This window comes from Plantibacter sp. MPB07, assembly GCF_046619465.1.
GTDB lineage: Bacteria > Actinomycetota > Actinomycetes > Actinomycetales > Microbacteriaceae > Plantibacter > Plantibacter auratus.
Map to the genome: position 1 here is coordinate 849,829 of NZ_CP177043.1, position 230,686 is coordinate 1,080,514.

The following is a 230,686-nucleotide window of genomic DNA, read 5'->3' on the forward strand; positions in this document are numbered from 1 at the left end:
GTCCCGGTATCGATGCAGGGGGCCTGGAGCCTGCATCCCGTCGACGGTGGCGCGTCCTCCTGCTGCGACGACCACGACGGCTGCGCGGGTGCTCACCGTTCCATCGGCGTCACTGCCGGACACGAGGACGCCGTCCTCGGCCGGCGTCAACCGCGTACAGCTCGTCCCCGTCCGGAGCGATCCCGGCGCGACGGCTTCGAGTCGAGCACGGAGGATCCGTTCGGTCCGCCATTGCTCGAGCGCGGCGACGTAGGGGTGCGGGACGGGCCGATCACGGAACACGACCGCCCCGAGGCGTCGTCCGGCGTTCCAGGCTTCGCCCTGGTCGATCCGGACCGCGTCGCGGCGGATCTCGTCGAGGACACCGAGATGCTCGAACAGGTCGAGCGACGGCGGGTGGATCCCGATCGCCCGGGTGCCGGAGGGGGAGCCCGGCCGTCGCTCCCAGACGGTCACGTCGACGCCGGCCTGAGCGAGCAGGATCGCCGACACGAGGCCGACCGGTCCGCCACCGATGACGAGCACCTCGGTCATCGTGGGCCGTCCGCTGCCGACGAGACGGTCTGCGAGAGCAGGAGTCGCATGGGGAAGCTGCGCTCGACGGTCCAGTCGTCGGGCACGACGCGCTGCAGCTCCTCCTGGCGATAGCTGCGACGGATCGAGCGGAGCCCGTCGACGTGCAGGAAGGAACGCCTTCGTCCTGCACGGGTGGCGAGCCCATAGACCGCGTACGCGAGTCGGTTGCGCTCGAGGTCGCTGTGCAGGACGAGTCGTCTGGCGATCCGTGAACTGTCGGCGAGCAGGCTCGACAGGCCCGCGGGATCGAGGTGGTGGAGCACGTGGTTGGACAGGACGATGTCGGCCTCCTCGCCAGCGGCGACGAGGTCACTGCTGTGCGCCGGACGGAAGTCGACGGGGCCATCCGGGTACCGGCGACGGGCGAAGGCCACGGACCGCTCGTCGGGATCGATCCCGACCACCTGCACGGGGAGGTGGTCGGCGTGCGCCCAGTCGGCGATGGCCACGGCGACATCGCCACCACCGAAGCCGATGTCGAGGATCGTCGTGGTCCGGGACGGGTGGAGGAGTGGACGGATGCGCGACCGGTACAGACCACGCCAGCCCGAGACGAGCCGGTTCACCGTCGCGAACCTGGCGTAGGTGGCGTCCAGCAGCGCGGGATCGCAGTCGGGATCGTCCATCAGTTCGAGGAGATCCGTCGCACGGCGGCCGAGGTCGGGCAGCATCAGGCTCGGCCGGCCCGGAGCCGGAGCAGCGCGCTCTCGATCGTCAGTCCCGGACCGAAGGCGAGGGCGCACACTCGTTCATCGGCATCGGTCGGCGCGCCGTCGAGCAGGCGCTGGAGGATGAAGAGCACGGTCGCGCTCGACATGTTGCCGTACTCGCGGAGCACCGTGCGCGACGGAGCCAGCAGTTCGTCGTCGAGCCCGAATCCGCGCTGGACCCGGTCGAGGATGCTCCGGCCACCGGGATGGATCGCCCACCGGTCGATCGATGAGACCGGGGCGTCGTCGGCTGCGGCGAGGAGCGGGCGGAGGGCGATCTCGAGGTGCTCGCCGATCAGCTTGGGCACCGCGCCGCTCAGGACCATCTCGAACCCGTGATCGCCGATCGTCCAGGCCATCTCCGTCTCGCCGTCCGGCACGAGCGCGGTCGACCAGCCGTCGAACTCGAGCGCGGGCGCGGAGGATCCGGTGTCCCGACCGGTCACGACGGCGGCCGCAGCACCGTCGGCGAACACCGAGGAACCGAGGATCACGTCGGGGTCGTCGGAGGAACGGAGGTGGATGGAGCAGAGCTCGATGCAGACCACGAGGACGACGGCGTCGGGGTCGGCTGTACAGAACGCCTCTGCGGCGCGAAGGGCGGGGAACGCGGCGAAACACCCCTGAAACCCCAGGTGGTAGCGCTCCGTGCCCGGGTCCAGCCCGAGGTCGCGCACGAGGAGGTATTCCGGGCCGGGCGCGAAGAACCCGGTGCAGGACGCGGTCACGACGTGGGTGACGTCCGCCGCCGACAGGCCGGGGGCGGCGTCCAGTGCCCGCCGTGCGGCCTCGAGGAGCAGCGGGGGAGCGTGCTCGATGTAGGCGTCGTTCCGCACGCCGGTGGGCGGGGAGAGCACCTGCCGCTGCGCCGCGTCGTAGAAGGCGGCCGTGGTCGTCTCGACCTCATGGTCGAAGGCGTCGATGACGGTGTGCCTGGTGTCGATCGCGGACGCGTCGAAGGCGGCGCCGATGAGACGCTGGGCGAGCCGGGTCCGCCCGGGTTGGTCGCGGAACACATCCCTGATCTCGTCTTGATGGAGGATGGTCTGAGGAACGGCCACGCCGATCGCCCTCACGGAGACGGTCATGCTCCAGTGTACCGCCGTGGCCCGGGTGTCACCCTAAGCTGAGGCGGTGTTCTCCATGGTCCGTCGTCTGTTCGCGTCCTCGCATCCCGGGCCGACCGTCGCGGTGACCGTTCTCGCGGTCGTGCTCGGATCGGCCGTCGGCCTGCCACCCCTCCGGACGGCCCTGCTCGGCGTGGTGGTGTTCGTCGGGCAACTCTCGATCGGCTGGTCCAACGACTGGCTCGACGCCAGGCGGGATCGTCGCTCGGGACGACAGGACAAGCCGGTCGCGCGCGGCGACCTCAGCGTCTCGGCAGTCCGGGCGGCGGCGCTGCTGGCCGGTGCGGCGAGCATTCCGCTCTCGGCGTCACTCGGCTGGGCGTCGGCGGCCTCGCACCTGCTGTTCCTCGTCTGCGGATGGGCCTACAACCTGGGTCTCAAGGCGACGGCCTGGTCGGTCGTCCCGTTCATCGTGGGGTTCGGCGCACTGCCCGCCGTGGTCACCTTCGCTGCCGTCCCGCCGATCGTGCCGGCCGCGTGGACGCTCGCCGTCGGTGGTCTGTTCGGTGTGGCGATCCACTTCACGAACGCCCTGCCCGATCTCGAGGACGACCTGCGGACCGGCGTCCGTGGTCTGCCGCACCGTCTCGGCGCGCGGACCGCCGGTCGGACGGCCTTCGTCGCCCTCGGCGTCTCAGGCGTGGTCGCCGTCCTCGGACAGAGCGGGATCTTCGTCGGCAGGCCGACCGCACCGCCGATCGTCGGGGTGCTGGGCGCCGTCGGTGTCCTCGCGCTCGTCGTATGGGGGCTCGTGCTCGTCGGAACCCGAGCGCCGGACCGTCTGCTGTTCCGGCTCATCATCGGGGCCGCCCTGCTCGTCACCGTGGTGCTGGCGGTGGCCGGGACGAATCTCGGTGCGGCCGAGGCCGGTTGAGACGGGGCGTCAGTACCAGTTGGTCGCTTCCGAGTGCGCCCACGCGCCGCAGGGGGAGCCGTACCGGCTGTCGATGTAGTTCAGGCCCCAGTTGATCTGCGTCGCCGCATTGGTGCGCCAGTCGTCGCCGGAGCTGGCCATCTTGCTCCCGGGCAGGGACTGCGGGATGCCGTAGGCGCCGCTGGACTCGTTGTAGGCGTTGACGCGCCAGCTCGACTCCCGGGTCCAGAGCTGCAGCAGGCACTGGAATTCTCCGCTGCCCCAGCCGTAGGCGCCGATCGCGGACTGCGCGTACGCCTTCGCGCCGGCCGGGTCGGCTGCGAGGTCCGGCGGCGGGGCGCTCGTGGATCCCTCGCCACCGGACGCCTCGTTGCGTCGCTGCTCTTCTGCGGCGATCGCCTCCTGGCTCTGCGCGTAGGCCTGTTCGACCGCCGCGGTGGTGTTCTTGAGGACGGCGAGCTGCTGGTACAACCGGTCGCGGTTGGCCTGCTGCTCGGCGACCGCCGCATCGGCGGCGTCGCTCGCGGACTGCGCCGTCTCGTAGCTGGCGTCCGCCGCCTCCGAGAGTCGCTGACGTTCGGTCTCGGCCGCAGTCGCCTGCTCGGCGAGCGCGGTCGCCGTGTTGCTCGCGGCGGTCGCGGACGCGAGGTCTTGAGCCGAGGTCTCGCTCAGCTTGCTGATCGCGCTGAGCTTGGAGAGGAGGTCGTCGTCGGCCGCGCCGGAGAGGACGAGGGAGAGCGTCGGGTCGACACCGCCGGTGCGGGTCATCTGGGCGATGACCGCTCCGGCCTGACGCTTGCTCGATGCCGCTGCCGAAGCTGCTGCGGTCGCCTGCGCACTGATCGTGTCGGCGACGGCGGCCTGCGCGTCGAACGCCGCCTTGGCCTCACCTGCCGCCGCCCCCTGGCGGACGGCTTCGTCGCCGAGCCGGGCGGATTCGTCGCGCAGTCCGTCGAGAAGGGACACGATCCGGTCGGCTTCGGCCTGCGCGGTCGATTCGTTCGCCTTGGCCGCCTGGACGTCGTCCCAGCTCGGGTAGTCGGCGGTCCGGAACGAGGTGGGGGTCACGGCGGCCGCCGGGCTTGCGACCGACACCGCGATGACGAGCGCGGCGCCGAGGGCGGCGGCTCGCGAGACACCCCTCGAGCGGGGCGAGAGGGCTGTCAGCGGCTTGCGCATGCGTCCATCCTGGCGGTCACCCACGCAAGTGTAGCCGCCGATGTCACATTCGTCACTCCTGCCACACCGGGAGCGACGCCCAGCCTGCGTGGAAGATCCGAGCCTAGAGTGGGCCGGTGCAGCTGGGACGACGAGGGTTTCTCGCAATCGGCGCCTCGATGGCGGCGGGTGCCGTCCTCGGCCTGTCCGGGTGCACGGGGCCCGGATCCCCGAAGCCGTCGAGCCGCCCCACCAGCACGACTCCGGCTGTCGCCGACCAGCGTGCGGCCGCCGAACTCGCCGCGATGACCCTCGAGCAGCGGATCGCATCCATGTTGATGCTCCATGCCCCGGGCACCGACCCGGGCACGCTCCGGGCGTTCGTCGAGCGGTATCAGCCGGGCGGGTTCATCATCATGGGCGACAACGTGCCGGGTCTCGCGGGGCTGCCCGCGGTGACGAGCGCCCTCAGCCCCGACCCGACCATGCCGCTGCTCATCGGCATCGACCAGGAGGGCGGCGATGTCCGGCGCATCGACGAGGACGTCTTCGCCGCTGCCGACACCCTGAAGTCGCAACCGGCCGCTGCGAGCGAGGAGGCGTTCCGCCAACGCGCTGTGATGCTCGCCGGTGCCGGCTGCACCGTGAACTTCGGCATCGTCGCGGACGAGACCGCCGATCCGAGCTCCTTCATCTACGACCGTGCCCTCGGGACGACGCCGGACGCCTCGGCGGAGCGGGTTGCCGCGGCCGTCCGTGGTGAGCGGGGTGCGGTGCTCAGCACGCTGAAGCACTTCCCCGGCCATGGCCAGGCGCCGGGAGACTCGCACTCGACGGTCCCGACGACCGCCATCGGTGCCGCGGACTGGGCTGCGACCGACGCCCTGCCGTTCGTCGCCGGTATCGACGCCGGGGCTGAGGTCGTGATGTTCGGCCATCTGGTCTACTCGGCGGTCGACGCCGTACCGGCGACGCTGTCGGCGGCCTGGCACGAGCGCCTCCGGAACGACCTCGGCTTCACCGGTGTCACGATCACTGACGACATGCTCATGCTGCAGCACACGGGTCTGCCGGACTACCAGAACCCCTCGGAGAACGCGATCCGCGCCGTGGCCGCCGGCAACACGATGCTGCTCTACGTCCTCGGGGCGGAGCCGTCGTCGACCGGTGTCGATCCGGCCGTGCTCGTCGCCGACATCGCCGCCGCGGTCAGGTCCGGGAGGATTCCGGAGTCGACGGTCGCCGATGCGGCGCACCGACTGCTGCGCGTCCGGCTCGGCCTGCCGTCGCTCCGGCCGATGTCGCGCTGATGTCGGTGAGGAGAATTTCTCGGGGATGCGGGAATAGCTCCCAGGTCCGTGCGTTTGAATAGAACGTGGCGCGAGCGCGCCGCACATCGACGCAAGGAGTACCGCATGACCGACACCCTGACGATTCCCGGCTACAAGGTTGGCACCTGGGAGGTCGACGCCACGCACAGCGAGGTCGGCTTCAGCATCCGCCACATCATGGTCTCGAAGGTCAAGGGCAAGTTCGAGCGCTTCAACGCGACGTTCGTCACGCCGGAGAACCCCCTCGAGACGAAGATCACCGCGTCCGCCGAGGTCGCATCGATCAACACGAACCAGGCCGACCGCGACGGTCACCTCCGCACCGGCGACTTCTTCGACGCCGAGACCTACCCGACCATCGACTTCGTCTCGACCGGCGCGCGCGCCAAGGGCGACGACTTCCTGGTGGACGGCGACCTCACGATCAAGGGCGTGACCAAGCCCGTCACCTTCACCGTCGAGTTCGGCGGCTTCGCGACCGACCCCTACGGCAACTACAAGTTCGGCGCCACGGCGACCACCAAGATCAACCGCGAGGACTTCGGCCTCACCTACAACGCGGCGCTCGAGACCGGCGGCGTGCTGCTCGGCAACGACGTCACGATCACCATCGAACTGCAGGCCGCGCACCAGGCGTAGCCCCAGGACGTCGAAGGGCCGGTGGAGCATCGCTCCACCGGCCCTTCGTGTATCCGGCCGACTCAGGTCGGCTCGCCGACGATCTCGTCGCGCACGCGACGGAGGTCCTCCATGAGTGATCCGATGAGGATCCAGTGCTGGGGGTGCGGGCGGGCGATCACGAGGGGAGCGGTCAGCGCCGGGATCTCCGCGGTCTCGGTCGGCGGCTCGTCGGACGCGGCACGACCGTTCACCAGCAGCCTGAGATCGTGGGCCGCCCGCGTCAGCTCGACGGCGATGTCCGCCACCGTCGGCTCCTCATGCAGGGTCGGGTCGTCGTGATCGTGCACCGAGCGCGCCATGCCCAGCGTCCTCGTGACGACCGGCTCCAGTCGACGCAGCAGCAGGCGCTGACGGTCGAGCTCGTCACGGTGCCTCGATCGACGAGGGTTGAGCAGCAGGCTGTCATCGCCTTCCTTCACCGCGGCGATCGCCCGGTCTCGCAGGGGCTTCAACGCCCGGGCCTCCTGGAGCAGCGCCACGAGCTCCGCGTCCGAGTTCGCACGCGTGAGTGAGGTGGCGAGATGGTCCAGGGTGTCGGCGCACGCGAGCGCGAGGGTGGTCACCGCCTCCTTCGCGGGAGCGAGGAGGACCGGTGCGACGAGGACGACGTTGACGAGGAGTCCGATGCCTGCGCCGAGCACGGTCTCGACGATCCGCGCGACCGCGTAGTCCGGGGTCGCAGCGCCGATCGACAGCACCAGCATCGCGCTGATCGGGATCTGGTTGGCGGATCCGGGCCCGAGGCGGAGGACCCACCCGAGCAGGATGGAGATGACGATGGCCAGGAGCACGATCCAGGCGGAGTGTCCGAAGACGATCCCGATGGCCGTCGCGAGGATGACGCCCGTGATGACCCCGAGGCTGCGCTCGAGCGCCTTCCCGAACGACTGGTTGACGCTCGGCTGCACCACGAGGATCGCCGCGATGGCGGCGAAGACCGGGAGCTGGCCCGGGATGATCGTGATCGCGACGATCCAGGACGCGACGGCGGCCAGCGCCGTCTTCAGCACCTGGAGCAGGGGCAGCCGCGATCTGATGCGCAGGACGGGGACGACGGACATCGGTGCCGTCAGAGCTTGTCGTGGAGCTGGTCGAGCAGTTCTGCGCCGTTCCCCGCGTAGACCCAGGGGGCGCCCTCGTGCTGCGCACCGACCTTCGAGCGCCCACCGGCGAGGACCGCCTCACCGGGGGAGAGCTGACGGATCGCCACGGCGGCGACGCGGTCGGGGTGGCGTTCCTCGAAGCTCCGGTAGAGGGCTTCGTCGTGCTGTCCGTCGTCGCCGACGAGCAGCCACCGCAGACGCGGGAAGTCCTCGGCGAACCGGTCGAGGTTGTTGCGCTTGTGCTCGCGACCGCTGCGGAAGAAGCGGTCGTGCGTCGGACCCCAGTCGGTGAGGAGGAGGGCGCCGGCGGGGTAGAGGTTGCGCGAGAGGAACCGGGTCAGCGTCGGGGCGACGTTCCAGGCGCCGGTGGAGAGGTAGATGATCGGGGACCCCGGGTGTTCGCGGGCCGTGCGCTCGAGGAAGACCGCCATGCCGGGCACCGGTGTCCTGGCGTGCTCGTCGAGGACGAAGGTGTTCCAGGCCGCGACGAGTGGGCGGGGGAGCGCCGTCACCATCACCGTGTCGTCGATGTCGGACACGATGCCGAACTCGATGTCGTCGGCGACGATGAAGACCGGCGCTTCGACCGGGTCGCTGCCCTCCGAACTCAGGCGGAGGGTGTGCCAGCCGGGGGTGAGTGACACCTGGACCACCGCGTCGACCACTCCGCCTCGGTCGCCCGTGACCGTGTGACGCTGTCCGTCGACCTCCACCTCGACCGTCGGGTCGGCGATGCTCAGCGCGAAGAAGCTCTTCCAGCCGCGAACCTTCTGCTGCGGTTGGACGGTGGTCTTGCCCGGTTCAGCCAGGACGACCCTGGCCAGGACACGGATCCAGGACGTCGATCCGTAGCCGGTGAAGGGGATGACCGCCGCCTCGCGTCCGTGCCGCCTCGCACGACGCTGGCGGCGCAACTGGACGGCGTCCTCCATCCGTGCGGCGAAGTGCCGGATCTGCTCGGCGGCGTCGGAGGAGGCCGTTGGACGATCGTCGGATGCCTTCACGCGTTCAGTCTGTCATGCCGGTGCGTCCGGCCCGCCGTCTCGCGGCGATGACGGTCGTCTGCTACTGGGGCGTCGAGCCGTCGTCGGGTGGTGTCGCGTCCTCCTGGGCCAGCATGTGTCGCTCCTCGCTCCGCTGGAGGAGTCGCTTCACGACGAGGACCACGACGGCGAAGACGACGATGATGCCGACGAAGACGTAGCCCGCCCAATGGAGGCGGTCCGACAGCTCGCGATAGCTGCCCGCGGCCAGTGCGCCGACGGAGACGTAGGCCGAGGACCAGATGACGCAGGCAGGCAGCGTCCAGGAGATGAAGCGTCGGTAGCTCATCGTGCTCATCCCGACCGTGAGGGGGATGAGTGAGTGCAGGACCGGGAGGAATCGCGAGATGAAGACGGCGATGCCGCCCCGCCGGTCGAGATAGCGCTCAGCACGGGCCCAGTGCCGCTCGCCGATGCGGCGGCCGAGTCTGCTGGCACGGATGCGCGGGCCGAACCAGCGGCCGAGCGCGAACCCGACGGACTCGCCGATGAGCGCTCCGGTGATGACGACGAGGATCATCGAGATCCACTGGACGGGTCCGACGACGGCGGTGCTGGCGACGATGACGACCGTGTCGCCCGGGACGACGAGGCCGACGAGGACCGAGGTCTCGAGCATGATGCCGACGCCGGCGAGGATCGTGCGCGTCACGGGGTCGACGCTCTGCACCAGGTCGAGGAGCCAGCCGAGCACGTCGTTCACGGATCGAAGCCTAGTGCGGCAGGTGTGGGACGGGCTCCGAAACCCCTGTTAGGACACCCTTGGATGTGTGGTCTGACCACAGGCGCGAATTCGGGTACGATTGGTGTCGACGACATGGATCGAAGCCACGGGGATGACCACCCCGATCGGGCCGCACCTGCGCCGCCTTCCCTGGATGCCGCGAAAAATGGAGTGTTCATCGTGAACGACCTACTCGACCCGCTACTGCTGTCCCGCTGGCAGTTCGGCCTCACCACCGTCTACCACTTCATCTTCGTGCCGCTGACCATCGGCATGGCCGTGACGGTCGCCGGGTTCCAGACCGCGTGGGTCCGGACCGGCAAGCTGCACTACCTGCAGCTCACGCGGTTCTTCGGGAAGATCTTCCTCATCAACTTCGCCATGGGCGTCGTGACGGGCATCGTCCAGGAGTTCCAGTTCGGCATGAACTGGTCCACCTACTCCAGGTTCGTCGGCGACGTCTTCGGCGCGCCGCTGGCACTCGAGGGCCTGCTCGCGTTCTTCCTCGAGGCGACGTTCATCGGACTCTGGATCTTCGGCTGGGACAAGCTGTCACCGAAGCTGCACCTCGCCACCATCTGGATCGTGGCACTCGGCACCGTGCTGTCGGCCTACTTCATCATCGCGGCGAACGCCTTCATGCAGAACCCGGTCGCCTTCCGGATCAACGAGGAGCGAGGCCGCGCCGAGCTCACGAACATCTGGGAGCTGCTGACCAACAAGGTCGCCCTGGCCGCCTTCCCGCACACGATCTTCGCGTGCTTCATGGTCTCCGCAGCCGTCATCATCACCGCTGCGGCCTGGCACCTCGCCCGGGGCCAGCACGTCGAGGCGATGCGCCCGGCGCTCAAGGTCGGTGCGTGGAGCATGCTCCTCGCGGGTGGTGCCACGATGCTCGCCGGCGACCAGCTCAGCCTCGCCATGGTCGAGACCCAGCCGATGAAGATGGCGGCTGCGGAGGCGATGTACAACACGGCGAGCGGTGCCGACGCCTCGTTCTCGATCTTCACCCTCGGCACACCCGACGGTGTCCACGAGCTCTTCTCGATCCGCATCCCGTACCTCCTGTCGTTCCTCTCGACCCACACCTTCGACGGCACGGTGGAGGGCATCAACGACCTGCAGGCGCAGTACACCCAGCTCTACGGTCCGGGCGACTACTCGCCCGTCATCTGGGTCACCTACTGGGCGTTCCGCTGGATGATCGGCCTCGGCCTCGCCTCGATGCTCGTCGCGGCAGCCGGTCTCTGGTTCACCCGCAAGGGCCGCGAGCCGAAGCGCTGGATGTGGCGCGTCGCGGTCTGGGCGGTCCCGATGCCGTTCCTCGCCATGACCATGGGCTGGGTCTTCACCGAGATGGGCCGCCAGCCGTGGATCGTCTTCAGCCTGTTGAAGACGGAGGACGCGGTCTCGCCGAACACCACCGGCCTCGACGTCCTGATCTCGTTGATCGCCTTCACCGTCGTCTACGGATCGCTGCTCGTCGTCGAGTTCGGTCTCCTGAAGAAGACGATCAAGGCCGGGCCCGACCCGATCGAGCTGTCCGAACCCGACGAGGACGGCGTGCAGAAGCCCGCCGCCCCCGCGACCACGGTCTACTAGGAGCACATCATGGACCTCACGATTCTCTGGTTCTGGATCATCGCCGCACTGTTCGTCGGCTACTTCGTCCTCGACGGCTTCGACTTCGGCGTCGGCATGACGATCCCCTTCCTCGGGAAGGACGAGACCGACCGCCGGATGCTCATCAACACCATCGGGCCGGTCTGGGACCTCAACGAGACCTGGCTGATCGTCGCCGGTGCGAGCCTCTTCGCCGCCTTCCCCGAGTGGTACGCGACCCTGTTCAGCGGCTTCTACCTCCCGCTGTTGTTCATCCTCCTCGCGCTCATCATCAGAGGGGTGTCGTTCGAGTACCGGCACCAGCGGCCGGAAGCCTCCTGGAAACGGCGCTTCGACCTCATGATCATCGTGGGCTCGGCCCTGCCGGCCTTCCTCTGGGGCGTCGCCTTCGCGAACATCGTCCAAGGTGTCCCGCTCGATGCCGACCACAACTTCACCGGCACGCTCTTCACCCTGCTCAACCCGTACGGCATCCTCGGCGGTCTCACGACGCTCGTGCTCTTCTTCGCCCACGGAGCCGTGTTCGCCTCGCTGAAGACCGAGGGCGACATCCGCGAGCGCGCCCGCCGCCTCGCGAGCCGCGCCGGGCTCGTCGCCATCCTGCTCGCCGCGTCGTTCCTCGGGTGGACCGTCCTGGCGCACTTCTCGCTCCCGGTGTTGATCCTCGCGGCCATCGCAGCGGTCTCGCTCATCAGCGCCTGGTTCGCGAACAGCCGTGGGCTGGAAGGCCGTGCGTTCGCGCTCATGGCCGTGACCGTCGCGGCGGCCGTGCTCACCCTGTTCACCGCGCTCTTCCCAGCGGTGATGCCGGCGAGCAACGACCCGGCGAACAGCCTGACGATCGCGAACGCCTCCTCGACGGAGTACACCCTCACGGTGATGTCGTGGACCGCCCTGATCTTCCTGCCGCTGATCCTCGCCTACCAGGGATGGACGTACTGGGTGTTCCGCAAGCGCATCACGCGGAAGCACATCGAAGCCGCCGCGCACTAACCTGTCATCGTGCGCCCCCTCGATCCGCGACTGCTCCGCTATGCCCGCGGAGCCCGGTCGGTCCTCGGACTCGGCGCGGTCATCGCGCTCGTCCAGACCGCCTGCACGCTCGGGTTCGCCTGGTTCGTGGCCCAGCTCGTGTCCCGGTCGATCGCGGGGGATCCGGTCGAGGAGCTCCTGCCGTCGCTCTGGCTGCTGATCGGCATCGTGGTGCTGCGTGCCGGGACCGTCCTGGCATCCGACTCGGTGAACGCCCGTGGCTCCGCGATCGTCCGCAGTCAGTTGCGGCGGGCCCTCGCGGGCGCGTTCGAGACGCTCGGGCCGGGTTGGGTCTCGCGTCGGAGCTCCGCGGCACTGACGACCGTGGCGGGCCGCGGGCTCGACGCCCTGGACGCGTACTTCGGTCGCTATGTCCCGCAGCTCATCCTCACGGCGATCGCCATGCCGATCATCGCTGCGGTGATCTTCATCCAGGACCCGCTCAGCGGCATCACGGTCATCGTGACACTCCCGCTGATCCCCGTCTTCATGATCCTCATCGGATTCGCGACCCAGGCGGTGCAGCGGCGCCAGTGGGAGACCCTGGCCCATCTGTCGCGCGGGTTCCTCGAGCTCGTCGCGGGCATGGCGACCCTCAAGCTGTTCGGTCGGCAGCACCGGCAGGTGCAGCGGGTCCGAACCGTCACCGAGGAGTACCGCGTCGAGACCATGAAGGTCCTGCGGTTCTCGTTCGTGAGCGGCTTCGCCCTCGAACTGCTGTCGAGTCTCGCCGTCGCCGTGGTCGCGGTCGGCATCGGCCTCCGGCTCCTCGACGGCTCGCTCCTCCTCGGAACGGGGCTCTTCGTCCTGATCCTGGCCCCGGAGGCCTTCCTGCCACTGCGGAACGTCGGCGCGAACTACCACGCTGCCGCGGAGGGGGTCACCGCCGCCGACGAGGTCTTCGAGATCCTCGATGAGGCGAAGGCCGTCCGCGAATCCCCGTCCGTTCCTGATCAGCTCGGCGCACCGGCGACAGCAGGCGACTCCGTTCGCCGGACGTCTGGCCTGGTGCTCGACGGTCTCGGGGTGCAATACGACGAGCTGCGGGTGTTGGACGACCTCGACGCGACGTTCCCGGCCGGCGTGGTGACGGCTGTCGTCGGCGCCAGCGGAGCCGGGAAGACGAGCATGGCGTCGGCGATCCTCGGATTCGTGGACGCCACCGGATCGATCCTGCACGACGGAGGACGCATGTCGCCCACGCCTGGTGGACGACGCTGGCTGTCGTGGGCGCCGCAGCGTCCGGTCCTCATCGCGGGGACGGTCGGCAGCAACGTCGCGCTGGGCGATGACGCACCCGACGAGGTGCTCATCGTCGAGGCGTTGTCAGCACTCGGGCTGTCCGCGCTGCCACTCGGACACCCCATCGGCGCAGTCGGCGACGGCGTGAGCGGTGGACAGGCGCAACGGATCGCGATCGCGAGAGCCCTGTACCGGCTGCGGCGCACCCCGGCGGATGCCGGAACGCCGGTGCTGCTGCTCGACGAACCGAGCTCGGCGCTCGACGCCGCGTCCGAGGCTCTCGTCATCGACGCCGCGCGCGACGCCGCTCGGGCCGGGGCGGCCGTCATCGTCATCACCCATCGACCGTCGATCGTCGAACACGCGGATGCCGTGCTCGAGATCCGCCAGCGGTCGGAACGCGTCCAGGACGACGAGGTGATGCTCCATGGATGAGCGCGTCCGACAGATCATCCGACTGGCGCAGCCGCCGGCGCGCCGCTTCGTCCCTGGACTCTTGGCCGGCATCCTCTCCGCGGGGGCCGCCGTCGCCCTCCTCGCTTCGAGCGCGTTCCTCATCACGAAGGCCGCCGAGCAGCCCTCGATCGTCGAGCTGGGTGTCGCCGTCGTCGGGGTGCGCGCGTTCGCGCTGGCCCGGGCGTCCTTCCGGTACCTCGAACGCCTGCTGAGCCACGATGCTGCATTCCGTCAATTGGCGCAGCTGCGCGCCGGCATGATCGAACGCGTCATCCCGGTGGCTCCCGACGGACTGCAGCTGACCGGCCGGGGCGACCTCCTCACCCGCCTGGTGACCGATGTGGACGAGCTGCAGAACGTGCCGTTGCGGGTCGTCCAACCACTGGTGGTCTCGGGTGTCGTCGCCGGAGCCTCCGTCATCCTCACGACCGTGCTGCTCCCGGCCGCCGGGATCGCGCTCGCGGTCTGCCTCGTCGCGGCGTTCCTCGTCTCGTGGTTGCTCGTGAGTCGGCTGGCGGCGCGCGCCGAACGCGAACTCGCGCCGCTGCGCGGTGCGCTGTCAGAAGCCCTGCTCGAACTCGTGACCGGGCTCGACGTGCTGACCGCTTACGGCGCGGTCGGCGCCGCACGGGCACGGATCGAACATGCCGACGCGGCACTCACACGTGCGATGGTGCGGCGGGCCGCGGGCGCCGGGGTTGCCGGCGCCGTCCTCTCCCTGGCTTCCGGGGCGTCCGTCGTCGCGGCGCTGTGGGCAGGCATGCCGGCGCTGGGAACGATCGGCGGCCCCGCGCTCACCGTGATCGTCCTCGTCCCGCTCGCCGTGTTCGAGGTCTGCGCGATGGTGCCCCTCGCGTTCGGGGCTTGGCGGGAGGCGGTCGCGAGCGCCGAGCGCGTGGCGGACGCGGTCCCGAGCGATCGACCCGACGAGATCCCGGACGAGGACACCGGCAGCATCCTCACGCCGACCTTCGACGGCGTCATGCTCGAGGCGGAGCACCTCAGCGCGCGGTGGCCCGGGAGTACGACGGCGGCGCTCGCACCGATCAGCTTCCGGCTGTCGGCCGGCGACCGGCTGCTCGTCGAAGGCGACAGCGGAGCCGGAAAGACCACCCTGGCGCACGCCCTCGTCCGCTTCCTCGAGTACGAGGGTGGGTACCGCGTCGGCGGCGTCGAGGCACGCGACCTCCGCCCGGACACGCTGCGCGAGTCGGTCGGGCTCGTCGAGCAGCGTCCGTTCCTCTTCGACGCCGACATCCGCCAGAACCTCCTCTTCGCCAGGGACACGGCCGACGACGCTGAACTCGAGGCCGTGCTGGAGCGGGTCGGGCTCTCGTCCTGGCTCGCCGAACGCGGCGGACTCGACCGCCCGGTGGGGGAGCACGGCGCGCTCGTCTCCGGAGGGCAGGCGCAACGCATCGCCCTCGCCCGTGCGCTCCTCCGCGAGTTCCCCGTGCTCGTGCTCGACGAGCCGACCGCCAACGTCGATCCCGAGCGCGCGACCGCCCTGCTCGAGGACCTGCTCGGTGTCGCGGGATCCGAGGGTCGTGCGGTCATCGTGATCTCCCACACGCCGGTCCCCGACAGCCTCGTGACCGGTCGCCTCCGGATCATCGCGCCGCCGATCGCGGCCGTCGGCTGATGCGATCCACCGGAGCACGCCGGCAGGTCGTCCTCCCTGCCTGGTCCGAGCCCGAGGACGTCTACCGACGCGTGTTCGCTGACGAACCCTGGGCGGCCTGGTTGGATTCGGGCCAGGGCTCCCGGACCGGCGTCAGTCTCATCGGACGCGGGACCGAACGCCTCGTCGCGGACGTCCGGCTCGGCACGGTGGAGCGCGTCACCCCGGTGTCCGCCACGGTCGACCGGACGACGATCCTCGACGCCCTCCGTACCGTGCGTGCGGAGGGCGACCCGGGCGATTGGGTCGGGTGGTTCGGCTACGAGTCGGGGGCAGGGCTCGTCGGGGTTCCGTCGCACGCGGCGGCCTCCCCGGACGCGCTCTTCCTGCGCCTCGACGACCAGGTGCGGTTCGACCATGCGGCGCGGACGGTGACGATCTCGTCGGACGATCCCGACTGGATCGCGACGACCGTCGAGCGATTGAGTAGGGCGACCGAGCCTCCTCCCGTGGCCGAGGCGGCCGGCGGGTTCTGCGCGCCCCGTCACAGCGATGCCGCATACGTGCGGCTCGTCGAGCGGTGCCAGGAGCACATCACCCGTGGGGACGCCTACCAGCTGTGCCTGACGAACCACCTGCGCGTCGACGGGATCCACGTCCCGTTCGCGACCTATCTGCGGCTGCGCAGGACGAGCCCCACGCACCACGGCGGCTTCCTCCGGTTCGGTTCGATCAGTGTCGCGAGCGCGTCACCGGAGCAGTTCCTCGAGGTCTGGGCCGACGGCCGCGTCCGGACGAAGCCGATCAAGGGGACCCGGCCGAGAGGTGCCGATCCCGAGGAGGACGCCCGCCAGCGCGCCGATCTGCTGGCGAGTCCCAAGGAGCGCGCGGAGAACCTCATGATCGTCGATCTGATGCGGAACGACCTCTCCAGAGTCTGCGAGCTGGGTTCCGTGGCGGTCACGGCTCTCCATCACGTCGAGAGCTACCCGCAGGTGCACCAACTCGTCAGCACCGTCGAAGGACGGTTGCGCGCAGGGCTGGGCGCGCTCGACGTCGTCGAGGTCGCATTCCCGGCCGGATCGATGACCGGGGCCCCGAAACGTCGGGCGATGGAACTGCTGTACGACCTCGAAGCGGGCCCGCGCGGGGTGTACGCCGGCGCCTTCGGCCTGCTGTCCGCGGACGGATCGATGGACCTCGCCATGGTCATCCGCTCGATCGTGATCGATCCGCACGGTGCGTCGATCGGCACGGGTGGTGGCATCACGGCGCTGTCCGACGCCCGGGAGGAGCTCGAGGAGACGTGGACCAAGGCGGCGGCCCCGCTGGCGGCACTCGGCGTCGGACGTCCGCCTGCCGAATCCCGGTAGGCTTGACCGTTGGACGGAGCGCCGTCGTGCGCTCCAGCCCGTCCATCCTGCGGCCGAGCGCCGTGCGAGCAACCCACGGGATTCCACCCCCAGCACCTGCAGTGATTGAGAGTGACGTGTCAGACGAGCGCAACACCGACGACCGCCGAGACGGCGAGCGGTACGACTTCCAGGCGATCCAGGAGAAGTGGCTTCCCGTCTGGGACGAGCTGAAGCCCTTCGCAGCAGGCGACCCTGCCGACAAACGTCCGCGCAAGTACGTGCTCGACATGTTCCCGTACCCCTCGGGCGACCTGCACATGGGTCACGCCGAGGCGTTCGGCTTCGGCGACATCGTCGCGCGGTACTGGCGTCACCAGGGCTTCAACGTCCTGCACCCGATCGGCTGGGACTCGTTCGGTCTCCCCGCCGAGAACGCCGCCATCCAGCGCGGCGTCGACCCGCGCGAGTGGACCTACGCGAACATCGCGCAGCAGAAGGCCAGCTTCCGCCAGTACGGCCCCTCGTTCGACTGGGACCGCGAGCTCCACACGAGCGACCCCGAGTACTACCGGTGGAACCAGTGGCTGTTCCTCCAGCTGTTCGAGAAGGGCCTCGCGTACCGCAAGGCGAGCCCCGTCAACTGGTGCCCGAACGACCAGACCGTGCTCGCGAACGAGCAGGTCGTCGACGGACACTGCGAGCGCTGCGGCGCCGAGGTGACGAAGAAGAAGCTCACCCAGTGGTACTTCCGCATCACCGACTACGCCGACCGCCTGATCGACGACCTCAACCAGCTCGAGGGCACCTGGCCGGCCAAGGTCCTCAGCATGCAGCGGAACTGGATCGGTCGATCCAACGGTGCGGACGTCTCGTTCTCCATCGAGGGTCGTGCCGAGCCGGTCTCCGTGTACACGACCCGCCCCGACACGCTGTACGGCGTGACGTTCATGGTCGTGGCGCCCGACTCGGAGCTCGCAGCCGAGCTCGTCGCCGACACCTCCGACGAGGTCAAGGGGCGCTTCCAGGCCTACCTCGACAGCGTCAAGGGTGAGAGCGAGATCGCGCGGCTCGCGACCGACCGCCAGAAGACCGGCGTCTTCCTCGAGCGCTACGCGATCAACCCGCTGAGTGGCGAGCGCCTGCCGATCTGGGCGGCCGACTACGTCCTGGCCGACTACGGTCACGGGGCGATCATGGCGGTCCCTGCGCACGACCAGCGCGACCTCGACTTCGCGCGGGCGTTCGACCTGCCCGTGCGCGTCGTGGTGGACACCACCCAGCCCGTCACCGGTGCCATCCCGATCATCGTCGACGGTGAGCTGCCGGAGGACCTCCCGTCGATCGATCCCGCCAAGACGGGTGTCGCGCTGACTGGCGACGGTCGCCTGACGAACTCCGGCCCCTTCGACGGCCTGAGCAAGGCGAACGCGATCCCGAAGGTCACGGCTGCACTCGCGTCGAGCGGCCTCGGCGCGAAGACGAAGAACTACCGCCTCCGCGACTGGCTCATCTCTCGACAGCGCTACTGGGGCACGCCGATCCCGATCATCCACTGCGACGCCTGTGGCGAGGTGCCGGTCCCCGAGGACCAGCTCCCCGTGCGGCTTCCGGATGCCGCGGGTCTCGACCTGCGTCCGAAGGGCATGAGCCCGCTCGCGGCGGCTGAGGACTGGATCAACGTGGACTGCCCGTCGTGCGGGAAGCCTGCGAAGCGCGACTCCGACACGATGGACACCTTCGTCGACAGCTCGTGGTACTTCCTCCGGTTCCTGAACCCGACCTCCGACGAGATCGCGTTCGACCCGAAGGAGGCCGACAAGTGGGCCCCGGTCGACCAGTACGTCGGCGGTGTCGAGCACGCGATCCTGCACCTGCTCTACTCGCGGTTCATCACGAAGGTCCTGTTCGACCTCGGCAAGGTCGGCTTCACCGAGCCCTTCAGCGCGCTCCTCAACCAGGGCATGGTCATCCTCGACGGTTCGAAGATGAGCAAGAGCAAGGGCAACCTGGTGGAGTTCGCCCAGGAGCTGCGATCGTACGGCGCCGATGCCCTGCGCGTCACGATGGCGTTCGCCGGTCCTCCGGAGGACGACATCGACTGGGCGGACGTCTCGCCGGCCGGTTCGGCCAAGTTCCTGGCTCGCGCCTGGCGGGTCGCGCACGACGTCACCAGCTCGCCCGACGTCGCCTGGAAGGACGGCGACGAGAAGCTGCGGAAGGTCACGCATCATTTCCTCGCGGAGGCTCCCGGGCTCATCGAGGCGGGCAAGTTCAACGTCGTCGTGGCACGGCTCATGGAGCTCGTCAACGCGACGCGGAAGGCGATCGACGCCGGGCCCGGCGCTGGCGACCCCGCCGTGCGCGAGTCCGCCGAGGTGACGGCCATGGCGCTCGACCTCTTCGCACCGTTCACCGCCGAGGACATGTGGGCCAAGCTCGGCTACCAGCCGTCGATCTCGCTGGTGCCGTGGCGGAAGGCCGACCGGTCGCTGCTGGTCGAGGACCAGGTGACCGCGGTGGTCCAGGTCGACGGCAAGGTCCGCGACCGGCTCGAGGTGTCGCCGAAGATCTCCGGCGAGGAGCTCGAGCAGCTCGCACGCGCGAGTGCGGCGGTGCAGCGTTCCGTGGGTGATCGCGAGATCGTCAACGTCGTGGTGCGTGCCCCGCGCGTGGTGAGCATCGCCACGAAGGGTTGATGCGGTTCGGGGCGGGCCCGGTGGCCTGCCCCGAACGCGCTCGTCGCGCTCGGGCACGACCATCGAGTCGGACCCGTGTCCCATCCGATGGCAGGCTGTTCTCAGAACGGGTCCCGAGCGGCTGCCTGTGCTTCCTCGGTAGCATGACCGGGTGCCCGCTCTCGCCCCATCAGTACGAACGCTCCGCGTCTTCCAGATCCTGTGGGTGATCGGCTTCCTGATCGGCACGACCACGCACACCGCGGATCTGATCCTCGGCGGGTTGGACGTCTACGGCGGCTTCCCGCCCGGCGTCCGGCTGTTCTGGGTGACGCTCACGGTCTTGGACCCCATCACCGCTGTGCTGATCATCCTTCGACGGCGCGCCGGCATCGTGCTCGGAATCACGGTGATCGTCGCCGACATCGCCGTGAACTGGACCGTCTTCGTTCTGCTCGGCGGACTCTCGTGGTTCGGCGTCATCAATCAGAGCCTGTTCGCGGTGCTCATCCTCGCCACGGCTCGCCCCCTGTGGATCTGGTTCGGGCGATCTTCGACACGAGAGCGGGCCGACGCGGGCAGAGCGGTCTGACCGCCCTCGGTCGGAAGACGACCGGTCGACGCCGAGGCGGTCGGCGAGCTGGCTGAATCCTGCATCTCAGGCGAACGCGCTCCACAGGGGTGGTCGCGGTGCGTTCGGTGCCCGCGGCGGCGGTGAGCGTGTGGTTCGGGGCGTCCGGGCTCGTAGCGTTCGAGGATGACCATCGAACCGGAACCCATGTCCCACCCGGTGCCGTCCAGTCGTTCGGCCACACGCCGCCTGCTGCGTGAGCTACCGCGCCCAGAGTTCCGTGCCGGGGCGGTCGTCGTGCTGGTGATCGTGGCCCTCGTCGTCGCCATCCTCGTCTCGTTGTTCACCTCAGGCGGGGCGGTCAGGACGATCGGTGGGGCGGAGCTGTCGGCGGATGCGAGCCCCGTTCCCGGCGCGACTCCCGGAGCGACCGCGCCCGCCGGCTCGGCGACGGGGGAGCTGTTCATCCATGTCCTCGGAGCGGTCGCGGCCCCTGGTGTCTACCGGCTGCCGGACGGATCACGTGCGTTCGATGCGGTGGCGTCCGCCGGCGGCCTCCTACCGGAAGCGGACACCGGTGCCGTGAACCTCGCACGGTTCGTGAACGACGGCGAGCAACTGTACGTCCCAGTGGTCGGCGAGGTGCCACCTGGCGGAGGCGCGAACGGGTCGGCTGCCGGGAGTCCCTCCGGCTCGCAGCTCGTCAACGTGAACACGGCATCCGCGGCCGAACTCACCGCACTCCCGCGGATCGGAGAGGCCCTGGCCGCACGCATCGTCGCCTGGCGGGAGGTGAACGGACCGTTCGCCACCCTCGACGACCTGAGCGCGGTCGAAGGCATCGGCGCGAAGACCCTCGAGGGGCTTCGCGCGGCGGCGACGGTGTGACCGCAGACGCGGCCACCGGACCGACATCCGGGCGAGGTGAGAGCGCGATGCGGTTCCCGCGCCTGCTCATCCCGGCGGCGGTCTCCTGGGTCGGTGCGGCCGTCTGCAGCGCGGCTCCAACGCTGGCCTGGGGTGGGGTACTGGTCGCTTTCCTCGTCGCCTCCGCCTGCCTCGGGTGCAGCACGGTCGTCCGGCGTCGCCGTGCGGAGTATCGCCCGGGGGAGCGTCGGACAGCGTCTGTCGTCATCACGACACTCCTGCTGTGCGCGTGCGCCGCGGCGCTGTTCGGCATGGTCGCGGCCTCGATCGCCGCACGCGCGCCCGACCGGCAGCCGGAGGCGCTGCAAGCGCTCGGAAACGCTGCAGTGGATGCCGAGGTCGTGGTGACCGGCGACGCCGTGCCCACCGGTTCGGTCACGACGGGATCCGGCATCCGCTTCGCGGCCGACCTCGTGACGGCCAGTGGAGACCAAAGGATCCTGGAGCGCCTCTCGGTGCCGGTCCTCGTCTTCGCGCCGGTGCCGGCGGATCGGGCGCCGAGGATCGGCGAGCGCTGGCGCGTCGACGGCTCGCTCCGATGGAACGCGCCGGGTGATGCGCGGGCAGCGCTGCTCTTCGCACGGGAGGAACCCGAGCTGCTGGGGGAGCCGCCGGCGATCCTCGACTGGTCGGCGTCGCTCCGTTCCGGCCTCGTCGGGCTCGCGTCCACCTTGCCCGGCCCGGGTGGGGAACTGCTGCCCGGCCTCGCGATCGGCGATGTGAGTCAGGTGAGTGACGCGGTCACGGAGTCGATGCAGCGCAGTTCACTCTCGCATCTGACGGCCGTGTCCGGAGCGAACTGTGCGGTCATCGTGTGGCTCGTCAGCACCGCGGTCGCGGCACTCGGCGGCGGGCGGAAGCTCAGGATATCGTGTGCCCTGCTGTGCCTCGTCGCCTTCGTGGTCCTCGTGACGCCCCAACCGAGCGTGCAGCGGGCGGCTCTCATGGCTGCCTTCGTCCTGGTGATGGGCGGCTTCGGGCGGCCGATCAGGGGCCTCGCCGCGCTGTCGTTGGCGGTGGTCGTCCTCCTCGTCGCCGACCCTTGGCTGGCCGGGCAGTACGGGTTCGGGCTCTCGGTGCTCGCCACCAGTGGTCTGCTGCTCCTGAGCGGACCCCTCACGGACCTGCTGGGCAGGTGGCTGCCGCGAGGGATCGCGGCCCTCATCGCGATCCCGGCAGCCGCCCAGCTCGCCTGCCAGCCGATGCTCGTCCTCCTCGACCCCGTGATCCAGCTCGGCGGTGTCCCCGCGAACCTGCTCGCGGGCCCGGCCGCAGCGCCCGCGACCATGCTCGGGCTGCTCGCCTGCCTGCTGGTCCCGTTCGCACCACCACTCGCATGGCTCGTCGCGTGGCTCGGGTGGGTGCCGGCGACCTGGATCGCAGCGGTGGCCCGGTGGTTCGAGGGCGTCCCTGCTGCGCGGGTGCCGTGGCCGGAGGGGCCGCTGGGCGTCGTGCTCGTCACCGTGCCGACCGTCTTGATCGCCACGCTCCTGCTGTTCCGTCGGGACCTGCCCCCGAGGTGGTCGAGGACGATCGGGGTGGCGGTTGTCGTGGCGCTCGTGGCACTGTGCGGTCGGGCGGTCGGGGACGGACTCGGGCCGGCCCTGCACCGGCCGGGCGACTGGATCGTGGCCGCCTGCGACGTCGGTCAGGGAGACGCGGTCCTCCTGCGACAGGGCGGCGCCACCGCCCTGGTCGACGTCGGGCCCGACCCCGGACCGCTCCGCGCGTGCTTGGACGAACTCGGGGTGTCCCGCATCGAACTGCTCGTCCTCACCCATTACGACCTCGACCACGTCGGAGGCCTCGACGCGGTCGTCGGCAGGGTCGACGAGGTGCTGCTCGGGCCGGTCGACGACCCGGAGGACGAGCGCATCGCACGAGTGCTCCGAGCGGCCGGTGCGGAGGTGCGACAGGCCGGCGCCGGGGACCAGGGGGTGCTGGGGGTCCCGGAGAGCGCGGCGCCGTGGCGCGTCCTGTGGCCGGACCCCGCGGCAGGTGGCGTCGAACCGGGGAACGACGCGAGCGTGGTGGTCCGGTTCGACCTCCTCGCCGCATCGGTGCTGCTGCTCGGCGACCTCGGTGAGGAAGCGCAGGACCGGCTGCTCGGACGACACGCGCTCGGGGACGCGGTCGACATCGTCAAGGTGTCGCATCACGGTTCCGCCGATCAGAGTGACCGCTTGGCGCGCCGGGTGGGCGCGACGGTTGCGCTCGTCTCCGTCGGGGCCGACAACGGCTACGGGCATCCGACGCGTTCAGCGCTCGAGCTGTACGAGGCCTCCGGCGCCGAGGTCCTCCGCACGGACGAGTCGGGCATCATCGTCCTCGGCCCGGGCGACGACGGCGGGTTCCGCGTGTGGTCGGAACGTGGCGGGTGAGCTGCCGTCCCCGACCCGTCTGGCGTCGGCGGTCGCCGGTAGACTCGGACGGTCGAGAGGAGCCGCTGTGGCTGCACCACGTTCCGCCGGTCGCGGCAAGGCCAAGACGGCGGCCAAAGCCTCGGCGGCGATCCCGCAGCTCGGCTGGTCGGAGATCCGCCCGGCGCCGATCGTGTTGGTGTCCGGCACGGAGTCCTTCCTGGCCGACCGGGCGATCCGCCGGCTGCGCGACTTCCTCGTCTCCGAAGACCCCTCGCTCGAGGTCAACGACGTCGCCGCCGACAGCTACGCCCCGGGCGAGCTGCTCACGGTCGCGAGCCCGTCGCTCTTCGGCGAGCCCCGGCTCGTCCGCGTCAGCCAGGTCGAGAAGTGTTCCGATCAGTTCCTCACCGAAGCCATCCGGTATCTCGAAGCACCGCCGGAGGGCGCCTACCTCGTGCTGCGGCACAACGGAGGCGTGCGCGGCAAGAAGCTGCTCGACGCCATCCGCTCAGGCACCGGTGGCGGTGTCGAGATCGTCTGCACCGAACTCAAGCGGGACAGCGACAAGGCCGACTTCGCCGCGGCGGAGTTCAAGACGGCGGGTCGTCGCATCACGCCCCAGGCGCTCCGTGCACTCGTCGGCGCCTTCTCCGACGACCTCGCCGAGCTCGCAGCCGCGTGCAGTCAGCTCATGGCCGACGCGTCCGAGGAGATCACCGAGCAGACGGTCAACAAGTACTACGGCGGTCGACTCGAGACGAGCGCGTTCGACGTCGCCGACGCCGCGATCGCCGGACGACACGGGGAAGCGCTGCTCGCCCTGCGGCAGGCGCTCGACTCGGGTGCCGACCCCGTGCCGATCGTCGCCGCGTTCGCCATGAAGATCCGCACGATGGCCAAGGTGTCGTCGGCACGCGGCGGGTCCGGGCAGATCGCGCAGCAGTTCGGCCTCGCACCGTGGCAGGTCGACCGCGCCCGTCGGGACCTGTCCGGTTGGACGGACGCCGGCATCGGCCGCGTGGTGCAGATGCTCGCAGAGACCGACGCCGGCGTGAAGGGCGCGAGCCGCGACCCGGTGTTCGCACTCGAGCGGCTCGTCGGCGTCATCGCGGCACGCGGGGTCGATCTGTCGGAGCGGTAGCCCGTCGAGCTGGCCGTGGCGGCGGGCGGGATGCCCTTCGACAAGCTCAGGGACCCGTGTGCGCTCAGGGACCAGTGTGCGCTCAGGGAACGGAATGCCCCGGGAACGCGAAAGGCCCCGCACGTTCCGAGGAACGCCGGGGCCTTGCAGCTGGTGTCGCTTAGAGCGCGTTGACCTGCTTGGCGATGGCCGACTTGCGGTTCGCTGCCTGGTTCTCGTGGATGACGCCCTTGCTCACGGCCTTGTCGAGCTTCTTCGAGGCGAGCTTGAGTGCGGACTCAGCCTGAGCCTTATCGCCGGCGACGACGGCCTCACGGGTTGCGCGGATGGCGGTCTTCAGCTGGCTCTTGACGGCCTTGTTGCGCTCGTTGGCCTTCTTGTTGGTGCCGATGCGCTTGATCTGCGACTTGATGTTTGCCACGTTGGGTCAACTTTCGGTTCGAGGAAATGATGTTCGGTGCCGTCGGACGGAAGAGGGCGTCTTCGAGCGAGTTCTCGTGTGGTCTCAACTCACACGCAAGCCAACAGGCAACATTACCAGTCGGGCTGAGTTCTGGCAATCCAGGGTACCGCAGCACGGGTGCTCCCCGCCGTGGGACAATGAGGGTTGCCCGATTCCACCCCTGACCCCGAGGAACGCGTGAGCCCCCAAGCAGTGAAGGCCCTCGAGCCGGCATCGACCGACCCGGCGTTCATCCGGAACTTCTGCATCATCGCCCACATCGACCACGGCAAGTCGACTCTGGCGGACCGCATGCTGCAGATCACCGGCGTCGTCTCGGACCGCGACATGCGGGCGCAGTACCTCGACCGCATGGACATCGAGCGCGAGCGCGGCATCACCATCAAGAGCCAGGCCGTGCGCATGCCGTGGTCGCTCAACGGTGAGACCTTCGCGCTCAACATGATCGACACACCCGGCCACGTCGACTTCACCTACGAGGTCTCGCGGTCGCTCGCCGCCTGCGAGGGCGCGATCCTCCTCGTCGACGCGGCACAGGGTATCGAGGCGCAGACACTCGCGAACCTCTACCTCGCCCTCGAGAACGACCTCGAGATCATCCCGGTGCTCAACAAGATCGACCTCCCGGCGGCCGACCCCGACAAGTACGCGAAGGAGCTCGCGAGCCTCATCGGCGGCAAGCCCGAAGACGTCCTGCGGGTGTCCGGCAAGACCGGTATGGGTGTCGAGGAACTCCTCGACCGCGTCGTCGGCCGCATCCCGAACCCGGTGGGCGACCCGGACGCACCCACGCGTGCCATGATCTTCGACTCCGTCTACGACACCTACCGTGGCGTCGTCACCTACGTCCGCATGATCGACGGCCAGCTGAGTCCGCGCGAGCGCATCCAGATGATGTCGACGCGCGCGGTGCACGACCTCCTCGAGATCGGCGTCAGCTCGCCGGAGCCGACGCCCACGAAGGGCCTCGGCGTCGGTGAGGTCGGCTACCTCATCACGGGCGTGAAGGACGTCCGGCAGTCGAAGGTCGGCGACACCGTCACGACCGCGGTGAAGCCGGCGACCGACGCCCTCCCGGGTTACACCGACCCGAAGCCGATGGTCTTCTCCGGTCTGTACCCGATCGACGGCAGCGACTACCCGATCCTCCGCGACGCGCTCGACAAGCTGAAGCTCTCCGACGCCTCGCTCAACTACGAGCCGGAGACCTCCGTCGCCCTCGGATTCGGCTTCCGCGTCGGCTTCCTCGGCCTGCTCCACCTCGAGATCGTGACCGAGCGGTTGCAGCGTGAGTTCGACCTCGACCTCATCGCCACCGCGCCGTCGGTCACCTACGAGGTGAAGACGGAGGACAAGCAGGTCGTCACCGTCACGAACCCCAGCGAGTTCCCCTCCGGCAAGATCCTCGAGGTGTCGGAGCCGATGGTCAAGGTGGGCATCCTCGCCCCCAAGGACTACGTGGGCACCATCATGGAGCTCTGCCAGAGCCGCCGAGGTGCGCTGCTCGGCATGGAGTACCTCGGCGAGGACCGCGTCGAGCTGCGGTACACGATGCCGCTCGGTGAGATCGTCTTCGACTTCTTCGACCACCTGAAGAGCCGCACGCAGGGGTACGCGTCGCTGGACTACGAGCCCTCCGGTCAGCAGGCCGCCGATCTCGTGAAGGTCGACATCCTGCTGCAGGGCGACCAGGTCGACGCGTTCAGCGCCATCGTCCACCGCGAGAAGGCGTACGCCTACGGCGTGCTCATGACCGAGCGCCTGAAGAAGCTCATCCCGCGCCAGCAGTTCGAGGTGCCGATCCAGGCCGCCATCGGTGCGCGGATCATCGCCCGCGAGTCGGTCCGTGCCATGCGCAAGGACGTCCTGGCCAAGTGCTACGGCGGTGACATCACCCGCAAGCGCAAGCTCCTCGAGAAGCAGAAGGAGGGCAAGAAGCGGATGAAGATGGTCGGCAAGGTCGAGGTGCCTCAGGAAGCGTTCATCGCAGCGCTCTCCGGGGACGTGGAGACGAAGGACAAGAAGTGAACGCACGACGCAGTTCGTTCGAGGACGAGGCGGTCGACTACGCGGCCGTCGGTGCCACCCAGCGCACCGACCTCATGCAGTACCCGCCGGAGGGCTACGTGCCGTCGGAGGACGAGTTCCGCCTCGGGAGCGGTGAGGAGCGGTTCGCCCTCGCGAGCAGCGCCCTCCTCACCTGGGGACTGCACCGCTCGAGCGGCGCGGAGATCTCCGAGGTGCACCCCGGCACGGGCGTGCAGTACGGCGGCATCGCCTTCGCCGAGGACGGTACGCCGCTGGAACCCATCGAGACGCACGAGGAGCAGCGCTTCGCCGAGGACGGCACGCCGTTCATCACGCCGGGCACGACGGTCGTCTTCGCCGGCACCGTCGGCGGGGAACCGCTCGTCGGGCCGCATCGCGTCATCTCCGTCACCGAGGAGCCGGGTCACGTGAGCCTGGCGATCGGCACGATGGAAGGCGATCCGGAGAGCGGCGAGCAGTCCTTCACGATCGAACAGCGCGAGGACGACTCCGTCTGGATCGTCGTGCGCTCGTTCTTCCGCCCGACGAAGGGTGCAGCGAAGCTCGTCGGCTCCAAGCGTCGCCGCAAGACCATGAACGACGCCTACCTCCGCGCACTCCTGCCGTCGCGCGGCGTCTGAGCGACGGACCGTGCCGAGCGCCCTCCCACTCGCCGATCCGGCGCCGTCCGACGGACTCCTCCCGGAGACGGCGGCCGTCGGTGCCCACGAGCGTAACTTCGGGATCTACCTTCACGTGCCGTTCTGCCGGGTCAGATGCGGTTACTGCGATTTCAACACCTACACGGCGACCGAGCTCCGCGGCGCGAAGCAGTCGGACTACGCCGACGAGGCGGTCGCGGAACTCCGCTTCGGCAAGTCCGTCCTGGCGTCATCGACCGTCCCCGACCGTCCGGTCTCGACCGTGTTCTTCGGAGGCGGGACGCCGACCCTCCTCCCCGCTGACGACCTGGTCCGGATGCTCCGTGGCGTGACGGACAACTTCGACCTCGCGCCCGGCGCTGAAGTGACGACCGAGGCCAACCCCGACTCCGTCGACGCCACCTACCTCCGCACGCTCGCCGAAGCCGGATTCACCCGGGTGTCCTTCGGGATGCAGTCCGCCGTGCCGAGCGTGCTCGCCACCCTCGAGCGCACGCACGATCCGGCTCGGGTGCCGCTCGTCGTGCAGTGGGCTCGCGAGGCCGGCCTCGGCGTCAGCCTGGACCTCATCTACGGGACGCCGGGGGAGACCCTGGCAGACTGGCGCGTCTCACTCGAGACGGCGATCGCCTGCGCACCGGACCACGTGTCGGCTTATTCGCTCATCGTCGAACCCGGAACGAAACTCGCGCGCCAGATCCGCTCGGGCGTGGTGGGGACCCCCGACGAAGACCTGCAGGCCGACATGTACGAGCTTGCCGACGATCTCCTCACCGAGGCCGGCTACGGCTGGTACGAGGTCAGCAACTGGGCGACGGACGACACGCACCGCTCCCGGCACAACCTCTCCTACTGGACCGGCGAGGACTGGTGGGGTGTCGGCCCGGGCTCGCACAGTCACGTCGGCGGGGTGCGCTGGTGGAACGTCAAGCACCCGGCGGCGTACGCCCAGCGGATCGCGGCGGGGGAGTCGCCGGCCGCCGGCCGGGAGACCCTGGACGACGAGACGCGGGAACTCGAACGCATCCTGCTGCTCACCCGCACGCGGGACGGCATCCCGATCCGGACGCTCGCCCCCGAGGCTCGCACGGCCGTCGCCGGGCTCATCGCCGAGGAACTGGTCGACGCACGGCAGGCCCTGCTCGGACGGCTGGAGCTCACGCGCCGCGGACGGCTCCTCGCCGACGCGGTCGTCCGCCGTCTGGTCGGCGACTGACCCTGCCCGAGGCGCAGAACAGCCCCGCCCGGCGGACCGGACGGGGCTGTTCTCGTGCGACTCGACGGATCAGGCCTTGATGAACTGGATCGTGAGCGGGTAGCTGTACAGCTCGCCCTTGTTCGCCTTGATCGCGGCGATGATGCTGAACACGATCACCACGACGTAGACGGCGATGATGATGAACAGACCCACGACGACGATCGTCAGGATCGAGCCGACCACGAGCGCGATCAGCATCGTCAGCTGGAAGTTCAGCGCGGTGAGCGTGTGCGCCTTGATGAACGGGCCGCGGTCCTTGAGGACCAGGTAGCCGATCAGCGGCGGGATGAATCCGAAGAAGATCCCACCGATGTGGATGAGCGTCGACCAGAGCTTCTCGTCCGACGGGCTCATGGGCTGAGCGGCGGCGTACGGCTGCTGGTACTGCGGGGCGCCTGCGGGCGGCGGCGGGTAGGAGCCGGCAGCGGGCGGCGGCGGCGCGTAGCCACCGGCGGGCGGGGGCGGGTAGGCGCCTGCGGGCGGCTGCTGCGGAGCTGCGGGAGGGGGCGTTGCGCCGTCTCCTGCAGGCGGAACCGACCCGCCCTTCGCTGGGTCGACGGGCGGCTGAGCGTTCGGATCGGACATCTTCGCACCTTTCACGGAGAGTGATATTCAATTGGTCCAGCTGAGCGTATCGCACCAGGTGTTGCTCATCAGGGACCCACGCCTGCGGCCAACGGTATTCCCGCGGCGCGGGGCCGCGCAAGGGACGGCCGCGCGGAGGCCACGATATGATTGGCAGTCAGGGTCTTCGAGTGCTGATGGTCGGCGCTCCGAGGTGGATGACGGGAGGAGATCGAGATGGTGTCGGATCGCGGTCTCGAAGTGCTCCGCGTCATCGTGCAGGACTACGTCGCCTCGCGCGAGCCCGTCGGTTCCAAGACGATCGTCGACCGCCACTCCTTCGGGGTCTCCGCAGCCACCATCCGCAACGACATGGCGCAGCTCGAGGACGAAGAGCTCATCGCAGCTCCCCACACCTCTTCCGGCCGGGTGCCCACCGACAAGGGTTACCGGATGTTCGTCGACCACCTGGCCGATCGCCGTCCGCTGAACAACGCCCAACGGACGGCGATCGAGACCTTCCTCGGCGCGTCCGGCGACCTCGACGAGGTCCTGCACCGCACGGTGCGGCTGCTCTCGCAGCTGACGAACCAGGTCGCGCTCGTCCAGTACCCGATGTTCTCCCGGGCACGCGTCCGGCATCTCGAGTTGGTGAGCGTCACCCCGAACCGTGTGCTCGCGGTCATCATCCTCGACAACGGCCGCGTCGAGCAGCGGCTCATCGAGACGGAGAGCCCGGTCGACGACGACCTCATCTCGCGGCTCCGCTCGCTGTGCAACGAGGCGGTCGCGGGCCGTCCACTCCTCGACGCCCACGACGCGATCGGCGACGTCCCAGCCGACATCGCCGACCTCGATCGCGCGGCGGCCGTCCGCATCGTCGACGCGGTGCGCGAGCAGCTGTCGGCGCAGCGCCAGGACCGCCTCGTCATGGCCGGTGCCGCCAACCTCGCCCGCACCGAGGACGACTTCCCCGGCAGCATCTATCCGGTCCTGGACGCCATCGAGCAGCAGGTCGTGCTGCTCCGGCTCTTCGGTGAGATGGAGTCCGAACGCGACAGCGTGGTCGCCAGCATCGGGCGGGAGAACGCGTCGTTCGGCCTCGAGACCACGAGTGTCCTCGCCGGGAACTACCGTTCCTCTGGTGGCGAAATCGCCCGGCTCGGCGTCCTCGGCCCCACGAGAATGGACTACGCGAGCAACATGGCTGCGGTCCGCGCCGTCGCCAGGTACCTCTCGCGCATCCTCGACGCCGAGTGACGCATCCTCGTCGCGTCCCCCAACACCTTCCGCACCTCGAACGAAAGGCCCTCAGTGGCTGACTACCCCGACCACTACGCAGCACTCGGTGTCGCCAAGGAGGCGACGCCCGAAGAGATCAAGAAGGCGTACCGCCGCCTCGCACGCGAACTGCACCCCGACGTGAACCCGGGTTCCGACGCCTCGGAACGGTTCAAGGAGGTCACGCACGCCTACGACGTGCTGAGCGACCCCAAGCAGCGCCAGCAGTACGACCTCGGTCCGCAGGCTGGTGGGTTCGGTGGCGGCGACGCCGGGTTCGGCGGCTTCGGCGACATCTTCGACACCTTCTTCGGCGGTGGCGGCCAGCAGCGCGGACCCAAGTCCCGTCGCGCACGCGGGGAGGACGCCCTGTTGCGCGTCGAGCTCGACCTCGACGAGGTCATCTTCGGCACCCACCGCGACCTCGAGGTCGACACCGCCGTGCTCTGCAGCACCTGCAACGGCTCCTGTTGCCAGCCCGGCACCTCACCGGTGACCTGCGACATCTGTCACGGCACCGGCTCCATCCAGCGGGCCGTCCGCTCGCTGCTCGGCAACGTCATGACGTCGGCGCCCTGCGGCACCTGCCGCGGCTACGGCACGATCATCGCGACCCCGTGCGTCACCTGCCAGGGTCAGGGTCGGCTCCGTGCCCGCCGCACCGTCTCGGTCGACATCCCGGCCGGCGTCGACACCGGTCTGCGTCTGCAGATGCCGGGGAGCGGCGAGGTCGGCCCGGCCGGCGGCCCGAACGGCGACCTCTACCTCGAGATGAAGGTCAAGCACCACGACGTCTTCAGCCGCGACGGCGACGACCTGTTGTGCACGCTCGAAGTCCCGATGACCGACGCCATCCTCGGCCGCCAGGTCACCGTCCACGCGCTCGACGGCGACGTCGAGGTCGAGCTGCGGCCGGGCGTGCAGAGCTCTGAGGTCATCACGGTCAAGGACCGCGGTGTCACCCGTCTCCGCGGGAACAGCCGGGGCGACCTCAAGATCGGCGTCCAGGTCGTCACGCCGACGAAGCTCGACCACCGCGAACGCGAGCTGATCAAGAGCTTCGCCTCAGGACGACGCCAGGGTGCTCCGGCGCTCGCGCAGTTCCAGCAGGGCCTGTTCGCGAAGATCCGCGACCGCTTCCACGGCGTCGGTTGAAATGAGTTCGCTGTACCTCCGTGAGGATCTCGAATCGACCGGTGTCGGCGACTCGGTGACCCTCCGCGGGCCCGAGGCGAAGCACGCCGTCGCCGTGAGTCGGCTGCGGGTCGGCGAGACGACGTCGATCGGCAACGGCCGGGGCCTGATCGCGACCGGACCGGTCGCGCGCAGCGAGCCGGGGGAGTTGGAGATCCGCGTCGAATCGGTCGTGGTGCATCCGGAGAACCGTCCCGGGCTCGTCCTCGTGCAGGCGCTGGCCAAGGGTGATCGCGACGAACTCGCCATCCAGGCGGCGACCGAGCTGGGTGTCGACCGGATCGTCCCGTGGGGCGCCGAGCGCAGCATCTCGAGATGGCAGGGCGACAAAGCGGTCAAGGGCCGTGCGCGCTGGCAGCTCATCGTGCGGGAGGCGTCGAAGCAGTCGATCCGCGCACGGGTCCCCGAGGTGGCCGAGGTCGTCGACACCCGCGGACTCGCGTCGATCGTCGCCGGCCGGACCGTCCTCGTGCTCGAACCCAGCGCGGCACTCGCTCTCTCGGAGCTCGACCCGTCGGCCCTGCTCGCCGAGGAGCTCGTGCTCGTCGTCGGTCCGGAGGGCGGCATCTCGCCGGCGGAGCGCGAACGGCTCGAAGCGGCCGGCGCCATCGAGGTCCGGATTGGCTCGGGCGTCCTGCGCACCTCGACGGCAGGACCGGCGGCGATCGCCGCGCTCAACGTGCTGCTCGGTCGGTGGTGACGATCCACCAGCCCGCGCATGAGGCCGCCACGAACCTTAGACTGGTGGACATGAGTGAAGCACCGTCGGTATTCAGCCGCATCGTGTCGGGGGAGATCCCGACGACCCTCCTCGCCGAGACCGATCGGGTGATCGCGTTCGCCGACATCGCACCGCAGGCGCCCGTGCACCTCCTCGTCGTCCCGAAGACCGCGGAGTACCGCGACGTCGTGGAGTTGGCCGCTGGCGACCCCTCCTTGCTCGCTGAGATGGTCGAGGTGGCGTCGTCGCTTGCGAAGGAGCACACGGGTGGCGAGTTCCGACTCGTCTTCAACACCGGCGAGTCCGCCGGGCAGACGGTCTTCCACGTGCACGCGCATGTCCTCGGCGGTTCCCTGCAGGAGGGCACCCTTGGCGGAGCCTGAGTCCTCGAACCCCGACCGCTCCGTCGCTGCGCGGACGGAGGAGGTCGAGCACGTCCTCCTGGTGGACGGGCTCGCCATGGTCCGTCTCCTCGGCCCACAGGATCGCCTCCTGACGACCGTCGAGCGCGAACACCCCGGTGTCTCGGTGCACGTGCGCGGCAATGAGATCACCATCACCGGCCCGGCGCCGCAGGCCGACGCCGCCAGACGACTCGTAGAGGAACTCATCACCATGGTCCGAGAAGGACACGATCTGGGGCCGGCGGAGGTCAGCACCTCCGCCCGTATGCTCGGGCAGGACGGCTCAGCCTCCCCGTCGGAGGTGCTCGGGCAGGTCATCCTCACCTCGCGTGGCAAGACGATCAAAGCGAAGACCGTCGGGCAGCGGGCGTACGTCGACGCGATCGACGAGAACACGATCGTGTTCGGTATCGGCCCGGCCGGTACCGGCAAGACCTACCTCGCGATGGCGAAGGCTGTGCAGGCTCTGCAGCGCAAGGAGGTCAACCGGATCATCCTGACGCGCCCGGCCGTCGAGGCCGGCGAGCGACTCGGGTACCTCCCGGGCACGCTGACGGACAAGATCGATCCGTACCTGCGTCCGCTCTACGACGCGCTCAACGAGATGATGGACCCCGAGATCGTCCCGAAGCTGCTCGCGGCCGGCACGATCGAGGTCGCACCGCTCGCCTACATGCGTGGCCGGACCCTCAACGACTCGTTCATCGTCCTCGACGAGGCGCAGAACACCACGCCCGAGCAGATGAAGATGTTCCTCACCCGGCTCGGGTTCGGGTCCAAGATCGTCGTGACCGGCGACGTCACGCAGATCGACCTGCCGACCGGTGCGTCCGGCTTGCGGCTCGTCACCCGCGTGCTCAAGGACGTCGACGACATCCACTTCGCCCACCTCACGAGCGAGGACGTCGTCCGCCACACCCTCGTCGGTCGGATCGTCGACGCCTACGGGGAGTACGACGCCGTCCGACGGGCGCAGCGGTTCGAGCGCGAGCAGGCCGCCGAGTTCGCCAACCGTGCCGAGCGTCGCGGCGCAGCCAGAGACCACCAGCCGAAGCGAGGACGCTCATGACCATCGAGATCAACAACGAGTCCGGCGTCGCCGTCGACGAATCGCGCATCCTCGCCCTGGCGTCGTTCGCGCTCGACGCGATGCACGTGAGCCCTGATGCCGAGCTCGCCATCGTCCTGGTCGACGAGGGCGCCATGGAGCAGTTGCACGTCCAGTGGATGGACGAGCCGGGACCGACCGACGTCCTGAGCTTCCCCATGGACGAGCTCCGTCCCGGCACCGAGGAGAACCCGACGCCGCCCGGGCTGCTCGGCGACATCGTGCTCTGCCCGCAGGTCGCCGAGACGCAGGCGGCCGCCGCGAAGCACTCGACGATGGACGAACTCCAGCTCCTCACCTGCCACGGTGTGCTCCACCTGCTCGGGTACGACCACGCGGAGCCCGATGAGGAGAAGGAGATGTTCGGCATCCAGCGGGACATCCTCCTCGCCTTCGCGCTCCAGGAGAGACGACGCAGCAGCTGATGTCCCTCGTCGCCGTCTTCGTCATCGTCGCGTTCCTGCTCGTCGCGTTCGCGGGTCTGATGGCCGCAGCCGACGCCGCGATCGGCGTCCAGTCGGGTGCGGACATCCTCGACCTCGCAGAGGGCGCGCGCTCGGGATCCGCGCTCCGCGCCATCGCAGCCGATCCGGGTGCGCACGTCAACGCGATCAACTTCATCCGGATCCTGGCCGAGACCACGGCCGCCGTCCTCGTCACCCTCGCGCTGGCCTCGTCGATCGACGAGTTGTGGCTCGTCCTCGTCCTCGCGGTCGTCATCATGACCGGCACCTCGTTCGTGCTCGTCGGTGCGAGCCCGCGAGGCGTCGGACGGACCCACGCGAGTGGAGTGCTGCGCTTCAGTGCCCCCGCCATCCGTGCCGCACGCGTGGTCCTCGGCCCGGTCGCGAACGTCCTCGTCTCCCTGGGCAACCGGGTGACCCCGGGGCTGCCCCGTTCGGTCTCCTTCACCTCGGAGGAGCAACTGCTGAGCATGGTCGACGAGGCGGCCGCGCACTCGGTCCTCGAAGAGGACGACCGCGAGCTCATCCACTCGATCTTCGAGTTCAATGAGACGCTCGTCCGCGAGGTGATGATCCCGCGCACCGACCTCGTGAGCCTGCAGCGCGATCTCAGCGTCCGCGAGGCGCTCGAGGTGTTCCTGGAGACGGGGATCTCGAGGGCGCCCGTCAGCGACGGCGACATCGACGACCTGGTCGGCATCCTGTACCTGAAGGACCTGGTGCGAGCGATGTTCGGTGGCGACGGCGTCACCGAGGTGGGCTCGATCGAGCCGCTCCTGCGGCCGGCGAGCTTCGTCCCCGAGTCCAAGAAGGCCGATTCGCTCCTGCAGCAGATGCAGAAGGAGTCCAACCACATCGCGATGGTCGTCGACGAATACGGCGGCATCTCGGGTCTCGTCACCCTCGAGGACCTCATCGAGGAACTCGTCGGCGACATCTCCGACGAGTACGACACCGACACCCCCGAGATCACCGACCTGCACGACGGACGGTTCCGGGTCGACGCCCGCCTGCCGGTCGACGAGCTGGGGGAGTTGTTCGGCCTCGAACTCGACGACGACGACGTCGACTCCGTCGGCGGCCTCCTGGCGAAGGCCCTCGGTCGGCTGCCCGTCGTCGGATCGACGGTGTCGACCAACGGCCTCGAACTCACCGCCGAGCGCGTCGAGGGGCGGCGGGGACGCATCCTCACCGTCATCGCCCAGCGCGACGACCAGCTGCAGGACGCCCAGCAGGCGTCCAACGACCACCGGGAGCACCCATGAACGACACCACCCCTCCGTCCGACTTCCGAGCGGGGTTCGTGTCCTTCGTCGGGCGTCCGAACGTCGGCAAGTCCACGCTGACCAACGCCCTCGTCGGTGAGAAGGTCGCGATCACGAGCTCGAAGCCGCAGACCACGCGTCGCGCGATCCGCGGAGTCGTGCATCGCGACCACGGCCAACTCATCGTCGTCGACACCCCCGGCATCCACCGGCCGCGCACCCTGCTCGGCCAGCGGCTGAACGATCTCGTGCAGTCAACCCTCTCCGACGTCGACGTGATCGGGTTCTGCATCCCCGCCAACGAGAAGCTCGGGCCCGGCGACCGCTTCATCAACGAGTCGCTCGACGGCTTCCCGCGCGCCAAGAAGGTGGCGATCGTCACGAAGACCGACACCGCCAGCCGGACGACGATCGCCGAGCAGCTGCTCGCGATCTCGGAGCTCCGGGACTGGGACGCCGTCATCCCACTGTCCGCGGTGACCGACGACCAGCTCGACATCCTCGTCACCGAGGTGACGAAGCTCATGCCGCTCTCGGAACGCCTCTACCCGGCCGAGGCCACCACGGACGAGACGGTCGTCGACCGCGTGTCGGAGCTCATCCGTGAAGCCGCACTCGAGGGCGTGCAGGACGAGCTGCCCCACTCGCTCGCCGTGACCATCGATGACATGATCCCGCGCGAGGGGACCGACCTGCTCGACATCTACGCGAACGTGTTCGTGGAGCGCGACAGCCAGAAGGCGATCATCATCGGGAAGGGCGGCTCCAGGCTCCGCGACGTCGGGGCCCGGGCCCGCGCCGGGATCGAGCCACTCGTCGGATCGAGGGTCTTCCTCTCCATCCGCGTCAAGGTCGCGAAGGATTGGCAGCGCGACCCGAAACTGCTCGGTCGCCTGGGATTCTGACCCGGATCCGGTCGACCGTCGGCGCCGTGGGCCCGCGCGGATCCGGGCGGGTGGTCTCCGTTACCTGAACGTGACTTGCATGTCTGCTTTGGGCCCGCTGTGGAACCCGTCATCTGGCCGACAGGCTCGCGAGCGCGCGGACATACTGGTCCTCTGGGTCGCGCGAAGGAGTCCGTGTGTTCGACTGGTTGCTGGCCATCAGGCTGGATCGTCCGGAGCTCCTCGTCTGGGTCGGCGGTGCCGCCGTCCTCCTGGCGATCATCCTGTTGACCGGGCGCCGAACGGTTCGCGGCTGGCTGACGATGCTGCTCGTGGCGAGCGGTGGGGCGCTCCTCGCCTATGCCACGGCCTGGTTGCTCGGTGACGTGCTCGACGTCTTCGGGATCGAACTGACGCCGGTCACCCGTGCGTGGGCGGCGGTCGGGTTCGCCGGTGCCGCCCTCGCGATCGCGGCGATCGTGCGGACCCGGGCGTGGCGGGTCGTCGTGGCGAGCCTCGCCATCCCCGCCTTCCTGCTCATCGGGGCGATCGGCGTGAACCAGGACTTCGGTGAGTTCGCGACGGTGCGGGCGGCGTTGGGGATCAGCCCCTACCAGTCGTTCTCGGCCCTGCCTGCAGCCCGGGGGACGACCACGTCGTGGCAGCGACCCGCCGACCTGCCGAGCGGCGGGCGGGTCGAACACGTGGACATCCCGGCGACGACCTCCGGGTTCGCCCACCGGGACGCGCTCGTCTACCTGCCACCGGCCGCCCTGACCGCACACCCGCCGGCACTGCCGGTCATCGAAGCGTTCAGCGGTCAGCCGGGAGAGCCTGCAGACCTGTTCGCGTCGGCTGGGATCGCCGGGATCCTCGACCGCTTCGCCGCCTCGCATGCGGGTCTCGCTCCGATCGTGGTCGTGCCTGATCAGCTCGGCGCTCCGGACCACAACCCGATGTGCGTCGACGGGCCGCTCGGCAACTCGGCGACGTACCTCACGGTCGACGTCCCCGCGTGGATCTCGGCGCACCTCCCGGTGTCCGCATCGCGGACGGACTGGTTCATCGCCGGGTTCTCGCAGGGCGGGACCTGTTCCATCCAGCTCGGCGCCGCGCACCCCGAACGCTACGGCGGCATCCTCGACATCTCGGGGGAGGTCGTCCCGTCCATCGGACCGACGACGATCGCACAGGGCTTCGGCGGGTCGGCGACGGCGTACGAGGCCGCGGCCCCCTCCGCGATCCTCGCCGCGCACACCCCGTACGCGGACACCGTCGGCGTCTTCGGCTACGGCAGCGACGACAGCCGCTACGGTCCCGGCGTCCGGCGGGTCGCCGCGATGGCTTCGGCAGCCGGCATGCGGACGACGACCTTCGTCTCCGATGGGACGGCGCACGACTGGCACACCGTCCACACGGTGTTCGAGCGTGCGCTCCCCGTGATCGCCGCACGATTCGGGCTCGCCTGATGCGCGCGGGGAGGGCGACGCCGTTCGGTCGACTCGTGACCGGCGTGCTCCGGTCGGTGCCGATGAGCATCGGGATCACGGCGCTGGTGCTCGTGGTCAGTGCGTTCGTCTGGCGCACACCGCCGGCGGCGACCCCCGGCTGGCGGACGGCGATCCGTGAGGTGGCCGGCGTGGGGTACGAGCAGGTCGTGGTCGACGGGCACTGGTGGGCACTCCTGACCGGCGCCCTGGGAACCGACGGGGTGCTCGGGCTCCTCGCCTTCCTGCTGATCGGCGTCCCCGCACTGGTGCTCGCCGAGCGACGGTTCGGCGCAGCCAAGACGCTCCTGGCTGTGCTGGTGACCGCTGTCGCCGGGAACGCGCTCGCCATCGGGCTCCAACTCCTCGGCACGCTCGGCGGCGAGTTCTGGAGCGGCGAGGTCGCCCGCATCGTGGCATTCGACCCCGTGGCCGGCGCGCTCGGCGCCCTCGCCGCGTCGAGTGCGTTCCACGGGCCGCTCTGGCGTCGACGGATCCGCGCGTTCGTCGTCGTCGGTGCCCTGATCGTGCTGCTGTACTCGGGCCTTCCGCAGGATCTCGCACGACTGTTCGCAGCGCTGGTCGGCGTCCTGCTCGGGATCGTGCTCGCCGGGGTCACCCCGTCGGTGCGACGCGTGCGGAGCTCGCACCACGAGACCCGGGTGCTCCTGGCGTCCGTCGTCGCGATGATGGGCGTCGGACCGCTCATCACCTTCCTGTCCGGCCGGCACCTCGGTCCGCTCGCGCCGCTCGTGCTCCTGCTCGAACAGAACATCCCGGACGCCGGACGGGTCATCGGGCAATGCCGGACGGTCGGCGTGTCAGCACAGTGCCTGCGCGACCTCACGCTGGTGCGCGTCGACGGCTTCGGAGCGGTGCTCCTGTCGGTGGTCCCCATGATCGCCCTGCTCTTCGCAGCGTGGGGCCTGCTCCGCGGCAGACGGTTCGCGGTCTGGTTCGCCACGGCGATCATGGTGTCCTTCGCCGTCCTGAGTGCGCTGTCGCTCGGGGCGGGGGTGCGACTCCACCCGGCGGGACACCCCTCGTCGTTGCTCGGGACGGGGCACGGCGCGCAGCAGCGGTCCGTCGAGATCGCGATCGCGCTGTGGGCGGCGATCCTGCTCCCGCTCGTCGTGGCGGCGCTCCTGGTCGTGCTCCGTCGTGGGTTCCCCGTGCGGGCCACCCGGCGCAGTGCCTGGGGGTACCTCGCCCTGGTCGGCGCGTCTTGGGTCGTGCTCGCCGCGCTTTTCGTGGTCGTCGCCCTGCTGCAACCCGGAGGATTTTCGCCGAGGCCCGACGTGTGGGAGGTCCTCCGCGCGGCGCCGGAGCGTTTCGTCCCGGCCGCGTACCTGCGGAACGTACTCCCGGGCTTCGTGCCGGTCGCCCCGCTCACCGGCGTGGTGTTCCACGCCGTCGGACCCGTCTGGTGGAGCATCATCCTGCTCGGCGCCGTCTGGCCGCTGAGCCGGGTCGCGAACGCCATCGCGCCGGCAGACGAGCGCCGCCTGCGCGAGCTCCTGGCCGAGGGCAGCGACTCCATCGGGCACATGGCCACCTGGCCGGGCAACCTCACCTGGTTCGACCCGGAGCGCAGCGCCGGCATCGCCTACCGGATCGTCGCCGGGGTCGCGGTCACGGCGGGCGGCTTCTTCGGGAGGGACCGGCACGAGCAGGGGGTCCTCGAGCGGTTCATCGAGCACTGCGAGGACTCGGGCCTGACGGTGGCGTTGTACAGCGTGGACGAGGAGACCGCAGGAGCGCTCCACCGGATCGGTTGGCGCACCGTCCAGGTCGCCGAGGAGACGGTCCTGCACCCGCAGGGCTGGAGCATGGTCGGCAAGCGCTGGCAGGATATCAGATCCTCCGTCAACCGGGCCGACCGTGCGGGGATCACCGCCGTCTGGTCCACCTACGGGGCACTCGGCGTCGGGCTGGCGGCGCAGATCGCCGAGATCTCCGAGGAGTGGGTCGCCGAACGGAAGCTGCCCGAGATGGGGTTCACCCTCGGCGGCATCGACGAGCTCGTCGACGAGGAGGTCCGGCTCCTGCTCGCGGTCGACGAGCAAGGACGGCTGCACGGCGTCACGAGCTGGCTCCCGGTGCGGCGTGATGGTGAGCTGGTCGGTTGGACCCTCGACTTCATGCGACGTCGGACGGACGGTATGAACGGCGTCATGGAGTTCCTCATCGCCGAGGCCGCCGCACGGTTCAAGGAGGACGGCATCGAGGAGATGAGCCTCTCAGGGGCACCACTCGCGCGCTCGAAGAGCACCGAGCAGCCGGAGACGGACGGGATCGACCGGGTCCTGACCTACCTCGGGAACGTGCTCGAACCTGTCTACGGGTTCCGCTCGCTCCTCGCCTTCAAGGGGAAGTTCCAGCCGGAGGAGCGTCCGCTCGTCCTCGGCTACGCGGACCCGCTGACCCTGCCGGCGATCGGCATCGCGGTCGGGCGCGCGTACCTCCCGGACGTGTCCGTGCGAGACCTCGCCTCGTTGGTCACCTGATCGGCCGCGCGGGGGAGTGCTATGCTGACGACGTGTTCTCCGGTCTGCTCCTCCTTAGCTGCCGCGACGAGTCCTAGTTCCAGGCCTCCCTCGTCGCGGAGTTCGTCATTGGCTCACCCCCAATCCCACGAGGAGATCCCAGGATCATGAAGAACACCCAGACCCCATCAGGCATGCCGGTCCACCGCTACCGCGCCTACCAGGACCAGTTCGACGTCTCGCTGCCCGATCGCACGTGGCCTGACCGTCGGGTCACCGAGGCCCCGCGCTGGTGCGCCGTCGACCTCCGCGACGGCAACCAGGCCCTCATCGACCCGATGAGCCCGGAGCGCAAGCGCATCATGTTCGACCTGCTCGTGAAGATGGGCTACAAGGAGATCGAGGTCGGGTTCCCGAGCGCGAGCCAGACCGACTTCGACTTCGTCCGCAGCCTCATCGACGAGGGTGCGATCCCCGAGGACGTCACCATCCAGGTGCTGACCCAGGCACGCGACCACCTCATCGAACGCACCTACGAGTCGCTGCGCGGCGCGAAGCAGGCGATCGTGCACCTGTACAACTCGACGAGCATCCTCCAGCGCGACGTCGTGTTCCGCAGCGACAAGCAGGGCATCATCGACCTCGCCCTCCACGGCGCCCGGAAGTGTCGCGAGATGGAGTCGACCGTCCCCGGGACGCAGATCTACTACGAGTACTCGCCGGAGAGCTACACCGGTACCGAGCTCGAGTTCGCCGTCGACATCTGCAACCAGGTGGTCGAGGTTCTCGAGGCGACGCCCGACCGCAAGGTCATCATCAACCTGCCGTCGACGGTCGAGATGGCCTCGCCGAACGTCTACGCGGACTCGATCGAGTGGATGAGCCGCAACCTGGCCAACCGCGAGAACATCATCATCTCGCTGCACCCGCACAACGACCGCGGGACCGCTATCGCGGCAGCCGAGCTCGGCTACCTGGCCGGCGCCGACCGGATCGAGGGGTGCCTCTTCGGGAACGGTGAGCGGACCGGCAACGTCGACCTCGTCGCGCTCGGCATCAACATGTTCACGCAGGGTGTCGACCCGCAGATCGACTTCAGTGACATCGACGAGGTCAAGCGGACGGCCGAGCACTGCAACCAGCTGCCGGTGCACGAGCGGAGCCCGTGGGCGGGCGACCTCGTCTTCACGGCCTTCAGCGGTTCGCACCAGGACGCGATCAAGAAGGGCTTCGAGGCGATGTCCGTCGACGCCGTCTCCCAGGGCAAGGACGTCGCCGACCTCGAATGGGCCGTGCCGTACCTGCCGGTCGATCCGCAGGACCTGGGGCGCAGCTACGAGGCGGTCATCCGCGTGAACTCGCAGTCGGGCAAGGGCGGCGTCGCGTACCTGCTCAAGACCGACCACGCGATCGACCTGCCGCGTCGCCTGCAGATCGAGTTCTCCGGCGTCGTCCAGGCGAAGACCGACGCCGAGGGCGGCGAGGTGACGAGCGGTCAGATCTGGTCGATCTTCCAGGACGAGTACCTTCCGGCCGCAGTCGCGGACGCCAAGTGGGGTCGGTTCGAACTCCAGTCCACGAAGACGTCGAGCGACCTCGCCGGCACCGTCGTCCTCGAGGTCGCCCTTCGCGACGGCGAGCAGGTCGAGGAGCGCACTTCGACGGGTAACGGCCCGATCGCGGCCTTCCTCAACCTGCTCTCCGGGCGCGGCATCGAGGTCACGCTGTACGACTACGTCGAGCACACGCTGAGCGCCGGCGGTGACGCCGAGGCGGCCGCCTACGTCGAGCTCCAGGTGAACGACCAGCGCCTCTGGGGCGTCGGCATCGACGGCGACATCGCGACCGCCTCGCTCAAGGCCGTCGTCTCGGCGGTCAACCGCGCCGTACGCACGCAGGTCGAGGCCCGGGAACTGGCCTCCATCTGACGATCCCGCTGCGCCGGGTCGGCCTTCGGGTCGACCCGGCGCAGCGCTGTCCTCCGGCGTACACCCGGAGGATGATCTTCCCGCGCGAGGACGGGGTGACCGGCCGCCAGGTCGTACGGTTGGGGGATGCTCCGCTCGCTCCGACCCAGCCAGTTGGCTCTCGACATCGCTCTGCCCTCGGTGTTGTTCCTCGCCACCTTCGTGCTGTACGCCGGGCGACAGCCGATGTACGTCATCGTGCTGCTCGGCATGTGCGGCGCGCTCGCCCTCCGTCGCGTCGCCCCGGCCGTCTCCCTCGCCGTCGCCTGGGTCACAGCGCTGGCGCAGATGCTGCTCCTCCTGGCACCCGATCCCGCGAACTTCGCGATCCCGGTCGTGCTCTACGCTGCGGCGAGTTACGGCGGACGGGTGCTGCGCTGGGTCTCCTTCGCCTCTGCGTTCGTCGGAGCCGCGCTCATCGCGTTCTACGTGATCGTCGTCCCGAGTTGGACCACGGGCACCGGCAGCGACATCAGTACCTTCGGCCTGGCGAACGACATGACACCGGTCGCGCAGGTGACCGTCGGGCTGTTCATGTTCCTCGCGTTCGCCGCCTTCTTCGGCCTCGCTTGGACCGGAGGTGTCCTGATGCGCACCTGGCGGCTCGCCCGCGAGAGCCGACAGGCGCAGCTCCTGGCCGAGCGCGACGTCGCCGTCGAGCAGGAGCGCAACCGGATCGCGCGCGACATGCACGACGTGGTCGCGCACTCCCTCGCCGTCGTCATCGCGCAGGCCGACGGTGCCCGATATGCGCTGGCCGCGGACCCGGACTCGGCCGACCAGGCGTTGCGGACGATCTCGAGCATCTCCCGCGAGGCCCTCGCCGATGTCCGGGTGCTGCTCGCGCAATTACGGTTCCAACAGACCGAGGGCCCGCAGCCGGTCATGGCCGACCTCGATCGGCTCTACGAGCAGCTGCGAGGAGCCGGGTTGGACGTGGTGGTCCAGCGCCACGGCCAGGAACGACCGGTCGCGACCGGTTCGCAGCTGGCCGTGTACCGGATCATCCAGGAGGCGCTCACGAACGCGCTCCGACACGGCGACCATCGTGGGCCGATCGACGTCCATCTCGACTGGACCGGACCCGAGCTGCAGCTCTGGGTCGTCAACCGGGCGAAGGTCGAACCACCGAAGGCCGGCACTGGGCACGGACTCGCCGGGATGAACGAGCGCGCTACGCTGGCAGGCGGCAGGTTCGGGACGACCCTGGTGGACGGTCTCTTCACCGTCTACGCATCGATCCCGTACGCGACGGTGGGAGTGACGAGATGACCGATCCGAGTGACGCGACGGCAGCGGGGGCGATCACGATCGCGCTGGTCGACGACCAGGCGCTGTTCCGAGGCGGGATCCGCATGCTCATCGGTTCGCAGCCGGACCTCCGCGTCGTCGGCGAGGCCTCCGACGGGCGTCAAGCGGTCGAGCTGGCCGCACGGACACGTCCGCAGGTCATCCTCATGGACGTCCGGATGCCGGTCATGGACGGGATCGAGGCGACGAAGACGATCCTGGCGGAGGCGGACGCGCGCGGGGGCGAGCGGCCTCGGATCGTCGTGCTGACCACCTTCGACCTCGACGAGGCGGCCGCGACGGCCATCCGAGCCGGGGCGAGCGGGTTCCTGCTCAAGGACGCGGAGCCCGAGTTCCTGCTCGCAGCGATCCGCACGGTCCATGCAGGGAACGCGGTCATCGCCGCGTCGGCCACCCGCGAGCTGTTCGAGCACTTCCAGCAGGCTCCGGCAGCTCCGGCCGCACCGCAGCGCTATGCCGAGCTCACGGCGCGAGAGCGCGAGATCTTCCTTCTCGCGGCGCGCGGGCTGAGCAACTCCGAGATCGCCGCCGCCGAGTTCCTCAGCGAGGCGACCGTGAAGACGCACATCAGCCGGATCTTCGCCAAGCTCGAGGTGCGCGACCGGGTCCAGCTCGTCGTGTTCGCCTTCGAGCACGGCTTGGTCTGACCGCGGTCCAGCACGCACCCGCGGAGTGATCGAGGATCATCCCCGGGATGTACCCGGGTCGCTCGTGCGCCCGACGCGCACCCGGCACCGCACTCCGTAGCTTCGGAGTATGACCACTTCAGCACAGCCGTCCGTCGTCGCCAGCGTCCACGGACTCCGGAAGAGCTACGGACCCGCCGACAACCAGGTCGTCGCCCTCGACGGCGTCGACCTCGAGATCGAGCGGGGCCGGTTCACCGCCATCATGGGCCCGAGCGGCTCGGGCAAGTCGACGCTCATGCACATCATGGCCGGCCTCGACCAGGCCACCGCAGGGCGGGTGCGCCTCGGTGACCAGGACATCACGGACCTCGACGACGGGCAGCTCACGATCCTCCGTCGGCGTCGTGTCGGCTTCGTGTTCCAGGCCTTCAACCTGGTCCCGACGCTCGACGTCGCGGCCAACATCCGGCTGCCCTTCGAACTCGACGCCCGCCGTCCGACCGGTGAGGAGCAGAGCTGGATCGACGTGCTCGTGAGCACGCTCGGACTCGCCTCCCGACTCGGGCACCGCCCGCACGAACTCTCGGGCGGACAGCAGCAGCGCGTCGCGATCGCGCGTGCCCTCGCGACGCGACCCGAGCTCCTCTTCGCGGACGAACCGACCGGCAACCTCGACTCCCGCACCGGGCGGAGCGTCCTGGCCCTACTGGCGGCGGCCAGCACCGAGTACGGGCAGAGCATCGCGATGGTGACGCACGACCCGATCGCCGCGAGCTACGCGGACCGGATCGTGTTCCTCGCGGATGGGCGGGTGGTCGAGGACCGTCCCCGATCGACCGCCGAGCAGATCTCAGCGCTCATGCTCGGCATGGAGCGTGCGGCATGAGCCGGGCGGATCTCGGGCCCCGGGCCCGCGAGCATCGCGCGAGCCTCCTCGTCGCGACGCTCAGCGCCTCGTTCGGCGTCCTGTTGCTCATGGTCACGAGTGTGCTCTCCACCTTCATCCTGGCCGACGACGTCACGGGGTCCAGCGGCACCGTGGTCATCATGCTCATCCTCGCGGCCGCCGTGTTCGTCTCGTTGGCGGTGTACGTCGGTGCAATCGTCACGGCGAACACGTTCGCAACGATCGTCGCCGGGCGGACGAGGACGATCGCGCTGCTCCGCCTGATCGGTTCGACGGCGCGATCGCAGCGTCGCGCCGTCGCGAAGGAGGGTGTCGTCGTCGGCCTGCTCGGCGGGGGAGCAGGGTTGCTCGTCGGACTCCTCGCGACCTTCGCGCTCGTGCGGATCGGGGTCGCGACCGGTGTGCTGCCCGAGCTGCCGTACGCGATCGTCGAACCGGCCGTGCTCCTGCCGGTCGTCGCGGTCGTCCTGACCACCTGGCTCGCGTCCTGGATCGGCGCGCGTCGCGTCCTGACGGTCACTCCGATGCAGGCGATCGGAGGATCGCAGGAGTTGAGCCGGGAGGAGGCCACCGCGCGGCCCGCCCGGAACGCTGTTGCGATCGGTCTCTTCGTGGTCGGTGTCCTGCTCCTGCTCGCCGGTGTCGGCGTCGGGCTCGTGTCGCCGCTCGGCGTGCTCATCGGCATCCTCGGCGGGATCGTCTCCTTCTCCGGCCTCGTGCTCGGTGCGCACCTCGTGATGCCGCCGGCGCTGCGGCTGGTCGGCCGGCTGTTCGGCACCTCCGCGACGGCTCGACTCGCCGCCGAGAACGCCGTCCGCTACCCGGAGCGCAGTTCTCGCACGACGATCGGACTGGTGATCGGCGTGACCCTCGTGACGATGTTCGCGGTCGCCGCGGCCAACTTCCAGGAGTTCGTGCTGAACGCACAGGCTGCGAATCCGGAGGTCTACGAGGGCACGCAGGCCGTGGTCGCGACGACCGTCGGCGTCTTCTCCGCCCTCATCGGGCTGAGCGCGCTCATCGCTGCGGTCGGGATGGTCAACAACCTCTCGCTCAGCGTCCTGCAACGCACCCGCGAACTCGGACTGCTCCGCGCACTCGGATTCTCGGCGGCGCAGATCCGTCGCATGATCGTGATCGAGGCGGCGCAGCTCACCATCGCGGCCGTCGTCGTCGGCCTCGTCCTCGGGACGTTCTACGGCTGGGCCGGTGCCCAGTCGATGCTCGGCGCGATCAACGGTTCGCCCGGGCTCATCTTCCCGGTCATCCCGTGGGCCATCGTCGCCGTGATCGTCGTGCTCGCCGCACTCCTCACGGCTGCGGCCTCGGTGGCACCGTCCCGTCGGGCGACCCGGATCGCGCCCGTCGCGGCACTCGCGGTCGACTGAGACGACTCAGCCGCGGGTCGAGCGGCGCCAGATCCGCCATCCGCCGATCTGGCGCTGCTCCGGCAACGTCCACCCGAACCGGACCGCCAGGAGGCGGATCACCGCGGTCGAGGAGACGCCGACGATGGCCGCGATCCCGAGCGGCGCACCGAAGGTCACGGCGAGGACGAGGAGGGCGGTCCCGACCGCGGCCGCCACGGCGTAGAGCGACCCGACGTGCATGAGGGCGACGGGGACACCCAGCATGACGTCGCGGAGGACCGATCCACCGACGGCTGAGACGGTGCCGACGAAGATCGCCGGGATCACCGGCAGGCCGACCGCCAGGGCCTTGGTGGAGCCGATCGCTCCGAACATGCCGATCGTCAGGGCGTCGAGACCGATGATGACCGGCCCGAGCCTCGTGATGGTGCGCAGGAGGAACATCCCGAGCAGGGCGGCTCCCGAGGCGACTGGGAGGTACCAGTTGTTCTGGAGGGACGCCGGCACCTGTCCGAGGAGGATGTCGCGGATGAGACCGCCACCGAGTCCGACGACGACGCCGATGATGGCGACGCCGAGCCAGTCGAGTTGACGATCCTGGAATCTGGCCGCGAACATCGCGCCCTGGACGGCGCCGATCGCGACCGCCGAGAGGTCGACCCACAGCGGAACGACGAAGAGGACCTCGTTCACGGCTTCATCTCTCCAGGCGCTCCTTCGATCCCCGACGGCGGTTCCCGGGTCACGTTGTCGGTGCGAGGCGGGATAATCGATGCGTGCCGGTATATCGAGACGAAGTGGTGGTGTTGCGGACCCACAAGCTCGGCGAGGCCGATCGCATCGTCACCATGCTCTCACGCAGCAGGGGCAAGATCCGGGCGGTCGCGAAGGGTGTCCGTCGCACGGGCTCGAAGTTCGGGTCCCGGCTCGAGCCGTTCATGGTCGCCGACGTCCAGTTCTACGAGGGCCGCAGCCTCGACACCATCACCCAGGCCGAGTCGCTCGGCTCGTACGGCGCCGAGATCAGCTCCGACTACGGGAGCTACACGGCCGCGAGCGCGATGGTCGAGGCGGCCGATCGGCTGACGGAGTCCGAGGGCTCCCTCCAGCAGTACCTGCTGCTCGTCGGCGCCCTGCGGTCGCTCTCGAAGCATGAGCACGGTCCGCGGCTCACCCTCGACTCCTACCTGCTCCGGGCGTTCTCGCTCGCCGGTTGGGCACCGAGCTTCGGCGCCTGCTCGAGGTGCGGCACGGAGGGTGAGTACTCGCACGTGGTCGTACAGCTCGGCGGGGTCGTGTGCGACGACTGCGCGCCCTCGGGGAGCCCTCGGCTCGACGCCGACACCCTCTCGCTCCTCGGAGCACTGCTCTCCGGCGACTGGGAGTACGCGGAGGCCGCCGCCGAGCAGACGGCCTCACGGGCGAGCGGATTCACCGCCGCCTATGCGCAATGGCATCTGGAGCGCGGCCTGCGGTCGCTCGCGCACCTCGAACAGGATCGGAGCCGCGGGTGACCCCGAAGCCCTACACCCACCGCGACGCGGTGCCGTTCAAACCGATCGACTGGACAGGGGAGGTCCCGCCCGAGTTCGCGAAGGGTGAGGTGCCGTCGCACGTCGCGATCGTCATGGACGGCAACGGCCGGTGGGCGAACCGGCGCGGACTCACGCGTGTCGAAGGGCACAAGGCGGGCGAGGCCGCACTCCTCGACGTCGTGGCCGGTGCCCTGCAACTCGGGATCAAGCACCTGTCGGTGTACGCGTTCTCGACGGAGAACTGGAAGCGCTCACCCGATGAGGTCCGCTTCCTCATGGGGTTCAACCGCGAGGTGCTCCATCGACGCCGCGACCAACTGAACGAGTGGGGCGTGCGCGTGCGCTGGTCGGGGCGTCGGCCGCGGTTGTGGACCTCGGTCATCAAGGAGCTCCAGACGGCAGAGGAGCTGACGCGCGACAACGACCGCCTGACGCTCACCATGTGCGTCAACTACGGCGGTCGCAACGAGATCGTCGACGCGGTGCGCAGCATCGCCGACGACGTCGCCGCCGGCCGCATCAAGCCGTCGGCCGTCTCGGAGCGTCTCGTCCAGAGCCGGCTCTACCTGCCCGACCTCCCGGACGTCGACCTCTTCGTCCGGAGCTCCGGAGAGCAGCGCACCAGCAACTTCCAGCTGTGGCAGTCGGCCTACGCGGAGATGGTCTTCCTCGACACCCTCTGGCCCGACTTCGGGCGGCGTCAGCTCTGGGAGGCCGTCGAACGGTACGCCGGACGCGACCGTCGTTTCGGCGGGGCGCGCGACGTGCCAGACGCCCCGGCGCCCTCGGGGGAATGACCGACGGGTGTCGGTGGTTGGCCCTGAAATGAGTGAACCCATCAAGATCGACATCTGGTCCGACATCGCCTGCCCGTGGTGCTACATCGGCAAGCGCAAGTTCGAGCGGGGTGCGGCGGAGTTCGCGCAGCTCGGCGACGGACGCGAGGTCGAGGTCGAGTACCACTCCTTCGAGCTGGCACCCGACACCCCGGTCGACTTCGACGGCACCGAGATCGACTTCCTCGTGAAGCACAAGGGCATGCCGGCCGATCAGGTGCAGCAGATGCTCGATCGGGTGACGGGGATCGCCTCGGACGCCGGTCTCGAGTACGACTTCGGCATCCTCCAGCACACGAACACGGTGAAGGCGCACGAACTGCTGCACTTCGCCAAGGCGGAGGGGAAGCAGCTCGAGATGACCGAGCGCCTCCTGCGGGCCTACTTCACCGAGGGCCGCCATGTCGGGCGCATCGAGGACCTCGCCGACCTCGCCGTCGAGGTGGGGCTCGACCGGTCCGCCGTGGTCTCGGCGCTGGAATCCGGCCAGTACACGCAGGCGGTCCGCGAGGACCAGGCGACGGCACAGGGGTACGGCATCCAGGGCGTCCCGTTCTTCGTCATCGACGGCGCCTACGGGGTGTCCGGGGCGCAGGAGGCGGCCGCGTTCACGCAGGTCCTCGAGCAGGTCTGGACGGAACGCGCGAGCACCGAGCCGGTGCAGGCGTGAGCACGGAGACGACGTCCCCTGAGCGCAGCGTCGATGATCAGCAGCCCGCGACGGTCCGGCCGGCGCTCCGACTCCTCGGGGGCGACGCCGTCGTCTGCGAGGGCGACAGTTGCCTCGTGCTCCCGCCGGAAACGGCTCAGGACTGAGGGTCCTCCGGCTCGGTGAGGTCCGCGGTGACGGCGCCGATGGCGGTGAGGTACTCCGCCGCGTCGACGAAGGCGCTCCACCCGTGCTCGCCGGCGCCGATCGAGATGCGCCCTCCGCGCTCGAGGATGCGCTCGTCCGCGTAGACGGGGAGTGGGGCGCTCGCACCGAGGACGGTGATGGTGCCGCGCTCGTAGCCGGTCGCCTGGAACGCGGTCGCCGCGTCCGGCATCGCGAGCTTGTTCACCCCGAGCAGCGTGCGGAACGGCGGCCAGGAGATCTTGCGGCCGCCCGGCACGAGGGCGAAGAGGTAGTCGCCGCTGCGACGCTTCACGACGATCGTCTTGACGATGTCCGCGGGCTCGATGCCGAGCAGCTCCGCCGCCTCGTGGAGACTGCGCGCGGGCGGTCGCTCGACCAGCTCCACGTCGAGACCGAGTGCGGCGGCCGCTGCTCGGACGCGCTCGCGGCCGGACGGCTGGAGGTCGGCGGGCGGGACGGCGTCTGACATGTGGTCCTCACTGGGCGCGGGAGCGCCGATCATCTGGGAGAATCGAGGGTGATGTCTCTTCCTACCACGCTCTCGCAGCGCCCGAGCCTCGCGATCGGGCCCATCGTGCTCGACTCGCCGGTCGTGCTCGCTCCCATGGCCGGGATCACCAACACGGCGTTCCGTCGACTGTGCCGCGAATACGGTGCCGGACTGTACGTCAGCGAGATGATCACCTCCCGCGCGCTCGTCGAACGCACGCCGGAGACCATGCGGCTCATCCAGCACCACGAGAGCGAGACGCTCCGCTCCATCCAGCTCTACGGCGTCGACCCGAAGACGGTCGCCGAGGCCGTCACCATGCTCGTCGCCGAGGATCGCGCCGACCACATCGACCTCAACTTCGGCTGCCCGGTGCCCAAGGTCACCCGCAAGGGCGGGGGAGCGGCGCTGCCCTGGAAGACCGGGCTCTTCCGCGACATCGTCGAGGGCGCGGTCCGTGCCGCCGGCGACGTCCCGCTCACGATCAAGATGCGCAAGGGCATCGACTCCGACCACCTCACCTACCTCGAGGCCGGCCGGATCGCCGAGGGCGCCGGCGTGGCGTCGATCGCGCTGCACGCCAGGACCGCTGCCGAGTTCTACTCCGGTCACGCGGACTGGTCGGCGATCACGAAGCTCAAGGAGACGGTCACCTCGGTGCCGGTCCTCGGGAACGGCGACATCTGGTCGGGCGAGGACGCCCTCCGGATGGTCGACGAGACGGGCTGCGACGGCGTCGTCGTGGGCCGCGGTTGCCTCGGTCGCCCTTGGCTCTTCGGCGACCTCAGCTCGGCGTTCGCCGGCGAGGGCGGCAAGGCGGAGCCGTCCCTGGGCGACGTCGCGGCCGCGTTCCGGCGTCACGCCGAGCTCCTGGCCGAGTTCTTCGAGAGCGAGGAGCGCGGCTGCCGCGACATCCGGAAGCACGTCGCCTGGTACTTCAAGGGGTACCCCGTCGGCGGCGACCTCCGCGCGAGCCTTGCGACCGTGGAGTCGCTCGACCAGCTCGACGAGCTGCTCGCGACCCTCGACTGGACGGCCCCCTACCCGGGTGCCGCAGCGGAAGGGCAGCGCGGGCGCGCCGGTACGCCGAAACGACCGGCACTGCCGTACGGCTGGCTCGACTCGCAGTCGCTGGGTGCCGACGAGCAGACCGAGATCGCGGGAGCGGAACTGGACCACAGTGGCGGATAGCATCATCGAGCAGGGGAGCGTCTCCATGGACCGGGACGGCTACACCCTGCACGACGAAGAACGCTGGATGCCCGAGCACCACTCGACGCGACGCTCCGACTTCGCGCGCGATCGTGCACGGCTGTTGCACTCCAGCGCCCTGCGGCGACTCGCCGCCAAGACCCAGGTGCTCAGCCCGACGAGCGGCGTCGACTTCGCCCGGAACCGACTGACGCACTCCCTCGAGGTGGCGCAGGTCGGTCGCGAGCTGGCTGCCAGCCTGGACCTCGCTCCGGACGTCGTCGACACGGCGTGCCTCGCGCACGACCTCGGTCATCCGCCGTTCGGTCACAACGGCGAACGAGCGCTCAACGACTGGTCCGCCGCGATCGGCGGGTTCGAGGGCAACGCCCAGACCCTGCGGATCCTCACGCGCCTCGAATCCAAGGTCTTCGGCCCCGACGGCGAGCCGTACGGTCTGAACCTCACCCGCGCGAGCCTCGACGCCAGCTGCAAGTACCCGTGGCCGGCGGCGCAGTCGGTGCCGGATCCCGGTGGCCGGGCCAAGTTCGGGTTCTTCGACGAGGACTCTGCGGCCTTCCGCTGGTTGCGAGCCGGCGCTCCCGAGCGCGTCCGCTGCGTCGAGGCGCAGGTCATGGACCTCGCGGACGACATCGCCTACTCCGTGCACGACTTCGAGGACGCCGTCGTCGGGGAGTACATCGACCCGGCGTTCCTGAATGCGCGCGCAGGACACGACCGCCTCATCGACACCGCGCTGTCCTGGGCAGGCGACGACTTCACCCACGACGACCTCGCCGCCGCCTTCGACCGGCTGCAGTCCTCGCACACCTGGATCACCGCCTGGGACGGCTCCCGGCGCGACCTCGGTCGCCTCAAGAACTTCACGAGCCAGATGATCGGTCGGTTCGCCGGTGCGGCGACCGCGGCGACCCGGGAGGCCTTCCCTCAGGACAGCCTCGTGCGTTTCGGGGCTGACGTCGTGGTGCCCCACGGCATCCAGGCCGAGATCGCGCTTCTCAAGGGGATCGTGGCCGCGTTCGTCATGTACAGCGACTCCCGCCAGCCGCTGTACGTCCGGCAGCGGGAGATCCTCATCGAACTGTCGGACGCGGTGTTCGCGCTCGGCGAGTCGGCCCTCGACGTCGGCTTCGCGGCGGACTGGCGGGCAGCCGGGTCCGATGCGGAACGCCGTCGCGTCGTCGTCGACCAGATCGCGAGCCTGACCGATCAGAGCGCCCTCTCCTGGCACGAACGGCACGTCGGCGCCTGATGCTCCTCCACACGGGAGCGGGCCTCCGACTGCGCTGCGCGGAGGCCCTCAGGGATGGACGATGGACGCACGAGACTAGGATCGAAGCATGGCCGGACGGATTCGACAGAGCGATGTTGAAGAGGTCAAGGCACGCACCAACATCGGCGACGTCGTCGGCGACTACGTCTCGCTGAAGTCCGCCGGCGTCGGCTCCCTGAAGGGCTTGTGCCCCTTCCACGACGAGCGCAGCCCGAGCTTCCACGTGCGCCCCACGGTCGGGCTGTACCACTGTTTCGGCTGTGGCGAGAGCGGCGACGTCTACAGCTTCCTGCAGAAGATGGACCACGTGACGTTCGCGGAGTCGGTGGAACGTCTCGCGCAGCGCATCGGGTACCCGCTCAGCTACGAGGAGGGTGGCGGCAAGGTCGATCACGGCAACCGGGCTCGCCTCTTCGCCGCCAACCAGGCTGCCGCCGAGTACTTCCAGCAGCAGCTCCACGACGGCGACGCCGACCTCGGGCGGCGGTTCCTCGGCGAACGCGGCTTCGACGCCGCCGCTGCCGACCACTTCGGGATCGGGTTCGCGCCCGCCGGCTGGGACCACCTCATGAAGGCGCTGCGGTCTCGCGGATTCTCCGACGAGGAGATGCTCGCGGCCGGGCTCGTGTCGAGCGGCGACCGCGGGGTCTACGACCGGTTCCGCGGACGCCTCATCTGGCCCATCCGCGACACGACCGGGCAGGTGCTCGGTTTCGGCGCCCGGCGCCTCCGCGACGACGACAAGGGGCCGAAGTACCTCAACACCCCCGAGACGGCGATCTACCACAAGGCACAGGTCCTCTATGGACTCGACCTCGCCAAACGCGACATCTCGCGCGGCAAGCGCGTCGTCGTCGTCGAGGGGTACACCGACGTCATGGCCTGCCATCTGGCGGGGGAGACCACCGCGGTGGCGACCTGCGGGACCTCGTTCGGGGTCGATCACATCAAGATGATCCGCCGCGTCATGGGCGACGACTCCGCCACCGGCGAGGTCATCTTCACGTTCGACCCTGATGAGGCCGGGCAGAAGGCCGCGACGCGTGCGTTCGGCGAGGAGAAGCGCTTCTCGGCCCAGACGTACGTCGCCGTGTCCTCTGACGGCCTCGACCCCTGCGACCTCCGCCTCAACCGCGGCGACGGCGCCATCCGGAAACTCGTCGACGGCCGCGAGCCGATGTTCGAGTTCATCATCCGGCGGACGCTGGCGGGCTTCGATCTCGAGACGGTCGAGGGCCGCGTCGGCGCACTCCGCGCGGCCGCGCCGGTCGTCGCCGAGATCCGCGACCCCTCGCTCCGTCCCGGGTACACCCGGGTGCTCGCGAAGCAGCTCGGCATGGAACTCGACGAGGTGGCCCGCGCAGTGCGGGCCGCTGGCGGTGCCGCCGCAGGAGGCTCGCAGAACGCCGCACGAGACGCCCGCCAGCAGGGCCCCGGCGCACCCGCTGCCGAGCCGCCGCGCGAGCGGCAGGCCTCGCTCAACGACCTGCCCAAGGATCCGTCGACGCGCCTCGAGCAAGACGCCCTCCGTGCGATCCTGCAGCTGCCCCAGCACCTCGAACGCCCCATGTTGGAGCGCGCGGTCCAGAGCTCGGTCGCCAACAGCTCCCTCGCCGTGGTGCGCGACGCCATGAGTGTGAGCTTGGACCACCTCGGGACGAACGCCTGGCTCGAGACCGTCATCGCGCAGGTCCCACCCGGCTTCGACGGACTCGTCCGCGAGCTCGGAGTCTCCCCACTGCCCGAGACGAACGAGGAGAAGCTGCCGAGCTACGTCCGAGACATCGCGCGGGCGCTGATCGACCGCGACCTCCTCGGTCGTAAGGCGGCGTTGCTCGGGTCGTTGCGTCGCACCGACCCCCGCGACGAGTCCCACCGGGAGATCACCCGGCAGCTCGCGGACGTCGAGGCGGAACGGCGTGCGCTCCGCGCCGAGGCCTGACGCGGTCGGCCTCCTCCGAGCGTGGCACGTGGCCCCGCCGGGATCGCCGGATACACTCGATGGCGATCCGGTGGCTCCCCGTGCACCGGAAGGAGAGGTCTCATGAAGCACCCAGAGCAGGACGGACCGGCGGTCCGGGCGAGTGATCTGAGCGTCGACTACGCCGCGCACGGCGTGAGTCCGAGCAATCGAGCGCTGGACGGCATCAGCTTCGAGCTGCCCGTCGGTGGCTCGCTCGGGGTCATCGGCAGCTCGGGCTCGGGGAAGAGCACGCTCCTGCGGGTGTTGTCCGGACGCCACCTGACCGGAGCGGACTCCCGTCCGTTCGTGTCCGGCGGCGACGCGAGCACGCTCGGTCGCTCCATGCGCAAGGTGGGTCGCAAAGAACTCACGAAACTCACGTTCGAGGTGTCGCTGCTCGAGCAGGAGGCCGGTGCGCACCTGAAGCCCGAACTCACCGTCACGGAGCTCATCTCGGAACCCGTCCTCGCTCGCGACAAGAAGTTCAGCGAGCAGGCGCTCGGCGTCCGGGTCGCCACACTGCTGGACGCCGTGCAGATGCCCCTCTCCAGCCTCGACAAGTACCCCTATGAACTGAGCGGCGGTCAGCGACAGCGCATCGCCATCGCGCGCGCCCTCGTCCTCGGCCCGAAGGTGTTCATCGCCGACGAACCGACGGCCGGCATCGACATCACGGTCCGGCACACGGTGACCGAGTTGCTCGACGGGTTCCGACGCGACGGCGGCACGGTCATCGTCGTGACACACGACCTCGCGATGCTCCGCGAGGTGACCGACGACGTCCTGGCGCTCCACCAGTCACGGGTCGTGGGCTACGGCCCGATCGACGCGATGCTCGCCGATCCGCCGCACGAGTTCCTCGCGGCGCTCGCTCAGTCGGGCGGCACCGAGACCCAGTACGAGACGCCCGAGGCCGTCGGCATCGATTGATCGCGTGTCGATTTGGAGTCTGCGAATCCTTTGCTACAGTAGATACGCGCTGCAACGCAGAGGCCGGATTCGTCCGGCCGGTCGAAGCACGTATTCCTCGATAGCTCAATTGGCAGAGCAATCGACTGTTAATCGATAGGTTGTTGGTTCGAGTCCAACTCGAGGAGCTGCACAGAATCCCTCGGTCCATATGGACCGGGGGATTCGTCGTTTGAGGCCGGTTTCACGAAACCGGCAGGGACGCCGTAGACTGGACCACGAGGCCCGAAGACTCCACTCTTCGGGCCTCGTTGCATGTCCGGACACCCTGCGCCTGTCGAGGTGGTTCAGCCCTCGAGGTCGTCGCGACCCGGGAGCCAGGAGATCCCGGGCACGCCCCAGCCCGCCTTGCGGATCGCCTTCGCCGCTCGGCGCGAGTGCGGCAGTTCGAGGCGGTCCACGTAGAGCACGCCGTTGAGGTGGTCGAACTCGTGCTGCAGGATGCGTGCGCGCCAGCCGACGACCCGCAGCTCGACCGGGGCGCCCTCGAGGTCGGTCCCGATGAGCATGGCCGCTTCCGCTCGACGGAGCGGGTGCCGCTCGCCTGGGACGGAGAGGCAGCCCTCCGACTCATCCTCCTCGTCGAGCTCGCCCACCGGCGGGGGACTGATCCACAGCACCGGGTTGATCGCGACGCCGCGCCATGGCTGGCCGTCGTCGTCCTCGTAGCTGTAGACGAAGAGGCGGAGCGGCACGCCGACCTGCGGAGCCGCGAGCCCGACGCCGGGAGCCAGATCCATGGTCTCGTACATGTCGGCGACGAGTCGTCGGAGGTCGTCGTCCACGGTGGCGACCGGCCGGGCGACGGAGTGGAGCACCGGGTCACCGGTCACGTGGATCTCGAGAATTGCCATTGCTCGAGCCTATCCGCTGGGCTCGGCCTGGCGCGCAGGGATCGACGGGGCGGCGGGGTAGCCTCGACGGGTGATCCCCTCCGCCATCGACATCGCCGACCTCGCGGACGACTTCACCCGCAACCCCTCGCAGCTGCTCGGCATCCCGTTCGCACTCCTCGGCGCCGTCTTCCTCTCGCTCGGCGCGCAGCTGCAGCACCGGGGTGTGGCGAAGGTCGAGTCGTCGAGCGGCACCGACGCGACCTCGGGGCTCAACGTCGCCCAGCTGCTGGCCTTGCTCAGTCGGCCCTCCTGGGTGACCGGAACCGTCATGCTCGGGCTCGCGATCGTGCTCCAGCTCGGCAGCCTGTCCCTCGCACCGATCACCCTCGTCCAGCCGTTGGGCGCGGTCGCGCTCGTCATCACGGCGGTGGTGAACAGCAGGATCAGCGGCGTCCGGTTGAACCGTCGATCGGTCGTCGCGATCGTCGCCTGCGTCGGCGGCGTCGGCCTGTTCGTGACGATCGCCGCGGTCTTCACGGGCGAGCACCGGATCACCGAGGCCGAACTCGTCACGATCCTGGTGATGCTCGGTGTCGTGCTCGTCGTGTTCGGGCTCGGCTTCATGGTGTTCCGGTCACGCTTCACGGCCATCTTCTACATCGTCGGGACCGGGGTGCTCTACGGCTTCGTCGCGACGCTCGCCAAGGTCATCATCGGACGGCTGCAGCAGGGCGAGTTCGACTGGCTCACGGTCCTCTGCGGGCTCGGCCTCGCCGCCGCGAGTGCGCTCGGCGGCTACTTCGTGCAGACCGCCTACTCCTCGGGGCCTCCCGACCTGGTCATCGCGGGCCTCACCGTCATCGATCCGATGATCGCGGTCGGCATCGGCATCATCGTGCTCGGGGAGGCGAGCAACGCCCCGTTCTGGGCGGGCTTCGGCTTCGTCGTGGCCGGCGCGATCGCCGTGTGGGGTGTCTTCCAGCTCGCCCGCCATCACCCGCAGGTGAGCCAGACGCCGGCGGCCGCGGCAGCCGCGAAGGCCCTCGCGACCGGCGACGCGCCCGCCTGAGCCCTGGAGCCCGAACGGGCTGCAGGTATGCTTGAGCATGGCGTTCCGCGCCGCATCAGGGTCGTGAGCGACCGCCCGCACCCCCTCACATCACTGGCCAAGCACAGAGGAATCACCGATACCTTGACTTCTCCCGACGACCAGCACCTCGCGAAGGCGTCCAACACGACGCCGAGCGCCGACACCCACAAGCCGCTGCGGGTGGTCATCGGCGCCGACACCTTCTCGCCCGACGTGAACGGCGCCGCACGCTTCGCCGAACGCCTCGCGGCCGGACTCGTCCGCCGAGGCCACGACGTCCACATCGTGGCGCCCGCGGGCTCGCGTAAGTTCGGCACGTGGAAGGAGACCCACGAGGGTCAGACGATGACGGCGCACCGCCTCTTCAGTCTCCGGTGGTACCCGCACGACTGGCTGCGCTTCGCGATGCCGTGGTCGATGCGACGGAACGCCCGGAAGATCCTCGACCGCGTGAAGCCCGACGTCGTGCACCTGCAGTCGCACATCGTGGTGGGCCGTGGTCTCTCGATCGAGGCCGAGCGACGCGGCATCCGCATGGTGGCGACGAACCACATCATGCCCGACAACATCCTCGACTTCACCGTCATCCCCAAGCGCACCCAGGAGTGGCTCGTCCGGACGCAGTGGGCTGCCGCCCGTCGCGTCTTCGATCGTGCCTTCGCCGTGACGACCCCGACGCGCAAGGCCGCCGACTTCCTGGAGCAGTTCACGGGCCTGACCGGTGTGCACGCGATCTCCTGCGGGATCGAGGCCGGACAGTACACGCCGTCGTTCGAACCGCGGAAGCGCAACACCATCCTCTTCGTGGGTCGCATCACGAGCGAGAAGCAGATCGACGTGCTCCTGCGCGCGCTCACGAAACTCCCGAAGGAACTCGACGCCCACGTCGACGTCATCGGTGGCGGCGACCAGGCGAAGAACCTCGAGCAGCTGACCCAGCAGCTCGGCATCGGCGACCGCGTCCGATTCCTCGGCAAGGTGTCCGACGATGAGGTGAAGCAGGCCTACACGAACGCCACCGTCTTCGCGATGCCGTCCATCGCGGAGCTGCAGAGCATCGCGACGATGGAGGCCATGGCCTCCGGTCTCCCGGTGGTCGCGGCCGACGCCATGGCCCTGCCCCACCTCGTGCACGATCAGGTCAACGGGTATCTGTTCGAGCCGGGCAACGTCGATGCCCTGGCAGAGCGGCTCGCGACGGTACTCAGCGCCTCGCCCGAGGAGTACCGCCGGATGCAGGACGCCTCGTTGGAGCTCGTCTCCGCACACGACATCGAGCGCACGCTCGACACCTTCGAAGCGCTCTACCGCGGCGAGCAGGTCGTCGACCCGACGACCGAGCGTCACACGGCGACCGCAGACCGCCAGGAATCCCGCGACTGACTCCCGCCCGGCGGGCCACTCGGTACACTGGGTTCCGCACGGGGCGGTAGCCAAGCTGGTGAAGGCATTCGGCTCATAACCGAACGATGCGTGGGTTCAAGTCCCACCCGCCCTACCGATATCCGGTCATGAGCCTTGGTTCCGGTCCCTGAGCATGTTGAAGGGCGCCCTTCGACAAGCTCAGGGACCGGGATGGGGCGGCTCAGGGGCCGGGACGGGGCGGCTCAGGGGCCGGGATGCCGTGGCTCAGGGGCCCGTCAGTCCGCGAGGACGAGAGCGGCGGCACCGATGAGCGGGCCGTCGGCGTCGAGGCCGGCCGGGACCACGCGCAGCTCACGGGCGTAGGCGTGCAGCGCAGCCGCGGTCGCAGCCTTCTGGACGAGGTCGAGGTAGTCGGGGGAGACCCGCGAGAAGCCGCCTCCGATCGCGACGCGTTCCAGGTCGAGCAGGGTCGTGATGCTGCAGAGGGCTTCGCCGACGGCCTCGGCGGAACGTCGGACGGCGCGGATCGCGATCTCCGTTCCAGCTGCGTAGTCGGCCCCGAGCTGTTCGCCCGTCGTGCCGGTCCATCCCTGGGCGCGCGCCCAGGCGACCGTCGCGGTGCCTGACGCGATGCCCTCCAAGGTCCAGGGTGTGCCGACGGCATCCGGTTCGCGTCGGCGGAGTTGCATCTGTCCGAGGTGGCCGGCGTTGCCCGAGGTGCCCGGGACGAGTCGGGATCCGAGAATGATCCCGCCACCGATCCCGGTTGAGACGACGATGCCCATGCTGTTCTCGGTTCCGCGGAGTGCGCCCTGCCAGTGCTCGGCCAGGGCGATGCAGGTGCCGTCGAGTCGGAGTTCCACCGGACCGGACGTGAAGCGCCGGAGCTCAGCCACGACGGGGAAGTCGGCGAGTCGGGGGAGGTTGATCGGCGAGACGGTGCCGTCGGCCCTGCCGATGGGGCCCGCCGAACCGATTCCGACACCGGACACCGGCCCGCCATGGGCCGCGACGCTCTGTTCGGCGGTCTGGAGGATCGACGCCACGAGCTCCTCGCGGGTGGCCGCGGCGCCCGTCGGACCGCGGAACCGGGTGCCGGGCAGGATCCGCCCCTCGGCGTCGACGACGGCCGCTTCGACCTTCGTGCCGCCGATGTCGATCGCGAGGGCCTCGTGCATCACCGCTCCATCCTCGAGGGCCGTCAGTCCGAGCCGGCTCCCGATCCAGCGTACTGGGAACGACACGGTTGTCATTCCTCCAGGTCATGGGGCATAATGCTCGTATCGGCGCGAGTCGAACAACTGCATACACGGAGGTCCGGTCAGCCGGACACCGACATGGATCACACTGCATGGGTCGTTGGGGAAGACGCACCCGGACGCAGTGGAGGAATCATGTCGACACCGATGACGAAGGGTGTGCTGTTCGTACACTCGTCGCCTCGCGCGCTCTGCCCGCACCTCGAATGGGCGGCAGGTCGCGCCCTTGGTCGTGCCATCAGTTTCGACTGGGAAGACCAGCCGATCCTCCGTGGTGCGCAGCGCGCCGAGGTCTTCTGGGAAGGCCCGCACGGCACCGGAGCCGCACTCGCCTCAGCCCTGCGCGGCTGGGAGCACCTCCGCTACGAGGTGAGTGAAGACCCGGCCCAGGGTGTCGACGGTGCCCGGTGGATGCACACGCCCGACCTCGGGATCTTCTACGCACAGACCGACAGCATCGGCAACGTCGTCGTCCCGGAGGATCGCATCCGGTACGCCATGGAGGTCGGTGCCGGGAACGCCGCCGAACTCCAGCGCGAACTCCGCGTCGCGCTCGGACAGCCGTGGGACGACGAACTCGAGCCGTTCCGTCACGCTGGCGACGGGTCCTCCGTCATCTGGCTGCACAACGTGGGCTGATCCGGCCCCGCCGGCGCGGCGGCACCGCGCACGCGAGACAACTTCACAGACGACAGGGTGCCCACGTGGCGTGGACCGTGCGAGGTCGGTGACACTCCCGGCAGACACGAGGTGACGAAACGGCGGCACCCTGGTCAGTAGACGACGACGGGTCGTGGTGCATGCACCACGACCCGTCGTCGTCTCCGTCGCGAAGGGCTCAGTAGCTCCGGAACGCGACGACCGCGTTGTGGCCGCCGAACCCGAACGAGTTGCTGATGGCGAGCAGGTCACCGGACCCGAGCTCACGCGGCGTCGTGACGACATCGAGCGGGATCTCCGGGTCCTGGTTGTCGAGGTTGATGGTCGGCGGGATGACCCGGTGGTGCAGGGCGAGCGCTGTGTAGGCCGCCTCGATGGCACCCGCGCCGCCGAGGAGGTGACCGGTCGACGCCTTCGTCGCCGTCACGGCGATGTCGTCGAGGTGGGCACCGAAGACCCGACGCAGCGCGTTGTACTCCGCGATGTCGCCCACGGGCGTGCTTGTGGCGTGTGCGTTGACGTGCACGACGTCGTCGAGCGACGCGCCACCGTTCTCGACGGCCGCACGCATGGCGCGGGCCGCAGCTGAACCCTCGGGGTCGGGAGCCGTGATGTGGTACGCGTCGCTCGTCACCGCACCACCGAGGAGCTCGGCGTAGATACGGGCGCCACGGGCCTTGGCGTGCTCCTCGGTCTCGACGATGAGCGCTGCCGCGCCCTCTCCGAGGACGAATCCGTCGCGGTCGACGTCGTAGGGACGCGAGGCGATGGCGGGGTCGTCGTTGCGCTTGGACAACGCCTGCATCGCCGCGAAGGACGCGAGCGGGAGTGGGTGGATGGCGGCTTCGGAGCCACCGGCCACGACGATGTCGGCGAGGCCGGCCTGGAGGTGGTCGTAGGCGTTGGCGAGCGATTCGGTGCTCGACGCACAAGCGGAGACGACGGTGCGCTCTCCGCCTCGGGCGCCGAGGTCCATGCCGATCGCCGCTGCCGGGCCGTTCGGCATGAGCATCGGGACGGTCATGGGGAGGACGCGGCGGGGGCCCTTCTCGCGCAGGGTGTCCCAGGCGTCGAGGAGCGTCCACACGCCGCCGATGCCGGTGGCCCAGTCGACGAGGAGTCGCTCCGGGTCGACCTCGGGGGCGCCGGCGTCCTGCCAGGCCTCGCGCGCGGCGATCAGGGCGAACTGGCTCGACGGGTCGAGGCGCTTGACCTCACGACGGTCGAGGATGTCCGCGGTGGGGACGGCGGCCTGCGCGGCGAAGCGTACGGGCAGCTCGAGCTCTTCGGCCCATGGCTGCTCGAGACGGCTCGCACCGCTCTTGCCGGCGAGGAGGTTGTCCCAGGAGTCGGTGGCGTTGCCGCCGAGGGGAGTGGTGGCACCGATGCCGGTGATGACGATGCGTTTGGTGGTCATTCAGTCAAACCTTCTGTGGAGACGACGAGGGGGTCCGAGCCCTGCGGCGGTCGAGCCCGTGTCCGGACGGACGAGCCGCCTCGAACGCTGAAGGGCCGGTCGGCCAACTGCCGGCCGACCCTTCAGCACTGCGCTGGGACTAGCCCTGAGCCTTGACGATGAAGTCGACGGCGTCGCCGACGGTCTTCAGGTTCTTGACTTCTTCGTCCGGGATCTTCACGTCGAACTTCTCCTCCGCGTTGACGACGATGGTCATCATGGAGATCGAGTCGATGTCGAGGTCGTCGGTGAACGACTTGTCCAGCTCGACGGTGTCGGTCGCGATGCCGGTCTCGTCGTTGATCAGCTCGGCCAGGCCGGCGAGGACTTCTTCGGTGGACAGTGCCATTGTTCTACTCCTTGGGTGAGGTTTGACCGTAGTCGAGTGTAGTCGCGTCGGGCGTCCTGCTACGGCAGGACGACGACCTGAGCGCCGAAGACCAGTCCGGCACCGAACCCGATCTGCAGGGCGAGGCCGCCGCTGAGCTCGGGGTGCCCCTGGAGGAGCCGGTGGGTGGCGAGCGGGATGGATGCCGCCGAGGTGTTGCCGGTGGTCTCGATGTCGCGCGCGATGACGACGGTCTCCGGCAGCTTGAGCTGCTTGGCGAACTCGTCGACGATGCGCATGTTGGCCTGGTGCGGGATGAAGGCAGCGAGGTCGGAGGCTTCGACGCCCGCTTCCTCCAGGGCCTGCTTGGCGACCTTGGCCATCTCCCAGACCGCCCACCGGAAGACCGTCTGGCCCTCTTGGCGCAGGGTCGGCCAGGCGGCCGTGCCGTCGCGGAACTCGGTGAGCGTGCCGCTCATGCCGACGGCGTCGGCCTTCGAGCCGTCGGATCCCCACACGGTGGGGGAGATGCCGGGGAAGTCGCTCGGACCGACGACGGCCGCGCCTGCACCGTCGCCGAGGAGGAATGAGATCGACCGGTCGGTCGGATCGACGATGTCGGACAGCTTCTCGGCGCCGATGACGAGTGCGTAGTGGGCCGCGCCCGATCGGATGAGGGCATCGGCCTGGGCGATCGCGTAGGCGTATCCGGCACATGCGGCGTTGAGGTCGTAGGCGGCAGCGGGGTTCGCTCCGACGCGGTCGGCCACGACGGCCGCCATCGACGGGGACTGCTGGACGTTGCTGATCGTCGCGATGAGGACGAGGTCGACCTGTTCGGGCGAGATGCCCGCGGCCGCGATGGCCTCGGCGCCGGCTTCGGCTGCGAGGTCGACGGCGCTGACGTCGGCCGACGCCCGCGTGCGGGTGACGATTCCGGTGCGCTGCTGGATCCACTCGTCGGACGAGTTGATCGGACCGACGAGGTCGTCGTTCGGGACGCTGAGGTCTCCGCGAGCTGCGCCGAGGCCGAGGATGCGGGTGAACTCGGGACCGCGCGACTGCTTGAGGGTGGGGGTGGTCATTGACTGGTTCTCCGTCTGCGCTACTGCTGGGCGATGAGGTCGAGGGCTGCCGGCAGGTCGTCGGGGGTCTTGATGGCGACCGTCGGCACGCCCTTCAGGCCGCGACGTGCGAGTCCGGTGAGCGCCCCGGCGGGGGCGAGCTCGATGAGTCCGGTGATCCCTGCGGCGCTGAACGCGTCCATGCACAGGTCCCAGCGTACCGGGGAGGCGACCTGACCGATGAGGAGGTCGAAGAACGCCGTACCCGAGGTGACCTCGGTGCCGTCGTGGTTCGTCCAGATGCGGAGCGTCGGGTCCAGGGGCTCGACCGTGCGGCTCGCCCCGGCCAGCCAGTCGCGGGCCGACTGCATGTAGCTCGTGTGGAAGGCGCCTGCGACCTGCAACGGGATCACCCGCGTGCCCTTGAGCGGCTCGTCGGCGAGGCGGGCGAGGGCGTCATGCGCACCGGCGACGACGATCTGGCCGCCGCCGTTGTAGTTGGCGGGCTCCAGCCCGAAGGAACGGACGTGCGCGACGACGGCGTCCTGGTCGCCACCGAGGACGGCGCTCATGCCCGTCGGGGTGGTGGCTGCGGCTTCGGCCATTGCCACGGCGCGTTCGCTCACGAAGCTCATCGCGTCGCTGTCCGAGAGGATGCCGGCGCCGTATGCCGCGGTGATCTCGCCGACAGAGTGTCCGGCGATACCGCCGAACGGCGCGGCGTCGGCGGGGAGGGCCTTCCGCAGGGCGTCCAAGGCGACGATGCCGGCCGCGACGATGAGCGGCTGGGCCACCGCGGTGTCGCGGATGGTGTCGGCGTCGGAGACGGTGCCGTGCTTGACGAGGTCGAGTCCGGCTTCGTCGGAGAAGCGCGCGAGCGCGTCCTTCGCGGAGGCGTCCTGCAACCAGGGGTCGAGGAAGCCGGGGGTTTGGGAGCCCTGTCCAGGGCAGGCGATGACGATCACCGCTCTAGTCTGCCAACCGGAGGACGCCCAGCAGTGGAGCAACACCACGAACCTTTGGAAAATGTGTTGTGTGGAGTCCACAAAACCGACCGGTCGGACGGCCCTGCGAGCGTCAGGAGGTCAGCCGACGTCGGGACGGCTCGGGCTCAGCGATGGCACCGAGGATGAGGGCCGCCTGCAGGATGAGCGACTCGCGGGCACCGGTCGCGTCCCAGCCGATGACCTCGGAGACCCGCTTGAGGCGGTACCGGACCGTGTTGGGGTGCACGAAGAGCTCGCGCGCGGTCGCTTCGAGCGAGCGGCCGTTGTCGAGGTAGCACCAGAGCGTCGTCACGAGCTCGCCGGAGTAGTCCTTGAGCGGGCGGTAGACCCGCTCGATGAGCGTGGTCTTCGCCAGGTTGTCGCCGGCGAGGGCGCGTTCCGGAAGGAGGTCGTCCGCGGCGACCGGTCGTGGCGCGTGTCGCCAGGACTTCGCCACGGCGAAGCCGGCCAGTGCGGCCTTCGCGCTGCGCGACGCCTCGATGAGGGAGGGCACGGCGTGACCGAGTACCAGGTGTCCCGGCCCGAAGCCGTGCTCGAGCTTGGCGGCGATGTCGAGGAAGGTGAGTTGCGAGCTGGTGCGGGAGTCCGCGGCGGCCTGTTCGGCCTCGTCGACGGGCTCACCGTCTCCGGGCTCGGTGCTGGGTAGCTCGGCGCGCCCCAGGACGAGCACGAGCCGGTTGCCCTGGACGCCGATGAGCACGTCGGCGTCGAGGTGTCGGGCGGTCCGGCGGAGCATATCGACATCGAGCACCCGTGGGGTCGTCCCGACCAGGACGCAGGCCTCACCGTGCCCGTGCCACCCGAGGGCGGCGATCCGGCTGGGGAGCTCGTCGTCGGCCTCGCCACTGAGGATCGAGTCGACGACGAGGGCCTCGAGGCGGGCGTCCCAGAGGCCGCGCGCTTCGGCCGCGCGAGCGTACACGTCGGCCGAGGCGAACGCGATGTCGCGTGAGTAGAGGAGGATCGCCTCGCGGAGGTCGACGCTTCCGGACGCGACGCGTTCCTCGACGACCTCGACCGTGACCTTGATGAGTTGCAGCGTCTGCTGCAGGCTGACGGAACGGAGCAGCTCGCGAGGAGCCGCCCCGAACACGTCGGCGGCGATCCACGGCGTCGACCGGGGATCGTCGAACCACGAGATGAACGAACTGATGCCCGCCTGGGCCACCAGGCCGACCGCTGAGCGGCGGCCTGGTGGCATCTCGGCGTACCAGGGAAGGGTGTCCTCGAGGCGTTTGAGCGTCGCGGTCGCGAGCTCACCCGAGATCCGGCGGAGCCAGTCGAGTGTCTCGGCCTTCGTCTTCGTCTTCGTCACCGTGGTAGCGATGGAATCAGCTCTCGCCACCCGCGTTACCGGTGTTGCCGGCGTTCACGTCGTGGAGGCGGTAGCGGTCGATCGCCTGCTGCGGGAGGCTCGCATCGACCTCACCCCGAGCAGCGAGCTGCTGGAGGGTGCGGACGACGAGCGACGGGCCGTCGATCTTGAAGAAGCGACGGGCAGCGGCGCGCGTGTCGGAGAAGCCGAAGTCGTCGGCGCCCAGCGTCGCGAAGTCGCCAGGCACGAACTGACGGATCTGGTCCGGCACGGCGTGCATGTGGTCGGTCACGGCGACGAACGGACCTGCGGCACCGCTCAGCTTCTCCGTGACGTAGGGCACACGACGCTCCTCCTGCGGGTGCAGGAAGTTGTGCTGGTCGGCGGCGAGCCCATCGCGACGGAGCTCGGTCCAGCTCGTGACGCTCCAGACGTCTGCGGAGACGCCCCAGTCGTCGGCGAGCAGCTGCTGCGCTTCGATCGCCCACGGGACCGCGACACCGGAGGCCATCAGCTGAGCCTTCGGGCCCTGCTTGTCGCTCGTGCTGATGCGGTGGATACCGCGCACGATGCCGTCGACGTCCACGCCCTCGGGCTCGACGGGCATGACCATCGGCTCGTTGTACACCGTGAGGTAGTACATGACGTTCGGGTCCTCGTGCTCGCCGCCGTACATGCGCTGGATACCGCTGCGCACGATGTGCGCGATCTCATAGCCGTAGGCCGGGTCGTAGCTGACGACCGCCGGGTTCGACGACGAGAGCAGCAGCGAGTGGCCGTCGGCGTGCTGGAGGCCCTCACCCGTGAGCGTCGTGCGGCCGGCGGTCGCGCCGATCATGAAGCCACGGGTCATCTGGTCGCCGGCAGCCCAGATGGCGTCGGCGGTGCGCTGGAAGCCGAACATCGAGTAGAAGACGTAGACCGGGATGAGCGGCTCGCCCTGCACCGAGTACGAGGTTCCGATCGCGGAGAAGGCCGCGACGGCGCCCGCCTCGTTGATGCCCACGTGCACGATCTGACCCTGCGGGCTCTCCTTGTAGGCGAGCAGCAGTTCGCGGTCCACCGAGGTGTAGTGCTGACCGTTCGGGTTGTAGATCTTCGCGCTCGGGAAGAACGCGTCCATACCGAAGGTGCGTGCCTCGTCGGGGATGATCGGGACGATCCGGTTGCCGAAGTCCTTGGCGCGGAGGAGGTCCTTCAGCAGTCGGACGAACGCCATGGTGGTGGCGATCTCCTGCGTTCCGGAGCCCTTCTTCGCTGCCGCGTACGCGGAGTCGTCGGGCAGGTTCAGCTGCGTGTACTTGCTGCGACGCTCGGGGACATAGCCGCCGAGTGCGCGGCGGCGCTCGTGCAGGTACTGGATCGCCTCGTCGTCCTCGCCCGGGTGGTAGTAGGGCGGGAGGTAGGGGTTCTCTTCGAGCTGCGAGTCGGTGATCGGGATGCGCATCGTGTCCCTGAAGGTCTTCAGGTTGTCGAGCGTCATCTTCTTCATCTGGTGGGTCGCGTTGCGGCCCTCGAAGCTCGGGCCGAGGCCGTAGCCCTTGATCGTGTGCGCGAGGATGACCGTCGGCTGACCCTTGTGCTCACTGGCCGCCTTGAACGCCGCGTAGACCTTGCGGTAGTCGTGGCCGCCGCGCTTGAGGTTCCAGACCTCGTCGTCGGTGTAGCCCTCGACGAGCTTCAGGGCGCGCTCGTCGCGGCCGAAGAAGTTCTCGCGGACGTAGGCGCCGTCTTCCGTCTTGTACGTCTGGAAGTCGCCGTCGGGCGTGACGTTCATGAGGTTGAGGAGCGCGCCGTCGGTGTCGCGGTTGAGGAGGTCGTCCCACTCGCGGCCCCAGATGACCTTGATGACGTTCCAGCCGGCACCGCGGAAGAAGCTCTCGAGCTCCTGGATGATCTTGCCGTTGCCGCGGACGGGGCCGTCGAGGCGCTGCAGGTTGCAGTTGATCACGAAGTTGAGGTTGTCGAGGCCCTCGTTCGCGGCGACCTGGAGCTGACCGCGGCTCTCGACCTCGTCCATCTCGCCGTCGCCGAGGAACGCCCAGACCTGCTGGTCGCTGGCGTCCTTGATGCCACGGTTCGTGACGTACTTGGCGAGGTGCGCCTGGTAGATCGCGTTGATCGGGCCGAGACCCATCGACACCGTCGGGAACTGCCAGAAGTCCGGCATGAGGCGCGGGTGCGGGTACGAGGAGAGCCCGTGCGGCGCGTGCGACTTCTCCTGGCGGAAGCCGTCGAGCTGGTCGGTGCTGAGGCGGCCCTCGAGGAATGCGCGGGCGTAGGTGCCGGGGGAGGCGTGGCCCTGGATGTAGATCTGGTCGCCACCGCCCGGGGCGTCCTGGCCGCGGAAGAAGTGGTTGAAGCCGACCTCGTAGAGCGCGGCCGACGACGCGTAGGTGGAGATGTGTCCGCCGACACCGATGCCGGGGCGCTGCGCGCGGTGCACGGTCATGGCCGCGTTCCAGCGGATCCAGGCGCGGTAGCGGCGTTCGATGTCCTCGTCCCCCGGGAAGTCGGGCTCGTTCTCCGAGGCGATGGTGTTGATGTAGTCGGTGGTCGGCACCATCGGCACGCCGAGGTGCAGCTCCTTCGAGCGCTTCAGGAGGCTCAGCATGATGTCGCGGCCGCGGCCGCGGCCACGTTCGTCGACGAGGGCGTCGAGGGACTCATTCCACTCGGACGTCTCCTCAGGATCGGCGTCTACGTGGTTGGACGAGTATGGATCCTGGTCGTGAACAGTCACCGTCGACCTTTCTCTCGTGGCAGATCGTGCCTGGGTTGTGATGGTGAACTCCATGCGTCCTGATGGGTATGGACGCGGGCGCCACCTTTCACCCTATCCGGTCACCCCAGGGAACGGTGACCGAGCGGCGCACCCCTCCGGGTTTGTGCAGCTGCGGTGCGGGGTTAGGATGTGTGACCGGATCGGACCCGTCCACCGCTCGGGCGATCCGGAGCAGGCGAACCCGCCTGAAAGGACCCTCATGGCACTCGAGAACGACACCCTGGCACCCGACTTCGAACTGGCGAACCAGTTCGGTGAACTCGTCAGGTTGAGTCAGTTCCGCGGCAGTTCGGCTGTCGCCCTCGTCTTCTTCCCGTTGGCGTTCTCCGGCACCTGCACGGGGGAGCTGTGCGAGTTGCGCGACAACCTCAGCCTGTTCACGGACGACCAGGTCGCGCTCGTCGGCATCTCCGTCGACTCGAAGCACACGCTGCGCGCGTGGGCGGAGCAGGAGCAGTACGGCTTCCAGCTGCTCGCCGACTTCTGGCCGCACGGCCAGGTCGCCAAGGAGTACGGGGTGTTCCTGCAGGAGAAGGGGTTCGCGAACCGTGCGACCTTCCTCATCGACCAGCAGGGCATCATCCGTGAGAGCTTCATCACGGCACCGGGCGAAGCCCGCTCGCTCGCGGCCTACCGCGCCGCGCTCGAAGAGCTGCGTCAGCCGGCCTGAGTCCGGGCTCGCTCTGGTCGATCCGGATCGCCGGGCGTCTCAGCCGGTGATCGTGACCTCGGGTGCGCGCTCGTAGCGGATGAACCGGTAGGGGACACCCGTGCGGGATTCCGACCAGCCGTGCGCCGGATCGATCGTGACCGGCACCCACTCCTCGCCGATGGTCGGTGCGAAGGTGTCGCCCGCGACGTCGAGGTCGAGTTCGGTCACCTCGAGCCGGTCGGCAAGCGCGAGCGCTTCGGTGAAGAGACCCGCGCCGCCGGTGACCCAGGCCTGGCCGTTGCCGACGAGCTGTGCCGCTTCGAATGCATCCTCCAGGGAGTGCGCGACGATCGCGCCGTCGGCGGACCACGCGTGATCGCGGGTGACGACGATGTTCGGGCGTCCTGGGAGCGGACGGAACCGCGGGGGGAGTGAATCCCAGGTTCGGCGACCCATGATCACCGCGTCCGACCCGGTGAGCGCCTTGAAATGCGCGAGGTCTTCGGGGACGTGCCAGGGCATGTCGCCGTCTGCGCCGATGACGCCGTCGTGGGCCTGGGCCCAGATGAGTGCCAGGCTCATACGGCGACGGCCGCGCGGATGGCGGGGTGGTGCTGGTAGTCGACGATCTCGAGGTCGTCGTACTCCACGTCGAAGATGCTGTCGCGCTTCGTATTGATGCGCAGCTTCGGGTAGGGGAACGGTGCGCGCGTGAGCTGCTCCGTCACCTGCTCGACGTGGTTGTCGTAGATGTGGCAGTCGCCGCCCGTCCACACGAAGTCGCCGACCTCGAGGCCGACCTGCTCGGCGACGAGGTGGGTGAGGAGCGCGTAACTGGCGATGTTGAACGGAACGCCGAGGAAGAGGTCTGCGCTGCGCTGGTAGAGCTGGCAGGAGAGCTTGCCGTCGGCGACGTAGAACTGGAAGAAGGCGTGGCACGGGGCGAGCGCCATGTTGGGGATGTCGGCGACGTTCCAGGCGGAGACGATGATGCGGCGCGAGTTCGGATCGGTGCGCAGCTGGTCGATGACCTGCGAGATCTGGTCGATGTGCGAGCCGTCGGGGGTCGGCCAGGACCGCCACTGCACGCCGTACACGGGACCGAGTTCGCCCTGGTCGTCGGCCCATTCGTCCCAGATGGAGACGCCGTGCTCCTGCAGCCAGCGGACGTTGCCGTCGCCGCGGAGGAACCAGAGGAGTTCGTAGGCGATGGACTTCCAGTGCACCCGCTTGGTGGTGATGAGCGGGAAGCCCTCGGAGAGGTCGAAACGGAGCTGGCGGCCGAACACACTGCGCGTGCCGGTTCCGGTGCGGTCGCCTTTGGTGGCGCCATGCTCGAGCGTGTCGCGCAGGAGGTCTTCGTACGGGGTGGGGATCGTCGTATCCATCCCCTCGATCGTACGGCCAGCGACCGTCACCGCGCCCGACCGATCGTCCGGTGTCGCGACGGATGCGCGCGGACCAGGGTTGTGGAGCGTTCCGGCTCCGACGGGGACTCCGGCTAGACTCGACGAGTCGCATCGGATGGTTCCATCCGATCGCGGGCCTTTAGCTCAGCTGGTAGAGCGCCACGTTTACACCGTGGATGTCGTCGGTTCGATCCCGGCAGGGCCCACCGAAGGAAGCTCCCCGAGATCATGCGCATCTCGGGTCACCTTTCGGCCGATTCGGATGTCGCCTTCCCGTCAGAACCCGCCGGCGGCACGGACGGTGTAGTGCTCGGTGAGTGCGGTGACTTCTTCTGGGGTGAGGTCGATGTCGACGGCTGCCGCGGCGTCATCGAGGTGGCGGGGCTTGGTCGCTCCGATGATGGGGGCTGCGACGACGGGGTTGCTGAGCACCCACGCCATCGCGATCTGCGCCATGGGGACACCGCGGCTCTCCGCGACGCGTTGCACGGCGTCGATCACGGGGCGGTCCCGTTCGGAGTCAGCGAAGAAGCTGTTACCGACCGGGTCGTCGGAGGAGCGCTGCGTCTGCTCGCCGGCAGGGCGGGCGACGCGGCCCTTGGCGAGGGGGCTGTAGGGGATGCTGCCGACGCCTTGGTCTGCGAGCAAACCGAACATGTCGCGCTCTTCCTCTCGGTAGAGGAGCGAGTACTGGTCCTGCATGGACACGAACCGGGTCCAGCCGTGCAGGTCCGCAGCATGCTGCATCGTCGCGAATTGCCACGCCCACATCGCTGACGCGCCGAGGTAGCGCGCCTTGCCGGCCTTGACGACGTCGTGGAGGGCCTCCATCGTCTCTTCGATCGGGGTCTCGGGGTCGAAGCGATGGATCTGGTACAGGTCCACGTAGTCGGTGCCGAGGCGGGTCAGGGACGCGTCGATCTGCTGCATGATCGCCTTCCGCGACAGCCCGGCGACCTGCAGGCCGGGGCCGGTGCCGGGGGTGTCGGAGAAGTGGGCCTTGGTGGCGAGGACGATCTCGTCGCGGTTCGTGAACTGCCGGAGCGCTTCGCCGACGATACGTTCGGAATCGCCGTAGGAGTAGACGTTCGCGGTGTCCCAGAACGTGATGCCGAGGTCGAGTGCCTGCCGGAAGTACGGCAGGGCATCGTCCTTCGGGAGGGACCATGGCAGGTGGCCGCTGGCGGGGTCACCGAAGCTCATACAGCCGAGCGCGATGCGGCTGACTTTCAGGCCTGAGTTGCCGAGACGGGTGTGTTTCATGAGGTGTCCTCTCATCGGAGACGGTTGTGCGTGGGTGCCCGGGATGGGTGCTTGCGATGTCCAGCGGCCGAGCGTGGGTCAGGCCTCCGGGATCTCGCGGCCGAAGGCCCCGAGGGTGACCGCTTCGGGCTCGGGGCCGCCGCGGACGCCGGTCTCGAGGGCGTCGATCTGCGCGAGCTCGTCGTCGGTGAGGGCGAAGTCGAACACGTCGAGGTTCTCCGCGATGCGCTCGGGCTTGGTGGACTTCGGGATGACCTGGCGGCCCTGCTGGATGTGCCAGCGGAGCATCACCTGAGCGGCCGACTTGCCGTACCGCTCACCGATGCCGAGGATGACGGGTTCGTCGAAGCTCCGTCGCGCAGCGTCGCGGTAGGACGTGATGCCGCCGATCGGTGACCACGCCTGGGTGAGGATGCCGTGCTCAGTACCGAACGCCTGGACCTCGCGCTGCTGGAAGTACGGGTGGACCTCGATCTGGTTGACCGCGGGCACGACGCTCGTCGCGTCGAGGAGGCGGGTCAGGTGATCGACCATGAAGTTGCTCACGCCGATCGCCCGGACCTTGCCGTCGGCGAGGAGCTGTTCGAGGGCCCGGTACGCACCGATGGTCTGCTCGAACTCGCTCGGGAGAGCCTGGTGGAGGATGAGCAGGTCGAGCTGTTCGACACCCAACTTGCCGGCGCTCTTGGTGAAGGAGTGCAACGTCTCGTCGTAGCCGTAGTCGCTGATCCAGATCTTCGTCTCGATGAAGACCTCGGAACGGTCGAGGCCGGATGAGGCGATCGCGTCACCGACCCCGCGCTCGTTCGCGTAGGCGGCCGCGGTGTCGATGTGGCGGTAGCCGGCTTGCAGGGCGGCGGTGACCGCGGCGGTGGTCTCATCCGGCGGGGTCTGGAAGACGCCGAGCCCGAGAGCGGGGATGACGACGCCGTTGTTCAGAGTGAAAGTGTCCATACGTCGACGCTACGAGCACGGCCCAGCGGGGTGGGAGTTAAGGACGGTACCTCCCACGAGCGATCGCGGCGACGTACCGTTACAGGGTGGACATCACAGCGCAGGTGCAGCAGTTCCTGACCAGTCGACGTGCGAAACTCACGCCGCACGACGCTGGGCTCCCGGACCTGGGCGGCCAGCGGCGCGTCGCGGGGCTTCGCCGCGAGGAGGTCGCGATGCTCTCCGGTGTCAGCGTCGACTACTACGTCCGGCTCGAACGCGGCAACCTCGCCGGCGTCTCCGAGAGCGTCCTCGAAGCGCTGTCACGCGCCCTGCAACTCGACGAGGCCGAGCACGCCCACCTGCTCGATCTTGCTCACGCCGCGAACGCCTCCCCGGTCGCACGCCGACGAACACCCGCGAACCGGGTCCGCCCGACGATCCAACGACTCCTCGACAGCATGGGTGCCCCCGCCGTCATCAGGAACGGACGATCCGACATGCTCGCCACCAACACGCTCGGACGGGCACTGTACGCACCGATGTTCATCGACCCGGCAGGGACGCCGAACTCCGCGCGGTTCACGTTCCTCGACCCTCGCTCGAAGGACTTCTACCCCGACTGGGACCGCCTTGCTTCCGACCTCGTCGCCTCACTTCGCGGTCAAGCCGGCCGACGGCCCTATGACAAACGGCTCACCGATCTGATCGGCGAACTGTCCACCCGGAGCGAAGACTTCCGGGTCCGCTGGGCCGCGCACGACGTCCACGCCCACCGCGCCGGTAAGAAACGCATCCACCACCCCGTCATCGGCGGCATCGAACTCACCTTCGAAGCCATGGACCTCACCGCCGACGATGGCCTCTCACTCGTCGCTTACGGCGCGGAACCGGACTCATCCTCGGAACAGGCGCTCGCACTGCTCGCGAGCTGGGCGGCCACCCAAACGAACTCCAGACGTACTGATGCGAGGACAACCTGACGACATGCGTGGACGGATCCGGGTCGCTGGCACGGACCGGGCCCGACCGGGCTCAGCGCACGCTGACGAAGATCGGATTCGTGTACAGCCAGGTGTCGGCCCATGGGTCGGCAGGGGAGACCGGGTACGGCTGGGGTGCACGTGAGTCGACCTCGGCGCCGAGCGGACCGACCCCGTGCACCTGGCCATCGCTGCCGCGAAGGCGGACGTAGCCGTCCTCAGTGGCCGGCTCGAGGGGCATCACGACACGGAACGGGGAGTCGCTGCGGTCGGCGACGTCGAGCATCTCGACGACTCGGGTGCCTGGTGCGCGCTGTTCGTCACGGTCGGCGACGAGCCCGGTGACGCGCCCGCGGATCAGGTCGAGGTGCGCGAGTCTCGGCGTCGTGCCCCGCGAGGTCGGCGTCGTCGTGGGCGTGACATCGACCACGAGCTCGAGGGCTGTGCCGCTTTCGACGGTGAGGGTCCCACCCAAGGTGACGCCGGTCTCCGGCTGGTCGGTGGCACGGAGCACGACGGAGAGCCCGGCGACGAGGTGCCCGTGGTCGACCCAGACACGGCCGGCCCGGATCGCGTCGAGCAGGGAGACGGACGACCGGTCGACGGCCCCGACGTGCGTCCGACTGAACTCGCCCGGCCAGAAGTCGGCGCCGTTCTGGGGTGTGTCCGTGGCGATCGGGTCCGGCCGACGGCCGGCGCGGTTGAAGTTCGCGAGCGTCGCCCCGGACTCCCAGCCCGGCCCGGTCGGGAAGTCGCCGACGCGGGTCGCGTCGGACTCCTTGAGGTGCAGATCGCTGTTCGTGGTGATCCACCAGCGCCGTCCCTCGCTCAGGAGCGAGTCCCACACGCCGCCGACGACGGCCGTCGTCCAGTCGAACCCGCCGTGCGTCAGATAGGCCTCCGCGGGGTAGCCGGGGAAGGAGAACTCGCTGGGGGTGTTCTCGTACTCGCCACGCCGTGAGCGTTCGGTCGCGTTCGCTGCGATCGCTCCGGCCTGGGCGCCGGGAGCGCCCTCCATGCCGACGAACACCTCGGGGTCGGCGTCCTGCCAGGCACGGAGCTCGCCGGGCGAGTCGATGCCGAGGCGGGTCGGGTGGTTCGCCAGGACGATCACGTCGTCGATGACGCCTGCACGCTTCTGGGCGCCGAGCCAGGCGATCCCGTCGGTCGCGTGCACGAGCCACTCGGCGGCGTCTTCGGTGCCGGGGCGCGGTTTCTCCCATCCGTTGAGCTTGCCGTCGTGGTCGAGCTCGAAGCGGCGCAACACGAGGGTCGTCTGGGGCCCGGGCGCGATCAGCACGGTCGCGTGCTCGGCTCCCGGGATGTACCACTCGAGGCCCTGGAGCACGAGCATGTCGGGGCGAGCCGCCCGCGCGGTGTCGATCTCGCGTGCCGCGTTGAACACCCCGCCGACATTGGCATGTCCCTTGTTGCTGTGCTCGGTGAAGGCGATCGCGTCGACCGCGAAACGTTGCGCCTGATCGAGGATCGTCGTCATCGGGTACTTGGCGTCGTGCGAGTAGACCGAGTGCACGTGGTGGTCGAACACCAGCCAGGAGAGCGCATCCGGGTCGACGACTGCCGACGCCGACGGCAGCGGCGCGGCCTGGGCAGAAGCCGCGCTCCCGAGCCCCTGGGCGGTCGCTCCCACTGCGACCGTCGCAGCGACGGAAACCCCCAGGAAGGACCGGCGGGAGAGGCCGGGCCGGGCCGATGCGCCCCGCTTCACCTCGGGCACGGAGGATGAGCCACCGGTTGGCGCGGGCTGCTCGGGGCGGGGATCGAAGGGCATGGCATCACTTTCATCGGACGGACGCGCCGATCGTAGGCAGCGGAGGTGAACCTCGGCCCAACGGCCGGTGCCACGAGTGACGCCCCGCGTTCACGACCCATTCACCTGCGTGGGCGATAGTCCTGGCGTCACCGGGTATCCCCGTCCCGGAGGCCCACCGCACCCACCAAAGGTCCCGATGTCTTCCACCGTTCGCGTCATCCACCGTTCTCCGCTCCGTGCCGCAGGGCGCACCCTGCTCGTCACGGCAGCGCTCAGCGCCAGCGCGGTGCTCTGCCTCACCGGCGCTGGTGCTGCCGTCGCCGCCTCGGCGCCGGCACCGCTCACGCTGCGCGACACCGCCGGCGCCGCGGTCACGTCAGGTGACGCGCGCGCCGTCCCGTCGTTCGGCTCCGCGGTGCTCGCCGCGGGCTGCCCAGCCGATGCGGACGACGCCGCCCGACTCTCCGTGACGGCGGGAGGGGTCACCGTCGTCACGTCTCCGACCGTCACGGTGGCCGCCGGGCAGCCGGTCGAGGTGCCGATGGCCATCTCGTTCCAGGAGGTCGTGGACGGTGGCGTCGAACAGGGAGATGCGACCCTCGCGCTCGAGTGCCTCGTTCTCGAGTCAGGCATCCCGTCATCGGTGGTCACGGCGGCGACCCTGCCCGTCACGTTCGCCGCGGGAACCTGGTCCGTTCCCGGCGCTCAAGTTGAGCCGGTCCCTCCGACGGCCACGCCGACCGCTGGCCCGCCCTCGGGAGGTCCTGGAGCAGGGGCGATCGCGTCGCCGAGCCCGTCGGCCGCAGCACGACCCTCCGCTGACGGAGACCTGGCGCTGACGGGCTGGCAGCTCGGCGGGGCCGGCGTCGTCGCCGCCGGCCTGCTCGCGGGCGGAGCCGCCCTGCTCTTGCGCAGGCGTCTCCGGTAACCCATCGGCCCGGAGGCTGCGAGGGGGCGACCGCGGTCAGGTCCCGCTCGGTGTCTCCTCATCCGCTGCCAGGTTCTTCTGGACGGCGAACTGCGTCCGGTGCAACTCTTCGTACCGCCCGCCGGAAGCCAGCAGCTCGTCGTGCGTGCCCCGCTCCACGATCGAGCCGTCCTCGACCACGAGGATCAGATCCGCGCTGCGGATGGTTGAGAGCCGGTGCGCGATGACCATCGCCGTCCGGCCTTCGAGGGCCTCGCTGAGCGCCGCCTGCACCGCCGCCTCCGAGGTCGAGTCCAGTGCCGCTGTCGCCTCATCGAGGATGACGACGCGCGGCTGGGCGAGGAGCAGCCGCGCGATGGTCATCCGTTGGCGCTCACCACCGGAGAGTCGGTAGCCACGCTCGCCCACCATGGTGTCCAGCTGGTCCGGCAGGGACCGGATGAGCGGTTCGAGCCGCGCGCGGCGGACGGCGTCCCACACCTCGTCCTCGGACGCCTCCGGACGTGCGAGACGCAGATTGGAGCGGATGGTCTCGTGGAACAGGTGACCGTCCTGCGTCACCATGCCCAGGGTGTGCCGCATGGAGGCGAAGGCGACATCGCGAACGTCCGTCCCCGCGAGACGCACGGCGCCCTCGTCGACGTCATACAGCCGCGACAGCAGCTGCGCGATCGTGGACTTACCCGCTCCCGACGAGCCGACGAGGGCGACGGTCTGCCCCGGCTCGATCCGGAAGGAGACGCCGTGCAGCACCTCCTCGCCGCCGCGGGTGTCTAACGTCGAGACCTCTTCCAGAGAGGCCAGGGACACCTTGTCCGCCGACGGGTAGGCGAAGTGGACGTCGTCGAACTCGACGGACACCGGACCATCGGCGACGGTGACGGCGTCGGGCTTCTCCAGGATGAGCGGTTCCAGGTCGAGCACCTCGAACACGCGCTCGAAGCTGACCACCGCGCTCATGATCTCCACCCGGGCGTTCGCGAGGCCGGTCAGCGGTGCGTAGAGGCGGGTGAGCAGGAGCGCCAGGGTGACCACCTCACCGGTGTCCAGTTGCCCGGCGAGTGCGAGGATGCCGCCGAGGCCGTACACGAGGGCGAGGGCGAGGGCGGAGACGAGCATCAGCGCGGTGAAGAAGACGAACTGCAGCATCGCCGTCCGGACGCCGATGTCGCGGACGCGGGCGGCACGGACGCGGAACTCCTCAGCCTCCTGATCCGGTCGACCGAACAGCTTGACGAGCGTGGCACCGGGCGCTGAGAACCGTTCGGTCATCTGCGTGCTCATGGCCGAGTTGTGGTCGGCGGCTTCGCGACGCAGCGCGGCGAGACGGCTACCCATGCGGCGCGCGGGTACCAGGAAGATGGGGAGCATCACCACGGCGAGGACCGTCACGAGCCATGACGTGCTGAGCATGACGATCAGCGTGAGGATCAGGGCCACGAGGTTCGTGATCACGCCGGACAGCGTGCCGCTGAAGGCCTGCTGCGCGCCGATCACGTCGTTGTTGAGGCGGCTCACGAGCGCGCCCGTCCTGGTGCGGGTGAAGAACGCGATCGGCATCTGCTGCACGTGGTTGAAGACGGCGGTGCGGAGGTCCAGGATCACGCCTTCGCCGATTCGCGCCGAATACCAGCGCGTCACGAGCGACACGGCGGCGTCCGCCACGGCCACGAGGGCGATGACGACGGCGAGCCGGACGATCGTGGCCACCTCGCCCCGGGCGACGATGACATCGACCACCTGGCCGGCGAGCACCGGCGTCGCGACCGCGAGGAACGCTCCCGCGACGGAGAGGGCGATGAAGACCAGCAACTTGGACCGGTAGGGCACCGCGAACGTCATGATGCGCCGCACGGACTCACGGGAGATGCCGTGCTTCCCGTCCTTGGCGGTCGAGATCTTGTACAGCGAGCTCCAGGCCGCGCTCTCCATGCTCATTGCGACTCCTCACGCCCCGCTGCGCATGAGCACGTCCCCGACCCCGGTCACGACCCGGGTGGCGACGCGAACGCAGACCTGCGAGAGCGTATCAGCCTCGCCGTTCCCGACCTGAACGCTCTGGCGTCGTCAGCGTTCGGCGCGCAGGGCCGTCCACATCACGACGAAGGCGGCGGCGATGCCGAGCACGCTTCCGGCGAGCCCGACGATCATGGCGGGATGGCCGGTGTCGGCGAGGCCGATCGAGCAGGCGACCACACCGACGCCGGACGCCATCAGCGCGACGAAGCTGAAGGCGGCGAGGATGAAGCGCTTCGTGGTCCGGGTGGGATCGGGGGCGGGAGGGAGCGACATCGTGTCTCGTTTCCGCCGTCGCGTGGGCTGCGTCGGCTCTTCGGCATCAGGCTAGAGGGCCGCCGATCGATGCGGTGAGGGGGTATCCCCGGTCCTCACGACAGAACGGTCACGAGCGTCTCCGGATCTCGTGGACGAGGAGCCAGACGAGGTAACCGCCACCCACGATCACGGTGACGACCCCCACCGGCAGCGACGTCGGCAGCAGGTGCTGCGCGACGACGTCGGATGCCAGTAGCACGAGCGCCCCGAGCAGAGCAGACGGCACCAGTGCGATGCCGGCGGTGCGGGTGATCCGCTGCGCGATCTGCGGGGCGGCGAGGGCGACGAAGGCGATGGGTCCGGCCGCGCCCGTGACGACAGCCGTGAGCGCGACGGCGCACGCCACGAGACCGAGCCGCGAACGTTCGACCCGCGAGCCCAGCGCCTTCGCCGCGTCGTCGCCGAGCTCGAGCTGGCGGAGCGAACCACCGAGCGGACCGAGGGCGATGATGATGGTCAGGATCACGACTGCGGCCGGAAGCAACTGCGCCCAACCGACGCTGTTCAGCGAGCCGGCACCCCAAACGGTGGCGAGCATCGCGACTTCGAGCTTCGCCCGCAGTACGAGGTAGGAGCTGAGCGCCTCGAGCATGGCCGAAACACCGATGCCCACGACGATGAGACGGAAGCCCTGGACGCCTCGACGGTAGCTGAGGAGGTAGACCAGCGCTGTGGCGATCAGCCCGCCACCGATGGCGCCGCCCGCGACGGCTGCCGACCCGGCGCCCGCGCCGATCACGATGATCACGATGAGACCGCCCGCGTACGATCCCGCAGTGAGCCCGATGATGTCGGGGCTCGCGAGGGGGTTCCGGGTGAGGGACTGGAAGATCGCACCGGAGAGCCCGAGGGCTCCTCCGAACAGGAGGGCGGCGAGGACCCGTGGGAGGCGCCATTCGAGCACCACCGTCTGCACCAGGGTGCTCGGTCCGCCGAGGAACGCCGACGCCACCTCGTCGACCGACAGCGGCAGATCGCCGAGACACAGCGCGAGCAACGCCAGGGCCAAGAGGACCACGCAGAACACCCCGCACACGACGATCGTGCGCAGCCGGACACGGAGGGAGAGCGAGCGCCGCCGACACACGACCGCGCGCGGTCCCGTCTCGACCCCGGTCACAGTGCGCTCGCCTTCGCGCGCCGCACAAGGTGGATCAGCACGGGCGCACCGATGAACGCGGTGACGATCCCGACCGGGACGTCACTCGGCCAGAGGATCACGCGACCGATCACGTCGGAGGTGAGCAGCACGGCCGGCGCGATCAGGATCGAGTACGCCACGATCCACCGCTGGTCGGGGCCGACGATCCAGCGCGCGATGTGGGGCACCATGAGGCCCACGAAGCCGACCGGTCCGGCGATCGCGGTCGCCGCACCCGCCAGCAGGGTGATCGCCACGACGGCGAGCACGCGCGTGCGCAAGAGGCGCATGCCGAGTGAGGAGGCGAGATCCTCGCCCAGCGCCAGGGCGTTCAGCGACCTCGCACTGAACAGCGCGATGACGACGCCCGCGAGGACGAAGGGGAGTGCGGGCAGGATGACGTCGAAGCCGCGTTCAACGAAGGACCCGGCGTTCCAGCCGCGGAGCTGCCTGAAGGTGACCGGATCGAGGAGCATCATCGCGGTCGTGATGCCGCTGAGCACAGCGGCAAGGGCGACGCCGGCGAGGGTCAGCCGGACAGGATCCGCGCCACCACGTCCCGCCGAGCCGATCAGGTAGACCAGGGCGGTCACGATCAGGGCTCCCAGGAACGCGAACGGGAGGTACTGCACAGGTGTGCGAGCGCCGAGCAGGACACCGATCGCGACGAAGAGCGCCGCGCCCGCGTCGACGCCGAGGATGCCCGGATCGCCGAGGGGATTGCGGGTGAGGCCCTGGATGAGAGCGCCCGAGACGCCGAGCCCCACACCGACGACGAGTCCGGCCACGGTGCGGGGGATCCGCAGATCGAGGACGACCAGATCGGTGACGGAGTCATCGGGCCTCGTGAGTGCCTGCCAGACGTCCGTCGGGCCCACGGGGTGAGACCCCACGAGGACGCTGAGCAGGATCGCGGTCGCGAGTGCCGCGACCGCGATCCCGAGCCCCAGCGAACGGCGCCCGCGAGGGGTGCGGGAGGTCACCGACGGGTCAGCCGTCGACGCTCTGTGGAGCTGTGCCGGCGACGGCGTCCACCAGGCGCGGCACCAACTGCTCGAGGACGTACTTCTGGCTGAGTGGGGTGAGGAAGTAGATCGCGCCAGCGAGCTCGCCGTCGGTGAAGACCGCGTGCCCGCCGGTCACGGCGTCGAGGCTCGAGGTGGTGCCGAATCCCAGCACCTCCTGGACGGCATCCGCTGACTCCGTGGCGAAGACGATCACGTCAGCATCGATGACGCCGACGTTCTCCGCGGCGATCTGCGCCTGTCCGCCCTCGCTCGGGACGTACTGCTGCAACCCGGGCGTGATCGTGAACCCGAGATCCGTCAGGAAGTCGGTGTTGAGGCCGTCGGGGTAGACCCACAGGTTGCCGTCCCACGGCCCACCCTGCGAGAAGGTCGCCGTGAGGCCCGCGAACTCCGGGTGCGCTGCTGCGGCCGCCGCGTAGGCCTCGTCGACGCCGGTGATGAGCGCCTCGCCTTCCGCCGACCGACCCACGGCTTGGGCGACCATCCTGGTCTGGTCCCGCCAGTCCGCGAAGTAGAGCCCCGCGCCCTCCTCATTGGTCACGGTCGGGGCGATCTCCGCGAGCTTCCCGTAGTTCTCCTCGGTCATGCCGGCGTTCGTCCCGATGATCAGGTCCGGCCGCAGTGACGCGATCTTCTCGTACTCGAACCCGTCGGTCGTGGTGAGGACGGTCGGCTCGGCATCGCCCAGGAGGTCCGTCGCCCACGGCCACACCGCATACGGCTGCTCGCCGTACCATTCCGTCGTCGCGATCGGTGTGACACCCAGTTCGAGGAGGATGTCCTGCTCGGTCAGGCCGACCACGACGATCCGCTGCGGTTCCGACGGGATGATCGTCTCGCCGTACTCGTGCTCGATCGTCACCGGGAACGAGTCGCTCGGCTCGGTCGTGTAGTTCGGGTTCTCGGCGGTCGTCGAGGCGGCGCTCGAGCAGGCGGAGAGTGCGACTCCGACGAGGGCGAGCGCGCTCATCGCGGCAAGGAGGCGAGCGGCCCTCGCGCTCGGGGCGCGGTGGTGCTTCGGAACGATCATGGGGTCCTTCATCGGTTCGGCTGGCGGGATGACGACAGTCAGGTTAGCCTTGCCTAATCGCTTCGCGCTATCGCGCTGAGTGGACAGGACTTGTCGAATGGAGACAGCTGGATGTCTGGTCGCGATCACTCGGACGGCGGAATCGAGCTTGTCGGCCCGCTGGATGACGGCGAGAGGACATCGGGGGAATTCCGGCTTTCTCGCTCGCGGGTCGACGCGACGACACGGTTCGACGAGCACTCCCACCGCGAAGACCAACTCGCGTGGATGAGCTCCGGCTCGATGGAGGTGTCGGTCCTCGGCGATCGACGGCGAATGCGGCGAGAGCACCTCGCCTGGATCCCCGCGGGGATGGTGCACGAGATGAGCTTCAGCGAACCCGGAGAGCTCATCAGCGTCTACGCCGACCCGGAACTGCGCCCACAAGGCGGCCGTTGGAACGGTGCACGGACCGTCCGGGTCGACGACCTCTCGGGAGCGCTGCTGGCGCATCTGCTCGACGCCGACCCGACCGGGCGCCGTCGATGGCGGTGCTGGACGCTCCTGGTCGACCTGCTCTCGGCTGCGGCTCGCGACGATGAGGCGTTGGCCATGCCCCGTGAACCGCGTGCGCGTGCCATCGCGTCGGCCCTGATGGCGGACCCCGCCGACCCGCGCGGACTCGACGATTGGGCGTCGGCGGCGGGCGTCAGCTCGAAGACGATCGGACGGGCGTTCGTGGACGGCACGGGATGCACCTTCCGCGAGTGGCGGGTCCGCGTGCGCCTGCATGCTGCCGCGGGCATGCTCGGACGGGGTGCCGCCGTGCAGGACGTCGCACCCGCGGTCGGCTACGAGTCGGTGAGCAGCTTCATCGGGGCGTTCCGGACCCGGTTCTCCGTGACCCCCGCCGTCTACGCCGCGAGGAGCCGCTCGGCGGAGGTCAACTGATGCGATGACGGATGCGGATTCAGGCGACCTGGGGAGAGCGACCGTCTCCGTTGGTCTGGCCGACGCCTCGGCTTCCGCTCTAGGGTGGCCGTATGGCCCACCCGCACGCACGGCGGGCGACCACTCGGACACGTCTCGTCCTCCGGGTGATCGCCGGTGTCGTCGCCGCCGCGGCCGCGATCGTGTTCCTGCTGGCGATCTGGATGGTGGTGTCGAGCCGGTTCGGCTGGGACGACCGCGACCTCCACGGGTACAGCCTGCTCTTCGGCACCCCGATCGCACTCTTCGCCGGTCTGGTCGTGGCGGTCTCGCTGCCGCTGGCTGTGCCGCCGGAGCACCGGAGCCGTACGCGGGCCGTGACCCTGGGAGTGCTTGCGGCGACCGTCGTGCTGCTCGTCATCGCGGTCGTCACCGCCTGATTCCGCCCAGCGCGACCCCTCCCGACGGAGTCTCAGCGTTCAACCGGCTCCGGGGGTGGGCCGTCGGCGTCGCGTTGGGTCGGTGCGTGTGTGGTCACGGGTGGTCCTTTCGTGAGGCCTGGTCGTGGTCGTTGATGCGTGCGAGGCGGGCGTTGTAGTCGGTGAGTTCTGCGTCCCCGTCGCGTTCTGCTCGGCGGTCGTAGCGTTTCGCGGCACGTTCGTCACTCCGCACCCACTGGGAGACGACGATCAGGGCGACGAGGACGGCCGGGATCTCGCCGACACTCCACGCGATGCCGCCGCCGACCGCCTGATCGGCGAGGAGGGCGGCGGTGTCCGTGTAGCCGAGGGCGGTCCACCACCCTTCGGCGAGCACGGTGGCGCTGGACATGATCGCGAGTCCGAAGAAGGCGTGGAAGGCGAGAGTCGCGAGCAGCATGATGATCCGGAACGGGTAGGCCGGGCGGTTCGGGCCCGGGTCGATGCCGATGAGGACCCAGAAGAACAGGTACCCGGTGGCGAGGAAGTGCACCGTCATCAGGATGTGACCCTGGTGGGCGAGCATCGCCCATTCGAACCAACCGGTGTAGTAGAACACCACCAGACTCCCGGCGAAGAGCACTCCTGCGACGGCCGGTTTCGACAGCAGCCGCAGGTACCGCGAGTGCACGACGGCGAGGATCCACTCCCGGAGGCCTCGGCCCCCGTCGGTGCGACTGGGCAGGGTTCGCAGTGCGAGGAGGATCGGGCCGCCCAGGACGAGCAGCGGCGGCACGATCATCATGAGCGCCATGTGCTGCAGCATGTGCGTGCTGAAGTGGATCTGCCCGTACACGGCGAGGCCACCGCTGGTCGCGTACAACAGCGCCGCGCACCCGGCCAGCCAGGCGATCAGGCGGACCACGGGCCAGGCGTCGCCGCGGCGCCGGAGCGTACGGAACGCCCACAGGTACCAGGCCGCACCGACCACGGCGAGGCCGGCCCACATCCAGTCGACGTGCCACTCGGTGAACATCCGCAGTGGCGTCACCTCCGGCGGGTAGGCGAACCCGAGGAGCCGACGGCGGACGTCGTCGGCGACCGGCTCCTGCGACACCGGCGGTTGGCTGCGCGACAACGCGACCGAGACGCCCATCGTGACCGCCATGACGACGACCTCGACGACCGCAAGCCGGATGAACGTCGACCGCTTCCCGGGTTCGGCCTGCAGCCGGGGGATGAGCCGGAGCCGATGCCACACGCCGGCGAGTCCGAGCAGCACCAGCGCGACGGTCTTCGCGACCAGGAGCAGCCCATACGGGGTGAGGAGGTCCATCGGGCCCGCGAGGCGGAGCGAGGCGTTCACGACGCCCGAGAAGGCCACCGCACCGAACGCCCAACCGGCGAGCACCGAGTAGCGTGCGACGACCGCGCCGATCTGATCACCGATCTTCCGACGGAGCAGGATTACGGCCACGAGACCGCCGACCCAGGCGGTGACGCCGATGAGGTGGATCGCGAGCGAGTTGACCGCGTTGCCGTGCTCGTCGGAGCCTGCAGCATGACCAGACAGGGACAGCGGAAGCAGTGCGAAGACAGCGATCGCGTTCGCGGCGGCGATCCACGCCAGACGGCGGGCGAGGATCACGATGCAGAACACCACCAGCACGCACGCGAGCGAGCACACCAGGGTCTGCCCGAGTTCCAACTGCGTCGCGTAGAACACGAAGGTCTTCGCGAACGTCGGCGAGGACACCGGCACACCGATGGAGTTCGCCGCGGTGAACACCAGCACTGCGATTCCCGCCGCGAGCCAGATGGAGGCCGCCCAGGCGGCCCAGCGGATCGCCTTCGACTGCGAGAACGAGACGACCCCCGGGAGGATCCGCTGCCCTGGCAGCAGGAAGGTCGCCGCGATGAGCAGGCCGATCGTGACCGACGCGGCGGCATCGTGGATGACCCTCGCGACCGGCAAACCGCGAGTGACGATCACCCCCGGATCCGACAGCAGCGTGCCGGTCGTGAACGCACCGGTGAATTGCAGCGCGGAGAGCGCCACGACGACCGCCACCGGCCACGCGGCCAGCATGACGGCTTCAGGTGCACGGATCGGCACGAGGACGGGCGACTGGCCTCGCCGACCGCTCGGATCGGCTTCGGGCGCATTCGACGGAATGGTTGTTTCTGCCATAGGAGGTGGCTCCTTCCCCGCGGGCTCGAGTGGACGAACGCAGCGGCACAGCTCACCCGGTGAGCCCGCGATCGCACCCGGACGGGCGCCGGGGCAGGACCGAGCGGCGGAAATGGTGGCACTCCGCCGGCGCACGGCGCATCGGGATGACGCTGGTTCGAGCGTCGTCGTCGAGGAAGCGTCCTACGCGCACGCAGCGGTGACCGTCGACCGAGCGTGCAGCTCGGCGAGGTCGTGCCGTGATCTCAGAGGAAGGACAGCGCCGGAGGCCCGCGCAAGGCGGTCGTCTCCGGATACACGCCGAGTGGGCGCATGATCGGCACGTCACGCTGCGGTAGCACCCGGGCGGGCAGCACCGGCGAGGCCAGGGCTGCGAGGACCGCGGGCACCAGTCGTGCGAGGACGAACTCCGTGATGGCTCCGGCCGTCGACAGCAGCGTCTCGGCTCGGTGGAGCGCGGCGACGGTCACGAGGCCGGCGACGAGGTGGGCGAACCACATGCCGGCACCGCCGTGCCCGTCGTGCATCATCGGCATCGACGACGTGTCGAGGATCACCGGTGATCCGTGGGAGAGGTGTCCGCTCGGCGTCGCCATCGAGGTGGTGCCCTGGGCGGTGCCGAGGACGAAGAGCGTGTGGAACAGGACCTGACTCACCGCGACGGAGACGGACAGACGGACGATCGACAGCCGTCTGCCTGCGAGCAGGACGCAGACGACGGTCGAGAACACGAGTGGCACGACGAGGCCGAGTGCTCCGGGCATGGTGCCGCCGCCGGCGACGTGCGAGAGGAGTGCGACGAAGGTCGAGAACGCCGCGGCGACCACACCACGAAGGGTGCGGGTCGAGCGGGCGGACGACATGTGCCCATTCTTGCAGACCGTCATCACCGTCATGAGGCCGCGCCGTGCCGCCAGGCGAGCAGCGCCGCCCCGATGGAGCGCGGTGCTGACGCGCATGCCCGGCGCTGATGGCAGACCGCCGCTTCCCGGCGCAACCCCGATGCGGCAGGACCATGCCAAGTTCGGCGACGGTATACCGTCGAGGCATGAGCCGCACCCTGGAACCGGGCACGACCGCTGCGCCCGCCGGGTCGCCGGCGGAGGCACGCCGCAGGCACTACGCGGAGTTCTACGGCCTCGCACCGTTGCCGACGGAGTTCGGGGTGGTGCTCGGCAACTGCCAGGCTGAATCCCTGCGCACCGTCATGGATGCACCGGACCGCCGGTTCGTGCGCGTGCCTGCCGTGCATGAGATGACCCCCGAGGACGCGGAGCGGCTGCACGAAGTGGTGCGCGTCGCGCACACCGTGGTGTCGCAACCCGTTCGGAACGATTACCACGATCTGCCGCTCGGCACGCGTCAGGTGGCAGCCTCCACGCGCGGCCGCGTGCTCACGGTGACGCCGGTGCGCTTCGGGGGCTTGCATCCGTTCCAGGCCGCCGTCCGAGTCCCCGGCGTCGAGGAGAACCCGCCGATCGTGGCGTACCACGACGTCCGGACGCTCGCGGCCGCCGCAGGCCTCCCCGTCGCGTCTGCGCTCCAGCCGGACGCCGTGCGCGCGATCGGCCGCGCCTCCGTCGAGGAACTGCGGCGACGCGAGGCCGCGACCGACGTGCCGGTCTCCGACCTCTTCGACTCGGTCACCGCCGACCACGCGCGCACCGTCAACCACCCGGGGAACGCGATCTGGCTGCCGCTCGGCGCCCGCATCCTCGAGACCCTGGGGGCCCCTGGTGGCGTCACCGACCCCGGACGCCCTTTGCTCAACGCGGTGCGCGCCCCCATCGCACCAGAGGTCGTCGACGCCTGGTCATTGACGGACGAGCCCCGCGACCGCTGGATCCTCGAGGGCGTCGAGGTCGACGACGCCGAGGTGCGCGCCGCCCACACCGATTGGTATGCGTCCCACCCCGAGTTCGTCGTCGCTGCCGTCGACCGGCTCGCGGCCCTACTCTCCCTGTGGCGCAACGCGTGACCGCGAGTGTGCGGCCGTGGGTCGTCGGCAACCGGTGGGACACGCTCGACGACGTCCATCCTGATCCGCTGCCACGCGTCTCCGTCATCGTCGCGCACTACGACCAGCCCGGTGAGCTGCTCCGGACCCTGCACGCCCTCGCCGCGCAGGACTACCCGCGTCACCTCCTGGAGGTGATCGTCGCCGACGACGGATCCCCGGGTGACGTGTCGGTGCCGGAGAACGTGATCCTCGTCCGGCAGGAGGACCAGGGGTTCCGGCTTGCCGCCGTCCGCAACCTGGGCGTGCGGGCGAGCAGTGGCGAGGTGTTGTGCTTCCTCGATGCCGACACGGTCCCCGAGCCGGGGTACGTGCGCGCGCTCACGCGGCTGCCCGCCCTGCTGCCCGAGGCGGTCACGGTGGGGCGGCGTCGCCACGCCGATTTCGCCGGGGTCGCCCCGGATACACAGGTCGTCGAGGCGGCCGCCGGCCGTGAGCTCGCCGAACCGGCGTGGCTCGCCGAGGAGTACGCGCGCAGTCGGGATCTACGCGACGCGGACGACCGCTCCTATCGATTCATGATCGGCGCGGTCATCGCATGCTCGCGGAGCCTGTTCGACGAGGTCGGCGGATTCGACGAGTCCTTCACCTCCTACGGCGGTGAGGACTGGGAGTGGGCGCACCGCATGTGGCAGGCGGGAGCGGTCTTTGCCCATGTCTCGACCGCGGTGGCCTGGCACGACGGCCCCGAGTGGGCCGAGCGCGACGGCTCAGGCATGCAACGCGCGAACGCCCAGACCATGCGGCTCCTGTCGTCGATCCCTGTGTCGGGGTCCGCGCCGCGGGCGCTGTGGTCGGACGCGGTCGATCTCGTCGTGCGGCTGCGGGGCGCCCACACGGCGGCCGCTCGGTTCGTCGCGGCGGACTCGCTGTTCACCGCCTTCCCGCGGGCTCGGTTCGTCCTCGACGGCGGGGGAGCGGAGGAGCTCGGGGGAGACCCGCGCGTCCTCGGCGAAGCAGCCGGAGTCGACGCTCGAGTGACGTGGGAGCTCGACGGCCCGATCGTGATCCTCGACCCGACGTGGATCGTCGATCTCGTCGACCGCCTCGGCACCGGAGACGTGGGCGCCGTCGAGCTCGTCGACACGGACGGCGCCTCGCTCGGCCGCTTACGATCCCGGCGAGCCGCGCGGCGTGAGGAACGCTGGGGCAGTCCCGATGCCTTCGAGACGCAGCAGCTCGTCGCCGACGGCGTCCACCAGCTCCGGCCTGATCCCCGGGTGGCGGCCTGGGTCGGCGGCTGGGGCGGACCCTCGTCGTTCTGCTGACCTGATCCGCGACGACGCGGTCCACGCACGGATCACGCGGCCCGAACGCCGCGGCCCTCCATCGGACGTCTGCACCACCGGACGCGCTGAGTGCAACCCCACCGGTTCCGGCCTGTGTCTCGTTTAGCGTGGTCGTCATGTCTCCGCGCGACCAGTACGACCTGACCAACCCCGTGACCCAGTATGACCGGGTCGAGCCCCCGCTGCAGCACCAGCCGGAGCCGGGCGTGCAGGCCAGGATGACCCCCGTTCCCGACCTCGGTGAAGCGAGCTACCGGGGCAGCGGACGCCTGACCGGTCGGAAGGCGCTCATCACGGGTGGCGACTCCGGTATTGGTGCGGCCACGGCGATCGCGTTCGCCCGCGAAGGCGCGGACGTGGTCATCGCCCACCTCCCAGGTGAGGAGGAGGACGCCGAGCATGTGCTGTCGCTCATCGCCGACGCAGGGCGCCGAGGCAAGGCGATCGTCGCCGACATCTCGCACGCCGACCAGTGCCGTCGGCTCGTCGCGGAGGCCGCGGACTTCCTCGGAGGCCTGGACGTCCTCGTCAACAACGCGGGCAAGCAGATCGCGGTCGACCGGGTGGAAGACCTCAGCGACGAGCAGTTCGAGGAGACCTTCCGGACGAACGTGTTCGCGAACTTCTGGATCACCAAGGCGGCGCTCGAGCACCTGGGCGAGGGCGCGAGCATCGTGAACACGGCGTCGCTCGAGGCGTACAAGCCGTCACCCGACCGGCTCGACTACGCGGCGACGAAGGCCGCGATCAACAACCTCTCGAAGGGGCTCGCGCTGCAGCTCGCCTCGCGCGGGATCCGCGTGAACGTGGTTGCTCCCGGCCCCGTGTGGACAGCGTTGCAGGTCTCCGACGGCGTCTCCGACGAGCAGATGCAGGCCTTCGACGACGAGAACACGTACCAGCGTGCCGGACAGCCGGCTGAGCTCGCGCCGGCGTACGTCTACCTCGCCTCAGCGGAGTCCGGTTACGTCTCCGGGGCGACGCTGAACGTCAACGGCGGCATGGTCACCCCGTGACCGCGGCTGCGTGCACGGTCTTCTTCCTCCCAGGGCTCGGGCTCGACGCCGCCGCGGTCGCACCCGTGGCTCGCGAACTCGACGCTCGGTTCCGGGTGATCGCCGTCGAGCTGCCCGGCCAAGGTGACACGGCCGACGCGCCGGACGGCTCCGTCGAGTCGCAGGTCGACGCTGCCCTCGCCGTGATCGCGGAGCAGGCCGACGGCGGACCCTGGATGCTGTGCGCCCACAGCATGGGCGGCAAGGTCGCCGCCGGGATCGCCGCCCGGGTCCGCGACGGCGACGTCCCCGTGTTCGGGCTCCTCGGCGTCGTGCTCCTGGCACCGTCACCGCCCACGCCCGAGCCGATGCCTGACGCCAAGCGCCACCAGATGCTCAGCTGGATCGAGGACGGGCCCATCGCCGAGCCGGACGCGCAGACCTTCGTCGACGACAACGTGGGTGCATCCCTTCCGGCCGAGCTACAGGCCGCCGCCGTGGCGTCCGTGCAGGCCATGTCGCCCGTCGCGTGGCGCCGCTGGCTCGAGCAGGGCAGCGAGGAGGACATCGCGTCCTCCGTCGGCAAGCTCGACCTCCCGTGCATCGTGCTCGCCGGAGATCAGGACGAGGCGCTCGGAGCCGCAGTGCAGCCCGAGCTGCTCTCGGACGTCTACCCCCGTGCACGATTCGTGTCGCTCGCAGGAGCCGGACATCTGCTCTCGTACGAGCGTCCGGTCACGGTCGCGCGCGCGCTCACCGAGTTCTGGGACGAGATCGTCGCACACAGCGCCATCGTCCCAGCCGAGTGGGGGCTCGTCATCGCGTCCCTGCGGACCACGCCGCGGGTGCGCAGCGCGCTGGCACGACGCGCCTTGCCGGACGACCCCCGGTATCGGCCCCGCGTGCTGAGCGCAGAACAGCTGGACCTGCTCCGCGCTATCGCCGATCGCCTGGTTCCGCAACCGGCGGGTGGGCGGATCGACCTCGCCGCCAGGGTCGACGCCGACCTCGCAGCCGGTGGTGGCGACGGATGGCGGCCGGTCGGAGGGCTCACGGACGACGAGGCCTACCGCGCCGGGTTGGATGACCTCCGAACCGCTTGGACGGACTCGGCCGATGACCAGGATGCGTTGATCAGCGCCGTGATCGAGGGCCAGGGCGTTCCAGGGGGCGCCATCGACGCGGACGATCTGCGGCGCTGGTTCGAGGACTTGCGCGTGGACGTCACGCGGGAGTGGCTCATCCACCCCGCATCGTTGGCCCGGGTCGGGTACGACGGGTTCGCGACCGGCGCAGAAGACGTCGACTTCGCCGGTTACCGCGAGCTCGGTGCCGACACCCGAGATGGCTGGGAGCCCTCCGACCTCGGCGCCGCGCCCGCCCCCACAGCCGCACAGCAGCAGGAGGACGCAGCGTGAACCTGGACGCGATGAAGACCTACGACCTCGACGACAGCGTCGACGTCGTGGTGGTCGGTACCGGTGCGGGTGGCGCACCACTGCTCGCGCGACTCGCTGAGGCGGGGCTGCGCGTGGTCGCGCTCGAGGCCGGGCCGAATCACGACCCCGCGGAGTCCACGCCGGACGAGGTCGACGCGACGACGATCAACTGGATGTCCAGCCGGTTCAGCGGCGGGGACGCTCCGACGGCGTTCGGTCCGAACAACAGCGGCTTCGGCGTCGGCGGTGGCACCGTCCACTGGGGCGCGTTCACGCCCCGACCGGACGCCCGTGACCTGCGTCTGCGCAGCGAGACCGGCCTCGGCCGTGACTGGCCCGTCGATCATGCGGAGTTCACCCGCTACGTCGAAGAGGTCGAGGCGACCATCGGTGTCTCCGGGCCGACGCCGTATCCGTGGGACCCGGCGCGCACGTACCTGTACGCGCCGCCGAAGCGCAACGCCCCGGCGGACCTCATGGCGAAGGGCGCTGAGTCGCTCGGCATCCGAGCGACCGACGCACCCGCCGCGATCATCACCCGCGACCGCGATCAGCCGCACCACGGCCTGCGACGCGCCACGACCAACGTCGGCTCGATCCACCAGGGCGAGCGCCACGGTGCGAAGGCGACGACCGCCATCACGTACCTGCCTGCTGCGGTCGCGGCGGGAGCGGAGATCAGGCCGGAGGCCGTCGTGCACACCATCGAGCGTGATGCCCGCGGCCGGGTGACGGGCGTCGTCTACCGCCAGGACGGCGTCGACAAGCGGCAGCGCTGCGAGGTGCTCGTGTTGGCCGGCGGCGGAGTGGAGACCCCTCGGCTCCTGCTGCACAACGACCTCGCGAACGCCAGCGGTCAGGTCGGCCGGAACTTCCTCGCCCATGGTGCGGTGCAGGTGTGGGGACGGTTCGACGAGCAGATCCGCGGCTACCGCGGCTACCCGTCGGCGCTCATCACCGAGGACTTCGTCCGCCCTGACGGTGCTGACTTCGCCGGAGGGTATCTGCTCCAGAGCCTCGGCGTCATGCCGTTCAACTATGCGACCACCCTCGTGCGCGGCGGCGGTCTCTGGGGTACTGAGCTCGTCGACGAGCTCGACGCGTCACGGTACAACGCCGGCATCGGGATGAACGCCGAGTGTCTGCCCGCCGACGGCAATCGGCTCGAGCTCTCGTCGGAGGAGGACGAGTGGGGTCTGCCGCGTGCGACCATCTCGTTCTCGCCCGGCGACAACGAGCGGGCCATCGACCGCCACGCCATCCGCACGATGACGGACATCCTCACGGCGGCCGGTGCGCGGAGTACCAGGGTGCTGGCGCGCACGGCACACACGCTCGGCACGTGCCGGATGAGCGACGATCCGAGTGACGGCGTGGTCGACGGAGAGGGTCGATCGCACGACATCGACAACCTGTGGATCTGCGACAACTCCACGTTCCCGAGCGCGCTCTCCGCGAACCCGGGCCTCGCGCAGATGGCGTTGTCGCTGCGCACGGCCGACCGGATGCTCGCGGCACGGTAGCCGCCACAGCACGGCTCGGCGAGGAGCCGGACCGTGCTGTGGCGCCGTGACGCACGGCAGCAGTGGGCCGAGGCGCTTCGCACCTTCATCGATGCGCAGTGAGATGAGGCCGTGCGGACGGTTCTGGGCGGCCGTGTCGCCTTCCCCTGGCCCGCGGTCGGCGTAAGGTCGGCTTATGCACCCCGAGCGAACCCGCCAGCCGGCCGGGCGGCGAGCACCATCAAGGCCGCCGGCCGCGTCATCCACGGCGGCAGCCTGGAACGCTTTCCTGCTTCGAGCCGAGGCGAGAGCGTGGATCAGTGCCTCGGAACAAGGACGACGACAGCCCGAAGTCTCCGACGTCGCACTGGAGGTCCTGCTCCGGGAGTACGAGCGACCTGCGCGCTTGCTCCTCGGGCTCGCCGCCGCCGTGACGTTCGTCGTTTCCGCCACCCTCTCCGTGGCGACCGTGACGGTCTTGAATTCGTACTCGGCGGAGGCAGGGGCTGGCAGCCTGGGCATCGTGGTTTTCATCGGAGTGGTCATCGTGATCCCGAGCGCCATCATGTTGCTCCTGTTGCAGGTCTCCGGGTACCGGATGACCCGTTCCATCGCGGCGTGGTCCGGTACGACACCACAGACCGCCGGCAAGCCGGAGGCCCCCACCAACGTGGCGGACACCGTCGACCGTCGGGAGGCGGTGGCGTCGCGCGCGCTCTTCCTGACGGTCTCGGCGGTCGGGATCGCCGGCACGGTCGGTGAAGCTTTCTGGCTGTCCTCCGCCGAAAGCGGGTCGTTCGTGCTGCCGCTCCTCGTCGCTGCGGTCTTGCAGCTGATCATCTGGCTCGCGGTCTGCTCCGGGGTCGTCCGCGTGCTGCGGTCGTCGCGGGTCTGACGGGCGCGGCGGTCGACCGCGTCGCGGTGCTCAACTGAGACGGTCGGAACCGAGCCCGGGGCGAACCTACTGCTCGTGCACGATCCGAACGCGCGTGACCGAGAAACCGGCTCGTTCGAACGCGCCGCGCATCGGGGTGTTCGCGGCATCCGTGGTGCCGACGATCCGGTCCTGTCCCGACCCGTGGTGCACGTGGACCATCTCCGCCAAGAGGTCGTGCACGTAACCGTGTCCGCGATGCTCGGGGAGCACGCCCAGGTAACTGATGCTCGCGTCGTACGCCGTCCTCGTCGGGATGATAAACCCGGCGGTCGTCCCGTCGAGGAGCTCAGCGACCCGCCAGGCGTCGCGTTCGCCGGGGAGTGATCGGTAGAACGCCAGGTCGTCGTCCGCGAGCGCCTCGAGCCCTTCGCGCGCGACCATGTCCTGCGTGTGCGCATCGAGGGTGCCGGTCGCGACCAGGGCGAACAGCTCGTGGAACGCGTCGTCCGGGGCGGCGACGAAACGGAGGCGCTGCGATCGTCCCGGCACGGGATCGGAGCTGGACCTCGCGAAACTGACCCGCTCGGTCGTGCGCGAGAACCCGCCCGCGCGTGCAGCCTCATGGCGCCACCGCACCGCCTCCACACTCGCAGCGTCATCTGCCCACGCAGGGGAGACGTCGACATTGAACTCCAGTGCGGCACCTGCGCCGAAGGCGTCCAGTCCAGCGCGGATGAGCGCAGCGCCGACACGTTCGGGCTCCGCGACTTCGACCGTGGTGGTGACGCAGTCGAGTGTGGCGGGCCGGTTCGCGTCCGCCTGGCCCCACCAGAGTGCTCGTGCCACCGGGCGACCGTCCTGCTCGGCGATCCACGACCATTCCGGCCGATAGTTCCCACTCGCGAGTTCGGCGGTCAGCCGCTCCGGGTCGATCCAGGCGACCGGTTCGTCGCAGCTCCACGCTTGCAGGAGGGGGACGTCGTCCAGGCTGGCTCGGCGGATGGTGAAGTCGTCGCGGGTGTCAGTCATCGGTTCCAGCTTGGACAGGCGCGACTCGTTTGTCCAGGCCGGGCAGGAACACCTGGGCTACGCCGCCGAGACGGGAGGCGGACGCGCGGTGTTCGTGTGGGCGTTCACCTGAGCTGTGCGGCCGCGTCGCGGAGACACGCGATGAACGCGTCGTGGACCGGGCTCTCGTCCGTCCGTTCCTGACGAGCGGCCAGCAGGCGTGTCGTCGGCGACCCGGCGAGCGGCACGACGACGATCGACGGCGGCACCAGCTGCCGCACCGACTCGGGCAGGATCGTCGTACCGACGCCGGCCGCGACGAACCCGAGGGCGGTCTCCTGATGGACGACCTCCTCGACCACCTGGGTCCGACTCGACGTGCCGAGGACCTCCGCGACGCGGTCCACGAACCCCGGCATGAGCGCCCGCGGGTAGGAGATCATCGGGACCTCCATGAGCTCGTGCGCGGTGACCTCGGGTCGGCCCGCCAGCGGATGACCGACCGGGAGGCACGCCACGAGACGCTCCTCGAAGACGACCTCGGTCGTGAGCGCGGGGGAGCTGTCGGACGGCGTCTGTGGGACCTCGTCACGGACGATCCCGACGTCGAGCGTGCCGTCGCGGAGCCGGTCGAACTGCTCTCCTGAGGTCAACGGCACCAGACGCAGCGTCACCCCGGGGCGGCTCGCCCGGAACAGCTGCACGACACCTGGGAGGACCGTGTAGTTGGCCGAACTCACGAACCCCGCGGTGAGCTCCCCGGCGAGACCGTCGACGAAGTCGCGCATCTCACCCCGGACCGTGTCGAGCTCCTCGACGATGTGTCGTGCCCGCGCCTGGAGATGTCGTCCAGCGGGGGTCAGCGCCACCCGCCTCGTCGAACGGTCGAACAGCGCGGTGCCGACCTCCTGCTCCAGTCGTGCAACCTGGACGCTCAGCGGTGGCTGCGACATGTGCAGCCGTCGGGCGGCGCGACCGAAATGGAGCTCCTCGGCGACGGCGAGGAAGTAGCGCAGTTGGCGGAGCTCCATCCCATCGACGATACGACCCTCGTATTACCGCGCTGTTTCGTCCAGATTGCGAGCGGAACGCTCTCAATCGAGGTTCGAATCGGTATTTGACCAGGACGATCGCGACCGTGTTCGCTGAGGACCACACACCCCGACCTGGAGGACCACCCGTGACTGCAGACGCTTCCCCGAACACCCGGATCGACATGCTCTACCTGAGCGAACCGGAGGTCATCGCCGCCGGCATGAAGGACATGGCCCACTGCATGGAGGTCATGGAAGAGGTGTTGGTGCTCGTCGCGAAGGGTGACTACCGGATGGCCGGCCCGACCGCCAACTCGCACGGAGCACCGATCGGGTTCCCCGCCACCTCACCGTTCCCCGGCATGCCGCTGGACGCCGCCGACCGTCGGTTCATGGCGATGCCCGCCTACCTCGGCGGGCGCTTCGACACCGCCGGTGTCAAGTGGTACGGGTCGAACGTCGACAACCGCGAGCGAGGCCTCCCGCGCTCCATCCACCTCATCGTGCTCAACGACAAGGACACCGGCGCGCCCTACGCGATCATGTCCGGCAACCTCGAGAGCGCCTACCGCACCGCTGCCGTGCCGGGAGCCGCCGCGAAGCTCCTGGCACCGGTGGACGCGAAGTCGCTCGGCATCATCGGGCCCGGCGCCATGAACAAGAGCGCCCTGCACGCCATGACCACCGCCCGCCCCTCGCTCGACACCATCCGCATCCACGGGCGCCGACGGTCGACGTCCGAGGCGTTCGCCGACTACGTCCGCGAGCTCTACCCGCAGTTCACGACGATCGAGATCGCCGAGACGGTCGAGGCCGCCGTGCGTGACTCGGACATCGTCTCCGAAGCCGTCACCGGCCTGGTCGGCTCGGAGAACTACCCGTTCATCGACGGCGACTGGATCAAGCCGGGCGCCTTCCTGAGCCTGCCCGCGAACCTGCGCATGGACAAGGAGTACACGCTCTCCGGCAAGGCGCGCCTCATCGCGGACGCGAAGAAGATCTACGAGGCGTGGGCCGAGGAGTACCCGGCGCCGTCGCACGAGACCGCGTTCGGCATGATCGGCCTCTACTGGCAGGACCTCATCGGGACCGGCGAGCTCGACGAGTCCCGGGTGGTGAACATCGGAGACGTCTTCGACGGGAACGCCGTCGGTCGCGAGTTCCCCGAGCAGCCGGTGCTCTTCAGCGTCGGTGGTATGGGCGTCGAGGACGTCGCGTGGGCGAAGACGATCTACGAGAACGCCGTCGAGCAGGGGATCGGCACGACGCTCAACCTCTGGGACGCCCCCGACCTGGCCTGAACGCCGACCGGCATCGAGCACCGACACCTGTTCCACCCGAACCCGACGCTGTGGCCGCCCGGCCGCTGTGCACCTCGAACGATGGAGTGATTTGTGGACGCTGGAAACGTCGCCTGGATCCTGACGAGCTCGGCGCTCGTCGCCCTCATGATCCCGGCCCTGGCCCTGTTCTACGGCGGGATGGTCTCGTCCCGCCGCATCCTCAACATGATGATCATGTGCTTCGGCGGGGCCAGCCTCGTCGCGCTGCTCTGGGTGGCCTTCGGGTACTCGCTCGTCTTCGGTGACTCCGTCGGCGGGCTCGGACTCATCGGGAACCCGTTCGAGTTCGCGGGGCTCGACCAGGCACTCGTCGACGACCCCGATGCCGGCATCCCGCTTGCGCTCTTCGCGGCGTTCCAACTGCTGTTCGCGGGGGTGACGACGGCACTCGTCGCGGGTGCCGCCGCCGGTCGCATGAAGTACGGCGCGTGGTTGTTGTTCGCCGGGCTCTGGGCGACGTTCGTGTACTTCCCGATCGCGCACTGGGTGTTCGCCTTCTCGAACGACACGGCGACCGGTGGATGGATCGCGAACACCCTCGGTGCCGTCGACTTCGCCGGCGGGACGGCCGTGCACATGAACGCCGGCATCGCGGCGCTCGCACTGGCCCTGGTGCTCGGCAAGAGCAAGGACTGGGGCGGTAAGCTCCGCCCGCACAACCGCCCGCTCGTCCTCGTCGGCGCCGGGTTGCTCTGGATCGGTTGGTACGGCTTCAACGCCGGCTCGGCGCTGGCAGCCGGCAATGCGGCGAGCGTCGTGTTCCTCAACACCACCGTCGCCGCCTGTGCCGGCCTCATCGGCTGGTCCATCGTGGACCGGCTGCGCCACGGGGCGGTCACGAGCCTCGGCAGCGCATCGGGGATCATCGCCGCCCTCGTGGCGATCACCCCCGCCTGCGGCGCCGTCTCGCCCATCGGTGCGATCGTCATCGGGGCCATCGCGGGCGTCGTCTGCTGCCTCGCCATCGAGTGGAAGTTCCGGCTCGGGTTCGATGACTCCCTCGACGTCGTCGGTGTCCACCTCGTCGGAGGCATCATCGGGACGCTCCTCATCGGGGTGTTCGCGACGGATGCGGCTCCGAACGGACGCTCCGGTCTGCTCTACGGCGGCGGATTCGAACTCCTCGGCGTGCAGACGATCGCGACCGTCGCGGTCCTCGCCTATTCGTTCATCGTCACCTGGGTGATCGCGAAGGTGATCCAGATCACCATCGGTCTGCGGATCCCCGAGGAGCACGAGGTCGCCGGCATCGACGAGCACGCCCACGCCGAGCGCGCCTATGAGGACGAAGACCAGGAAGCACGCGCATGACGAGTGTCATCGTCGTGGGAGCCGGGCTCGCCGGTGCTGCGGCGGCCTGGCGTCTGGCCCAGGCCGGGCACGACGTCACCGTCCTCGAGCGGAGCCGCCCGGCCAACGAGTGGGGATCGTCCCACGGATCGGCCCGGATCTTCCGCTACGCCTACCCGGAGGCGTCCTACACCCGTCTCGTCCTCGCGGCGGCGTCCGGGTGGGACGAGCTCGGCCTGGAACACGGGCGTCCGCTGATCACGCAGACGGGTGCGCTCGATTTCGGTGCGACCCGTCGCCCGGAGCACCTCGCGTCGGTGCTGGCCGAGCACGGCATCGATCACGAGCTGCTTTCCCGGGACGAAGCCAGAGCCCGCTGGGACATCGGCTTCGACACGCCCACCCTGTGGCATCCGGGAGCCGGCGTGATCGACGCGGAACAGGCGGTGATGGCGATGCTCGAATCCGCCGTCCGCGCCGGGGCCACGGTCCTGAACGATCAGCCGGTCGAGCGGGTCGAGCGGACTGCCACCGGGTACCGGGTGCTCGGATCTCGGGGCAGGGCGTTCGATGCGGAGCAGGTGGTCGTCGCAGCCGGCGGCTGGCTTCCGGACCTCCTCGGCGACCTCGCGCTGCCGGGCGGGTTCCTCGACGCGTTCCCGGCCCTCGAGGTCAGTCAGGAGCAGGCGTACCACTTCCCGTATCGGGACCGGATCGGCGTCGATGCGGAAGACCCGGCACGATCCGGAGCCGTGTGGCCCACCTTCATCCACAAGTCCGAGCGGATGCAGGTCTACGGGCTCCCCGGAGGGCGCGACGCCGACTGGCGTGGTCAGAAGGTCGCCGAGTACAACGGGGGCAGGCGCATCCCGTCGGCCGCCGATCATGACGGCGTCGTCGAGGACGCCAACCGCCGACGGGTCGTCGCCTACGTCCGCGAGTTCCTCCCGAGCCTCGTTCCGGAACCGTATGCCGAGACGACCTGCCTGTTCACGAACACCCCGACGGAGGACTTCGTCATCGACCGTGTCGACGGGATCACGGTCCTGGCGCCCTGCTCCGGCCACGGTGCCAAGTTCGCCCCGCTCATCGGCGAATACGCCCTCGCGCTGATCGAGGGCCGAGACGCTGTGCCGGCGATGTTCCGTCCGAGCCTGGCAGCCGTCCGGTGACCCGCGACACCGTTGTCTCCCTCCTGGACGAGATCGCGGGCATCGGTCGGGATCAGCGTCGGGGAGGCTACTCGAGGCCCGTCTACTCCACCGCCGAACTCGAGCTGCGGGAGTGGTTCGTCGGTCAGGCCGAGCGCCGTGGCCTCGACGTGGACATCGACGGCAACGGGGTCATCCGCGCCTGGTGGCATGTGCCGTCACGTTCGACGACGGATGTGGTGGTCACCGGGAGCCATCTCGACTCGGTACCGGGCGGTGGCGCCTACGACGGACCACTCGGGGTCGCATCGGCGCTGATCGCGATCGACGTCCTGCGGACACGTGGCGTCGAGCCGACCAAGCCGATCGTCGTCGCCGTCTTCCCGGAGGAGGAAGGCTCGCGCTTCGGCGTCGCGTGCCTCGGCTCGCGTCTCCTCACCGGTGCGATCAGTCCGGAGCGGGCGCTGGCCCTGCGCGACGTGGAGGGCGACACGTTCGCCGAAGTCCTCGCCCGCAATGGTGTCGATCCGCGGGGTGTTGGTCCAGATCCTGGCGGGCTCGGAGCGATCGACGCGTTCGTCGAGCTCCACGTCGAGCAGGGGCGGGCGCTGGTCGACCTCGATCGCCCGGTCGCGATCGGCTCGAGCATCCTGGGGCATGGACGGTGGCGGGTGTCGATCCGCGGCGAAGGGAACCATGCGGGGACGACGCTCATGCAGGATCGACGGGACCCGCTCGTCGCGGCTGCGCGGATGATCACCGAGATCCGCACGATCGGACGGGCCACGCCGGACGCTCGGGCGACCGTCGGCCGGGTGCTCCCGTTGCCGGGAGGCACGAACGTGATCGCGTCGAGCGTGGACTTCTGGATCGACGTCCGTCATCCCGACGACGTCGTGACCGCCGCGATCGTGGCAGGGATCACCGAACGCTTGTCGCTCGTCGCAGCGGAGGAGGGATGCGAGGCCGCGATCACCGAGGAGTCGTTCAGCGCCACGACCGACTTCGACCCGTTCCTCCGCGGGCGCCTCGAACGGATGCTGCCGGAGGCGCCCGTGCTCGGTACCGGCGCGGGGCACGACGCCGGAGTGCTCGCGTCGCACGTGCCGACCGCGATGCTCTTCGTCCGGAACCCGACCGGCGTCTCCCATTCGCCGGAAGAGCACGCCGAGGACGCCGACGCCGAGGCCGGTGCCGTGGCACTCGCGGATGTCCTGGAGGGACTGGCGGTCGGCGTCGGCACCACCTGAGCAGGAGCCACCGGCCTCGACGGATCCGGCCGATGTCAGCCGACCGTGTGAGACTCGACCTCGTGCACGAGAACGGATCCACGACCATCGACGCGGTGTGCTGGGACTGGAACGGCACGCTCCTCGACGACGTCGAGGTGGCGCTTGCCGCGATGAACACCGTTCTCCGGCAGCGCGGTCTTGCCGAGATATCCGACCAGGAGGCGTATCGGGCGGTGTTCGGCTTCCCCATCCGGGCCTTCTACGCCCGGCTCGGTGTCGATGCAGCCGACTTCCTCACGGCGGCCGACGAGTACCTCGCGCTGTTCGCGGCCGGTGTGGGATCGGCGTCGCTCCAACCGCAGGCCCGCGCGACCCTTGCGGCGATCGACGTGCTCGGCGTCGAGCAGGTCCTCATCTCGGCGACCCCGGAGGTCACCCTCGAGCGTCAGCTGGCTCCCCACTCGCTGCACGGTCATTTCGCACACGTCCACGGCATCACCGATGTCTATGCGGCGTCGAAGGAGCATGTCGTGACCGCGTGGTTGGAGGACTCGGGCCATGATCCCCGGCGCGTGTTGATGGTCGGCGACACCAATCATGACGAGGAGATCGCCGAAGCGCTCCAGGTGCGGTTCCTGCGATTCGACGGTGGTCACCAGGACGCGCCTTCGCATCGACGTCACCCGGTCATCAGCAGCCTCGGCGAGATCGTCGGCAGTCTCACCCCGTCGCCGGAGGCACTGCGCGACCTCCGCCGACGATGAAGCAGGCAGGCCCCGTCGACGACAACGCGCCGTCCGAATGACAGTCGCAGACCGCGAGCTCGGAGGCCCATCATGGCCTCAGTGGTGGAGTCCGTGGACGACGGCGTGCCCCTTGCCGCGGCCGATCAGCCAACGGTTGACCGGTGTGGTGACGATGAAGGCCAGGGCGAGAGCGGCGACCAGGGAGCCCCAGAAGAGGCCGCTGGTGAGGCCGGCTTCCATCGCTCCGGGGATGGCGAGCATCGCGGTGTTGTCGATGATCTCCATGACCGCGATCGACACCGTGTCCGCCGCCAGGGCGACACCGAGGGCGGCGCGCCAGGACAGTCCCGCGCGGCGCACGCCGCGCATCGTGAGCGCGTAGCCGAAGACGAAGGCCAGTGCGATCGAGAGCACCACGGTCCCGAGATTGTGCAGTCCGAGGCCGGTGCCGATCACCATGCCCAGCACTTCGCCGATGGCACATCCGGTGAGGCAGTGGAGGGTGGCGGTGGCGGCCATCCGCCAGGAGGTCGCATTGTCGGCTGCTGGGCCGTGGTGGTGGTGGTGGTGGTGGTGGGTCTGGTCGCTCATGAGCACTCCTCCGGTTCGTCCAAGAGGTCGAACAATACCCCTATAGGGTATATTCCGGAGTGCTGGTCGGCTCACACGGGCATCGACGCCGACTCAGGACGCGAGCGCCTCGTCGACCACGGCGAAGACCTCGGGATCCCAGGTGAGCGCGCGCTCCCACGGGAGGTCGAAGGCGTCGGCGAAGAAGATGCTGTGGACGTCGTCCTCGAAGGCGTGGCGGACCACGCGGGGGAGCACGTCGACCGGGACGTCATCGGCTCGGGCGCTTCTCAGGGCCACCAAGCCGTCGTGTGGCCACAGCTGTCGCGGCTCGGCTGCCGTGTGGAAGTGACCCGCCCCGACTGCGGTGACGGCGACGCCATCGAGGAAGCCGGCCTGTGTCGTGTTCCACTCGCGCAGGAACCGGCGTGAGACCTCGTCGGCAGCGCCCTGAGAGTTCTCGGCGGCATAGCCGCTCGACCGCTCGAGGATCGTCGCGGTCCCCTCGTCGCCGTGGGCGTCGTGGACCGAGATCTCGCCGGTGAGCACGTCGCCGAGGAGCGATCCCTCCCATGGGGTGCCGAGGGTGACGAGCCGGCCGATCGATGGGCCGGAGCCGCGCAGTTCGCGGATCGCGGCACGAGAGAAGAGACCGCCCATGGAGTGTGCGACGAGGTCGACGCTCGCGAAGCCGTGTTCGTCGGACAACCACCGCAGGAACGCGGCCAGGCTCGTCCCGCCTGCGTCGATCCCACCGACGGCGTTGACGGTCACCTCGGCGGGCAGCACGATCGGGACGTCGGCGAACCCCTGCCAACCCGTGTCCTCGTGCACCTCCCCGGCACCGATGCGTGCCGGTGCGGTGAAGACCGGGATATCCCGCCCGAGCAGGTGCGCTCTCAGTGCGGTGAGGGTGTTCCCGGCGGCCAGGCCGGAGCCTGCGGCATGGTCCGGACCCGTGAACGGGGTCACGGCGGCACCCCCTGACACGAGGACGATCGCATCGGCCATGGTGCTCCTTCCGGCTGGCTACGACGTCAGCGTACTGGTCGGGCGAGGTCGATCCGCAGTGCGTTGCGACGCACGTCGTCGATCGCGGTCGCGACCGCGCCCTGCGCCACCATGTCGGCACCGAGTTCCGACGCGACGAGCAAGGGAGGTTCCGCGCTCATGTAGCCGGGGATGCGCTCCGACGCGACCTCGAGCAGCTGCGACATCGACGGAGCGATCCCGCCGGCGAACACGATGCGCTCGACGTCGAGCAACCCGCCCAGGATGGCGCTCATCCGCGCGATGCGATCACCCATCCGGCGCACCAGGTCGAGCGCGACCGTGTCGCCCTGGTCCGCCGCAGCGAGGACCGACTGCGCATCCACCTGCGCGACCGGTATGCGGCTGAGCGGGCTGCTCTCCGGGAGCCCGCCGCTCTCGCGGTACTCGCGACCCCAGTCGCGCAGGAGCGCGGCGATGCCTCGCGACGAACCGACGCCGTCGACGAGGTCGAGGAGGTGCAGCTCGCCCGCCCGGCCGCGACCGCGGACGAGACGACCGTCGACGACGTATCCGGCTCCGAGCCGCTCACCGGTGACCACCGTGATGTAGGAGTCGACACCGACGCCGGCGCCGATCGCGCCCTCGGCGACGGCGGCGAGGTTCGCGTCGTTGTCGGTGACGACCGCGCAGCCGTGGTCGCGGATGCGCTCACCGAGCCGAGGGTTCATCCGATCCCAGAAAACGTTGCCCTCGGGTGATCGCCCGAGCGCGTCGATGGGGGCCGGGACGCCGAGCACGATGCAGAGCGGCGGCTTCGGTCCGCACTGTCGCAGGACCTCGTCGATCGCCGCGTCGACGGCGTCGACCCGCGCCTCAGCGGTGGCCGCCGGATCGACGGTGTGGTGCGACCTCGCGAGTTCCCGACCGCGCAGGTCTGCAGCGATGGCGGTGATGGAGTGGGCTCCGGCGTCGACACCGACGACGATCCCGGCGTCGATGCGCAGCTCGTAGCGTCGGGCGGGGCGACCTTTCCGATAGGCGGCACCAGCCTGACGTGCGTCATCGAGCTCCGTCAGCCAACCCAGTCCGATGAGTTCGTCGGAGAGCGTGATCGCCGTCGATCGTGACAACCCGGTGGCGGTGATGACGTCGGCCGCGGTGAACGCGGACGTCGCCCAGGCGTGATCGAGGACGGCGGTGATGCTGGAGGAGCGCGGCTCCGATGCCCGCTCCGTCGTCGTCGCTTCCATGACCGACAACGATATCCACGATCCGAGGGCCCGCGTGGACACCGTGCCGCGGAGGCACTGCACCGTGCGCAGAACCGTGAACGATCACGGTGTCCTACCCGTGGATGTCGTGATGGAACCGGTGCTTGACCAGACGTCGAACGGATGGCAGAGTTTCCGTCATCAGTTGATTTACTCTCTGTATTTAGTCAGCGGATCCACCGAGGGTTCCGCGGAAGGACAATGATGTCGAACCCACTGAAACGCGCGATACGCGCCACGGCCGGAGTGGCGGGTGCGGCGCTCCTGGCCAGTGTCCTCGTCGGTTGCTCGAGTGATGGCCGGGAGACCATCCACTTCACGTTCAGCAAGCGCGAGGCGTTCACGTTCATGAACCAGGCCGTCGCGGACTACAACGCCTCGCAGCAGCAGTACGAGGTCGTCATGGACACCTCGGGGCCTGATCCGCTCGCGGCGAGCTTCGTCCGTGGCAACCCGCCGGACCTCATGCTCTCGAACTACAACCACGAGGTGTCGCGTTTCGTCGAACGGTGCGCGCTCTCCGACCTGTCCGACACGACAGCGGCGGCGTCCATCCGCGACGACCTCCAGCCGTTGCTCGACCAGTACGGCGTGTGCGAGGGACGCACGAGTGCGTTGCCCTACTCGGTGATGGCCGCTTCGGTCATCTACAACAAGACGATCTTCGCCGAGTACGGCCTCGAGGTGCCGACGACGTGGACTGAACTGATCGCCGTCTCCGACACGCTGAAGGCGGCCGGCGTGGCGCCGTTCTACGCGACGTTCGCCGATGCCTGGACCGCCAACCAGGGCTGGTTCGACTACTCGGTCGGTGGCGCCGTCGACATCCCGGACTTCTACGACCGGCTCGCGGAGGAAGGCACCGAGGTGGGACCGGATGCTCCGGTCTCCTTCGAGAAGGACTTCCTGGAGCCCGTCGAGAAGATGCAGCTGCTCGCCAAGGAGTACACGCAGGCCGATGCGCCGAGTCGCACCTACGACGCCGGCAACGTCGCCTTCGCCGAGGGCAAGGGCGCCATGTACCTGCAGGGCCCGTGGGCGTTCAGCCAGATCGCACTCACCGCACCTGATCTCGACCTCGGGACGTTCCCGCTGCCGATGACCGAAGACCCGAAGGACCTCAAGGTCCGGGTGAACCTCGACCTCGTCACCATCATCCCCGAGGAGGCGAAGAACCCCGAGGGTGCCCGCGACTTCCTCGAGTACCTCTTCCAGCCGGAGGTCATCCAGGCCTACAACGAATCGCAGCTCGGGTTCGTCCCGACCGACGACGGCAAGGCTCCCGACGACTCGCGCGTCGCGGGCATGATCCCGTACTACGACGCCGGCGCGTTCTACCAGGGCCCGGGCGTGCTCAACCCGCGCGCCATCCCGACCGAGAACTACGCGCAGTCGCTGGTCCTCGGCACCGACGCGGCGTCGATGCTCCGCACCATGGACGCGGACTGGGCACGACTCGCGTTCCGACAGCCGCCCGTCACGAGCAAGGAGGGTTCCGAATGAGCGCCACCACATCGATCGTGACCGGGGGCAACCCGAAGGTCCGACGCAGCACCAAACGGGTCGAACCGATCTACTACTTCTTCCTGTTCCCAGCCGTCATCCTGTTCACACTCGCGATCACGCTCCCCGGCGTCGTCGGCATCTTCTTCAGCTTCACCGACTCCATCGGGATCGGCGACTGGGAGTTCATCGGCTTCACGAACTACATCGCCGCGTTCAGCGACCCGGCCATCCTCACGAGCTTCCTCTTCACCTTCGGGTTCTCGCTCGTGACGGTCATCGCGGTGAACGTCATCGCGTTCCTGCTCGCGGTCGGCCTGACCGCGAAGATCCGCTTCAAGATGGGGCTCCGCGGGATCTTCGTCATCCCGATGGTCATCTCGGGCATCATCATCGCCTACGTGTTCCAGTTCCTCTTCATGAACTCGGTGCCGGCCGCCGGCTCGGCGCTCGGGATCCCGTTCCTCGAGACGAGCATCCTCTCCAACCCGGACCTGGCCTGGCTCGGCATCGTGATCGTGACGGCCTGGCAGTCGATCCCCGGCACGCTGCTCATCTACATCGCTGGTCTCCTCGCGGTCCCCGGCGACGTCTACGAGGCAGCGTCGCTCGACGGCGCGAACAAGCGCCAGCAGCTGCTGCGGATCACCCTGCCGCTGGTGATGGGATACGTCGTGATCAACGTGATCCTCGGCTTCAAGAACTACCTGAACGCTTACGACATCATCGTCGGCCTGACCAACGGTGGCCCGGGAACCTCCACGCGGAGCATCTCGATGACGATCATCCGCGGGTTCCAGACCGGTGACTACGCCTATCAGATGGCCACGGCCACCCTGTTCTTCATCATCACGATCATCATCGCCCTCGTGCAACTCTCGGCGACGCGCGGAAGGAACGCACTCTGATGGCCACGCCAACCGTGCTCAGCACCCAGTCCATCACCACGGCGAACGCCACCCCGAAGCAGCGGACCAGGGGAGAGCGGGTGAGCTGGTCGACGACGATCATCCTGCTGCTCTGCGCCGTGACCGTCCTCCTGCCGCTCTACGTGACGATCTCGATGGCGTTCAAGACCGACACCCAGTCGGTCGACGGCAACGCCTTCTCGCTCCCGGCACCGTTCAGCATCGACGGCTTCGTCCAGGCGTGGACGCTCACGAAGTTCCCGGTCGGCTTCGCGATGTCGCTCCTCGTCACCGCAGGGACCGTGGTCGCGACCATCATCCTCGCCTCCTTCGCTGCGTACGCCATCGTGCGCAACTGGGATCGCCGACTGTTCCGCTTCTCGTTCTTCTACCTGCTCGCCGCGATGTTCATCCCGTTCCCGGTCGTCGCCCTGCCGCAGATCCAGCTGACCGGTCGTGTCGGACTCGACAACCCGTTCGGGGTGATCATCCTCGCCACGATGTTCCAGCTGAGCTTCAGCGTGCTGCTGTTCACGGCGTTCCTGCGATCGATCCCGATCGAACTCGAGGAGAGCGCACGCATCGACGGTGCGAGCACCTGGCAGACGTTCTGGAGACTGATCTTCCCGCTCCTGGCTCCCATGAGCGCCACGGTCGGCATCTTCGCGTTCCTCTACGCCTGGAACGACTTCATGATGCCGTCGCTGATCATCTCGGACGCGGGACTCCAGACCCTCCCGGTGCGGCAGAACCTCTTCCAGACCCAGTTCAGCAGCAACTACAACGTCGCCTTCGCCTCGTACCTGATGGCGATGGCCCCCGCGATCATCGCCTACCTCTTCGCGCAGCGTTGGGTGATGTCGGGCGTCACCCAGGGTGCCGTCAAGGGGTGACCGGCCAGGCCGGGCGACCGACACCATCCCCTCCATCACCACCTGAGCATTCGAGGACCACACGTTCATGACCGAGGCACTACTCGTCGACACCGACACCGACTCGACCGACTCCCAGCAGACGGCCGCCGCCAGCTGGTGGCGTCAGGCCGCCGTGTACCAGATCTACCCGCGGAGCTTCGCCGACGCGGACGGGGACGGTCTCGGCGACCTGCCGGGCATCCGCTCCCGGGTCGACTATCTCGCCGAGCTCGGGATCGACGCGATCTGGCTCAGTCCGTTCTACCCCTCGGCGCTGGCAGACGGCGGGTACGACGTCGCGGACTACCGCGACGTCGACCCGCGGCTCGGCACGTTGGAGGACTTCGATGAATTGATCGCCGCCCTGCACGAGCGCGGGATCCGGGTCATCGTGGACATCGTGCCGAACCACACCTCGGATCTGCACGAGTGGTTCCAGGAGGCGCTCGCCGCCGGCCGCGGGTCGGCGGCTCGCGACCGGTACGTCTTCCGCGAGGGGAAGGGCGCATCGGGGGAGGAACCGCCCACCGATTGGGAGTCGGTCTTCGGTGGCCCCGCCTGGGAGCGGGTCGAGGACGGCCAGTGGTACTTCCACAACTTCGCCACCGAACAGCCGGACCTCAACTGGGACCACCCCGAGGTCCGCGCCGACTTCCTGAAGACGTTGCGGTTCTGGTCGGATCGGGGCGTGGACGGCTTCCGGATCGACGTCGCGCACATGCTCACGAAGGACCTCACCGAACCGCTGCCGAGTCGCGCTGAATTGGAGCGGATGCCGCAGGACGGCACCCACCCGCTGCTCGACCGCGACGACGTGCACGAGGTCTACGCCGAGTGGCGGCGGGTGTTCGAGGAGTACGACCCGCCGCGCACCGCGGTCGCCGAAGCGTGGGTGAGTTCACCTGAGCGCCGGGCGAAGTACGCATCGGCCGAGGGACTCGGCCAGGCCTTCAACTTCGATCTGCTCGAGGCGGACTTCGATGCCGCCGAGTTCCGCACGGTCATCACCGACAACCTGGCACAGGCGGCGGAGACGGGGTCGTCGACGACGTGGGTGCTGTCCAACCACGATGTGACCCGTCACGCCACGCGGTACGGACTTTCACCCCTGGCCGGGCGCCCGGTGAAGCAGGGCACCGAGTGGGTCGCGGCGGGTGGACCTGAGGCCGACATCGATCGCGACCAGGGGCTCAGACGCGCGCGAGCGGCGACGCTCCTGCTCCTCGGACTTCCCGGCAGCACCTACCTCTACCAGGGGGAGGAGCTCGGCCTGCAGGAGGTCGCCGCGATCACGGCGGAGCAGCGTCAGGACCCCGCGTTCTTCCGCGGCGGCGAGTACGACGGGCTGGGCCGCGACGGTTGCCGCGTGCCGTTGCCGTGGTCGGCGGACGGACCGGCCTTCGGCTTCGGAGGTGCGGTCGCGCACCTGCCGCAACCAGCCTGGTTCGCCGAGTACGCGGTCGACGTGGAGGCAGCGGATCCGACCTCGACGCTCTCGCTCTACCGCGAGGCACTCCGGCTGCGACGACTGCTGCAGACCGAGGAGCGCCTCGAGTGGATCGAAACGGGGAGGCCCGACGTCGTCCGATTCGTGCGGCCGAATGGTTGGCAGGTCGTGACGAACTTCGGCACCGCGCCGTTCCCACTCCCCGCGGAGGCCGGACCGGTCGTGCTCGGCGCGCTCGTGGACGGGGAGATTGCCGGAGCGTCGACGGTGTGGATCGCCTCGCCGAGCCTGCTCGAGTGATCGTCGAGCGCTGATCGGGGCGGAATCGACCTGGCCCCGATCAGCCGACCATTGTCGCGAAGCGATCCGTGTCAACGAACGGTGCCGGTGAGGGACTCGTGCAAGGCGTCGATGATCGCCGTGGCGCGCACGTCGCCGACGCCCTCCATCTGATTCGTCAAGAATGCGAACCCAATGTCCTGGCGTGGATCGGCGAACGCGACCTGTCCGCCGGCACCGTCGTGCCCGAAGCTGCTCGACGACAGGTAGTGGCGGGCCTCGCTGTCGAGCTGGAACCCCATACCCCAGGCCGGCCACGGCCCGGGAACCTCCCAGACGGGCGGACCGGACGATTGCACGGTGGTGGCCGCGGCGATGGTGGGCACGTCGAGCAACCGGACGCCGTCGGTCTCGCGGAACGAGGCCGACCAGATTGCGGCCAGGGCCCGGGCGCTGGCGATCCCTCCGGCGCCGGGAATCTCCGCCGCCTGGACCTCGGGTCGGTTGAACCCGGCCTCCGGGCCGACGAGTTCGGGCGGCAGAGCACCGCCGAGCGTCATCGCCTGCTCCGACCAATCGACGACGCCCGGTGCCCGGGCCGCCGCCTGGACCCGCGTCAGCTCCGCGAGCGAGTCGCCGACGAGCATGGTGGCGACTCTCCCGTGTTCGGAGGGGGGCAGACCGATCCACGCGTCAGCGCCGAGCGGACGCGCGACCAGGTCCTGGAACGACGCTCCGACGCTCATCCCCGTCACTCGGCGGACGACCTCACCGATCAGCCAACCGTGGGTGATCGCGTGGTAGGCGTATCCGGCTCCCGGCTCCCAGAGCGGCGCCTGCGCCGCGAGTCGCCCGGTGACCGTGTCCCATTCGAGCAGCTCGCTGGGGGTGAGCGGGATGCGTGGTGCGGAGAGCCCTGCCCGATGCGCGAGCAGCTCCCGCACGCGCACCGCCGACTTGCCCGCAGCCGCGAACTCCGGCCAGTACTCGACAACCGGTGCATCGTAGGAGAGCCGTCCCTCCTGCACGAGCCGCGCCGCCAACAGCGACATCAGACCCTTCGTACAGGAGAAGACCACGCTCAGTGTGTCATCACGCCACGGGATGGAGGCCGCGGCATCGGTGGTCCCGGCCCAGAGGTCGACGACGGACACGCCACGGTGACGGACGGCGAGCGCGGCACCCATCGTCGGCTGGCCGTCGAAGGCACGCTCGAACGAGGCGGCGACCGACTCGAAGCCGGGGGAGACCAGGCCGTGCACCGTGACCGTCATGAGCCCACCTCGTCCATGGTCGCACGTCGAGGCTTCGGGGGTTCCGGTCGTGGTGGGAGGAGATCCTCGACCGGCAGCGGGTCGCTGATCGTCCCGACGAACCGACCGTCGTCGTCCTGGTTGACGAACGCGAGCAGCACCTGCCTACCTGATCGGTCCGTGATGATGCGCCCGCTGTAGAGCCGTTCGTCGAGGATGAGCCTCGCGTCCTCGGGGAAGAACGGTCCCGCAGGGCCCGCCGCGGGAGCGATCCACACCCCTCCCGTCTCTCCGGACACCTTGCGCGAGCCGGCGAGCATCGACGTGTCGCAGGAGAACAGGACGGACCAGCCCTCCGCCGTCTCGATCGGTTGCAGGACTTCCAGATGCTCGAACCCGGCACCGGGCTCACTCAACGGGGGAGCGGAACGCCACGAGCTGAGGTCATGGGAGACCGCGTGTCCGACGACGCCGCGGTCCGAGTCCGGACCGCGATTCGCCCGGGCGGTCACGAGCATGTGCCAGCCGTCACCGGCCGGATCGGCGAACACCCACGGGTCGCGCCACGCCTCCTCCGGCCAGCTGCCGTCACCGAGTCGTTCGTACCACGGGCCGTCGGCAGCCAGGACGGGGCCGTCCTGCTTCGACCAGGTGTGCAGGTCGCTCGACGTCGCGACGCCCACCGTCTCGATGTTCGCGTGGCTCTCCGCGTCGAGGAACCGCGAGCCCGTGTAGAAGAGGTACCAGCGGTCGCTCGGCCCCAGCACGACGCTGCCGGTCCAGGTCGCCGTCCCATCGAAGGCGGACGGCTCGCCCGGCGACAGGACCGGTCCGAGATCGGTCCACGTCCGCAGGTCCTCCGAGGTCGCGTGTCCGATCCGGGCGTTGCGGTGCCGTCGCTGGGGGTCGCCGAGCGATTTCGGCGCGTGCAGGTAGAAGAGGTGGAAGGTGTCGCCGTCGTCGGCGAACCAGAAGTCCCACACCCAGTGGTCGTCGAGTTCGAAGGTCATGTACGGAGCCGATCGTGGAAGGAGTGGGTTGATTCAGGGCGCTGGTGCGGAGCCGTCAAGGGGTCAGCCCTTGACGGCGCCCTGCAGCAACGCGGTGATGAATTGGCGCTGGAAGACGACGAACACGAGGATCGTCGGGACGACGATGAGTAGCGCGCCCGCGTTCAGCAGCGGGATGCTGTTGCTGTACTGCCCCTGGAAGAACGTGAGAGCGCCGGCGACCGTCCGGTTGAGCGGGTCGGACACGAGCACCACCGGCAGGAGGAACTGGTTCCAGGTCCACAGGAACAGGAGGATGGCGAGTGCCGACAGCGCCGGGCGGGCGAGCGGCAGTTGAATGCGCACGAATTCCTGCCAGGTCGTCGCCCCGTCGACCCGAGCCGCTTCCGAGAGCTCGGAAGGGATCCGCACGAAGTGTGCTCGCATCCAGACCACGCTGAACGGCATGAACAGGCCGATGAGCGGCAGGATGATCGCCCACTGCGTGTTCAGCAGTCCGAGCGATTGGATCTCGTAGTACAGCGGGATGATGAGCGACTCGAACGGGATCGTGAGTCCGACGATGAGGAAGACGAACACGAAGCCTCCACCTCGAATCCGCAGGTTGCCGAGCGCGTACCCTGCCAGAGTCGCGAACAGCAGACTCACCGGTACGACGCCGAGGACGATCAGTGCGCTGGAGCCCATCAGCTGCCACACGTGGCCGGTCTCGAACGCGAGGACGAAGTTGCCCCACTGCGGGTCGGTGGGCCAGGTCAGCCCCGTCGGGTTCACCTCTGCAGGCTGCAGGGCCGCCGAGATCATGTTGAGGAGGGGCAGGACGGTGAGGACGAGGACGACGACCAGGATGGCACGGCCGAGGATGACTTCGGTCTTCGAGGTGATCATCGATCGCTCACTTTCGCCAGACGCTGCAGGGGGAGGACGCAGGCGAGGACGAGCACCATGAGGACGATGCCGAACGCCGAGGCGAGGCCGACGTCGCTCTGGGTGAACCCGATGCGGTAGATGGAGATGCCGGGCACGAGGGTCGAACGGCCGGGGCCCCCGAGGGTGGTGGTGTAGATGATGTCGAAGCTGCTGAGTGCGGCGATGACCGTGATCGTCACGAGTACGGAGATCTCCTGACGCAGTCCCGGCACGGTGATGGTGGTGAACTCGCGCAGCCAGCCGGCGCCGTCCAAACGGATCGCCTCGTACAGGGACGAGTCGATCTTGCCGATACCGGTGAGGAACAGGACGGTGCAGAGGCCCGTGAGCACCCACGAGCCGATGAGTCCGACCGCGGGCAGCGCCGTCTGGAAGTCACCGAGCCACGGACGCGCCAGACCGCCGAGTCCGACGGCGCCGAGGATCTGGTTCACGGCTCCCGTCTGCGCGTACATCCAGGACCAGGCGATACCGGCTGCCGCGAGCGGGATGATCTGCGGGAGGAAGAGGATCGTCTGTGACACCGTGGAGAACGGGCCGGGACGCATGGACCGCATCAGGTTGGCGAGAACGAGCCCAGCGGACACCGGGATCGCGGTGAAGAAGACGATGAGGACGAACGCGTTGCCGATGGACCCGAGCAGGTCGGGGTCGGTGAACACCCGCAGGTAGTTCGCGAACCCGACCCATTCGGACGGACCGACGCCGTTCCATCGGTAGAAGGAGTACTGCACGCCCGTCAACAGCGGATAGACGACGAACCCGATGTAGGCGAGCAGGGCGGGGATGGTGAAGAGCCACCCGATGAGGACCGCCCGCCGGGCCGCGGTACGTCCGCGGGCCCGACGGGGTGCAATCGTGCCGGTCATGCCGGCAGCCCACGTCGGAGGTCGGCGTGCGTGAGCCGCACGCAGAGGATCGGTCGATTGCGGGTCATGGTGGTCAGCCGGCCAGTTCCTTGGTGTAGAAGTCCTGGACGGCGTCCACGAAGTCCTGGCCGGTGATCTTGCTCGTGACGAGCAGCTGGGACTCGGGGATGATGGCGCCCGCGTAGATACCGGCGGTCGCGTTCGACATGAAGTCGACCTGACCGTTCTCGGCGCCGATCTGCGCGGACATCTTCAGGGCGTCCTCGAGGAGGGAACCGGCCGGCACGGTGGGCAGCGCCTGGCTGGGGTCGCCTCCAGGAGCGGCTCCGGTGACGTCCACGACGATCTGGCGGGCTGACTCGTCCGTGTGGATCCAGTTGAGGAAGTACACGATCTCGTTGAGGTGCTTGGACTTCGCCGCGACCGAGAAGGAGTTGGCGGCACCCATGGCCACGTGATCGCCGCCCGCCTTCACCGGCGGGACGAGGAAGAAGTCGACGTCGTCACCCATCTTCGCCTGCGTGTCCGCTGCGGCCCAGTTGCCGTTGAAGGTGAAGAGTCCCTCGCCGCCTTGGAACCGACTCACGAACGACGCGTAGTCGATCGCGTTGATGTCGCTCGGGAAGTATCCCGCGTCGGCCCAGCTCCGGATGAGCTCAGCGCCTTGGACGTTGCCCTTCGTGTCGTACGTGGCACCGGGCTTGTTGAAGATCCAGTCCGACATCTCAGCCTTGTCGCCGTACTGGTTCATGGCCGCCTGGATGACGAAGTTGACGACGCCGTCCTTGTCTCCCGCCATGATCGGCAGGACCCCGGCCGCCTTCGCGGTGGCGAAGTCGCCCTCGAGTTCGCCGAGCGTCGCGGGCGGCGCGTCGATTCCGAGTTGCTTGGCCAGCTTCAGGTTCATGTAGATGCCCGTCACGCTGTAGCCGAGGCCGAGCTGGTACAGCGATCCCTTGCCGCGGATGCCGTCGGCGTCGACCCGCAGCGGCGCGAGTTGCGACTCGGACCAGGCGTCCCAGCCGTAGGCCTCGGAGTACGGGTCGAGATTGGCGAGCAGGCCGTCTTTCACCGTGTCGCCGATGGTCGGGAGCCTGATGAGGTCGGGCGGGGTGTCGCTCGCGAGGAGTTTCGGCGCGTTCGCCGTGAGGTTCGCGAAGGTGTCGCGGTTGATCTTGAAGGTGATGTTCGGGTGTTGCTTCGTGAACTCGTCGGCCAGCTTCTCGGTGACCGGGAAGCCGGTCTCGTCGGCGATGGTGAGCTCGACTTTGTCCTTGGTCAGCGTGGTGCTGACGTCGACCGATGACGAGGCAGCGGGCGCCGAGCCGCCCGGAGCGCAGCCGGTGAGGGCGAGCGCGGAGGCCGCGGCGAGCGAGGTGAGGGCGACCGCTGAGCGGACGACTCCCCGACGGGAGGGACGGGTGAACATGAGGAGACTCCTTTGTCGAAGGTGCAGTGCTGTGACGTGCGCCGAGCGCGTCGACCCGACCCGGCCGCGCGCCTGAGGGGGACGAGCGGGCAACCGGACCGGCCTACCTAAATCCATGTAGTTCGGCACTAAAAGGTTTTAGATAGGAGTAATGTTCTGCGGAGGCCCGAGGTTTGTCAAGTGTGATCTGATGGACGGGTCGGAGACCGCAACCGAGGGGAGTAGCGATGGCTCGAAACAGGGTGACGCTGGCGGATGTCGCGCGAGAGGCGGGGCTGTCGATCACCGCGGCCTCGATGATCCTCAACGGTCGTCCGGAGACCGGGCTGTCGAAGGAGTCCCATGATCGTGTCTTCGCCGCCGCCGAGGCACTCAACTACCGGCCGAACGTGGCCGCCCGCGGACTCCGGACGGACAAGACCCGCACGATCGGGTTCATCTCCGACGAGATCGCCACCACACGGTACGCCGGTGGACTGATCAAGGGCGCTCTCGAGGCCGCCGAGGAGGCTCGCCACGTCATCCTCCTCCTCGAGACAGGCGGCGATCCCAGACGGGAGGCCGAGGCGATCGGCGCGGTCCTCGATCGACAGGTCGACGGCATCATCTTCGCGACCATGCGTTCGCGCGAGTTCTTCGTTCCCGAGCTTCCGACCTCAACCTCGGTCGTCATGCTGAATGCGACGAATTCGCATCACCCCGTCTCCGTCCTCCCGGATGAGTTCGCCGGCGGACGCGCAGCGATCGAACTGCTCCTCGACCACGGTCACTCGGCGGGCATCGCGCTCATCGGGCAGAACGACGAGGTGGAGCGGGACCGCTTCCGTTCGGCGACGGTGGAGGCCCGGGTGGCCGGTATCCGCGGGGCGATGCGGGAGCGCGGCCTGACCTTCGTGGCGGAGGAGTCCATCCCGGTCTGGGAGCCCGAGCACGGCTATCGCGCGGTGCACGAACTCTTTGCTCGGCGGGACGATGTCCGGGCCCTGCTCTGCCTCAACGACCGTCTCGCCTTCGGTGCTTATCAAGCGTTGGCCGAACTCGGTCTGTCCGTGCCCGGAGACGTCTCCGTCGTCGGGTTCGACAACGACGAGGTCGCCTCCTATCTGCGCCCGGAGCTCTCGACCATCGCGCTGCCCCACGAGGAGATGGGCCGTCGTGCGGTCAAACTCCTGCTCGAGGGCGCATCGGGCGAGCCGGTGCTCGTCCCGATGCCGGTGGTGTCGCGCTCGTCCGTCGAACCACCACGCGGCTGAACGGACTCGAACCGGAGGACGGCCCTCCGGCGGCGGGCCCCACCGCGGTCAGAGGCCGAGGCGGTCGAGCTGCTCCTCGAACCGGATCTGCACATCCTCCGGCTCAGCGTCCTCCACGGCGCTCCAGATCGCGTCGAGCTCCTGTTGGACGGACGCCGGGAGGGCGGCGAACTTCTCGTCCCACGCGGTGATCGGCGTCCAGTACCCGACCACCTTGAAGCGGGTGGCGGGTAGCCCGAGCTCCTTGCGCAGATACTTGCGCACGTCGCGGAGGGCCACCGTCTCACCCGCCACCCAGATGTAGCCCTGATCGAGCGGGAGGCGCTCGTCCACGACACTCCGGACGAGTCGGCCCAGCGCACTCGGGCCGTGTCCGTTGCCGCCCACCACCCAGGTGACCGTCACGTCGTCGTTCGTTTCGACCGCGATCCGATCCCGCTCGCTCGGCACCTCGAGCACCACGCGGGTCCGCAGTCCGGGCGGACTCTGTGCGACGATGCGCGTGACTGCGGGAAGACCGGTGAGGTCAGCGACGAGGACCTGCCAACCGATGTCGGCGGGCGGCGCGTACAGGCCGGTGGGCGAGTTCAGGCCGAGCACGTGCCCGGGCCGGGCGCGAACCGCCCACGGCCCCGCGACACCGGCCTCGTGCACGACGAAGTCGATGTCGATCTCGACGGGGTCCTGCCGCACGGCGCTGATCGTGTAGGTCCGCATCGGTGCCTGTGGTGAGCCCTCCGGCGTCTCCCACCAGTCACCTGACGGTACCGGGAGCGAGACGTCCGTCGGGTCGGCACCGTGGGGAAAGAAGACGCGGACGTACTCATCACCTGTGCCGGTGCTGACGAAGTCCTCGACGCCCGGACCGCCGAGGGTGATGCGGATCAGGTTCGGACTCAGGGGTGTCGCTGCGGTCACGATGCCGCGGTGGATCTTCATGGCGTCTCGGCCTCTCGGGTCGGTTCGGTGGGCTGGGTCGGATGCGGGCTGTGCGCGAGCCAGGACTCGCGGTAGGGGCCGGGGGAGGCGAGGAGGTCCGCGTGCGTGCCGTCCTGGACGATCCGACCGTCCGCGAAGACCGCGATCCGGTCGGCGGTGGCGGCCTGCTCCAACCGGTGCGCGATGAGCAGTGCGGTGCGGTCCGTCCGGAGGACGGCGATCGCCGCTTCGACGGCGTCGCGATGGTGCAAGCCGACGTCGGCCGTCGCCTCATCGAGGATCACGATCGCCGGGTCCGCGAGGAACGCTCGAGCGACCGCGAGTTGCTGGATCCGCCCCTCGTCGAGCGGCACGGGCGACGGCCTCGACCCGGTCGGGTCCGCCGCCGGGTCGTCTTGCAACGCGGTGACTGCCCACTCGGCCCCGACGGCACGGAGCGCCGAGACCATTTCGTCCCGGCTGGCGTGCGGAGCCCCCAGTCGGAGGTTGTCGGCGATCGAGCCGCGGAAGTGGTGGAGCTCCTGCGACAGGTAGTACGGGGTGTGGCCGACGAGCACCCGCCCGGACGTCGGCGGATGGTGTCCGGCGACGACCCGCGCCAGGGTGCTCTTGCCCGAGCCGGACGTGCCGACGAGCGCTGTGGTCGTACCGGGCGGTACGTCGATGGTGACCTCCGCGATCCCACGGTCCGTGGTCGGATACCGGAACGTCAGGTCGCGCACTCGGATCGCCGGCGGTGCGGTGACACCGTCTGCGGCACCGCCGACGGGTGAGGGCGACTCCGGCATCGCGGACGACGCTGCTGCGAGGTCGATGACCCCGACGAGCCGAGCCAGCCCGACCGTGGCCCGCTGGATGTCGTCGAGCCCGAAGATGAGCCGGCCGACCGGATCGAACAGCCGGTGGAACAGGAGCGCGGCGGTGGTCACGAGCCCGACGGTGATCGTTCCCTGCAGGTTCAGGAGGAAGCCGGTCGCCAGGATCGCGGACAGTCCGATGAGCTCACCCGAGTTGATCCATCGGAACAAGCGGTTCGCGACCCGCACGCCCTCGATCTGCGCGTCGATGGAGGCGGCCGCGTGTTCCCGGACACGTTCGAGCGCGTGGTCCGTGCCCACGAACGCTGCGAGGGTCTCCGCGCCGTCGACCACGTCCAGCACGGCCTGACTGCGCGACGCTTCGCGAATCCGGACCGTGCGGAACACCACTCGGGATCGCCGGAGGAACGCACGGGTCCCTAGGACGTAGCACGGCACCGAGGCGAGACCGGCGAGCGCGAGCCACGGGTCGACGGCTGCCAGGGCGACGGCCGACACCCCGATCGCGAACCCGGCGGAGAGCAGTGTCGGGGCGACGTTTCCGCCGGCCTCCGCGACCGCGTCGACGTCGCCGGTGACCCGGGACAGGAGATCGGCACGCTCGCCGTCGTCGACGGTGCTCACCGGGAGCCGCATGGCCGAGGCGAACACATCCTCGCGCAGTTCGGCGAGCAGGTCCTGCACCAGCCCCGTGAGCACCCGAGTCGCCCACAGCGTCACCGCGACGGCCCCGACAGCGCCGACGGCGGCTGCGGCCACCCAGCCTGAGATGACGCTCAGCCCGGCATCGGAAGCGACGGCGTCCACGATCCGCCCGAGACACGCGGGCATCACGACACCCAGTGCGGCGGCTGCGAGGAAGAGGACCACCACGGCGGCGGTCCGTCCGCGGTGTCGTCGGAGGAGGGCACCGACGACGGTTCGGACGCGGGAGCCGTTGGCGACGGGGAGCATCTCGGCGGTGGTGGGCTCCGTGGCGGGATCAGTCATGGCGGGTCTCCGAACCGGGAGTGAGCTCGACGACCCTGTCGCAGGCGTTCAACAGGACCGGCGAGGTGGTGATGACGACGACGGTGCCGTCGTGCGCCGCGAGTGCTCGGGCGATGCGGGTCTCCGTGAGGACGTCGACGGCCGACGTCGGTTCGTCGAGGACGAGCACGTCCGCACCGGCATGGAGCGCCCTGGCGATGCCGACGCGCTGGCGCTGCCCGCCGGAGAGCCGTCTGCCCGCCTCACCGACCGGTGACGACCAGCCGCCGAGCTGCACGACCGCGTCGTCGAGCGCCGCCATGCCGACGAACACCGCATCCGGGTCGCCGGTCACGTCATGACCGCGGACCGCCTCCGCCAGGGTGCCGCTCATGATGCGCTGGCCGTGCGGTGGCGCGACCACACGACGGCGGTACGCCACCGGGTCGAGGTCCAGCTGGTCGACGAGTCTGCCGTCGACGGCGAGCGAGACGCTGCCGCGCTCGGCGGGGGTCCGCATGCCGAGCAGACGGGAGAGGGCGCGCGCCGTGTCGCTGTCGGGCGGCCGGACGCCGAGCAGTTCACCAGCACGGACGTCCACCGGTCGGTCCTGGTGTTCGGGGCGGAAGGACAGCACGACGTCGGTCGCAGGGCCGGAGTCGGACAGCTCGTCCGGCCGACCGCCCACTTCGAGCAGGTCGTCGGCGTCGACGACCGCGGCCAAGCGCTTGGCGGAGGCGAGCTTGTGGATCCAGTTGGACGGGAATGATCCCGCCTGTGCGAGGTATCCGCTGATGAACTGCGCGAGGCCGAGCACCGTCACGAGCTCGCCGATGCTGATCCGCCCCTCCGCGGCGAACCACGCGGACAGGCCGACGAGTGCGGCCATGACGAACGCCGCCAGCGTGCCGCTCACGGCGTCGAAGAGGGCGAGGGACCGTCCGGCGGCCGTCGCTGCGCGTCGTGAGACGTCACTGGCGGCGTCATACCGGCGCACGGCCTCAGCACGCCCGCCGATGCCCACGAGCACTCGGAACCCGCTCATGAAGTCGGCGGCCACCGCTCCTGCCTCGGTCGCCGCCCGTTGCTCGGCGAAGCCGCGGCGTTCCAACGGGCGTGACACGACGCGCATGACGAGCATCATCCCGATGGTCGACACGAACACCACGATCGTCGCCACCGGCGAGATCACCGACATCGCCAGCGCGGCTCCGATGATGGCCGCGATGGTCGCCGACTGCTGCGCGACCGACCAGGCGACCCCGGCCACCCGGTAGGTGTCGGACGTGACGACCGTCAGAGCCTCACCCGCCGAAAGGTTCTGTCGTGAGAGCTGCGGCCGAAGCATCCGGGAGAGTGTGAGGTGCCGGAGCGCCTGTTCGCCGTGCCCGTAGATCGACACCATGAGGCGCGACGCCGACTGGTAGCTCACCGTCAGGACGAGGAAGGTTCCGACCAGGACACCGATCCAGACCCCGAGGGCGACCGGATCGGACGGCACCACCGCGCGGTCGATGGTCGCCCCGATGATGACGGGGATCGCCGCCTCCGACAGGGCGTGCACGATGAGGAGGCTGGTCGCGGCGACGAGCATGGCGCCGCGACCGTCCGCTCCCAGCGCGATGCCGAAGAGGCGCCGCGGCGTACTCGTCGTCGTCCCGCTCACCGGCTCCGCCGTCCGAGCGGGAGCACCAGCGGGGTACCGGAGACGGGGTCGGTGATCACCTGGCACGGCAGGTCGTACACGGCCTCCACGAGGTCGGCGGTGATGATCTCCTGCGGATCGCCCTGGGCGACGATCGCGCCGTCGCGCATCGCGACGAGATGGGTCGCATAGCGGGCGGCGTGGTTGAGGTCGTGGAGGACCGCGACGAGGGTCGTGCCGCTGCGGTGCAGATCCGTGAACAGCTCCATCAGCTCGATCTGGTGCGCGATGTCGAGGAAGGTCGTCGGCTCGTCGAGCAGCAGGTGCTTCGTCTGCTGGGCGAGTGCCATCGCGACCCAGACGCGTTGCCGTTGACCGCCCGAGAGCTCGTCGACCAGCCGGCGGGACAGCTCCGTGACCCCGGTCGCGGCCATCGCCTCCGAGACAGCCGCTTCGTCGGCGCTGCTCCACGTCCGCATCGCGCTCTGATGCGGGAACCGCCCACGCCCGACGAGGTCGGCGACGGTGATGCCGTCGGGGGCGATGGCGGATTGGGGGAGGAGCCCGAGTCGGCGAGCGGTGTCCTTCGGCTTCGACGCGCGGATGTCCGCCCCGTCGAGGAGGACGGCACCGGCGGTCGGGCGCAGGAGCCGTGCGAGTCCGCGGAGCAGGGTCGACTTGCCGCAGGCGTTCGGTCCGATGATGATCGTGAACGAGTCGTCCGGCACCTCGAGCGACAGCTCGGAGACGATCGGAGCATCGCCGTAGCCCAGGGTGAGGTCGCGGGCGAGGAGCGACGTGGTCATGGGAGTTCCTTTCACGTGCGGCGCACGAACTGGGCGGCCAGCAGGCAGGTCAGATAGATGCCACCGACCGAGAGCGTCACCACGCCGACCGGGACCGCGAGCAGCTGGGCGACGGCGTCGGAGACGACGACCAGGGCGGCTCCGGTGAGCATCACCGGCGCGAGGCCCATCGGGGTGTTCGAGCGGGTGAGCCGTTGAGCGATCTGCGGGGCGGCCAAGGCGATGAACGAGATCGGGCCGGCGGCGGCGGTGACGAGCGCCACGAGGGCCACACCGACGACCATGGCGATCAGCCGGGTGCGTCCAGGGCGCACTCCGAGGGCCGTGGCGGCGTCGTCGCCCATCTCGAGCACGGGCAGCGAGCGTCGGAGTGGCCGCGCCAGCAGGGCGAACACGACGAAGGCCGTGGCGGCGGGGAGTACCTGGTCGAAGCCGAGCGAGGCGAGGGATCCGGCACCCCAGGTGGCCGCCATCATCGCCTGCTCGACGCTGACGGAGATGAGGATCCAGGAGGTGAGGGAGCCGAGCCCTGCCGAGACGCCGATGCCGACGATGATCAGCCGGAAGGACGACATGGTGTGGCGGTTCGCGAGGACGGCGACGAGCAGGGCGGTCAGCAGGCCGCCGACGAGTGCCCCGGCGGCTTTGAACAGGTAGGTGTTGAGCCCGAGGACGAGCATCGTCAGCGTGACACCGAACTGCGCGCCGACACCGAACCCGATGATGTCCGGTGAGCCGAGCGGGTTGCGGGTGAGCGACTGGAAGATGCCCCCGGCGAGCGCGAGCGCCGCTCCGCAGAGCACCGCGAACAGCACCCGCGGCAGTCGCCACTCGGTCACGACCTGGCGGACGTCCGGGTCGGACGCGGGGTCGACGATCGCCCGGATGACCGCGTCGAAGCCGATCTGGTACGCACCGATCGTCATCGCGAACAGCCCTGCTCCGATGATCACCACGACGAGTCCGAGGCACACGAGGACGGACCGCACGGGTACGAGCGTCGCGATGTGCGCGGTCTCCACGCGGATCAGCCGTCGTCCGTGGTCGATGACGCTCACAGTCCGCTCACCCGCTTCCGACGCACCAGCATGATCAGGATGGGAGCGCCGAGGAGCGCCGTGACGATCCCCACCCGAAGCTCTCCGGACGGCAACACGATCCGGCCGAGGACGTCTGCGAGCAGCAGGAACGCGGGGCCGATCACCATCGAGTACGTCAGCACCCAGCGCTGGTCGGGGCCCGTGAACCACCGCACGACATGGGGGATCATGAGTCCCACGAAGGCGATGGGACCGGCGGCTGCGACGCCCGTACCCGCCAGGAGGGTGACGGCCACGACGACCCACACCCGGGTGCTGCGCACTCGCACCCCGAGCGCCTGTGCGAGCTCGTCTCCCAGGGTCAGGGCGTTCAGCGACCGGGCGCAGAGCAGACCGATCACGAGGCCCGCGACGATCAGCGGAGCAGCCCACGTGAGCTGGTCGAGGGTGCGGCCTCCGATGGATCCCACGCTCCAGAAGCGCATGACCTGGAGGGTGCCTTCGTCCCGCAGCACGATCGCGGTGGTGAAACCGGTGCAGGCGGCACCGAGGGCGACCCCCGCGAGGGTCAGTTTCATCGGGGTCGCACCCGAGGCCCCGACGGATCCGAGCGCGTAGACGATCACCGTGAGGATGAACGCACCCGCCAGGGCGAACGGGACGTAGGTGCCGGGAGTCGTCAGTCCCAGGACACCGACCGCGAAGGTCACGGCGAACGACGCGCCGGCGTTCACCCCGAGGATGCCCGGGTCGGCGAGCGGGTTGCGGGTGAAGGCCTGGATGAGCCCGCCGCAGACGGCGAGCGCCGCACCGACCAGGATGCCGAGCAGCGTCCGTGGGACGCGCAGCTCCATGACCATGAGGTGCAGGGGGTTCGCGTCGTCGTAGGCGGCGAGCGCACGGACGACGGTCAGGGGATCGATGGCCCGATTGCCGATGGCGAGTGAGGCGACGGCTGCGGCGATCAGCACCACCGTGGCGACGAGGAGCCCGACGGCGAGGGTCCCGGTGCGGTGGGGCGAGACGTCTGCTCGTCCGGCCCCACCGGGCATCGGGACGTCCGCCGCCCCGCCCGCACCAGGCGCTGCTGACGGGGCGGCGGTCCGGGAGATCTCCGACGTCACTTGCCGTCGATGGTCGGCTCGCCCTGCAGTGCCGCTGCGAGGTCGTCGACGTAGCCGGGCAGGACGTACTGCAGGGACAGGACGGTCGGCGCGCTGATCGCCGAGGCCTTGGCGGCGTCGGCGTAGATCACGTAGGACCCGGCGGCGATCGGCGACCAGCGCGACACCACGGCGTTCTCGACCGTGTACGTCCCTTCCTCGGCACTTCCGCCCCATGCGGCGAACAGGTCGGCGTCCACGTCGTAGAGCTGTTCGAGGCTGACGCCGGTGTACCAGTTGTCGCCCTCGGCGCTCGCGAGGAAGCTGTCCATCGCCGAGGTCGAGGTGAAGCCGAGCGCTTCGGTGATGCGGACCCGCGGGTCGTACTCGAGGTAGACGCCGAGGTCCGTCCCGCCCTCGTTCAGGGTGAGGCCCCAGACGAAGCTCTTGTCGTCGAACTCGGGGTGTGCGTCGGCGAGGGAGGTGATGAGGTCCTCGGTCTCGCCGATGAGCTCCTCGGCCTTGGCCTCCTCCGACATCGCCTTCCCGACGGTGCGGGTCATGCCCTCCCAGGTGCCCGGGTTCCAGGGTCCCTCGATGTAGGGGACGGTCGGGGCGATCTCGGTGAGCCGCTCGTATTCGATGTCGGTGACACCGGAGTAGAGGCTCAGGATCAGGTCGGGCTTCAGGGACTTGATCGCCTCGTAGTTCGGGCCGTCGTCCGTGAAGGGGATGATCTCGGGCATCTCGCCGTACGCCTCGGAGACGTAGCCCTCGAACCAGGGCTGGTAGCCGCTCTCACCGGCACCCCAGACCTCTTCGATGCCGACGGGGTTGGTGCCGAGGGCGGCGACGATGTCGGGCGTCATCCACCCGAGAGCCACGATCCGTTCCGGCTTCTCCGGGATGACGGTCTCACCGTGGGCGTGTTCGATGACGACGCCGTCGGTCGATGCCGTCGTCGATCCGGTGTCGCCGGTGGCGGCCGAACATCCGGCGAGGGCGAGAGCGGTGGCGATGACGGCGGCGAGGAGGGTGGATCCTCGGCGGACGTTCGGGCGCGCGAAAGCGTGCGGCATGGGGCTCCTTTGAAGAGGGGGGAGTGGATCACCGCTGGCGATCCAGAAGTTAGGTAAGCATGTCCTAACAGAACGATCGTAGGGCGCTTCCGCGCGCGACAGCGTCGAGGAACCGACGAGTTCTGTCGCGGATCCGACACGGTGGTGCGTGCCCGGGTGGATCAGCGCCAGTAGAGCTGGTGGGCGGGGTCCGCCTGCACCCGTGCCACGTACTCCCGAGGGGTCATGCCGAACCGGGCTCTGAAGCTCGCGGAGAAGGCGCTCGAGGACGCGTACCCGCACCGGTGCGCGGCTGCCCCGATCGGCATGCCGTCGATGATCAGCCGCGCCGCCAGCGTCATCCGGACGCCCGTCCGCCACCGGGCGAAACTCATCCCGGTGTCGTGCTGGAAGATCCGCAGCACGGTGCGCTCGTGGAGGCCGTGCACGTCGAACAGCTCGCGCGCGCCCCGGAGGTCACCCGGATCGGCGAGGATCGCACGGACGAGCGGACGGACACGATCGTCGGACGGCATCGGGATCTCGCCCCAGCCGTCCGCCGTCTCCGGCGCGGGCTGCTGCAGCATCTCGATGAGGACCGCCTGCGCACGGACCCGGAGGTCGGTCGGCATGTCGTTGATCCCGAGGTGGAGCAACATCTCCTGCACCGCACGCGGGACCAGGACCTGGGTGACGGTCTCGACGGGCGCGATCAGCGAGGTGGCGGGGAGGTAGGTGTAGCACCCGGTGGAGTCGCGCTCGTGGTGCGCGGTGTGCGGCGTGTGTGCTGGGATCCAGACGCCCTGACCCGGTGCGAGGCGCCACATCGCGTTCGGGAGATGCACCCACACGGTGCCGCGGTAGCACCAGGCGAGCATGGCGTCCGGATGACGGTGCGGTGGCGAGAGCGGGCGACTCCCGGTGTCCTCGTCGGTGACGACACCGGTGCCCATCAGATACGGTTCGGCGACCGACGAAGGATGCTCGGGGCTCGCGTCCCAGTCGACCTGGCTGTACGGGCTCAACGAGCGCTCGTGCCGGCGTCGCCGATCAGCGGGAGGCCGTCGTCATCGAAGCGGACGCCTTTCGCGGCCAGCCGGCGTTCCGCCTCGTGGTGGACGACGCCGCGCTTGCGCGGAACAGCTTCGAGGAGGCGGATCAGGAGGTCGTCCGTCGCGTTCGGGTGCAGCGCGATCTCGATGCGCGCACCCCAGAAGCGGTCCTCGAGGAAGAGCTCCAACGCCGCTGGGTCAGCTGCCGGGTTGTGCGCCGCTGCGGCGCGGATGGCCTGATTGGGGTCGTTCGCCAGGACGGAGAACTCCTCGAACGTGCTCGCCGATCGCGCGAGCTCGTAGCGTCGTTCCTCGTCCGCGATCTGCTCCGGCGTCTTGCGTCTGGCCACGGTGGTCCCTTCATCCCGTCGCCGTCAACCTACCTGGCTCGCCTGATGTTCGACAACGACGGCTTGCCGCGCCGCCCGGGCACTGACGGGCGCGTCACGCCAGGGCGGCGAGCGCTTCGTCGAGGCGTTCGGCGGCTTCGCCGTCGGCGCTGTTGTCGAACAGGATGTGGTGGGCTCCGCGCCATCGGCACTCGGCCGCCTGCGCGGTCGCCCAGAACTCGTCCCAGTTCGCCAGTTTCCAGGTGTCCCGCTCATAGCCTCTGGCGTGCACGCGATCCTTGACGCGGGTGCCGTCGACGGTCACGTGCACGACGACGATGTCGACCTCCCGCGGCCACGAGTGCTCGCTCGCCGCCTCCTCGAGGAACCCACTCTGCGGGAAGTACCGCACGAACGGTGCGTCGAGGACGACCGACATGCCGAGTCTGAGGTTGTCTCCGGCGAGCCGGAGGAGGGTCCGGTACTCGAGGTCCATCACGACCCGCTGGTAGTACTCGTTGTTGTCCCGTTCGTGCTTGTCGGTGCCGGCGGCCTCGAGGAGGGTCTCGGTGAAGAAGGTCGCCACCGAATCCTTGTCGAGGTAGGCCGCCGACACCCGCCCGGCGATGAGCGTGCTCACCGTCGACTTCCCTGACCCCGCGGGGCCGATGACGAAATAGAGTTTCGGACTCATCGGGTCACGCTACGCCGTCACGGCCGCGGCCGGACGTTCCTTGACGAACAGTCCGTACGACAGCGCGCCGACCAGGAGGAGCACGCCGCCGATGAGGAAGACGAGGGTGTAGTTGCCGTCCGTCGCCGTGAGGATCGCCCCGGTGACGACGGGTGCGACGGCCGCCCCCATGAACCCACCGAAGTTCTGGATCGCGCCGAGCGAGGCGACCTGGTTGGACGGGGCGATGTCCGAGGCCAGGGTCCACAGGCAGCCGATGGGGACCTGCGACGCGAAGTACCCGACGGACAGCAGAGCGACGGCGAGGGCGGTGTTGTCCACGTAGGCGACGGGGAGCACGCTCGCGGCGGCGAGCAGCGCGCCGCCGACGATCGGGATCTTCCGGGCGCGGACGGTACCGACGCCCCGCTGCACCAGACGGCTCGAGAGCCATCCGCCGAAGACGACGCCGACGATGCCGCAGAGGAACGGGAGCGAAGCCAACCATCCACTGTCGGCGAGGCTGAAGCCGCGGGCGGTCTGGAGGTAGCTGGGGAGCCAGGTGAGGTAGACCCACACGGTGTAGAAGATGCCGAAGGCTCCGAGCACCATGAACCAGGTGTTGCGGTGCTTGAACAGCTGGCCCCAGGCGACCTGCTCCACCGTGGCGACCACGCGGGCCTCGGCCTCGGCGCCCTTGATCATCGACTGTTCCTTGAGCGTCGGATCGCGGTAGATGCGGAGCCAGACGAGCGCGATGACGATGCCGAACGCACCGACGATGATGAACATGCCTCGCCAGCTCATGGTGAGCAGGAGGAAGGTGAGGAGCGGCGGGGCGATCGCGTTGGCGATCTGCGAGCCCGTGTTCACGAGGGACACCGGGAGCGCGCGCTCCGACTTGTTGAACCAGCGCTCATTGACCTTCAGTGCGGACGTGAAGAACGGCGACTCGGCGATGCCGAGGGCGACGCGGGCCGCGTACAGGAAGCCGAACGAGTTCGCGGCGGCGGTCACCATCGAGACGAGCGACCACGCACCGGCGGCGAACGCGAACATCTTCTTCGGACCGAACTTGTCGACGAGGAAGCCCGCCGGCAGGTTCGCGATCGCATAGGGCCAGGAGAACGCCGACAGCAGCAGCCCCATCTGGAGGGCATTGAGTCCGAACTCCTGAGCGATCGTCGTGTTCGCCACGCTCAGCGTGGATCGATCGAGGTAGTTCACGACCCCGCCGAGCACGAGGAACCCGACCAGGAACCATCGGATCCGGACGCTCTTCTTCTCGGCTTTGGTGAGGACCGGTGCCTCGCTGTCGATCTGGCTCATGCCATGCACTCCTTCGTGTGGTGGTGGGTACTGCGTCGCGCTGGGCGCGAGGAACGGGTGTCAGGCCCGAGCGGCGGCGATCGCCGCGAGGAACTCCTCAGCTGCGCGGGTGACCTTGCCGTAGTCGCCGTCGGCGCGTGCTGCCTTCGTGACCGCGCTGCCGACGCCCACGGCGACGGCCCCGGCGGCGAACCAGGTCCCGACGTTCTCGGGTGTGGCTCCGCCCGCGGGGAGGATCGGTGCCTGCGCCAATGGCGCCCGGACCGTCTTGAGGTACTCGGGTCCGGCGATCTCGGTGGGGAACAGCTTGACGATGTCGGCGCCGGCGGACATCGTGTCGACGATCTCGGTCGGTGTGAACGCCCCGCTGATCGAGACGGCCTGGTAGCGCGCTGCGGTGCGGATCATGCCTTCGTCGAGGTTGGGACTCACGAGGATCCGGGCACCGGCCTGGATGCAGGCGAACGCGGCCTCGGCGTCGAGGACGGTCCCGGCACCGACGGCGACTCCCTGATCGGCGTACTCCTCGGAGAGGGTGCGGATGGCGCCCAGGGCGTCTGGGACGGACAGCGTGATCTCGAGGGCGCGGAAGCCGCCCGCGATCGCCGCCCGCGCGACCTGGATCGCCTCGTCGGTGCTGTCGAGGCGCAGGATGAGGATCGCGCCGGTCTCGTGGATCGTGCGGAGGACGTCGTATTTGGTAAGCATCGCGGATCACATTACCCCATGGATTCACACAGATTCACATATCGTCTCAAAATCACGACGATCGATCTCTGCGGACCGATAGGCTCGCGGCATGAGTTCCTCCTCGCCCCTGATCCCGGAGCAACGCCACCAGGAGATCCTCCGCCTGTTGCGGAGCGCGGGCGTGTTGAGCATCCGACACATCGTCGAGCTCCTCGGTGTCTCCCACATGACGGTGCGTCGCGACATCGCCGCATTGGAGGAGGGCGGTCAGGTCGTCTCGGTGCAGGGCGGCGTCAGATTGAGCGAACGGAGCGGATCGGAACCACCCCGGGAGCGGGCGTCGAGAGCGGGGCTCGAACTGCCGCGGAAGCGTGCGATCGCCGAACTCGCCGCCGACCTGGTCGAGGACGACATGGTCCTGTTCCTCGACGCCGGCACCACGTGCGAGGCCGTCGTCCCGTTCCTCGCCGACCGACGGAACCTCACCGTCGTCACCAACGACTTCCTGGTGGTCACGACACTCCTCGACCACCCGGGGATCGAGACCATCCATACCGGGGGCGTCGTCGACGTCTCCAGCGGATCGTCCAGCGGGGCCCTCGCCGCGGCGACCCTGGGCGCCGTCAACCTCGATGTCGTCTTCCTCAGCACGGGGACCTGGGATCTCGCACACGGTGTCACGACGCCGGTGTCCGACAAGGTGGTGCTGAAGCAGGCGGCGATGGCTGCCGGGTCGAGCTGCGTGCTGCTCGCCGACAGCACGAAGTTCGGGACATTCGAGCGCTTCAATGTGACACCACTCGACGGGCTCGACGCGGTGGTCTCCGACACCGATCTGCCCGAGGACGTCGCCGAGTCGCTCACCGACATCGGGCTCGACCTGCGCCTCGCCGCCGTCTGACGTCACGATCGTCGTGCCACCGACTCCGCTGCGTAGGGGAGGACGGCCCGTCGTCCGCGGGTAGGCTCGTCAGTCGGATGCGACGCGTCCGACCACCGATCCGAAGGGCACACGATGACCACGCAGGAACTGACCATCTCGAACTTCGAGGACACCGTGTCGGCCGAAGGCATCGTCCTGGTCGACTTCTGGGCCGAGTGGTGCGGCCCGTGCAAGGCTTTCGGCCCCGTCTTCGAGCAGTCGAGCGAGCAGCACCAGGACGTCGTGTTCACCAAGGTCGACACTGAGGCGAACCAGGAACTCGCGAGCGGGATGCGGATCACGTCGATCCCCACGCTCATGGCGTTCCGCGACGGCGTGCTCGTCTTCTCGCAGGCCGGCGCCCTCCCCGCGCCGGCACTCGAGGACCTCATCTCGCAGGTGCGCGGTCTCGACATGTCCGAGGTGCACGCCGCCATCGCAGCGGCGAAGGCCGAGGCACAGGCCGAGTAGCCGACGTCCGGAGGAGGCGGTCAGTCCTCCGGATCGCCGGGCGGACGCGCGAACCCAAGCCGATGGACACCGGGCTCGTCGAGCCTGATCCGCCGCCGCCCGGCCGGCGCGCCGTCCTCCAACCGGGTCGGCAGTGCGCCGCCAGGGCCCGCGATGGCGATCATCGAGCCGTCATCCGGCAGCTCGACGAGCAGGCCGCCGGCCGTGAGACGCAGGGTCGCCGCGACGGGGCGATGACGGCTCCACTCGACATCCACGACGTGTCCACCCCGGACCCGGAACCCCCGGAAGCTGCCGGCCGACCACTCGGCCGGGAGGGTCGGCAGCAGCGACAGGACACCGCCGTGCCCCTGGACGAGCAGCTCGACGACACCGGCCGTCCCACCCAGGTTGCCGTCGACCTGGAACACGTCGTCGAGGTCGCCCATCGGGTGCAGGTCGAGCAGCGAGGCCGATGACAGCGGACCGAGCAGCGTGTCGAGCGCCTCGGACGCGAGCCCCGGATCACGGAGTCGTGCGGCCAGGCAGAGGACCCAGGCCATGCTCCACCCGGTTCCGCCACCGCCGTTCGCGAGTCTCCGTCGCAGTGCGCGTCGGGCTGCCTCGAATTGCTCGGGCGTGGCCGATTCGGTGATCCGGGTCCCCGGGTACAGGCCGTACAGGTGGGAGAGGTGTCGGTGGCCGGGCTCGGTCGGCTCCCGCTCCTCGGCCCACTCCAGGAGTGTTCCGTCGCGGCCGACCTGCGGCAGTCGGAGGGTGGCCACGGTGTCGCGTGCTCGAGCCAGGAGCCCGACGTCCGCGATGCCGTCGCCGACCCGCTCCGCGAGGGCGAGGTACTCGCGGAGGCACTCGTGCGCCAGCTCCTGGTCCATCGCCACGCCGGCCGTCACTGCCGCCGTGTGATCCGTGTCGACCACGAACCGGTTCTCCGGTGAGGTCGACGGACTCACGACCAGCGATCCGGCGGCATCCGTGACGACCATTCCCAGGACGAACGAGACCACCGGCTCGACGGCCTGCAGGACGGCGACGCGTGCGGCGTGATCAGCACCGCCGTCGTCCAGACGGCGGTGGAGGTGCGCGACGAGCCAGGGGAGCGCGCTCGGCCAGTTCGCCCAGTGCGCGTCGAGCGGCACGGCGTCCGTGTGCCTCCAGAGGTCGCTGTTGTGGTGGGCTGCCGCCCCGTCGAGGCCGTAGGACTCGCCGGCGGTGCGCTGCCCGGCGTCCACCAGTTCGCCGATGAACCGGGTGAGTGGCTCGACCAGGTCACCCAGGCCGGTGCTCTCCGCCGGCCAGTAGTTCATCTGGAGGTTGATGTTGGTGGTGAAGTTCGCGCTCCAGGGTGGCCTGACCCGATCGTTCCAGACCCCCTGGAGGTTCGCCGGTTCGGTCCCCGGTCGGGAGCTGCCGATGAGGAGCGCCCGTCCGAGGTCGAAGTAGCGCTCCGCGAGGTCGGCCGACGCGGACGCCGATGCCGAGAGGTCCAGGTCGACGCGGTCGAAGAGCGACCGATGGTCGGCGACGTGCCGATCGAGCAGCGCTTCGCCGGATCGCTGCAACGCACGCGAGACCGTCCCCTGGGTGTGCTCCAGCAGCGTCGGCGGGTCACCCAGCGGCCGATCTCGCCACCCGCGGTGCCCGGAACGTGCACCGGCGACGAGGCGGAACCCGCCCGGGATCGGCTGCACCGCGATCGACAGCGCCCAGGCCATGCCTGCGTCGACGAGACCGTCGGCATCCGGGACGTCGGTCGGGTACCGGATGGCCTCGTCATCGTCACCACCGAGATACGAGGGTCGCACGCTCGCCGGCGCACGGCCGGTCGCCGACCACCACCGGGTGTCGCCGACCGTGCGCTCCTCCGTCGTCGATGGGTGCGGCGTCGCGAACCCGACCCTCGGTTCACGGACACCGTCACCCAGCAGCTCGACGACCAGCACGTCGTCCACCGCCGACACGAACGCGTGGAGTGCGACCGCCTCGCCACCGCTCGCGGACGTCGTCTCGACGACGCCGCGCGCGAGATCGGAGGTCCGAGTCGAGCGCGAACCGCCGTCGGGCGACGCGTAATCGATCGTGAGGCGGCCGAGCGGCTGGAAGGACTCGGTGAACGTGCTCCCGCGCAGTGCAGCCGCGCGGGCATCGGCCGCCATGGAATCGCCGTCGGCGATCGCCCGGCGCACGGACTCCAGCGGATTGGGAAGCGAGCAGCCCGCCAGCCCGCCGCCCGGGCGTCGCGGACCTCCCGACCACAACGTGTCCAGGGAGAGGTCCATGCTCTCCCGTCCGGGCACGCCGTCGAGCGCCGCGCCCAACGTCCCGTTGCCGATGAGGAACCGATCGACGAACCGGGTGGCCGGTCCGTCGAGCTCGATTCGATGACGCTCGACGCGCTGCTGTCGGTCATCCATCAGCGGTCGAGCCGGAGCAGCACGGCACCGTGCGCGGGCAGGGCCGTGTCGACGGCACCGTCGACGACCGGCAACGGCCGACCACCCCACAGCTCGGTGACGGACGATCGATCGGCGCAACCGAGATCGGCCAGGTGGACCCGCAGCTCGGTGTCCGCATCGCCGAGCCAGAAGACCGCGCGCCACCGGGTCTCGCCGAGCTCGGCCGCCCAGACGACGAGGTCGCCGTCGCGGATGATCTCCCGGCTCCCGTCGCTGCCGAGCAGTGCGAGCACGTCCGGGTTGGTCAGGAGCGCGAGCGTGTCCGCCGGAGTGTCCGGGAGGTGGCCGCCGAAGAAAAGCGGCGACCGGCCGATGCACCAGAGGGTCATGAGCGTCCGTTGTTCGGCCAGAGTGAGGCGGCTCAGCCGGTCCGAACCGACGTGGGCCCGGATGCCGATCCGCCCGAGCGGGAGCATGTCCGCATCGGCCCACGCCCCCGGACGCTGGAGGGGCGCCCAGCGGGCCAGACGCTGGAACTGTTCGCGTACCGCCGACCAGTCGTCCCAGAGGTCGTCCGAGATCCGCCACAGCTGCGCCGTCGATCGAAGGGTGTCGAGGTGCTCGGTCGAAAGTCGCTTCCCCGGGGACAGGCTGAGCACCATCGGTCGACCGGTCGCGTCGATCGCGCGCGAGATGGCCTCGATCTCGGCGGTCTGGATCGGTGGGTAGAGCACGTCGTCGAGCTTGACGAGGTCGACACCCCACTCGGCGAGCTGCGCCATGACCGAGTCGTAGTAGGCCTGGGCGCCGGGGGCGGTCAGGTCGACGCCGACGTTGTCGGGATTCCACGGGCAGACGTTCGTCGGATCCGCGATCTCCCCGCAATGGGCGGTCGAGCCGAGGATCGGCAGCTCGAGGTCGACAGCCCGCCGCGGCACGCCTCGCATGAGGTGCACCCCGAAACGGAGCCCGAGCGCGTGCACGCGGTCGGCGAGCGCGCGGAAGCCGCCCGACGCCGCAGACGGGAACCGGTTCGGCGCGGGTTGCGGTCGGCCCCAGGCGTCGAGCGTCGGCTGGGAGATGCGCTCGTAGTCGCCGACGCCGGGCGCCGGTTCGTACCACTGGATGTCGACGACCACCGTGTCCCACCCGACGGGCAGCAGGTGCTCGGCCAGGAACGCGGCGTTGGCAAGTACCTCGGCCTCCGTGACGGACCCTCCGAAGCAGTCCCAGCTGTTCCAGCCCATCGGCGGGCGGTCCGCCCGCGCCCGACGTGCTGCACGCACCTCGGTGACCGCGATCTCCACCACCTCGCTCATGGAGCGACGACCTGAGCCGTGATCGTGGCGAACGAGTGCGGTGGGAGCGTGACGCGAAGACCCGTCGGTGTGACGTCGAGACCCGTGAGCGGTCGCGGTGACACGGCGTCGGTCTCACCGGGACGGTTGTGGGCGTCGGGCCGCGCAGCGGTGAGCAGCCGGCCGTGCGGCTCGACCACGGACCCGCCACGGACGTCGACCTCGATGACGAGTGGCGCGTCGAGGTCGACGTTCGTCAGCGAGCAATGGAGGACGCCGTCCTTGACGCTCGCCGAGGCGGAGACGGTCGGGATGCCGCCCGCGTGTGCGGCGTCGGCGTCGCGGACCGGCCCGACCACGTGCGTCGGGAGGGACGTGGCGTCCTGGTGCGGGCTGTTCATCTCGAAGACGTGGAAGGTGGGCGTCCGGACCATCTCGCCGCCGTCGGGATCGGTCAGGAGCATCGCCTGCAGGACGTTGACCGTCTGCGCGATGTTGGCCATGCGCAGCCGGCCCGCGAAGCGGTGGAACACGTCGAAGTGCCAGGCGGCGACCATGGCGTCGCGGATGGTGTTCTGCTGGAACAGATGCCCGGGGTGCGTGCCCGGCTCGACGTCCCACCAGGTGCCCCACTCGTCGAGCACCATGCCGAACCGTTCCTCCGGGTCGTACACGTCCATGACGGCGGCGTGCGACGACAGCAGCTGCTCGACGCCCTGTGCTGCGGCGATCGTGCTCCAGTACTCCGCGGCGTCGAACCCGGTCGCGCTGCCCTTCGCCTTCCAGCTGCCGCCGATCGTGTAGTAGTGCACCGAGACGGCTTCCCAGGGGGTCGCCGAGAACGGATGGGTGGCCACGTCGGCGACGACCTCCATCAGCGTCTTGGTCCAGGCCACGTCGAACCCGTCGGCGCCGGCGGCGACCCGGTAGAGCGGGACCTTCCCGCCGCTCTCGCAGAACGTGCCGAACTGGCGTGCCAGGTCCGCGTACGTGCCGGCGCGCAGGTTGCCACCGCACCCCCAGGGCTCGTTTCCCAGCCCCCAGAACGGGACGTCCCAGGGCTCCTCCCGGCCGTTCGCGCGACGCAACTCGGCCATCGGGGTCTCCCCGGCACCGGTCAGGTACTCGATCCAGTCGGCCATCTCCTGCACGGTGCCCGAACCGAGGTTGCCCGAGACGTAGGCGTCGGCACCGAGGAGCTCGCACAGCTCCATGAACTCGTGGGTGCCGAACGCGTTGGTCTCGCTCGTCCCGCCCCATTGCGTGTTGACGAGCTTCGGGCGGTCCTCGCGAGGTCCGATGCCGCTCGTCCAGTGATAGCGGTCCGCGAAGCATCCGCCCGGCCAGCGGAGGTTCGGGATGCGCAGTTCGCGGAGCGCCTCCACGACGTCGAGCCGGATGCCGCCGACGTTCGGGACGGGCGAGTCCTCGCCCACCCAGAAACCGTCGTAGATGCCGCGCCCGAGGTGTTCCGCGAAGTGGCCGTAGACGTGTCGGCTGATCGTGGGTCCTGGCCGGTCGAGGTCGACGGTGACGGTCGCAGTGGAGTCCATGGGTGATGTGGTCCTGTTCTGTGCAGCGGGTCGTGGGTCAGACGGCGGTCACGAGGATCGTGATCGCGCGGTCGGGCTGGAAGGTGGGGAGGTCGAGGCCGATCACGGCGAGCTGGCCACCGCTCAGCACGGGCGCCGCCGCGAGCGTGGCCGGGTCGGCGTCGAGTGGCGGCGCATCCCGGAGCCACTGGGGGATCACCCAGCGCGGACCGAGGGAGTCGTCCTGCGCGACGGCGAGGCGGTAGTGACCGTCCGGGCGGAGTCCGGGAAGGCGGACCCGACGACGGGAGTCGGCCGACCGCGGGGGAGTCACGAGGGTGTACAGCGCGGTGGTGCCGTCCTCCGCGACGACCCCGCGCAGGGTCGGAGCGTCGTCGTCCCACTCGCCGTCGCCGACGACGCGGCCGGTGGCGATGAGTCCGCGATGACGCGTGAACACGGTGATCCATCTGGCGAGGGTCGTCCGATCCGTACCGTCGAGCTCGCGCAGATCCCACTCCACACCGAAATGCCCGAGGAGGGCGACCGCGCACCGGGTGTGGAGCGTGTGCGTGCGTCCGGTCGTGGCTGATCTGGCCGAGGCCACGTGCGACCCGAGCATCTCGGGCGGGACGAGGAGCCCCGTCCACCGGAGCATCCGGGCCCGCTCGATCGGGTCGTGGTTGTCGGAGGTGTGGACGCGATCGGACCGCTCGAGGATGCCGAGGTCGACGCGGCCTCCGCCCGACGCGCAGCTCTCGATCTCGAGGTGCGGGTGCCGCGATCGCAGCTCGTCGAGCAGCCGGTAGAGGGCTTCGGTCTGGTCGTGCACGGCCGCCCGCCCGGTCGACGGATGGCCGGCATCGACGAGGTCGCGGTTGTGGTCCCACTTCAGGTACGCGATCCCCAGCTCGACGACCAGCGTGTCGATGGCCTGCAGGATGTGGTCGAAGGCCGCCGGATTGCCGAGATCGAGCACCTGCTGGTGCCGGACGGGCGACGGGAGCTCGTCCCTCGCCCGCAGGATCCAGTCCGGGTGCTCGCGTGCGAGGTCGGAGTCCTCGTTGATCATCTCCGGTTCGAACCACAGCCCGAACTCCATGCCGAGTGATCGCACCCGGTCGGCGAGCGGCGCGAGACCGTCCGGCCAACGCTCGGGGTCCGGTGTCCAGTCGCCAAGGCCGCGGGTGTCGTCGTGACGTCCGCGGAACCATCCGTCGTCGAGCACGTAGCGCTCGACGCCGATGGCCGCGGCCCGGGTCGCCAACTCGGAGAGGACGTCGAGGTCGTGATCGAACAGGACCGCCTCCCAGACGTTCAGGGTGACGGGGCGCGGACGCTGAGCCGCCCGCGAGGTCGAGCGCAGCCAACGGTGGTACCGCGACGAGGCGGCATCGAGGCCGACGCCGTAGGCCCCGTACACCCATGGAGTCCGGTGGTCCTTACCAGGGCCGAGTCGGACCTCGCCGGGCAGGAGCAGCTCGCCGCCACGGAACGCGAGGTGTCCGTCGGTGCGTTCGACGCCGATCGTGTGGTTGCCGCTCCAACCGACGTGGCACAGCCAGACGTCACCGGTCCGACTGTCGAACCCCGGTGTTCCGATCGCGGTGACCCCGGTGGCGTCGAGACCGGGGCGACCGTGCCGCGACTCGCGGAGGTGTGTCCCGGTCGTGACCGGAAGCCGCTGCGGCAGCTTCTCGTTGCCCCACCGACCGGCGAAGTCGAGGATCTCCCGAGCCGACGTCGGGATCGGGAGGGCCGGCACGACACCCTCGACCTCCAGGAGGTCGTCGCCCCGGTTCGTGACCGTCACGCGCGTGCGCAGCAGGCCAGTCGGTGTCAGTTCGATCGCCACGAGGAGAACGATGCCGGTCTGGTCGTCGACCGCGGTCACCTCGACCAGCGCGGCGCCGCACTGCCGCACCTCGCCGGCCGGGAGGGCCGCTCCGTCGACCTCGACCGAGGCCACGTCGAAGCGCGACGACCAGGCCGTCCCGGCGCGATGCGCCCGGAGGCCGGGGAGACCCGACCAACCCGACGCGTGCTCGGGCAACAGGCTCGGCTCGTACGGCGCGTCAGATCCGTCGACGAGGTCGCCGCGCACGGTGGCTGTGGACGCGGCAAGCCACTCGAGGTCGTCGGCATCGACGGCGGCTCCCCAGTGCGCGATCGTCGGGAGGCGGGTCCCGTGCTGGACGAGCACGACGGAGACGCCGTCGCACTGCAGATGGACGACGCGGTGTTCGGGCGTCGCTGAGAGGTCGGACATGGTTCCTCCGATGCGGTCGGTGAGGCGGGTGTGACGGCCGGTGGGCCGAAGGTCAGGCGGAGTCCCGGACGACGAGCGTGGTGTCGAGCCAGCGCGGTGCGGTCGTCCGGCCGGCGATGAGCTCCATGACGAGTTCCGCGGCGACCCTGCCCATCTGCTCCAACGGCTGACGGACCGAGGTCAGCGGTGGCTCCGCGGTTGCCGCGACGACCGTGTCGTCGAATCCGACGAGCGCGATGTCGTCCGGGACCGTCCGGCCACTGGCCTCGAGGACGCGCATCGCGCCGACCGCCATGAGGTCGGAGCCCGCGAAGACGGCGTCGAGGTCCGGGTACCGGGAGAGCAACCGTGCCATGGCCGACGACCCGCTCGGCATGGTGAAGTCGCCTCGGGCGACCGCACGGGTGTCGAGGCCGCGTTCGGTGAGGACGTCCCGCCAGCCTCGGACACGGTCGCTGGACGCGGCCATGTCGGCGGGGCCCGAGATGACGCCGATCCGCGTGCGGCCGAGCGCGATCAGGTGTTCCGCCGCGAGCCGACCGCCGGCGTAGTTGTCGGAGTCGACGAAGGTGACGTCCTCCGTGTGCTCACCCATCGGGCGGCCGACGAAGACGATCGGGAGGTCCACCGAGGCGAGCGCCTGGGTGATGGTGCTGATCTCGTGCTGCAGGATCACCACCGCCCCGTCCACGTAGTGCGCCGCCAGGTAGGCGACGAGCGCGTCGAGTTGGCGCGGGTCGGCGAGGAAGAGCGCGGGCTGCTGGGCTGCCGACAGGAGCGCGGCGGTGGCGCCCTTGAGCGGTGCCGCGACGAACGATCCGGAGAACGGTTCGAGCTCGCCCGCCGCGAGGACGATCGCGACGGCGCCCGTCCTGCCTCCGGCGAGCGACCGGGCTGCGACGTTCGTGCGGTAGGCCAGTCTCGCGGCCGCTTCGCGCACCGCGACGACCATCGAGGCGTCGACCGTCGAGGCACCGGCGAGGACCCGCGAGGCGGTCGCTCGGGAGACGCCGGCCTCTCGGGCGACGTCGACCAGGGTCGGTTTGCGCATCCTCGCTCCTTTGCGATCGTCCACCTGCCGGTGGTCTGGCAACGAGCATCGCAGAATCCGAGAGAGCGGTCTCCGAGTTGCGCAATATTGCCCTGGTGCCCTGGAACCCCGCTGCATATGGTGATCACCACGCCCGAACGGTCCGGATGCTCCCCGATCCAGTCGACATCGGCGCGAGCCGGAGAGCGATCTCCGGCCGGTGACCGCAACGTAGCGCGACACCGCGGAACACGATCCCGCATAGGAGGGGGATTTCCAGTGAAATTCCGTCTTGCAGCAGCAGCAACCGTCGCCGTCATGGTCGGCGCCCTGGTCACCGGTTGTTCCGGGTCCGGCGGCGGCGATGACAAGACCTTCCAGTTCTGGTCCTTCACGGGCATCAACCAGAAGGCCGATGTCGAGAAGTACAAGGAAGCGCACCCCGACATCACCGTCAAGCTCACCGAGGTCGGCAGCACGCAGGAGACCGCCCAGGCGCTCACCGCGGCGTTGGCCGGCGGCAAGGTCCCCGACCTGGTGCTCATCCAGGGGGACGACATGCCCAACTTCGTCGCGAACCCCGACAACTTCGTCGACCTGAGCACGATGGGTGCCGACGACATCTCCGGGGACTACCTGCCGTGGGTCTGGGACCAGGCCGTGGCCCAGAACGACGCCGTCATCGGGGTACCGACCGACGTGGGCGGGATGTCGATGGCGTACCGCGCCGACCTCTTCGAGGCCGCCGGCCTGCCGTCCGACCCGGACGAGGTCGCGGCGCTCTGGCCCACCTGGGACGACTTCATCTCCGTCGGCCAGCAGTACGTCGCCGCCACGGGGAAGCCGTTCCTCGACAACGCCGGCACCTCGGTCTTCTTCCAGACTGTGAACCAGGTCGACGAGAAGTACTACACGCCCGAGGGCGAGCTCGTGTACGACACGAATCCGCAGGTGAAGGAGGCGTTCGACATCTCGATCAAGGCGATCGAGGCCGGCATCACCGCGAACGTCCCCGCATTTTCCACCGGCTGGAGCACGGGCAAGACCAACGGCGCCTTCGCCGCGATGGCAGCTCCGTCCTGGATGCTGAAGAGCATCAAGACGGACGCGCCCGACACCTCCGGCCAGTGGCGCGTGACGACGGTGCCCAAGGTCGCCGGCAACTGGGGCGGCAGCTACCTCGCCATCCCGAAGCGCGCGGCGAACCCGGAGGCGGCCTGGGCCTACATCAAGGAGATGCAGTCACCCGAGTCGCAGCTGCAGAACTTCACCGACACCGGCGCCCTGCCCAGCACGGTCTCCGCGTACGAGTCCACCGCGATCGCCGACTACACCGACCCGTTCTTCGGCGACTCGAAGATCGGTGCCGTGCTCGGCAAGTCCTTGCAGGAGTTCAAGCCGTTCTTCAACGGTCCGGAGACGGCGACGATCGGTTCGGCGATGATCAACACCGTGACGGACGTCGAAGCCGGCAACACCCCACCGGACAAGGCCTGGGACGTCGCGATGAAGGCCGTGAAGGACGCCCTCGGCGGCTGACCCGACGGCCCCGTCCACCCGTCCGCTCCGACCCGGGGCGTTCCGGCCGAGCAACACGCCGGAACGCCCCTGAAGGATCATCGTGACCACACACATCGCCCCACCTCGGCTGCTGCCGAAGCAGTCGCCACCCGGTATCGGGACGCGGATCCGCAACACCCTGCCGGAACGCTTCGCCCCCTACGTCTACATCGCCCCGTTCTTCCTGATCTTCGCCGTCTTCGGCCTGATCCCGCTCCTGTTCACCTTCGTGGTGTCCCTCTTCGACTGGAACCCGATCGGTCAGCAGACCTTCATCGGCTTCGACAACTTCACCAGGCTCGCGGCCGACCCGCGGTTCTGGAACGCGATGCTCAACACCTTCGCGATCTTCATCATCTCCACGGTGCCGCAGCTGGTCATCGCCCTGGGCCTCGCCCACCTGCTGAACCACGTCCGCCTGCGCTTCGCCACCGGCTTCCGGATGGCGATGCTCGTGCCGTACATCACCTCGGTCGCCGCGACCACGATCGTGTTCGCCCAGCTGTTCGACCGTGACTACGGGCTCTTCAACTACCTCATCAGTTTCTTCGGCGGTGATCACGTCGACTTCCTCAACGACAAGGTCGGCTCGTGGTTCCTCGTCGCGCTCATGGTCGTCTGGCGGTGGACGGGCTACACGACGCTGCTGTACCTGGCGGCGTTGCAGGCCATCCCTCGTGACGTGTACGAGGCGGCCGCCGTCGACGGCGCCGGCGGCTGGAAGCAGTTCGTCTACATCACCATCCCGTCGTTGCGTCCCATCATCGTGTTCACGATCGTCACCTCGACGATCGGCGGGCTCCAGGTGTTCACCGAACCACTGCTGGTGAACCCGGCCACCGGCCTCACCTGTGGTGCGGCACGACAGTGCCAGACGCTCACGCTGTTCCTCTACGAGCAGGGCTTCGGCCAGTTCGAGTTCGGATACGGCTCGGCGATCGGCGTCGCGCTGTTCGTGATCGTCGTACTCGTCGCCCTGCTGAACTTCTTCCTGTCCACCCGCACCCGAGGAGGACGCTGATGTCCGAGACGCTCAACTCCACCCAGCTGATGGCGAGCGCGACCTCGGCCGGCCGGAAACGGAACGGCGGCCGGATCGGCCGCATCCCCTGGTACACCTACGTCCTCCTCGTATGCGCCGTCGTCGTGAGCATGTTCCCGCTGTACTTCATGTTCGTCGTCGCGACCACGGACTCGGCGACGGCGACCACCCTGCCACCGCGGCTGTACCCGGGCGACAACCTGTTCCACCTCGTTGGGCTCGTGCTCGAGACCGTGCCGTTCATCCAATCGATGATCAACAGCCTCATCGTCGCGCTGTCGATCGGCGTCGGATCGGCCCTGCTCTGCGCCCTGGCCGGGTTCGCCTTCGCGAAACTGGAGTTCCGCGGCCGCAACGCGCTGTTCATCCTCGTGGTCCTCACCATGACCGTGCCGACGCAGCTGAGCGTGATCCCGCAGTACCTGATCATCTCCGCGCTCGACTGGGTGGACACCCTGCAGGCACTCATCGTCCCCGGCCTCGCGAGCGCGTTCGGCATCTTCTGGATGCGTCAGCACATCTCGAGTTCCGTGAGCGACGAGCTGCTCCAGGCGGCGAGACTCGATGGTGCCAACACCTGGCAGATCTTCTGGCGGATCGTCTTCCCGGTCATCAGACCGGCGGCGTTCGTCCTGGGACTGCTCGGCTTCGTCGGATCGTGGAACGACTTCCTCTGGCCGTTCATCGTCCTGAAGTCGCCCGAGATGTACACGGTCCAGATCGCGATCAAGGCCCTGCAGTCGCAGCGGTCGATCGACCTCGGCCTGGCGATGGCCGGGTCGTTCCTGGCCACCATCCCGCTGCTCATCGCGTTCATCTTCGTCGGCAAGCGCATGGTGACGGGGATCATGGACGGAGCGTTCAAGGGATGACCCTGCAACACGACGGCGTCACGCCGACCACGTCAGGCATCGTCCGCGGCGTCTGGAACGACCGACGGGCGTCACCCGTCGAGCGGGCGCGAGCACTCCTCGATGAGATGACCCTCGAGGAGAAGGTCGGTCAGCTCGGTTCGGTCTGGTTCACCGAAACGGCGGGCGACTTCGCGCCGAGCGTGGACGGCTCCGACGATCCGGCTGCCCCGACATCGGCGCCCACCGGCGACTTCACGGGTGGCCTCGGGCAGTTGACGCGCATCTTCGGGACCGAACCGGTGACGGTGGCCGAGGGTGTCGATCGCCTGCGGGAACGGCAACGGCAGGTCGTGGCCGGCAACCGGTTCGGCATCCCCGCGATCGCACACGAGGAGTGTCTGACAGGGTTCGCCGCGTACGGTGCGACCGCCTTCCCGACGCCGCTCGCCTGGGCCGCCTCGTTCGACGAGGAGCTCGTGGAGCGGATGGCTGAGGTGATCGGAGACGACCTCCGTTCGGTCGGTGTCCATCAGGGACTCGCGCCGGTCCTCGACGTCGTCCGGGACTACCGCTGGGGCCGGGTCGAGGAGACGCTGGGAGAGGACCCCTACCTCGTCGGCCAGCTCGGCGCCGCGTACGTGCGTGGTCTCGAGCGGTCCGGGGTCGTGGCGACGCTCAAGCACTTCGCCGGCTACGCCGCCTCCCGAGGCGCGAAGAACCACGCCCCGGTGAGCATGGGGCGCCGCGAGCTCGCCGATGTCGTGCTTCCGCCGTTCGAGACGGCGATCCGGCTCGGGGGAGCGCGAAGCGTGATGAACGCCTACACCGATCTCGACGGCGTCCCCGCGGGCGCCAGTGTCGAGTTGCTCACCGGCATCCTGCGCGACGACTGGGGTTTCGACGGCACCGTCGTCGCCGACTACTGGGCGATCCCGTTCCTGGCGACCATGCACCATGTCGCGAGCGACGCGGCGGAAGCCGGCGCGCTCGCCCTCACCGCCGGGATCGACGTCGAGCTCCCGGAGACCGCCGGCTACGGCGTCGGCCTCGTCGGGCTCGTCCAGGAGGGGGCGCTCGACGAGCGGCTGGTCGACCGGGCCGTGCTCCGGCACCTGCGGCAGAAGATCGAGCTCGGCCTGCTCGACGGGGGCCCGCTCGTGCCGGAGCACGCCGCATCGACCGATCTCGACGGCCCCCGAAACCGCGCCATCGCGACGCGTCTGGCCGAGGAGTCGGTCGTCCTCCTCCGGAACCGCGCCGTCCTCCCACTCCAGACCCCCGCGCGCATCGCCGTGATCGGGCCGGCGGCCGACCAGTTCCGCAGTCTCGTGGGCTGCTACGCGTTCCCCAACCACGTGCTGTCGAAGCACCCCGGGCACGATCTCGGCATCACCATCCCGACGATCCTGGACGCGGTGCGTACCGAGTTCCCGGCGGCGGACATCGTCGTCGAACCGGGATGCAGCATCACCGAGACCGGTCGGGAGGGCGTTCCGGCCGCCGTCGAGGCCGCCCGTTCAGCCGACGTCGTCGTGCTGGCCGTGGGCGACATCGCGGGCCTGTTCGGCGATGGTACTTCGGGAGAAGGCTGCGACGCCGAGGACCTGCGCCTCCCCGGGGGCCAGCACGACCTCGTGCTCGCCGTCCTCGCGACCGGGACGCCCGTCGTCCTGACCGTACTGTCCGGGCGACCCTATGCGCTGGGGGACTACGACCGGGCCGACGCACTGGTCCAGGCGTTCTTCCCCGGGCAGGAGGGCGCGGCGGCCGTCGCGGGGCTGCTGTCCGGCCGCGTGCAGCCGAGCGGACGGCTCCCGGTGCAGATCCCTCGTTCAGCGGCCATGCCGGGCACCTACCTGCAGCCGCCGCTCGGTCTGGCGTCCCGCGGGATCAGCGTGCTCGACCCCACGCCGCTCTTCCCGTTCGGTCACGGCCTCACCGCCGGGGACGTCCGCTACCGATCGCTCACGAGTGCAGCGGAGCTCGCCGTCGACGGTGAGGTCCTCGTCGACGTCACCGTCGAGAACATGGGCGTCGAGGACGCCGTCGAGGTGATCCAGCTCTACGGTGCGGATCCGGTCGCCTCCGTCGTGCGTCCCTCGGTCGAACTGCTCGCATTCGCACGCCTCACGGTCGCTGCCGGGACGTCGGCCACGGTGCGTTTCTCGGTGTCGGCCGATCGCTTGTCCTTCACCGGAGTCGACGGCCGTCGGGTGATCGAACCGGGGACGTACGTCCTGTCCGCCGGGCCGTCGGCACTCGAGCGTCCGCTCACCCACACGATCGAGGTGACCGGCAGCAGGCGGGAGCTGGTCGGGCCGCGCGAGCTCCGCGTGGACTGGCGGCGTGTCGACGCGGTCGCGAGGAAGGCCTGACCATGCCGTTCGTCCCGATCTCCCAGGTCACCCTCACGGGTGGGCCCCTGTTCCAGGCGCAGGAGGCCGACCGCGCCTACCTGCGAGCCCTCGAACCCGATCGCCTGCTCGCCCCGTTTCTCCGTGAGGCGGGCCTGGAGCCCCGGGCGGCGTCCTACGACGACTGGGAGGTGCGCGGACTCGACGGCCACACCGCCGGGCACTACCTCTCGGCCTGCTCCCTGATGGTCGCCTCCACCGGGGACGACGTCCTGCGCTCCCGACTGGAGTACGCGGTCGCCGAACTGGCCCGAGCACAGGATCATCTGGGGACCGGATACGTCGGTGGTGTCCCTCGGAGTGCCGAACTCTGGGCCGAGGTCGCAGCGGGGATCACCGAGTCGACCTTCCGCGCCGGCCGATGGGTGCCCTGGTACAACCTGCACAAGCTGTACGCCGGTCTCATCGATGCGGCCCGCCTGACCGGGAATCAGGTGGCACGCGACGTCGTCCTGCGCCTCGCCACGTGGTGGGAGGAGCTCGCCGCCGGGATCGACGACGAGCACTTCCAGCTCATGCTCGAGACCGAGATCGGCGGGATGAACGAGGCGTACGTCGACCTCTTCGACCTCACGGGCGATCCCCGCCATCTCGCGATGGCAGCCCGCTTCACGTCGACCGCCCTCAGCGGACCGCTGTCGCGTCGTTCCGACGAACTGACCGGCCTGCACGCCAACACCCGCATCCCGCAGTTCGTCGGGTTCGCCGCCCTCGCCGCTCGGAGTGCTGATCCGGCCCTCGCCCGCGCGGCCCGGTTCGCCTGGGAGACGATCCTGACCCGGCGCACGGTCGCGATCGGCGGCAACAGTGTCCGCGAGCACTTCCACGCCATCGACGACTTCACCCCGATGACCGAAGACCGCGAGGGCCCGGAGACCTGCAACAGCTACAACCTGATCAAGCTGGGCCGACGGCTCAGTGCCGACGGGTCCGACCCGGCGATCACCGACGCGCTCGAACGGATCCTCTTCAACCACCTCCTGTCATCGCAGCACCCCGAGCACGGCGGGCTCGTCTACTTCACCTCGATGCGACCCGACCACTACCGCGTCTACTCCTCGCCGGAGCACAGTTTCTGGTGCTGCGTCGGGACCGGTCTGGAGAGCCACGCGAAACATGGTGAGTCGCTGTACCGGTTCGACGACGACGCGGTGTCGGTCGAACTCTTCGCGCCCTCGGTCGTGCGGATCCCGGAACTCGGTCTCGAGCTGGAGCAACGGACGGCCTTCCCGTCCGACGGCGTGGTCGGACTCACCCTCGGGCTCACCGGTCCGCGGCGGTTCCGTCTCCGCGTCCGGGTTCCCGGGTGGAGTGATCCGACACCCGAGGTCTTCCTCAACGGCGCTCCGGTGACCGCCGGACTCGAACGCGGCCACTTCGTCGTGGATCGTGAGTGGAGCGACGGCGACACCGTGTCGTTCGAGCTCCGCATGAGCGGTCGTGCGGAACCGTACCCGGACGGCTCGGACTGGACGTCGCTCCTCTGGGGTCCGTCCGTCCTGGCCGCCCGTGGCGAGTCGCTGCCGACCGACGTGGTGCTGGCCGGCCGCGCCCACGCCCCGCACACCGCCGTCGGCCCGCTCACCCCGCTCGCCTCGGCACCGATCGTCCCGCGGTCGGCTGTGCCCTACCGGGACGCCGACGGGCGACTCCGGATCGACTCCGACCGAGGACCGATCCCGTTGGAACCGTTCGCAGGTCTGCACGACGCGCGGTACACCGTCACGTTCCCCGTGGCGTCGACGGCGGACGAGGACGCCGTCGCTCGGCGCCGCACCGCCTTGGTCGAACGGGACCGACGCGCCGCGAGCATCGACGGACGGACGGTCGACCGGGTCGCGCTGGGCGAGCAGCAGCCGGAGGCGGATCACGCGTTCGAGGGGGTGGCCAGCGCCAGCGGCGCGGTGGGTGGTGTCCGCTGGCGGAGCACGGCCAAGCGTCTGTCCGTGACGCTCGTTGACCCGCATCTCCTCGGCCGGGTCGTCAGAGTGACCTGGTTGCACGACCCGGCGGGCCACGGTCTCACCCTGGAGATCGACGGCACGCCGGTCGCTCCGCAGGAGGGCGGGCGAGACGACGACCTGGAGTGGGCGGAGTACCCGCTGACGCCCACCAGCGCCGGGTGGGGTGTCCGGCGGTTCGCGCTCGTCGCGGAGCCGGATCGCGAGACCCCGCGGTGCACCGAGCTCCGAGTGCTGACCGCCGAGGGAGTCTGACCACCGGGGTGGGCACGCGCAGCACCCCGGGATGCGGGACCATGGAGCCATGACGACGACGCCGGAGCGGGACGACCTCAGCGTGACGCTCGCGGACGTCGCCGCGAGATCCGGGTGCTCGGTGTCGCTCGTCTCCCGGGTGCTCGCCGGGAAGCGCCATGCATCCCCGGACACCCGGGACCGCATCCTCGCTGCAGCGCACGACCTCGGCTACGACCGGGCCGCGCAACGTCGAGGTCGGCCTCGCTCGGTGCCGCGTCTGCTCGACCTGGCGATGAGTCAGTGGGACGATCCCTGGGCGAACACGGTCGTGACGAGTGTGCGGCGGGCGGCCGCTGCGGCGAACTACGATCTGGTGCTCACCCCGGAGAGCGAGTCGATGGTCGACGACTGGCCCAGTCGGGCACGTGCGCGGGGATCGGCCGGTGTCGTCGTGTGCCTCATCCGTCCCAACGTCTCCCAGCTCGACATCCTCGCCTCGGCCAACATCCCCGTCGCGCTCCTCGATCCGCGTGCGGAGCCGGCGCGGAGTCTGCCGAGCGTCGGGTCCACCGACTGGCAGGGCGGCTTCGACGCGGGTCGGCATCTCGCCCGGCGGGGGACGCGTCGGTTCCTCATCATCACCGGCCGACCGAAGTACCGGTTCGGCCGTGCGAGGGAGGCCGGTTTCCGAGCGGCGGTCGAACGGCACGCCGACGGGGCGACGGTCGAGGAGATCTCGTCGCCCTGGTCCTCGGAGAGTGCGTTCGTCTCCGTGCGCAAGCTGCTCAGGCAGGGCGGGCTCCCGATCGGCGTCTTCAGCTGCAACGACGAGATGGCCTACGGCGTCTACCGCGCCGCTGAAGAGCTACAGCTCCGCATCCCCGACGACATCCGGGTCGTCGGCTTCGACGATCTCCCGCAGTCCAGGTTGATGCCGCCGCCGATGACGACCGTGCGACAGCCGATGCGCGCGATGGCTGCGCGTGCGGTCCAGCTCGTCCTCGAGGCGGAGCCCGGGACGGACCCGGGGGACCGCGCGGAGTTCCCGACCGAACTCATCGTCCGCGCCTCGAGCTGACGCGGACGCGGACGCGGGAGAATGGTCGCCATGACGGGATCAGCGGACACCGACGAGGTGTCGACGGAGCACTCGAGCGTGTCGACGTGGATGCAGGCGCTCGGCACGGCGACCGGGAACCCCGGCGGCGGGGCCGCATCCGGACTCATGCTGGCGATCGCCGCCGGCCTCACCGCGATGGTCGCCGGCTACACCCGAGCCACGCATGCCACCGAGGACGCGAGCGGGCAGGACGAGAACGGGTCCGAGGCCGAGGCCGAAGCGACGATCGCCGCACTCCGCACTCGCGCCGAGGCGCGCTCCGAGCTGGCGCTGCGTCTGGCCGACGAGGACGCCCACGCTTCGCGGGCGTTCGGCAGTGCCTTCCGTCTACCGGCCGGCGTCGAACGGGACGAGGCGATCCGTGGTGCGTCCATCGAGGCGGCCGCGGCCTCGGCACGCCTGGGCGAGCATGCCGTCGACGCGATCGACGATCTCGCCTGGCTCACCGAGCACGGCAACCCGGCGCTGATCGCCGACGTGGCGGTGGCGATCGGTGCACTCCGCGCCGCGATCACGGGAGCGCGGACCAACGTCAGCTTCGATCTCGGTTCGGTCCGCAGCGCACACGGCTCTCTCGAGGAGGTCCGCGCCGACGAGCCGCGCCTGTGGGAACTGGTCCCCGTGTTCGACCGCGCCCTCGAGCGGATCGACCGGCTCGCGGCGTCGATCGACTCCGAGGCCGCTCCCACCGACGCGGCGTCGTAGCCGGTGGTCAGCGCCCGCCGGGGCGCGCAGCCGGGCCGCTCGGAACCCGGACGATCAGGGCGTGGTGCAGGTTCCTCAGCGAGACCGAGATCACCGAACCGTGCGAGTCGCCGTCCAGTTGGATCTCCTGCGGCTCCTCGAGTCGGAGGTGCATCGTCCGCGCCTGTGCGTAGCTGATCGCGCGTGCCTTCGGCGAGAATCGTCCGACCAGCCGGCCGAACCGCGTGCGGTGCAGCATCCGGTTGAACGTCAGGCGGTAGCCGATGTTCCCCCAACCCGGACCCTTGCCAGGGCGCAACATGACGGCATCGAGCAGGCCGTCGTCCACGACGGCCTCGGGGAGCAGCAGGACCCCACCGGTGAGCGTGCCGGAGTTCCCGACGATGATCGTGTGCGCTCGGGCAGCCGCCTCCGGACGGTCGTCGAGTCGATAGTGCAGGTCGAACTGCCGGTTGCCGATGATGCTCTGCGCGATCGGGTCGGAGTAGGCGAGCCAGCCGATCCGTCGCTTCAGTCGTTCGTTGGTGTGGCCGGCCATGTGCGCATCGAGGCCGATGCCGGCCATGACGAGGAAGACCTCGTCCCGGTTCGTGCCGTCGCTGCGCCCGAGACTGACCTGACCGACGTCGACCACCTGGTCACGCCCTGAGCAGGCGATGTCGACCGACCGTTTGAAGTCGCCCAACGGCAGGCCGAGCGCCCGGGCGAAGAGGTTTCCCGTTCCGGCCGGGACCAGCCCGAGGGGGATGCCGGTGGAGGCGATCGCCTCGGCGGCGACCCGCAGCGTCCCGTCGCCTCCCGCGACCAGGATGACCGAGGGTGCCGAGGCGATCGCGGCCGCGGACGCACCCCGGCCGTCGTCCTTGGCGCTCGTCTCGTGCCAGGTGGACGGTGCCAGTCCATGCGTCGACTCCGCGGCTGCGACGACCGAGCGGAGGACCGTGATGTCGACCTTGGAGGGATTGACGACGACGGCTGCGCGTCGACGTCCGCGTTCAGCTGGTGCATCGTTCACAGCGTCAAGGATAGGAGGCACCGGCTCGGAACCAGCGGTGGACGCGAGCCGTGCCGCGGGTTCGTGAGACGCTTGCCCCATGGACCTCGAGGTGTCGCCCGGACTGACGATCCCAGCAGCCGAGCTGCAGTGGCGTTTCTCCCGGTCGTCCGGCCCGGGCGGACAGCACGTGAACACCTCCGACAGCCGTGTCCAATTGACGTGGAGTGTGGCCGAATCGGCCGTCCTCACCGACGAGCAGCGCGACCGACTGCTCGAGCGGCTCGGCGCCCGGCTGGTCGGGGGAGCCATCACCGTGACGGTCTCCCGCGAGCGATCGCAGCTCCGGAACCGCGAACTCGCACTCGAAAGGCTGGCGACACGCATCAGGTCGGCCCTCGCGCCGCCGGCGCCGACGCGCCGACCCACGCGTCCGACCCGCGGGTCGGCGCGACGCCACCTCGCGGCGAAACAGCAGCGGAGCGCCACCAAACAGCAACGACGACGTCCCTCCGACGACTAGCGGGTCACACCGTCGCCTCCCGCAAGGGCGTGCGCCGGACGGTCCGGTCCATTAGCGTTCCCGGAGAGCGCACCCGTCGACGCCGTCGTCGTGCGCGAACGGAGGAACACCATGCGCATCGTCGTCATCGGCGGGACCGGCCACATCGGCACCTTCCTCGTCCCGCGACTCGTCCGGGCCGGCCACGAGGTCGTGAGCGTGAGCCGCGGCGATCGTTCGCCGTACACGGACGCGCCCGAGTGGGACCAGGTCGAGCGGATCCGGGCCGATCGGGAGGCCGAGGACCGGGACGGTGTCTTCGCGCGACGCATCGCGGACCTCGGCCCGGACGTCGTCATCGATCTGGTCTGCTTCACGGTCGCCTCGGCGACGGCGCTCGTCGAGGGACTGCGCGGCAACACGGGTCAGCTGCTCCACTGCGGATCGATCTGGCGCTACGGTCCCAGCGCGTCCGTCCCCATCGTCGAGGGCTCCGGGACGGCGCCGTTCGGCGACTACGGCGTCCAGAAGGACCAGATCGCTCGGCTGCTCCAGCAGGAGACCGCCGACGGAGGACTGGTGACGACCTCCCTGCATCCCGGACACATCGTCGGACCCGGGTGGGCGCCCATCAACCCGTTGGGCAACCTCGACCCCGGGGTCTGGCGGACCCTCGCACACGGTTCACCGCTGCGCATCCCCGGACTCGGTGCCGAGCTGCTGCACCACGTGCACGCCGACGACGTCGCGCAGGCCTTCGAGCTCGCCGTCGCGAACCGGGACCGTGTCGCCGGCGAGGACCTCAACGTGACCTCGGCCGCCGCGGTGACCGTCCGCGGCTACGCCGACGTCGTCGCCGGCTGGTTCGGACGCTCGGCCGAGCTCGAGTCGGTGACCTGGGAGCGCTTCCGAGCAGAGACACCGACGGAGCACGCCGACACCACCTGGGAGCACCTGGTGCGGAGCCACTGCGCGTCGATCGACAAGGCACGGTCGCTGCTCGGATACGAGCCCGCCTACACCTCGACGGAGGCGGTCCTCGAGTCCGTCCGTTCGCTCGTCGCCCGCGGGGAGTTGGACCTGCCAGAACCACGAGCAGCCCTGAACACGAGCCGCTGACGACGCGATCCTTCAGGGGGCCTGCAACGAGCTCCGGAGTCCGTGCGGTGCGTCGACCTTCGGACGCTGAAGGATCCCGCGGCGTCGGAGGATCGGCACGAGTTCGTCGAGCATGCGGTGCACGGTCACCGGATGGAGGTCGCCCGAGAAGATGAACCCGTCGTTGTCCGCCTCGCTGCCGGCGCGTTCGATGTGGTCGGCCACCTCCGCTGCCGTGCCGACGACACCGCTGCCGTCGGTGATCCGCCCGAGGCGTGCCTTGGGCACGAGCAGCTCCCGGAGCGTCGCCGCTGCGAAGGACTCGTGTGGTCCGCGCAACGCGTCGAGACTGCCGCGCGACACGTGGTCGCCGAAGACGGCCGGGTCCACCGGTCGGTCGAGGTCGAGCGCCGTGAGGTCCGTCTCGAGGTCGCTCGACCACGCGAGCGCGACGGAGCGCAGCGTCTCGTCGTCCGGCTGTTCCGAGGCGGCGACGAGACGGTCGGCCTCGGCACTGCTCGACACGATGACGGGCTTGAACACGAACAGGATCGCGGGAGGGGTGTCCCGACCGACGGCAGCCGACGCGTCGAGGACCCGCCTCCGGTACGCACGGAGGCTTGCGATGTCGAGCGGTGCGAGGGCCAGCTGGACGTCCGACTGTCGCCCGGTGAAGGCGAGCCCTCGCGGCGAGGAGCCTGGCGACACGATGACGGGCTCGCCACCGGAGTCATCGTCGAAGGGGAGGGCGTTGAGCGGCCCGTCGAAGTCGTAGTGTGCGCCGCGATGCTCGACGCGGTCGAGGTGGCGGCCGTCGGCGAAGCGTCCGGAGGCGGTGTCGCCCACGTACGCGCCGGGTCGCCAGCTCCGCCAGAGCGCGCGCACGCCGTCGAGCCACTCCTCCGCCCGCTCGTAGGCGACGTCGTGCGGCACGACCGGCTCACCGAAGTGACGGCTGCTGCCGACGTCGGTGACCACGTTCACTCCGAACCGTCCGCGACTGAGGTGCTGCAGGGTCGCGAACTGCCGTGCCGCCTGGTACGGGGGCAGTTGCAACGGGTTCACGGTCGGGATGATGCCGATGCGCTCCGTCACCGCGAAGAGGAACGGGGCGAGGCTCAGCGGGTCGTGCTTCGGCCCGCCGTAGGCGCCGCGGATGCGGAGGTCGAGCGTCTCAGGGTTCCCCAGCGAGAGGGCGTCCTCGATGATCAGGAGGTCCAGGCCCGCCTGCTCGAGCTCGCGCGCGGCCTGCTGGTAGAGGGCGGGTTCCTGCCAGCGGTAGTCCCAGTCGAGGTACGGATGCCCCCAACCATGCGGACCGAACCCACGTGACAGGAACCAGCCGAAGCGTTGCCGGGCGCTCATGCGGCGACCGCCACATCCGCCGTGACGCTCGCGCCGGTGCCCGTCGACGGTTCCCGGACGGGGAGCGCGTCGAACGCCGAGGCGAGGTCAGCGATGAGGTCGGCGACGTCTTCGATGCCGACGGAGATCCGCACGAGTCCTTGGCCGATGCCGCTCGCCGCGAGCTGCTCGGCCGAACGCTGGGCGTGCGTGGTCGAGGCCGGGTGGAGGATCAGTGACCGGACGTCGCCGAGGTTCGTCATCCGCGTGAACAGGCCGACGTGGTCGATGACCATCCGCGCTGCGTCCCGTCCGCCGTGCAGGGTGAACGAGAACACCGATCCCTGTCCATCCGGCAGATACCGGTCCGCCAGGCCTCGGAACGGACTGTCGCTGAGTCCCGAGTAGTCGACCGAGGCCACTTCCGTCCGTCCCGCCAGCCACGTCGCGAGGGCGAGGGCGTTCTCGCTCTGCCGTTGGACGCGGAGTGACAGCGTCTCGATGCCCTGTGCGATGAGGAACGCGTTGAACGGCGAGGGCGTCGGGCCGAGACGCAGTGCGATCGATGCCCGTGCGTAGGCGGCCAGCGCTGCACGCCCGCCCGCCTCGACGTGGCTGAGCCCGCCGAGTGCGGCGAGCGGCGAGGTGAGGTGTCGGTAGCGGTCTGCGCGAGCGGTCCAGTCGAACGTGCCGCCGTCGACGACGACCCCGCCCAGCACGGTGCCGTGGCCCGCCAGGAACTTGCTGGCCGAGTGGACGACTATGTCGGCGCCGTGCTCGATGGGACGCAGGAGGTAGGGCGTGGCGAAGGTGTTGTCGACGACGAGCGGGACCCCGTGCGCATGGGCCAGGTCGGCGACGAGACGGAGGTCCGTGAGGTCGTTGCGGGGGTTCGGAATGGACTCGACGAAGATCGCGCGTGTCTCGGGTCGGATGGCACGCGCCCAGGCGTCGGTGTCGAGCGGATCGGCGACCTCGCTCGTGGTGATCCCCAGCCGACCGAAGTTCTCCGTGAAGAGGCTGCGCGAGCCCTCGTACAGACTCGACGCGGTGAGCAGGTGGTCGCCGGCCTCGAGCAGGGAGAGCAGGGCGACGCCGACAGCCGCCTGGCCGGAGCCGAGGAGCAGCGCGTCCACACCACCCTCCAGTGCCGCGAGGCGGCGCTCGACGGCGTCGATCGTCGGATTGCCGACCCGGCTGTAGCTGTATCCACCAGGGTCCGGACCGAACCGCCGCTCCGCCTCGTCGAAGTCCGTGAACACGAACCCGGCACTCGCGTAGATCGGCAGCGCCCGGGGTTGGAGCGGCGCATCGGGTGCGCCACCGGCGTGCAGCTGTCGGGTGCTGAAGCCCCCTCGGTCCCGCTCGTGCATCGCCTCGTCCTCTCCGTCAGTTCGGCCGTCGTCGACGCCCCGGCGTCGGTGACAGGCACTCTACGGTCGGCACCGGGGCGGGCGCAGGTGACGACGACATGCGCGGACACAATCGGCCGGCGACGCAGCCGTCGGGGGAGGCCCCGTACCCTGGAGAGGCGTCGGCCGCGGACACGGTGACCGGCGCCGACGGATCGGACGAGGGGGAACCGTGAAAGCACTCATCGCATCGGGGAGTGGTCGGTATGCGGATCCGTGGCACCCGTACGCGCGCACGAGCCCGCTCATCGCGGAGGTCCTGGAGACGGCCGGCTTCGCGGTCGAGATCGACGAGGACGTCGATCGTGCGATGACGAGACTCGAGGGCGTGGAGGTCCTGGTGGTCAACGCCGGCGACCCGTGGCGGTCCGAGGACCAGGGCCGAACGCCTGCCGCCGCGATCGACGGCTTCGCGGAGGCGCTCGGTCGAGGTGTCGGTGTGCTCGCGATGCACGCGGCGCTCGCCTCGCTCCGCGACTACCCGGACTGGGCGCCGACGATCGGGGCGCTCTGGCTGCCGGGTGTGTCCTGGCATCCGCCGATGGGCCCGACCGTCGTCCGCGGCCTGGCGTCCCCAGCAGGCGGACCGCTCGGCGACATCCCGGTGGACGACGAACAGTACCTGCGGCTGCAACCGGTCGGTCGGAGCACCACCGTCGCCGAGCACGACGTCGACGGCGAGCGGTTTCCCGCGGTGTGGGTCCGCGAGGTGGGGACCTCCCGCGTCGCCGTCGACGCACTCGGACACGACGAGCGTTCCTACGCCTCAGCGGAGCACCGTGCCCTGCTCGCAGCGCTGGCACGGTGGGCGGCCCGGGCACCGTCTGCGTGATCCGTCACGGATCCTCGACCGGCCTCGTCTGTGTCGCGACCCCCGTCGGCGCAAGCCCCCGTCGAACGGGAGTCGGGCGTCCTGAGCGGGTCTATGCTCCTGTTCGGGGCTGCGAGCGACCATGATCGCCGGCCGCGGCCCGCATCAGGAATCGGAACCTCGAGAAAGCCGCACCACGTGTCACAGGACCTCATGTCACCTGAGAACAACGTCCAGCGCATCATGCGCACCGGAACCGTCTGGTTCGGCGTCGCGGTCGGGAGCACCGCGATCGTCCTCGGGCTCCTCCTCAGCTCTGGCTGGCGGCCGGCCGTCCTCGCCGAGGGACTCCGCGTGGTGTGGTGGTGCTGCTCGGTCATCGTGGGTCTGAGCATCGGCCTGCTGGGCTGGTCCGGGTGTCCGATCCTCGAGGTGGACGTCCCGACGGCGTCGCGGAACAAGTCGCTGACCATGCAGCTCGGAACGATGCTGTTCATCCTCGGAAGCCTCGGCGCCATGTTCACCGTGCTGGCCGGGTCGCCGAGCTGACACCCGCGGCGCGGGCACGTCCGGCTCCGGCGGCGTCGTAGAGTCGATGCATGGCCCGATCCTCAGCACCGCTCCGCAGACTCGGCTTCCTCACGATGGGCCTGTTCGACCCCGAGGAGCCGGCGGCCGGGCACGAGGCGACCCTGCAGCTCATCGAACTCGGTGAACGCCTGGGGTTCGACAGTGCCTGGCTGCGGCACCGGCACCTGCAGTTCGGCATCTCCTCACCGGTCGCCGTCCTCGCCGCCGCGACGCAGCGCACGAAGCGCATCGCACTCGGCACCGCGGTCACACCGCTCGGCGCGGAGAACCCCTTCCGGCTCGCGGAGGATCTGGGCACGGTCGACGTCCTCTCGGGAGGCAGACTGCTTCCCGGCTTCAGCACCGGGGAGCCGATGCGGTTCGACGCGTTCAAGTACGCGATGTATCCGTCGACGCTCGACCAGGAGGACCTCGGCTACGACCGCGTCCTCCGCCTCCGCTCCTTCATCCGCGGTGACGTCGTCAGTGACAGCGCCGGTCGTGAGGGCCAGGAGGACTACTCCTCTCGGGTCGAGCCGCATGCCGCCGGTCTGGCGGAGCGGCTCTGGTATGGAGCCGGCAGCCTGCGGTCGGCCGGTTGGGCCGGCGAGCACTCCTTCAACCTGCTCACGAGCAGCGTCATCGCCGCCGAGGACGGCACGACGGACTTCGCGGCGAACCAGGCAGCCCAGGTGCGTCGGTTCCGAGAACTCCACCCGGCGGGTGAGCGGGCCCGCGTGTCACAGGGGCTCGTGGTCATCCCGACGGACTCCGCGACCGCGTCCCAATGCGCCCGGTACCACGAGTACGTCGAGTCGAGACGGCACCGTGTCGGCGTCGCCCATGGGCCGCGGCGGATGCTCTTCGCGGAGGACCTCGTCGGCAGCAGTGCGGAGATCGCGGAGCGGCTGCACGAGCACGCCGGGTTCCAGGAGGTCGACGAGGTCGCCTTCGCCCTCCCGTTCACGCTCGAACCGGACGACTACACGCAGCTGCTCACCGACATCGCCGGCGCACTCGGGCCCGCCCTCGGCTGGCGACCGGCCGCGGACGGGGAGTCCCGTCCGGCCTGAGCGGACCGGTCGGAGACGGCTTCCGGTCGCGCGTACAGTGCAGGTATGACGCAGCACGGGTTCAGACGGTACGTGGCCATCGGCGACAGCTTCAGTGAGGGCTACGGGGATCTCCGGGAGGACGGCACCCTTCGGGGGTGGGCCGACTTCGTGGCCCTCGGCCTCGCCCGGGCGTCCACGGAGACCGTCAGCTACGCGAACCTCGCCATCCGCGGGCGGAAGCTCCTGCCGATCCTCGACGAACAACTCGACCGAGCGATCGCGATGGGTCCGGACCTCGTCAGCTTCAACGGCGGCGGCAACGACATCATGCGCCCGCGGGTGTCGATCGACGGCGTCGCCGACCGCTTGGACGGTGCGGTCGATCGTCTGCGTGCCGGGGGAGCCCACGTGCTGCTGTTGAGCGGGGCGAACCCTTCCGCTCACATCCCGATGGGTTCGCTCCTCGCCCGCCGCGGCGAGCAGCTGGCTCAGACCGTGCGGGTGCGGTACCCGCGCGAGGGGGTCACCTTTGTCGACAACTGGGCCGATCGGACGCTCGCCGACCTCCGGTACTGGTCCGTGGACCGCCTGCATCTCAACGCCCTCGGCCATGCCCGGGTGGCGAGCAACGTGCTGACGGCGCTCGACGTGCCGGTCCCGGACGAGTGGGGGATCGACGACGTCGCTGCGGCGCCGCCCGGTCCGCGTCAACGTCGCACCGCGGCCTACTACCGCGAGCACGTGCTGCCCTGGATCGGGCGCCGCCTGACCGGACGTTCCTCCGGTGACGGCCGCGAACCGAAGATCGCCCAGTTGCAGCCGGTCGACACCCGCGGCTGACCGGCACCGGTCAGCCGCGGATCGTCAGCCGACGCGGACGAGCGTCCGCTGCCAGCCGGAGGATCCGTTGGGAGCGATCGGCGCCTGCTCCTCGATCTGGAGGTTCCCGGCCTTGTCGGTCGCACGGACGGCGACGTAGTGCGTACCGGCGGTCGCCTCCCAGTCCATCCACCACTGCACCCAGGTGTCGTCGTTGATGGCGGTCGTGAGGTTGACGCTCTGCCAGTCGCCGTTGTCGATGCTGACCTCGACCTTGGCGATCCCGACCGTCTGCGCCCAGGCGACACCCGCGATCTTCGCCGGTCCGGCCGGCAGCTGCTTGTCGATCCGGGGCGTGGCGATCCGCGAGGAGAGTTTGATCGGCGCCTTCGCGTCGTAGCCGCGCGGGGTCCAGTAGGCCTCGTCCTTGTCGAAGGTCGTGACCGTCAGCTTCGTCAGCCACTTGGTCGCCGACACGTAGCCGTAGAGGCCCGGGACGACCATGCGAACGGGGAAGCCGTGCTCGAGCGGCAGGGGCTCGCCGTTCATCGCCACGGCGAGGATCGCGTCGAGGTTCGGGTCGGTGAGCGACTCGATCGGCGTGCTCGCCGTGAAGCCGTCGACGCTCGTGGACAGGACCATGTCGGCCTTCGAGTCGGGCATCGCCCGCTTGAGGACGTCGCGCACCGGGATACCGAGCCATTTCGCGTTGCCCAGGAGGTTGCCGCCCACCTCGTTCGAGACGCAGGTCATCGTGATGACGTATTCGTCGAGACCCATGGCGAGGAGCTCCTCGAAGGTGATCTGCACCTGCTCGCCGACCATGCCGTCGATCGTGAGCGTCCAGGTGGCCGGGTCGACCGTCGGCACGGTCAGCGCGGTGTCGACGCGGTAGAACTTGTCGTTCGGCGTGAAGAGCGGGCTGAGGCCGTCGACGTCCGCCTCGGCTCCGTCGGGGATCGTGACGGTCGACTTCGGCGCCGGGAGCTTGAGGGCGTCGCGGACGGCAGTGATCGACGAGGTGGTGACGTTCACGAGGCGTGCGCCCACGCCGACGACGACGGCACCGGCCGCCGCGATGCCGGCCACGCGGAAGAAGCCTCGGCGGTCGAACGCCGCGCGCTCGTCGTCCGAGCCGTTCGCGGCCCGCTTCGGCAGGCGACGACTCAGGAGGACGAGGATCACGACACCGGCCGCCAGACCGAGGATCACGGGGACGACGGCGAGCGGGGTGGCACCGGCACGGGTGACGGTCGTCGCACCGGCGAAGACGCCGGCCGCGATGAGGACCACGACACCGAGCGGTGGACGGATCTGCTGCAGGACCCCGGCGATCGCCGCGGCGATAACGACGGCGACCCCGAGGCTCACGAGGAGGAAGACCTTGTCGTTGCCACCGAAGGTCTCGATAGCGAACTCCTTCGCCCACCGCGGGACGATGTCGATGACGAACGATCCGACGGTGAGGAGAGGACTGCTGCCTCGGGCGAACAACAGCGCCGCCAGCTCGGCGATCGCGAGGAACACCGCTGCTGCGACGATGCCGGACAGTGCTGCTGCGAACCAGACGAGGCGTCGTCCGCTCCGTGTGGTGCCGGTCTGGTGCTTCGATGGCATGTGCTTCTCCCTGATCGTGGCTCGACAGGAGTTCGGAGCACTGCCCGGATCAGACGGGTCGGATCCGCAGTCCGCCAGCCGTCTCGGCGTTCAGGCCGTCGAGACGGCCAGCCGCAGTCCCGTCTCGGACGCCAGCCGGAGGGCCTCGGCGAACTCCTGCTCGCTCAGTTCGAGCTGCGCTGCGAGCGCCGGGTCACGGTCGGCGAGGGTCAGACTCGTCGTGATGACGTGGACGTCCATGCCGAGCGCTCCGCCGAACAGCGTCCGCAGCGCCGGCACCTCGTGATCCCAGCCCTCGGTCGGGCTGCCCGTGTCGTAGGCGATCCCGCGGCTGGTGGCGATGACGACCGGCCGGCCGGTGAGCGCTCCCGTGTCCGCGGAGGTGACACCAGGCACGTGGATGTGGTCGATCCACGCCTTGAGCGACGATGGGATCGAGAAGTTGTAGAGCGGCGCGCCGATCACGACGATGTCGGCGCCGAGCAGCTCGTCGAGCAGGACGCGCTGGAGCGTCTCGGCCTCGGCGGGCGGGTTCGTACCGGGGCGGCGGTCGGCCGGCGCCCAGTGGAGACTCGCGTCGGCGAGGTGGGGGAGCGGATCCAGGTGCAGGTCGCGACGGACGACGATGCCGGTGGGGTCGGCGGTCGACCAGGCGTCCACGACGGCCTGCGAGAGCCGGCGGGACCGGGAGGTGTCGAGATCGGCGGAGGAGTCGAGGTGTAGGAGGGTCGGCATGCGGCAACGCTAGCAAGCCGGGTCCCGTCCGCTTCCTTGCGGCGCGCACCGGAGGCGGTTACCGTCGCAGGATGGTCGACGCCCCAGCCCCCACCACGTCCGCCCGCCAGGACGCACAGGTCCTCGACGAGGCCGACCCGCTCGCGGAACACCGCGCGGCGTTCGTCCCGGCCGAGGGCGTCGTCGCCTACCTCGACGGGAACTCCCTGGGGCGGCCCTTGCGGGCCACGGCGGAGCGGCTGCAGTCGTTCATCGCGGGGGAGTGGGGGACGCGGCTCATCCGGTCGTGGGACGACCGCTGGTTCGAGCTGCCGCTGACGCTCGGCGACCGCCTGGGATCGGTCGTGCTCGGTGCAGCACCCGGCCAGACGGTCGTCGCCGATTCGACGACCGTGCTGCTGTACAAGCTGATCCGCGCGGCGGTCGACGCGACGAGTTCCGCCGGAGGGGCCGCTGGGCGCGACGAGCTCGTGATCGATGCGGGGAACTTCCCGACGGACCGCTTCGTGATCGAGGGGATCGCCGCTGAACGCGGTCTGCGCGTCCGTTGGATCGACGCCGACCCGGTCCACGGTGTCGCCGCGCACCAGCTGCGCGAGGTGGTCCACGAGCAGACCGCACTCGTCGTGCTCAGCCAGGTCGACTACCGGTCCGGAGCCCTGCTCGACGTCGAGGAGCTGACCGCGATCGCCCATCAGGCGGGAGCACTCGTCCTCTGGGACCTGTGCCACTCCGCCGGTGCGGTCCCGATCGAGCTCGACGAGTGGGGCGTGGACCTCGCGGTGGGCTGCTCCTACAAGTACCTCGGCGGCGGGCCCGGTGCCCCTGCGTTCGCCTACGTCGCGGCGCGCCATCAGGACCGGCTCCTCCAGCCCATCCAGGGGTGGATGGGCTGCGCCGACGTCTTCGCCATGGCCGAGGCCTATCAGCCGGCCGTCGGGATGCGCCGGTTCCTCAGCGGGACACCACCGATCGTGGGCATGCTGCCGCTCGAGGACTCGCTGACCCTCATCGAGTCCGCCGGGGTCGCCGCTATCCGGGCGAAGTCCGTGGCGCTCACCGCGTTCGCGATCTCCTGGGCCGACGAGCACCTCGCAGGCTCCGGCGTCAGGGTGATGACCCCTCGTGACCCGGCGCGTCGCGGTGGCCATGTGACGCTCGGTCACCCGTCGTTCCGCGAGATCACCCCGCTGCTCTGGGATCAGGGCGTGATCCCCGACTTCCGGCACCCGGACGGTCTCCGCGTCGGGGTCGCACCCCTGAGCTCCGGCTTCGCCGAGCTCGAACTCGGGCTGATCCGGATCGCCGAGGCCGTCCACCGGTGGACGGCCTCACGCGGCTCCACCCCGCCTGGCGGACGTCCGTCGTAGGCTTGGCGGCATGCCCGCTGCCTCTGGAACCCAGTACCGTCTCCACCGCGCCGGTCCGCAGGGCGAGGTCCGAGCGACGGTCACCGAACTCGCCGCCGGACTGCGCGAACTGACGGTCGGCGGACGCACCCTCGTGCAGTCCTTCGGTGAGGACGTCGTCGCCCCGATGGGGTGCGGGATGGTGCTCGTGCCGTGGCCCAACCGCGTCCGGGATGCCCGGTGGACGCTCGACGGTGAACCGCAGCAGCTCGACGTCACCGAGGCGGCGACCGGGAACGCCTCCCATGGTCTCCTGCGCAACACGGGATACCGGGCGGGGGATCACACCGATCACGCGGTGACCCTGCTCGCCTCGGTGTTCCCGCAGCACGGCTACCCGTTCCGCCTGGACACCTCGGTCGCCTACACGTTGGACGATGACGGCCTGCGGGTGACCCACACCATCGTGAACCGGTCGACTCGCCCCGCGCCGGTCGCCGTCGGCGCTCACCCCTACCTGGCGCTCGGCGACGTGCCGACCTCCGACCTCACCGTGACGGTGGCCGCCGACACCTGGTTCGAGACGGACGAGCAGCGCATCCCGGTCGCCTCACATCCCGTCGACGGGACCCCGTACGACCTGCGCTCGGGTGCTCGAGTGGGGGACCTCTCGATCGACGTCGGCCTGGGCTCGGTCCGGCAGGTCGACGGTGCCGTCCGACACCGGCTCACCTCACCGGACGGCGACACCGTCGAACTCTGGGCGGACGACGACTTCCGATTCGTCCAGGTCTACACGCCGAAGAACTTTCCGGCGGCAGACGGACCGACGCAGGCCATCGCCATCGAGCCCATGACGGTTCCCGCCGATGCGCTGAACAGCGGGACCGGACTCCGGTGGTTGGACCCCGACGAGCGGTGGTCGCTGTCCTGGGGGATCCGGCTCACACGGGTGTGACCGGCACGCCGTTCGGCGGACGGTCGACCGTCCCACGGGCGGAGGAGGATCAGCTCAGAGGATGACGCCACGGGGGCGATGATCGCCCCGGCGTCCGATGCGCCGCCCCCGGGTGTCGACGGACACTGGTGGCATGACCACGCACCTGGACACCAGCCCGAATCTCTTCACCCTGTCCACGCCCCGGGTCGCGCAGACCGAGCGGCTTCAGGTGGCGCGGTCGACGGCTCGACCCCGCGGACGGTTCGGGGCCTTCGTGGGCGTCCTCCTGGGGAACATCGTCCTCTGGAGCACGCTCTTCATCACGATCGGCATCGTGCTCGCGCTGCAACTCGGCATCGTCGGCGTCATCGCCGCGTCGATGTTGCGCTGAGCGCGATCCCCGCGTCAGGTCCCTGAGCCGGCGAGACCCGTACCGGATTCGTCTGCTGCGTCCTCGGCGGGCGCGTCGTCATCCAGCGCCTCGTCCTCGACCACGGCGTCCGGGAGCCCCGGCAGCATGGCTGCCGCGCCCTCGTCACGGATGCCTTCGACAGCCCCGAAATCAGACATGATGCTTCCTCTCGATCGTCGTGCCCGCCAGCGTAACCGGCGGACACGACGATCGACAGCCCTTGCGGACGGGAGCTTCGTCAGTCGACGATCGACACCGTCACGTCGATGTTGCCGCGTGTGGCGTTCGAGTAGGGGCACACCTGGTGCGCCTGGTCGGCCAGCTGCTGGGCTTCATCGTGCGTCACGTTCGGCACGTAGACGTCGAGCTCGACGGCCAGGCCGAAACCGCCCTCACCGTTCGATCCGATGCCGACGCTCGCCGACACCTCGGCGTCCTTCGTGTCGAGCTTCGCGGTGCGCCCGACGGCGTGGAGGGCGCTGAGGAAGCACGCGGCGAAGCCGGCGGCGAACAACTGCTCGGGGTTGGTGCCCTCGCCGCTGCCGCCGAGTTCCTTCGGGGGACGGGTGTCGAAGTCGAGGAGGTCGTCCTCACTGCGGACGTGTCCGTCTCGTCCGCCTCCGGTGGCATGGGCAACTGCTGTGTACGCGATATCCATTGCTCCATCCTTGCACCGTCGTGCGTGCCCGGTGCACCTTCTCCGGGACCTCTCGGCAGTCGTTCAGTGCAGCGTGGATCGGGCCGCGTCGACCACCGCCGTCGTGACGAGCTCGAGCAGCCGGGAGTGGAGTCGCCACTGCTGCCAGAACAGCGGGACGTCGACGCCGCCCGTGTCGTCGAGCACGACGAGCTCGCCCCGGCGCAGCGGCGCGTCGGACTGCGCGTCCGGGAGCATGCCCCAGCCGAGACCGAGGCCGACGGCGGTCGCGAAGTCCGCCGAGGCCGGAACATGGTGTCGCGGCGGGTCGGCGGGGTCGACACCACGTCGTCGGAGGTAGGCGTCCTGGAGATCGTCCTTCCGGTCGAACACGACGACGGGCGCTGCGGTGAGTGCCTGAGCGGTCGCACCGTCCTCGAACCAGCGCGCCGCGAACGCGGGTGACGCCATCGGTCGGTATCGCATCCGGCCGAGAGGCCGCACCGTACAGCCCTGGACCGGCTCGGCGTTCGACGTGACCGCGGCCATGACGCTGCCCGCACGGAGGAGGTCGGTCGAATGGTCCTGGTCCTCGCGAGCGAGGTCGAAGACGATCGACTCCCTTGCTGCGACGTCCGCCAGCACGGGCAACAGCCAGGTGGCGAGGGAGTCGGCGTTCACGACGATCGGGATCACCGCCGGGGTGGCCGGCGTGAGCGCGTCGTCGGCGTGCAACTCGAGCGCCGCGTCGTGACCGAGCAGGTGCACCGCGCGACCGAGGCGGAGCACGATCTCACCTGACGCCGTGATGGTGATCGGTTTGGTCCGGAGCAGGAGGACCCGTCCGACGCTCTGCTCGAGGGCCTTGATGCGTTGGCTGATCGCCGACGGCGTGACCATCAGTTCTCGGGCGGCCGACTCGAAGGTGCCATGATCGACGGCGGCGACGAAGGCCCGCAGTTGCTCGAAGTGGAAATCCATCATAAGACCATCTTACGATTCATCAGAATATTGAACTGGATTCATCATGCTGCGCCTCTTACGGTCGGAGCATGACCTCTGCACTGCAGGCCGCGATCGCGGGCCTCGGCCTCGGCCTCTCACTCATCGTGGCCATCGGCGCCCAGAACGCCTTCGTCCTCCGGCAGGGCATCCGGCGCGAGCACGTCCTGCCGGTCGTCCTCGTGTGCGCACTCTCCGACGCGGTACTCATCATCGCCGGTGTCAGCGGCATCGGCTTCGTCGTGGAGCGGTTCCCCGTGGTCCTCGTCGTCCTCCGTTGGGCCGGCGCGGCCTTCCTACTCGGCTACGGTCTGCTGGCCGCACGCCGTGCGCTCGCCCCGTCCGGTCTCGCCGCCGACCGCGGTGGCAACGGCCTCTCACTCAGGGCGGCGGTGCTCACCGTGGTCGGCCTCACCTGGCTGAACCCCCACGTGTACCTCGACACCGTCCTCCTCCTCGGCTCGATCGCGAACACGCACGGGGAGGTGGGGCGGTGGTGGTTCGCCGCCGGCGCGGTCCTCGGGAGCATCCTGTGGTTCACCGCTCTGGGGTACGGCGCTCGGTTGCTCCGCGGGGTCTTCGCGAAGCCCGTGGCCTGGCGCATCCTCGACGTCGCGATCGCGGCCGTCATGATCGCCCTCGCGATCATGCTCGTCCTGCGCCCCTGAGCGTGCTCGAGGGGGCCTGGTTAGGATTGCCGGGTGATGAGAACCCTGCGTGAGGTCAACACGGTCGTCGAGCGCCTCTGGCCACTGTCCGGAGCCGAGGACTGGGACACCCCGGGGCTCCTCGTCGGCGACCCGGACCAGCCGGTCGGGCATGTGGTCCTCGCGGTCGACGCGGTCGGCGTGACCGTCGACGAGGTGCTCGAGCGCCCCGACGGCCTGCTGCTGGTCCATCACCCGCTGCTGATGCGCGGTGTCACGACCGTGGCGGGTGACCGCTACAAGGGGTCGCTCATCACGCGCCTGATCCGTGGCGGCGCCGGACTCATCGCCGCACACACCAACGCCGACGTCGTCGTCGACGGGACCTCGGACGTCCTCGCGCAGCGGCTCGGCCTGCACGACCCGGCTCCGATCGTCCCTGCCGCCGACGGCCTGACCGGGCTGGGTCGGGTCGGCGACCTCCCGGAGGAGACGACGCTCGGCGCGATCGCACGTGCCCTCGCCGAGATCCTGCCGGCGACCGCCACCGGGGTCCGTGCCTCCGGCGACTACGACCAGGCCGTCCGGAGGATCGCGCTCTGCGGGGGAGCCGGGGACTCGCTCCTGTCCCACCCCGCGGTCCGCGCGGCCGACGTGTACATCACAGCCGACCTCCGCCATCACCCGGCATCCGAGGCCCGGGAACAGGCGCTCCTCGGCGGCGGGCCGGCGCTCGTCGACGTCTCCCACTGGGCGAGCGAGTGGCTGTGGCTGGAGGGGGCCGCCGACGCGCTCCGACGAGAGCTCCCGGGACTCGACGTCCGGGTCAGCGAGCTGCGTACCGACCCGTGGGACTTTGTCGTCACCCAGTAGTCGGCGCGGCCGGTAGGGTGATGAGTCGAGAGTTTGGAACAGACGTGAAAGCCAGCCCAGCAGACCAGAAGACGTTGCTCACCCTGCAGAGCATCGACACCGGCGTGCAGCGCACCGCCCACCGCGCGGCGAACCTCCCCGAGGCCGCGCGCATCGCGCAGCTCCAGGCCGAGATCGAGACCGTCCGCCTCCGTCGTCTGGAGCGGGTCGGCGTCCGCGACGACGCACAGACCGAGCTCGGGCGCATCGAGTCCGACGTCGCCGTCGTCGCGGCCCGCATGAAGCGCGACGCCGACCGTCTCCAGTCGTCGACCTCCGTCAAGGACGTCGAAGCGCTGCAGAGCGAGATCGCCTCGTTGCAGAACCGGCAGAACAACCTCGAGGAGATCCAGCTGAACGTCATGGAGCGGGTGGAGGCCGCGGAGGACGCCGTCGCCCAGGTCGACGCCGAGCGCGCCGGACTCCAGGAACTCCTCGACGAGGTCGTCGCCAAGCGCGACGCCGAACTCGTCGAACTCGAGGCCGAACGGGCACGACTCACCGCCGACCGCGAGTCACTCGCACCCGGCATCCCCGCCGACCTGCTGGCGCTCTACGACCAGCGCCGCGCCCGCGGCGGTATCGGTGCAGCATTGTTCCGCGCCGGCACCTGCGGCGCATGCAAGATGTCGCTCACCGGCAACGACCTCCAGGCCGTCCGCGCCGCACCATCCGAAGAGGTCGTGCAGTGCCCCGAGTGCGCCGCGATCGTCGTCCGGACGGACGAGTCCGGCCTCATCTGAGCCGGACGCGGGCTGCACGACACCGGCGGTCCACGGCCGCCGTCACGGGCCGGTAGACTCGTCTCCGTGAACGGGCCGGCTAGACGGTCGCGTCACCGAGACCTCCGGGTGTCGGTGCCGAGGAACGTCCGGGCTCCACAGAGCAGGGCGGTGGGTAACACCCACCCGGGGTGACCCGCGAGACAGTGCCACAGAGAACAGACCGCCGTGGGCGACCACGGTCAGGGTGAAACGGTGGGGTAAGAGCCCACCAGCGACCGGGGTGACCCGGTCGGCTCGGTAAACCTCGTCCGGAGCAAGGTCAACAGGGAACGCTGAGGCTGCTCGCCAAGTTCCCGGGTAGACCGCTAGAGGGCGGCGGCAACGTCGTCCCGAGAGAGATGGCCGTCCAAACGCGAGAGCGTGGGACAGAACCCGGCGTACCGGTCGACCCGTTCACACCCCAGCACGGCCGCGACTGCGTCGACCCGTACTGCGACATCCGCGAGAGCGTGGGACAGAACCCGGCGTACCGGTCGACCCGTTCACACCCCAGCACGGCCGCGACTGCGTCGAGCCGTACTGCGACATCCGCGAGAGCGTGGGACAGAACCCGGCGTACCGGTCGACCCGTTCACACCCAACGCGCTGCTGCGACGACACCGCAGCAGCGCCCCGCAGCACTCAGGCGATGCGTTCGGCGGGGCCGGCGGCGAGCGCGGCTGCGCCGAGGATGCCCGCGTTGTTCCGGTGCACGGCGGGGATGATCGGGGTGTCGAGCTTCAGGAGCGGCAGGAAGTGGTCCGCGTGCTTGGACACGCCGCCGCCCACCACGAACTGATCGGGCGAGAAGAGGAACTCGAGGCGCTCGTAGTACTTCTGGAGGCGCTTGGCCCACTTCTCCCAGCTCAGGTCCTCGCGCTCCTTGACCGCGTAGGACGCCCGCGTCTCGGCGTCCTTGCCGTCGATCTCCAGGTGCCCGAGTTCCGCGTTCGGGATCAACGTGCGGTTGTAGATGAGCGCCGTGCCGATGCCGGTGCCGAGCGTCGTCAGGATCGTGAGGCCGCTGGCGCCCTTGGCCGCGCCGAACTCCGTCTCGGCGTATCCGGCCGCGTCGGCGTCGTTCACGAAGGTGATCTCACGCCCGAGGCCCTGCTCGAACAGCTGCTCGGCTTCGAGGCCGATCCAGGCGTCGGAGACGTTCGCCGCGGACATCGTCCGGCCGTTACGGACGATCGCGGGGAAGCAGACGCCGAGCGGGAGTCCGTCGGAGGCCGGGGACAGCCGCTCGAGCACCTCACGCACCGTCACGACGATGTCCTTCGGCTCGCCACCCTTCGGCGTGGGGATCTTCACCCGATCGGTGAGGAGGGCACCCGTCGTGAGATCGACGACCGCACCTTTGATGCCGGTCCCTCCGATATCGATGCCGACGGCGGACCGGGGAGCTGCGTTCGTCATGCGTCCAGCCTAGAGCGCCGCGGGCGCTGCGGCGGTGCCGATCGTGCTCGGAAGGGTCAAGACCTCGGCCCCGCGTTCGGTGACGACGAGCGTGTGCTCGAACTGCGCGGTCAACGACCGGTCGCGGGTCGTGACCGTCCAGTCGTCGTCCCACTGCTCCCAGTCCTGGGAGCCGATCGTGAGCATCGGCTCGATCGTGAACACCATGCCAGGCTCCATCACCGTGTCGTACAGCGGCGCGGCGTCGTAGTGGGGGACGATCAGCCCCGAGTGGAAGGACCGGCCGACACCGTGGCCCGTGAAGTCGCGGACGACGCCGTACCCGAACCGCTTCGCGTAGGACTCGATCGCACGACCGATGACGTTGATCTGCCGGCCGGGGGCGACGGCCTTGATACCGCGGTTGAGGGCTTCCCGGGTGCGCTCGACGAGGAGACGGGTGTCGTCGGCGACGTCGCCGACGAGGAAGGTCACGTTGCTGTCGCCGTGCACGCCGTCGAGGTAGGCGGTGATGTCGATGTTCACGAGGTCGCCCTCGCGCAAAGCGGTGTCGTCGGGGATGCCGTGGCAGACGACCTCGTTGACCGAACTGCAGATCGACTTGGGGTAGCCGCGGTACCCGAGCGTCGACGGATAGGCGCCCTCACCGATGACGAACGCGTGTCCGATGGCGTCCAGTTCATCGGTGGTCACCCCGGGGCGGACCGCCGCGCCGACGGCCTGGATCGCATCGGCGGCGATGGTCCCTGCGACCCGGATGCGTTCGATCTCCTCAGCCGAATACAGGTCGCCCCGGGTGTCGGTGGCCGGTGCGGCGCGACCGACGTACTCGGGGCGGACGATCGTCTCCGGCACCGATCGGGGGCGGCCGACGCGACCGGGGATCAGGTGACCTGCGGTGTCGAAAGGCATAGGATCAAGCCTAACCGAGCAGGGGAGACGCGCCGTGGCGAAGGAACCATCCGAGCAGTACTGGTACAACACGAAGACCGGTCAGGTCGAGTTCGGCTTCGAGTCGAGTGTCGTCGACCGCGTCGGTCCCTTCGAGACGGCTGCGGAGGCCTCGCACGCACTCGAGCGACTGCGTGCCAACAGCGCGAAGTGGGACGCCGACGAGGCTGCCGAGGACTGAGCCACCCGGGTCGCAACGCGAGCGGATTGCGGGTAAGCCCTCTTCCGCAGGCGTGGTGTGATCCGCCAGGATGGGCCGAGCGATGAAGCTCGAGCGGGGGGAACATGCACAGGATCGACCGTCCGCGGAGGCGACCGATCGCCGTCGGACGAGGTGCCGTCGCGGCCCTCACCCTCGGACTCCTCCTCATGCCGACGTCGCCAGCCGGTGCAGCGCCGACGGTCGCCGCCGAGGTCAGTACCGCCGAGTGCGTCACCGCGGTGCCCGGTGGTTCCCGCTGCGGCGTGTTGACGGTGCCCCTGTCGCGCGCGGTGCCGGACTCGGCGGAGGCGACCCTGCCGTACGTGCTCGTACCGGCCGCCCTCGAGACCGGGCGACCGCCGCTCGTCTACCTCGCCGGCGGGTCGGCGCTCTCGACGCTCGACATCCAGCAGCTCGCGGTCGAGGGCGGGCTTGCCGCCGACCGCGACGTGGTGTTCGTCGAACGCCGGGGCGGTCGCGACGCCACGCCGTCGCTCGACTGTGCGTCGGCGACCGCCGCCATCCGCGCGTCGCTCGGCGCTGACGGGGACCGCGCAGCGCGCGTCGCCGCGATCGGCACGGCCTTCGCCTCCTGCGCCGCGGCCTGGCAGGAGGACGGCATCGTGCCGAGCGACTTCGGCGTCGCGCCTGCGGCGGCGGACCTCCGCGACCTCCGTCAGCAGCTGGGCTACGCGCGATGGACCATCCTGGCCGTGGGCTCGTCGGCCGGCGTGGCCCTCGCGGCGTCCGACGCCGATCCGGGTGGCGTCGACGGCGTCGTCCTCGACGGCCCCGACCTGGGTGCACCCGGGATCGTCTCCGCGGGCGGTGTGGCGGCCTCCCTGGCCGTCGTCCGTGCGCGCGGCGTCGAGCCGCAGGGTCCCGTTCCGTCCCCGCCGGCGGCACCACAAGCCGCCGCCGCCGAGAAACCGGAGACCGCGAGCCCGGACACCGCGCCGACCGAGGTCTCACGTTCGGCCGGGATCCTCACCGCCGCCACCGATGCGCTCGTCGCCGCACCGCACCGCACCTCCGGACCGCGGCCGATCACCCTCGGTGGCGACGCGCTCCTGGCGATCGCTTCACACGCGTTGTCCGAACCCACCGCCCAGGCGGCACTCCCGGTGCTCCTGAGCTCCGTCGCGGACGGCGACAGCACGGTGCTGGATCCCGTGGCGAACGATGCGATCGCCCAGCTGGCCGACTCCGGTGGCATCCTCGACCGTGTGCTCGGGTGTTCGACGACCGGCTGGCCTGGGGCGATCGAACGCTCGGACGCGGAGGTCACCACGCCGACGTTGCTGGAGGACGTCGCGGCCGCCGCCTGCTCCTCGTTCGCCGTGGGTGCGACGCCGCCGCCGGGAGCGATCGGGACGTCGGTCTTCGTGCTCGGCGCCCCGGAACAGGCAGCCGCCCTCGCCGTCCCCGTCGCCGACGGCACGGCGGACGCCCTCGTGGCGGTCTTCCCCGGGTCGGGAGCCGTCCCATCGGTCAGCAGTGCGTGCGCACGGGTCGCGATGCGTGCGTGGCTCAGCGATCCGGCGAGCTATCGGGCGGCGCTCTGCGACGCCGACGACGCGGCCGTCGCCGTCGTCGATCGAGCCGATGTCGCGGCGAGCCCGCGATGGGCCGAGCAGACCTCGTCGGACACCGGTGGCGGGTGGCTGCTACTGGTGCTGCCCATCCTGTTCGGGCTCGTGGCCATCGGATGGTCCGTGGCGTGGGGCTACCGGTTGATCACCCAGGCGCTTCGGCGCCAGCCGGTCCAGGACGGTCTCCTGCTGGGGATCGCTCCGGTGTTCGGAGCGACGTGGGCGATCGGCGGAGCCGTCGTGCTCGTCCGTGCGGCTGCCTCGAGTCCGGCGATCGCTCTCGTCGGGGTGCCCGCCGCCTTGCCGTGGCTCTCCATCGCCCTCCTCGTGAGTTGCCTCGGGCTGGTGCCCGTCTGGCAAGGGGCCCACCGTGGATCGCGGCTGCGGATCGCCGCCCTCTCACTGCTGTGGGCGGCGACGGCCGGCTGGACCGCACTCTTCGTCCTCGCCTGGTGGTGAGCCGTGGATCGCCCACGCCCGGCGCGCGCTGATGAGCGGGAACCGGGACGGAGCCAGTAGCCTAGACACGGGCCGCCGGCCGAAGGAAGAGGGGCAGATGGATAAGCAGCGCGACTTCGTTCTCCGCACGATCGAGGAGCGGGGCGTCAAGTTCGTCCGGCTGTGGTTCACCGATGTCGTCGGGACGCTCAAGTCTGTCGCGATCGCCCCGGCCGAAGTGGAAGGCGCGTTCTCCGAGGGCCTCGGCTTCGACGGATCGGCGATCGAGGGGCTCAGCCGCTCCTACGAGTCGGACCTCCTGGCCCACCCCGATCCGACGACCTTCCAGATCCTGCCCTGGCGCGGCGAGATCGACCCGACGGCGCGCATGTTCTGCGACATCACGACGCCTGACGGCCAGCCCGCCGTCGCCGACCCGCGGAACGTCTTGAAGCGCACCCTGGCGAAGGCCGCCGACATGGGGTTCACGTTCTACACGCACCCCGAGATCGAGTTCTACCTGCTGAAGTCCTCGCAGTACGGCGTCGACGGACCGGAGCCGGTCGACTCCGCGGGCTACTTCGACAACGTCCCCGGTGGCACCGCGCACGACTTCCGTCGACGTTCCGTCCGGATGCTCGAAGACCTCGGGATCTCCGTCGAGTTCAGCCACCACGAAGCGGGCCCCGGCCAGAACGAGATCGATCTGCGGTACGCCGACGCCCTGACGACGGCCGACAACATCATGACCTTCCGCACCGTCGTGAAGGAGGTGGCGATCGAGCAGGGCGTCTACGCGACGTTCATGCCGAAGCCGCTCGTCCACCAGCCCGGCAGCGGCATGCACACGCACATGTCGTTGTTCGAGGGCGACTCGAACGCCTTCTACGAGGCGGGTGCGCAGTACCAGCTCTCGAAGACGGGCCGGCAGTTCATCGCCGGACTCCTGACGCACGCTCCGGAGATCACCGCGGTGACGAACCAGTTCGTGAACTCCTACAAGCGACTCTGGGGTGGCGTCGGTCCGAACAAGCTGTCCGAGGCCCCGAGCTTCGTCTGCTGGGGCCACAACAACCGCTCCGCACTCGTGCGCGTGCCGCTGTACAAGCCCAACAAGGGCCAGAGCGCTCGGGTCGAGTACCGCGCCATCGACTCCGCCGCCAACCCGTACCTCGCCTTCTCGCTCATGCTCGCCGCTGGGCTGAAGGGCATCGAGGAGGGCTACGAGCTCCCGCCGGAGGCTGAGGACAACGTCTGGACCCTCTCCGACACCGAGCGTCGGGCACTGGGATACAACGCCCTGCCCGCCAGCCTCGATCGCGCGGTCAGCCTGATGGAGGGTTCCGAACTCGTGGCGGAGACGCTCGGCGAGCAGGTGTTCAACTACGTCCTGCTGAACAAGCGACAGGAATGGCACGAGTACCGGGCCCAGGTGACCCCCTTCGAGTTGGCCAGCAACCTGGAGATGCTCTAGACGAGGGGACCGGTCGGTCGCATGGTCCGCGAGAACATCTCTCTGAGCACGCTCGCCCGACTCGGGTTCACCGGTCTGGGTGAGGCCCGGGACCGGCTGGACGAGCTCGCCGAGCTCGTCCAGCTCGACCCGGCGTCGCTGTCGCCCTCCTTCGCCGTCGCGGCCGACCCCGACGCCGCGCTGGTCGGTGTGCTGATGGTCGGTCGGAAGTCACCCGACGAGCTGTCGGCGCTCCTGGCGGACCAGGCCTCGGCCGAGCGACTGTTCCGACTGTTCGGCGCCTCGCAGGGGTTCATCGACTTCTTCCTCCGCCACCCCGACCAGCTGTCGGTGTTCGAGTTGCCGGTCACCCGCGTCCCGACGCTGCAGGAGGCGCGCGACGAACTGCTCGCGAGCGTCGGTGCCGAGGACGGCTTCGCCGCGATCGTCGAGGAGCCGGCCTGGGACGCGATCCGCGTGGTCTACCGCCGACTGCTCGCCGAGGTCGCCCTCTTCGACCTCTGCGCCCCGGACCCGATCGTCGTGCTCGACCGGGTCGCCAGTGCCCTCTCCGACCTCGCAGCGGGTGCGTTGGAGGCCTCCATCGCCGTCGCACGCACGCAGACGAGCGGCCCGAGGGGGCCCGGCGTGTACCCGCGCGAGGAGGTCGCGGCCACCCGCTTCGCCATCATCGGCATGGGCAAGGCGGGCGCACGAGAACTGAACTACGTCTCCGACGTCGACGTCATCTTCGTCGGTGAGGGTTCGGGCGACGACGAGGACGGGCTCGACAACGGGCGTGCCGTCGAGATCGCCACCCGGCTCGCGGTCCTCACCATGCGCGGTCTCGGACAGGCTGGTCTCGAGCCGAGCCTGTGGGAGGTCGATCCGAACCTCCGTCCGGAGGGGAAGGCCGGCGCCCTCGTCCGCACGCTCGAGTCGCATCTCGTCTACTACGACCGCTGGGCGAAGAGCTGGGAGTTCCAGGCCCTCCTCAAGGCACGGGCCCTCGCCGGCGATCCCGACCTCGGTGCCCGCTACATCGAGGCGGTGCAGCCGAAGGTGTGGGGGAGTGCGTCCCGCGAGGGCTTCGTCGAATCCGTGCAGCGCATGCGCGAACGGGTCACCGAACACATTCCGGCGGAGGACGTCCACTACCAACTGAAACTCGGCCCGGGCGGGCTCCGCGACATCGAGTTCACGGTCCAACTGCTGCAGCTCGTCCACGGACAGCTCGACGACTCCGTGCATCAACGCGGAACCCTCGCCGCCCTCGACGGCCTCGCGACCGCCGGATACATCGGTCGAGCCGAGGCGCAGGAGTTCGCGCACGACTACCGCCTGCTCCGTGTGCTCGAACACCGCCTGCAGCTGACGCGCCTGCAGCGCACGCACATGATGCCGCGCGACGAGCCGTCGCTCCGCTCCCTGGCCCGGTCGAGCACGCTCGCGACGACCGCACAGGCCCTCGTCACGCGCTGGGAGGCCACGAAGCACGGTGTCCGGCAGCTGCACGAGCGGTTGTTCTACCGTCCGCTGCTCTCGGCGGTCGCGGCCCTGCCCGAGAGCGGTCTGAGTCTGACGAGCGGTCAGGCGGAGGCGCGACTCGCGGCGATCGGCTTCGTCGACCCCCGCGGCGCGCTCGCCCACATCGGGGCGCTCACCGCCGGTGTGTCTCGACGCGCCAACATCCAGCGGCATCTGCTCCCCGTGATGCTCGGCTGGTTCGCGGACGGCGCCGACCCCGACTACGGATTGCTCGCGTTCCGGCGGCTCAGCGAGTCCCTCGGCGAGTCGCACTGGTTCCTGCGGATGCTCCGCGACTCCTCAGGCGCGGCCGAGCGGCTCACGCGGGTCCTCTCGGGGTCCCGGTTCATCGGCGAGCTCATGGACCGCATCCCCGAGTCGGCCGCTTGGCTCGCGGGGGACGAGGACCTCCTCCCACGATCGTCGTCCGCGCTCGGCGAGGAGATCGCCGCCATCCTCAGACGACACGACTCACCGGACACCGCAGCCGCCGCCATCCGCGCGGTGCGGCGACGCGAAGTCCTCCGGCTGGCGATGTCGTCGACCGTCGGGATGCTGGACGTGCAGGGCCTCGCAGCCGGACTGACGGACGTGTCGACGGCCACGCTCGCAGGGCTCCTCGGCGCCGTCAGACGCATCGGCGGCCTCGGCGCGGACATCGAGTTCGCCATCATCGCCATGGGCCGCTACGGCGGCGCAGAGCTCGGACTCGGTTCGGACCTCGACGTCCTCTACGTGTTCCGGCCGAAGGACGGGGTCGACACCCAGGACGCACAGCGGCAGGCCGGAGCGATCGCCGCAGAACTCAAGCGTCTGAGCGAGGACGCCCGGCTCCCGCTCGACCTCGACCTCGACCTCCGTCCCGAGGGGAAGAACGGTCCGCTCGTGCGCTCCCTCGACTCCTACCGGAACTACTACGCGCGCTGGTCCCTCACCTGGGAGGCGCAGGCGCTGCTCCGCGCAGCCGGAGTCGTGGGCGACACCGAGCTCATCGAGGCGTTCACCGAGGTGGCGGACACGGTCCGCTATCCGGCCGCGATCAGTGAGCAGTCCGTCCGCGAGGTCAAGCGGATCAAGGCACGTGTCGAGAACGAGCGGTTGCCGCAGGGCGCCGACCCGACGAGACACCTGAAGCTCGGGCGCGGCTCGCTCAGCGACGTCGAGTGGTTCGTGCAGCTCCTCCAGCTCGAGCATGGGGCGGCGGTGCCGTCGTTGCGAACCACCTCGACGCTCCGAGCGCTCGACGCGGCGGTGGAGGCGGATCTCGTCGACCGGGAGTCCGCCGAACGACTCCGTGAGGCCTGGATCCTGGCGTCGCGGATCCGCTCGGCCATGACGCTGTGGTTGAACAAGACGCAGGACGTGCTGCCGAGCGACCGACAACAGCTCGAAGGTGTGGCGCGGCTCCTGGAATACCCGACCGGGTCGGCGAGTCTCCTGGAACAGGACTACCTCGCGGCCACCCGGCGCGCCCGGACGGTCTTCGAGCACGGCTTCTACGGCATCTGAGCCGATCGCCTCGACCACACGGAACCGCCCGCCATCCGAGAGGATGACGGGCGGTTCGCGGTGCAGCAGGTGTCGTCAGACGCCGTAGTACAGCTCGAACTCGAACGGGTGCGGGCGCTGGGCCAGCGGCTTGATTTCGTTCTCGCGCTTGTACTGGATCCAGGTCTCGATGAGCTCCGGCGTGAAGACGTTGCCGGCGAGGAGGAACTCGTGGTCCGCCTCGAGTGCCTCGAGCGCAGCGCCGAGCGATGCGGGCACCTGCGGGATGTTCTTGGCCTCCTCGGGGGGAAGCTCGTAGAGGTCCTTGTCGACGGGCTCGTGCGGCTCGATGCGGTTCTTGATGCCGTCGAGGCCGGCCATCAGCTGAGCGGCGAACGCGAGGTACGGGTTGCCGGACGCGTCGGGCGCGCGGAACTCGATGCGCTTTGCCTTCGGGTTCGTGCCCGTGATCGGGATACGGATCGACGCCGAGCGGTTACCGGCCGAGTAGACCAGGTTGACGGGAGCCTCGAAGCCGGGGACCAGGCGGTGGTACGAGTTCACCGTCGGGTTCGTGAACGCCAGGACGGCGGGGGCGTGCTTCAGCAGACCACCGATGTACCAGCGGGCGAGGTCGGACAGGCCCCCGTAGCCGTTCTCGTCGTAGAAGAGCGGCTTGCCGTCGCTCCACAGCGACTGGTGCGTGTGCATGCCCGAGCCGTTGTCGCCGAAGAGCGGCTTCGGCATGAAGGTCGCGGTCTTGCCCCACAGCTCGGCCGTGTTCTTCACGATGTACTTGAACTTGAGGATGTCGTCCGCCGCGGCGACCATGGTGTCGAAGCGGTAGTTGATCTCGGCCTGGCCGCCGGTGCCCACCTCGTGGTGCGCGCGCTCGAGGATGAGGCCGGCGTCGATCAGCTTGAGGCTGATGTCGTCGCGGAGGTCGGCCTGCTTGTCGACGGGGCTGACGGGGAAGTAGCCACCCTTGTACGGCGTCTTGTTGCCGAGGTTGCCGCCCTCTTCGGCGCGGCCGGTGTTCCAGGCTCCCTCTTCGGAGTCCACCGAGTAGAAGCTCGAGTGCTGGTTCACCTCGTACCGGACGTCGTCGAAGATGTAGAACTCTGCCTCGGGGGCGAAGAACGCGGTGTCGGCGATGCCGGTGGAGGCGAGGTACTTCTCAGCCTTCTTGGCGACCTGACGCGGGTCCTTGGAGTAGATCTCGCCGTTGCGGGGGTTGTAGATGTCGAACACCATGATGAGCGTGCGCTCGGCACGGAAGGCGTCGATGTAAGCGGTGGAGACATCCGGGATGAGCTGCATGTCCGACTCGTGGATGTTGGCGAAGCCACGGATGGACGAACCATCGAAGAGCTGGCCGACGGTGAAGAACTCCTCGTCGACGGTGCTGGCCGGGATGTTGAAGTGCTGCTGCACGCCGGGAAGGTCCGTGAAGCGGATGTCGAGGAACTTGACATCGGTGTCCTTGATGAACTTGAGCACTTCGGAAGAATCACTGAACATGTGAATGGCTCCAAATGGGGTTGGTACAGGGAGGCTGCACAGCGCAGCCATCTGTGAGACTACGGGGAGGGGGTTACCCCGCCATGACACCCATGTTTCGTGGATGTTACGAGAATCCCCGCCCGAATAGAATGGCACAGTGCCCCACACCCCGCAGAATCCACGGACCTTCGGAGAGCTTCCTCCCAGCGCCTTCCCCGGTGAACGCCTCGGACTCCCGGAGAGCGGCGTCCGATCGGTCGCGCGGGTCGGTCGGCGGATCACCGCGCTCGTCATCGACTGGGCCCTGGCGGTCGTCCTCTCCGTCGCCTTCTTCGCCTACGACGCAACCGCGACGCTCGTGATCTTCGCCATCATGCAGTTCGTGTTCATCCCGACCATCGGCGGCAGTCTCGGTCATCGCCTGTGCGGCATGCGCCTCATGCCGCTGACCGGCGGTTGGGTCGGACTCTGGCGGCCGGCCGTGCGTACCGTGCTCCTCTGCGTGCTCGTCCCGGCGCTCGTCTGGGATTCGGACCAGCGCGGCTTCCACGACAAGGTCGCCGGCACGGTGCTCCTGCGGGTGCGCTGAACGCAGCCGGAAACGCGAACGGCCGCCCTCCATCAGGAGGGCGGCCGTTCTTTCCGTACCGCGAGGTGTTCCGAGCGGTGTGGGTGGGTCAGCGCGCGCGCTGCGGGCGGACCCGCATCGGGTCGACGCCCTTCGGGATGGGGAGCTGCGTACCGAACGAGGACAGACGGTTGCTGACAGCGAGCACCTCGGGGTTGGTCAAGGACTTCTTGACCTTCCGGAGGGCGCCGGAGAGCTGACGGAGCTGCACCGAGTCGGCGTCGGGGCCGACGTGGAAGACCGTGATCGGCACGTTCGGGAGGATGCGGGTGACCTTGCGCTTCTCGTCCTCGAGCAGACGCGAGGTCCGCGATCGGGGTCCTTCGGCGATCAGTGCGACGCCACCACGGCCCACGGCCCGGTAGATCGCGTCCTGGGTCTTCGGGTTCACGGCGACGGGCATCTCACTGGTCTGCCACGAGCGCGGAGCAGCACGGAGCACCTGGCCCACCGCGCCCGGCCGACCCTCGATCTGCGTGTAGACGACCTTGTCCGCGCGCCGGGTGAGGATGAACAGGGCCGCGAGGATACCGGCGAGCACACCCGCGATGATCCACATGACGAGCGCGAAGATGTTGCCCGCCGAGAACAGCAGCGCGACCGCGACACCGATGAGCACCGGCAGGATGAAGCCGCCGAGCATCAACCACTGCGCCGCCTTGTCGTGGCGACGGGTGAGCTGGAACACCTGCCAGAGCTGCTTGATCCGCCCTGGTTCCTTCTGCGCCGCCGGGGGCGCGTCCTTCTGAGCCATGCTCCCAGGATAGCCGGTGACGGAGGCTCCTGATGCTGCGTTCTGCTCCACAGGCCGCCGCCGCGGGGACCTTGTCCACAGCCGCGTGCGCCGACGCCGCCGGATGGGGTTCCGTGTCGGAGGATCGAGCTATGGAAACACTGCCAGACCCGTCCGCCACCACAACCCGAGTTGCCGGCCGTCGTCTCGTCCGGCGCTTGGGTGAGGGTCGGGAGTGGACGGCCTACTCGACGGTGCTCGCCCACGCCGGATCCGCGCGTGGAGGACGTACCGACCAGGCCGCCCCGGCGGGCGACGCCGTGCTGCTCCGAGCGAGGGCGGACGCCGCCGAACGCAACCTCTGGCGTCGCGCGGCCATCCTGTCCCGACTCGACCACCCGCACATCGTGAGACTCGTCGACGTCGCCGAGGATGCCACCGGGCTCCCGTGTCTGCTGGTCGAGCGGCTCGCCGGCGGCACGTTGGGAGAACTGCTGCGCCGCCGGGAGTCGATCGCTCCCGGTGAGGCCGTCACGATCCTGGCGCCACTGGTCGACGCCATCCGCGCGGCGCACCTCTCCGGGATCAGCCACGGGTCGATCTGCGCTTCAGCCGTGCGCTTCGCCGACGACGGCCGACCGGTCCTCTCCGGCTGGTCGGGCGCAGCTCCCGTCGACCACCAGACGATCGATGGTGGGCTCGGCCGCACCGCTCCGGCGTTCGCTGCCGATTGGACGGCGTTCGCGGGGCTCATGGACGGTGTCCTGCAGGCGACCGACCCCGACGAGGCCCCCTCGACCGTGGCCTGGGCCGACGTCGTGCCTGAACTCGCCGACCACGAGATCGCCAACCGACTGCAACAGCGGATCCACGCCCTGGCACGACCGCTCCCGGTCCTGCTCGACCGCGTCGACCCGCCGTCCGCATCACCTGCCGATGCCATCCGTGCTTCCGCCGATCGCGCGCAGCGGACCGCGCCGCTCCCGCCGACTCGACGAGCCGCAGTCGAATCGAGGCGTCGGTCACGACATCCCGCGTCGTCGCTGCGTCGTCGTCTGGCCTGGCGACCCGGTCGAAGCACACGGGTCACGGCCGCGGCCCGCTCGACGCCGTCCGTCGAATCCAGCCCGAGACGTCGTCGACTCGTGATCGGAGCGGCGGGCGCGGCAGCGGCACTGGTGTCGGCTGCGATGGTGTTCCTGCCGTCCGAAGACCCGAGCACCGCGATCGCGCCGACGCCGGCCGGTTCGGTCGGCCCGGCGCCCGAACCGGTCACGGGTACTGCGCCGCCGGTGGAGACGCCGACGTCACCGGCGGACGAAGCCGACGCCGTCGACGTGGTCACCGGCGACGATCCGGCGGCCGCGGCCCGCGAGCTCGTCCGCCGACGGGATCAGTGCCGCACGACGGGGGAGGAGGGGTGCGTGTGGGACTCCGTCGAACGCGGGTCCCCGTTCGACGACGACGAGCACCTCGGTGTCGGGATCGGATCGATCGATGCGGCGAGTCTGGACCTCGTCGACCGTCAGGGCGACGCGGCGGTCCTCCGCGGCACGGCCGAGCCGTCCGAGACGGACGAGGCCGCCGCAGGACGACGACAGCCCGTCACGCTCCTCGTGGTGAGGGGCGAGACGGGCTGGCGTCTGCGGGAGGTGTTCACCGCCGGATGAGGCGGTGGACACAGCGCGGTCGGTTCGGGATCAGATCCCGAGCGAGCCGCGGAAGTCGCCTGCTTCGAGGCGGTTCTTCACCTGCACGAGGAAGCGTGCAGCGTCCGCGCCGTCGATGATGCGGTGGTCGTAGCTGAGCGCGAGGTAGACCGTCGAACGGATCGCGATGGCGTCTGCACCGTCGACCGTGACGACGACCGGCTTCTTCGTGACGATACCCGTACCGAGGATCGCCGACTGCGGCAGGAACACGATCGGGGTGTCGAACAGGGCGCCGCGCGAACCGGTGTTGGTCAGCGTGAACGTGCCGCCCGACAGCTCGTCCGGCTGCAGCTTGTTGTCGCGAGTCCGCTGCGCGAGATCGGCGATCTCGGCGCCGAGCTCGGCGATCGACTTGGAGCCCGAGTTGCGGATGACCGGCGTCAGCAGGCCACGCTCGGTGTCCACGGCGATCGCGAGGTTCTCCGTCTCCGGGTACACGATCTGGTCGCCGTCGACGGTGGCGTTGATGATCGGGTAGGTCTGGAGCGCCTCGCTGGCAGCAAGGGCGAAGAACGGCAGGAACGACAGCTTGTTGCCGGTCTTGGCGAGGAACTCGTCCTTGACGGCCGTGCGGAGTGCCGCGACCTTCGTGACATCGACCTCGACGACGCTCGTCAGCTGGGCGGTGCCCTGCATCGAAGCGACGGCGCGCTCGGCGACGACCTTGCGCAGACGCGACATGGCCTTGCTCGTGCCACGCAGCTCGGAGACCTGGACCGTCGGAGCAGCGGGCGACTCCGTGGCGCCACCGGCGCTCTGAGCCTGCAGGACGTCTTCCTTGCGGATACGTCCGCCGACACCGGTGCCGGTGACCGTGCTGAGGTCGACGCCGTGCTGGTTGGCGAGACGACGCACCAGCGGGGTGACGTAACCGGAGTTGACGACCCCGCCTGCGGCAGGCGTCGAAGCGGCGGCCGGAGCCGCAGCAGCTGGCGCCGGAGCAGCAGGCGCAGCAGCGGGTGCCGGAGCAGCAGCCGGTGCCGGAGCAGCAGCCGGTGCCGGAGCAGCAGCTGGCGCCGGAGCAGCAGCTGGCGCCGGAGCAGCAGCTGGCGCCGGAGCAGCAGCTGGCGCCGGAGCAGCAGCAGGTGCCGGAGCAGCAGCGGGAGCCGGCGCGGCAGCAGGTGCCGGCTCGGGCTCGGCCGCAGGAGCGGGCTCAGCCGGAGCGGGCTCGGCAGCAGCCGGTTCCGCGGCAGGCGCGGGCTCCTCGGCAGCAGCCGCACCCGAACCATCACCGATGGTCACGAGAGCGGTGCCGACCTCGACGGTCTCGTCCTCCTGGACGAGGATCGCTTCGATGACACCCGCGACGGGCGAAGGGATCTCGGTGTCGACCTTGTCGGTCGACACTTCGAGCAGCGGCTCGTCGACCTCCACGGTGTCGCCGACATTCTTCAGCCAGCGGGTGACCGTACCCTCGGTGACACTCTCGCCGAGTGCCGGGAGGCTGACGGATTCGCTCATGACCTTGTCTCCTTTGAAACCTGTTGTGTGTTCACTAGCTTATTGCGGTGTTCGGAATGCGTCACAGCGCGTGCAGGGGCTTGCCTGCGAGCGCGAGGAATGCTTCGCCGAGCGCCTCGTTCTGCGTGGGGTGCGCGTGGATCAGCGGCGCGATGTCCTCGGGGTAGGCCTCCCAGTTGACGGCGAGCTGACCTTCGGCGATGAGCTCACCGACGCGGGCGCCGATCATGTGCACACCGATGACGGGGCCGTCGTTGACGCGGATGACCTTGACGTTGCCGCTCGTGCCGATGATCTCGCTCTTGCCGTTGCCGGCCAGGTTGAAGTCGTAGCTCGTGATGTTGTCGGCACCGTACTGCTCGGCCGCCTTGGCCTCGCTGAGACCGACGGACGCGATCTCGGGGTCGCTGTAGGTGACCTTCGGGATGTTGACGTCCTCGATGATGACCGGCTTGAGACCGGCGATCTCCTCGGCCACGAAGATGCCCTGCTGGAAGCCGCGGTGCGCGAGCTGCAGGCCGGGGACGATGTCGCCGACGGCGTAGAGGCCGGGGATGTTCGTCTCGAGACGGTCGTTGGTGATGACGAAGCCGCGGTCGATGGTCACACCGACCTCCTCGAAGCCGAGTCCGGCGGTCGACGGGCCACGGCCGACGGCGACGAGCAGCAGCTCGGCGTCGATCGTCTTGCCGTCCTCGAGCGTGATGTGCACGCCCGAGTCGTCCTGGGTGACGCCCTGGAACCGCACGCCGAGCGAGTACTCGATGCCGCGCTTGCGGAACGCGCGCTCGAGCGCCTTGCTGATCGACTCGTCCTCGTTGGGGACGAGGTGGGGGAGTGCCTCGATGATCGTAACCTCGGTCCCGAACGACTTCCAGACGCTCGCGAACTCGACGCCGATCACGCCGCCGCCGAGGACGGCGACCTTCTTCGGCACGAAGTCGAGCTGCAGCGCCTGCTCGCTCGTGATGACGCGGCCACCGATCTCGAGACCGGGGAGCGAGCGGCTGTACGAGCCCGTCGCGAGGATCACGTTCTTGCCGGTGATGAGGTCGTCGCCGACCTGCACGCTCGTCGGGGAGACCAGACGGCCCTCGCCCTCGATGGTGGTGATGCCGCGGGCCTTCACGAGGCCCTGGAGTCCCTTGTACTTCTTCGCGACGATGCCCTCGCGGTACTTCGTGACGCCCTCGATGTCGATGCCTTCGAAGGTGGACTTGACGCCGTACTTCTCCGACTCGCGCGATGCGTCCGCGACCTCGGCGGAGTGCAGCAGCGCCTTCGTCGGGATGCAACCGCGGTGGAGGCAGGTGCCGCCGACCTTGTCCTTCTCGATCATGCCGACGGTGAGGCCGAGCTGCGAAGCGCGCAACGCCGCAGCGTATCCGCCGCTTCCGCCTCCCAGGACTACCAGGTCAAAATTCTGCTCGGACACTCCGTTGCTCCTTGTGTGTGCTTCGTGGTCGATCGGAAACCGTCGTGGTGTGTTCGGCGGCGTCGAGGCGGGTCGAACCGCCCCCACCGACCTTACTACGGGTGGCTAATCTCCTCGGCCATTGCGAGGAGGGTGCGGACCGCGACGCCGGTCGGGCCCTTGGCGGTGAAGCCGTAGGGGGCGTCGCCGTTCATCGCACTCCCGGCGATGTCCAGGTGGGCCCACGGGATGCGGGTGGTGCCGCCCTCCTCGTCGGTGCGGTCGGCGATGAACTCCTGGAGGAACGTGCCTGCGACGAGCATGCCGCCCGCGGTGGTCCCGGGCTTCGCGTTGGCGAGGTCGGCGACGTCGGAGTCGAGGACCTTGCGCAGCTCCGCGGGGAACGGCATCGGCCAGAACAGTTCGTCCGCACCGGAACCGGTCGCGATGAGGTCGGTGACGAAGGACGCGTCGCCCATGACGCCCGTGTAGCGGTTGCCGAGTGCGACCACGGCGGCTCCCGTGAGGGTCGCCACGTCGATGATGGCGTCCGGGCCCTCCTCGCCTGCAGCGACGAGTCCGTCGGCGAGGACCAGCCGGCCCTCGGCGTCGGTGTTGGTGACCTCGACCGTGCGTCCGCCCCGGATGGTGAGGACGTCGTTCGGCCGGATCGCCGTGCCCGACGGGAGGTTCTCGGCGAGGCAGAGCCATGCGGTCAGCCTGGTGGGCACCCCGAGACGCGCGGCCGCGGCCAGGACGGCGAGCACGGTCGCCGCGCCGGTCATGTCGTACTTCATGCCCACCATCGAGACCGGCGGCTTCAGGGAGAGGCCGCCGCTGTCGAAGGTGATGCCCTTCCCGACGAGGGCCAGGTGACTCCTGGCGGCATCCGGGTGGTAGCTCAGCTTGACCAGTCGCGGAGGCCGCGAGGAGCCCTGCCCGACGCCGAGGATGCCGCCGAACCCGTCCTCGGCCAAGCGGGTCTCGTCCCATTCCTCGACCTCGACGTCGAGGCCGTCGACCGCTGCTCGCGCCGCGTCGGCGAAGGTCGCCGGGTAGAGCTCGTTCGGCGGCGTGTTGACCAGGTCCTTCACGAGCTCGATGGCCTCGGCGACCGCGGTGGCGTGCTCCGCGAGCCCGGCATCCGGTGCGTCCACGGTCGACGGGACGACGACGGTGATCTGTCCGAGCGGTCTCGGTGCCGGCGCGGATCCGACACCGCGCGACGCGGTGTAGCGGTAGGCGCCGATGGCCGCCCCCTCGAGGACGGCTTCGGCGGCAGCGGCCGTCTCTTCCGTCAACGCGAACGCGATCGAGGCCTGGCCGTCGATCGTCCGGGTCACTGCGCCCGCGGCTCGTCGGAAGGCCGCGTCGTCCGCATCCGGACCGAGGCCGACCAGCACGAGACCGGAGGCCGCGCCGAACCGGTCCGGGAGGCGTCGCACCTGGTCTTCCGACCCCGTGACCCCGGAGGCGCGCAGCTCGTCCGCGAGCGGCGCGTAGACCTCTGGCGCCAAGAGCTCCGGTCCGTCGTCGCCCTTCTTCACCGCGAGGACGAGCAGCTCGGCCTCGACTCCCTCGGCGGCGGCGGACAACACGGAGAGCACGGGGATCGTCATGCCTCCATCGTAGGCACGTACCGTTCCTGACCGAGGCGGGGCCGCCGGTGTTCGCTCTCGGCGGTACCGCCGACGCTCGGAGGGGAAGGTCGCTGCGACACCCCCGTTTAGAGTTGAACCATGCCTACGCCTGACGACCTCTACGAGGTGCACCCGGAGATCGACATCCCCGCCGGCCTCCACCTCGTCGCGGGCCTCACCGGGTTCTCCGACGCCGGCGGCGCGGTCGGGCAGCTGAACGCCTACCTCGACGACGTCCTCGACACGACGGTCATCGCCGAGTTCGACGCCGACGTCCTGCTCGACTACCGGGCCCGCCGGCCGATCATCTCGTTCGACCAGGACCACTTGACGGAGTACCGGCCACCTCGGCTGACCCTGTCGCTCGCCCACGACGAGCTCGGGTCGCCGTTCCTCCTGCTCACCGGTTTCGAGCCCGACTTCCTCTGGGACCGCTTCGTCGCAGCCGTGCTCGAGCTCGTCGACCGCTTCCGGGTCAGCGACACCACGTGGGTGCACGCCATCCCGATGCCGGTCCCGCACACCAGGCCGATCGGCGTCACCGTCAGCGGCAACCGGTTCGACCTCATCGAGTCGCTCTCGGTCTGGCGCCCCCGCACCCAGGTACCGTCCAACGTGCTCCACCTCCTCGAGTACCGCCTCTACGAGCGCGGCGACAGCATCGCGGCCTTCGTGCTCCTCGTTCCGCATTACCTCGCCGACACGGAGTTCCCGGCCGCGGCGATCACGGCGATCGAGAGCCTCAGCGCGGCGACCGGGCTCATCTTCCCCACGGACCGCCTCCGCGAGGACAGCCGCGACTTCCTCGTCAAGATCGACGAGCAGGTCGGGACCAACCACGAGCTCGGCCAGCTGGTCACGACGCTCGAGGAGCGGTACGACGCCTACATGGCCGACAACTCGCCGAAATCGCCGCTCACCGACATCGACGGGGCGCTCCCGACGGCCGACGAGATCGCCGCGGAGCTCGAGAAGTTCCTCGCGAGCCGGCGCCACGGCGACGAGGACCGCTCGACCACCTAAGCTGGATCGGTGGGATCTCGACGCGTCTGGTGGGTGTTCGGCGTCGGCGTGTTCGCCTACCTCATCACCGTCATGCAGCGGTCGACGCTCGGCGTGGCAGCGGTGGACGCCACTGAGCGGTTCCAGATCGACGCCGCCGCGCTGTCGACCCTCGCCGTCGCGCAGCTCATCGTGTACGCCGCGATGCAGGTCCCGGTCGGGGTGCTCATCGACCGCCTCGGACCTCGCGTGCTGATCATCGCGGGGCTGACGGTCGTCATGGCGGGCCAGATCTGGCTGGGCCTCACGACCGAACTCGGCGGCGCGATCGTCGGCCGGATGCTGGTCGGCCTCGGCGACGCCGCGGTGTTCACCTCCGTGTTGCGGCTCGTGAACTCCTGGTTCCCCACCCGTCGGGTGCCGATCGTCTCGCAGTGGGTCGGCAACATCGGGCAGATCGGACAGATCCTCTCGGCGGTGCCGTTCTCCTTCGTCCTGCACGCCTTCGGCTGGTCGCCGGCATTCCTCAGTGCGGCCGGACTCGTCCTCCTGGCGCTCGTCGGGGTGTTGATCGTCGTCCGCGACCGGCCGTCCGGTTCCGACGAGGCGCCGCGCCCCGAGACCTGGGGCCACGTCGTCCGCGAGGTCGTCATCAGTCTGCGTCGGCCAGGGACGCGTCTCGGGTTCTGGTCGCACTTCGTCACCCAGTCCTCCGGTACCGTCCTCACGCTCCTCTGGGGCTTCCCGTTCATGGTCTACGCCCTCGGCTACCCGCAGCCCCTCGCCGCATCGTTGCTCATCGTGATCGTGGTCTCCGGCATGATCGCCGGACCCATCCTCGGGGTGCTCACCGCCCGGTTCCCCTACCGGCGGAGCAACCTCGTGCTCGGGATCGTGACGGTCATGGGCGTCGCCTGGGCCGCACTCCTGCTCTGGCCGGGCGTCCCACCGATGTGGCTCGTGATCGTCCTGTTCGTCGTGGTCGGGGTCGGTGGCCCCGGTTCACTCATCGGGTTCGACTTCGCCCGCACCTTCAATCCCATCCGCGCGCTCGGCGGGGCGAACGGCATCGTGAACGTCGGTGGGTTCCTCGCGAGCTTCGTCATGATGTTCCTCATCGGTCTCATCATCGACGCGGTCAGCGGGGGATCCCGTGCCGACTACTCCATGGACAGCTTCCGGATCGCCTTCTCCGTGCAGTACCTGGTGGTCGGGTTCGGGGTCGCGATGCTGGTCGTCGCCCGGTCCCGCACGCGGAGGCGCTTCGCCGAGGACGAGGGCATCGCCGTCGGTCCGCTGTGGATCGCGGTCCGAGCCAGGCTCGGGCGCCGTCGCTGAGCGTTCGCTTCGTCCACCGATCCCACCCTTGACAAACGGCCTGTGGCTCTGAGGTCTTCCGGCGCGCGCTATAATGGAACACGGACCCGTTCACCTCTCGGAATGTCGGCGGCCCTTTTCGGGTTGCACTGCACCAAGACTTGACATGGGTCCTCGTAATGTCCGAAATCACGGACGATCCGGCGATGACTGTCCATGCCGGGTCCGAACAGGAAGGTGCAGCTATGGCCACCAAGACGGCTCGCGCAGACGAAGCAGCGCCAGCAGACGAGGCCACGGAGGCTCCCGCAGCGAAGGCTCGGACCACCAAGGCCACCACGACCCGAGCGAAGGCTGCTCCCAAGAAGGCCACCCGCGCCAAGGCGGGCACGAAGTCGAGCACGGAGCCCGATGAGGGCGCGGACGACGAGGACGTCGTCGTCGAGGTCGTCGCCGACGACGCCGTGGTCGACGCGCCCGCAGGCGACGCCACCGAGGCGGTCGAGGAGGAGGACGACAAGTCCGTGCCGGAGATCACCCTCCCCACCGACGCACTCGTACTCTCCAACAGTGACGACGACGAGATCCCGGTGTACTCGGCCGCGATCACCGGCGCCACCGCCGACCCGGTCAAGGACTACCTCAAGCAGATCGGTAAGGTCGCGCTCCTCAACGCGGCCGAAGAGGTCGAACTCGCGATGCGCATCGAGGCGGGCCTCTTCGCCGAGGACAAGCTCGCCCAGCTCTCCGACCTCGAGAAGCGCTCGCGGGTCGGTCGTGAGCTCCAGTGGGTCGCGAAGGACGGTGCCCGCGCCAAGAGCCACCTCCTCGGGGCGAACCTCCGACTCGTCGTGAGCCTCGCCAAGCGGTACACGGGCCGCGGCATGCAGTTCCTCGACCTCATCCAGGAGGGCAACCTGGGCCTCATCCGTGCGGTCGAGAAGTTCGACTACACCAAGGGCTTCAAGTTCTCCACCTACGCGACCTGGTGGATCCGTCAGGCCATCACGCGCGCCATGGCCGACCAGGCACGCACCATCCGCATCCCGGTGCACATGGTCGAGGTCATCAACAAGCTCGCCCGCGTCCAGCGGCAGATGCTGCAGGACCTGGGCCGCGAGCCCACGCCCGAGGAGCTCAGCCGCGAACTCGACATGACGCCTGAGAAGGTCATCGAGGTCCAGAAGTACGGCCGCGAGCCCATCTCGCTGCACACGCCCCTCGGCGAGGACGGCGACAGCGAGTTCGGCGACCTCATCGAGGACACCGAGGCGGTCGTGCCGGCCGACGCCGTCAGTTTCACCATGCTGCAGAAGCAGCTGGAGTCGCTCCTCGACTCGCTCTCCGAGCGGGAAGCGGGCGTCATCCGGATGCGCTTCGGCCTCGGCGACGGCATGCCCAAGACGCTCGACCAGATCGGCGACACCTTCGGGGTCACCCGTGAGCGGATCCGGCAGATCGAGTCGAAGACCATGGCGAAACTGCGTCACCCGAGCCGATCCCAGTCGCTCCGCGACTACCTCGAGTAGGAGCATGCGCTACGCCCCGGCCATCCTCGCCGGTCGTGCCGTCCGATTCCTCGCCAGGCTGCGCAAGCCGGGCGGGGGATCGGCCGTTCCCGGCCTCGTGGTCAACCGCATCGCGCCCGGGTTCCTCCCCGACACGTTGAACGCCTTCCCGCGTGGTCTCGTGATCGTGAGCGGCTCGAGCGGGAAGTCCACGACGACCAAGATGCTCGTCGGCATCCTGCGTGCCCACGGCGTGTCGGTCTTCACGAACCCGTCCACGGCGAACATCTCCCAAGGCCTCACCTCGGCTCTCCTCGAACGAGCCGACCTCCGCGGCCGGATCGACGCCGAGCTCGGGGTGCTCGAGATGGACGAAGGGCACGGCGCGCTCATCGCGCCGCGGCTCGCGCCCGCCCACGTCATCCTGACCAACGTGTCCGTCGACCAGATCGACCGCTTCCACGACGCTGCCATGGTGGCGCGCATGCTCGACGCGATCGCTGCCCGATCGAGCACGTCGCTCGTCCTGAACGGCGATGACGCGCTCGTCGACGCCGTCGCGCCAGGCAGCGACGCGACGCGATGGCGGTACGGCGTCTCGACGGCCGTGCTCGGCGCCAGCGCACGCGGCCTCGGGTACAGCACGACCTCGTCCGATCGGGTCGATCCCGGTTCCGGAACCGTCGTCGAAGCCCTCGACGGCGACCTGGTGTCCATCACCCACTGCGGCGAGACCGTCCGGTTCCGTCTGCCGGCTCGTGGCGTGCACTACGCCGTGGATGCGGCCGCAGCCCTCTCCGGCGCCGCCGCGATCCTCGGCCCCGAGTTCCAGCTCACCATCGCGGCTGAGTCGTTCCGTGCGCTCACGCCGGTGTTCGGCCGCGGTGAGGTGACGACCGTCCGCGGTGTCGAGGTCGAGTTCGTCCTCGTCCAGAACCCCGCGAGCTATCAGCTCAACGTCGACAGCCTCGCGGCCGACACCGAGCAGATCCTGGTGGCCGTCGGGAGCGACGTCCGCGATCCCTCGTACCTCTGGCCGGTCGACACGTCCAGGCTCGGTCGTGTGGCGATCGTGTCGGGGTCCAAGGCCTGGGAGGCCGCGCTGCAGCTGGGCTACGACGGCGTCGAGATCGACCGGATCGAACCGGACCTCGGCACGGCGTTGGACGCGTTCCTCGCTCTCCCTGCGCCCGCGCACGGTCGGAAGACCGTGATCTTCACCGCCGACTCGATGCGTCGTACCCGCGCGCACCTCGGCCTCGCTTCGAACGATCAGGACGACGCATGACGACCGAGCCGACGATCACCATCGCCGTCCTCCTGCCATCGAGCTGCAATGTGAACGGCGACGCCGAGAACGGCGCGGTCCTCGCTCGCCGGGCCCGCGCGCGTGGCCTCGCCGTCGAGCTCGTCCCGGTCGAGTCGGTCGCCGAGCTCCCGAGCACGGTCCACGCGGTCGTCCTCGGGTCGTGCGACGACCCGTCGGCGCCACAGGTGCTCGAGACGCTCCGGCCGTTCCGCGACGCGTTCATCGCCTGGGTGGAGGCCGGCGTGCCCGTCCTCGCGGTCGCCAACGGATGGAAGCTCCTCACTCGCCGGCTCGAGCTGGTACCGGGGAGCTGGGTCGAGGGCCTCGCCATCATCGAGGGCGACGCCCCGTTGCGGCGTACGCGGGCGAGCGACGACCTCGTCGTCGTGCCGAGCGGCCGCCTCGAGCTCGACGCCCCGGTACTCGTCGGGTACGAGAACCACGGGCGGGACTTCCGAGCCGGGACGGGCGTCGAGTCGATCGGCACCGTGCAGCACGGACGAGGCAACGGCGACGGCACGGAGGGTGCGCTGGTCGGACCGTTCGTCGGAACCCACCTGCACGGCCCCGTCCTCGCCAAGACCCCGGAACTGGCCGATCGGCTGCTCCGTCTGGCGATCACGGTCGCCGGGGGGACTTCGATGCTCGACGAATCGCCAGAGCTTCACGCCCTCGACGAGATCGCCGCCAACGCCGGAGCGCAGATCGTCTCGGCCCTCGCCTGAGTCCGCGCGCGATCGAGGCCGCGCTGGTCTGAGACCGCGCTTCCTCGATGACATGACGAAGGGCCCCGGATCTCGGATCCGGGGCCCTTCGTCGTGATGCCGGTGGACTAGGCGCGCTGCTCGTTGAAGAGTCGCGCGGACTCGTCGTGCCAGTCGGTCGCGACCTGCGTCAGCTTCTCCTGGTACTTCTTGCCGTGGTGCGCGCAGAACAGCAGCTCACCGCTGTTCATCTGCACGCGGATGTAGGCCTGTGCTCCGCACAGATCGCAACGATCGGCGGCAGTCAGTTGCTGGGCGTCGAGGTCACTCGGCGTGCTCTCGGTAGCAGTCTGTGACATGTGCTCCTCCTGACTCGGGCGGCTACGAAACTCGTAGTACTCATGAAAGCACGCGATTGTCACAACGGGGTCCCATTCCGTGTTCTTTTCGCTGTGCGCGTAGATGATTCGGATCAACCCTGCAGCCGGATGGGTCGACGACCCGAGACAACGCGCCGTCGCGCGGCTCCGGACGATCGCGCGCCGAGTGTCTCCCTCGGCGTGTCGGCGCCGACGACTACGCTGGGAAGCGTGAGCAGCGACTACTCCGCAAGGCATCTCTCCGTCCTCGAAGGCCTCGAGGCGGTGCGCAAGCGACCGGGCATGTACATCGGTTCCACCGACTCGCGTGGCCTCATGCACTGCCTCTGGGAGATCATCGACAACTCCGTCGACGAGGCCCTCGGCGGGTACGGCGATCAGATCGAGATCGTCCTCCACGCCGATCAGAGCGTCGAGGTGCGCGACCACGCGCGTGGTATCCCGGTGGACATCGAGCCGAAGACCGGCCTCTCCGGTGTCGAGGTCGTCTTCACCAAGCTCCACGCCGGCGGGAAGTTCGGCGGCGGTTCGTACGCCGCGTCCGGCGGCCTGCACGGCGTCGGCGCATCCGTCGTCAACGCCCTGTCCGAGCGACTCGACGTCGAGGTGGATCGCGGCGGCAAGACCTACGCCATGTCGTTCCACCGCGGTGAGCCGGGGATCTTCGCCGACACGGGGGAGCCGACCCCGGACGCACCGTTCACGCCGTTCGAGAAGCAGAGCGAGCTCCGCGTCATCGGCAAGACGAAGCGCGGCGTGACCGGCACCCGGATCCGCTACTGGGCCGACCGCCAGATCTTCACGAAGGGCGCCCAGTTCCAGGCAGAGGAGCTCCTCGGCCGCGCGCGCCAGACCGCCTTCCTCATCAAGGGTCTCGGCATCCACATCCGCGACGAGACCGTCGACGAGCCGACCGAGGCGATGTTCCGCTACGAGGGCGGCATCTCCGAGTTCGTCGACTACCTCGCGGGCGACACTGCACTCACCGACACCTGGCGCCTCACCGGCAGCGGCACGTTCACCGAGACCGTCCCGGTGCTGTCGCCGTCGGGCACCATGGTCGCCACCGAGGTGGAGCGCGAGGCAGAGGTCGACATCGCGCTGCGTTGGGGTACCGGGTACGAGACGGTCATGCGCAGCTTCGTCAACATCATCGCCACGCCGAAGGGCGGCACGCACCAACTCGGATTCGACCAGGGCCTCCTGAAGTTCCTCCGCGCCCAGGTCGAGCAGAACGCCCGTCGGCTCAAGGTCGGCTCGGACAAGCTCGAGAAGGACGACGTCCTCGCCGGCCTCACGGCGGTGCTGACGGTGCGTCTCGCCGAGCCGCAGTTCGAGGGCCAGACGAAGGAGATCCTCGGCACGCCGGCCGTCCGCGCCATCGTCGCCAACGTCGTCACGAAGGAGCTCAAGGAGCGGTTCGCCTCGACCAAGCGCGACGACAAAGCGCAGACCGCGCTCGTGCTCGAGAAGATCGTGTCGGAGATGAAGTCCCGGATCTCCGCGAGGACGCACAAGGAGACGCAACGCCGCAAGAACGCGCTCGAGAACTCGTCGCTCCCGGCCAAGCTGGTCGACTGCCGCTCGGGCAACCTCGAGTCCAGCGAACTCTTCATCGTCGAGGGCGACTCGGCACTGGGCACGGCGAAGCTCGCCCGAGACAGCTCCTACCAGGCGCTGCTCCCGATCCGAGGCAAGATCCTCAACGTGCAGAAGGCCTCCGTCTCCGACATGCTGTCGAACGCGGAGTGCGCGTCCATCATCCAGGTCATCGGCGCGGGCTCCGGACGATCGTTCGATCTCGACGCCGCCCGCTACGGCAAGATCATCCTCATGAGCGACGCCGACGTCGACGGCGCCCACATCCGGACGCTCCTGCTCACGCTCTTCTTCCGGTACATGCGGCCGCTGATCGAAGCGGGTCGCGTGTTCGCCGCGGTACCGCCGCTCCACCGCGTCATCGTCATCAACCCCGGCTCCAAGCCGAACGAGACGATCTACACCTACTCCGAAGCCGAACTGCACGCGGTGCTGAGCGACCTCAAGCGCACCGGCAAGAAGCACCAGGAACCGATCCAGCGCTACAAGGGCCTGGGCGAGATGGACGCCGACCAGCTGGCCACGACCACCATGGACCGCCGTCACCGGACGCTGCGCCGTGTCCGGGTCGAGGATGCGGAATCGGCCGGACGGATCTTCGAACTCCTCATGGGCAACGACGTCGCCCCGCGCAAGGAGTTCATCGTCGACAGCTCCGACCGGCTGTCGCGGGAGAGCATCGACGTCTGATCGTCGGTCGTCCACCGAGAAGCAGGACCGACGACGAAGGCCCGGATCGAGCAGTGCGCTCAGTCCGGGCCTTCGTCAGTGCGGAGCTCCGATCAGGACGATTCGTCGCTCGCTACCGCGTCGTCCGTCGCCGGTGCTGCCGGTGCGGTGATCGCGCCGCCGATGAACCCGACGGGGGCGTCGAGCGGCACCCCTGAGGCATCCCGCTTCGCGCCGACCTCCGGGAGCGTCCGCGGTGTCCCGTCCGTCCCGACGGCGTGCGCCGGAGCGGCGCCGACCCACGCGACGGCCAGCTGGTCCTCGCCCTTCAGGAAGCGCTGCGACCGGACACCGCCGGTCGCACGACCCTTGGCGGGGAACTCGGAGAACTCCGACACCTTCGCGCTCCCGGTGTCTGTTCCGGCGAGCGTCAGCGAATTGGTCGCGACGGTCACGACGACGACGTCGTCGGTGGGCAGGACCGCCGTGAACGAGATGACCTTCGCACCGGCCGCCAAGTTGATGCCGGCCATGCCGCCCGCGGCCCGCCCCTGCGGACGGACGGACGTCGCGGCGAAACGGAGCAGTTGTGCGTCGGAGGCGACGAAGACGAGTTCCGCGTCGTCGCCGACCTGCGTCGCCCCGACGACGTGGTCGCGCGGCTTGAGCGTGATGACCTCGAAGTCCGGCTTGTTCGGCAGATCCCCGGGGATGACCCGCTTGACGACGCCGGTCTCGGTTCCCAGCACGATCGGCTGCTCCGAGGTCAGCGAGACGATCGCCAGCACGCGCTCATCCCGGTTCGGGAGCGACAGGTACTCGCCCATCCGGACGCCGGCCGCGAGCTGGATGGAGGCCGCCGGCACCGCGGGGAGGTCGAGCGGGGTGAACCGGATGACGCGACCGAGGCTCGTGACGGCACCGAGTTCGGTGCGGCTCGTGGTCTCGACGACACTCAGGATCGCATCGTGCTTGCTTCGCCGACCGGGTCGTGGTGCGGGTGCGTCCTGCTCGAGGTCGACGCGGAGCGCCCGTCCGGTCGCGCTGAGGTAGACGCGGCACGGGGTGTCGGCGAGCTCGAGCACCGGGGCGCTCTTCCCTCGACCGGTCGTCGCGACGCTCGGCTTCGCGTTCGTCAGCATGGTCCGGCGCGGCGTGCCGAACTGCTCGGCCGCAGCGGCGAGCTCTGCGGAGACCGCGGCGCGGATGAGTCGTTGGCTCCCGAGCAACCGCTCGAGTTCGGCGATCTCCGCCAGCAGCTTGTCGCGCTCGGACTCGAGTTCGATCCGCGAGAACTTGGTGAGTCGTCGGAGACGGAGCTCAAGGATGTACTCGGCCTGCAGCTGCGAGAGGTCGAAGACCTCGATGAGCCTCGCACGGGCCTGTTCGGAGTCGTCGCTGGCGCGGATGACCTGGATGACCTCGTCGATGTCGAGGATGGCGATGAGGAGCCCCTCCACGAGGTGGAGGCGTTCCTTGCGTCTCGCCAACCGGAACCTGCTCCGGCGGGTGACCACGCTGATGCGGTGGTCGACGTACACCTGCAGCAGTTCCCGGAGGCCGAGAGTCTGCGGGCCGCCGTCGACGAGCGCGACGTTGTTGATGCTGAAGGAGTCCTCGAGGGGCGTGTAGCGGTAGAGCTGCTCCAGGACGGCCTCGGGGGAGAACCCGGTCTTGATCCCGATCACGAGGCGGAGCCCGTGGATGCGGTCCGTCAGGTCGGTGACGTCGGAGATGCCGTTGAGCTTCTTGGAGCTGACACCGTCCTTGATCTTCTCGATGATCTTCTCCGGACCCACCAGGTAGGGCAGTTCGGTGATGACCAGACCGGTCTTCCGCGCGGTGACTGCTTCGACGGAGACTTTGGCGCGGGTCTTGAAGGAGCCGCGACCGGTGGCGTAGGCGTCCTTGATGCCGTCCAGACCGACGATCGTGCCGCCCGAGGGGAGGTCGGGACCCGGGACGAACTCCATCAGGTCTTCGAGGGTGGCCTGAGGATGCGCGATGAGGTGCCGTGCCGCACCGATCACCTCGACGAGGTTGTGCGGCGCCATGTTGGTCGCCATACCGACCGCGATGCCGCTGGCGCCGTTCACGAGGAGGTTCGGGAACGCGGCCGGGAGGACCTCGGGCTGCATGAACTGGTTGTCGTAGTTCGGGACGAAGTCGACGACGTCCTCGTCGAGGTCGGCCGTCAGCGCGAGTGCGGCGGCGTCGAGCCGGGCCTCCGTGTACCGCGGCGCGGCGGGCCCGTCGTCGAGTGAGCCGAAGTTCCCATGCCCGTCGATGAGCGGGACGCGGAGCGTGAAGGGCTGCGCGAGGCGGACGAGTGCGTCGTAGATCGCTGTGTCGCCGTGCGGGTGCAGCTTCCCCATCACTTCACCGACGACGCGGGCCGACTTCACGTGGCCACGATCCGGGCGCAGGCCCATCTCGGTCATCTGGTACAGGATGCGGCGCTGCACCGGCTTCAGGCCGTCGCGCGCGTCGGGGAGGGCACGGGCGTAGATGACCGAATAGGCGTACTCCAGGAAGGAGGTCTGCATCTCCGACGAGACATCGATGTCCTCGATGCGCTCGCCACTGGTCTCCGTCGGCGGGGTCTGCTGTTGGCGGGTCATTCCGTGTCTCTGCTGAGGGGAGTCGAGCCGGTGCTCGGCGAGGATGGCGGGGCGTGGTCGTCAGCGCGGTGTGCGAGACTGAGCCCGATGACCACCATGCTACCGACGGTCGATCCGGAGTCACGCAGCCTTGCCGGTGTCCTCCCGGATTGCCTCGCATCCCTGACGGTGGGCGGTGGATCGCTGCCCGCGGCCGACCATGCCGTCGTCGTCCTCGTCGACGGCCTCGGCGCCGCGAACCTCCGCGGAGCCGCCGCCCACGCTCGGTTCCTCGCGCCGCGCCTCGGCCCGCGCTCCACCACGACGTCGGCGTTCCCGTCGACGACCGCGGCCGGGATCGCGACGCTGACCACCGGGGCCTTGCCGGGTCGGCACGGCCTCGTCAGCTACCGAGCACGGGACGTGGCGGGGGACCGGGTCGTGAACCAACTCAGCGGCTGGGACGCCGGCATGGTGCCCGAGACCTGGCAGCGCCTCCCGACCGTGTTCGAGCGAGCGAGAGGCGAGGGCGTCACCACGACGGTGATCGGTCAGGAACGGTACCGCAATTCGGGCTTCACCCGAGCCGTGCTCCGAGGGGCGGACTACCGGGCCGGACGCTCGATGGCGGACCGCCTCGACGCGGCCCGAGAGATCGTGTCCACGACCGCCGGACCCACACTCAGCTACGTGTACGTCCCCGAGCTCGATCAGGCGGCGCACGAGTACGGGTGGGAGTCGGGACGCTGGACGGCGCTCCTCGAGGAGCTCGACGGCGATCTCAAGCGGTGGTCGTCGCGACTGCCCGCGTCGACCGGCGCGCTCATCACCGCCGACCACGGGGTGATCGACGTCGCACCCCATCAACATGTACTCTTCGACCAGGTGCCCGAGCTGGTCGCCGGCGTCCGCCACATCGGCGGGGAGCCGCGATGCCTTCACCTCTATATGGACGCCGATGCAGGCCCGGCGGATCGGGATCGCCTGGCTGAGGCCTGGCGAGCCGAAGAGGGCGGCCGCGCCTGGATCGCGACACGCGAGCAGGCGGTCGACCACGGCTGGTACGGCGAGGTCGACCCTGGGGTGCTGCCACGGATCGGCGACGTCATCGTCGCAGCCCGGAAGCGCATCGCCTACTACGACTCACGTCCCGCCGATCAGAGCGCGAGGGGCATGATCGGACAGCACGGATCGCTCACCGACGACGAACGCCGGATACCACTCCTCGGCCTCGGTCGTTACGAGCCCTGAGGCCCTGACCGATCAGACCGGGTCGTCGTCGGACTTCGCACCGAACACGATCTCGTCCCAGGACGGCATCGACGCCCGGCCGCGGCGCGCCTTGGCTCCGGACGGCGTGCCGCCATCGGAGGACTCGGCATCGCCCGCGCGTCGCTGCTGCGCGGCCTCGAACTCACCGGTGTCGAACACCGCCAGCGGGGTCTGCTGATCCGGGACGGCGTGCGGCGCACTGGGGCGCTCGGCAGGTTCGGGTTCGCTGGGGGCGGACTCCCGCTCGCCACGGCGCTTGCGGAGCGCCTCGAGCAAGTCGGCGGTCTGGTTGTGCTGCTCGGGGCTCGAGGCCTCACGGTTGATCGCGGCCTGCGTCGCAGCCTTCGAGGACGGTGCACGGCCGAAGCCCGTGTCGGCCGCGAACGGCAACGGCTCGATCGGACGCGTCTCGGCGGGACGGTCGGTCTCGCTCTGCTGCGGCGTCGACACGCGGTCCAGGGAGAACGCGCCGCTGTCGAAGCGTGAGGTGTCGGGGGAGTCGTCGGTGTCGACAGCACGCAAGCGGGGGATCAGCGCGGCCGGCAGGTCGCCCTGACGCGAGAGGGTCGTGGCCTCACTGCCGATGGGCGTGAGGGCGAGCTTCTTCGGCTCGAACGCCCAGCGGGCGTCGTGGTCGACCTGGTCGGCCGTGAAGGACAGCTTGACGATCCAGCCACCCTCAGGCTCCTTCCAGCTCGTCCACCGTTCGTCGGTCGCGCCGAGCTTCTCGAGTCGAGCCCGGATGACGTTCCCGAAGGTGGCTTCGATGTCGTCGGCCGACGTGTCCGTCGTCGGCAGGACGGCGACGCCCAGGGCCGTGCCGACGATGTGCTCGCGCTCCGCCATCACCGGACCCTCGAACCGCTGCACGTACTCCAGTGAGGCGCCGGTGACCGCTGCGACGTCCTCGGCGGAGAGCCCGCTGCGGATGTGCGCCTGCACTTCCCTCGGAGAGATCTTGGTGTTCCCACCGATCGGCGCACCGGCCGGCTTCGCCCGCCGCAGGTGGACGTGGAACGAATCGTCGACGATGAGGCGGTATTCCTCCTCGTTCCGATCTGCAACGATCAGAGCGCCGAGCTCCGCTCCGACTACCTTCAATTCCTGCATGATGAATGCCTCTCAGCGTGCCACGTGATTGACCCACGTTCTCACGGATCACGGGCGTATTCGCGGAATACGCCGGGCGTGCCGTCAGTTGCACGGGAAGGTTCCGCATACCCTCCCGAACACGGTTTGCAATTCATGCGGAACTGATGCAAACTGTGCCCGCCGATTTTGTTCCGACGGCATCGAGAAGTGGATAGGCATGGCAACTGATTACGACGCTCCCCGCAAGACCGACGACGATTCCGAGTCGATCGAGGCCCTGAAGGAGCGCGTTCCAGACAAGCTGTCCGGAGTCGTCGACTCCGAAGACGCTGACAACCCGGGTGACTACAACCTGGGTGGATCCGACCTCTCCGACCTCGACCTCGACGTCGTCGTGCTCCCGCCCCAGGCGGACGAGTTCACCTGCATGGAGTGCTTCCTCGTGAAGCACCGCTCGCAGCTCGACCACGAGGGCAAGTTCGGCCCGATCTGCGCGGAGTGCGCAGCCTGACAGCACCGCCGCGCGAGCGGCACACGGAACCCCTCCGGATCACGATCCGGAGGGGTTCCGTCGTTGCGGCTTCAATCGGAGACCGATCCAGACTGTGTCCGCCTCAGGCGTGCGTGCGTGCGGCGGCGATCGCATCCGCCAGGGCCTGCGGCCGACGGGACGACAGCAGCCAGTACGGCGTCGGGTCGGCGGGGTCGACGATCTCCACCTTCACGAGGCTGTGCACCCACCCGCGGATCATGAGCCAGGCGCGTGCATCGAGCTTGGTGCGGAGCTGAGCGGTCGCGTCCGTCCCGGTGTACACCACGACCTCACCGATGAACCCGAGCGGGATCGACGCCTTCCCGACCGACAGGCTCGACTCGGAGACCTGGATCCTCGGCGCCGTCCCGAACGCCAGCGCAAGGCACCCGCCGTACAGCACCACCGCCCCGACGATCCCCGCCGCAAGCGAAACGGGCGCGAGGACGAGCATGGTCGCCGGCACCACGAGGGCGAGGGCGATGATGACCCAGGGGCTGGGCCAGAGGGTTTCACGGTACGGCTGCATGTCTGCCTTGTCTCAGAGAACTGCACTACCCTCGATTCGTGACCGAAAGCGTTGACGTACTCATTATCGCGCCGGATCTGCCCGGCTATGCACACCCCGGCGATGCGGGTGCGGATCTCGTGTCCGCCGAGCACGTCGTGCTCGAACCGGGTGAGCGTGCGCTCGTCGGCACCGGCGTCTCGATCGCTCTGCCCGACGGCCATGCCGCGTTCGTCGTCCCGCGAAGCGGGCTCGCAGCGAAACACGGCATCACCGTCGTCAACTCGCCGGGCACGGTCGACGCCGGGTATCGCGGCGAGATCAAGGTCACGCTACTCAACACCGACCGTCACACCTCCTTCACCGTCGAGCCGGGCGACCGCATCGCCCAGCTCATCGTGATGCCGGTGTCCCGGGCCAACTTCATCCCGGTGGAGCGATTGCCAGGCAGTGCTCGAGGAGCAGGAGGCTTCGGTTCGACCGGCGTCGGCTCGCTCGCCACGACATCGGCCGCCACCGACCCAACCATCAGCACCGACGGTGCCGCGCAGACAGGAACCCTCGCATGAGCGAACTCGAAGACCTCCCAGACCTCGACCTCGACGCGGAGCTGCCCGACGACGCGAAGTCCGCACCCGAGGACCGCGAGACCGCCGGCCCGTTCGACGAGAGCGAGGCGAACCCCGTCCGCCCCTACATCGACCTCGGTGGCGTCAAGGTGCTGCCTCGCGAAGGACTGAACCTCCGCCTCGAGGTGGAGGAGGCGACGAAGCGGGTCGTCGCGGTCGGTCTCGACTACGCCGGTTCCACCCTGCAGGTCCAGCCGTTCGCCGCGCCGCGGTCGACCGGCCTGTGGAACGAGACCCGGTCGCAGATCGCCGAGCAGATCGCCCAGCAGGGCGGCACCGTGACCGAGCGCGAGGGCGAGTTCGGCCCGGAGCTCGTCGCCGAGGTGCCGACCGGTGGTGCCGCAGGCACCGACGCGACCCACCTGGCACGCTTCATCGGCGTCGACGGTCCGCGCTGGTTCCTCCGCGGCGTCGTCGCGGGGGAGGGTGCGTCGAAGCCGGACGCCGCAGCGCTCGTGGACGACCTCTTCCGCAGCCTCGTCGTCGTCCGGGGCAACTCGCCCATGCCGCCGCGCGACCTCATCCCGCTGCGTATGCCGACCGCCACGAGCGCGTAGTCGATGACGGACGCACGAGAACCGGAGCCCCGCGGAGTCGACCCGGTCGATCGCCGTGACGCGTCGGGTTCCCCTGATGCCACGGGAGATGCGGATCGGCAGCGGCTCGGTGAATCGATGTCCGCTGCGTTCGGTGCCGCCGCACGCAAGTCCGGTCTGGGCGCGATGGCCGAGGGCGACGCCCCCACCGGCAAAGCGTTGCTGCTCGCCATGGGCGGCGTGCGCGGCATCGTCGAGGCGATCCTGCCAGGACTCCTGTTCCTCGTCGTCTACACGCTGACCCTCGACCTGTTCCCGTCGATCATCGCTCCGGTCGCACTCGGGGTCCTCTTCTCCATTGCACGCCTCGTGCAGCGGCAGCCGGTGACACAGGCCGTCGGCGGCCTCCTCGGCATCGCACTCTCAGCAGCCCTGGCCCTGCTGTCCGGGCGCGCTGAGGACTTCTACGTCGTCGGGTTCTGGACCAACGGCGCCTACGCCGTGGCCCTCCTCGTCTCAGTGCTCGTCGGGTGGCCCGTCGTCGGACTCGTGGCCGGCTACCTCATGGGCAGCGGCACGAGCTGGCGCTCCCACCCCGGACAACGACGCGCCATGCGGTGGCTCACGCTGGTGTGGGTGGCCATGTTCGCCGCACGACTCCTCGTGCAGCTGCCCCTCTATTTCAGTGGGAACGTCGAACTCCTCGGGACGCTCCGGCTCCTCATGGGCATCCCGCTCTACGCACCACTGCTCGTCCTCAGCTGGCTCGTCGTCCGCGCCGTGTTCCCGAAGGCGCCGCAGGCATCCACCGAGTGATCCGCCGAGAGCCCGGCCCGACGCGTCAGCGTGTCTCGGGCCGGGCTCTCGTCATGTCGGGAGGACCCGATCCTCGATGCTAGAATTGTCTCGACATCAAGATAGATGAGCGATGCCGAGATGACACGACGCGCCCCAGCCTGTAGTTAGGCAAGCCTTGCTAGCCGCGGAGCACCCGCCAGCAGCAAGATTGGTCGGAACGCACGTGAGTGAGCACTCGCCGCCGCCAACGAAGGAGAAGACGATATGTCCACCGTGAACAGCTTCGGGGCGAAAGACACCCTGACTGTCGGGACGACCGACTACGAGATCTATCGCATCGACACGGTGGAGGGTCACGAGAAGCTGCCGTTCAGCCTCAAGGTACTCCTCGAGAACCTACTGCGCACCGAGGACGGTGCCAACATCACCGAGGCACACATCCGCGCGATCGGCGACTGGGTTCCGACCGCGGACCCCGACACCGAGATCCAGTTCACCCCGGCTCGCGTCGTCATGCAGGACTTCACCGGCGTGCCGTGCATCGTCGACCTCGCCACCATGCGCGAAGCGGTCGAGGCACTCGGCGGCTCCGCCGACAAGATCAACCCGCTCGCCCCGGCCGAGATGGTCATCGACCACTCGGTCATCGCCGATCTCTTCGGCAGCGAGAACGCGCTCGAGCGCAACGTCGAGCTCGAGTACGAGCGCAACGGCGAGCGGTACCAGTTCCTCCGCTGGGGCCAGACGGCGTTCGACGACTTCAAGGTCGTCCCGCCGGGAACCGGCATCGTGCACCAGGTCAACATCGAGTACCTCGCCCGCGTCACCATGACGCGCGAGGTCGGCGGCGTCCTGCGCGCCTATCCCGACACCTGTGTCGGCACCGACTCGCACACGACCATGGTCAACGGCCTGGGCGTGCTCGGCTGGGGCGTCGGCGGTATCGAGGCGGAGGCCGCCATGCTCGGCCAGCCCGTCTCGATGCTCATCCCGAAGGTCGTCGGCTTCAAGCTGAACGGCTCCATCCCGACGGGTGTCACGGCGACGGACGTCGTCCTCACCATCACCCAGATGCTCCGCAAGCACGGGGTCGTCGGCAAGTTCGTCGAGTTCTACGGAGCAGGCGTCGCCGAGGTGCCGCTCGCGAACCGTGCCACCATCGGCAACATGAGCCCCGAGTTCGGCTCGACGGCCGCCATGTTCCCGATCGACGACGTCACGCTCGACTACCTGCGCCTCACTGGTCGCAGCGACGAGCAGATCGCACTGGTCGAGGCCTACGCCAAGACCCAGAAGCTGTGGCACGACGCCGACCAGGAGCCGGTCTTCAGCGAGTACCTCGAGCTCGACCTCGCCACCGTCGTCCCGTCGATCGCCGGCCCGAAGCGCCCACAGGACCGCATCGAACTGACGGACGCGAAGGCCCAGTTCGAGCGCGACCTCGTCGACTACGCCACGGTCGAGCACGACATCGTCGACCTCGTCGGCGCCGGTTCCTTCCCCGCCTCCGACCCGGCCGGCACCACGCCGCAGGACGAGGACGAGAACAACCACCACCACCACACGCACCGCAGCCACGCTCCGGCATCCCTCTCGAAGCCGACCCAGGTCACCCTCGAGGAGAACGGGGTCGACTTCACCCTCGACCACGGCGCCGTCGCGATCGCCGCGATCACCTCGTGCACCAACACCTCGAACCCGTCGGTCATGCTGGCCGCAGGCCTCCTGGCCCGGAACGCCAGCAAGAAGGGCCTGAAGGCGAAGCCGTGGGTCAAGACCACGCTCGCTCCGGGTTCCAAGGTCGTCACCGACTACTACGCGAAGGCCGGTCTCACCGAGTACCTCGAAGACCTCGGCTTCTACACGGTCGGCTACGGCTGCACGACCTGCATCGGCAACTCCGGTCCGCTGCTCGACGAGATCTCGACCGCCGTCCAGGACAACGACCTCGCCGTCACCGCCGTCCTCTCGGGCAACCGCAACTTCGAGGGCCGGATCAACCCGGACGTCAAGATGAACTACCTGGCGAGCCCGCCGCTCGTCATCGCCTACGCCCTCGCGGGGTCGATGAACTTCGACTTCGAGGTCGACGCCCTGGGTGTCGACGCCGACGGCAACGACATCTTCCTGAAGGACATCTGGCCCGACGCGGCAGAGGTCCAGGACACGATCGACACCTCCATCAACAAGGAGATGTTCGACCACGAGTACAGCGGCGTCTTCGACGGCGACGAGCGCTGGCGTTCGCTCCAGACCCCCGAGGGCTCGACCTTCGAGTGGGACGAGGAGTCGACGTACGTGCGGAAGCCCCCGTACTTCGACGGGATGACCATGGAGACGACCCCCGTCTCCGACATCGTCGGTGCCCGCGTCCTCGCGAAGCTCGGCGACTCGGTCACGACCGACCACATCAGCCCGGCCGGCAACATCAAGGCCGACTCGCCCGCAGGCCGGTACCTCGACGAGCACGGCGTCGGTCGTAAGGACTACAACTCCTACGGCTCGCGCCGCGGCAACCACGAGGTCATGATCCGCGGCACGTTCGCGAACATCCGCCTGAAGAACCAGCTGCTCGACGGCGTGGAGGGCGGCTACACCCGCGACTTCACGCAGGCCGACGCACCGCAGTCGTTCATCTACGACGCGTCGCAGAACTACCAGGCCGAGGGCACGCCCCTCGTCATCTTCGGTGGCAAGGAGTACGGCTCCGGTTCCTCCCGCGACTGGGCGGCCAAGGGCACGAGCCTCCTCGGCGTCAAGGCGGTCATCACCGAGAGCTTCGAGCGCATCCACCGCTCGAACCTCATCGGTATGGGCGTCGTCCCGCTGCAGTTCCCGGAAGGCGAGAGCTGGGCCTCGCTCGGACTCGACGGCACGGAGATCGTGTCGATCGCCGGTCTCGAGGAGCTCAACAACGGCACCACGCCGAAGACGGTCCGCGTGAGCGCCGTCCCGAGCGAGCACTCGGCTCCCGGCAAGGAGCCGGTCGAGTTCGACGCGGTCGTCCGCATCGACACGCCCGGTGAAGCCGACTACTACCGCAACGGCGGCATCCTGCAGTACGTGCTCCGCAGCCTCGTCTGACGACGAGGCTCTACCACCAGGCCGGTCCCGACAGCAACCGTCGGGGCCGGCCTGCGGCGTTCGCCGCCCACCCCGCCCACGACGCGTACACTCGAAAGACGGGCTCCGAGCGATCGGTCGGCCCACGGTGGAGGGACGACAGCATGACAGTGCTCGATCAGGTGAACGGACCCCGGGACCTCGACGGCCTCTCCGAGGCGGAACTCGTCGAACTCGCCGGCGACATCCGCGCCTTCCTCATCGCCAACGTCTCCAAGACCGGCGGACACCTCGGTCCGAACCTCGGCGTCGTCGAACTCACCATCGCGATGCACCGGGTGTTCGACTCCCCGACGGATCCGATGGTGTTCGACACCGGTCACCAGTCCTACGTGCACAAGCTCCTGACCGGCCGTCAGGAGTTCAGCGGGCTCCGGACCCGGGGCGGTCTCGCCGGCTACCCGCAGCGTGCAGAATCCGAGCACGACATCGTCGAGAGTTCGCACGCCTCGAGCTCGCTCAGCTGGGCGGACGGCATCTCCCGCGCCTTCCAGATGACCGGGCAGGACGAGCGCCATGTGGTCGCGGTCGTCGGCGACGGTGCGCTGACGGGCGGCATGACGTGGGAGGCGCTCAACAACATCAGCGACGACAACACCCGCCGGCTCGTCATCATCGTCAACGACAACGGCCGGTCCTACGCGCCGACCATCGGCGGTATGGCGCGGTTCCTGAGCGGTGTGCGGACCCGCCGGAGCTATCGCGACCTGCGCGAGCGCAGCCAGCGGGCCTTCAACCTCCTCGGCGGTCCGGGACGCGCGCTCTATCGGGGCGTCCGCGGAGGCGCCCACGGGTTCCTGTCCCGCCTCACGAACAACGAGGCGCTCTACTCCAACCTCGACATCAAGTACATCGGGCCGGTCGACGGACACGACATCCACGCGATGGAGGAGGCCCTGACCCAGGCGAAGCACTACGGCGCACCGGTGATCGTCCACGCGATCACCGAGAAGGGTCGTGGGTTCCAGCCGGCACGGGACGACGACGCCGATCAGTTCCATGCCGTCGGGGTGATCGACCCCGAGACCGGGGAGCCCGTCGGGGCGGCCGCCCGCCCGTCCTGGACGGCCGTGTTCAGCGAAGAGATGCTCGCGGTGGCCGAGGCCGACGACCGCGTCGTCGCCATCACCGCCGCCATGCTGCGACCGGTCGGGCTCCATGCCTTCGCCGAACGCTTCCCCGAGCGCGTGCACGACGTCGGTATCGCCGAGCAGCACGCCTTCACCTCGGCGGCCGGGCTCGCCTTCGGTGGGCTGCACCCGGTGGTGGCCGTGTACGCGACGTTCGTGAACCGTGCCTTCGACCAACTGCTCATGGACGTCGCGCTGCACCGCGCGGGGGTCACGGTCGTCCTCGACCGCGCCGGCGTGACCGGCCCCGACGGACCGAGCCACCACGGCATCTGGGACCTCGCGATCCTGCAGGTCGTCCCGGGTATCCGGATCGCGGCGCCGCGCGATGGTGAGCGGCTGCGCGAGGAACTGCGCGAGGCCGTGTCGATCGACGACGCCCCGACCGTCATCCGGTTCCCGAAGGGCAGCGCCCCCGCCGAGCTCCCGGCCGTCGAACGTCTCCACGACGGTGTCGACGTCCTCCGGACGACCGAACAGCCGGACGTCCTCATCGTCGCCGTCGGCCCGATGGCGCCCATCGCGATCGACGTGGCGGACCGACTCGCCCAGCAGGGCATCGGCGCGACCGTCGTCGACCCCCGCTGGGTGGTCCCCGTCGCCGAATCGCTCGTCGAGCTCGCCGCGGCGCATCGGCTCGTGATCACCATCGAGGACGGCATCCGCGTCGGAGGTATCGGCACCCGCATCAGGCAGACCCTCCGCGAGGCCGGCGTCGACACGGCCGTCGACGAGCTCGGCGTGCCGGACGAGTTCATCGACCACGCGTCCCGCGAGCAGATCCTCGAGGATGCGGGCCTCACAGCGCAGCAGATCGCCCGCGACGTCGTGGCACAGGTCCTCGGCAGCCGGATCCCCGTCGCCCGCCCACTGCCTGACGACCGCGTCGAGCAGGACACGTCTTCGGAGCGGAGCACGACGAGGCCGCACGGCGCCTGACCGCGGGCTGTGACGCGCTTGACTTCGAGTGCACTCGAAGTCGTATCGTGTGGACATGACCACTCTCCACGAGGGCTACGCCATCTCCGACGTCGCCGAACAAACCGGACTGAGCGTCCACACGCTCCGCTACTACGAGCGCGCAGGGCTCATGCCACGTCCGATCGGCCGCAGCTCATCGACGCACCGCCGCTACAGCGAGGGCGACGTGTCCTGGGTCGTGTTCCTGACGAGGCTCCGATCGACGGGCATGCCGATCGCGACGCTCCGCGAGTACACGGAGTTGGCTCAGCGCGGTGACGACACCGCCGAGGCGAGGCTCGAGCTGCTGCTGCGGCATCGGATCTCGTTCCTGGCCCGCCTCGAGGAGATGCAGCAGTCGCTGGAGGTCATCGATCGCAAGATCGAACTCTACACAGAACAGGTGGCAACACGATGAAGCACATCACACTCGGCACAGCCGGACCAGACATCGCCCGGATCGGCCTCGGCTGCATGGGGATGTCGGCGTTCTACACCGGTGCCGCCCTCGACGATGCGGCGTCGACCGCGACGATCCACCGTGCCCTGGACCTCGGCGTCACCTTCTTCGACACCGCTGAGATGTACGGTCCCTACCTCAACGAGGAACTGCTCGGCGCTGCACTCGGGTCACGCCGGGACGAGGTGACCCTCGCGACCAAGTTCGGGACGATCCGCAATTCCAGTGACGGACAGTTCGGCGCCGATGGCAGCGCCGCGAACGTGCGCCTGTCGATCGAGGGATCGCTGCGCCGGCTCGGGACCGACGTCGTGGACCTCTACTACCTCCACCGCGTGGATCCGGGCGTGCCCATCGAGGAGACGGTGGGTGCACTGTCGGAGCTCGTCACCGAGGGCAAGATCCGGTACATCGGTCTGTCGGAGGCGGCTCCGGAGACGATCCGGCGTGCACACGCCGTGCACCCGGTCACGGCTCTGCAGACGGAGTACTCGCTCTGGAGCCGCGACCCCGAGGCGGAGATCCTGCCGACCGTCCGTGAATTGGGCATCGGCTTCGTCCCGTACTCGCCGCTCGGTCGTGGGTTCCTCACCGGCACGATCCGATCGCTCGACGTGCTCGACGAAACCGACTTCCGTCGCGCCAACCCGCGCTTCACGGGGGACAACCTCGCTGCGAACATCGCGATCGTCGAAGAGGTCGACCGGATCGCCGCGTCGCTCGATGCGACACCGGCCCAGGTGGCGCTCGCCTGGTTGCTGGCCCAGGGCGACGACATCGCGCCGATCCCCGGCACGAAGCGGATCCCGTACCTCGAGGAGAACCTCGGCGCCGACGGGCTCTCCCTGTCGGCCGACGCGCTCGCTCGACTCGACGCACTCCGTCTCCCGGCCGGCGACCGGTATCCGGACATGAGCACCGTCAACCGCTGAGCTCCGGCATGCGCTGAGGGCCGGCGTCGCTCGAGGCTCAACCACGAGAGCGGGGTGCCGTCCACCGATGGTGGAGGACACCCCGCTCTCGCGACACCGCGCGGACTACGCCTGGACGCCCCGGATGGGCGGGTGGTGGAAGGTGTCGCCGAAGGCACGCTCGCTCGCACCGACGCGGTCCAGGTACGGCGTCGCTCCGCCGTCCTGGAACGGCCAACCCGCACCGAGGATGAGCCCGAGGTCGATGTCCTGGGCGGCCGAGACGACGCCCTCGTCCAACATGAGCTTGATCTCCGAGGCGAGGCCGTCCTCGACCCGTCGCAGTATCTCGTCCTCGCTGAGCGGGCTGTCGCCGGTGACGAGCACCTTCTGGGCCTGCTTCGTGAAGCCGGTCACCTTGCCGCCCTTGTCCTTCTCGACCACCGAGTCCAGGCCGGCGAGCCGGTGGAGGTTCTCCGACGCGAAGAACCGGTCGGGGAACTTCCCGACCATCGTGTCCTGCACGTGCGCGGCGACCTTCCAACCGACGAGGTCGATGAGCTGGAAGGGCGTCATCGGCAGGCCGATGGGCGCGAAGGCACGTTCGACCGTCAGCAGCGGGGTGCCGGCGTCCAGGGCGTGCGCCGCCTCACCCATGACCTTCGCCAGGAGTCGGTTGACGATGAAGCCGGGAGCGTCGGCGGTGAGGATGGCGCTCTTCTTCAGCTTCGCCGCGGTGGCGAAGGCCGTCGCGAGCGTCTCGTCGTCCGTCTGGGGTGTGCGGACGACCTCGAGCAACGGCATGACGGCGACCGGATTGAAGAAGTGGAAGCCGACGAGCCGCTCGGGGTGCGCGAGCTTCGCCCCGATCTCCTCGACGGAGAGCGAGGAGGTGTTCGTCGCGAGGACTGCCTGCTCCGAGACGTACTGCTCGACCTCGGCGAAGACGCTCTGCTTGACGCCGACCTCTTCGAAGACGGCCTCGATGACCCAGTCGCAGTCCGCGAAGTCGGCCTTGTCCGTGGTGCCGGACAGGAGCGCCTTCAGGCGGTTCGACTCGTCGGGGGAGATGCGCCCCTTCCCGCGGAGGGTGTCGATCTCGCCGTGGATCCGGGCGACGCCGGCGTCGACGTGGCCCTGGTCGAGGTCGGTGATGACCACCGGCACCTGGAGTCGCCGGAGGAAGAGCAGCGCGAACTGGCTCGCCATGAGCCCGGCCCCGATGATGCCGACCTTGGTGACCCGACGGGCGAGCTGCTTGTCGGGCGCTCCTGCAGGGCGCTTGGCGCGCTTCTGCACGAGATCGAACGCGTACATGCTCGCATGGAACTGGTCGCCGACGATGAGCTCGGACAGCGCCCGGTCCTCCCGCTCGAACCCCTGTGCCTTCGTGCCGCTGCGGGCGGCCTCGAGCAGGTCGAGGGCTGCGTAGGGCGACTTCGCGACCGTGCCGATCTTGCTCTCGAGCATCTTGCGGGCGGTGCTGATCGCGAGCGGCCACTTGATCGTCCGCTCCACCTTGCCCGGCACGTTCTTGCGCTGCACGGTCACGGTGCCACCGAGCACCCCGTCGGCCCAGCGCAACGAGTCCTCGAGGAAGTTGGCGGCGGGGAACATGACGTCCGCGATGCCGTAGGCGAGCGCGTCCTGCGCCTTGAGCATCCGGTTGTTCTTGAGCGGGTTGGAGATGACGACGTTGAGTGCGTTCTCGATGCCGATCAGGTTCGGGAGCAGGTAGGCGCCGCCCCAGCCCGGGATGAGTCCGAGGAACACCTCGGGGAGCGCGATCGCTGGCGCCGAGGCGTCGACGGTCCGGTAGTTCGCGTTGAGGCCGATCTCGAGTCCGCCACCGAGCGCGAGTCCGTTGATGAAGACGAAGGTCGGTACGCCGAGGTCCTCGAGCTTGCCGAAGACATGGTGGCCGAGCTGCGCGAGCTTGGTCGCGACCTCACTGGACGGGATGTCGCCGACCTTGCTCAGATCGGCGCCGGCCGCCAGGATGAACGGCTTGCCCGTGATGGCGACGCCGTCGATCTCGCCGGATGCGGCACGGGTCCGTTGCGCCTCGAGGACGCCGTCGAGCTCGAGCAGCGTGACCGGGCCGAGCGTGTTCGGCCTCGTGTGGTCGCGTCCGTTGTCGAGGGTGATGAGCGCGATCGTGCGTCCGCTCGCCATGGTGACGTCCTTGACGAAGGAGCGCGTCACGACCTCGTCGTCGCCGCTGATCGCGACGAGTTCCGAGAAGTCGATGGTCGTGTAGTCGGTCATCTACTTGCGTCCCTTCTTGCCGGTGAAGTACGGGTTCTCCCAGATCACGGTGCCGCCCTGGCCGAGGCCGACGCACATCGCCGTGAGGCCGTAGCGCACCTCGGGGTGCTCGGCGAACTGCGCCGCGAGCTGGATCATGAGTCGGACGCCGGAGGCTGCGAGCGGGTGCCCGACGGCGATCGCGCCACCCCACGGGTTCACCCGCGGGTCCTCGTCGTCGATGCCGAAGTGGTCGAGGAAGGAGAGCACCTGGACGGCGAAGGCCTCGTTCAGTTCGAACAGACCGATGTCCTCGATCGACAGACCGGCCTTCCGCAGAGCCTTCTCCGTGGAGGGGACGGGACCGATGCCCATGATCTCGGGCTCGACGCCCGCGAACGCGAAGCTGACGAGGCGCATCTTCGGCGTGAGACCGAGCTCCTTCGCCGTCGAGGCACTGGCGAGCAGACTCACCGTGGCGCCGTCGGTCAGCGGCGAGGCATTGCCTGCGGTGACACGGCCGTGGGGCCGGAACGGCGTCTTCAGTCCGGCGAGCCCCTCCATCGTGGTCTCGGGCCGGAGCCCTTCGTCGCCGGTGGCGAGTCCCCATCCGCTGTCGCTCCGGAGCGCGACCGGGACGAGGTCGGGCTGGATCCGTCCGGCCTCGTAGGCGGCCGCGACCTTCTGCTGGCTGCGCATGCCGAAGCGGTCGGAGCGTTCCTTCGTGAGCTGCGGGAACCGGTCGTGGATGCGCTCGGCCGTCTTGCCCATGTTCAGCGCGTCCTCACTGACGAGGCGCTCGGCGAGGAACCGCGGGTTCGGGTCGGCGTCCAGCCCCATGGGGTGACGTCCCATGTGCTCGACGCCACCGGCGAGGACGAGGTCGTAGGCACCGAATGCGATGCCGCTGCCAAGCGTCGTGACCGAGGTCATCGCTCCGGCGCACATGCGGTCGATCGCGAATCCGGGGACGGACTTCGGGAGGCCGGCGAGCAGCGCGGCGGTGCGGCCGAGCGTGAGCCCCTGGTCGCCCTGCTGGGTCGTCGCCGCGATGGCGACCTCGTCGATGCGGTCGAGCGGCAGACCAGGATGACGTTCGAGCAGTCCGATGATCGCCTTGACGATCAGGTCGTCAGCCCGGGTGTTCCAATACATGCCCTTTTCGCCGGCTCGTCCGAACGGTGTCCGGACTCCATCAACGAATACGACGTCGGCTTGTTCGGCCACGTTGCCTCCTCATTCTCGGGGTACGCCCCGATCCTAGGCGGCAGACACGGGTGGACACCCGGGTGCAGCGCTTCCTACGAAGCGTCCGGGTCAGGCTCCACCGGGGATTGGGCCGACTCGACAAAGGCGTCGGTGATCGCCCGGGCGGTCGCGTCGATCTGCCAGGGGCGTGCCTCGTGCTCGGCGAGTGCCGCGGCGACCGTCTCGACGGTGAGCGGTTCGGGCGGCGTCCAGGCCAGTCGGCGCAGCGTCTCCGGCGTGAGCAGGTTCTCGACCGGCATCGTCAGGAACTCCGCCGTCGCGAGGATCTTCGTCCGTGCCGCGGTGTACCTGGCGTGCGCGTCCGGGTTCTTGTCGGACCAGCTGCGCGGGGGTGGCAGCGTGTCGCTCGCCGGTCGGGCACCGGGGAGGTCCTCGGTGGTCTGGCCGGTGTGGATCGCGTTCCACCAGAGGTCGAGTTCGGTGCGGCTCGCGCGCCCACGGAAGTCCGAGAGCGCTGCGAGGTCGCGCTTCGAGGTGGGGTTGGCCTTCGCGGCCGCGGTGATCGAGGCGTCGGGGATGAGCCGCCCGGGGGCGGTGTCGCGGCGCTGCGCGAGTTCGTCGCGCGCGACCCAGAGCTCGCGAGCGACGGCGAGGTTGCGTTGTCCGCGCACGGCGTGGAGTCCGGAGAGGCGGCGCCAGGGCTCGGCGCGGGGTGCCTTCGCCTCTCGGGCGAGCGTCGCCTGGAACTCCTGGCGCGCGATGTCGCTCTTCCCGGCGTCCTCGATGCGGGCTGCCAGCTCCTCCGCGGCGTCGACGAGCAGCTCGACGTCGAGCGCCGCGTATTCGAGCCAGGAGGCGGGGAGCGGGCGGGTCGACCAGTCGGCGGCGGAGTGCTCTTTCGCCAGATGGATGCCCAACAGTTCCTCGACCACTGCGCCGAGCCCGACACGCGGCAGCCCGAGCAGACGGGCCCCCAGCTCGGTGTCGAAGAGCTCGCTCGGGTCGACGCCCACCTCGCGGAGGCAGGCGAGGTCCTGGCTGGCCGCGTGCAGGATCGAGCGTTCACCCTGGATCAGGGCGCCGAGTTCGGCCATGGAGCCGATGGCGGGCGGGTCGTAGAGGAAGACCCCGGCACCGCGACGGTAGACCTGGATGAGGTAGGCCCGCTGGGAGTACCGGTAACCCGACGCGCGTTCGGCGTCGAGCGCGAACGGTCCGTGACCCGCGGCGAGTACCTCGAGTGAGGCGAGGTAGGCCTCGCGGGTGTCGGTGACGACCCGCGGTGCGGTGGGCGCGGGCGGGGGGAGGAGCGGTGCTGATTCAGGCGCCGCGTCACTCACGGTGAGCTCGTTTGACGGACAACAGGGAGACCCCTTCGGTGGTCGGAGGCAAGCCGGCGAGCATGCACAGCAGCTCTCCCCATCCTTCCACGTGCGCCGCGACGTCGCTCTCCAGCGGTGTCCACGACGCTCGAAGCTCGATCTGTGCGCCGTCGCCCTGCCGGGCGAGCTCCCCGAAACCACTCGAGATGATCTTCGTCGCGGTGCCGGACGCCGCCTGGTAGGAGGCGCCGCGGGTGTCGAGGGCGTCCACGAGCCAGGACCAGGCGACCTCGGCAAGGAACGGGTCGAGTCCGATCTCGGTCTCCAGGGGGGCCTGGGCGAAGCAGACGACGCGGAAGCGTCCACCCCAGGCGTCAGAGCCGTCCGGGTCGTAGAGGAGGACGAACCGCCCCGTACCGAGGTCGGAGTCGGCATCGTGGCGACTCGGTGAGACGTCGGCCGCGAGGGCGATGGCGAACGGCGCGAGATTGCTCGGCGCGGGGATCTCCGTGACTCTCAGATCGGGCCGGACGGCTGCAGCGCGAACAGCGTCCACCGCTCGGGCGAACTCTTCGGGAACCTTTGCCGTCGTCGGACTCTCTACCACGAGTGAAGACTAGAGTTACATCCCGATGAATGGGCAGAGGCACGCCGGGCGGAGACGCGGACCCGGGTCGCAGGCAGGCGGTCGAGGAGCGGCGAGCACCGGCATCCGACGGCGGGGTTCGGCGACGGATGCGATCGTCATCGCCGGTGGAGCCGCTGCCGCCGTGGGCGCCCTCGGGCTCGCCGTCGTCGCGACCATCGCCCGCAAGGTGGTGGTCCCGGCTCGGGACCGCCCGAGTGAGGCTCGCATCGTCGGGTTGGACCGTGCCGGCGGGACGGTCGAACTCGTCGCGTCCCCGGACACGATCGTCCCCGGCCGCTACGGCAGCTGGGTGACGAGACGTGCCGCGTACGTGCAGCTGGGCGACATCCTCGAGGTACGGCAGCACACCGTGGTCCGGACCCTCCTCGGCGGCGACGTCGACGCACTCCGCGTCGGCCAGGAGGCCGAGTTCAGCGGCTGGTTCTTCCGCCGCCCGGAGGAGCTGGGCCTCGCCCACGAGGACGTGCTCGTACCGACCCCACTCGGGCCGGCGCCGGCGTGGGCGATCCACCCGGAGGACGGACCGTCCACCCGCTGGGCCGTCCTGGTGCACGGCCGGGGGACCACGCGATCCGAGGCGCTCCGAGCGGTGCCGAGCTTCCGCAACGCCGGATACTCGTGCCTGCTCGTCTCCTACCGCAACGACGGCGACGCTCCGCCCGCGCTGGACTTCCGCTACGCGCTCGGCGACGAGGAGTGGCGCGACGTGGACGCCGCGATCGGCTGGGTGCGTGAACAGGGCGCCGCCGACGTCGTACTCATGGGCTGGTCCATGGGCGGAGCGATCGTGCTCCAGGCCTCACGGCGGACGACGCACCCCGAACTCCTCCGCGCCGTCGCGCTCGATTCGCCGGTCATCGACTGGGTGGACGTCCTGCAGCACCAGGCCCGCGAGAACCGGATCCCGAGCGTGGTCGGTCGGGTCGCCCTGCTCGCCATCAGCCGCCGGTGGGGACGCCTTCTGACCGGGCAGGCGACGAGCATCGACCTCGGTCGGCTCGACTACGTCGCCAACGCCGCCGACCTCGCCTTGCCGATCCTGCTGATGCACAGTGACGACGACGGCTACGTCCCGGCAGGGCCGTCGCGGGCGCTCGCCCTCGCACGACCGGACATCGTGACGTTCGTCCCGTTCACCGTCGCCCGTCACACGAAGCTCTGGAACTACGACCCGGAGCGTTGGACCGCCGCGGTCTCGGACTGGCTCGACGAGCTCGTGCCGCTACCGCCCGGGCACTGACCGACGAGCCGACGACTCAGGCGAGTTCGCGGAGGCGGCGCTTCGTCCGGCCGAGCAGCGCCGACATCCCACGCAGTCGCAGTGGCGACACCGCTCGGGAGAGTCCGATCATCTGCGGGAAGTCGTCGGGGACGGCGAGCACCTCGTCGACGGTGAGTCCGGCGAGCCCCTGGACGAGGATGCTCGCGAACCCACGAGTGGTCGGCGCTTCCTCGGGGGCCGTCGCGAACAGGTGCACGATGCCGTCCTCGTCGACCTCGACGAAGAAGAACACGGGCGCTTGGCACTCGAGCACCCGCTCCATCAGATCGGGGTGGTCGCGGTAGCGCTCCGGGAGGTCCGGCAGCTCGTCGCTGAATTCGAGGAGCAGCTGCAGCCGTGAGCGTTCCTCGACGGCGAGGAACTCATCTCGGATCTCGGCGAGGTTCGGGGCGAGGAGGGAATCGGTCATGGTCACTCCAGTATCGCAGCCAGGAACAGCGGACCGCCCTCCCGCACAGTGCAGCCGTGCGGAAGGGCGGTGGGTGGACGAGTTCAGCGCGTCGGTGCGTCGCCCGGCTCGGCACCCTGGACGATCGGCACGCGCACGGCGCTACCCCATTCCGTCCAGGACCCGTCGTAGTTGCGGACGTTGTCGAACCCGAGCAGGTGCTGCAGGACGAACCACGTGTGGCTCGACCGCTCGCCGATGCGGCAGTAGGCGATCACCTCGTCGCCCTCGGCGAGGCCTGCGCCGTCGCGGTAGATCGCGTCCAGCTCCTCGGCCGGCCGGAAGGTGCCGTCGTCGGCGACCGCCTTGCCCCACGGGACGCTCTGCGCACTCGGGATGTGACCGGCGCGGAGCGCACCCTCTTCGGGGTAGGCGGGCGCCGTGGTGCGTTCACCGCTGTACTCCTCGGGGGAGCGGACGTCGATGAGCGGCTTGCCGAGGTGGGCGAGCACGTCGTCCTTGTAGGCGCGGAGGGCCGAGTCGTCGCGCTCCACCACGGGGTACTCGACGGCTTCGCGCTCCGTGGCATCGCGGGTGATCGCCCGGCCGTCCGCGATCCACTTGTCGCGTCCACCGTCGAGCAGCCGGACGTCCTCGTGTCCGAAGAGGCTGAAGACCCACAGGGCGTAGGCGGCCCACCAGTTGTTCTTGTCGCCGTAGATGACGACGGTGTCCCCTCGCGAGATCCCCTTGGATCCGAGCAGTGCGGCGAAGGCGGCTCCGTCGATGTAGTCGCGCTCGACCGGGTCGTTGAGGTCGGTGTGCCAGTCGACTTTCACCGAGCCGGGGATGTGGCCGGTCTCGTAGAGGAGGACGTCCTCATCGGACTCGACGACGACGAGACCGGGTTCACCCAGGTGCGCTTCGAGCCACTCCGCCGTGACGAGGCGCTCGGGGTGGGCGTAGGCGGTGAACTTGGTCGAGGTCGAATCGGCGTCGACGGTCATGGGTACCTCCGGTCGTGCAGCTGGCTGCGGTGGGGCTCGGGTGTCGTGCATCTAGGCTGGAAGCCTGTCCCTTCGACAGTACGCCGTCCGCACCACCGAACCGCACCGATGCGTCAGACGCCGTAACCCCAGCACCCATGCAGAGCCAGAGGTTTGCCGTGACCACGCCTTCCGTCCCGACCGGATTCCGCAGCCTCACCGACCGTGTCCCCACGGTCAGTGGTGCCGAGATCGTCGCGAGCCTGACGCCACCCCGGCAGTTCGAGCAGGCGAGCTTCGACTCGTACCGTCCGGATCCCGACTTCCCGGGCCAGGCGGCCGCGGTCGAGAAGCTCCGCGGCTTCTTCGCGCCCCAGGCTGGTGGCGGTGGCGGCTTCTTCGGACGGCGGAAGCCCAAGGCACCGGCGGCCAAGCCGGGCATCTACCTGGACGGTGGCTTCGGCGTCGGCAAGACGCACCTCCTCGCGGCGCTCTGGCACGATGCACCCGGTCGGAAGAAGTACTTCGGCACCTTCATCGAGTACACGGCCCTCGTCGGTGCGCTCGGCTACGCGGCGGCGGTCGCGCAGCTGACGGGCGCGACGCTCATCTGCATCGACGAGTTCGAGCTCGACGACCCGGGGGACACGATGGTCATGACCCGACTGCTCGGGGAACTCGTCGCGACCGGGACGAGGATCGCCGCGACCTCCAACACGCCGCCGAACGCCTTGGGGGAGGGCCGCTTCGCCGCAGCCGACTTCCTCCGCGAGATCCAGGCCATGAGCGCCAACTTCGAGACCCTCCGCATCGACGGCACCGACTACCGCCGCCGCAGCATCGAGGGACACGCCGTGGTGAGCTCCGAGGAGCGGTTCGACGCCCGCACCGCGGAGGCGGCGGCCGCCGACCGTGACGTCACGGTCGACACCTTCGACGGTCTCATCACCCACCTCGCCGCCGTCCACCCTTCACGGTTCATCGGACTCCTCGACGGCGTCGACCTGATCGCGCTCCGCGATGTCCACGAGTTGACCGACCAGGGCCAGGCGCTCCGGCTCGTCGCGTTCATCGACCGGGTGTACGACGCACAGATCCCCGTGGTCACGACCGGCACGGCCCTCGACGAGGTGTTCGGCGGAGACATGCTCAACGGTGGATACCGCAAGAAGTACCTGCGCGCGATGTCGCGCATGATCGCCCTCACCTCGATGGACTGACCCGTCGCACCGGGTCACGAAACACGCTGTTTACCTGGGCGGCACTCGCGTAACACATCGGAAACACGCTGACAGTCGTGCGGAAACCTCCGTTCCGCAGACTGGTCGCTGCACCGAGTCGGACGGCGAGACCGAGCTCAGCCAGTCCTCACCATCTCGGGCACCCGTTGCAAGACCACGATGTGTGAGGAAGATCCAATGGATACAGGCAGTATCGCTTGGGGAGTCACGGCAACCGCTCTGGTGCTGTTCATGACCCCCGGCGTCGCATTCTTCTACGGCGGCCTCGTGAAGGCGAAGAGCGTCGTCAGCATGATGATGATGAGCTTCGGCGCACTGGGCCTGATCAGCGTGCTGTGGATCCTCTACGGCTTCAACATGTCGGCCGTCGGCAGCCCGCTGGAGTTCGCAGGCAACCCGTTCTCCGACTTCGGGATGACCGCCCTCGCGAGCGGCGAAACCGCGAACACCGACCTGGTGGGGGCGACCTATGGCGCCACCTTCGCGATCATCACGATCGCGCTGATCTCCGGCGCCATCGCCGACCGCGCGAAGTTCGGCTCCTGGATGATCTTCGCCGGCCTCTTCGCGACCATCGCGTACTTCCCGATCGCCGCGTGGGTCTGGGGCGGCGGCTGGATCATGAACCTCGGCACCACGCTGTTCGGTGAGGATGCCGGCATCGGCGTCATCGACTACGCGGGTGGAACCGCGGTGCACATCAACGCCGGAGCCGCAGCACTCGCCCTCGCCCTGGTGCTCGGCAAGCGCATCGGCTTCCAGAAGGGCATCACGAAGCCGCACAACGTGCCGCTCACCCTCCTCGGAGCCGCCATCCTGTGGTTCGGCTGGTTCGGCTTCAACGCCGGCGCCGAGTGGCTGAACGAGCTCGCGAACGTCGGACTCATCGTCGTCAACACCGTCGGGGCCACCGCTGCCGCCATCATCGGCTGGATCGTCGTCGAGAAGTTCAAGGACGGCAAGGCGACCTCGGTGGGCGCCGCCTCCGGTGCCGTCGCTGGTCTCGTCGCCATCACCCCGGCGTGTGCGAACCTGACTCCGGGTTGGGCGCTGCTCCTCGGCATCGTGGCCGGCGCCGTCTGCGCCATCGCCGTCGAGCTGAAGTTCAAGCTCGGCTTCGACGACTCCCTCGACGTCGTGGGCATCCACCTCGTCGGTGGCCTCATCGGCACCCTATACCTCGGCTTCTTCGCGACCGAGACCGGCCTCTTCGTCGGCGGCGGCATCGAGCAGCTCGCGGTCCAGGCCATCGCCGCCTTCGCCGTCCTCGTCTACTCCTTCATCGTGGCCTTCGTCATCGGCTTCGCGATCGAGAAGACGATCGGCTTCCGCGTCAAGAACGAGGACGAGATCGCCGGCGTCGACACCTCCGTGCACGGCGAAGAGGGGTACGCCCTCGTCGACTGACCTCGACCGCCTCTGCTTCGCCGAACGGGCGTCGTCCACCAGGGCGGCGCCCGTCCGTCGTTTCCTGGGGTGGCAGCCGCGGACGGTAGGGTGACGGCGTGTCAACCTTCACCTCGATCATCCGCCGCGTCGCGAACGCACTCCTGGGCCCCTCCACCCGCGCCGCCTCCAGTGCGGTGCGCACCGCGGGCCTCGCGACGCCACCGACCACCACCGCCGCTTCACCCGGACGCTCAGGCCGGACGGCGACGGTCGAGGTCGATCCGCGGGCGGTCGGCGCCGTGTCCATCGACTACGCCCCGGCCGTCGACGGCGACCCCGACCCCGGCGAGATCGTCTGGACCTGGGTGCCGTACGAGGAGCGCGACGGACGTGGCAAGGACCGTCCGGTGCTCATCGTGGCGCGCTCGACCGGAGGCTGGGTGCTGGCGGTGCAGCTGACGAGCAAGGATCATTCGCAGGACGGTGAGTTCGTGCCGCTCGGCACCGGAGGATGGAACAGTGCCGGCCGTCCGAGTTGGGCGAACCTCGACCGCGTCTTCCGCGTGCACCCCGACGGGATGCGACGGGCGGCGACTCAGGTCCCGCGTGATCGCTTCGACCGCGTCGCCGCCGGGCTCCGTTCGCGGTACGGGTGGCGCTGACCGACCTGCGACCGGTCGCTCAGGCGTACCGGTCGCTCCGTCGCGGCGCTGCGTCCCACGGCGCCTGCCCGCGCTCCCAGGCGTCCGCGGACCGGGGAGTGGCCGGTGCGGCGGACCGTCGTCCACCCGGCACGGCACGCTCCGCCTCGGCGAGCGTCGCGAACCGACCGATCAACCGACGGTCCTCCGACCGCGGTGCCCAGGTGACGCAACGGAAGTAGGCCGGTGCGCCGCTCGGCGCGAAGTACTTCACCAGACCGGCCGGCCGGTCGGGCACCTCCCGCATCACGATCCACTCGGCCTCACCGATGCGGATCGGCGGGGCAGCGGGCCGGTCGGACATGATTCGAACATATGTTCGATTCTGAGGGATGTCAAGATGAGACTGGCCGTCACGTCGCAAGGCATCAGTGACAGCTCTGCATCACGACATCGGTGACACTTCTCGAGAGGTCGGTGGTGACACTTCGCATCGTAGCCCTGCTTCAGGATCCAGCTGGTGGCCATGGCTGCACAATGAGTGCGTACGCCGCCCAGAGCCCGGTGAGCACTGCGGCGGTGATGATCCAACGGGTGAGGGAAGCCTTCGACCCTGCAGGGTTGATCAGCTGGGCAACCAGGAATGACAGCAACGGCAGGTAGAGCACCAGCCCGACGAGACCGTCATCCGCAGATCCGCATTCACGGCGGGCCGTCTCGATATACGGCGTCAACGGGCTGACGACGACGAGAACGATGGGCACCAACCCGACCGCGAGGATACTTGCCGCGAGGATGACGAAGCTTCGAACGCGTGTTGTCTCGAGCATCGTCGAGCGATGCTGCACCCAGAACCAGCAGAGGACCACGATAGCGGTCATCGACGCAGAGTAGAGCGGTCGCAGATCGTCGACGTCGGCAGGCACGCGGCAGTTCATCCAGTGGAGGACGGAGCCCACGAGCGGGAACCAGGCGACGGCGATGAGCACGTAGGAGAGCGCGACGACTCCTCCTGGGATTGGTACCGCAGGTGTCCAAGGCGAGGCGGCCGGCGGTGATGTAGTCAGTTCGGTCACGGGCTCCCTGTCCGATGAGACGCTGACGTGGTCGGAGTAGGCGAACTCCACCCAGGCAGCACCGAAGCATACGGTGGCCGACGGGCCCACCGCGTGACGCCGATCGTGGCCATCTGGCTCTGAGCGGTCATCCGAGCGATGTGTTCTCGAGTCACGGTGGCGTTAGTTGGCCGACCACGGAATATGACCTTCGAGGTCGTCGATGACGATGGACGGCGACGGTGGTTGAGCGCGATCGTTCAGAACGATCTTCCAGTCGCCCTCGATCCATTGCAGCGAGGTCGGCGCGCTGACCAAGGCATCTCCCTGCGCGGCATCCCGCCACACGATATCGACGAGGGCGAAGTCTGCGTCGTATTCATCGATGGCGAATGCGACAACCTGTGGTGCACCAAGCGCCGGATTTGCGAGATCGCCCGGTGACGTCAGCGCGGCGTCTCTGCCGACACCTGGAGCAATCACCAAGGGGATGAGCCGCGACAGGAGTTCACGGTCCGATGTTGATACCAAGGCGGTGTAGCCGACCGCAGCTCCGAGCGCTCCGTACGCAGTACGCGCGAAGCAGTAGCGTTCGCCGTTCTCCTTCACGACGAATGGACCGCTGTCGCTGTTTTCCGCAGTAGCCGCGATCGCACCGACCAACTCCCACCGATTCGTCGGAGCAGTCGTCAGCGTGTTCTCTGCCTCAGCCGCGGATGCGCCACAGACGCTCGCCGCAGCGCTGCTCGGCCTATCCTCCACGGTAGTTGGCTGACCAGGTGCCGGCGACGCAGTGCCCGAGCAGCCGGTGAATGTGAGCGCCGTAATTCCGAAGATGAATAGTGTCGTGCGAATACGCATGGCCCCCCTGTGCTTCAACCCGACCCCCGGTCTGAAGTTCCCTCACCATAGCAATGCCTCGTGAGCCCGATGGGGCTGCGGCCTTCACACTGGGGCCACCAGTCTCGGCACTTCGGAGCATCGGTATGGCTCTCACGGTGGCCGACACAGAGACGAGATCCGAGCTCGTGCAGGATCCCTGTGCGGCGTCTTCGCCGAGCAGCGACCACCCTGCTGGAGCGGCTTACTGCGCTACCGGAGCGCCCGAGCGAGGGCGGCGAGTTCGTGATCGATGAGGTCTTGGATGCCGGCTGCGTGTCTCTCATACCGGTCAACGAGCAACCCGCGCATCCCTGCGGCGCGGGCGCCCTCGACATCCTGCGCGGGATTGTCGCCCACGAACAGGCACGCTGATGTTTCAACGCCCAGCTCTGCGGCGAGGATGTGGAAGGCCCTCGGATTAGGTTTCTGCACGCCGATGCGCTCGGATGTGCAGATCACGTCGAAGGCTTCGGCGATACCGGTCTGTTGTAACTTGTCGAGTTGCTGAGCCTGTGTCCCATTCGTCAGGAGGCCCACTCGGTAGCCACGGGATCGCAATCCGTGAAGCGTCTCCAGACTGTCAGGGAAGATCCGCCATGCCTCACGATAGGCATGAAGATACTCGTCGAACAGCGCGTCCAGCTCGGTTTCTTCGATCGGCGGAGTGACGTCGAACAACGGCAGCACGGTGCGCAGACGCTCTCGACGCTGCTCGGCGAAGCTGACCAGGCCGGATCGCCAGCGTTCGAAGTGTTCGTCCTCGGCTGCGAACCATGATTCGAGCGCCACCGACGTCGGAGCGATGCCCAGCGACCGGAGGAAGCTCCGCGCTGCGACTCGCGCGGAACCGCGATGATCGAACAACGTCCCGTCCAGATCGAACCCGACTGCCGGCACCACGCTCACCCGCCCAGGCTAACGAAGAGAGGGGACCGGCCGATGATCGTTCATGACGGGCTCGCCAGGGCGAACGCTCGCCACGTCCCCTCCGGGGGCACGATCAGGCACGGCATCCCCAAGGCGGCACCGCCGACATCGTCGTGCGCTGAGTCGCCGATCATGAGGCAGTCCGTCGGATCGACGCCGAGGGCGTCTGCGGCCAGTCGGAAGATCCGCGGATCGGGTTTCACACAACCAACCTCGTAGGACAGGATCACCGCGTCGAATGCAGTGGCGATACCCCAGCGTTCGAGCGCCGGGCGGATGTCCAGTGCGATGTTCGAGACGATCCCGAGACGTGTCCCCACTGCTGATGCTCGGGCGATGAAGTCGGATGCGCCTGCGTTCAACATCCATTGGTTCGGCATCACCGCGTACAGCGCTTCGGCGACGTCGATCGGTATCGCGTCGTCATGGTTCAGGGTCGAGACGAAGGCGTGCCGATGCGCGGTGGGGTCGAGGTCCCAGTCCAGAGCCGGGAACAACCGTCTGGCATCGCCCCAGACGTTCCGGATCCGCTCACGTGGGATCGCCCCCGGTGCAGGCCCACCCGCGACCAGATCGCTCGCCTCGTCGATCCATTCGTTCACCGACCGGACGACCGCCAAGGTGTTGTGGAAGTCGAGGAGCACCGCGCTCGGGCGCGCACCCGACTGGTGCGACGGTCGCGCCTCAGCCTGCCCCGTCGCGCGCACAGGCTGACCGGAAGCTCCATCACCGCTGTACTCGCTCATCCCAGCAACCTAGCTCAGCGCCACGACCGGAGGGATCGATCACCGCGCATGGTGGCGGGTCGGCGGGTCTCCTGTCTATCCGACGCGTTCGAACGGCTCGACCGGAGCCGACCGTTCGATCTCGGCGACCCAGGCGTGTCGGGTCTCCGGATCCTTCCGGATCGACAGGAGCCGATCCATGTAGGGCTCGAGCGCGGTCACCTTGTCGAGCGGCGCCCCGATCACGAGCTGGAAGCCGAGCCGCAGCCAGGCGACCACCGCGCGACCGGCGAACTCCGAGTCCGCCTTGATGAAGCCCTCGTCGAGCAGCACCGGCGCGAACCTCGGACGCGGGCGGTCCTCATCACCGAGCTGGTAGCGCAGGGCAGCGCCGACGATGAACGCGACGAGCTCCTGGGTCTCGCCACCGCTCTTGTCGCCGAGCGAGGAGTAGACGCTGACATCCTGACCAGACGTGTCGTACCGCACGGCGGTGATCTCGACGTGACGGCGCACGTCGAGCACCTGGTCGCGGGTCGACTGGGACCCGGCACCCGTGTCGCGCATCGACTCCATGAACCGGCGGAGCCGCTGGAACCGGGCCTCCAACTCGTCATCGCCGAGGTTCGCGGTGACTTCGCTCGACAGGACGCGCAGCTCGCGCCGGAAGGCGGAGGCCTCCTCGCGATGCACCCGACGGAGGACGATCTTCAGACGATCGTGCGCCGGTCCGAACGGCAGGTCGCGCAGGATGTCGTTGACCGGGACCAGGCGGTCCTCGATCTCCTCGACGGCGCTGTCGAACGCGCTGCTGAGGGGGACCAGGTCCTCACCGCTCCACTGGGACAGCCGGCGGCGCCACTCCTGGCGGCGCTCGGGGAGACCGGTGCCGAGGATGCCGTCGAGGATCGCCCGGTAGTCGCCGTAGGACTCGAGCGTCGTGCCGAGGTTGGGGTCGTGCCAGATCGACTGGTACTGCTCGAACACGTGCACCTGTGCGAGCGCGGCCTGCTCCGCCTGGCGGACGGCCGAGGACAATTCGTCGCCGAGCCGGGCGCGGAGCCGCTTCATCGCATCGCCGAACCCGCCGAGTGACGGCACACCGCCCACCGCCGAGAGGGCGGCTTCGATCCGATCGATGTCGGCGGGGGAGACCTCCTCCACCTCGGAGCGCTCGAAACGGTCGATGACGGTCGTCGCCGCGTCCTGCTGATCGACGAGGACCCCGTGCTCCTCGTCGAGGCGTCTGACACGGTCCTCGGCCGGGAACCGCTCGGCGTTGGCGGCGTCGAGTTCACGTTGGGCGGCCGCCACCGAGCCCTGGAGCTCCTGCAGGACGTCACTGGCGTCGAGCAGACGCTCCAGCTCGGCCGCGGCTGCGTCGCGATGCGCAGCAGCACCGGCGACGTCGATCCTGGCCCACTCGGTGTCGAGACGATACCGGTGGGCGGCCCGCTCGGCCTCACGACGCGACAACCGCTGCTGGATGCCGGCCTGTCGACCGGCGATGACTTCGAGGCGCCCACGGATCTCGGCCGTCTCCGCCTCGATCGAGGCGATCCGCGCCTCATTGGTGAAGCCGAGGATCGGTGCACCGCCCGTGTCGCCGTGGGAGCCGCGGCGGCCGTCACGCAGCTGGCCGTTCACGGTCACGCGGCGACCGCCACCCGAGAGCTCCGACGGAGACTCGACGCACCGCGCGTCGATTCGGTCCGAGGTCACGCGCTGCTCGATCCACCTGCTGAACGGCGAGGTGCGGTACGTGACACGGCCGGAGATGAACGCGGGGTCACCCGCGTCTGGGGAGGACGGCTCGTGCAGCGGGACACCCTCGAACTGCAGGCGGACCGGGATCCGGACCGCGTCGATCGCGCGGCCGAACGCATCGAGGTGTTCCTCGTCGACGAGGACCGTCCTCGCGAGACCGTGCAGGGTGACCTCGATCGCGGGACGCCAGGCGGCATAGGCGGGAGCGACGTCGATGAGCTCGGCCACGAACGGCAGCTGTTCCGGGTCGAGTCCAGCGGCCTCGGCGAGGGCGAGCCTCGCCCGGTGGAGTCGATCGGGGACCGCGCCGTCACGGCCGCGAAGCGATTGCAGCTCACGGCGGAGTTCGGTGTTGCGCTCCTCGAGTGGGAACGCTTCGCGATGCAGCTGAGCGCGATCGGTCTCGATCGCGTCGAGCGCGGCGTCGTCGTCGTCGAGGAAGTCCTCGCTGCGGCCGAGCGCACGGCGGAACGAGGCTTCGTCCTCGATCGGATCGTCGAGGACCTCGGTGCGCTCGTCGAACAGCGACCTGGCTCGTGCCACCTCGGCGTGCGTCGCCTCCGCGGCCTCACGGCGTTCCTCGGCACGCCGCAGCGCGCTCCCGCCCTGCTCAGACACCTGACGCTCGAGTTCACGGACACGGACACCCGCCGCAGCGGCTCGTGCCCGCGCCGCCTCCAACGTGGCTCCGGCCTCGAGCTTCTCCCGCCGGTTCCGGGAGACCGCTTCATCGAGCAGTGCCTCGTGTGCGCGACTGCGCCAGACGGTGAACGGTGTCGTGCCGTCCTCGGTGAAGCCGAGGCGCTCGAGGTCGGCAGCCGCCCGGTGCCCGTCCTCGTAGTCACGACGCAGTTCACCGAGCCGCTCGAGCACCCGAGCCTTGCGGCTCTCGGTCTCCATCGCGAGGTACGCCTCGTCGAGCGCCTCGAAGTGCGACAGCGCCCGATCGGCCGCGTCGTACGTGCTCGGACGCTCCAGCACCATCGACTTGTACAGGCCGTCGACCGTCGGCAGGTGCTGTCCCGCCTGGATCCGGGCCAGCAGACGCATCGCCCGACCACCGTCGCCTCCGGCACCGATGCCGAGACGGGTGTGCAGGGTGTAGGACAGCTCCGCGTAGGTGTCACGGACGACGAATCCGGGGATGCGACCCTGGAGCTCACCGGCGTCGAACCGCTTCGGCACGAACGCCTCGAGGTCCGTGAGCTCGAACGGCCCATCGACGGTCGCCATCGTCATCGACAGGTCACCGGTGCGCAGCGCACGTCGGGGGACGAGGTAGGCGCGCACGACGGTGAAGCGACGGTCGTCGTCGTTGAGGAACGTCACCGCCACGGCACCCCAGGTGAGCTGATCCGTGCCGCGCAGGTTGATGTCGCGCATCGCCCCGGTCTGCGGGTCCCGTGCCGAGTCGACCTTGCCGCGGAGATACGTGAGCAGGTTGCGCTGGTCTGGATTCCGCGCCCGTCCGACCGCCGCGTCGTTGGAGGCTCCGTTGAACGGCACGTCCGACGGCATCATGACCGCGAGGTACGCGTCCATGAGCGAGCTCTTCCCGGTTCCGGAGGCGCCGGAGATGAGCGTCGCGCGGGAGGCGAAGTCGACCGATCGGTACCCGTCGAACCCACCCCAGTTGATGACCTGCATCCGTTCGATGCGCCACTGCTCGACGAGGTCCAGCAGGGTGTCGGTGTCCGTGGAGCGGCTCATCGGTCGTCCTCTGCTGCTTGTGGCTGTGTCCGGTCGTCGGGGGAGTCCTGCGACTCGGCTGCGGTGCCATTGGGCTCGTGGTCCGAGTCCGCGTCGGCATCGGGTCGCGGCTGCTCCGAGGCCGGATCGACCGCTGCAGTCTGCGTTTCGAGCCACTCCAGGAGCTCCTGGAGGCGCTCGAGGGGGAGGAGCGTCTCCACGACCGACGCGATCCGGTGGCGGCGGGCGTCCTTGGTCCGCAGCAGGACCCGTGCGGTCAGCAGCTTGTCGATCGCACGTTCGACGCGTCCGTCGTCACGGGCGCGGTCGGTGGCGTGCTCGGGGCGGAAGCTCGCGACGAAGCCGAGCAGCTCGTCGTGTTCGACGATCGCGGCTCGTGCGCCGTTGGCCAGTTCGGTCCGGAGACGCGTCCGCAGGTAGACGAGCAGGATCGTCTCCTCGCGGCTGTAGCTGGTGTCGTGCAGCAGGGTCGGGAAGGGACGCCGCCCGCTCTCCGAGCCCGCCTGGCGCTTGAAGGCGACCTCGGCCGAGCGGTCCACCTCGAGCTCCAGGAACAGCTCGTTGAGGCGGGACCGGAGCAGCGACTCGGACTCGAGGACCGTCCGCCACTCGGCCGGCTGGAGCGCGGGGCTGACGTAGCGGTGCTTCAGCAGAGCGACCAGCGCACGACGTTGAGCGGCGTCGAGGCGTCCCTCGTCCCCTTCGAAGAGGGCGAACGAGTCGTCGTCCGGGCCGGCGACCGGCGCCTCGGCGGGTGCGAAGGCGTCGAGTCCGTCCGTCGTCAGGTCGTCCGACGTCGGGTCGGTCGTCGCCGTCGCGGTGGGATCCGTCTCGGAGGTCATGTCATTCCGTTCCGCGCCCGGCCTGGTCGGCCGGAGCAGTGGTCGTGGTCGTCGTGGCCCGCGTCAGCGCTGCGACACCGGCCTCACCGAGCGGGAAGGCCGGGAGTTCGAACGCGGTGGTCGTCCCATCCGGACGGACCGTCTCGTAGCGACGGCGCGGTGCCTGCTCGTCATACGTGCCCAGCTGGGTCATGAGGTGGACGAGGCCGAACAGCTCCACCGGTCGTCGGAGTTCCGGATCGAGCCCGGAGAACGCCACATGGGCGTCCTCGGCACCGGAGGTCACCGCATCGAGGAGTCCGGCCCGGAGCTCGTCGAGGAGCGGGCCGCCCTGCGATCGGAGGGTGTCGAGCGACATCACCGCGCCGTCGGTCCGTTCGACGGCCGTCGCGATCGGCGGCGGAGCGACCTCGACGTCCGGATCGTAGAACCGCTCGCGCAGGTGCTCGATGTCGATGGTCTCCGGGAGGAGCGGCAGGTCGACGGTGGCGCGTGGTCCCGCGGTCCGCATCCAGATGCCGAGGCGCTGGTTCAGTGCTCGCAGGGTCGTGTCGAGTTCGCGGTCCTGCACGACGTCGTGATGCACGATGTGGTCGCGGAGCGTCGCGGTGAGCCGCCGACGCTGCGCGAGGACGTCGTCGATCCCCTGTCGGATGATCCCGACGGCACCCCGGAAGCCACGGAGCTCCGCGGGCCCGAGCCTGGCGGAGAAGGGGTGGTCGAGGATCGTGGAGAGGTCGCGCTTGAGGTCCTGGAGCAGATCGTCGTTGCGGAGGAGCTCGAAAGCGCCCTCGAAGGCCCGACCCTCGGCCGTCGCCGTCATCAGCTCGTCGGTGCGCCGGAGGTAGTCGTCGAGGATCTCGCCGATCGGACGGGTGTCGTTCCGGAAGTCCTCGACGATCCGCCGGTGCATCGCGATGACCGACTCCTCGACCCGGCGGAAGTCGCTCGGGAGCTGGCGGATGAGGTCGGCGATGTTGGCGTAGCCGTCCTGCATCCGGTCGTCGCTCGCCGCGACGACGGTGCCGCCGGCCGCCACCCGTTCGCGTTCCGCCTGGAGCTCGGCGAGCTGCGCGTCGATGCGACGCAGATGCTCGTCACGGTCCGGGTCGGCCTGCAGCGCCCATCGGCGCACGGAGTCGAGGATCATGGTCAGGCGCGACTCACTGATGAGGGCGCGGTCGTGTGCGAGGCCGTCGACGAGCGAGACCGCTTCGAGCGCGTGCGAGGTGAGCGAGTACTGCTCCTCGCCGTCGTCGGTGCTCGTCCGGACGAGCCACTGGTCGTGCACCCACTCCCGGCAAAGGGTCCGTCCGCCACCGCGTTCGTCGCCGCCCGCCGGGATCCGCGCACCGCGAGCCACGAGTTCGCCGAGGTACTCCTCGACCTGCAGATGGAAGCGGTCCGCTGCGACGAACTGGACGTCGCGGCCGAACGTGGTGCGGAAGATCGCCACGACAGCGGGTGCCGTCGGCCGGCTCAGGAGCCGGATCGCAGGACGCTCCAGCGCGTCCCGGACGCGGCCGAACTCTCCGTCGATCTCTCCCACTGCACTCCTCGATCGTCCGGGCACACGAACACCCCGAGGCCACCGCAGCTGCCAGATTATCAGCGCACCGCACCCGTGGTGAGCCACGCCGGGCATCGACGGTCCCGATCCGCCCGGGCCCGGTCCGGCCGCTGTCAAGGTCCAGGGGCTGGCCGGGTGGTCCGGTTACGGTGAGGACATGGGAACAGAGCGATGCCCCGAGGTCCTGCGAGGAGACGGTTGAGCCGCGCGAACGGGGATCGTCGGTGATCCGTTCGACGCTGCGGACCCTCGGGTGGTGGGCGCGCGACTACACCTACGCACTCGTCTGGCAGGTCCGGGCCTTCGTCAGCCGCACCGACCCGCACGACTTCCTGTCCGGCGACCGGTCACCGATCGTCGTCCTTCCGGGCGTCTACGAGACCTGGCGGTTCCTCGAGCCGCTCATCCGCCGACTCCACGACGACGGACACCCGGTACACGTGATCGACCCGCTCGGACGCAACGACCGCTCGGTCCCGGTGGCGGCACGACTCGTCGCCGACTACCTCGAGGCGAACGGGCTCGGCGACGTCGTCCTCCTCGCGCACAGCAAGGGCGGGCTCGTCGGCAAGTACGTCATGTCGCTCGGCGGCGGTGGAGCCCGGATCGCCGGGATGCTCGCCGTCGCGGCGCCGTTCGCCGGATCGCGGTACGCGAGGCTCATGCTCCTCCCGAGCCTGCGCATCTTCACCCCCGACGACCCGACGATCCTCGCGCTCTCCCGAGAGGCGACCGTCAATCCGCGGATCGTCTCGGTCTACGGGCGCTTCGATCCGCACATCCCGGGCGGCAGCCGACTCGACGGCGCCAAGAACGTGGAACTCGACACCGGCGGACACTTCCGGATCCTCGCCCACCCGCGGGTGTTCGCTGAGGCACAGCTGCTGGCGGATGGGCGAGACGCATGACGGTCGAGACGCTCGAGACCGCGGCCCACCCGCTCGTGACCGTGGACGTGGTCGTTCCGGTGAAGGACGACGCCGCGCTCCTGCGCCGCTGTCTGCGCTCACTGCGCGCGCAGCACACCGGACCCGCATCGATCATCGTCGTCGACAACGGCAGCCGCGATCGCGCCGAGGTCGAGGCCATCGCGGAGCGGTACGACGCGGTCCTCATCGATGAGCCGATGCCCGGCATCCCCGCGGCGAACGCAGCCGGCTTCGACCACGCGACCGCGACGGTCGTGGGGAGACTCGACGCGGACTGCGTGCCGCCACCGGATTGGGTGACCAGGATCACCGAGGCGTTCGCGACCGATCCGGAGCTTGCGGCACTCACCGGGCCCGCCGTCTTCATCGACGGTCCGCGCCTGCTCCGTGCACCGCTCGCCGGCCTCTACCTCGGGGCGTACCGGCTCTTCGTCGGAGCCGCCCTCGCCCAGGTCCCGATCTTCGGGTCCAACTGTGCGATCCGGCGCGCGACGTGGGACCAGATCGCCGAGACGGTGCACCGCGAGGATGCGGAGCTGCACGACGATCTGGACGTGTCGACACACCTGGGTCTCCACCGACGCGTGCGCTACGACCGGTCGCTCGGGATGGGGATCTCGATGCGCCCGTTCACCGATGCCGGTTCGCTCGCCCTCCGGATGCGTCGGGGCTGGACCACCTTGCGTGTGCACTGGCCCGAGGAGCTGCCCGCCGTCCGATGGTTCCATCGCAGCCGCCGCCTGCGCGCCGTCCTCCCCGATGCGACGAGCGCGCCGCGGACAGTGCCCTGGCGAGAGCGGAGCCGGCTGGTACGCGCCGTCCGGCTCTGGCGGACGCGCCGACCGGCGACGTTCCGGGAGAAGGTCCGGTACAAGATGCTCCGCGACCGTCGTCCGCTGATCGTCACCTTCGCGGACAAGGCCGCCGTACGAAATCTCGTCGCTTCGCGCATCGGCCAGCACGTCCTCCCGCGCGTGTACGGGATCCTCGACGATCCGCGTGAGTTGCGGGACCTGGAGCTCCCGGGGTCCTACGTCGTCAAGCCGACTCACGGCAGCGGGGCGGCGATCGTCGTCTCGTCGTCCGCCCGCCCCGACGCCCGTCTGCCGACCGACGCGGGGAGCTGGGAGTACCGGCATGTCCGACCGGAGACGGTTGATCGCGATCGACTCGTCGAACTCGCGAGCGGCTGGGTGTCCCAGTTGTACGGTCAGG

At 69.4% G+C, this 230,686-nt stretch carries 201 protein-coding genes, 3 tRNA genes and 1 other RNA gene (2 of these 205 running past the window's edge); 114 read left to right on the top strand and 91 right to left on the bottom strand.

The genetic code is table 11. From position 1 onward, the window contains the following. The 3 genes in view from ACLIME_RS04045 to ACLIME_RS04055 are tightly spaced (at most 44 nt apart) and all read right to left on the bottom strand, a layout consistent with a single transcriptional unit that may run on beyond the window. Positions 1-534 carry the 5' end (the start) of an FAD-dependent oxidoreductase gene (locus ACLIME_RS04045; protein ID WP_411558253.1) on the bottom strand. The gene continues 624 nt to the left of window position 1, outside the view, so only the first 534 of its 1,158 coding nucleotides appear in the window; the start codon lies at positions 532-534; its stop codon lies beyond the left edge, outside the window. Then, a complete protein-coding gene (locus tag ACLIME_RS04050) occupies positions 531-1,202 on the bottom strand; it encodes a methyltransferase domain-containing protein (RefSeq protein ID WP_411558254.1) in 672 nt (223 codons plus the stop codon). The genes ACLIME_RS04045 and ACLIME_RS04050 overlap by 4 nt, the downstream gene beginning before the upstream one ends. Before the next feature lie 44 nt (positions 1,203-1,246). Further along, complete coding sequence (locus ACLIME_RS04055; protein ID WP_124769198.1) at positions 1,247-2,374, bottom strand: type III polyketide synthase; 1,128 nt, start codon at positions 2,372-2,374, stop codon at positions 1,247-1,249. A 55-nt stretch (positions 2,375-2,429) separates the two neighbouring features. Here ACLIME_RS04055 and ACLIME_RS04060 point away from each other — a divergent pair, with 55 nt between their 5' ends. Then, on the top strand, positions 2,430-3,287 hold the full coding sequence (locus tag ACLIME_RS04060) for a UbiA family prenyltransferase (RefSeq protein ID WP_124770165.1): 858 nt from the start codon (positions 2,430-2,432) through the stop codon (positions 3,285-3,287). Between the two features lie 9 nt (positions 3,288-3,296). On the opposite strand, the gene ACLIME_RS04065 is transcribed toward ACLIME_RS04060, so the two are convergent. Then, positions 3,297-4,466 carry a hypothetical protein gene (locus ACLIME_RS04065; RefSeq protein ID WP_159878504.1) on the bottom strand — a complete coding sequence of 390 codons (1,170 nt, stop codon included), beginning with the start codon at positions 4,464-4,466 and terminating at the stop codon, positions 3,297-3,299. Positions 4,467-4,582: 116 nt separating this feature from the next. Here ACLIME_RS04065 and ACLIME_RS04070 point away from each other — a divergent pair, with 116 nt between their 5' ends. Both ACLIME_RS04070 and ACLIME_RS04075 read left to right on the top strand, forming a co-directional pair. Continuing rightward, positions 4,583-5,755 (top strand): glycoside hydrolase family 3 N-terminal domain-containing protein, encoded by a 1,173-nt coding sequence (locus ACLIME_RS04070; protein WP_411558255.1) that lies wholly within the window; start codon positions 4,583-4,585, stop codon positions 5,753-5,755. A gap of 105 nt (positions 5,756-5,860) precedes the next feature. Then, positions 5,861-6,415, top strand: a complete 555-nt coding sequence (locus ACLIME_RS04075; protein ID WP_079705738.1) for a YceI family protein — start codon at positions 5,861-5,863, stop codon at positions 6,413-6,415. 62 nt (positions 6,416-6,477) lie between these two features. Here ACLIME_RS04075 and ACLIME_RS04080 read toward each other — a convergent pair whose 3' ends face one another. The 3 genes from ACLIME_RS04080 to ACLIME_RS04090 all read right to left on the bottom strand — a co-directional run bounded on the left by ACLIME_RS04080 (position 6,478) and on the right by ACLIME_RS04090 (position 9,306). After that, on the bottom strand, positions 6,478-7,518 hold the full coding sequence (locus tag ACLIME_RS04080) for an FUSC family protein (protein ID WP_079705739.1): 1,041 nt from the start codon (positions 7,516-7,518) through the stop codon (positions 6,478-6,480). An 8-nt stretch (positions 7,519-7,526) separates the two neighbouring features. After that, complete coding sequence (locus ACLIME_RS04085; protein ID WP_079706285.1) at positions 7,527-8,492, bottom strand: App1 family protein; 966 nt, start codon at positions 8,490-8,492, stop codon at positions 7,527-7,529. 133 nt (positions 8,493-8,625) lie between these two features. After that, positions 8,626-9,306 carry a DedA family protein gene (locus ACLIME_RS04090; protein ID WP_137241811.1) on the bottom strand — a complete coding sequence of 227 codons (681 nt, stop codon included), beginning with the start codon at positions 9,304-9,306 and terminating at the stop codon, positions 8,626-8,628. Positions 9,307-9,507: 201 nt separating this feature from the next. Here ACLIME_RS04090 and ACLIME_RS04095 point away from each other — a divergent pair, with 201 nt between their 5' ends. The 10 genes from ACLIME_RS04095 (at position 9,508) to holA (ending at position 24,333) form a co-directional block, all read left to right on the top strand. Beyond that, positions 9,508-10,929, top strand: a complete 1,422-nt coding sequence (locus tag ACLIME_RS04095; protein ID WP_079003899.1) for a cytochrome ubiquinol oxidase subunit I — start codon at positions 9,508-9,510, stop codon at positions 10,927-10,929. Positions 10,930-10,938: 9 nt separating this feature from the next. Next, positions 10,939-11,943 carry a cytochrome d ubiquinol oxidase subunit II gene (cydB, locus tag ACLIME_RS04100; protein WP_064295578.1) on the top strand — a complete coding sequence of 335 codons (1,005 nt, stop codon included), beginning with the start codon at positions 10,939-10,941 and terminating at the stop codon, positions 11,941-11,943. A gap of 9 nt (positions 11,944-11,952) precedes the next feature. Next, entirely contained in the window at positions 11,953-13,659 is a 1,707-nt protein-coding gene (gene cydD / locus ACLIME_RS04105) for a thiol reductant ABC exporter subunit CydD (protein ID WP_411558256.1), read from the top strand. Next, entirely contained in the window at positions 13,652-15,322 is a 1,671-nt protein-coding gene (gene cydC / locus ACLIME_RS04110; protein ID WP_411558257.1) for a thiol reductant ABC exporter subunit CydC, read from the top strand. The genes cydD and cydC overlap by 8 nt, the downstream gene beginning before the upstream one ends. Further along, positions 15,322-16,674 carry an anthranilate synthase component I family protein gene (locus ACLIME_RS04115; RefSeq protein ID WP_411558258.1) on the top strand — a complete coding sequence of 451 codons (1,353 nt, stop codon included), beginning with the start codon at positions 15,322-15,324 and terminating at the stop codon, positions 16,672-16,674. The genes cydC and ACLIME_RS04115 overlap by 1 nt, the downstream gene beginning before the upstream one ends. A gap of 116 nt (positions 16,675-16,790) precedes the next feature. Beyond that, positions 16,791-19,352 (top strand): leucine--tRNA ligase, encoded by a 2,562-nt coding sequence (gene leuS, locus ACLIME_RS04120; protein WP_085510711.1) that lies wholly within the window; start codon positions 16,791-16,793, stop codon positions 19,350-19,352. Between the two features lie 151 nt (positions 19,353-19,503). Next, positions 19,504-19,923, top strand: coding sequence for a hypothetical protein (locus ACLIME_RS04125; RefSeq protein ID WP_274499819.1), 420 nt, complete (start codon positions 19,504-19,506; stop codon positions 19,921-19,923). Between the two features lie 165 nt (positions 19,924-20,088). Continuing rightward, a complete protein-coding gene (locus ACLIME_RS04130; protein ID WP_411558259.1) occupies positions 20,089-20,790 on the top strand; it encodes a helix-hairpin-helix domain-containing protein in 702 nt (233 codons plus the stop codon). A gap of 47 nt (positions 20,791-20,837) precedes the next feature. Further along, positions 20,838-23,210 (top strand): ComEC/Rec2 family competence protein, encoded by a 2,373-nt coding sequence (locus ACLIME_RS04135; RefSeq protein ID WP_411558260.1) that lies wholly within the window; start codon positions 20,838-20,840, stop codon positions 23,208-23,210. Between the two features lie 67 nt (positions 23,211-23,277). Continuing rightward, entirely contained in the window at positions 23,278-24,333 is a 1,056-nt protein-coding gene (gene holA / locus ACLIME_RS04140; protein ID WP_071260815.1) for a DNA polymerase III subunit delta, read from the top strand. A gap of 160 nt (positions 24,334-24,493) precedes the next feature. Here the strand turns inward: holA and rpsT are convergent, their stop codons facing one another. After that, positions 24,494-24,754: a 30S ribosomal protein S20 gene (gene rpsT, locus ACLIME_RS04145; RefSeq protein WP_064295571.1), complete on the bottom strand. Its 261-nt coding sequence runs from the start codon at positions 24,752-24,754 to the stop codon at positions 24,494-24,496. A gap of 219 nt (positions 24,755-24,973) precedes the next feature. Between rpsT and lepA the strand changes: the two genes are divergently transcribed. From lepA to hemW, 3 genes are read left to right on the top strand one after another with little or no spacing between them, the layout of a single operon-like run. Continuing rightward, on the top strand, positions 24,974-26,824 hold the full coding sequence (gene lepA / locus ACLIME_RS04150; protein WP_079705746.1) for a translation elongation factor 4: 1,851 nt from the start codon (positions 24,974-24,976) through the stop codon (positions 26,822-26,824). Beyond that, positions 26,821-27,465, top strand: a complete 645-nt coding sequence (locus tag ACLIME_RS04155; RefSeq protein ID WP_411558261.1) for a DUF1990 family protein — start codon at positions 26,821-26,823, stop codon at positions 27,463-27,465. The genes lepA and ACLIME_RS04155 overlap by 4 nt, the downstream gene beginning before the upstream one ends. Positions 27,466-27,475: 10 nt before the next feature. Continuing rightward, on the top strand, positions 27,476-28,702 hold the full coding sequence (gene hemW, locus ACLIME_RS04160) for a radical SAM family heme chaperone HemW (RefSeq protein WP_411558262.1): 1,227 nt from the start codon (positions 27,476-27,478) through the stop codon (positions 28,700-28,702). A gap of 69 nt (positions 28,703-28,771) precedes the next feature. Here hemW and ACLIME_RS04165 read toward each other — a convergent pair whose 3' ends face one another. Continuing rightward, positions 28,772-29,329 (bottom strand): DUF4870 domain-containing protein, encoded by a 558-nt coding sequence (locus tag ACLIME_RS04165; RefSeq protein WP_234993956.1) that lies wholly within the window; start codon positions 29,327-29,329, stop codon positions 28,772-28,774. Positions 29,330-29,545: 216 nt separating this feature from the next. Here ACLIME_RS04165 and hrcA point away from each other — a divergent pair, with 216 nt between their 5' ends. The 15 genes from hrcA to ACLIME_RS04240 all read left to right on the top strand — a co-directional run bounded on the left by hrcA (position 29,546) and on the right by ACLIME_RS04240 (position 46,804). Then, positions 29,546-30,568, top strand: coding sequence for a heat-inducible transcriptional repressor HrcA (gene hrcA / locus ACLIME_RS04170; RefSeq protein WP_085510717.1), 1,023 nt, complete (start codon positions 29,546-29,548; stop codon positions 30,566-30,568). A 54-nt stretch (positions 30,569-30,622) separates the two neighbouring features. Then, on the top strand, positions 30,623-31,744 hold the full coding sequence (gene dnaJ, locus ACLIME_RS04175; protein WP_064293629.1) for a molecular chaperone DnaJ: 1,122 nt from the start codon (positions 30,623-30,625) through the stop codon (positions 31,742-31,744). Between the two features lies 1 nt (position 31,745). Next, on the top strand, positions 31,746-32,483 hold the full coding sequence (locus ACLIME_RS04180) for a 16S rRNA (uracil(1498)-N(3))-methyltransferase (protein ID WP_411558263.1): 738 nt from the start codon (positions 31,746-31,748) through the stop codon (positions 32,481-32,483). Positions 32,484-32,533: 50 nt separating this feature from the next. Continuing rightward, on the top strand, positions 32,534-32,887 hold the full coding sequence (locus tag ACLIME_RS04185) for an HIT domain-containing protein (protein WP_064293856.1): 354 nt from the start codon (positions 32,534-32,536) through the stop codon (positions 32,885-32,887). Between the two features lie 76 nt (positions 32,888-32,963). Continuing rightward, on the top strand, positions 32,964-33,977 hold the full coding sequence (locus tag ACLIME_RS04190) for a PhoH family protein (protein ID WP_411558774.1): 1,014 nt from the start codon (positions 32,964-32,966) through the stop codon (positions 33,975-33,977). After that, positions 33,974-34,441, top strand: a complete 468-nt coding sequence (ybeY, locus tag ACLIME_RS04195; protein WP_064293631.1) for an rRNA maturation RNase YbeY — start codon at positions 33,974-33,976, stop codon at positions 34,439-34,441. The genes ACLIME_RS04190 and ybeY overlap by 4 nt, the downstream gene beginning before the upstream one ends. After that, positions 34,441-35,745, top strand: coding sequence for a hemolysin family protein (locus ACLIME_RS04200; protein ID WP_079705751.1), 1,305 nt, complete (start codon positions 34,441-34,443; stop codon positions 35,743-35,745). The genes ybeY and ACLIME_RS04200 overlap by 1 nt, the downstream gene beginning before the upstream one ends. Next, positions 35,742-36,650 (top strand): GTPase Era, encoded by a 909-nt coding sequence (era, locus tag ACLIME_RS04205; RefSeq protein ID WP_079705752.1) that lies wholly within the window; start codon positions 35,742-35,744, stop codon positions 36,648-36,650. The genes ACLIME_RS04200 and era overlap by 4 nt, the downstream gene beginning before the upstream one ends. A gap of 176 nt (positions 36,651-36,826) precedes the next feature. After that, a complete protein-coding gene (locus tag ACLIME_RS04210) occupies positions 36,827-38,098 on the top strand; it encodes an alpha/beta hydrolase (RefSeq protein ID WP_124769213.1) in 1,272 nt (423 codons plus the stop codon). Then, on the top strand, positions 38,098-40,623 hold the full coding sequence (locus tag ACLIME_RS04215; protein ID WP_124769214.1) for a bifunctional lysylphosphatidylglycerol flippase/synthetase MprF: 2,526 nt from the start codon (positions 38,098-38,100) through the stop codon (positions 40,621-40,623). The genes ACLIME_RS04210 and ACLIME_RS04215 overlap by 1 nt, the downstream gene beginning before the upstream one ends. Positions 40,624-40,769: 146 nt before the next feature. Further along, positions 40,770-42,530 (top strand): 2-isopropylmalate synthase, encoded by a 1,761-nt coding sequence (leuA, locus tag ACLIME_RS04220; protein ID WP_411558264.1) that lies wholly within the window; start codon positions 40,770-40,772, stop codon positions 42,528-42,530. Positions 42,531-42,656: 126 nt separating this feature from the next. After that, positions 42,657-43,841 (top strand): sensor histidine kinase, encoded by a 1,185-nt coding sequence (locus tag ACLIME_RS04225; RefSeq protein ID WP_411558265.1) that lies wholly within the window; start codon positions 42,657-42,659, stop codon positions 43,839-43,841. After that, on the top strand, positions 43,838-44,527 hold the full coding sequence (locus ACLIME_RS04230; RefSeq protein ID WP_079705757.1) for a response regulator: 690 nt from the start codon (positions 43,838-43,840) through the stop codon (positions 44,525-44,527). Before ACLIME_RS04225 ends, ACLIME_RS04230 begins: the two co-directional genes overlap by 4 nt. 109 nt (positions 44,528-44,636) lie before the next feature. After that, positions 44,637-45,395, top strand: coding sequence for an ABC transporter ATP-binding protein (locus ACLIME_RS04235; RefSeq protein WP_079705758.1), 759 nt, complete (start codon positions 44,637-44,639; stop codon positions 45,393-45,395). Continuing rightward, positions 45,392-46,804, top strand: coding sequence for an ABC transporter permease (locus ACLIME_RS04240; protein ID WP_079705759.1), 1,413 nt, complete (start codon positions 45,392-45,394; stop codon positions 46,802-46,804). The genes ACLIME_RS04235 and ACLIME_RS04240 overlap by 4 nt, the downstream gene beginning before the upstream one ends. A gap of 6 nt (positions 46,805-46,810) precedes the next feature. On the opposite strand, the gene ACLIME_RS04245 is transcribed toward ACLIME_RS04240, so the two are convergent. After that, the gene (locus ACLIME_RS04245; protein WP_411558266.1) at positions 46,811-47,479 is read right to left on the bottom strand and encodes a trimeric intracellular cation channel family protein; all 669 of its coding nucleotides are present in this window, start codon (positions 47,477-47,479) and stop codon (positions 46,811-46,813) included. Positions 47,480-47,562: 83 nt separating this feature from the next. Between ACLIME_RS04245 and recO the strand changes: the two genes are divergently transcribed. From recO to ACLIME_RS04260, 3 genes are read left to right on the top strand one after another with little or no spacing between them, the layout of a single operon-like run. Continuing rightward, a complete protein-coding gene (recO, locus tag ACLIME_RS04250) occupies positions 47,563-48,300 on the top strand; it encodes a DNA repair protein RecO (protein WP_411558267.1) in 738 nt (245 codons plus the stop codon). Continuing rightward, positions 48,297-49,118: an isoprenyl transferase gene (locus ACLIME_RS04255; RefSeq protein ID WP_124769218.1), complete on the top strand. Its 822-nt coding sequence runs from the start codon at positions 48,297-48,299 to the stop codon at positions 49,116-49,118. Before recO ends, ACLIME_RS04255 begins: the two co-directional genes overlap by 4 nt. Before the next feature lie 28 nt (positions 49,119-49,146). Beyond that, positions 49,147-49,827, top strand: coding sequence for a DsbA family protein (locus ACLIME_RS04260; RefSeq protein ID WP_079705763.1), 681 nt, complete (start codon positions 49,147-49,149; stop codon positions 49,825-49,827). 136 nt (positions 49,828-49,963) lie between these two features. Here the strand turns inward: ACLIME_RS04260 and ACLIME_RS04265 are convergent, their stop codons facing one another. Further along, the gene (locus ACLIME_RS04265) at positions 49,964-50,482 is read right to left on the bottom strand and encodes an aminoacyl-tRNA deacylase (RefSeq protein ID WP_121291132.1); all 519 of its coding nucleotides are present in this window, start codon (positions 50,480-50,482) and stop codon (positions 49,964-49,966) included. A 51-nt stretch (positions 50,483-50,533) separates the two neighbouring features. Between ACLIME_RS04265 and dusB the strand changes: the two genes are divergently transcribed. The 5 genes from dusB to ACLIME_RS04290 all read left to right on the top strand — a co-directional run bounded on the left by dusB (position 50,534) and on the right by ACLIME_RS04290 (position 56,048). Beyond that, positions 50,534-51,694 (top strand): tRNA dihydrouridine synthase DusB, encoded by a 1,161-nt coding sequence (gene dusB, locus ACLIME_RS04270; protein WP_079705764.1) that lies wholly within the window; start codon positions 50,534-50,536, stop codon positions 51,692-51,694. A 25-nt stretch (positions 51,695-51,719) separates the two neighbouring features. Continuing rightward, on the top strand, positions 51,720-52,967 hold the full coding sequence (locus ACLIME_RS04275) for a deoxyguanosinetriphosphate triphosphohydrolase (protein WP_411558775.1): 1,248 nt from the start codon (positions 51,720-51,722) through the stop codon (positions 52,965-52,967). An 88-nt stretch (positions 52,968-53,055) separates the two neighbouring features. Continuing rightward, entirely contained in the window at positions 53,056-54,930 is a 1,875-nt protein-coding gene (dnaG, locus tag ACLIME_RS04280) for a DNA primase (protein WP_192005045.1), read from the top strand. Positions 54,931-55,032: 102 nt separating this feature from the next. Next, positions 55,033-55,881 carry an ATP-binding cassette domain-containing protein gene (locus ACLIME_RS04285; protein WP_079705766.1) on the top strand — a complete coding sequence of 283 codons (849 nt, stop codon included), beginning with the start codon at positions 55,033-55,035 and terminating at the stop codon, positions 55,879-55,881. Between the two features lie 94 nt (positions 55,882-55,975). After that, positions 55,976-56,048: transfer RNA gene (locus tag ACLIME_RS04290), tRNA-Asn, on the top strand. Positions 56,049-56,207: 159 nt separating this feature from the next. Here the strand turns inward: ACLIME_RS04290 and def are convergent. Continuing rightward, a complete protein-coding gene (def, locus tag ACLIME_RS04295) occupies positions 56,208-56,774 on the bottom strand; it encodes a peptide deformylase (RefSeq protein WP_079705767.1) in 567 nt (188 codons plus the stop codon). 70 nt (positions 56,775-56,844) lie between these two features. Between def and ACLIME_RS04300 the strand changes: the two genes are divergently transcribed. The 3 genes from ACLIME_RS04300 (at position 56,845) to ACLIME_RS04310 (ending at position 59,344) form a co-directional block, all read left to right on the top strand. Further along, on the top strand, positions 56,845-57,825 hold the full coding sequence (locus ACLIME_RS04300; protein WP_079705768.1) for a DMT family transporter: 981 nt from the start codon (positions 56,845-56,847) through the stop codon (positions 57,823-57,825). A gap of 123 nt (positions 57,826-57,948) precedes the next feature. Then, positions 57,949-59,229 carry a glycosyltransferase gene (locus ACLIME_RS04305; protein WP_411558268.1) on the top strand — a complete coding sequence of 427 codons (1,281 nt, stop codon included), beginning with the start codon at positions 57,949-57,951 and terminating at the stop codon, positions 59,227-59,229. A gap of 40 nt (positions 59,230-59,269) precedes the next feature. Then, positions 59,270-59,344, top strand: a tRNA-Ile gene (locus ACLIME_RS04310). 142 nt (positions 59,345-59,486) lie between these two features. On the opposite strand, the gene ACLIME_RS04315 is transcribed toward ACLIME_RS04310, so the two are convergent. Next, positions 59,487-60,455 carry an ROK family protein gene (locus tag ACLIME_RS04315; protein ID WP_411558269.1) on the bottom strand — a complete coding sequence of 323 codons (969 nt, stop codon included), beginning with the start codon at positions 60,453-60,455 and terminating at the stop codon, positions 59,487-59,489. Positions 60,456-60,605: 150 nt separating this feature from the next. Between ACLIME_RS04315 and ACLIME_RS04320 the strand changes: the two genes are divergently transcribed. After that, entirely contained in the window at positions 60,606-61,109 is a 504-nt protein-coding gene (locus ACLIME_RS04320) for a DUF3145 domain-containing protein (RefSeq protein ID WP_064293650.1), read from the top strand. Positions 61,110-61,308: 199 nt separating this feature from the next. Here ACLIME_RS04320 and ACLIME_RS04325 read toward each other — a convergent pair whose 3' ends face one another. The 6 genes from ACLIME_RS04325 to aceE all read right to left on the bottom strand — a co-directional run bounded on the left by ACLIME_RS04325 (position 61,309) and on the right by aceE (position 69,043). After that, complete coding sequence (locus ACLIME_RS04325) at positions 61,309-62,547, bottom strand: beta-ketoacyl-[acyl-carrier-protein] synthase family protein (RefSeq protein ID WP_071260783.1); 1,239 nt, start codon at positions 62,545-62,547, stop codon at positions 61,309-61,311. A 139-nt stretch (positions 62,548-62,686) separates the two neighbouring features. Next, a complete protein-coding gene (locus ACLIME_RS04330; protein ID WP_056006457.1) occupies positions 62,687-62,935 on the bottom strand; it encodes an acyl carrier protein in 249 nt (82 codons plus the stop codon). A 59-nt stretch (positions 62,936-62,994) separates the two neighbouring features. Beyond that, positions 62,995-63,999: a beta-ketoacyl-ACP synthase III gene (locus tag ACLIME_RS04335; protein WP_079705772.1), complete on the bottom strand. Its 1,005-nt coding sequence runs from the start codon at positions 63,997-63,999 to the stop codon at positions 62,995-62,997. Between the two features lie 20 nt (positions 64,000-64,019). Then, complete coding sequence (locus tag ACLIME_RS04340; protein WP_411558270.1) at positions 64,020-64,943, bottom strand: ACP S-malonyltransferase; 924 nt, start codon at positions 64,941-64,943, stop codon at positions 64,020-64,022. A gap of 112 nt (positions 64,944-65,055) precedes the next feature. Continuing rightward, entirely contained in the window at positions 65,056-66,300 is a 1,245-nt protein-coding gene (locus ACLIME_RS04345; RefSeq protein WP_192005041.1) for a helix-turn-helix domain-containing protein, read from the bottom strand. Positions 66,301-66,316: 16 nt separating this feature from the next. Continuing rightward, entirely contained in the window at positions 66,317-69,043 is a 2,727-nt protein-coding gene (gene aceE, locus ACLIME_RS04350) for a pyruvate dehydrogenase (acetyl-transferring), homodimeric type (protein ID WP_085510736.1), read from the bottom strand. 241 nt (positions 69,044-69,284) lie between these two features. Here aceE and ACLIME_RS04355 point away from each other — a divergent pair, with 241 nt between their 5' ends. Further along, complete coding sequence (locus tag ACLIME_RS04355) at positions 69,285-69,755, top strand: peroxiredoxin (protein WP_159878548.1); 471 nt, start codon at positions 69,285-69,287, stop codon at positions 69,753-69,755. 39 nt (positions 69,756-69,794) lie between these two features. Here ACLIME_RS04355 and ACLIME_RS04360 read toward each other — a convergent pair whose 3' ends face one another. Together ACLIME_RS04360 and ACLIME_RS04365 are read right to left on the bottom strand one after the other, a co-directional pair. After that, the gene (locus ACLIME_RS04360; protein ID WP_124769224.1) at positions 69,795-70,319 is read right to left on the bottom strand and encodes a dihydrofolate reductase; all 525 of its coding nucleotides are present in this window, start codon (positions 70,317-70,319) and stop codon (positions 69,795-69,797) included. Beyond that, complete coding sequence (locus ACLIME_RS04365; RefSeq protein WP_124769225.1) at positions 70,316-71,125, bottom strand: thymidylate synthase; 810 nt, start codon at positions 71,123-71,125, stop codon at positions 70,316-70,318. Before ACLIME_RS04365 ends, ACLIME_RS04360 begins: the two co-directional genes overlap by 4 nt. Before the next feature lie 154 nt (positions 71,126-71,279). Here ACLIME_RS04365 and ACLIME_RS04370 point away from each other — a divergent pair. Further along, a tRNA-Val gene (locus ACLIME_RS04370) sits at positions 71,280-71,352 on the top strand. A 70-nt stretch (positions 71,353-71,422) separates the two neighbouring features. Here ACLIME_RS04370 and ACLIME_RS04375 read toward each other — a convergent pair. Continuing rightward, positions 71,423-72,409 (bottom strand): aldo/keto reductase, encoded by a 987-nt coding sequence (locus tag ACLIME_RS04375; RefSeq protein WP_411558271.1) that lies wholly within the window; start codon positions 72,407-72,409, stop codon positions 71,423-71,425. Positions 72,410-72,487: 78 nt separating this feature from the next. Further along, positions 72,488-73,363 (bottom strand): aldo/keto reductase, encoded by an 876-nt coding sequence (locus tag ACLIME_RS04380; protein ID WP_411558272.1) that lies wholly within the window; start codon positions 73,361-73,363, stop codon positions 72,488-72,490. 86 nt (positions 73,364-73,449) lie between these two features. Between ACLIME_RS04380 and ACLIME_RS04385 the strand changes: the two genes are divergently transcribed. Then, a complete protein-coding gene (locus tag ACLIME_RS04385) occupies positions 73,450-74,325 on the top strand; it encodes a helix-turn-helix transcriptional regulator (RefSeq protein ID WP_411558273.1) in 876 nt (291 codons plus the stop codon). Positions 74,326-74,377: 52 nt separating this feature from the next. On the opposite strand, the gene ACLIME_RS04390 is transcribed toward ACLIME_RS04385, so the two are convergent. Then, positions 74,378-76,117 (bottom strand): PHP domain-containing protein, encoded by a 1,740-nt coding sequence (locus tag ACLIME_RS04390; protein WP_411558274.1) that lies wholly within the window; start codon positions 76,115-76,117, stop codon positions 74,378-74,380. Positions 76,118-76,295: 178 nt separating this feature from the next. Between ACLIME_RS04390 and ACLIME_RS04395 the strand changes: the two genes are divergently transcribed. Beyond that, positions 76,296-77,027 (top strand): hypothetical protein, encoded by a 732-nt coding sequence (locus ACLIME_RS04395; RefSeq protein WP_411558275.1) that lies wholly within the window; start codon positions 76,296-76,298, stop codon positions 77,025-77,027. A gap of 36 nt (positions 77,028-77,063) precedes the next feature. Here the strand turns inward: ACLIME_RS04395 and ACLIME_RS04400 are convergent, their stop codons facing one another. The 5 genes from ACLIME_RS04400 to ACLIME_RS04420 form a co-directional block, all read right to left on the bottom strand. Then, positions 77,064-78,965 (bottom strand): ABC transporter ATP-binding protein, encoded by a 1,902-nt coding sequence (locus tag ACLIME_RS04400; protein ID WP_124769231.1) that lies wholly within the window; start codon positions 78,963-78,965, stop codon positions 77,064-77,066. A 129-nt stretch (positions 78,966-79,094) separates the two neighbouring features. Further along, positions 79,095-79,319, bottom strand: a complete 225-nt coding sequence (locus ACLIME_RS04405) for a hypothetical protein (RefSeq protein ID WP_079705792.1) — start codon at positions 79,317-79,319, stop codon at positions 79,095-79,097. A gap of 109 nt (positions 79,320-79,428) precedes the next feature. After that, positions 79,429-80,481: a FecCD family ABC transporter permease gene (locus tag ACLIME_RS04410; RefSeq protein ID WP_411558276.1), complete on the bottom strand. Its 1,053-nt coding sequence runs from the start codon at positions 80,479-80,481 to the stop codon at positions 79,429-79,431. Next, complete coding sequence (locus ACLIME_RS04415) at positions 80,478-81,485, bottom strand: FecCD family ABC transporter permease (protein ID WP_411558277.1); 1,008 nt, start codon at positions 81,483-81,485, stop codon at positions 80,478-80,480. The genes ACLIME_RS04410 and ACLIME_RS04415 overlap by 4 nt, the downstream gene beginning before the upstream one ends. A gap of 7 nt (positions 81,486-81,492) precedes the next feature. Continuing rightward, positions 81,493-82,560 carry an ABC transporter substrate-binding protein gene (locus tag ACLIME_RS04420; protein ID WP_206428236.1) on the bottom strand — a complete coding sequence of 356 codons (1,068 nt, stop codon included), beginning with the start codon at positions 82,558-82,560 and terminating at the stop codon, positions 81,493-81,495. A 267-nt stretch (positions 82,561-82,827) separates the two neighbouring features. Here ACLIME_RS04420 and ACLIME_RS04425 point away from each other — a divergent pair, with 267 nt between their 5' ends. Further along, complete coding sequence (locus tag ACLIME_RS04425; protein ID WP_411558278.1) at positions 82,828-83,490, top strand: helix-turn-helix domain-containing protein; 663 nt, start codon at positions 82,828-82,830, stop codon at positions 83,488-83,490. Between the two features lie 92 nt (positions 83,491-83,582). After that, positions 83,583-83,909, top strand: a complete 327-nt coding sequence (locus ACLIME_RS04430; protein ID WP_124769234.1) for a hypothetical protein — start codon at positions 83,583-83,585, stop codon at positions 83,907-83,909. 94 nt (positions 83,910-84,003) lie between these two features. On the opposite strand, the gene ACLIME_RS04435 is transcribed toward ACLIME_RS04430, so the two are convergent. Then, the gene (locus ACLIME_RS04435; RefSeq protein ID WP_411558279.1) at positions 84,004-86,079 is read right to left on the bottom strand and encodes a cytochrome c oxidase assembly protein; all 2,076 of its coding nucleotides are present in this window, start codon (positions 86,077-86,079) and stop codon (positions 84,004-84,006) included. Between the two features lie 245 nt (positions 86,080-86,324). Then, the gene (locus ACLIME_RS04440) at positions 86,325-86,942 is read right to left on the bottom strand and encodes a hypothetical protein (RefSeq protein WP_411558280.1); all 618 of its coding nucleotides are present in this window, start codon (positions 86,940-86,942) and stop codon (positions 86,325-86,327) included. Positions 86,943-87,127: 185 nt separating this feature from the next. On the opposite strand from ACLIME_RS04440, the gene ACLIME_RS04445 reads away from it, so the two are divergent. The 6 genes from ACLIME_RS04445 (at position 87,128) to ACLIME_RS04470 (ending at position 94,216) form a co-directional block, all read left to right on the top strand. Next, positions 87,128-88,057 carry a WcbI family polysaccharide biosynthesis putative acetyltransferase gene (locus ACLIME_RS04445; protein ID WP_411558281.1) on the top strand — a complete coding sequence of 310 codons (930 nt, stop codon included), beginning with the start codon at positions 87,128-87,130 and terminating at the stop codon, positions 88,055-88,057. Next, positions 88,054-89,364 (top strand): glycosyltransferase, encoded by a 1,311-nt coding sequence (locus ACLIME_RS04450; RefSeq protein ID WP_411558282.1) that lies wholly within the window; start codon positions 88,054-88,056, stop codon positions 89,362-89,364. The genes ACLIME_RS04445 and ACLIME_RS04450 overlap by 4 nt, the downstream gene beginning before the upstream one ends. Positions 89,365-89,501: 137 nt before the next feature. Further along, complete coding sequence (locus ACLIME_RS04455; protein ID WP_079706295.1) at positions 89,502-90,401, top strand: SDR family oxidoreductase; 900 nt, start codon at positions 89,502-89,504, stop codon at positions 90,399-90,401. Beyond that, complete coding sequence (locus ACLIME_RS04460) at positions 90,398-91,798, top strand: alpha/beta fold hydrolase (RefSeq protein WP_411558283.1); 1,401 nt, start codon at positions 90,398-90,400, stop codon at positions 91,796-91,798. Before ACLIME_RS04455 ends, ACLIME_RS04460 begins: the two co-directional genes overlap by 4 nt. Further along, entirely contained in the window at positions 91,795-93,342 is a 1,548-nt protein-coding gene (locus tag ACLIME_RS04465) for a GMC family oxidoreductase (protein WP_411558284.1), read from the top strand. The genes ACLIME_RS04460 and ACLIME_RS04465 overlap by 4 nt, the downstream gene beginning before the upstream one ends. Positions 93,343-93,517: 175 nt before the next feature. Further along, positions 93,518-94,216 (top strand): hypothetical protein, encoded by a 699-nt coding sequence (locus ACLIME_RS04470; protein ID WP_411558285.1) that lies wholly within the window; start codon positions 93,518-93,520, stop codon positions 94,214-94,216. A 66-nt stretch (positions 94,217-94,282) separates the two neighbouring features. Here ACLIME_RS04470 and ACLIME_RS04475 read toward each other — a convergent pair whose 3' ends face one another. Both ACLIME_RS04475 and ACLIME_RS04480 read right to left on the bottom strand, forming a co-directional pair. Beyond that, on the bottom strand, positions 94,283-95,227 hold the full coding sequence (locus ACLIME_RS04475) for a GNAT family N-acetyltransferase (RefSeq protein ID WP_411558286.1): 945 nt from the start codon (positions 95,225-95,227) through the stop codon (positions 94,283-94,285). A 104-nt stretch (positions 95,228-95,331) separates the two neighbouring features. After that, positions 95,332-96,237, bottom strand: a complete 906-nt coding sequence (locus tag ACLIME_RS04480; RefSeq protein WP_411558287.1) for a LysR family transcriptional regulator — start codon at positions 96,235-96,237, stop codon at positions 95,332-95,334. Positions 96,238-96,386: 149 nt separating this feature from the next. On the opposite strand from ACLIME_RS04480, the gene ACLIME_RS04485 reads away from it, so the two are divergent. The 5 genes from ACLIME_RS04485 to ACLIME_RS04505 all read left to right on the top strand — a co-directional run bounded on the left by ACLIME_RS04485 (position 96,387) and on the right by ACLIME_RS04505 (position 102,020). Then, on the top strand, positions 96,387-97,541 hold the full coding sequence (locus ACLIME_RS04485; protein ID WP_411558288.1) for a tyramine oxidase subunit B: 1,155 nt from the start codon (positions 96,387-96,389) through the stop codon (positions 97,539-97,541). A 93-nt stretch (positions 97,542-97,634) separates the two neighbouring features. Further along, on the top strand, positions 97,635-98,894 hold the full coding sequence (locus ACLIME_RS04490; RefSeq protein ID WP_411558289.1) for an ammonium transporter: 1,260 nt from the start codon (positions 97,635-97,637) through the stop codon (positions 98,892-98,894). Then, complete coding sequence (locus tag ACLIME_RS04495; RefSeq protein ID WP_411558290.1) at positions 98,891-100,045, top strand: FAD-dependent oxidoreductase; 1,155 nt, start codon at positions 98,891-98,893, stop codon at positions 100,043-100,045. The genes ACLIME_RS04490 and ACLIME_RS04495 overlap by 4 nt, the downstream gene beginning before the upstream one ends. Then, a complete protein-coding gene (locus ACLIME_RS04500; RefSeq protein ID WP_411558291.1) occupies positions 100,042-101,274 on the top strand; it encodes an allantoate amidohydrolase in 1,233 nt (410 codons plus the stop codon). The genes ACLIME_RS04495 and ACLIME_RS04500 overlap by 4 nt, the downstream gene beginning before the upstream one ends. A 32-nt stretch (positions 101,275-101,306) precedes the next feature. Continuing rightward, positions 101,307-102,020 (top strand): HAD family hydrolase, encoded by a 714-nt coding sequence (locus tag ACLIME_RS04505; protein WP_411558292.1) that lies wholly within the window; start codon positions 101,307-101,309, stop codon positions 102,018-102,020. A 78-nt stretch (positions 102,021-102,098) separates the two neighbouring features. Here the strand turns inward: ACLIME_RS04505 and ACLIME_RS04510 are convergent, their stop codons facing one another. The 3 genes from ACLIME_RS04510 to ACLIME_RS04520 form a co-directional block, all read right to left on the bottom strand. After that, complete coding sequence (locus tag ACLIME_RS04510; protein ID WP_411558293.1) at positions 102,099-102,593, bottom strand: DUF4396 domain-containing protein; 495 nt, start codon at positions 102,591-102,593, stop codon at positions 102,099-102,101. Positions 102,594-102,686: 93 nt separating this feature from the next. Next, the gene (locus ACLIME_RS04515) at positions 102,687-103,583 is read right to left on the bottom strand and encodes an esterase/lipase family protein (RefSeq protein ID WP_411558294.1); all 897 of its coding nucleotides are present in this window, start codon (positions 103,581-103,583) and stop codon (positions 102,687-102,689) included. Positions 103,584-103,609: 26 nt separating this feature from the next. Continuing rightward, on the bottom strand, positions 103,610-104,815 hold the full coding sequence (locus ACLIME_RS04520) for an ROK family protein (protein WP_124769252.1): 1,206 nt from the start codon (positions 104,813-104,815) through the stop codon (positions 103,610-103,612). Between the two features lie 225 nt (positions 104,816-105,040). Between ACLIME_RS04520 and ACLIME_RS04525 the strand changes: the two genes are divergently transcribed. The 4 genes from ACLIME_RS04525 (at position 105,041) to ACLIME_RS04540 (ending at position 109,908) form a co-directional block, all read left to right on the top strand. Beyond that, the gene (locus ACLIME_RS04525) at positions 105,041-106,339 is read left to right on the top strand and encodes an ABC transporter substrate-binding protein (protein ID WP_411558295.1); all 1,299 of its coding nucleotides are present in this window, start codon (positions 105,041-105,043) and stop codon (positions 106,337-106,339) included. Beyond that, positions 106,336-107,247, top strand: coding sequence for a carbohydrate ABC transporter permease (locus tag ACLIME_RS04530; RefSeq protein ID WP_079002413.1), 912 nt, complete (start codon positions 106,336-106,338; stop codon positions 107,245-107,247). The genes ACLIME_RS04525 and ACLIME_RS04530 overlap by 4 nt, the downstream gene beginning before the upstream one ends. Next, entirely contained in the window at positions 107,247-108,140 is an 894-nt protein-coding gene (locus ACLIME_RS04535; RefSeq protein WP_085510777.1) for a carbohydrate ABC transporter permease, read from the top strand. The genes ACLIME_RS04530 and ACLIME_RS04535 overlap by 1 nt, the downstream gene beginning before the upstream one ends. A 67-nt stretch (positions 108,141-108,207) precedes the next feature. Continuing rightward, entirely contained in the window at positions 108,208-109,908 is a 1,701-nt protein-coding gene (locus tag ACLIME_RS04540; protein WP_411558296.1) for a glycoside hydrolase family 13 protein, read from the top strand. 71 nt (positions 109,909-109,979) lie between these two features. Here the strand turns inward: ACLIME_RS04540 and ACLIME_RS04545 are convergent, their stop codons facing one another. The 5 genes from ACLIME_RS04545 to ACLIME_RS04565 all read right to left on the bottom strand — a co-directional run bounded on the left by ACLIME_RS04545 (position 109,980) and on the right by ACLIME_RS04565 (position 115,378). After that, positions 109,980-111,161 (bottom strand): serine hydrolase domain-containing protein, encoded by a 1,182-nt coding sequence (locus ACLIME_RS04545; RefSeq protein ID WP_411558297.1) that lies wholly within the window; start codon positions 111,159-111,161, stop codon positions 109,980-109,982. Beyond that, on the bottom strand, positions 111,158-112,150 hold the full coding sequence (locus ACLIME_RS04550; RefSeq protein WP_411558298.1) for a glycoside hydrolase family 68 protein: 993 nt from the start codon (positions 112,148-112,150) through the stop codon (positions 111,158-111,160). The genes ACLIME_RS04545 and ACLIME_RS04550 overlap by 4 nt, the downstream gene beginning before the upstream one ends. 63 nt (positions 112,151-112,213) lie before the next feature. Then, entirely contained in the window at positions 112,214-113,038 is an 825-nt protein-coding gene (locus ACLIME_RS04555) for a carbohydrate ABC transporter permease (RefSeq protein ID WP_086473379.1), read from the bottom strand. Then, the gene (locus tag ACLIME_RS04560) at positions 113,035-113,949 is read right to left on the bottom strand and encodes a carbohydrate ABC transporter permease (RefSeq protein ID WP_411558299.1); all 915 of its coding nucleotides are present in this window, start codon (positions 113,947-113,949) and stop codon (positions 113,035-113,037) included. Before ACLIME_RS04560 ends, ACLIME_RS04555 begins: the two co-directional genes overlap by 4 nt. Positions 113,950-114,022: 73 nt before the next feature. Then, a complete protein-coding gene (locus tag ACLIME_RS04565) occupies positions 114,023-115,378 on the bottom strand; it encodes an ABC transporter substrate-binding protein (RefSeq protein ID WP_411558300.1) in 1,356 nt (451 codons plus the stop codon). Positions 115,379-115,605: 227 nt separating this feature from the next. Here ACLIME_RS04565 and ACLIME_RS04570 point away from each other — a divergent pair, with 227 nt between their 5' ends. Continuing rightward, positions 115,606-116,631, top strand: a complete 1,026-nt coding sequence (locus ACLIME_RS04570; RefSeq protein ID WP_086473378.1) for a LacI family DNA-binding transcriptional regulator — start codon at positions 115,606-115,608, stop codon at positions 116,629-116,631. Positions 116,632-116,679: 48 nt separating this feature from the next. Here the strand turns inward: ACLIME_RS04570 and ACLIME_RS04575 are convergent, their stop codons facing one another. From ACLIME_RS04575 to ACLIME_RS04630, 12 genes are all read right to left on the bottom strand, one after another. Next, positions 116,680-117,570, bottom strand: a complete 891-nt coding sequence (locus ACLIME_RS04575) for a siderophore-interacting protein (protein ID WP_411558301.1) — start codon at positions 117,568-117,570, stop codon at positions 116,680-116,682. Next, on the bottom strand, positions 117,567-119,378 hold the full coding sequence (locus tag ACLIME_RS04580; RefSeq protein ID WP_411558302.1) for an ABC transporter ATP-binding protein: 1,812 nt from the start codon (positions 119,376-119,378) through the stop codon (positions 117,567-117,569). The genes ACLIME_RS04575 and ACLIME_RS04580 overlap by 4 nt, the downstream gene beginning before the upstream one ends. After that, a complete protein-coding gene (locus ACLIME_RS04585) occupies positions 119,371-121,023 on the bottom strand; it encodes an ABC transporter transmembrane domain-containing protein (protein ID WP_411558303.1) in 1,653 nt (550 codons plus the stop codon). Before ACLIME_RS04585 ends, ACLIME_RS04580 begins: the two co-directional genes overlap by 8 nt. Next, the gene (locus ACLIME_RS04590; protein WP_085510797.1) at positions 121,020-121,808 is read right to left on the bottom strand and encodes an ABC transporter ATP-binding protein; all 789 of its coding nucleotides are present in this window, start codon (positions 121,806-121,808) and stop codon (positions 121,020-121,022) included. Before ACLIME_RS04590 ends, ACLIME_RS04585 begins: the two co-directional genes overlap by 4 nt. Positions 121,809-121,819: 11 nt before the next feature. Beyond that, complete coding sequence (locus ACLIME_RS04595) at positions 121,820-122,866, bottom strand: FecCD family ABC transporter permease (protein ID WP_411558304.1); 1,047 nt, start codon at positions 122,864-122,866, stop codon at positions 121,820-121,822. Further along, the gene (locus ACLIME_RS04600) at positions 122,863-123,972 is read right to left on the bottom strand and encodes a FecCD family ABC transporter permease (RefSeq protein WP_411558305.1); all 1,110 of its coding nucleotides are present in this window, start codon (positions 123,970-123,972) and stop codon (positions 122,863-122,865) included. Before ACLIME_RS04600 ends, ACLIME_RS04595 begins: the two co-directional genes overlap by 4 nt. Then, positions 123,969-125,030, bottom strand: a complete 1,062-nt coding sequence (locus tag ACLIME_RS04605; RefSeq protein WP_411558306.1) for an ABC transporter substrate-binding protein — start codon at positions 125,028-125,030, stop codon at positions 123,969-123,971. Before ACLIME_RS04605 ends, ACLIME_RS04600 begins: the two co-directional genes overlap by 4 nt. A 161-nt stretch (positions 125,031-125,191) precedes the next feature. Next, positions 125,192-126,034 (bottom strand): helix-turn-helix transcriptional regulator, encoded by an 843-nt coding sequence (locus ACLIME_RS04610; protein WP_159878645.1) that lies wholly within the window; start codon positions 126,032-126,034, stop codon positions 125,192-125,194. Further along, on the bottom strand, positions 126,031-126,411 hold the full coding sequence (locus ACLIME_RS04615; protein WP_411558307.1) for a hypothetical protein: 381 nt from the start codon (positions 126,409-126,411) through the stop codon (positions 126,031-126,033). The genes ACLIME_RS04610 and ACLIME_RS04615 overlap by 4 nt, the downstream gene beginning before the upstream one ends. 94 nt (positions 126,412-126,505) lie before the next feature. Beyond that, positions 126,506-127,084 carry an AAA family ATPase gene (locus tag ACLIME_RS04620; RefSeq protein ID WP_192004970.1) on the bottom strand — a complete coding sequence of 193 codons (579 nt, stop codon included), beginning with the start codon at positions 127,082-127,084 and terminating at the stop codon, positions 126,506-126,508. A gap of 9 nt (positions 127,085-127,093) precedes the next feature. Next, positions 127,094-128,392: an MFS transporter gene (locus ACLIME_RS04625; RefSeq protein ID WP_159878653.1), complete on the bottom strand. Its 1,299-nt coding sequence runs from the start codon at positions 128,390-128,392 to the stop codon at positions 127,094-127,096. A 60-nt stretch (positions 128,393-128,452) separates the two neighbouring features. Beyond that, on the bottom strand, positions 128,453-129,100 hold the full coding sequence (locus ACLIME_RS04630) for a bifunctional 4-hydroxy-2-oxoglutarate aldolase/2-dehydro-3-deoxy-phosphogluconate aldolase (protein WP_411558309.1): 648 nt from the start codon (positions 129,098-129,100) through the stop codon (positions 128,453-128,455). 91 nt (positions 129,101-129,191) lie between these two features. On the opposite strand from ACLIME_RS04630, the gene ACLIME_RS04635 reads away from it, so the two are divergent. Both ACLIME_RS04635 and trxA read left to right on the top strand, forming a co-directional pair. Beyond that, positions 129,192-129,983: a DeoR/GlpR family DNA-binding transcription regulator gene (locus ACLIME_RS04635; RefSeq protein ID WP_411558310.1), complete on the top strand. Its 792-nt coding sequence runs from the start codon at positions 129,192-129,194 to the stop codon at positions 129,981-129,983. 114 nt (positions 129,984-130,097) lie between these two features. Beyond that, positions 130,098-130,475: a thioredoxin gene (gene trxA, locus ACLIME_RS04640; protein WP_411558311.1), complete on the top strand. Its 378-nt coding sequence runs from the start codon at positions 130,098-130,100 to the stop codon at positions 130,473-130,475. 20 nt (positions 130,476-130,495) lie between these two features. Here the strand turns inward: trxA and ACLIME_RS04645 are convergent, their stop codons facing one another. The 5 genes from ACLIME_RS04645 to ACLIME_RS04665 are packed head-to-tail and all read right to left on the bottom strand — an operon-like array spanning position 130,496 to position 139,018. Next, positions 130,496-132,886, bottom strand: coding sequence for a glycosyl hydrolase family 95 catalytic domain-containing protein (locus ACLIME_RS04645; RefSeq protein ID WP_411558312.1), 2,391 nt, complete (start codon positions 132,884-132,886; stop codon positions 130,496-130,498). Then, the gene (locus tag ACLIME_RS04650) at positions 132,886-134,187 is read right to left on the bottom strand and encodes a glycoside hydrolase family 27 protein (RefSeq protein ID WP_411558313.1); all 1,302 of its coding nucleotides are present in this window, start codon (positions 134,185-134,187) and stop codon (positions 132,886-132,888) included. The genes ACLIME_RS04645 and ACLIME_RS04650 overlap by 1 nt, the downstream gene beginning before the upstream one ends. Continuing rightward, on the bottom strand, positions 134,184-135,719 hold the full coding sequence (locus tag ACLIME_RS04655) for an alpha-N-arabinofuranosidase (protein WP_411558314.1): 1,536 nt from the start codon (positions 135,717-135,719) through the stop codon (positions 134,184-134,186). The genes ACLIME_RS04650 and ACLIME_RS04655 overlap by 4 nt, the downstream gene beginning before the upstream one ends. A 37-nt stretch (positions 135,720-135,756) precedes the next feature. Beyond that, the gene (locus ACLIME_RS04660; RefSeq protein ID WP_411558315.1) at positions 135,757-137,967 is read right to left on the bottom strand and encodes an alpha-galactosidase; all 2,211 of its coding nucleotides are present in this window, start codon (positions 137,965-137,967) and stop codon (positions 135,757-135,759) included. A 52-nt stretch (positions 137,968-138,019) separates the two neighbouring features. Then, entirely contained in the window at positions 138,020-139,018 is a 999-nt protein-coding gene (locus ACLIME_RS04665; RefSeq protein ID WP_124769272.1) for a LacI family DNA-binding transcriptional regulator, read from the bottom strand. A 258-nt stretch (positions 139,019-139,276) separates the two neighbouring features. Here ACLIME_RS04665 and ACLIME_RS04670 point away from each other — a divergent pair, with 258 nt between their 5' ends. From ACLIME_RS04670 to ACLIME_RS04700, 7 genes are all read left to right on the top strand, one after another. Next, complete coding sequence (locus tag ACLIME_RS04670; RefSeq protein ID WP_159878663.1) at positions 139,277-140,536, top strand: ABC transporter substrate-binding protein; 1,260 nt, start codon at positions 139,277-139,279, stop codon at positions 140,534-140,536. 82 nt (positions 140,537-140,618) lie between these two features. Next, positions 140,619-141,578, top strand: a complete 960-nt coding sequence (locus ACLIME_RS04675; protein WP_079705845.1) for a carbohydrate ABC transporter permease — start codon at positions 140,619-140,621, stop codon at positions 141,576-141,578. Further along, positions 141,578-142,471 (top strand): carbohydrate ABC transporter permease, encoded by an 894-nt coding sequence (locus ACLIME_RS04680; protein ID WP_079002436.1) that lies wholly within the window; start codon positions 141,578-141,580, stop codon positions 142,469-142,471. The genes ACLIME_RS04675 and ACLIME_RS04680 overlap by 1 nt, the downstream gene beginning before the upstream one ends. Beyond that, positions 142,468-144,828: a beta-glucosidase family protein gene (locus tag ACLIME_RS04685; protein WP_411558316.1), complete on the top strand. Its 2,361-nt coding sequence runs from the start codon at positions 142,468-142,470 to the stop codon at positions 144,826-144,828. Before ACLIME_RS04680 ends, ACLIME_RS04685 begins: the two co-directional genes overlap by 4 nt. 2 nt (positions 144,829-144,830) lie before the next feature. Next, positions 144,831-147,083 carry a beta-L-arabinofuranosidase domain-containing protein gene (locus ACLIME_RS04690; protein WP_411558317.1) on the top strand — a complete coding sequence of 751 codons (2,253 nt, stop codon included), beginning with the start codon at positions 144,831-144,833 and terminating at the stop codon, positions 147,081-147,083. Positions 147,084-147,132: 49 nt separating this feature from the next. Continuing rightward, positions 147,133-148,143, top strand: a complete 1,011-nt coding sequence (locus tag ACLIME_RS04695) for a LacI family DNA-binding transcriptional regulator (RefSeq protein WP_158596572.1) — start codon at positions 147,133-147,135, stop codon at positions 148,141-148,143. Between the two features lie 30 nt (positions 148,144-148,173). After that, entirely contained in the window at positions 148,174-148,890 is a 717-nt protein-coding gene (locus ACLIME_RS04700; RefSeq protein ID WP_411558318.1) for a cyclodeaminase/cyclohydrolase family protein, read from the top strand. A 7-nt stretch (positions 148,891-148,897) separates the two neighbouring features. Here ACLIME_RS04700 and ACLIME_RS04705 read toward each other — a convergent pair whose 3' ends face one another. Then, complete coding sequence (locus tag ACLIME_RS04705; protein ID WP_411558319.1) at positions 148,898-149,905, bottom strand: diacylglycerol/lipid kinase family protein; 1,008 nt, start codon at positions 149,903-149,905, stop codon at positions 148,898-148,900. Positions 149,906-149,984: 79 nt separating this feature from the next. Here ACLIME_RS04705 and arfB point away from each other — a divergent pair, with 79 nt between their 5' ends. Both arfB and ACLIME_RS04715 read left to right on the top strand, forming a co-directional pair. After that, entirely contained in the window at positions 149,985-150,407 is a 423-nt protein-coding gene (gene arfB, locus ACLIME_RS04710) for an alternative ribosome rescue aminoacyl-tRNA hydrolase ArfB (protein WP_411558320.1), read from the top strand. Between the two features lie 111 nt (positions 150,408-150,518). After that, a complete protein-coding gene (locus ACLIME_RS04715) occupies positions 150,519-151,505 on the top strand; it encodes an NAD-dependent epimerase/dehydratase family protein (RefSeq protein ID WP_411558321.1) in 987 nt (328 codons plus the stop codon). A gap of 12 nt (positions 151,506-151,517) precedes the next feature. On the opposite strand, the gene ACLIME_RS04720 is transcribed toward ACLIME_RS04715, so the two are convergent. Together ACLIME_RS04720 and ACLIME_RS04725 are read right to left on the bottom strand one after the other, a co-directional pair. Beyond that, the gene (locus tag ACLIME_RS04720) at positions 151,518-152,849 is read right to left on the bottom strand and encodes an LLM class flavin-dependent oxidoreductase (protein WP_411558322.1); all 1,332 of its coding nucleotides are present in this window, start codon (positions 152,847-152,849) and stop codon (positions 151,518-151,520) included. Then, the gene (locus ACLIME_RS04725; RefSeq protein ID WP_411558323.1) at positions 152,846-154,201 is read right to left on the bottom strand and encodes an O-acetylhomoserine aminocarboxypropyltransferase/cysteine synthase family protein; all 1,356 of its coding nucleotides are present in this window, start codon (positions 154,199-154,201) and stop codon (positions 152,846-152,848) included. Before ACLIME_RS04725 ends, ACLIME_RS04720 begins: the two co-directional genes overlap by 4 nt. Positions 154,202-154,412: 211 nt before the next feature. Between ACLIME_RS04725 and ACLIME_RS04730 the strand changes: the two genes are divergently transcribed. The 4 genes from ACLIME_RS04730 to ACLIME_RS04745 all read left to right on the top strand — a co-directional run bounded on the left by ACLIME_RS04730 (position 154,413) and on the right by ACLIME_RS04745 (position 157,516). Continuing rightward, positions 154,413-155,072 (top strand): ThuA domain-containing protein, encoded by a 660-nt coding sequence (locus ACLIME_RS04730; RefSeq protein ID WP_244175478.1) that lies wholly within the window; start codon positions 154,413-154,415, stop codon positions 155,070-155,072. Positions 155,073-155,249: 177 nt separating this feature from the next. Beyond that, entirely contained in the window at positions 155,250-155,600 is a 351-nt protein-coding gene (locus ACLIME_RS04735; RefSeq protein ID WP_079705855.1) for a hypothetical protein, read from the top strand. 50 nt (positions 155,601-155,650) lie between these two features. Then, positions 155,651-156,694, top strand: a complete 1,044-nt coding sequence (locus ACLIME_RS04740; protein WP_411558324.1) for an LLM class flavin-dependent oxidoreductase — start codon at positions 155,651-155,653, stop codon at positions 156,692-156,694. A gap of 45 nt (positions 156,695-156,739) precedes the next feature. Beyond that, positions 156,740-157,516 carry an SGNH/GDSL hydrolase family protein gene (locus ACLIME_RS04745; protein WP_411558325.1) on the top strand — a complete coding sequence of 259 codons (777 nt, stop codon included), beginning with the start codon at positions 156,740-156,742 and terminating at the stop codon, positions 157,514-157,516. Between the two features lie 24 nt (positions 157,517-157,540). On the opposite strand, the gene ACLIME_RS04750 is transcribed toward ACLIME_RS04745, so the two are convergent. Both ACLIME_RS04750 and ACLIME_RS04755 read right to left on the bottom strand, forming a co-directional pair. Continuing rightward, complete coding sequence (locus ACLIME_RS04750) at positions 157,541-159,112, bottom strand: molybdopterin-dependent oxidoreductase (RefSeq protein WP_411558326.1); 1,572 nt, start codon at positions 159,110-159,112, stop codon at positions 157,541-157,543. 90 nt (positions 159,113-159,202) lie between these two features. Further along, positions 159,203-159,847 carry an FMN-dependent NADH-azoreductase gene (locus tag ACLIME_RS04755; protein ID WP_411558327.1) on the bottom strand — a complete coding sequence of 215 codons (645 nt, stop codon included), beginning with the start codon at positions 159,845-159,847 and terminating at the stop codon, positions 159,203-159,205. 71 nt (positions 159,848-159,918) lie between these two features. Between ACLIME_RS04755 and ACLIME_RS04760 the strand changes: the two genes are divergently transcribed. From ACLIME_RS04760 to ACLIME_RS04770, 3 genes are all read left to right on the top strand, one after another. Then, positions 159,919-161,217: a kynureninase gene (locus tag ACLIME_RS04760; RefSeq protein ID WP_411558328.1), complete on the top strand. Its 1,299-nt coding sequence runs from the start codon at positions 159,919-159,921 to the stop codon at positions 161,215-161,217. A gap of 10 nt (positions 161,218-161,227) precedes the next feature. Next, positions 161,228-162,154: an aldose 1-epimerase family protein gene (locus ACLIME_RS04765; protein WP_411558329.1), complete on the top strand. Its 927-nt coding sequence runs from the start codon at positions 161,228-161,230 to the stop codon at positions 162,152-162,154. Positions 162,155-162,287: 133 nt separating this feature from the next. After that, positions 162,288-162,527 carry a hypothetical protein gene (locus ACLIME_RS04770; RefSeq protein WP_124769288.1) on the top strand — a complete coding sequence of 80 codons (240 nt, stop codon included), beginning with the start codon at positions 162,288-162,290 and terminating at the stop codon, positions 162,525-162,527. A gap of 14 nt (positions 162,528-162,541) precedes the next feature. Here the strand turns inward: ACLIME_RS04770 and ACLIME_RS04775 are convergent, their stop codons facing one another. The 3 genes from ACLIME_RS04775 to ACLIME_RS04785 all read right to left on the bottom strand — a co-directional run bounded on the left by ACLIME_RS04775 (position 162,542) and on the right by ACLIME_RS04785 (position 164,166). Further along, positions 162,542-162,706 carry a hypothetical protein gene (locus tag ACLIME_RS04775; RefSeq protein WP_165766994.1) on the bottom strand — a complete coding sequence of 55 codons (165 nt, stop codon included), beginning with the start codon at positions 162,704-162,706 and terminating at the stop codon, positions 162,542-162,544. A gap of 80 nt (positions 162,707-162,786) precedes the next feature. Further along, complete coding sequence (locus ACLIME_RS04780; protein ID WP_064293757.1) at positions 162,787-163,206, bottom strand: organic hydroperoxide resistance protein; 420 nt, start codon at positions 163,204-163,206, stop codon at positions 162,787-162,789. A 63-nt stretch (positions 163,207-163,269) separates the two neighbouring features. After that, positions 163,270-164,166 (bottom strand): LysR family transcriptional regulator ArgP, encoded by an 897-nt coding sequence (locus tag ACLIME_RS04785; RefSeq protein WP_411558330.1) that lies wholly within the window; start codon positions 164,164-164,166, stop codon positions 163,270-163,272. 71 nt (positions 164,167-164,237) lie between these two features. Here ACLIME_RS04785 and ACLIME_RS04790 point away from each other — a divergent pair, with 71 nt between their 5' ends. The 4 genes from ACLIME_RS04790 (at position 164,238) to rnpB (ending at position 166,927) form a co-directional block, all read left to right on the top strand. Further along, positions 164,238-164,855 carry a LysE/ArgO family amino acid transporter gene (locus tag ACLIME_RS04790; protein WP_411558331.1) on the top strand — a complete coding sequence of 206 codons (618 nt, stop codon included), beginning with the start codon at positions 164,238-164,240 and terminating at the stop codon, positions 164,853-164,855. A 36-nt stretch (positions 164,856-164,891) separates the two neighbouring features. Continuing rightward, positions 164,892-165,707 carry a Nif3-like dinuclear metal center hexameric protein gene (locus tag ACLIME_RS04795; RefSeq protein ID WP_411558332.1) on the top strand — a complete coding sequence of 272 codons (816 nt, stop codon included), beginning with the start codon at positions 164,892-164,894 and terminating at the stop codon, positions 165,705-165,707. 44 nt (positions 165,708-165,751) lie between these two features. Further along, entirely contained in the window at positions 165,752-166,489 is a 738-nt protein-coding gene (locus tag ACLIME_RS04800; RefSeq protein WP_064293761.1) for a zinc ribbon domain-containing protein, read from the top strand. Between the two features lie 71 nt (positions 166,490-166,560). Beyond that, positions 166,561-166,927: RNase P RNA component class A (rnpB, locus tag ACLIME_RS04805), an RNA gene on the top strand. 225 nt (positions 166,928-167,152) lie between these two features. Here the strand turns inward: rnpB and ppgK are convergent. Both ppgK and map read right to left on the bottom strand, forming a co-directional pair. Further along, complete coding sequence (gene ppgK, locus ACLIME_RS04810) at positions 167,153-167,929, bottom strand: polyphosphate--glucose phosphotransferase (RefSeq protein WP_411558333.1); 777 nt, start codon at positions 167,927-167,929, stop codon at positions 167,153-167,155. 9 nt (positions 167,930-167,938) lie between these two features. After that, the gene (gene map / locus ACLIME_RS04815; RefSeq protein WP_411558334.1) at positions 167,939-168,841 is read right to left on the bottom strand and encodes a type I methionyl aminopeptidase; all 903 of its coding nucleotides are present in this window, start codon (positions 168,839-168,841) and stop codon (positions 167,939-167,941) included. Positions 168,842-168,875: 34 nt separating this feature from the next. On the opposite strand from map, the gene ACLIME_RS04820 reads away from it, so the two are divergent. The 4 genes from ACLIME_RS04820 to ACLIME_RS04835 all read left to right on the top strand — a co-directional run bounded on the left by ACLIME_RS04820 (position 168,876) and on the right by ACLIME_RS04835 (position 175,601). Further along, positions 168,876-169,061, top strand: a complete 186-nt coding sequence (locus ACLIME_RS04820) for a hypothetical protein (protein ID WP_064293764.1) — start codon at positions 168,876-168,878, stop codon at positions 169,059-169,061. 104 nt (positions 169,062-169,165) lie between these two features. Beyond that, positions 169,166-171,133 (top strand): hypothetical protein, encoded by a 1,968-nt coding sequence (locus tag ACLIME_RS04825; RefSeq protein ID WP_411558335.1) that lies wholly within the window; start codon positions 169,166-169,168, stop codon positions 171,131-171,133. 97 nt (positions 171,134-171,230) lie between these two features. Beyond that, positions 171,231-172,586 carry a glutamine synthetase family protein gene (locus ACLIME_RS04830; protein WP_079705870.1) on the top strand — a complete coding sequence of 452 codons (1,356 nt, stop codon included), beginning with the start codon at positions 171,231-171,233 and terminating at the stop codon, positions 172,584-172,586. Positions 172,587-172,607: 21 nt separating this feature from the next. Next, a complete protein-coding gene (locus ACLIME_RS04835; protein WP_191941071.1) occupies positions 172,608-175,601 on the top strand; it encodes a bifunctional [glutamine synthetase] adenylyltransferase/[glutamine synthetase]-adenylyl-L-tyrosine phosphorylase in 2,994 nt (997 codons plus the stop codon). Positions 175,602-175,676: 75 nt separating this feature from the next. On the opposite strand, the gene glnA is transcribed toward ACLIME_RS04835, so the two are convergent. Next, positions 175,677-177,101, bottom strand: a complete 1,425-nt coding sequence (gene glnA / locus ACLIME_RS04840) for a type I glutamate--ammonia ligase (protein WP_056005986.1) — start codon at positions 177,099-177,101, stop codon at positions 175,677-175,679. 139 nt (positions 177,102-177,240) lie between these two features. Between glnA and ACLIME_RS04845 the strand changes: the two genes are divergently transcribed. Then, the gene (locus ACLIME_RS04845; protein WP_079705872.1) at positions 177,241-177,672 is read left to right on the top strand and encodes an RDD family protein; all 432 of its coding nucleotides are present in this window, start codon (positions 177,241-177,243) and stop codon (positions 177,670-177,672) included. A gap of 88 nt (positions 177,673-177,760) precedes the next feature. Here ACLIME_RS04845 and ACLIME_RS04850 read toward each other — a convergent pair whose 3' ends face one another. After that, entirely contained in the window at positions 177,761-178,465 is a 705-nt protein-coding gene (locus tag ACLIME_RS04850; RefSeq protein WP_071260054.1) for a DUF4191 domain-containing protein, read from the bottom strand. A 131-nt stretch (positions 178,466-178,596) separates the two neighbouring features. Here ACLIME_RS04850 and ACLIME_RS04855 point away from each other — a divergent pair, with 131 nt between their 5' ends. Continuing rightward, entirely contained in the window at positions 178,597-180,114 is a 1,518-nt protein-coding gene (locus tag ACLIME_RS04855) for a protein kinase domain-containing protein (RefSeq protein ID WP_411558336.1), read from the top strand. A 30-nt stretch (positions 180,115-180,144) separates the two neighbouring features. Here ACLIME_RS04855 and ACLIME_RS04860 read toward each other — a convergent pair whose 3' ends face one another. The 3 genes from ACLIME_RS04860 to ACLIME_RS04870 form a co-directional block, all read right to left on the bottom strand. Then, the gene (locus tag ACLIME_RS04860) at positions 180,145-181,617 is read right to left on the bottom strand and encodes a 2-oxo acid dehydrogenase subunit E2 (RefSeq protein WP_411558337.1); all 1,473 of its coding nucleotides are present in this window, start codon (positions 181,615-181,617) and stop codon (positions 180,145-180,147) included. 61 nt (positions 181,618-181,678) lie between these two features. Beyond that, positions 181,679-183,052 carry a dihydrolipoyl dehydrogenase gene (gene lpdA / locus ACLIME_RS04865; protein ID WP_064293772.1) on the bottom strand — a complete coding sequence of 458 codons (1,374 nt, stop codon included), beginning with the start codon at positions 183,050-183,052 and terminating at the stop codon, positions 181,679-181,681. A 95-nt stretch (positions 183,053-183,147) separates the two neighbouring features. Further along, positions 183,148-184,650: a leucyl aminopeptidase gene (locus tag ACLIME_RS04870; RefSeq protein ID WP_411558338.1), complete on the bottom strand. Its 1,503-nt coding sequence runs from the start codon at positions 184,648-184,650 to the stop codon at positions 183,148-183,150. 120 nt (positions 184,651-184,770) lie between these two features. Here ACLIME_RS04870 and ACLIME_RS04875 point away from each other — a divergent pair, with 120 nt between their 5' ends. The 5 genes from ACLIME_RS04875 (at position 184,771) to ACLIME_RS04895 (ending at position 190,532) form a co-directional block, all read left to right on the top strand. Beyond that, positions 184,771-185,694 (top strand): proteasome assembly chaperone family protein, encoded by a 924-nt coding sequence (locus ACLIME_RS04875; protein WP_079705876.1) that lies wholly within the window; start codon positions 184,771-184,773, stop codon positions 185,692-185,694. Positions 185,695-185,703: 9 nt separating this feature from the next. Next, positions 185,704-187,011 carry an MFS transporter gene (locus tag ACLIME_RS04880; protein ID WP_411558339.1) on the top strand — a complete coding sequence of 436 codons (1,308 nt, stop codon included), beginning with the start codon at positions 185,704-185,706 and terminating at the stop codon, positions 187,009-187,011. Positions 187,012-187,235: 224 nt separating this feature from the next. Beyond that, positions 187,236-188,519 carry an RNA polymerase sigma factor gene (locus tag ACLIME_RS04885; protein WP_411558340.1) on the top strand — a complete coding sequence of 428 codons (1,284 nt, stop codon included), beginning with the start codon at positions 187,236-187,238 and terminating at the stop codon, positions 188,517-188,519. 4 nt (positions 188,520-188,523) lie between these two features. Then, complete coding sequence (locus tag ACLIME_RS04890) at positions 188,524-189,786, top strand: MurT ligase domain-containing protein (RefSeq protein WP_411558341.1); 1,263 nt, start codon at positions 188,524-188,526, stop codon at positions 189,784-189,786. Further along, entirely contained in the window at positions 189,783-190,532 is a 750-nt protein-coding gene (locus ACLIME_RS04895; protein WP_411558342.1) for a hypothetical protein, read from the top strand. Before ACLIME_RS04890 ends, ACLIME_RS04895 begins: the two co-directional genes overlap by 4 nt. A 107-nt stretch (positions 190,533-190,639) precedes the next feature. On the opposite strand, the gene ACLIME_RS04900 is transcribed toward ACLIME_RS04895, so the two are convergent. Then, positions 190,640-190,870 (bottom strand): hypothetical protein, encoded by a 231-nt coding sequence (locus ACLIME_RS04900; RefSeq protein WP_079705880.1) that lies wholly within the window; start codon positions 190,868-190,870, stop codon positions 190,640-190,642. Positions 190,871-191,101: 231 nt separating this feature from the next. On the opposite strand from ACLIME_RS04900, the gene ACLIME_RS04905 reads away from it, so the two are divergent. Then, on the top strand, positions 191,102-193,180 hold the full coding sequence (locus tag ACLIME_RS04905) for a DNA topoisomerase IV subunit B (protein ID WP_342450832.1): 2,079 nt from the start codon (positions 191,102-191,104) through the stop codon (positions 193,178-193,180). 92 nt (positions 193,181-193,272) lie between these two features. Here the strand turns inward: ACLIME_RS04905 and ACLIME_RS04910 are convergent, their stop codons facing one another. Continuing rightward, complete coding sequence (locus ACLIME_RS04910; RefSeq protein WP_411558343.1) at positions 193,273-195,780, bottom strand: DNA topoisomerase (ATP-hydrolyzing) subunit A; 2,508 nt, start codon at positions 195,778-195,780, stop codon at positions 193,273-193,275. Positions 195,781-195,867: 87 nt separating this feature from the next. Between ACLIME_RS04910 and ACLIME_RS04915 the strand changes: the two genes are divergently transcribed. After that, positions 195,868-197,010, top strand: coding sequence for an alkaline phosphatase family protein (locus tag ACLIME_RS04915; RefSeq protein WP_411558344.1), 1,143 nt, complete (start codon positions 195,868-195,870; stop codon positions 197,008-197,010). Between the two features lie 12 nt (positions 197,011-197,022). On the opposite strand, the gene sepH is transcribed toward ACLIME_RS04915, so the two are convergent. Beyond that, complete coding sequence (sepH, locus tag ACLIME_RS04920) at positions 197,023-198,141, bottom strand: septation protein SepH (protein WP_138947033.1); 1,119 nt, start codon at positions 198,139-198,141, stop codon at positions 197,023-197,025. A 199-nt stretch (positions 198,142-198,340) separates the two neighbouring features. Between sepH and ACLIME_RS04925 the strand changes: the two genes are divergently transcribed. After that, entirely contained in the window at positions 198,341-198,634 is a 294-nt protein-coding gene (locus tag ACLIME_RS04925) for a DUF4193 domain-containing protein (RefSeq protein WP_056005937.1), read from the top strand. Positions 198,635-198,737: 103 nt separating this feature from the next. On the opposite strand, the gene ACLIME_RS04930 is transcribed toward ACLIME_RS04925, so the two are convergent. Then, positions 198,738-199,184, bottom strand: coding sequence for a DUF3093 domain-containing protein (locus ACLIME_RS04930; RefSeq protein WP_079705884.1), 447 nt, complete (start codon positions 199,182-199,184; stop codon positions 198,738-198,740). 38 nt (positions 199,185-199,222) lie between these two features. Between ACLIME_RS04930 and dut the strand changes: the two genes are divergently transcribed. The 7 genes from dut (at position 199,223) to ACLIME_RS04965 (ending at position 207,731) form a co-directional block, all read left to right on the top strand. Beyond that, positions 199,223-199,732: a dUTP diphosphatase gene (gene dut / locus ACLIME_RS04935; protein WP_411558345.1), complete on the top strand. Its 510-nt coding sequence runs from the start codon at positions 199,223-199,225 to the stop codon at positions 199,730-199,732. After that, complete coding sequence (locus ACLIME_RS04940) at positions 199,729-200,349, top strand: DUF3710 domain-containing protein (RefSeq protein WP_086473327.1); 621 nt, start codon at positions 199,729-199,731, stop codon at positions 200,347-200,349. The genes dut and ACLIME_RS04940 overlap by 4 nt, the downstream gene beginning before the upstream one ends. 117 nt (positions 200,350-200,466) lie before the next feature. After that, positions 200,467-201,144, top strand: coding sequence for a DUF3159 domain-containing protein (locus ACLIME_RS04945; protein WP_411558346.1), 678 nt, complete (start codon positions 200,467-200,469; stop codon positions 201,142-201,144). Positions 201,145-201,390: 246 nt separating this feature from the next. Then, complete coding sequence (locus ACLIME_RS04950; protein WP_124769307.1) at positions 201,391-204,210, top strand: aconitate hydratase; 2,820 nt, start codon at positions 201,391-201,393, stop codon at positions 204,208-204,210. A gap of 143 nt (positions 204,211-204,353) precedes the next feature. Further along, positions 204,354-206,318 (top strand): 1-deoxy-D-xylulose-5-phosphate synthase, encoded by a 1,965-nt coding sequence (gene dxs / locus ACLIME_RS04955; RefSeq protein WP_411558347.1) that lies wholly within the window; start codon positions 204,354-204,356, stop codon positions 206,316-206,318. A gap of 55 nt (positions 206,319-206,373) precedes the next feature. Then, positions 206,374-206,757, top strand: coding sequence for a MerR family transcriptional regulator (locus ACLIME_RS04960; protein WP_079706306.1), 384 nt, complete (start codon positions 206,374-206,376; stop codon positions 206,755-206,757). Beyond that, entirely contained in the window at positions 206,754-207,731 is a 978-nt protein-coding gene (locus ACLIME_RS04965; protein ID WP_411558348.1) for an aldo/keto reductase, read from the top strand. Before ACLIME_RS04960 ends, ACLIME_RS04965 begins: the two co-directional genes overlap by 4 nt. A gap of 105 nt (positions 207,732-207,836) precedes the next feature. Here the strand turns inward: ACLIME_RS04965 and ACLIME_RS04970 are convergent, their stop codons facing one another. From ACLIME_RS04970 to ACLIME_RS04985, 4 genes are all read right to left on the bottom strand, one after another. Beyond that, entirely contained in the window at positions 207,837-209,978 is a 2,142-nt protein-coding gene (locus tag ACLIME_RS04970) for a 3-hydroxyacyl-CoA dehydrogenase NAD-binding domain-containing protein (protein ID WP_411558349.1), read from the bottom strand. Then, a complete protein-coding gene (locus ACLIME_RS04975) occupies positions 209,979-211,184 on the bottom strand; it encodes a thiolase family protein (protein WP_064293790.1) in 1,206 nt (401 codons plus the stop codon). It lies immediately after the preceding gene. 74 nt (positions 211,185-211,258) lie between these two features. After that, entirely contained in the window at positions 211,259-212,506 is a 1,248-nt protein-coding gene (locus ACLIME_RS04980; protein ID WP_338000152.1) for an HRDC domain-containing protein, read from the bottom strand. Continuing rightward, on the bottom strand, positions 212,499-213,095 hold the full coding sequence (locus ACLIME_RS04985; RefSeq protein ID WP_079002473.1) for a DUF3000 domain-containing protein: 597 nt from the start codon (positions 213,093-213,095) through the stop codon (positions 212,499-212,501). The genes ACLIME_RS04980 and ACLIME_RS04985 overlap by 8 nt, the downstream gene beginning before the upstream one ends. A 25-nt stretch (positions 213,096-213,120) precedes the next feature. Here ACLIME_RS04985 and ACLIME_RS04990 point away from each other — a divergent pair, with 25 nt between their 5' ends. Further along, positions 213,121-214,377 (top strand): alpha/beta hydrolase family protein, encoded by a 1,257-nt coding sequence (locus ACLIME_RS04990; protein WP_079705892.1) that lies wholly within the window; start codon positions 213,121-213,123, stop codon positions 214,375-214,377. 16 nt (positions 214,378-214,393) lie between these two features. Here ACLIME_RS04990 and ACLIME_RS04995 read toward each other — a convergent pair whose 3' ends face one another. After that, positions 214,394-214,828, bottom strand: a complete 435-nt coding sequence (locus ACLIME_RS04995) for a SufE family protein (protein ID WP_071260092.1) — start codon at positions 214,826-214,828, stop codon at positions 214,394-214,396. Between the two features lie 83 nt (positions 214,829-214,911). Further along, entirely contained in the window at positions 214,912-215,814 is a 903-nt protein-coding gene (locus ACLIME_RS05000) for a sulfurtransferase (RefSeq protein ID WP_411558350.1), read from the bottom strand. A 137-nt stretch (positions 215,815-215,951) separates the two neighbouring features. On the opposite strand from ACLIME_RS05000, the gene zapE reads away from it, so the two are divergent. From zapE to ACLIME_RS05015, 3 genes are all read left to right on the top strand, one after another. Beyond that, positions 215,952-217,013 carry a cell division protein ZapE gene (gene zapE / locus ACLIME_RS05005; protein ID WP_079705894.1) on the top strand — a complete coding sequence of 354 codons (1,062 nt, stop codon included), beginning with the start codon at positions 215,952-215,954 and terminating at the stop codon, positions 217,011-217,013. A gap of 198 nt (positions 217,014-217,211) precedes the next feature. Then, complete coding sequence (locus ACLIME_RS05010) at positions 217,212-218,441, top strand: ammonium transporter (RefSeq protein ID WP_064293796.1); 1,230 nt, start codon at positions 217,212-217,214, stop codon at positions 218,439-218,441. A gap of 98 nt (positions 218,442-218,539) precedes the next feature. Then, positions 218,540-219,085, top strand: a complete 546-nt coding sequence (locus tag ACLIME_RS05015) for a type II toxin-antitoxin system PemK/MazF family toxin (RefSeq protein WP_411558351.1) — start codon at positions 218,540-218,542, stop codon at positions 219,083-219,085. A gap of 19 nt (positions 219,086-219,104) precedes the next feature. Here ACLIME_RS05015 and ACLIME_RS05020 read toward each other — a convergent pair whose 3' ends face one another. The 8 genes from ACLIME_RS05020 to ACLIME_RS05055 form a co-directional block, all read right to left on the bottom strand. After that, positions 219,105-219,428, bottom strand: a complete 324-nt coding sequence (locus ACLIME_RS05020; RefSeq protein ID WP_159878745.1) for a hypothetical protein — start codon at positions 219,426-219,428, stop codon at positions 219,105-219,107. Between the two features lie 142 nt (positions 219,429-219,570). Continuing rightward, positions 219,571-220,140 (bottom strand): hypothetical protein, encoded by a 570-nt coding sequence (locus ACLIME_RS05025; protein WP_411558352.1) that lies wholly within the window; start codon positions 220,138-220,140, stop codon positions 219,571-219,573. A gap of 162 nt (positions 220,141-220,302) precedes the next feature. Beyond that, entirely contained in the window at positions 220,303-220,980 is a 678-nt protein-coding gene (locus ACLIME_RS05030; RefSeq protein WP_411558353.1) for a hypothetical protein, read from the bottom strand. A gap of 231 nt (positions 220,981-221,211) precedes the next feature. Then, positions 221,212-221,907: an HAD family hydrolase gene (locus tag ACLIME_RS05035; RefSeq protein WP_159878749.1), complete on the bottom strand. Its 696-nt coding sequence runs from the start codon at positions 221,905-221,907 to the stop codon at positions 221,212-221,214. A 41-nt stretch (positions 221,908-221,948) separates the two neighbouring features. Continuing rightward, on the bottom strand, positions 221,949-222,674 hold the full coding sequence (locus tag ACLIME_RS05040; protein ID WP_411558354.1) for an HAD family hydrolase: 726 nt from the start codon (positions 222,672-222,674) through the stop codon (positions 221,949-221,951). Positions 222,675-222,749: 75 nt separating this feature from the next. Further along, entirely contained in the window at positions 222,750-226,130 is a 3,381-nt protein-coding gene (locus tag ACLIME_RS05045; protein WP_411558355.1) for an ATP-binding protein, read from the bottom strand. After that, a complete protein-coding gene (locus ACLIME_RS05050; protein ID WP_411558356.1) occupies positions 226,127-226,972 on the bottom strand; it encodes a DUF4194 domain-containing protein in 846 nt (281 codons plus the stop codon). The genes ACLIME_RS05045 and ACLIME_RS05050 overlap by 4 nt, the downstream gene beginning before the upstream one ends. Position 226,973: 1 nt before the next feature. Further along, entirely contained in the window at positions 226,974-228,521 is a 1,548-nt protein-coding gene (locus ACLIME_RS05055; RefSeq protein WP_164486946.1) for a DUF3375 domain-containing protein, read from the bottom strand. 248 nt (positions 228,522-228,769) lie between these two features. Here ACLIME_RS05055 and ACLIME_RS05060 point away from each other — a divergent pair, with 248 nt between their 5' ends. Continuing rightward, complete coding sequence (locus tag ACLIME_RS05060; RefSeq protein ID WP_079706308.1) at positions 228,770-229,450, top strand: esterase/lipase family protein; 681 nt, start codon at positions 228,770-228,772, stop codon at positions 229,448-229,450. Continuing rightward, positions 229,447-230,686 carry the 5' portion of an ATP-grasp fold amidoligase family protein gene (locus ACLIME_RS05065; protein ID WP_411558357.1) on the top strand. 449 nt of this gene lie beyond the right edge of the window, so 1,240 of the gene's 1,689 nt are visible here — the first part of the coding sequence; it begins with the start codon at positions 229,447-229,449; its stop codon lies off the right edge, out of view. The genes ACLIME_RS05060 and ACLIME_RS05065 overlap by 4 nt, the downstream gene beginning before the upstream one ends.

Coding starts and splice junctions, on each gene's coding strand:
- ACLIME_RS04055 (WP_124769198.1), bottom strand. CDS start 2,374: ATGACCGTCTCCGTGAGGGCGATCGGCGTGGCCGTTCCTCAGACCATC.
- ACLIME_RS05050 (WP_411558356.1), bottom strand. CDS start 226,972: ATGACCTCCGAGACGGATCCCACCGCGACGGCGACGACCGACCCGACG.
- ACLIME_RS04625 (WP_159878653.1), bottom strand. CDS start 128,392: ATGAGCCAGATCGACAGCGAGGCACCGGTCCTCACCAAAGCCGAGAAG.
- ACLIME_RS04510 (WP_411558293.1), bottom strand. CDS start 102,593: ATGAGCGACCAGACCCACCACCACCACCACCACCACCACGGCCCAGCA.
- ACLIME_RS04330 (WP_056006457.1), bottom strand. CDS start 62,935: ATGGCACTGTCCACCGAAGAAGTCCTCGCCGGCCTGGCCGAGCTGATC.
- ACLIME_RS04235 (WP_079705758.1), top strand. CDS start 44,637: ATGACCACTTCAGCACAGCCGTCCGTCGTCGCCAGCGTCCACGGACTC.
- ACLIME_RS04645 (WP_411558312.1), bottom strand. CDS start 132,886: ATGGATGACCGACAGCAGCGCGTCGAGCGTCATCGAATCGAGCTCGAC.
- ACLIME_RS04930 (WP_079705884.1), bottom strand. CDS start 199,184: ATGCAGCCGTACCGTGAAACCCTCTGGCCCAGCCCCTGGGTCATCATC.
- ACLIME_RS04185 (WP_064293856.1), top strand. CDS start 32,534: ATGAGTGAAGCACCGTCGGTATTCAGCCGCATCGTGTCGGGGGAGATC.
- ACLIME_RS04325 (WP_071260783.1), bottom strand. CDS start 62,547: ATGACCACCAAACGCATCGTCATCACCGGCATCGGTGCCACCACTCCC.
- ACLIME_RS04970 (WP_411558349.1), bottom strand. CDS start 209,978: ATGACCGACTACACGACCATCGACTTCTCGGAACTCGTCGCGATCAGC.
- ACLIME_RS04790 (WP_411558331.1), top strand. CDS start 164,238: ATGACCTCTGCACTGCAGGCCGCGATCGCGGGCCTCGGCCTCGGCCTC.
- ACLIME_RS04440 (WP_411558280.1), bottom strand. CDS start 86,942: ATGTCGTCCGCCCGCTCGACCCGCACCCTTCGTGGTGTGGTCGCCGCG.
- ACLIME_RS04860 (WP_411558337.1), bottom strand. CDS start 181,617: ATGAGCGAATCCGTCAGCCTCCCGGCACTCGGCGAGAGTGTCACCGAG.
- ACLIME_RS04590 (WP_085510797.1), bottom strand. CDS start 121,808: ATGACCACGTCGCTCCTCGCCCGCGACCTCACCCTGGGCTACGGCGAT.
- ACLIME_RS04945 (WP_411558346.1), top strand. CDS start 200,467: ATGTCCGCTGCGTTCGGTGCCGCCGCACGCAAGTCCGGTCTGGGCGCG.
- trxA (WP_411558311.1), top strand. CDS start 130,098: ATGACCACGCAGGAACTGACCATCTCGAACTTCGAGGACACCGTGTCG.
- ACLIME_RS04995 (WP_071260092.1), bottom strand. CDS start 214,828: ATGACCGATTCCCTCCTCGCCCCGAACCTCGCCGAGATCCGAGATGAG.
- ACLIME_RS04085 (WP_079706285.1), bottom strand. CDS start 8,492: ATGGAGGACGCCGTCCAGTTGCGCCGCCAGCGTCGTGCGAGGCGGCAC.
- era (WP_079705752.1), top strand. CDS start 35,742: ATGAACGACACCACCCCTCCGTCCGACTTCCGAGCGGGGTTCGTGTCC.
- ACLIME_RS04050 (WP_411558254.1), bottom strand. CDS start 1,202: ATGGACGATCCCGACTGCGATCCCGCGCTGCTGGACGCCACCTACGCC.
- ACLIME_RS05020 (WP_159878745.1), bottom strand. CDS start 219,428: ATGTCCGACCGGCCCGCTGCCCCGCCGATCCGCATCGGTGAGGCCGAG.
- ACLIME_RS04480 (WP_411558287.1), bottom strand. CDS start 96,237: ATGGAGCTCCGCCAACTGCGCTACTTCCTCGCCGTCGCCGAGGAGCTC.
- cydB (WP_064295578.1), top strand. CDS start 10,939: ATGGACCTCACGATTCTCTGGTTCTGGATCATCGCCGCACTGTTCGTC.
- ACLIME_RS04225 (WP_411558265.1), top strand. CDS start 42,657: ATGCTCCGCTCGCTCCGACCCAGCCAGTTGGCTCTCGACATCGCTCTG.
- ACLIME_RS04260 (WP_079705763.1), top strand. CDS start 49,147: ATGAGTGAACCCATCAAGATCGACATCTGGTCCGACATCGCCTGCCCG.
- ACLIME_RS04065 (WP_159878504.1), bottom strand. CDS start 4,466: ATGCGCAAGCCGCTGACAGCCCTCTCGCCCCGCTCGAGGGGTGTCTCG.
- ACLIME_RS04475 (WP_411558286.1), bottom strand. CDS start 95,227: ATGACTGACACCCGCGACGACTTCACCATCCGCCGAGCCAGCCTGGAC.
- ACLIME_RS05010 (WP_064293796.1), top strand. CDS start 217,212: ATGGATACAGGCAGTATCGCTTGGGGAGTCACGGCAACCGCTCTGGTG.
- ACLIME_RS04400 (WP_124769231.1), bottom strand. CDS start 78,965: ATGAGCATGGAGAGCGCGGCCTGGAGCTCGCTGTACAAGATCTCGACC.
- ACLIME_RS04885 (WP_411558340.1), top strand. CDS start 187,236: ATGGCCACCAAGACGGCTCGCGCAGACGAAGCAGCGCCAGCAGACGAG.
- ACLIME_RS04655 (WP_411558314.1), bottom strand. CDS start 135,719: ATGGACTCCACTGCGACCGTCACCGTCGACCTCGACCGGCCAGGACCC.
- ACLIME_RS04405 (WP_079705792.1), bottom strand. CDS start 79,319: ATGTCGCTCCCTCCCGCCCCCGATCCCACCCGGACCACGAAGCGCTTC.
- ACLIME_RS04360 (WP_124769224.1), bottom strand. CDS start 70,319: ATGAGCCTGGCACTCATCTGGGCCCAGGCCCACGACGGCGTCATCGGC.
- ACLIME_RS04115 (WP_411558258.1), top strand. CDS start 15,322: ATGCGATCCACCGGAGCACGCCGGCAGGTCGTCCTCCCTGCCTGGTCC.
- ACLIME_RS04240 (WP_079705759.1), top strand. CDS start 45,392: ATGAGCCGGGCGGATCTCGGGCCCCGGGCCCGCGAGCATCGCGCGAGC.
- ACLIME_RS04755 (WP_411558327.1), bottom strand. CDS start 159,847: ATGCCGACCCTCCTACACCTCGACTCCTCCGCCGATCTCGACACCTCC.
- ACLIME_RS04785 (WP_411558330.1), bottom strand. CDS start 164,166: ATGGATTTCCACTTCGAGCAACTGCGGGCCTTCGTCGCCGCCGTCGAT.
- ACLIME_RS04075 (WP_079705738.1), top strand. CDS start 5,861: ATGACCGACACCCTGACGATTCCCGGCTACAAGGTTGGCACCTGGGAG.
- ACLIME_RS04335 (WP_079705772.1), bottom strand. CDS start 63,999: ATGACCACCCCCACCCTCAAGCAGTCGCGCGGTCCCGAGTTCACCCGC.
- ACLIME_RS04390 (WP_411558274.1), bottom strand. CDS start 76,117: ATGCCCTTCGATCCCCGCCCCGAGCAGCCCGCGCCAACCGGTGGCTCA.
- hrcA (WP_085510717.1), top strand. CDS start 29,546: ATGGTGTCGGATCGCGGTCTCGAAGTGCTCCGCGTCATCGTGCAGGAC.
- ACLIME_RS04895 (WP_411558342.1), top strand. CDS start 189,783: ATGACGACCGAGCCGACGATCACCATCGCCGTCCTCCTGCCATCGAGC.
- ACLIME_RS04850 (WP_071260054.1), bottom strand. CDS start 178,465: ATGGCTCAGAAGGACGCGCCCCCGGCGGCGCAGAAGGAACCAGGGCGG.
- ACLIME_RS04965 (WP_411558348.1), top strand. CDS start 206,754: ATGAAGCACATCACACTCGGCACAGCCGGACCAGACATCGCCCGGATC.
- ACLIME_RS04870 (WP_411558338.1), bottom strand. CDS start 184,650: ATGACGATCCCCGTGCTCTCCGTGTTGTCCGCCGCCGCCGAGGGAGTC.
- ACLIME_RS05040 (WP_411558354.1), bottom strand. CDS start 222,674: ATGAGCGAGTACAGCGGTGATGGAGCTTCCGGTCAGCCTGTGCGCGCG.
- ACLIME_RS04750 (WP_411558326.1), bottom strand. CDS start 159,112: ATGCCATCGAAGCACCAGACCGGCACCACACGGAGCGGACGACGCCTC.
- ACLIME_RS04375 (WP_411558271.1), bottom strand. CDS start 72,409: ATGAAACACACCCGTCTCGGCAACTCAGGCCTGAAAGTCAGCCGCATC.
- ACLIME_RS04430 (WP_124769234.1), top strand. CDS start 83,583: ATGGCCCACCCGCACGCACGGCGGGCGACCACTCGGACACGTCTCGTC.
- ACLIME_RS04915 (WP_411558344.1), top strand. CDS start 195,868: ATGACCACCATGCTACCGACGGTCGATCCGGAGTCACGCAGCCTTGCC.
- ACLIME_RS04825 (WP_411558335.1), top strand. CDS start 169,166: ATGCACAGGATCGACCGTCCGCGGAGGCGACCGATCGCCGTCGGACGA.
- ACLIME_RS04660 (WP_411558315.1), bottom strand. CDS start 137,967: ATGTCCGACCTCTCAGCGACGCCCGAACACCGCGTCGTCCATCTGCAG.
- ACLIME_RS04635 (WP_411558310.1), top strand. CDS start 129,192: ATGAGTTCCTCCTCGCCCCTGATCCCGGAGCAACGCCACCAGGAGATC.
- ACLIME_RS04680 (WP_079002436.1), top strand. CDS start 141,578: ATGTCCGAGACGCTCAACTCCACCCAGCTGATGGCGAGCGCGACCTCG.
- ACLIME_RS04665 (WP_124769272.1), bottom strand. CDS start 139,018: ATGCGCAAACCGACCCTGGTCGACGTCGCCCGAGAGGCCGGCGTCTCC.
- sepH (WP_138947033.1), bottom strand. CDS start 198,141: ATGCAGGAATTGAAGGTAGTCGGAGCGGAGCTCGGCGCTCTGATCGTT.
- ACLIME_RS04685 (WP_411558316.1), top strand. CDS start 142,468: ATGACCCTGCAACACGACGGCGTCACGCCGACCACGTCAGGCATCGTC.
- ACLIME_RS04690 (WP_411558317.1), top strand. CDS start 144,831: ATGCCGTTCGTCCCGATCTCCCAGGTCACCCTCACGGGTGGGCCCCTG.
- ACLIME_RS04135 (WP_411558260.1), top strand. CDS start 20,838: ATGCGGTTCCCGCGCCTGCTCATCCCGGCGGCGGTCTCCTGGGTCGGT.
- ACLIME_RS04620 (WP_192004970.1), bottom strand. CDS start 127,084: ATGAGTCCGAAACTCTATTTCGTCATCGGCCCCGCGGGGTCAGGGAAG.
- ACLIME_RS04605 (WP_411558306.1), bottom strand. CDS start 125,030: ATGCCGCACGCTTTCGCGCGCCCGAACGTCCGCCGAGGATCCACCCTC.
- ACLIME_RS04565 (WP_411558300.1), bottom strand. CDS start 115,378: ATGTTCACCCGTCCCTCCCGTCGGGGAGTCGTCCGCTCAGCGGTCGCC.
- ACLIME_RS04830 (WP_079705870.1), top strand. CDS start 171,231: ATGGATAAGCAGCGCGACTTCGTTCTCCGCACGATCGAGGAGCGGGGC.
- ACLIME_RS04695 (WP_158596572.1), top strand. CDS start 147,133: ATGACGACGACGCCGGAGCGGGACGACCTCAGCGTGACGCTCGCGGAC.
- ACLIME_RS04285 (WP_079705766.1), top strand. CDS start 55,033: ATGAAGCACCCAGAGCAGGACGGACCGGCGGTCCGGGCGAGTGATCTG.
- ACLIME_RS04780 (WP_064293757.1), bottom strand. CDS start 163,206: ATGGATATCGCGTACACAGCAGTTGCCCATGCCACCGGAGGCGGACGA.
- ACLIME_RS04520 (WP_124769252.1), bottom strand. CDS start 104,815: ATGGAAGCGACGACGACGGAGCGGGCATCGGAGCCGCGCTCCTCCAGC.
- ACLIME_RS04180 (WP_411558263.1), top strand. CDS start 31,746: ATGAGTTCGCTGTACCTCCGTGAGGATCTCGAATCGACCGGTGTCGGC.
- ACLIME_RS04795 (WP_411558332.1), top strand. CDS start 164,892: ATGAGAACCCTGCGTGAGGTCAACACGGTCGTCGAGCGCCTCTGGCCA.
- ACLIME_RS04555 (WP_086473379.1), bottom strand. CDS start 113,038: ATGATCACCTCGAAGACCGAAGTCATCCTCGGCCGTGCCATCCTGGTC.
- ACLIME_RS04445 (WP_411558281.1), top strand. CDS start 87,128: ATGAGCCGCACCCTGGAACCGGGCACGACCGCTGCGCCCGCCGGGTCG.
- ACLIME_RS04775 (WP_165766994.1), bottom strand. CDS start 162,706: ATGTCTGATTTCGGGGCTGTCGAAGGCATCCGTGACGAGGGCGCGGCA.
- ACLIME_RS04650 (WP_411558313.1), bottom strand. CDS start 134,187: ATGAGCGAGGTGGTGGAGATCGCGGTCACCGAGGTGCGTGCAGCACGT.
- ACLIME_RS04455 (WP_079706295.1), top strand. CDS start 89,502: ATGTCTCCGCGCGACCAGTACGACCTGACCAACCCCGTGACCCAGTAT.
- ACLIME_RS04940 (WP_086473327.1), top strand. CDS start 199,729: ATGAGCGAACTCGAAGACCTCCCAGACCTCGACCTCGACGCGGAGCTG.
- ACLIME_RS05000 (WP_411558350.1), bottom strand. CDS start 215,814: ATGACCGTCGACGCCGATTCGACCTCGACCAAGTTCACCGCCTACGCC.
- ACLIME_RS04525 (WP_411558295.1), top strand. CDS start 105,041: ATGTCGAACCCACTGAAACGCGCGATACGCGCCACGGCCGGAGTGGCG.
- ACLIME_RS04835 (WP_191941071.1), top strand. CDS start 172,608: ATGGTCCGCGAGAACATCTCTCTGAGCACGCTCGCCCGACTCGGGTTC.
- ACLIME_RS04515 (WP_411558294.1), bottom strand. CDS start 103,583: ATGGCCGATGCGATCGTCCTCGTGTCAGGGGGTGCCGCCGTGACCCCG.
- ACLIME_RS04550 (WP_411558298.1), bottom strand. CDS start 112,150: ATGACCTTCGAACTCGACGACCACTGGGTGTGGGACTTCTGGTTCGCC.
- ACLIME_RS04925 (WP_056005937.1), top strand. CDS start 198,341: ATGGCAACTGATTACGACGCTCCCCGCAAGACCGACGACGATTCCGAG.
- ACLIME_RS04395 (WP_411558275.1), top strand. CDS start 76,296: ATGTCTTCCACCGTTCGCGTCATCCACCGTTCTCCGCTCCGTGCCGCA.
- ACLIME_RS04495 (WP_411558290.1), top strand. CDS start 98,891: ATGACGAGTGTCATCGTCGTGGGAGCCGGGCTCGCCGGTGCTGCGGCG.
- ACLIME_RS04910 (WP_411558343.1), bottom strand. CDS start 195,780: ATGACCCGCCAACAGCAGACCCCGCCGACGGAGACCAGTGGCGAGCGC.
- ACLIME_RS04855 (WP_411558336.1), top strand. CDS start 178,597: ATGGAAACACTGCCAGACCCGTCCGCCACCACAACCCGAGTTGCCGGC.
- ACLIME_RS04355 (WP_159878548.1), top strand. CDS start 69,285: ATGGCACTCGAGAACGACACCCTGGCACCCGACTTCGAACTGGCGAAC.
- ACLIME_RS04950 (WP_124769307.1), top strand. CDS start 201,391: ATGTCCACCGTGAACAGCTTCGGGGCGAAAGACACCCTGACTGTCGGG.
- ACLIME_RS04545 (WP_411558297.1), bottom strand. CDS start 111,161: ATGACGGTCACGGTGCACGGCCTGGTCTCCCCCGGCTTCGAGTCGGTC.
- ACLIME_RS04990 (WP_079705892.1), top strand. CDS start 213,121: ATGAATGGGCAGAGGCACGCCGGGCGGAGACGCGGACCCGGGTCGCAG.
- map (WP_411558334.1), bottom strand. CDS start 168,841: ATGCCTTTCGACACCGCAGGTCACCTGATCCCCGGTCGCGTCGGCCGC.
- dusB (WP_079705764.1), top strand. CDS start 50,534: ATGTCTCTTCCTACCACGCTCTCGCAGCGCCCGAGCCTCGCGATCGGG.
- leuA (WP_411558264.1), top strand. CDS start 40,770: ATGAAGAACACCCAGACCCCATCAGGCATGCCGGTCCACCGCTACCGC.
- ppgK (WP_411558333.1), bottom strand. CDS start 167,929: ATGACGAACGCAGCTCCCCGGTCCGCCGTCGGCATCGATATCGGAGGG.
- ACLIME_RS04540 (WP_411558296.1), top strand. CDS start 108,208: ATGACCGAGGCACTACTCGTCGACACCGACACCGACTCGACCGACTCC.
- ACLIME_RS05045 (WP_411558355.1), bottom strand. CDS start 226,130: ATGAGCCGCTCCACGGACACCGACACCCTGCTGGACCTCGTCGAGCAG.
- ACLIME_RS04530 (WP_079002413.1), top strand. CDS start 106,336: ATGAGCGCCACCACATCGATCGTGACCGGGGGCAACCCGAAGGTCCGA.
- ACLIME_RS04725 (WP_411558323.1), bottom strand. CDS start 154,201: ATGCACGAGCGGGACCGAGGGGGCTTCAGCACCCGACAGCTGCACGCC.
- ACLIME_RS05030 (WP_411558353.1), bottom strand. CDS start 220,980: ATGCGTATTCGCACGACACTATTCATCTTCGGAATTACGGCGCTCACA.
- ACLIME_RS04215 (WP_124769214.1), top strand. CDS start 38,098: ATGCGCGCGGGGAGGGCGACGCCGTTCGGTCGACTCGTGACCGGCGTG.
- ACLIME_RS04760 (WP_411558328.1), top strand. CDS start 159,919: ATGGTCGACGCCCCAGCCCCCACCACGTCCGCCCGCCAGGACGCACAG.
- ACLIME_RS04265 (WP_121291132.1), bottom strand. CDS start 50,482: ATGTCAGACGCCGTCCCGCCCGCCGACCTCCAGCCGTCCGGCCGCGAG.
- ACLIME_RS04535 (WP_085510777.1), top strand. CDS start 107,247: ATGGCCACGCCAACCGTGCTCAGCACCCAGTCCATCACCACGGCGAAC.
- ACLIME_RS04275 (WP_411558775.1), top strand. CDS start 51,720: ATGGACCGGGACGGCTACACCCTGCACGACGAAGAACGCTGGATGCCC.
- ACLIME_RS04700 (WP_411558318.1), top strand. CDS start 148,174: ATGACGGGATCAGCGGACACCGACGAGGTGTCGACGGAGCACTCGAGC.
- ACLIME_RS04560 (WP_411558299.1), bottom strand. CDS start 113,949: ATGACCGGCACGATTGCACCCCGTCGGGCCCGCGGACGTACCGCGGCC.
- ACLIME_RS04770 (WP_124769288.1), top strand. CDS start 162,288: ATGACCACGCACCTGGACACCAGCCCGAATCTCTTCACCCTGTCCACG.
- ACLIME_RS04890 (WP_411558341.1), top strand. CDS start 188,524: ATGCGCTACGCCCCGGCCATCCTCGCCGGTCGTGCCGTCCGATTCCTC.
- ACLIME_RS04580 (WP_411558302.1), bottom strand. CDS start 119,378: ATGACTGATCCCGCCACGGAGCCCACCACCGCCGAGATGCTCCCCGTC.
- ACLIME_RS04190 (WP_411558774.1), top strand. CDS start 32,964: ATGGTCCGTCTCCTCGGCCCACAGGATCGCCTCCTGACGACCGTCGAG.
- ACLIME_RS04505 (WP_411558292.1), top strand. CDS start 101,307: ATGTCAGCCGACCGTGTGAGACTCGACCTCGTGCACGAGAACGGATCC.
- ACLIME_RS04425 (WP_411558278.1), top strand. CDS start 82,828: ATGAGCTCCGGCTCGATGGAGGTGTCGGTCCTCGGCGATCGACGGCGA.
- ACLIME_RS04470 (WP_411558285.1), top strand. CDS start 93,518: ATGCACCCCGAGCGAACCCGCCAGCCGGCCGGGCGGCGAGCACCATCA.
- ACLIME_RS04080 (WP_079705739.1), bottom strand. CDS start 7,518: ATGTCCGTCGTCCCCGTCCTGCGCATCAGATCGCGGCTGCCCCTGCTC.
- ybeY (WP_064293631.1), top strand. CDS start 33,974: ATGACCATCGAGATCAACAACGAGTCCGGCGTCGCCGTCGACGAATCG.
- ACLIME_RS04060 (WP_124770165.1), top strand. CDS start 2,430: ATGGTCCGTCGTCTGTTCGCGTCCTCGCATCCCGGGCCGACCGTCGCG.
- glnA (WP_056005986.1), bottom strand. CDS start 177,101: ATGTTCAGTGATTCTTCCGAAGTGCTCAAGTTCATCAAGGACACCGAT.
- ACLIME_RS04320 (WP_064293650.1), top strand. CDS start 60,606: ATGTCGACACCGATGACGAAGGGTGTGCTGTTCGTACACTCGTCGCCT.
- ACLIME_RS04165 (WP_234993956.1), bottom strand. CDS start 29,329: ATGTCCGATCCGAACGCTCAGCCGCCCGTCGACCCAGCGAAGGGCGGG.
- ACLIME_RS04435 (WP_411558279.1), bottom strand. CDS start 86,079: ATGGCAGAAACAACCATTCCGTCGAATGCGCCCGAAGCCGATCCGAGC.
- ACLIME_RS04630 (WP_411558309.1), bottom strand. CDS start 129,100: ATGCTTACCAAATACGACGTCCTCCGCACGATCCACGAGACCGGCGCG.
- ACLIME_RS04230 (WP_079705757.1), top strand. CDS start 43,838: ATGACCGATCCGAGTGACGCGACGGCAGCGGGGGCGATCACGATCGCG.
- ACLIME_RS04960 (WP_079706306.1), top strand. CDS start 206,374: ATGACCACTCTCCACGAGGGCTACGCCATCTCCGACGTCGCCGAACAA.
- dnaG (WP_192005045.1), top strand. CDS start 53,056: ATGGCCGGACGGATTCGACAGAGCGATGTTGAAGAGGTCAAGGCACGC.
- arfB (WP_411558320.1), top strand. CDS start 149,985: ATGGACCTCGAGGTGTCGCCCGGACTGACGATCCCAGCAGCCGAGCTG.
- ACLIME_RS04720 (WP_411558322.1), bottom strand. CDS start 152,849: ATGAGCGCCCGGCAACGCTTCGGCTGGTTCCTGTCACGTGGGTTCGGT.
- zapE (WP_079705894.1), top strand. CDS start 215,952: ATGCAGAGCCAGAGGTTTGCCGTGACCACGCCTTCCGTCCCGACCGGA.
- dxs (WP_411558347.1), top strand. CDS start 204,354: ATGACAGTGCTCGATCAGGTGAACGGACCCCGGGACCTCGACGGCCTC.
- ACLIME_RS04765 (WP_411558329.1), top strand. CDS start 161,228: ATGCCCGCTGCCTCTGGAACCCAGTACCGTCTCCACCGCGCCGGTCCG.
- ACLIME_RS04740 (WP_411558324.1), top strand. CDS start 155,651: ATGGCCCGATCCTCAGCACCGCTCCGCAGACTCGGCTTCCTCACGATG.
- ACLIME_RS04900 (WP_079705880.1), bottom strand. CDS start 190,870: ATGTCACAGACTGCTACCGAGAGCACGCCGAGTGACCTCGACGCCCAG.
- ACLIME_RS04745 (WP_411558325.1), top strand. CDS start 156,740: ATGACGCAGCACGGGTTCAGACGGTACGTGGCCATCGGCGACAGCTTC.
- ACLIME_RS04715 (WP_411558321.1), top strand. CDS start 150,519: ATGCGCATCGTCGTCATCGGCGGGACCGGCCACATCGGCACCTTCCTC.
- ACLIME_RS04200 (WP_079705751.1), top strand. CDS start 34,441: ATGTCCCTCGTCGCCGTCTTCGTCATCGTCGCGTTCCTGCTCGTCGCG.
- ACLIME_RS04365 (WP_124769225.1), bottom strand. CDS start 71,125: ATGGATACGACGATCCCCACCCCGTACGAAGACCTCCTGCGCGACACG.
- cydC (WP_411558257.1), top strand. CDS start 13,652: ATGGATGAGCGCGTCCGACAGATCATCCGACTGGCGCAGCCGCCGGCG.
- ACLIME_RS04420 (WP_206428236.1), bottom strand. CDS start 82,560: ATGATCGTTCCGAAGCACCACCGCGCCCCGAGCGCGAGGGCCGCTCGC.
- ACLIME_RS04130 (WP_411558259.1), top strand. CDS start 20,089: ATGACCATCGAACCGGAACCCATGTCCCACCCGGTGCCGTCCAGTCGT.
- def (WP_079705767.1), bottom strand. CDS start 56,774: ATGGCAATTCTCGAGATCCACGTGACCGGTGACCCGGTGCTCCACTCC.
- ACLIME_RS04380 (WP_411558272.1), bottom strand. CDS start 73,363: ATGGACACTTTCACTCTGAACAACGGCGTCGTCATCCCCGCTCTCGGG.
- ACLIME_RS04875 (WP_079705876.1), top strand. CDS start 184,771: ATGCCTACGCCTGACGACCTCTACGAGGTGCACCCGGAGATCGACATC.
- ACLIME_RS04575 (WP_411558301.1), bottom strand. CDS start 117,570: ATGAAGATCCACCGCGGCATCGTGACCGCAGCGACACCCCTGAGTCCG.
- ACLIME_RS04570 (WP_086473378.1), top strand. CDS start 115,606: ATGGCTCGAAACAGGGTGACGCTGGCGGATGTCGCGCGAGAGGCGGGG.